The organism is Curtobacterium sp. AB451 (genome assembly GCF_050585845.1).
Lineage (GTDB): Bacteria > Actinomycetota > Actinomycetes > Actinomycetales > Microbacteriaceae > Curtobacterium.
Window position 1 is genome coordinate 221,015 of record NZ_JBOBQG010000002.1, and the last position, 227,082, is coordinate 448,096.

General features: G+C 71.5%; 228 protein-coding genes (2 of these 228 only partly in view). 172 read left to right on the forward strand and 56 right to left on the reverse strand.

From position 1 onward, the window contains the following. On the reverse strand, positions 1–899 hold the 5' portion of the coding sequence (locus ACQXVK_RS04850; protein WP_430852895.1) for a hemolysin family protein. It extends 376 nt beyond the left edge of the window; 899 of the gene's 1,275 nt are visible here — the first part of the coding sequence; the start codon lies at positions 897–899; its stop codon lies off the left edge, out of view. A gap of 83 nt (positions 900–982) precedes the next feature. Further along, positions 983–1,918: a M23 family metallopeptidase gene (locus tag ACQXVK_RS04855; protein ID WP_022908579.1), complete on the reverse strand. Its 936-nt coding sequence runs from the start codon at positions 1,916–1,918 to the stop codon at positions 983–985. Between the two features lie 162 nt (positions 1,919–2,080). On the opposite strand from ACQXVK_RS04855, the gene ACQXVK_RS04860 reads away from it, so the two are divergent. After that, positions 2,081–2,575, forward strand: a complete 495-nt coding sequence (locus ACQXVK_RS04860; protein WP_402266417.1) for a hypothetical protein — start codon at positions 2,081–2,083, stop codon at positions 2,573–2,575. A gap of 28 nt (positions 2,576–2,603) precedes the next feature. On the opposite strand, the gene ACQXVK_RS04865 is transcribed toward ACQXVK_RS04860, so the two are convergent. After that, the gene (locus tag ACQXVK_RS04865) at positions 2,604–2,969 is read right to left on the reverse strand and encodes a hypothetical protein (protein ID WP_402266420.1); all 366 of its coding nucleotides are present in this window, start codon (positions 2,967–2,969) and stop codon (positions 2,604–2,606) included. Between the two features lie 190 nt (positions 2,970–3,159). Here ACQXVK_RS04865 and ACQXVK_RS04870 point away from each other — a divergent pair, with 190 nt between their 5' ends. Next, on the forward strand, positions 3,160–5,370 hold the full coding sequence (locus tag ACQXVK_RS04870; protein ID WP_430852896.1) for an NADP-dependent isocitrate dehydrogenase: 2,211 nt from the start codon (positions 3,160–3,162) through the stop codon (positions 5,368–5,370). A gap of 153 nt (positions 5,371–5,523) precedes the next feature. Here the strand turns inward: ACQXVK_RS04870 and ACQXVK_RS04875 are convergent, their stop codons facing one another. Beyond that, a complete protein-coding gene (locus ACQXVK_RS04875; RefSeq protein WP_430852897.1) occupies positions 5,524–5,979 on the reverse strand; it encodes a DUF3817 domain-containing protein in 456 nt (151 codons plus the stop codon). 89 nt (positions 5,980–6,068) lie between these two features. Between ACQXVK_RS04875 and ACQXVK_RS04880 the strand changes: the two genes are divergently transcribed. Then, the gene (locus ACQXVK_RS04880) at positions 6,069–6,845 is read left to right on the forward strand and encodes a ThuA domain-containing protein (protein ID WP_229084831.1); all 777 of its coding nucleotides are present in this window, start codon (positions 6,069–6,071) and stop codon (positions 6,843–6,845) included. Continuing rightward, entirely contained in the window at positions 6,842–7,972 is a 1,131-nt protein-coding gene (locus tag ACQXVK_RS04885) for a PP2C family protein-serine/threonine phosphatase (RefSeq protein ID WP_022905981.1), read from the forward strand. Before ACQXVK_RS04880 ends, ACQXVK_RS04885 begins: the two co-directional genes overlap by 4 nt. Before the next feature lie 58 nt (positions 7,973–8,030). Here the strand turns inward: ACQXVK_RS04885 and ACQXVK_RS04890 are convergent, their stop codons facing one another. Next, a complete protein-coding gene (locus ACQXVK_RS04890; RefSeq protein WP_402266433.1) occupies positions 8,031–8,456 on the reverse strand; it encodes a hypothetical protein in 426 nt (141 codons plus the stop codon). 91 nt (positions 8,457–8,547) lie between these two features. On the opposite strand from ACQXVK_RS04890, the gene ACQXVK_RS04895 reads away from it, so the two are divergent. The 8 genes from ACQXVK_RS04895 (at position 8,548) to ACQXVK_RS04930 (ending at position 15,543) form a co-directional block, all read left to right on the forward strand. Then, positions 8,548–9,207, forward strand: coding sequence for a ScbR family autoregulator-binding transcription factor (locus ACQXVK_RS04895; RefSeq protein ID WP_402266436.1), 660 nt, complete (start codon positions 8,548–8,550; stop codon positions 9,205–9,207). Between the two features lie 178 nt (positions 9,208–9,385). Then, a complete protein-coding gene (locus ACQXVK_RS04900) occupies positions 9,386–10,264 on the forward strand; it encodes an aminoglycoside phosphotransferase family protein (RefSeq protein WP_430852898.1) in 879 nt (292 codons plus the stop codon). Between the two features lie 60 nt (positions 10,265–10,324). Beyond that, entirely contained in the window at positions 10,325–10,936 is a 612-nt protein-coding gene (locus ACQXVK_RS04905) for a DUF6197 family protein (RefSeq protein ID WP_430852899.1), read from the forward strand. Continuing rightward, complete coding sequence (locus tag ACQXVK_RS04910) at positions 10,933–11,628, forward strand: DinB family protein (RefSeq protein WP_430852900.1); 696 nt, start codon at positions 10,933–10,935, stop codon at positions 11,626–11,628. Before ACQXVK_RS04905 ends, ACQXVK_RS04910 begins: the two co-directional genes overlap by 4 nt. 205 nt (positions 11,629–11,833) lie before the next feature. After that, the gene (locus ACQXVK_RS04915; protein WP_022905976.1) at positions 11,834–12,481 is read left to right on the forward strand and encodes an ABC transporter permease; all 648 of its coding nucleotides are present in this window, start codon (positions 11,834–11,836) and stop codon (positions 12,479–12,481) included. After that, positions 12,468–13,745, forward strand: a complete 1,278-nt coding sequence (locus tag ACQXVK_RS04920; protein ID WP_430852901.1) for an ABC transporter ATP-binding protein — start codon at positions 12,468–12,470, stop codon at positions 13,743–13,745. Before ACQXVK_RS04915 ends, ACQXVK_RS04920 begins: the two co-directional genes overlap by 14 nt. Next, positions 13,742–14,503: an ABC transporter permease gene (locus tag ACQXVK_RS04925; protein WP_022905974.1), complete on the forward strand. Its 762-nt coding sequence runs from the start codon at positions 13,742–13,744 to the stop codon at positions 14,501–14,503. The genes ACQXVK_RS04920 and ACQXVK_RS04925 overlap by 4 nt, the downstream gene beginning before the upstream one ends. Then, on the forward strand, positions 14,500–15,543 hold the full coding sequence (locus ACQXVK_RS04930) for a glycine betaine ABC transporter substrate-binding protein (protein ID WP_430852902.1): 1,044 nt from the start codon (positions 14,500–14,502) through the stop codon (positions 15,541–15,543). The genes ACQXVK_RS04925 and ACQXVK_RS04930 overlap by 4 nt, the downstream gene beginning before the upstream one ends. Before the next feature lie 137 nt (positions 15,544–15,680). On the opposite strand, the gene ACQXVK_RS04935 is transcribed toward ACQXVK_RS04930, so the two are convergent. Beyond that, positions 15,681–16,310: a TetR/AcrR family transcriptional regulator gene (locus ACQXVK_RS04935; protein ID WP_022905972.1), complete on the reverse strand. Its 630-nt coding sequence runs from the start codon at positions 16,308–16,310 to the stop codon at positions 15,681–15,683. Between the two features lie 80 nt (positions 16,311–16,390). Between ACQXVK_RS04935 and ACQXVK_RS04940 the strand changes: the two genes are divergently transcribed. Genes ACQXVK_RS04940 through ACQXVK_RS04950 form a run of 3 tightly spaced genes read left to right on the forward strand, consistent with a single transcriptional unit; the run spans position 16,391 to position 18,947 of the window. Continuing rightward, positions 16,391–17,119, forward strand: coding sequence for an ABC transporter ATP-binding protein (locus ACQXVK_RS04940; RefSeq protein ID WP_022905971.1), 729 nt, complete (start codon positions 16,391–16,393; stop codon positions 17,117–17,119). Continuing rightward, on the forward strand, positions 17,116–18,393 hold the full coding sequence (locus tag ACQXVK_RS04945; protein ID WP_430852903.1) for an ABC transporter permease: 1,278 nt from the start codon (positions 17,116–17,118) through the stop codon (positions 18,391–18,393). Before ACQXVK_RS04940 ends, ACQXVK_RS04945 begins: the two co-directional genes overlap by 4 nt. A 26-nt stretch (positions 18,394–18,419) precedes the next feature. Continuing rightward, positions 18,420–18,947 (forward strand): GNAT family N-acetyltransferase, encoded by a 528-nt coding sequence (locus tag ACQXVK_RS04950; RefSeq protein ID WP_430852904.1) that lies wholly within the window; start codon positions 18,420–18,422, stop codon positions 18,945–18,947. A gap of 15 nt (positions 18,948–18,962) precedes the next feature. Here ACQXVK_RS04950 and ACQXVK_RS04955 read toward each other — a convergent pair whose 3' ends face one another. Next, positions 18,963–19,238 carry a hypothetical protein gene (locus tag ACQXVK_RS04955; protein ID WP_430852905.1) on the reverse strand — a complete coding sequence of 92 codons (276 nt, stop codon included), beginning with the start codon at positions 19,236–19,238 and terminating at the stop codon, positions 18,963–18,965. 103 nt (positions 19,239–19,341) lie between these two features. Here ACQXVK_RS04955 and ACQXVK_RS04960 point away from each other — a divergent pair, with 103 nt between their 5' ends. The 10 genes from ACQXVK_RS04960 (at position 19,342) to ACQXVK_RS05005 (ending at position 26,372) form a co-directional block, all read left to right on the forward strand. Beyond that, on the forward strand, positions 19,342–20,013 hold the full coding sequence (locus ACQXVK_RS04960) for a hypothetical protein (protein WP_402266464.1): 672 nt from the start codon (positions 19,342–19,344) through the stop codon (positions 20,011–20,013). Between the two features lie 290 nt (positions 20,014–20,303). Further along, complete coding sequence (locus ACQXVK_RS04965) at positions 20,304–21,749, forward strand: phytoene desaturase family protein (RefSeq protein ID WP_430852906.1); 1,446 nt, start codon at positions 20,304–20,306, stop codon at positions 21,747–21,749. A gap of 2 nt (positions 21,750–21,751) precedes the next feature. Further along, on the forward strand, positions 21,752–22,195 hold the full coding sequence (locus tag ACQXVK_RS04970) for an SRPBCC family protein (RefSeq protein ID WP_430852907.1): 444 nt from the start codon (positions 21,752–21,754) through the stop codon (positions 22,193–22,195). A 48-nt stretch (positions 22,196–22,243) separates the two neighbouring features. Further along, complete coding sequence (locus tag ACQXVK_RS04975) at positions 22,244–22,399, forward strand: hypothetical protein (protein WP_022905515.1); 156 nt, start codon at positions 22,244–22,246, stop codon at positions 22,397–22,399. Between the two features lie 248 nt (positions 22,400–22,647). Then, a complete protein-coding gene (locus ACQXVK_RS04980) occupies positions 22,648–23,379 on the forward strand; it encodes a class I SAM-dependent methyltransferase (protein WP_430852908.1) in 732 nt (243 codons plus the stop codon). Continuing rightward, a complete protein-coding gene (locus ACQXVK_RS04985) occupies positions 23,376–25,184 on the forward strand; it encodes an alpha/beta fold hydrolase (RefSeq protein ID WP_430852909.1) in 1,809 nt (602 codons plus the stop codon). The genes ACQXVK_RS04980 and ACQXVK_RS04985 overlap by 4 nt, the downstream gene beginning before the upstream one ends. Then, a complete protein-coding gene (locus tag ACQXVK_RS04990; RefSeq protein ID WP_430852910.1) occupies positions 25,181–25,783 on the forward strand; it encodes a hypothetical protein in 603 nt (200 codons plus the stop codon). Before ACQXVK_RS04985 ends, ACQXVK_RS04990 begins: the two co-directional genes overlap by 4 nt. Beyond that, positions 25,780–25,947: a hypothetical protein gene (locus ACQXVK_RS04995; RefSeq protein WP_022905510.1), complete on the forward strand. Its 168-nt coding sequence runs from the start codon at positions 25,780–25,782 to the stop codon at positions 25,945–25,947. The genes ACQXVK_RS04990 and ACQXVK_RS04995 overlap by 4 nt, the downstream gene beginning before the upstream one ends. A gap of 71 nt (positions 25,948–26,018) precedes the next feature. Continuing rightward, positions 26,019–26,177, forward strand: a complete 159-nt coding sequence (locus ACQXVK_RS05000; RefSeq protein ID WP_156794815.1) for a hypothetical protein — start codon at positions 26,019–26,021, stop codon at positions 26,175–26,177. Positions 26,178–26,207: 30 nt separating this feature from the next. Continuing rightward, complete coding sequence (locus ACQXVK_RS05005; RefSeq protein ID WP_156794816.1) at positions 26,208–26,372, forward strand: hypothetical protein; 165 nt, start codon at positions 26,208–26,210, stop codon at positions 26,370–26,372. Positions 26,373–26,520: 148 nt separating this feature from the next. On the opposite strand, the gene ACQXVK_RS05010 is transcribed toward ACQXVK_RS05005, so the two are convergent. Continuing rightward, complete coding sequence (locus ACQXVK_RS05010; protein ID WP_022905508.1) at positions 26,521–26,883, reverse strand: hypothetical protein; 363 nt, start codon at positions 26,881–26,883, stop codon at positions 26,521–26,523. A 236-nt stretch (positions 26,884–27,119) separates the two neighbouring features. Between ACQXVK_RS05010 and trpS the strand changes: the two genes are divergently transcribed. Beyond that, complete coding sequence (gene trpS, locus ACQXVK_RS05015; protein ID WP_430852911.1) at positions 27,120–28,190, forward strand: tryptophan--tRNA ligase; 1,071 nt, start codon at positions 27,120–27,122, stop codon at positions 28,188–28,190. On the opposite strand, the gene ACQXVK_RS05020 is transcribed toward trpS, so the two are convergent. Then, complete coding sequence (locus ACQXVK_RS05020; protein WP_430852912.1) at positions 28,171–28,992, reverse strand: shikimate 5-dehydrogenase; 822 nt, start codon at positions 28,990–28,992, stop codon at positions 28,171–28,173. The genes trpS and ACQXVK_RS05020 overlap by 20 nt on opposite strands. A 134-nt stretch (positions 28,993–29,126) precedes the next feature. Between ACQXVK_RS05020 and ACQXVK_RS05025 the strand changes: the two genes are divergently transcribed. Together ACQXVK_RS05025 and ACQXVK_RS05030 are read left to right on the forward strand one after the other, a co-directional pair. After that, on the forward strand, positions 29,127–29,318 hold the full coding sequence (locus ACQXVK_RS05025) for a PspC domain-containing protein (protein WP_022905505.1): 192 nt from the start codon (positions 29,127–29,129) through the stop codon (positions 29,316–29,318). A gap of 34 nt (positions 29,319–29,352) precedes the next feature. Beyond that, on the forward strand, positions 29,353–30,726 hold the full coding sequence (locus tag ACQXVK_RS05030; RefSeq protein WP_430852913.1) for an L-serine ammonia-lyase: 1,374 nt from the start codon (positions 29,353–29,355) through the stop codon (positions 30,724–30,726). A gap of 18 nt (positions 30,727–30,744) precedes the next feature. On the opposite strand, the gene ACQXVK_RS05035 is transcribed toward ACQXVK_RS05030, so the two are convergent. Genes ACQXVK_RS05035 through ACQXVK_RS05055 form a run of 5 tightly spaced genes read right to left on the reverse strand, consistent with a single transcriptional unit; the run spans position 30,745 to position 35,501 of the window. Continuing rightward, positions 30,745–31,581, reverse strand: coding sequence for a class II fructose-bisphosphate aldolase (locus tag ACQXVK_RS05035; RefSeq protein WP_430852914.1), 837 nt, complete (start codon positions 31,579–31,581; stop codon positions 30,745–30,747). Beyond that, entirely contained in the window at positions 31,578–32,576 is a 999-nt protein-coding gene (locus tag ACQXVK_RS05040) for a 1-phosphofructokinase family hexose kinase (protein ID WP_430852915.1), read from the reverse strand. Before ACQXVK_RS05040 ends, ACQXVK_RS05035 begins: the two co-directional genes overlap by 4 nt. Then, positions 32,573–33,721 carry an N-acetylglucosamine-6-phosphate deacetylase gene (gene nagA / locus ACQXVK_RS05045; protein WP_430852916.1) on the reverse strand — a complete coding sequence of 383 codons (1,149 nt, stop codon included), beginning with the start codon at positions 33,719–33,721 and terminating at the stop codon, positions 32,573–32,575. The genes ACQXVK_RS05040 and nagA overlap by 4 nt, the downstream gene beginning before the upstream one ends. Then, on the reverse strand, positions 33,718–34,623 hold the full coding sequence (locus ACQXVK_RS05050) for an ROK family protein (protein WP_430852917.1): 906 nt from the start codon (positions 34,621–34,623) through the stop codon (positions 33,718–33,720). Before ACQXVK_RS05050 ends, nagA begins: the two co-directional genes overlap by 4 nt. Next, positions 34,623–35,501: an SIS domain-containing protein gene (locus tag ACQXVK_RS05055; RefSeq protein ID WP_430852918.1), complete on the reverse strand. Its 879-nt coding sequence runs from the start codon at positions 35,499–35,501 to the stop codon at positions 34,623–34,625. Before ACQXVK_RS05055 ends, ACQXVK_RS05050 begins: the two co-directional genes overlap by 1 nt. A 132-nt stretch (positions 35,502–35,633) precedes the next feature. Here ACQXVK_RS05055 and ACQXVK_RS05060 point away from each other — a divergent pair, with 132 nt between their 5' ends. The 14 genes from ACQXVK_RS05060 (at position 35,634) to ACQXVK_RS05125 (ending at position 50,425) form a co-directional block, all read left to right on the forward strand. Continuing rightward, entirely contained in the window at positions 35,634–36,422 is a 789-nt protein-coding gene (locus ACQXVK_RS05060) for a DeoR/GlpR family DNA-binding transcription regulator (protein ID WP_430852919.1), read from the forward strand. Positions 36,423–36,582: 160 nt separating this feature from the next. Then, positions 36,583–37,797 (forward strand): Gfo/Idh/MocA family protein, encoded by a 1,215-nt coding sequence (locus ACQXVK_RS05065; protein ID WP_430852920.1) that lies wholly within the window; start codon positions 36,583–36,585, stop codon positions 37,795–37,797. 22 nt (positions 37,798–37,819) lie between these two features. Continuing rightward, entirely contained in the window at positions 37,820–39,145 is a 1,326-nt protein-coding gene (locus ACQXVK_RS05070; RefSeq protein WP_430852921.1) for an ABC transporter substrate-binding protein, read from the forward strand. 10 nt (positions 39,146–39,155) lie between these two features. After that, positions 39,156–40,145 (forward strand): carbohydrate ABC transporter permease, encoded by a 990-nt coding sequence (locus ACQXVK_RS05075; protein ID WP_229084884.1) that lies wholly within the window; start codon positions 39,156–39,158, stop codon positions 40,143–40,145. Beyond that, positions 40,142–41,002 (forward strand): carbohydrate ABC transporter permease, encoded by an 861-nt coding sequence (locus tag ACQXVK_RS05080; protein WP_071295636.1) that lies wholly within the window; start codon positions 40,142–40,144, stop codon positions 41,000–41,002. The genes ACQXVK_RS05075 and ACQXVK_RS05080 overlap by 4 nt, the downstream gene beginning before the upstream one ends. Beyond that, positions 40,999–41,895, forward strand: coding sequence for a hypothetical protein (locus tag ACQXVK_RS05085; RefSeq protein ID WP_430852922.1), 897 nt, complete (start codon positions 40,999–41,001; stop codon positions 41,893–41,895). The genes ACQXVK_RS05080 and ACQXVK_RS05085 overlap by 4 nt, the downstream gene beginning before the upstream one ends. Further along, a complete protein-coding gene (locus ACQXVK_RS05090) occupies positions 41,892–42,134 on the forward strand; it encodes a hypothetical protein (protein WP_430852923.1) in 243 nt (80 codons plus the stop codon). Before ACQXVK_RS05085 ends, ACQXVK_RS05090 begins: the two co-directional genes overlap by 4 nt. Positions 42,135–42,223: 89 nt before the next feature. Next, positions 42,224–42,364: a YegP family protein gene (locus ACQXVK_RS05095; protein WP_430852924.1), complete on the forward strand. Its 141-nt coding sequence runs from the start codon at positions 42,224–42,226 to the stop codon at positions 42,362–42,364. 64 nt (positions 42,365–42,428) lie between these two features. Next, positions 42,429–44,114: a bifunctional 3'-5' exonuclease/DNA polymerase gene (locus ACQXVK_RS05100; RefSeq protein ID WP_430852925.1), complete on the forward strand. Its 1,686-nt coding sequence runs from the start codon at positions 42,429–42,431 to the stop codon at positions 44,112–44,114. Between the two features lie 123 nt (positions 44,115–44,237). Beyond that, entirely contained in the window at positions 44,238–45,044 is an 807-nt protein-coding gene (locus ACQXVK_RS05105; RefSeq protein ID WP_031261065.1) for a phosphatase PAP2 family protein, read from the forward strand. Between the two features lie 10 nt (positions 45,045–45,054). After that, the gene (locus ACQXVK_RS05110; RefSeq protein ID WP_430852926.1) at positions 45,055–46,701 is read left to right on the forward strand and encodes a protein kinase domain-containing protein; all 1,647 of its coding nucleotides are present in this window, start codon (positions 45,055–45,057) and stop codon (positions 46,699–46,701) included. 47 nt (positions 46,702–46,748) lie between these two features. Next, complete coding sequence (locus ACQXVK_RS05115; RefSeq protein ID WP_430852927.1) at positions 46,749–49,910, forward strand: GH92 family glycosyl hydrolase; 3,162 nt, start codon at positions 46,749–46,751, stop codon at positions 49,908–49,910. Positions 49,911–49,944: 34 nt separating this feature from the next. Further along, positions 49,945–50,175: a hypothetical protein gene (locus ACQXVK_RS05120; RefSeq protein ID WP_022905498.1), complete on the forward strand. Its 231-nt coding sequence runs from the start codon at positions 49,945–49,947 to the stop codon at positions 50,173–50,175. A gap of 46 nt (positions 50,176–50,221) precedes the next feature. Next, a complete protein-coding gene (locus ACQXVK_RS05125) occupies positions 50,222–50,425 on the forward strand; it encodes a hypothetical protein (RefSeq protein ID WP_430852928.1) in 204 nt (67 codons plus the stop codon). Positions 50,426–50,551: 126 nt separating this feature from the next. On the opposite strand, the gene ACQXVK_RS05130 is transcribed toward ACQXVK_RS05125, so the two are convergent. From ACQXVK_RS05130 to ACQXVK_RS05140, 3 genes are all read right to left on the reverse strand, one after another. Next, the gene (locus ACQXVK_RS05130; RefSeq protein ID WP_430852929.1) at positions 50,552–51,079 is read right to left on the reverse strand and encodes a GNAT family N-acetyltransferase; all 528 of its coding nucleotides are present in this window, start codon (positions 51,077–51,079) and stop codon (positions 50,552–50,554) included. A 22-nt stretch (positions 51,080–51,101) separates the two neighbouring features. Then, positions 51,102–52,040: an aldo/keto reductase gene (locus ACQXVK_RS05135; protein WP_402266513.1), complete on the reverse strand. Its 939-nt coding sequence runs from the start codon at positions 52,038–52,040 to the stop codon at positions 51,102–51,104. Positions 52,041–52,166: 126 nt separating this feature from the next. Then, positions 52,167–52,778 (reverse strand): CG0192-related protein, encoded by a 612-nt coding sequence (locus ACQXVK_RS05140; protein WP_430852930.1) that lies wholly within the window; start codon positions 52,776–52,778, stop codon positions 52,167–52,169. Positions 52,779–52,852: 74 nt separating this feature from the next. Between ACQXVK_RS05140 and ACQXVK_RS05145 the strand changes: the two genes are divergently transcribed. Further along, positions 52,853–53,662 (forward strand): putative RNA methyltransferase, encoded by an 810-nt coding sequence (locus ACQXVK_RS05145; protein ID WP_430852931.1) that lies wholly within the window; start codon positions 52,853–52,855, stop codon positions 53,660–53,662. Positions 53,663–53,670: 8 nt separating this feature from the next. Here the strand turns inward: ACQXVK_RS05145 and ACQXVK_RS05150 are convergent, their stop codons facing one another. Continuing rightward, positions 53,671–54,174, reverse strand: a complete 504-nt coding sequence (locus tag ACQXVK_RS05150) for a hypothetical protein (protein ID WP_430852932.1) — start codon at positions 54,172–54,174, stop codon at positions 53,671–53,673. Between the two features lie 110 nt (positions 54,175–54,284). Beyond that, the gene (locus ACQXVK_RS05155) at positions 54,285–54,704 is read right to left on the reverse strand and encodes a VOC family protein (protein ID WP_022908486.1); all 420 of its coding nucleotides are present in this window, start codon (positions 54,702–54,704) and stop codon (positions 54,285–54,287) included. A 61-nt stretch (positions 54,705–54,765) separates the two neighbouring features. Here ACQXVK_RS05155 and ACQXVK_RS05160 point away from each other — a divergent pair, with 61 nt between their 5' ends. The 8 genes from ACQXVK_RS05160 to ACQXVK_RS05195 all read left to right on the forward strand — a co-directional run bounded on the left by ACQXVK_RS05160 (position 54,766) and on the right by ACQXVK_RS05195 (position 64,291). Beyond that, entirely contained in the window at positions 54,766–55,710 is a 945-nt protein-coding gene (locus ACQXVK_RS05160; RefSeq protein WP_430852933.1) for a helix-turn-helix transcriptional regulator, read from the forward strand. 228 nt (positions 55,711–55,938) lie between these two features. Continuing rightward, complete coding sequence (gene kdpF / locus ACQXVK_RS05165) at positions 55,939–56,028, forward strand: K(+)-transporting ATPase subunit F (protein ID WP_042724093.1); 90 nt, start codon at positions 55,939–55,941, stop codon at positions 56,026–56,028. Further along, positions 56,028–57,716, forward strand: a complete 1,689-nt coding sequence (gene kdpA, locus ACQXVK_RS05170) for a potassium-transporting ATPase subunit KdpA (RefSeq protein WP_430852934.1) — start codon at positions 56,028–56,030, stop codon at positions 57,714–57,716. Before kdpF ends, kdpA begins: the two co-directional genes overlap by 1 nt. A 29-nt stretch (positions 57,717–57,745) precedes the next feature. Further along, positions 57,746–59,851, forward strand: a complete 2,106-nt coding sequence (gene kdpB / locus ACQXVK_RS05175; protein ID WP_430852935.1) for a potassium-transporting ATPase subunit KdpB — start codon at positions 57,746–57,748, stop codon at positions 59,849–59,851. Between the two features lie 2 nt (positions 59,852–59,853). Beyond that, the gene (kdpC, locus tag ACQXVK_RS05180; RefSeq protein WP_430852936.1) at positions 59,854–60,465 is read left to right on the forward strand and encodes a potassium-transporting ATPase subunit KdpC; all 612 of its coding nucleotides are present in this window, start codon (positions 59,854–59,856) and stop codon (positions 60,463–60,465) included. A gap of 43 nt (positions 60,466–60,508) precedes the next feature. After that, a complete protein-coding gene (locus tag ACQXVK_RS05185; RefSeq protein ID WP_416393967.1) occupies positions 60,509–63,001 on the forward strand; it encodes an ATP-binding protein in 2,493 nt (830 codons plus the stop codon). A gap of 13 nt (positions 63,002–63,014) precedes the next feature. After that, a complete protein-coding gene (locus tag ACQXVK_RS05190) occupies positions 63,015–63,707 on the forward strand; it encodes a response regulator (protein WP_022906439.1) in 693 nt (230 codons plus the stop codon). Positions 63,708–63,799: 92 nt separating this feature from the next. Continuing rightward, positions 63,800–64,291 carry a helix-turn-helix domain-containing protein gene (locus tag ACQXVK_RS05195; RefSeq protein WP_430852937.1) on the forward strand — a complete coding sequence of 164 codons (492 nt, stop codon included), beginning with the start codon at positions 63,800–63,802 and terminating at the stop codon, positions 64,289–64,291. A 9-nt stretch (positions 64,292–64,300) separates the two neighbouring features. On the opposite strand, the gene ACQXVK_RS05200 is transcribed toward ACQXVK_RS05195, so the two are convergent. Next, complete coding sequence (locus tag ACQXVK_RS05200) at positions 64,301–65,173, reverse strand: helix-turn-helix transcriptional regulator (protein ID WP_402266540.1); 873 nt, start codon at positions 65,171–65,173, stop codon at positions 64,301–64,303. A gap of 110 nt (positions 65,174–65,283) precedes the next feature. On the opposite strand from ACQXVK_RS05200, the gene hxlB reads away from it, so the two are divergent. From hxlB to ACQXVK_RS05220, 4 genes are all read left to right on the forward strand, one after another. Beyond that, positions 65,284–65,844 carry a 6-phospho-3-hexuloisomerase gene (gene hxlB, locus ACQXVK_RS05205; protein ID WP_430852938.1) on the forward strand — a complete coding sequence of 187 codons (561 nt, stop codon included), beginning with the start codon at positions 65,284–65,286 and terminating at the stop codon, positions 65,842–65,844. A gap of 11 nt (positions 65,845–65,855) precedes the next feature. Beyond that, positions 65,856–66,494, forward strand: a complete 639-nt coding sequence (gene hxlA / locus ACQXVK_RS05210) for a 3-hexulose-6-phosphate synthase (RefSeq protein WP_402266544.1) — start codon at positions 65,856–65,858, stop codon at positions 66,492–66,494. A 67-nt stretch (positions 66,495–66,561) separates the two neighbouring features. Next, entirely contained in the window at positions 66,562–67,653 is a 1,092-nt protein-coding gene (locus ACQXVK_RS05215) for a GNAT family N-acetyltransferase (RefSeq protein ID WP_430852939.1), read from the forward strand. Next, positions 67,650–68,390 (forward strand): alpha/beta hydrolase, encoded by a 741-nt coding sequence (locus ACQXVK_RS05220; protein WP_430852940.1) that lies wholly within the window; start codon positions 67,650–67,652, stop codon positions 68,388–68,390. The genes ACQXVK_RS05215 and ACQXVK_RS05220 overlap by 4 nt, the downstream gene beginning before the upstream one ends. 111 nt (positions 68,391–68,501) lie before the next feature. On the opposite strand, the gene ACQXVK_RS05225 is transcribed toward ACQXVK_RS05220, so the two are convergent. Beyond that, positions 68,502–69,164, reverse strand: coding sequence for a hypothetical protein (locus ACQXVK_RS05225; protein ID WP_430852941.1), 663 nt, complete (start codon positions 69,162–69,164; stop codon positions 68,502–68,504). 27 nt (positions 69,165–69,191) lie between these two features. Continuing rightward, positions 69,192–69,788 carry a hypothetical protein gene (locus ACQXVK_RS05230; protein ID WP_430852942.1) on the reverse strand — a complete coding sequence of 199 codons (597 nt, stop codon included), beginning with the start codon at positions 69,786–69,788 and terminating at the stop codon, positions 69,192–69,194. A 145-nt stretch (positions 69,789–69,933) separates the two neighbouring features. Between ACQXVK_RS05230 and ACQXVK_RS05235 the strand changes: the two genes are divergently transcribed. After that, positions 69,934–70,701, forward strand: a complete 768-nt coding sequence (locus ACQXVK_RS05235) for an HAD family hydrolase (protein ID WP_430852943.1) — start codon at positions 69,934–69,936, stop codon at positions 70,699–70,701. Positions 70,702–70,779: 78 nt separating this feature from the next. Continuing rightward, a complete protein-coding gene (locus ACQXVK_RS05240) occupies positions 70,780–73,290 on the forward strand; it encodes a glycoside hydrolase family 65 protein (RefSeq protein WP_430852944.1) in 2,511 nt (836 codons plus the stop codon). 509 nt (positions 73,291–73,799) lie between these two features. On the opposite strand, the gene ACQXVK_RS05245 is transcribed toward ACQXVK_RS05240, so the two are convergent. After that, the gene (locus ACQXVK_RS05245) at positions 73,800–74,315 is read right to left on the reverse strand and encodes a DUF1697 domain-containing protein (RefSeq protein WP_430852945.1); all 516 of its coding nucleotides are present in this window, start codon (positions 74,313–74,315) and stop codon (positions 73,800–73,802) included. A gap of 74 nt (positions 74,316–74,389) precedes the next feature. On the opposite strand from ACQXVK_RS05245, the gene ACQXVK_RS05250 reads away from it, so the two are divergent. Then, entirely contained in the window at positions 74,390–74,857 is a 468-nt protein-coding gene (locus ACQXVK_RS05250) for a hypothetical protein (RefSeq protein ID WP_430852946.1), read from the forward strand. 209 nt (positions 74,858–75,066) lie between these two features. Here the strand turns inward: ACQXVK_RS05250 and ACQXVK_RS05255 are convergent, their stop codons facing one another. Further along, positions 75,067–76,539, reverse strand: coding sequence for an NCS2 family permease (locus tag ACQXVK_RS05255; RefSeq protein WP_022906426.1), 1,473 nt, complete (start codon positions 76,537–76,539; stop codon positions 75,067–75,069). Between the two features lie 144 nt (positions 76,540–76,683). Here ACQXVK_RS05255 and folE point away from each other — a divergent pair, with 144 nt between their 5' ends. The 5 genes from folE (at position 76,684) to ACQXVK_RS05280 (ending at position 80,409) form a co-directional block, all read left to right on the forward strand. After that, the gene (folE, locus tag ACQXVK_RS05260; RefSeq protein WP_022906425.1) at positions 76,684–77,292 is read left to right on the forward strand and encodes a GTP cyclohydrolase I; all 609 of its coding nucleotides are present in this window, start codon (positions 76,684–76,686) and stop codon (positions 77,290–77,292) included. Continuing rightward, a complete protein-coding gene (gene folP, locus ACQXVK_RS05265; protein WP_430852947.1) occupies positions 77,289–78,227 on the forward strand; it encodes a dihydropteroate synthase in 939 nt (312 codons plus the stop codon). The genes folE and folP overlap by 4 nt, the downstream gene beginning before the upstream one ends. After that, complete coding sequence (locus ACQXVK_RS05270; RefSeq protein ID WP_430852948.1) at positions 78,224–78,991, forward strand: pyrimidine reductase family protein; 768 nt, start codon at positions 78,224–78,226, stop codon at positions 78,989–78,991. The genes folP and ACQXVK_RS05270 overlap by 4 nt, the downstream gene beginning before the upstream one ends. Before the next feature lie 89 nt (positions 78,992–79,080). Further along, positions 79,081–79,734, forward strand: a complete 654-nt coding sequence (locus ACQXVK_RS05275; protein WP_022906422.1) for an HAD-IA family hydrolase — start codon at positions 79,081–79,083, stop codon at positions 79,732–79,734. Positions 79,735–79,866: 132 nt separating this feature from the next. Further along, positions 79,867–80,409 carry a type 1 glutamine amidotransferase domain-containing protein gene (locus ACQXVK_RS05280; RefSeq protein WP_402266579.1) on the forward strand — a complete coding sequence of 181 codons (543 nt, stop codon included), beginning with the start codon at positions 79,867–79,869 and terminating at the stop codon, positions 80,407–80,409. A 152-nt stretch (positions 80,410–80,561) separates the two neighbouring features. On the opposite strand, the gene ACQXVK_RS05285 is transcribed toward ACQXVK_RS05280, so the two are convergent. Continuing rightward, positions 80,562–81,134 (reverse strand): molybdenum cofactor biosysynthesis protein, encoded by a 573-nt coding sequence (locus ACQXVK_RS05285; protein WP_430852949.1) that lies wholly within the window; start codon positions 81,132–81,134, stop codon positions 80,562–80,564. Between the two features lie 108 nt (positions 81,135–81,242). Between ACQXVK_RS05285 and ACQXVK_RS05290 the strand changes: the two genes are divergently transcribed. From ACQXVK_RS05290 to ACQXVK_RS05310, 5 genes are all read left to right on the forward strand, one after another. Next, positions 81,243–82,805, forward strand: a complete 1,563-nt coding sequence (locus tag ACQXVK_RS05290) for an AlkA N-terminal domain-containing protein (RefSeq protein ID WP_430852950.1) — start codon at positions 81,243–81,245, stop codon at positions 82,803–82,805. Continuing rightward, a complete protein-coding gene (locus tag ACQXVK_RS05295) occupies positions 82,802–83,314 on the forward strand; it encodes a methylated-DNA--[protein]-cysteine S-methyltransferase (protein ID WP_430852951.1) in 513 nt (170 codons plus the stop codon). The genes ACQXVK_RS05290 and ACQXVK_RS05295 overlap by 4 nt, the downstream gene beginning before the upstream one ends. Positions 83,315–83,472: 158 nt before the next feature. Continuing rightward, positions 83,473–84,291 (forward strand): alpha/beta fold hydrolase, encoded by an 819-nt coding sequence (locus ACQXVK_RS05300; protein WP_430852952.1) that lies wholly within the window; start codon positions 83,473–83,475, stop codon positions 84,289–84,291. A 17-nt stretch (positions 84,292–84,308) separates the two neighbouring features. Then, positions 84,309–85,190 (forward strand): hypothetical protein, encoded by an 882-nt coding sequence (locus tag ACQXVK_RS05305; RefSeq protein WP_430852953.1) that lies wholly within the window; start codon positions 84,309–84,311, stop codon positions 85,188–85,190. 111 nt (positions 85,191–85,301) lie between these two features. After that, entirely contained in the window at positions 85,302–86,777 is a 1,476-nt protein-coding gene (locus tag ACQXVK_RS05310; RefSeq protein WP_430852954.1) for an APC family permease, read from the forward strand. Between the two features lie 210 nt (positions 86,778–86,987). Here ACQXVK_RS05310 and ACQXVK_RS05315 read toward each other — a convergent pair whose 3' ends face one another. Continuing rightward, positions 86,988–87,803, reverse strand: coding sequence for a LysE/ArgO family amino acid transporter (locus ACQXVK_RS05315; RefSeq protein ID WP_430852955.1), 816 nt, complete (start codon positions 87,801–87,803; stop codon positions 86,988–86,990). Positions 87,804–87,872: 69 nt separating this feature from the next. Between ACQXVK_RS05315 and ACQXVK_RS05320 the strand changes: the two genes are divergently transcribed. Then, a complete protein-coding gene (locus tag ACQXVK_RS05320; protein ID WP_022906413.1) occupies positions 87,873–88,796 on the forward strand; it encodes a LysR family transcriptional regulator ArgP in 924 nt (307 codons plus the stop codon). On the opposite strand, the gene ACQXVK_RS05325 is transcribed toward ACQXVK_RS05320, so the two are convergent. Then, the gene (locus ACQXVK_RS05325; protein WP_430852956.1) at positions 88,778–89,323 is read right to left on the reverse strand and encodes a TetR/AcrR family transcriptional regulator; all 546 of its coding nucleotides are present in this window, start codon (positions 89,321–89,323) and stop codon (positions 88,778–88,780) included. The genes ACQXVK_RS05320 and ACQXVK_RS05325 overlap by 19 nt on opposite strands. Before the next feature lie 116 nt (positions 89,324–89,439). Here ACQXVK_RS05325 and ACQXVK_RS05330 point away from each other — a divergent pair, with 116 nt between their 5' ends. The 4 genes from ACQXVK_RS05330 to ACQXVK_RS05345 all read left to right on the forward strand — a co-directional run bounded on the left by ACQXVK_RS05330 (position 89,440) and on the right by ACQXVK_RS05345 (position 95,449). Further along, complete coding sequence (locus ACQXVK_RS05330; RefSeq protein ID WP_430852957.1) at positions 89,440–90,474, forward strand: aldo/keto reductase; 1,035 nt, start codon at positions 89,440–89,442, stop codon at positions 90,472–90,474. 378 nt (positions 90,475–90,852) lie between these two features. Beyond that, positions 90,853–92,616 carry a glycosyltransferase family 2 protein gene (locus ACQXVK_RS05335; protein WP_430852958.1) on the forward strand — a complete coding sequence of 588 codons (1,764 nt, stop codon included), beginning with the start codon at positions 90,853–90,855 and terminating at the stop codon, positions 92,614–92,616. Beyond that, complete coding sequence (locus tag ACQXVK_RS05340) at positions 92,613–93,353, forward strand: HlyD family efflux transporter periplasmic adaptor subunit (protein WP_022906409.1); 741 nt, start codon at positions 92,613–92,615, stop codon at positions 93,351–93,353. The genes ACQXVK_RS05335 and ACQXVK_RS05340 overlap by 4 nt, the downstream gene beginning before the upstream one ends. Further along, positions 93,350–95,449: a glycosyl hydrolase gene (locus ACQXVK_RS05345; RefSeq protein WP_430852959.1), complete on the forward strand. Its 2,100-nt coding sequence runs from the start codon at positions 93,350–93,352 to the stop codon at positions 95,447–95,449. The genes ACQXVK_RS05340 and ACQXVK_RS05345 overlap by 4 nt, the downstream gene beginning before the upstream one ends. A 557-nt stretch (positions 95,450–96,006) precedes the next feature. Here the strand turns inward: ACQXVK_RS05345 and ACQXVK_RS05350 are convergent. Next, positions 96,007–96,810 (reverse strand): Fpg/Nei family DNA glycosylase, encoded by an 804-nt coding sequence (locus tag ACQXVK_RS05350; RefSeq protein ID WP_402266609.1) that lies wholly within the window; start codon positions 96,808–96,810, stop codon positions 96,007–96,009. Between the two features lie 20 nt (positions 96,811–96,830). Beyond that, on the reverse strand, positions 96,831–101,609 hold the full coding sequence (locus tag ACQXVK_RS05355; RefSeq protein ID WP_430852960.1) for an Lhr family ATP-dependent helicase: 4,779 nt from the start codon (positions 101,607–101,609) through the stop codon (positions 96,831–96,833). Between the two features lie 170 nt (positions 101,610–101,779). On the opposite strand from ACQXVK_RS05355, the gene ACQXVK_RS05360 reads away from it, so the two are divergent. Continuing rightward, positions 101,780–102,418, forward strand: coding sequence for a PadR family transcriptional regulator (locus tag ACQXVK_RS05360; RefSeq protein WP_402266615.1), 639 nt, complete (start codon positions 101,780–101,782; stop codon positions 102,416–102,418). Between the two features lie 182 nt (positions 102,419–102,600). Here ACQXVK_RS05360 and ACQXVK_RS05365 read toward each other — a convergent pair whose 3' ends face one another. Then, positions 102,601–103,227 (reverse strand): alpha/beta hydrolase, encoded by a 627-nt coding sequence (locus ACQXVK_RS05365; protein WP_430852961.1) that lies wholly within the window; start codon positions 103,225–103,227, stop codon positions 102,601–102,603. An 85-nt stretch (positions 103,228–103,312) separates the two neighbouring features. Between ACQXVK_RS05365 and ACQXVK_RS05370 the strand changes: the two genes are divergently transcribed. Then, positions 103,313–103,855, forward strand: a complete 543-nt coding sequence (locus ACQXVK_RS05370; protein WP_022906920.1) for an NUDIX hydrolase family protein — start codon at positions 103,313–103,315, stop codon at positions 103,853–103,855. A gap of 81 nt (positions 103,856–103,936) precedes the next feature. Here ACQXVK_RS05370 and ACQXVK_RS05375 read toward each other — a convergent pair whose 3' ends face one another. Further along, complete coding sequence (locus ACQXVK_RS05375) at positions 103,937–104,140, reverse strand: CsbD family protein (protein ID WP_022906919.1); 204 nt, start codon at positions 104,138–104,140, stop codon at positions 103,937–103,939. A 169-nt stretch (positions 104,141–104,309) separates the two neighbouring features. Then, positions 104,310–105,917, reverse strand: coding sequence for a DEAD/DEAH box helicase (locus ACQXVK_RS05380; RefSeq protein ID WP_430852962.1), 1,608 nt, complete (start codon positions 105,915–105,917; stop codon positions 104,310–104,312). 275 nt (positions 105,918–106,192) lie between these two features. Between ACQXVK_RS05380 and ACQXVK_RS05385 the strand changes: the two genes are divergently transcribed. Next, positions 106,193–107,029, forward strand: a complete 837-nt coding sequence (locus ACQXVK_RS05385) for an endo alpha-1,4 polygalactosaminidase (RefSeq protein WP_430852963.1) — start codon at positions 106,193–106,195, stop codon at positions 107,027–107,029. Positions 107,030–107,199: 170 nt separating this feature from the next. Here the strand turns inward: ACQXVK_RS05385 and ACQXVK_RS05390 are convergent, their stop codons facing one another. The 4 genes from ACQXVK_RS05390 to ACQXVK_RS05405 form a co-directional block, all read right to left on the reverse strand. Then, positions 107,200–107,559 carry a GntR family transcriptional regulator gene (locus ACQXVK_RS05390; RefSeq protein WP_430852964.1) on the reverse strand — a complete coding sequence of 120 codons (360 nt, stop codon included), beginning with the start codon at positions 107,557–107,559 and terminating at the stop codon, positions 107,200–107,202. Positions 107,560–107,569: 10 nt separating this feature from the next. Then, a complete protein-coding gene (locus ACQXVK_RS05395) occupies positions 107,570–108,139 on the reverse strand; it encodes a DUF1684 domain-containing protein (protein ID WP_042723762.1) in 570 nt (189 codons plus the stop codon). A gap of 127 nt (positions 108,140–108,266) precedes the next feature. After that, positions 108,267–108,758: a hypothetical protein gene (locus ACQXVK_RS05400; RefSeq protein WP_022906915.1), complete on the reverse strand. Its 492-nt coding sequence runs from the start codon at positions 108,756–108,758 to the stop codon at positions 108,267–108,269. A gap of 56 nt (positions 108,759–108,814) precedes the next feature. Further along, entirely contained in the window at positions 108,815–109,447 is a 633-nt protein-coding gene (locus ACQXVK_RS05405) for a GNAT family N-acetyltransferase (RefSeq protein WP_022906914.1), read from the reverse strand. A gap of 95 nt (positions 109,448–109,542) precedes the next feature. Here ACQXVK_RS05405 and ACQXVK_RS05410 point away from each other — a divergent pair, with 95 nt between their 5' ends. Then, positions 109,543–110,142 carry a 2-phosphosulfolactate phosphatase gene (locus tag ACQXVK_RS05410; RefSeq protein ID WP_430852965.1) on the forward strand — a complete coding sequence of 200 codons (600 nt, stop codon included), beginning with the start codon at positions 109,543–109,545 and terminating at the stop codon, positions 110,140–110,142. Positions 110,143–110,196: 54 nt separating this feature from the next. Then, complete coding sequence (locus tag ACQXVK_RS05415) at positions 110,197–110,499, forward strand: DUF427 domain-containing protein (RefSeq protein WP_430852966.1); 303 nt, start codon at positions 110,197–110,199, stop codon at positions 110,497–110,499. A gap of 15 nt (positions 110,500–110,514) precedes the next feature. Here ACQXVK_RS05415 and ACQXVK_RS05420 read toward each other — a convergent pair whose 3' ends face one another. From ACQXVK_RS05420 to ACQXVK_RS05445, 6 genes are all read right to left on the reverse strand, one after another. Continuing rightward, complete coding sequence (locus tag ACQXVK_RS05420; RefSeq protein WP_022906912.1) at positions 110,515–111,765, reverse strand: Nramp family divalent metal transporter; 1,251 nt, start codon at positions 111,763–111,765, stop codon at positions 110,515–110,517. 124 nt (positions 111,766–111,889) lie between these two features. Next, positions 111,890–112,585 carry a CGNR zinc finger domain-containing protein gene (locus ACQXVK_RS05425; RefSeq protein ID WP_022906911.1) on the reverse strand — a complete coding sequence of 232 codons (696 nt, stop codon included), beginning with the start codon at positions 112,583–112,585 and terminating at the stop codon, positions 111,890–111,892. Between the two features lie 47 nt (positions 112,586–112,632). Next, positions 112,633–113,109: a SprT-like domain-containing protein gene (locus ACQXVK_RS05430; RefSeq protein ID WP_430852967.1), complete on the reverse strand. Its 477-nt coding sequence runs from the start codon at positions 113,107–113,109 to the stop codon at positions 112,633–112,635. Further along, complete coding sequence (locus tag ACQXVK_RS05435) at positions 113,106–113,945, reverse strand: hypothetical protein (RefSeq protein ID WP_022906909.1); 840 nt, start codon at positions 113,943–113,945, stop codon at positions 113,106–113,108. Before ACQXVK_RS05435 ends, ACQXVK_RS05430 begins: the two co-directional genes overlap by 4 nt. 133 nt (positions 113,946–114,078) lie before the next feature. Next, a complete protein-coding gene (locus tag ACQXVK_RS05440; protein WP_022906908.1) occupies positions 114,079–114,840 on the reverse strand; it encodes a DUF4064 domain-containing protein in 762 nt (253 codons plus the stop codon). Between the two features lie 193 nt (positions 114,841–115,033). After that, positions 115,034–115,876 carry a spermidine synthase gene (locus ACQXVK_RS05445; protein WP_430852968.1) on the reverse strand — a complete coding sequence of 281 codons (843 nt, stop codon included), beginning with the start codon at positions 115,874–115,876 and terminating at the stop codon, positions 115,034–115,036. A gap of 131 nt (positions 115,877–116,007) precedes the next feature. On the opposite strand from ACQXVK_RS05445, the gene ACQXVK_RS05450 reads away from it, so the two are divergent. The 6 genes from ACQXVK_RS05450 (at position 116,008) to rpoC (ending at position 127,063) form a co-directional block, all read left to right on the forward strand. Next, positions 116,008–116,517, forward strand: coding sequence for a hypothetical protein (locus ACQXVK_RS05450; RefSeq protein ID WP_430852969.1), 510 nt, complete (start codon positions 116,008–116,010; stop codon positions 116,515–116,517). Then, the gene (locus ACQXVK_RS05455; protein WP_430852970.1) at positions 116,514–117,731 is read left to right on the forward strand and encodes a sensor histidine kinase; all 1,218 of its coding nucleotides are present in this window, start codon (positions 116,514–116,516) and stop codon (positions 117,729–117,731) included. Before ACQXVK_RS05450 ends, ACQXVK_RS05455 begins: the two co-directional genes overlap by 4 nt. Further along, complete coding sequence (locus tag ACQXVK_RS05460) at positions 117,728–118,399, forward strand: response regulator transcription factor (RefSeq protein WP_430852971.1); 672 nt, start codon at positions 117,728–117,730, stop codon at positions 118,397–118,399. The genes ACQXVK_RS05455 and ACQXVK_RS05460 overlap by 4 nt, the downstream gene beginning before the upstream one ends. 368 nt (positions 118,400–118,767) lie before the next feature. After that, a complete protein-coding gene (locus ACQXVK_RS05465; protein ID WP_430852972.1) occupies positions 118,768–119,295 on the forward strand; it encodes a hypothetical protein in 528 nt (175 codons plus the stop codon). 355 nt (positions 119,296–119,650) lie between these two features. Further along, a complete protein-coding gene (rpoB, locus tag ACQXVK_RS05470; protein ID WP_430852973.1) occupies positions 119,651–123,139 on the forward strand; it encodes a DNA-directed RNA polymerase subunit beta in 3,489 nt (1,162 codons plus the stop codon). A gap of 42 nt (positions 123,140–123,181) precedes the next feature. Beyond that, positions 123,182–127,063, forward strand: a complete 3,882-nt coding sequence (gene rpoC / locus ACQXVK_RS05475) for a DNA-directed RNA polymerase subunit beta' (protein ID WP_416393926.1) — start codon at positions 123,182–123,184, stop codon at positions 127,061–127,063. 146 nt (positions 127,064–127,209) lie between these two features. Here the strand turns inward: rpoC and ACQXVK_RS05480 are convergent, their stop codons facing one another. Beyond that, positions 127,210–127,605: a VOC family protein gene (locus tag ACQXVK_RS05480; protein ID WP_022906901.1), complete on the reverse strand. Its 396-nt coding sequence runs from the start codon at positions 127,603–127,605 to the stop codon at positions 127,210–127,212. A 78-nt stretch (positions 127,606–127,683) separates the two neighbouring features. Between ACQXVK_RS05480 and ACQXVK_RS05485 the strand changes: the two genes are divergently transcribed. The 20 genes from ACQXVK_RS05485 (at position 127,684) to ACQXVK_RS05580 (ending at position 149,364) form a co-directional block, all read left to right on the forward strand. Next, a complete protein-coding gene (locus ACQXVK_RS05485) occupies positions 127,684–128,706 on the forward strand; it encodes a GNAT family N-acetyltransferase (RefSeq protein ID WP_430852974.1) in 1,023 nt (340 codons plus the stop codon). 208 nt (positions 128,707–128,914) lie between these two features. Next, complete coding sequence (locus ACQXVK_RS05490) at positions 128,915–130,585, forward strand: GspE/PulE family protein (RefSeq protein WP_416393923.1); 1,671 nt, start codon at positions 128,915–128,917, stop codon at positions 130,583–130,585. A 16-nt stretch (positions 130,586–130,601) separates the two neighbouring features. Beyond that, positions 130,602–132,272 carry a PilT/PilU family type 4a pilus ATPase gene (locus tag ACQXVK_RS05495; RefSeq protein ID WP_430852975.1) on the forward strand — a complete coding sequence of 557 codons (1,671 nt, stop codon included), beginning with the start codon at positions 130,602–130,604 and terminating at the stop codon, positions 132,270–132,272. Further along, positions 132,272–133,495 carry a type II secretion system F family protein gene (locus ACQXVK_RS05500; protein ID WP_022906897.1) on the forward strand — a complete coding sequence of 408 codons (1,224 nt, stop codon included), beginning with the start codon at positions 132,272–132,274 and terminating at the stop codon, positions 133,493–133,495. Before ACQXVK_RS05495 ends, ACQXVK_RS05500 begins: the two co-directional genes overlap by 1 nt. 193 nt (positions 133,496–133,688) lie before the next feature. After that, a complete protein-coding gene (locus tag ACQXVK_RS05505; protein ID WP_430852976.1) occupies positions 133,689–134,120 on the forward strand; it encodes a type II secretion system protein in 432 nt (143 codons plus the stop codon). An 80-nt stretch (positions 134,121–134,200) separates the two neighbouring features. Next, entirely contained in the window at positions 134,201–135,664 is a 1,464-nt protein-coding gene (locus ACQXVK_RS05510; protein ID WP_430852977.1) for a prepilin-type N-terminal cleavage/methylation domain-containing protein, read from the forward strand. Next, positions 135,661–136,365, forward strand: a complete 705-nt coding sequence (locus ACQXVK_RS05515) for a PulJ/GspJ family protein (RefSeq protein ID WP_022906894.1) — start codon at positions 135,661–135,663, stop codon at positions 136,363–136,365. The genes ACQXVK_RS05510 and ACQXVK_RS05515 overlap by 4 nt, the downstream gene beginning before the upstream one ends. Positions 136,366–136,412: 47 nt before the next feature. After that, positions 136,413–138,242: a hypothetical protein gene (locus ACQXVK_RS05520; protein WP_430852978.1), complete on the forward strand. Its 1,830-nt coding sequence runs from the start codon at positions 136,413–136,415 to the stop codon at positions 138,240–138,242. Further along, entirely contained in the window at positions 138,233–139,084 is an 852-nt protein-coding gene (locus ACQXVK_RS05525; RefSeq protein WP_430852979.1) for a prepilin peptidase, read from the forward strand. The genes ACQXVK_RS05520 and ACQXVK_RS05525 overlap by 10 nt, the downstream gene beginning before the upstream one ends. A gap of 36 nt (positions 139,085–139,120) precedes the next feature. Then, positions 139,121–140,173 (forward strand): type IV pilus assembly protein PilM, encoded by a 1,053-nt coding sequence (pilM, locus tag ACQXVK_RS05530; protein ID WP_430852980.1) that lies wholly within the window; start codon positions 139,121–139,123, stop codon positions 140,171–140,173. Further along, positions 140,170–140,904: a hypothetical protein gene (locus ACQXVK_RS05535; protein ID WP_022906890.1), complete on the forward strand. Its 735-nt coding sequence runs from the start codon at positions 140,170–140,172 to the stop codon at positions 140,902–140,904. The genes pilM and ACQXVK_RS05535 overlap by 4 nt, the downstream gene beginning before the upstream one ends. Next, positions 140,901–141,614 (forward strand): hypothetical protein, encoded by a 714-nt coding sequence (locus ACQXVK_RS05540; protein WP_430852981.1) that lies wholly within the window; start codon positions 140,901–140,903, stop codon positions 141,612–141,614. The genes ACQXVK_RS05535 and ACQXVK_RS05540 overlap by 4 nt, the downstream gene beginning before the upstream one ends. A 176-nt stretch (positions 141,615–141,790) precedes the next feature. Further along, complete coding sequence (locus ACQXVK_RS05545) at positions 141,791–142,486, forward strand: CBU_0592 family membrane protein (protein ID WP_430852982.1); 696 nt, start codon at positions 141,791–141,793, stop codon at positions 142,484–142,486. A 25-nt stretch (positions 142,487–142,511) separates the two neighbouring features. Continuing rightward, entirely contained in the window at positions 142,512–142,970 is a 459-nt protein-coding gene (locus ACQXVK_RS05550) for a DUF6121 family protein (RefSeq protein WP_022906887.1), read from the forward strand. 34 nt (positions 142,971–143,004) lie between these two features. After that, complete coding sequence (locus tag ACQXVK_RS05555; protein WP_430852983.1) at positions 143,005–144,153, forward strand: hypothetical protein; 1,149 nt, start codon at positions 143,005–143,007, stop codon at positions 144,151–144,153. A gap of 414 nt (positions 144,154–144,567) precedes the next feature. Further along, positions 144,568–144,936: a 30S ribosomal protein S12 gene (gene rpsL, locus ACQXVK_RS05560; RefSeq protein WP_017885540.1), complete on the forward strand. Its 369-nt coding sequence runs from the start codon at positions 144,568–144,570 to the stop codon at positions 144,934–144,936. Positions 144,937–144,940: 4 nt separating this feature from the next. After that, entirely contained in the window at positions 144,941–145,411 is a 471-nt protein-coding gene (gene rpsG / locus ACQXVK_RS05565; RefSeq protein WP_022903294.1) for a 30S ribosomal protein S7, read from the forward strand. A gap of 87 nt (positions 145,412–145,498) precedes the next feature. Then, the gene (gene fusA, locus ACQXVK_RS05570; RefSeq protein WP_022906885.1) at positions 145,499–147,613 is read left to right on the forward strand and encodes an elongation factor G; all 2,115 of its coding nucleotides are present in this window, start codon (positions 145,499–145,501) and stop codon (positions 147,611–147,613) included. A gap of 133 nt (positions 147,614–147,746) precedes the next feature. Then, entirely contained in the window at positions 147,747–148,934 is a 1,188-nt protein-coding gene (gene tuf / locus ACQXVK_RS05575) for an elongation factor Tu (protein WP_022906884.1), read from the forward strand. Positions 148,935–149,106: 172 nt separating this feature from the next. Further along, positions 149,107–149,364, forward strand: coding sequence for an antitoxin (locus ACQXVK_RS05580; protein ID WP_430852984.1), 258 nt, complete (start codon positions 149,107–149,109; stop codon positions 149,362–149,364). Positions 149,365–149,427: 63 nt separating this feature from the next. Here the strand turns inward: ACQXVK_RS05580 and ACQXVK_RS05585 are convergent, their stop codons facing one another. After that, positions 149,428–150,015, reverse strand: coding sequence for a GNAT family N-acetyltransferase (locus ACQXVK_RS05585; protein ID WP_430852985.1), 588 nt, complete (start codon positions 150,013–150,015; stop codon positions 149,428–149,430). 248 nt (positions 150,016–150,263) lie between these two features. Here ACQXVK_RS05585 and ACQXVK_RS05590 point away from each other — a divergent pair, with 248 nt between their 5' ends. The 26 genes from ACQXVK_RS05590 to map all read left to right on the forward strand — a co-directional run bounded on the left by ACQXVK_RS05590 (position 150,264) and on the right by map (position 168,928). Next, the gene (locus tag ACQXVK_RS05590) at positions 150,264–153,944 is read left to right on the forward strand and encodes an Ig-like domain-containing protein (protein ID WP_430852986.1); all 3,681 of its coding nucleotides are present in this window, start codon (positions 150,264–150,266) and stop codon (positions 153,942–153,944) included. Positions 153,945–154,043: 99 nt separating this feature from the next. After that, positions 154,044–155,021, forward strand: coding sequence for a DNA topoisomerase IB (locus tag ACQXVK_RS05595; protein WP_022906338.1), 978 nt, complete (start codon positions 154,044–154,046; stop codon positions 155,019–155,021). A gap of 80 nt (positions 155,022–155,101) precedes the next feature. Further along, a complete protein-coding gene (locus ACQXVK_RS05600) occupies positions 155,102–155,914 on the forward strand; it encodes a DarT ssDNA thymidine ADP-ribosyltransferase family protein (protein ID WP_402266715.1) in 813 nt (270 codons plus the stop codon). 521 nt (positions 155,915–156,435) lie between these two features. After that, complete coding sequence (gene rpsJ, locus ACQXVK_RS05605; RefSeq protein WP_022903286.1) at positions 156,436–156,744, forward strand: 30S ribosomal protein S10; 309 nt, start codon at positions 156,436–156,438, stop codon at positions 156,742–156,744. A gap of 13 nt (positions 156,745–156,757) precedes the next feature. Beyond that, the gene (gene rplC / locus ACQXVK_RS05610; protein WP_022906340.1) at positions 156,758–157,411 is read left to right on the forward strand and encodes a 50S ribosomal protein L3; all 654 of its coding nucleotides are present in this window, start codon (positions 156,758–156,760) and stop codon (positions 157,409–157,411) included. A gap of 2 nt (positions 157,412–157,413) precedes the next feature. Then, entirely contained in the window at positions 157,414–158,073 is a 660-nt protein-coding gene (gene rplD, locus ACQXVK_RS05615) for a 50S ribosomal protein L4 (protein ID WP_031261771.1), read from the forward strand. Then, positions 158,070–158,369 (forward strand): 50S ribosomal protein L23, encoded by a 300-nt coding sequence (gene rplW, locus ACQXVK_RS05620; protein WP_022903283.1) that lies wholly within the window; start codon positions 158,070–158,072, stop codon positions 158,367–158,369. The genes rplD and rplW overlap by 4 nt, the downstream gene beginning before the upstream one ends. Positions 158,370–158,388: 19 nt before the next feature. Further along, positions 158,389–159,228, forward strand: a complete 840-nt coding sequence (rplB, locus tag ACQXVK_RS05625; RefSeq protein WP_022906342.1) for a 50S ribosomal protein L2 — start codon at positions 158,389–158,391, stop codon at positions 159,226–159,228. 11 nt (positions 159,229–159,239) lie between these two features. Beyond that, a complete protein-coding gene (gene rpsS, locus ACQXVK_RS05630; protein ID WP_022906343.1) occupies positions 159,240–159,521 on the forward strand; it encodes a 30S ribosomal protein S19 in 282 nt (93 codons plus the stop codon). A 25-nt stretch (positions 159,522–159,546) separates the two neighbouring features. Continuing rightward, positions 159,547–159,939 (forward strand): 50S ribosomal protein L22, encoded by a 393-nt coding sequence (gene rplV, locus ACQXVK_RS05635; protein WP_022906344.1) that lies wholly within the window; start codon positions 159,547–159,549, stop codon positions 159,937–159,939. After that, on the forward strand, positions 159,939–160,736 hold the full coding sequence (rpsC, locus tag ACQXVK_RS05640) for a 30S ribosomal protein S3 (protein ID WP_022906345.1): 798 nt from the start codon (positions 159,939–159,941) through the stop codon (positions 160,734–160,736). Before rplV ends, rpsC begins: the two co-directional genes overlap by 1 nt. 2 nt (positions 160,737–160,738) lie before the next feature. Next, a complete protein-coding gene (gene rplP / locus ACQXVK_RS05645; protein WP_022906346.1) occupies positions 160,739–161,158 on the forward strand; it encodes a 50S ribosomal protein L16 in 420 nt (139 codons plus the stop codon). Further along, a complete protein-coding gene (gene rpmC / locus ACQXVK_RS05650) occupies positions 161,158–161,478 on the forward strand; it encodes a 50S ribosomal protein L29 (RefSeq protein ID WP_022906347.1) in 321 nt (106 codons plus the stop codon). Before rplP ends, rpmC begins: the two co-directional genes overlap by 1 nt. After that, complete coding sequence (gene rpsQ / locus ACQXVK_RS05655; RefSeq protein ID WP_022906348.1) at positions 161,478–161,762, forward strand: 30S ribosomal protein S17; 285 nt, start codon at positions 161,478–161,480, stop codon at positions 161,760–161,762. Before rpmC ends, rpsQ begins: the two co-directional genes overlap by 1 nt. 31 nt (positions 161,763–161,793) lie before the next feature. Then, positions 161,794–162,162 (forward strand): 50S ribosomal protein L14, encoded by a 369-nt coding sequence (gene rplN, locus ACQXVK_RS05660; RefSeq protein ID WP_017885523.1) that lies wholly within the window; start codon positions 161,794–161,796, stop codon positions 162,160–162,162. Between the two features lie 3 nt (positions 162,163–162,165). Next, positions 162,166–162,525, forward strand: coding sequence for a 50S ribosomal protein L24 (rplX, locus tag ACQXVK_RS05665; protein ID WP_022906349.1), 360 nt, complete (start codon positions 162,166–162,168; stop codon positions 162,523–162,525). After that, positions 162,525–163,115: a 50S ribosomal protein L5 gene (gene rplE, locus ACQXVK_RS05670; RefSeq protein WP_022906350.1), complete on the forward strand. Its 591-nt coding sequence runs from the start codon at positions 162,525–162,527 to the stop codon at positions 163,113–163,115. Before rplX ends, rplE begins: the two co-directional genes overlap by 1 nt. A 153-nt stretch (positions 163,116–163,268) precedes the next feature. After that, the gene (gene rpsH / locus ACQXVK_RS05675) at positions 163,269–163,667 is read left to right on the forward strand and encodes a 30S ribosomal protein S8 (protein ID WP_022906351.1); all 399 of its coding nucleotides are present in this window, start codon (positions 163,269–163,271) and stop codon (positions 163,665–163,667) included. A gap of 6 nt (positions 163,668–163,673) precedes the next feature. After that, positions 163,674–164,210, forward strand: coding sequence for a 50S ribosomal protein L6 (gene rplF / locus ACQXVK_RS05680; protein WP_031261772.1), 537 nt, complete (start codon positions 163,674–163,676; stop codon positions 164,208–164,210). Positions 164,211–164,212: 2 nt separating this feature from the next. After that, positions 164,213–164,587, forward strand: coding sequence for a 50S ribosomal protein L18 (gene rplR, locus ACQXVK_RS05685; protein ID WP_031261773.1), 375 nt, complete (start codon positions 164,213–164,215; stop codon positions 164,585–164,587). Further along, positions 164,584–165,384, forward strand: a complete 801-nt coding sequence (rpsE, locus tag ACQXVK_RS05690) for a 30S ribosomal protein S5 (RefSeq protein WP_022906354.1) — start codon at positions 164,584–164,586, stop codon at positions 165,382–165,384. The genes rplR and rpsE overlap by 4 nt, the downstream gene beginning before the upstream one ends. Then, positions 165,384–165,569 (forward strand): 50S ribosomal protein L30, encoded by a 186-nt coding sequence (gene rpmD, locus ACQXVK_RS05695; protein ID WP_022906355.1) that lies wholly within the window; start codon positions 165,384–165,386, stop codon positions 165,567–165,569. The genes rpsE and rpmD overlap by 1 nt, the downstream gene beginning before the upstream one ends. Further along, on the forward strand, positions 165,566–166,030 hold the full coding sequence (gene rplO / locus ACQXVK_RS05700; protein WP_022906356.1) for a 50S ribosomal protein L15: 465 nt from the start codon (positions 165,566–165,568) through the stop codon (positions 166,028–166,030). The genes rpmD and rplO overlap by 4 nt, the downstream gene beginning before the upstream one ends. A gap of 147 nt (positions 166,031–166,177) precedes the next feature. Then, on the forward strand, positions 166,178–167,500 hold the full coding sequence (secY, locus tag ACQXVK_RS05705; protein WP_022906357.1) for a preprotein translocase subunit SecY: 1,323 nt from the start codon (positions 166,178–166,180) through the stop codon (positions 167,498–167,500). Next, complete coding sequence (locus tag ACQXVK_RS05710) at positions 167,497–168,087, forward strand: adenylate kinase (protein WP_430852987.1); 591 nt, start codon at positions 167,497–167,499, stop codon at positions 168,085–168,087. The genes secY and ACQXVK_RS05710 overlap by 4 nt, the downstream gene beginning before the upstream one ends. Before the next feature lie 7 nt (positions 168,088–168,094). Next, entirely contained in the window at positions 168,095–168,928 is an 834-nt protein-coding gene (gene map / locus ACQXVK_RS05715) for a type I methionyl aminopeptidase (protein ID WP_430852988.1), read from the forward strand. 248 nt (positions 168,929–169,176) lie between these two features. Here map and ACQXVK_RS05720 read toward each other — a convergent pair whose 3' ends face one another. Then, entirely contained in the window at positions 169,177–170,466 is a 1,290-nt protein-coding gene (locus tag ACQXVK_RS05720) for an LCP family protein (RefSeq protein WP_430852989.1), read from the reverse strand. A gap of 289 nt (positions 170,467–170,755) precedes the next feature. On the opposite strand from ACQXVK_RS05720, the gene infA reads away from it, so the two are divergent. The 8 genes from infA to ACQXVK_RS05760 all read left to right on the forward strand — a co-directional run bounded on the left by infA (position 170,756) and on the right by ACQXVK_RS05760 (position 178,537). Beyond that, positions 170,756–170,977, forward strand: a complete 222-nt coding sequence (gene infA, locus ACQXVK_RS05725; RefSeq protein ID WP_017885509.1) for a translation initiation factor IF-1 — start codon at positions 170,756–170,758, stop codon at positions 170,975–170,977. 70 nt (positions 170,978–171,047) lie between these two features. After that, positions 171,048–171,164 carry a 50S ribosomal protein L36 gene (gene rpmJ / locus ACQXVK_RS05730; RefSeq protein WP_022903266.1) on the forward strand — a complete coding sequence of 39 codons (117 nt, stop codon included), beginning with the start codon at positions 171,048–171,050 and terminating at the stop codon, positions 171,162–171,164. Between the two features lie 163 nt (positions 171,165–171,327). After that, positions 171,328–171,702, forward strand: coding sequence for a 30S ribosomal protein S13 (rpsM, locus tag ACQXVK_RS05735; RefSeq protein ID WP_058728274.1), 375 nt, complete (start codon positions 171,328–171,330; stop codon positions 171,700–171,702). A gap of 9 nt (positions 171,703–171,711) precedes the next feature. Then, complete coding sequence (gene rpsK, locus ACQXVK_RS05740; RefSeq protein WP_017885507.1) at positions 171,712–172,110, forward strand: 30S ribosomal protein S11; 399 nt, start codon at positions 171,712–171,714, stop codon at positions 172,108–172,110. 190 nt (positions 172,111–172,300) lie between these two features. Further along, on the forward strand, positions 172,301–173,296 hold the full coding sequence (locus ACQXVK_RS05745) for a DNA-directed RNA polymerase subunit alpha (RefSeq protein ID WP_022906362.1): 996 nt from the start codon (positions 172,301–172,303) through the stop codon (positions 173,294–173,296). 66 nt (positions 173,297–173,362) lie between these two features. After that, on the forward strand, positions 173,363–173,935 hold the full coding sequence (gene rplQ, locus ACQXVK_RS05750; RefSeq protein WP_430852990.1) for a 50S ribosomal protein L17: 573 nt from the start codon (positions 173,363–173,365) through the stop codon (positions 173,933–173,935). Between the two features lie 209 nt (positions 173,936–174,144). Next, positions 174,145–175,263, forward strand: a complete 1,119-nt coding sequence (locus ACQXVK_RS05755) for an FUSC family protein (protein ID WP_430852991.1) — start codon at positions 174,145–174,147, stop codon at positions 175,261–175,263. 61 nt (positions 175,264–175,324) lie between these two features. Continuing rightward, positions 175,325–178,537, forward strand: coding sequence for a BTAD domain-containing putative transcriptional regulator (locus ACQXVK_RS05760; RefSeq protein WP_430852992.1), 3,213 nt, complete (start codon positions 175,325–175,327; stop codon positions 178,535–178,537). Here ACQXVK_RS05760 and ACQXVK_RS05765 read toward each other — a convergent pair. Both ACQXVK_RS05765 and ACQXVK_RS05770 read right to left on the reverse strand, forming a co-directional pair. Next, positions 178,519–179,349 (reverse strand): ABC transporter permease, encoded by an 831-nt coding sequence (locus ACQXVK_RS05765; protein WP_416396003.1) that lies wholly within the window; start codon positions 179,347–179,349, stop codon positions 178,519–178,521. The genes ACQXVK_RS05760 and ACQXVK_RS05765 overlap by 19 nt on opposite strands. After that, a complete protein-coding gene (locus tag ACQXVK_RS05770) occupies positions 179,346–180,335 on the reverse strand; it encodes an ATP-binding cassette domain-containing protein (RefSeq protein ID WP_416396005.1) in 990 nt (329 codons plus the stop codon). The genes ACQXVK_RS05765 and ACQXVK_RS05770 overlap by 4 nt, the downstream gene beginning before the upstream one ends. 161 nt (positions 180,336–180,496) lie before the next feature. Between ACQXVK_RS05770 and ACQXVK_RS05775 the strand changes: the two genes are divergently transcribed. From ACQXVK_RS05775 to glmM, 6 genes are all read left to right on the forward strand, one after another. After that, a complete protein-coding gene (locus ACQXVK_RS05775; protein ID WP_416396007.1) occupies positions 180,497–181,414 on the forward strand; it encodes a tRNA pseudouridine synthase A in 918 nt (305 codons plus the stop codon). After that, positions 181,411–182,157: an MBL fold metallo-hydrolase gene (locus tag ACQXVK_RS05780; RefSeq protein ID WP_402266751.1), complete on the forward strand. Its 747-nt coding sequence runs from the start codon at positions 181,411–181,413 to the stop codon at positions 182,155–182,157. The genes ACQXVK_RS05775 and ACQXVK_RS05780 overlap by 4 nt, the downstream gene beginning before the upstream one ends. Before the next feature lie 83 nt (positions 182,158–182,240). Further along, the gene (locus ACQXVK_RS05785) at positions 182,241–184,937 is read left to right on the forward strand and encodes an ExeM/NucH family extracellular endonuclease (protein ID WP_430852993.1); all 2,697 of its coding nucleotides are present in this window, start codon (positions 182,241–182,243) and stop codon (positions 184,935–184,937) included. A gap of 242 nt (positions 184,938–185,179) precedes the next feature. Continuing rightward, a complete protein-coding gene (rplM, locus tag ACQXVK_RS05790; protein WP_022906970.1) occupies positions 185,180–185,626 on the forward strand; it encodes a 50S ribosomal protein L13 in 447 nt (148 codons plus the stop codon). A gap of 38 nt (positions 185,627–185,664) precedes the next feature. After that, positions 185,665–186,150 carry a 30S ribosomal protein S9 gene (gene rpsI / locus ACQXVK_RS05795; RefSeq protein WP_022906971.1) on the forward strand — a complete coding sequence of 162 codons (486 nt, stop codon included), beginning with the start codon at positions 185,665–185,667 and terminating at the stop codon, positions 186,148–186,150. Positions 186,151–186,172: 22 nt separating this feature from the next. After that, entirely contained in the window at positions 186,173–187,546 is a 1,374-nt protein-coding gene (gene glmM, locus ACQXVK_RS05800) for a phosphoglucosamine mutase (RefSeq protein ID WP_430852994.1), read from the forward strand. Between the two features lie 374 nt (positions 187,547–187,920). Here glmM and coaA read toward each other — a convergent pair whose 3' ends face one another. Next, positions 187,921–188,865 (reverse strand): type I pantothenate kinase, encoded by a 945-nt coding sequence (gene coaA, locus ACQXVK_RS05805; RefSeq protein ID WP_430852995.1) that lies wholly within the window; start codon positions 188,863–188,865, stop codon positions 187,921–187,923. A gap of 105 nt (positions 188,866–188,970) precedes the next feature. Beyond that, positions 188,971–189,456, reverse strand: coding sequence for a glutathione peroxidase (locus tag ACQXVK_RS05810; protein WP_430852996.1), 486 nt, complete (start codon positions 189,454–189,456; stop codon positions 188,971–188,973). A 70-nt stretch (positions 189,457–189,526) separates the two neighbouring features. Between ACQXVK_RS05810 and glmS the strand changes: the two genes are divergently transcribed. The 6 genes from glmS (at position 189,527) to ACQXVK_RS05840 (ending at position 195,227) form a co-directional block, all read left to right on the forward strand. Further along, positions 189,527–191,374 carry a glutamine--fructose-6-phosphate transaminase (isomerizing) gene (gene glmS, locus ACQXVK_RS05815; RefSeq protein ID WP_430852997.1) on the forward strand — a complete coding sequence of 616 codons (1,848 nt, stop codon included), beginning with the start codon at positions 189,527–189,529 and terminating at the stop codon, positions 191,372–191,374. Positions 191,375–191,381: 7 nt separating this feature from the next. Continuing rightward, a complete protein-coding gene (locus ACQXVK_RS05820) occupies positions 191,382–191,762 on the forward strand; it encodes a holo-ACP synthase (RefSeq protein ID WP_022905346.1) in 381 nt (126 codons plus the stop codon). Further along, a complete protein-coding gene (gene alr, locus ACQXVK_RS05825) occupies positions 191,759–192,862 on the forward strand; it encodes an alanine racemase (protein ID WP_022905347.1) in 1,104 nt (367 codons plus the stop codon). The genes ACQXVK_RS05820 and alr (ACQXVK_RS05825) overlap by 4 nt, the downstream gene beginning before the upstream one ends. Continuing rightward, positions 192,859–194,019, forward strand: a complete 1,161-nt coding sequence (gene alr, locus ACQXVK_RS05830) for an alanine racemase (RefSeq protein ID WP_031260913.1) — start codon at positions 192,859–192,861, stop codon at positions 194,017–194,019. The genes alr (ACQXVK_RS05825) and alr (ACQXVK_RS05830) overlap by 4 nt, the downstream gene beginning before the upstream one ends. Then, positions 194,016–194,525: a tRNA (adenosine(37)-N6)-threonylcarbamoyltransferase complex ATPase subunit type 1 TsaE gene (gene tsaE, locus ACQXVK_RS05835; RefSeq protein ID WP_430852998.1), complete on the forward strand. Its 510-nt coding sequence runs from the start codon at positions 194,016–194,018 to the stop codon at positions 194,523–194,525. The genes alr (ACQXVK_RS05830) and tsaE overlap by 4 nt, the downstream gene beginning before the upstream one ends. Before the next feature lie 102 nt (positions 194,526–194,627). Beyond that, positions 194,628–195,227, forward strand: a complete 600-nt coding sequence (locus ACQXVK_RS05840) for an NAD(P)H-dependent oxidoreductase (protein WP_430852999.1) — start codon at positions 194,628–194,630, stop codon at positions 195,225–195,227. Here the strand turns inward: ACQXVK_RS05840 and ACQXVK_RS05845 are convergent. Continuing rightward, positions 195,193–195,921: an alpha/beta hydrolase gene (locus ACQXVK_RS05845; RefSeq protein WP_430853000.1), complete on the reverse strand. Its 729-nt coding sequence runs from the start codon at positions 195,919–195,921 to the stop codon at positions 195,193–195,195. The two genes, ACQXVK_RS05840 and ACQXVK_RS05845, sit on opposite strands and share 35 nt — an antisense overlap. Positions 195,922–196,005: 84 nt before the next feature. Between ACQXVK_RS05845 and tsaB the strand changes: the two genes are divergently transcribed. From tsaB to ACQXVK_RS05865, 4 genes are all read left to right on the forward strand, one after another. After that, a complete protein-coding gene (gene tsaB, locus ACQXVK_RS05850; RefSeq protein WP_430853001.1) occupies positions 196,006–196,632 on the forward strand; it encodes a tRNA (adenosine(37)-N6)-threonylcarbamoyltransferase complex dimerization subunit type 1 TsaB in 627 nt (208 codons plus the stop codon). Beyond that, positions 196,629–197,204 (forward strand): ribosomal protein S18-alanine N-acetyltransferase, encoded by a 576-nt coding sequence (gene rimI, locus ACQXVK_RS05855; protein WP_430853002.1) that lies wholly within the window; start codon positions 196,629–196,631, stop codon positions 197,202–197,204. The genes tsaB and rimI overlap by 4 nt, the downstream gene beginning before the upstream one ends. Next, a complete protein-coding gene (tsaD, locus tag ACQXVK_RS05860) occupies positions 197,197–198,246 on the forward strand; it encodes a tRNA (adenosine(37)-N6)-threonylcarbamoyltransferase complex transferase subunit TsaD (RefSeq protein ID WP_031260925.1) in 1,050 nt (349 codons plus the stop codon). Before rimI ends, tsaD begins: the two co-directional genes overlap by 8 nt. Positions 198,247–198,368: 122 nt before the next feature. Then, positions 198,369–199,211 carry a DUF4190 domain-containing protein gene (locus tag ACQXVK_RS05865; RefSeq protein WP_430853003.1) on the forward strand — a complete coding sequence of 281 codons (843 nt, stop codon included), beginning with the start codon at positions 198,369–198,371 and terminating at the stop codon, positions 199,209–199,211. 250 nt (positions 199,212–199,461) lie between these two features. Here ACQXVK_RS05865 and ACQXVK_RS05870 read toward each other — a convergent pair whose 3' ends face one another. Beyond that, complete coding sequence (locus ACQXVK_RS05870) at positions 199,462–200,667, reverse strand: THUMP-like domain-containing protein (RefSeq protein ID WP_430853004.1); 1,206 nt, start codon at positions 200,665–200,667, stop codon at positions 199,462–199,464. Positions 200,668–200,829: 162 nt separating this feature from the next. Between ACQXVK_RS05870 and groES the strand changes: the two genes are divergently transcribed. Together groES and rarD are read left to right on the forward strand one after the other, a co-directional pair. Further along, positions 200,830–201,126, forward strand: coding sequence for a co-chaperone GroES (groES, locus tag ACQXVK_RS05875; protein WP_022906996.1), 297 nt, complete (start codon positions 200,830–200,832; stop codon positions 201,124–201,126). A 163-nt stretch (positions 201,127–201,289) separates the two neighbouring features. Beyond that, the gene (rarD, locus tag ACQXVK_RS05880; RefSeq protein ID WP_022906995.1) at positions 201,290–202,252 is read left to right on the forward strand and encodes an EamA family transporter RarD; all 963 of its coding nucleotides are present in this window, start codon (positions 201,290–201,292) and stop codon (positions 202,250–202,252) included. A 353-nt stretch (positions 202,253–202,605) separates the two neighbouring features. Here rarD and ACQXVK_RS05885 read toward each other — a convergent pair whose 3' ends face one another. Then, on the reverse strand, positions 202,606–203,940 hold the full coding sequence (locus ACQXVK_RS05885; protein ID WP_430853005.1) for an ABC transporter substrate-binding protein: 1,335 nt from the start codon (positions 203,938–203,940) through the stop codon (positions 202,606–202,608). Positions 203,941–204,283: 343 nt separating this feature from the next. Beyond that, positions 204,284–205,786 (reverse strand): IMP dehydrogenase, encoded by a 1,503-nt coding sequence (gene guaB / locus ACQXVK_RS05890; protein WP_430853006.1) that lies wholly within the window; start codon positions 205,784–205,786, stop codon positions 204,284–204,286. 355 nt (positions 205,787–206,141) lie between these two features. On the opposite strand from guaB, the gene ACQXVK_RS05895 reads away from it, so the two are divergent. The 7 genes from ACQXVK_RS05895 (at position 206,142) to ACQXVK_RS05925 (ending at position 213,712) form a co-directional block, all read left to right on the forward strand. Next, entirely contained in the window at positions 206,142–207,488 is a 1,347-nt protein-coding gene (locus ACQXVK_RS05895) for a branched-chain amino acid ABC transporter permease (protein WP_416394386.1), read from the forward strand. A gap of 11 nt (positions 207,489–207,499) precedes the next feature. Continuing rightward, positions 207,500–208,486: a branched-chain amino acid ABC transporter permease gene (locus ACQXVK_RS05900; protein WP_022906990.1), complete on the forward strand. Its 987-nt coding sequence runs from the start codon at positions 207,500–207,502 to the stop codon at positions 208,484–208,486. Then, positions 208,479–209,366 carry an ABC transporter ATP-binding protein gene (locus tag ACQXVK_RS05905; protein WP_022906989.1) on the forward strand — a complete coding sequence of 296 codons (888 nt, stop codon included), beginning with the start codon at positions 208,479–208,481 and terminating at the stop codon, positions 209,364–209,366. The genes ACQXVK_RS05900 and ACQXVK_RS05905 overlap by 8 nt, the downstream gene beginning before the upstream one ends. After that, the gene (locus ACQXVK_RS05910) at positions 209,363–210,190 is read left to right on the forward strand and encodes an ABC transporter ATP-binding protein (RefSeq protein ID WP_430853007.1); all 828 of its coding nucleotides are present in this window, start codon (positions 209,363–209,365) and stop codon (positions 210,188–210,190) included. The genes ACQXVK_RS05905 and ACQXVK_RS05910 overlap by 4 nt, the downstream gene beginning before the upstream one ends. Before the next feature lie 208 nt (positions 210,191–210,398). Then, positions 210,399–210,584, forward strand: coding sequence for a hypothetical protein (locus ACQXVK_RS05915; RefSeq protein WP_402266807.1), 186 nt, complete (start codon positions 210,399–210,401; stop codon positions 210,582–210,584). A gap of 55 nt (positions 210,585–210,639) precedes the next feature. After that, positions 210,640–211,761: a GuaB3 family IMP dehydrogenase-related protein gene (locus tag ACQXVK_RS05920; protein WP_022906986.1), complete on the forward strand. Its 1,122-nt coding sequence runs from the start codon at positions 210,640–210,642 to the stop codon at positions 211,759–211,761. Between the two features lie 61 nt (positions 211,762–211,822). Next, positions 211,823–213,712: a glycerol-3-phosphate dehydrogenase/oxidase gene (locus ACQXVK_RS05925; protein WP_402266810.1), complete on the forward strand. Its 1,890-nt coding sequence runs from the start codon at positions 211,823–211,825 to the stop codon at positions 213,710–213,712. Between the two features lie 72 nt (positions 213,713–213,784). On the opposite strand, the gene ACQXVK_RS05930 is transcribed toward ACQXVK_RS05925, so the two are convergent. Next, the gene (locus tag ACQXVK_RS05930) at positions 213,785–214,294 is read right to left on the reverse strand and encodes a hypothetical protein (RefSeq protein ID WP_430853008.1); all 510 of its coding nucleotides are present in this window, start codon (positions 214,292–214,294) and stop codon (positions 213,785–213,787) included. A 100-nt stretch (positions 214,295–214,394) separates the two neighbouring features. On the opposite strand from ACQXVK_RS05930, the gene ACQXVK_RS05935 reads away from it, so the two are divergent. The 5 genes from ACQXVK_RS05935 to guaA are packed head-to-tail and all read left to right on the forward strand — an operon-like array spanning position 214,395 to position 219,202. Beyond that, complete coding sequence (locus ACQXVK_RS05935) at positions 214,395–214,925, forward strand: cation:proton antiporter regulatory subunit (protein WP_022906983.1); 531 nt, start codon at positions 214,395–214,397, stop codon at positions 214,923–214,925. Positions 214,926–214,928: 3 nt separating this feature from the next. Beyond that, positions 214,929–216,371: a cation:proton antiporter gene (locus ACQXVK_RS05940; RefSeq protein ID WP_022906982.1), complete on the forward strand. Its 1,443-nt coding sequence runs from the start codon at positions 214,929–214,931 to the stop codon at positions 216,369–216,371. A 5-nt stretch (positions 216,372–216,376) separates the two neighbouring features. Next, the gene (locus ACQXVK_RS05945) at positions 216,377–217,156 is read left to right on the forward strand and encodes an SURF1 family cytochrome oxidase biogenesis protein (RefSeq protein WP_416394388.1); all 780 of its coding nucleotides are present in this window, start codon (positions 216,377–216,379) and stop codon (positions 217,154–217,156) included. A gap of 10 nt (positions 217,157–217,166) precedes the next feature. Further along, complete coding sequence (locus ACQXVK_RS05950) at positions 217,167–217,613, forward strand: DUF3817 domain-containing protein (protein ID WP_022906980.1); 447 nt, start codon at positions 217,167–217,169, stop codon at positions 217,611–217,613. Beyond that, positions 217,610–219,202, forward strand: coding sequence for a glutamine-hydrolyzing GMP synthase (gene guaA / locus ACQXVK_RS05955; RefSeq protein ID WP_022906979.1), 1,593 nt, complete (start codon positions 217,610–217,612; stop codon positions 219,200–219,202). The genes ACQXVK_RS05950 and guaA overlap by 4 nt, the downstream gene beginning before the upstream one ends. A 243-nt stretch (positions 219,203–219,445) precedes the next feature. On the opposite strand, the gene ACQXVK_RS05960 is transcribed toward guaA, so the two are convergent. Together ACQXVK_RS05960 and ACQXVK_RS05965 are read right to left on the reverse strand one after the other, a co-directional pair. Continuing rightward, the gene (locus ACQXVK_RS05960) at positions 219,446–220,318 is read right to left on the reverse strand and encodes a Bax inhibitor-1/YccA family protein (protein ID WP_022906978.1); all 873 of its coding nucleotides are present in this window, start codon (positions 220,316–220,318) and stop codon (positions 219,446–219,448) included. A 345-nt stretch (positions 220,319–220,663) separates the two neighbouring features. Beyond that, a complete protein-coding gene (locus ACQXVK_RS05965; RefSeq protein ID WP_430853009.1) occupies positions 220,664–221,164 on the reverse strand; it encodes a hypothetical protein in 501 nt (166 codons plus the stop codon). Positions 221,165–221,250: 86 nt separating this feature from the next. On the opposite strand from ACQXVK_RS05965, the gene ACQXVK_RS05970 reads away from it, so the two are divergent. The 4 genes from ACQXVK_RS05970 to ACQXVK_RS05985 form a co-directional block, all read left to right on the forward strand. Next, a complete protein-coding gene (locus tag ACQXVK_RS05970) occupies positions 221,251–222,261 on the forward strand; it encodes a glycerophosphodiester phosphodiesterase family protein (RefSeq protein WP_430853010.1) in 1,011 nt (336 codons plus the stop codon). A gap of 12 nt (positions 222,262–222,273) precedes the next feature. Then, on the forward strand, positions 222,274–224,721 hold the full coding sequence (locus tag ACQXVK_RS05975; protein WP_430853011.1) for an ATP-dependent helicase: 2,448 nt from the start codon (positions 222,274–222,276) through the stop codon (positions 224,719–224,721). 94 nt (positions 224,722–224,815) lie between these two features. Beyond that, positions 224,816–226,264 (forward strand): pyridoxal phosphate-dependent decarboxylase family protein, encoded by a 1,449-nt coding sequence (locus ACQXVK_RS05980; RefSeq protein ID WP_430853012.1) that lies wholly within the window; start codon positions 224,816–224,818, stop codon positions 226,262–226,264. Next, a protein-coding gene (locus ACQXVK_RS05985) for a lysine N(6)-hydroxylase/L-ornithine N(5)-oxygenase family protein (protein WP_430853013.1) crosses the window boundary here: on the forward strand, positions 226,261–227,082 show its 5' portion. 573 nt of this gene lie beyond the right edge of the window; 822 of the gene's 1,395 nt are visible here — the first part of the coding sequence; the start codon lies at positions 226,261–226,263; its stop codon lies beyond the right edge, outside the window. The genes ACQXVK_RS05980 and ACQXVK_RS05985 overlap by 4 nt, the downstream gene beginning before the upstream one ends.

Sequence of the window (227,082 nt, forward strand, 5' to 3'; positions counted from 1 at the left end):
ATGTCCGCGATGGCGCTCGACAGCGACTTCGTCTCCGGCAGCGCGAGCACGGGACGGACGAGGGTCGACACCGGCCGGGTGGGGTCCGCGGGCCGCAGCAGGTCGCGCAGGTGCACGAACCCGGCCACGTCGTCGCGCGAGCCCTCGGTCACGAGGTACCGCGTGTGACCGACCTCGATGGCGTGGTCGGTGGCCTCGGAAATGGTGGTGTCGGCGGCGATGGTCGCGACGTCGAACCACGGGCGCATGGACTCGCGGAGGATCCGGTCGCCCGCGTCGAGGGCACTCCGGGCGATGCGGCGGCCCTGGGCATCGATGGCGTCGTGCTCCTCGACGAGGCCACGGAGCTCCTCGGTGCTCATCGACTCGCTCCGGGCGTCCGGGTCCCCGCCGAGCAGTCGCACCACGGCGTCGGTCGACTTCGAGAGCAGCCAGATCACCGGGCGCATGAGGGTGGCGAACCGGTCGAGCGTCGGCGCCACGGCCATCGAGAAGCCCTCGGCCCGCTGCAGGGCGAGCCGCTTCGGCACGAGCTCGCCGAACACCAGCGACAGGTAGGCGATCACGAGGGTCATGAGCACCAGTGCGACCACCTCGGCCGCGCCCTGCTCGAGGCCGATACCGGTGAACAGCGGGGCGACGTCCGGCGCGATCGAGGACGCACCGTACGCGGCCGAGAAGAACCCCGCGACGGTCACGCCGATCTGCACGGCGGACAGGAAGCGGTTCGGGTCGCGACCGAGCTCGGCGACCCGCATCCCCCGCGAACCGCGACGCTCGAGCTGCTGCAGCTGTGACTCGCGCAGGGAGACGAGGGCGATCTCGGCCGCTGCGAACACGCCGCCGACGAGCACGAAGAGGACCACGAGCCCGAAGGCGATCCACGTGTCGGCTCCCATCAGCGGGCCACCGGCTCAGATCGGCGTCGGGCGGGCGGTCTGTGGCAGTCGTCCATGCCTGTGACTCTGCACAGGAAACCTGATCAAGCGGTGAGGGAACGCCCGATGCGCGCTTCGAGCCAGGCCTCTGGGTCGATCGGCGTCACGCCGTCCATGAGGACCTCGAGGTGGAGGTGCGCGCCCGTGGAGACCCCGGACGACCCGACCTTGCCGATGAACTGCCCCGCCTCGACGGTGTCGCCGGCCCGGAGGGGCGAGGAGCCGGGGATCATGTGCCCGTAGAGCGTCGAGACCTTGCGGCCGTCCACGACGTGGTCGATGATCACCGCGGTGCCGTACGAGAAGTACGTGCCGGAGACCCGGACGGTGCCCGCGGCGACGGCGCCGATCGGCGCACCCATGCCCGGGTTGAAGTCGAGGCCCTGGTGGAGCGAGGAGCAGGCGCCGCAGGGAGCCGCACGGTAGCCGAAGCCCGAGCTCATCCGCACCGGACCGGGGAAGGGCGAGCGGATCTCGCCGCCGTAGGACACCGACGTGCCGGGGGTGCCCGTCGAGCCGCCGCCGACCGTGAACCCGTCGCGGTCGAGGGCCGAGGCGGCGATCGCCTGCGTGACGGCGTAGTCCTGCGTGCGCACGGACGGCGCGAGGGTCGCGGTCGCGATCGAGGTGCCGACGCTCGCGTGCGCGGGCATCGCGGACGCGGCGAACATGGCGAGGGCCGCCAGGGCGCTCGTGAGGGTGATGCGGCTGGCGCGGCGGGACCGGGAGGCGCGGGTCGCGCGGACGACGGCGGGCGCGGTCGGCGCGGGTCGGCGGACGACACGCTGGACGCGGGGGTCGACGTGCTCGGTCGCGGCGCGTGCGGCTGCCGTGCGACGACCGGTCGGCACCGGCTTCGGTGCACGCTCGCGGCGGGCCGGCTTCCGGGCTGCGGCGCGCTCGGCCTCGAGGGCGGCGCGACGGGACAGGTGCACCACCGGGGTGTCCGGGTGCTGGTCGAGTTCGCGTGCAGTCGTCATGGCCGCCCACCATTCTGCACGACTCTGTCGCTTTGTACAGGTCCTTTCGTGATCTCATCGTTACCGAGTGCTGGGAGGGTGCTGATCCCCGAGGCCCGCGGCGGACCCCGACGACGCCCGGTCAGTAGTGTCCGCAGTGAGCGAGCCGAAAGGACCCTCCACATGGCCCGAAGACCGCGCGAGCGGCACGAACCGGTCGACCTGGGCACGGCCCACGTCGTGCTCGCCGGCACGCAGGAACTCCTCCCCGTGCTCCGCACCGCTGCCGTGCGGGCTGGTGTCGACGCGGCTCGGATGCGGGTGGTCGGGGTCGACGACCTGCCGGACCCCGCCGAGACGTGGGACGCCGAACTCGCGGTCATCGCGATCCGTCGACCGGGCGACGATCCCGCGTTCCACCGCGCGCACGAGGCCGCCGAGATGATCGACCCGCTCCTGGCGCCGCACGCCGTCCGGATCGTCGTGACGGTGTCCGGGCTGACGCGTCTCGCCCCGAAGATCGAGCGGACGCTGACGTCCGAGGTCCTGCACCAGATCGGCGCGGCGTCGGCGCCCTCCGGGTTCGAGCGTCCGTTCCGGACCTTCCGGATGCGCCTCGGGCTCGCGGCGCTGAAGACCGCCGGTGTCCGCGTGTTCCGGGTGCGCATCGGCGAGTGACGCGCGCAGTCCGGGTCGGCCCGGGCGGTCAGTCCCCGTCCGGCTCCGGGGTGTGGGCGGACGAGGCGTTCACCGCGTGGTGCGGCGGGGCGACGTGGGCGACGAGTGCCACGCTCCCCGCGGCGAGGACGAGCGCGAGCGTGCCCGCGGTCACGGCGGTCCCGATCCGCCGCAGCCGCGAGCCCGACCCGCGGTCCCGCGGCGCGAAGCGGGCGAGCCCGCGCCGGGGCGTCGGCCCCACCAGCCAGGGTCCGGAGCCGTCCTCGTCGTAGGAGAACGGCCCCGAGCCGTCCGGTGCGTACCGGTACGGTCCGCTGCCGTCCACGGCGTAGGCCGAGCGGAGGTCCTCCGCGGACCAGCCGAAGTCCTCCGGTGTCTGCCGTGTCGTCGCCATGTGCGCCTCCTGGTCCGTGTGTCGCGGAAGACCAGTCGACGGGACGTCCCTATGAGTCGCCAGTGCGCCTCCAGGAAGCAGACCGAGCATCCGCTCCACGCAGGCGGCACCATGTATCTTGATGTCGAGACATCCCGCTGCGCGAGTAGCGTGGACGTACCGACGGTCGAACAAGGGAGTACCCGCCAGCATGGCCAAGATCATCTACACCCTCACGGACGAGGCGCCGTTCCTCGCCACCCACTCCTTCCTCCCGGTCATCCAGGCCTTCGCCGGCACCGCAGGTGTCGACGTCGAGACCCGCGACATCTCGCTCTCCGGCCGGATCATCGCCCAGTTCCCGGAGCGCCTCACCGCCGAGCAGCGCCTGGACGACGCCCTCGCCGAGCTCGGCGACCTGGCGAAGACGCCCGAGGCGAACATCATCAAGCTGCCGAACATCTCGGCGTCGATCCCCCAGCTCAAGGCCGCGATCAAGGAACTCCAGGCGCAGGGCTACGACCTGCCGGACTACCCCGACGAGCCCGCGACCGACGAGGAGCGCGACACCCGCGCCCGCTACGACCGCACCAAGGGCAGTGCCGTCAACCCGGTCCTCCGCGAAGGCAACTCCGACCGTCGTGCCCCGCTCTCCGTCAAGAACTACGCCCGCAAGCACCCGCACCGCATGGGCGCCTGGAGCCACGACTCGAAGACGAACGTCGTGACGATGGGCACGGACGACTTCCGCTCGAACGAGCAGTCCTGGATCGCCCCGGCCGACGACGTCCTGACGATCGAGTTCGTGGGCAGCGACGGCGAGACCACGGTCCTCAAGCAGTCGATCCCCGTCCTCCAGGGCGAGGTCGTCGACGGTACGGTGCTGCACGTCCGCGCGCTCGAGGCCTTCCTGCGGGACCAGATCCGCGCGGCCGAGGAACAGGGCGTCCTGTTCTCGGTGCACCTCAAGGCCACGATGATGAAGGTCTCGGACCCGATCATCTTCGGGCACGTCATCCGCGCGTTCTTCCCGACCGTCTTCGAGCGGTTCGGCGCCGACCTCGCCGCCGCCGGGCTCAACCCGAACGACGGCCTCGGCTCGATCCTCGCCGGGCTCGACGCCGTGCCGAACGGTGCGGAGATCAAGCAGGCCTTCATGGACGGCATCGACGCGGGCCCCGAGCTCGCGATGGTCGACTCCGACAAGGGCATCACGAACCTGCACGTCCCGAGCGACGTCATCGTCGACGCCTCCATGCCGGCGATGATCCGCACCTCCGGCCACATGTGGGGTCCGGACGGCGAGGAGCACGACACCCTCGCGGTCATCCCGGACTCGAGCTACGCGGGCATCTACCAGGCGACCATCGAGGACTGCCGGGCCAACGGCGCCTTCGACCCGGCCACCATGGGCTCGGTCCCGAACGTCGGGCTGATGGCGCAGAAGGCCGAGGAGTACGGCTCGCACGACAAGACCTTCGAGGTCCCGGCCGCCGGCCGCGTCCGCGTGGTCACGAGCGGCGGCGAGACGGTCATCGAGCACGAGGTCGAGGCCGGTGACATCTGGCGCGCCTGCCAGACGAAGGACGTCGCCATCCGCGACTGGGTGAAGCTCGCCGTCACCCGCGCCCGTGCCACCGGCTCCCCCGCGGTGTTCTGGCTCGACGAGAGCCGTGCGCACGACGCGAACCTCATCGGCCTCGTGCGGACCTACCTCGGCGAACACGACACCGACGGCCTGCAGATCGAGATCATGTCGCCCGAGGACGCGATGCGCTTCTCGCTCGAGCGCATCCGCCGAGGCGAGGACACCATCTCGGTCACCGGCAACGTGCTCCGCGACTACCTCACCGACCTGTTCCCGATCATGGAGCTCGGCACCTCGGCGAAGATGCTCTCCGTGGTCCCGCTCCTCGGCGGCGGCGGCCTGTTCGAGACCGGTGCCGGTGGTTCGGCGCCGAAGCACGTCCAGCAGCTCGTCGAGCAGAACTACCTGCGCTGGGACAGCCTCGGTGAGTTCCTCGCGCTCGCGGTCAGCCTCGAGCACCTCGCGGGCGTGACCGGCAACGAGCGCGCGAAGATCCTCGGCGAGACGCTCGACCGTGCCACCGGGACCTTCCTCGACGAGGACAAGTCGCCGGGGCGCAAGCTCGGGTCGATCGACAACCGCGGCAGCCACTTCTACCTGGCGAAGTACTGGGCACAGGAGCTCGCGGCGCAGACGCAGGACGGCGACCTGGCGGCGTCGTTCGCCGAGATCGCCGCGAAGCTCGACGCCCAGGAGCAGCAGATCGTCGAGGAGCTGAACGGTGTGCAGGGTCACCCGGCCGACATCGGCGGCTACTACCGTCCCGACGACGCCAAGACGAGCGCGGTCATGCGCCCGTCCGCGACGCTGAACGCGACGCTCGCCGCGCTGTAGGCGCGAGCGACGACGGACGGGAGGCGCGGTGCCGGCTGGCACCGCGCCTCCCGTCCGTCCGTGCGCGCGCCGCGCCGCTTCGTGTGCAGAAATGGTCGGGTCCGCACCACGAACCCGACCATTTCTGCTCACGAAGTGAGCGCGCGCCGCGCGTCAGGTGCGAGACGGGACGGGCGGGCCCGCCGCCAGCAGCACCACGAAGACCAGAGCGACCGCGACGACCCCGAGCACGACCGCCAGGAGCGGGCGGCGCACCACGAAGAACAGCAGGCGGTCCCAGAAGCCCGAGCGACCGTCGGCGGACCGGCGCCAGTCTCCGTCGAGCATCCCGCGCCGTGCGACGGCGACCTCGAACGGCACGGTCGCGTACGGCACCACGGCACTCGCCCACCCGAGCACGAGCGCGCCCGCCGACCACCGCTGGTTCACCGCGATGACGGTGGTCACCACGAGGTACGCCAGGAACACGAACCCGTGCACCCCGCCGCCGATCCGGACGCCCCAGTCGCCGGCGTCCAGCCCGTACTTCAGCACCATCCCGGCGATGAGCAGGGTCCAGGTCACGAGTTCGGCGACCGCGGCGGCGCGGAACAGGGATCGGGGAGTCATGCCCACATCGTCGCGGACGCCTCCCGGGAAAGCCCCGACACTCCGGTGGTCGTATCGATTCGACGACCAGGCGGACTAGCGTGGGAGCCATGTCGACGCCGACCGAATCCCGTCCCCTGAACATCGTCGTCTGGAACGAGAACGTGCACGAGAGCCGGGGTGACGAGACCGTCGTCGGGCACTACCCCGACGGCATGCACACCGTCATCGCCGCCGCGCTCCGCGAGCACCACCCGGACGCGACCGTGAGCACCGCCACCCTGCAGGAGCCCGACCACGGCATCACCGCCGAGCGCCTGGCCACCACCGACGTCCTGTTCTGGTGGGGCCACGCCGCCCACGACGAGGTCAGCGACGCCGTCGTCGACCTGGTCGTCGACGCCGTGCACGCGGGCATGGGCCTCGTCGTGCTGCACTCCGGGCACTACTCGAAGCCGTTCAAGCGGCTGATGGGCACGACCTGCTCGCTGAAGTGGCGGAACGACGGGGAGCGCGAGCTGGTCTGGACGGTGGCGCCCGAGCACCCGATCGCCGCGGGCGTCCCGCACCCGATCGTCATCGACCGCCAGGAGATGTACGGCGAGTACTTCGACATCCCGCGCCCCGACGAAGAGGTCTTCCTGTCGACGTTCGCCGGCGGCGAGGTCTTCCGCTCGGGCGTCGCGTACCGCCGCGGCCTCGGGAAGGTCTTCTACTTCTCCCCCGGCGACCAGGAGTACCCGGTGTACCACCACCCGGACATCCAGCGGGTGCTGTCGAACGCGGCCGCGTGGGCGGCGCCCGTGTCCGAGCGGCGCGAGCTCACCGCCGACCCCCACCCGCGGGACTGGTTCCTGGGCGAGGGTGCGGGTAGACAGGACGGGTGAGCCACCTCGACGCCGCAGCGCACCGGTCGGCCGTGATCGAGGCGCTCGGCGTGCTCGGGAGCGGCCCCGAAGAGCGCTTCGACCGCATCACCCGCATGACGCAGGAGGCCTTCGGCGTCCCGCTGTCCTTCCTCAACATCGTGCACGACGGCCTGGTGACGGCGCAGTCGACCCAGGGCTGGCACCAGGGCCGCAGCGCGCCGGCCGAGCAGGTGTTCTGCTCGACGACGGTGCTCGACGATGCGCCGATCGTGGTGCCGGACGCCACGCTCGACCCGCGGTTCGCGCACCTCGCGGCCGTCACCGAGCAGGGGATCCGGTTCTACGCGGGCGCACCGCTGTCGATGCTCGACGGCACCCGCGTCGGCACCCTCTGCATCATGGACGCGATCCCACGGACGATGTCGCCGGAGGACCTCGACCTGCTCCGTGACCTCGCACGGTGGGCGGAACGGGAGCTCGGCCACGTGATCGAGCGCGACCGGGTCCGGCGGGTCGTGGACAGCCTCGTCCCGGAGCCCGTCGACGTTCCCGGGTACGCACTCCACGCCCTGGCACTCCCCCGCGAGGACTCCGGCGACGTCGCGGACTGGCGCGTCGCAGCGGACGGCCGCCTGCACTGCACCGTGGGTGCCGTCCCGGTCGCCGGTCGGGCCGCGGCGCTCCTCGCGGCCGCGGTCCGGGCGGCCGTGATCGCACGCACCGACGTCGACACCGTGACCGCGATCGAGGGCCTGGAGGCGCAGGTCGCCGCCGACCTGTCGGCTGCGGACACCGTCGCATCGCTCTTCCACCTGCGGCTCGACCCCGCGTCGGGGCACGCCGCGTACGTGGACGCCGGGCACGGCCTGGCGGCCGTGGTGCGCGCGGACGGCGGCACCGAGGTCCTCCGGTCGCGCGACCTGCCGATCGGCCTGCAACCCGCGGGGACCCCGCGGACGACGGGGACCGTCGAGCTCGCACCGGGCGACCGCGTCGTGCTGTGCACCGACGGACTGCTGGCCGCGGTCGGGGGCCTCGACGCCCTGACCACGTCGGTGCGGACCGCCGACGACGTCGCCGACCTGGTCGAACGCGTCCGGGGCGACGCGGCGGTCGGCACGCTCCTCGTGCTCACGCGCGACTGACCGCCGGGCGCCCGGATGCCCGGTCGCGCGGGTACCCGACGGCCCGGACCCCCGGTCGTCAGCGCTGCGCGGGCTTCGCCGTGAGCGACACGACGAGGAGCGTCGCGAGCATGCCGAACCCGGCGAGCTCGATCCCGAGCCCGGCGAGCTGCCAGTAGGCGCTCGCGACGACCTGCGGCCGGGTGATCGACTCCGGCCACCACCCGTCGACGAGCGGGAACACCGCGGGGAACGGGTCGAGCCCGAACACGACGAGCCCTCCGAGCAGGAGCACCACCCCGAGTGCCGCCATGGCACCACGCGACCGTCGGAGCATCCACGCGACGAGTGCCGCGGCGATGCCGGCCAACCCGACGACGGCGATCGCGAACGCCAGCACGACGACGGTCTGCGGCGCCAGCGCGACCCAGTCGAGCACGGCGATCGGCAGCAGCAGCCACCGCCCCGTCCGGGCCCAGCGCGCGGGGTTCCGCCATCCGTCCATGTCGGGAACCGTACGACAGCCGACCGGGGAGGATCCCGGACGCCGGCCGGACGCCGCCTGGGCGCGGTCGCGTCGGTACGCTTGCAGGATCATGGCGCAGGAGAGCGGGACGCGGCAGCAGCGAGCGGTCGAGACCCGCGCCGCGATCCTCGACGCCGCGGCGGGCGAGTTCGACGAGCGGGGCTACCTCGGCACCTCGATGGACGCCGTCGCCGAGCGGGCCGGCCTCACGAAGGGCGCGCTCTACTTCCACTTCACCTCGAAGGCGGACCTCGCCGGTGCGGTGGTAGCCCGGCAGCACGAGGTCTCCCGGCAGTACGGCGAGGCGGCCGTCGCGCGCGGCACCACCCCGCTCGAGGTGCTCATGTGGCTGTCGCAGGGGCTCGCGTCGCAGATGGTCCACGAGACGGTCGTGAGCGCCGGCATCCGGCTGTCCACCGACACCGCTGCGCAGGGCGTGGCACGGCGCGACCCGTACACCGACTGGATGCAGGTGATCGCCGACCTCGTCCGGCAGGGCATCGACGCCGGCGAGGTCGACCCGGCGTGGGACGCGGACCTCGTCGGCCGGGTCGTCATCCCCGCCTACACGGGCGTGCAGACGGTCTCCGACGTCCTCGCCGACCGCTCGGACCTGTACGAGCGGCTCCGCGAGCTCTGGACGGTCCTGCTCGCCGCGATCGTCACGGACCGGGTCCGCCCGGAGATCCCCCGACTCGTCGGGATGATCGCCCCGCTCCCGCTCGACTGAGCGAACCCCTCGACTGAGCGAACTCCCTCGACCGAGCACTGAGCGGACTCCCTCGACCGAGCGACGCGGGTCCCCCCACCGACACCCACGTCGCTGATCGCTCCGAGCATACCCAGCGGTAGGTTTGCGCTCACGCCCCCGTTCACGGGTCCGCCGCGGTCCGGGCTAGCCTGACCCGATGGCCACCCCCGCTGCCGAGGTCGACGTCGACGTCCCGCTCGTCGCCGCCCTGCTCCGTGACCAGCACCCCGACCTCGCCGACCTCCCGATGGCGATCGCCGCGAACGGGTGGGACAACGTCGTGGTCCGGCTCGGCGACCTGCTGGCCGTCCGGCTCCCCCGCCGTGCGGCCGCCGCGACCCTCATCGAGCACGAGCAACGCTGGCTGCCCGGGATCGCGCAGCGGGTGGCCCCGATCGTGCCGGTGCCGGACCCGGTCCGCACCGGTCGACCGGCCCTCGGCTACCCGTGGTCGTGGAGCGTGGTCCGCTGGCTCCCGGGCGAACCGGCCGGCGAACGGCAGGGCGGGGTGCGCGTCGCCGAGGCGCTCGCCGCGTTCCTCGGACTGCTGCACGTCCCGGCACCCGCCGACGCCCCGGTGAACCCGGTCCGGGCGGTGCCGCTCGCGACCCGGAGCGAGGCGGTGCTCACGCGGCTCGCGACGGCGGACGTGCCACGGGCCCGCGCACTCGCGGCAGTCTGGCGGACGGCGGCGGCGCTGCCGGCGTACGCCGGGCCTCCCGTCTGGGTGCACGGCGACCTGCACCCCTTCAACGTGCTGTTCGACACGGCACCGGACGGCGGTACCCGCCTGTCGGCGGTCGTCGACTTCGGCGACGTGACGGCGGGCGACCCGGCGGTCGACCTCGCCACCGCGTGGCTCACGCTCGACCGGGAGGCGCGGCGCACCTTCCGCGCACGCGTCGCGGCCGACGACGACACCTGGGAGCGGGCCCGCGCCTGGGCCGTCTCGATCGGTTCGGCACTCCACCTGTCCGACGACCGCGCGTTCCGCGCCGTCGCCCTCCGGGTGATCGGAGAAGTGCTGGACGACTGAGTCCGCGCGGGGCTATCGTGACCGCACCAATCCGTGCACGTGAAGATCGGAGGGGCCGTCATGACCCTCGAGTTCCGCGTCCAGCACGACGTCGCCACCGACGCCTCTCCCGTCCCGTCCGCCCCGACCCGCACCGGCATCCGCGGGCTCCTCGACCGCCTCGCAGCGCGCCGCACCGCGGCACGCGAGCGTCGTGTCGAAGCCCGTCTGCAGGAGCTCGACGACCTCGCCCGGTTGCTCTCCGGCGCCCGCGGCGTCATCGAACGGGGGTGGATCCAGCACGCGTGGTTCGCCTACGTCGACGAGCACGGCCGGATGCGGAAGGCCTCGAGCGCCGCCGCCATGGACGTGCAGGGTCGGCCACTCGTCGCCGCGTGCCTGGTCGGCTCGGTCGTCTCCGCGGCGGGCGGCCCGCACGCCGTGCACTCGCAGCAGGTCCAGCGCGCCCTCGACCTGGTGTGGCACGCGCTCGCCTCCGACGAGGGAGCGCCGGTGCTGTGGTGCCCGGCACCGGACGTCCGGATGGGACGCGTCCGCGACCTCACGAGCTGGAACGACGCACCGACGCGCAGTTCCGGCGAGGTGGCCGGTCTCCTGCTCACCGCCGAACGCGTCGCCGTGACCGAGTCGCAGCGCGTGCGTGACCGCGCGGTGGCACGATCGAGGGCATGACGAGCACCGACCCGGTCCCCGAGGTCCACCCCGCACCGGCAGCACCGACCATCGCCTCGAGCGGTGGGTCGATGCTGTCGGACGAGGGCGTCGCGACCGGTGTCGACGCCGCCGCGCGCAAGCGGACGCTGCACCGTTCCCTGCAGAAGCAGCGCGCCGCGCTGGTCGCCAAGCTCGACGGACTCGCCGAGCGGCAGGCACGGTGGCCCGTCACGCCGACCGGCACGAACGTGCTCGGGCTCGTGAAGCACGTCGCGGGCGTGCAGGCCGTGTACTTCGGCGAGGTCTTCGGGCGTCCGCTGCCGGATCCGCCCGCCTGGCTCGAGTCCGAGGACGGCGACGACATGTACGCGTCGCTCGACGAGACCCTGGACGAGATCGTCGCGTTCCACCACCGCAGCGCCGCGCACACGGACGCCACGATCGAGGCGCTCGACCTCGACAGCCGCGGGGTCGTGTCCTGGTGGCCGGAGGACCGCCGCCAGGTGACCCTGCACCGGATCCTCGTGCACATGGGCGCCGAGACCGCCCGGCACGCGGGCCACGCCGACATCGTGCGCGAGATGCTCGACGGACTCGCCGGCGACGGGGACGGCAACCTCGCCGAGAAGAGCCCCGCCGAGTGGGTCCGCTGGCGCGAGCACCTCGTCGACCTCGCCGAGCGATCCGGGCTCCGCGACCTCGACGCATAGCCGACGACGGCTCGGGATCGTTACCGTTCTCCCAGCTACACGTCTCGGAAGCCCTGCTGACCTGGGGTTCCTTCCTTGACGGATCCGCAGGATCACCCCGGTTCGGACGTTTGCAGGTGTACAACACTCGTCGCGCTGCCTAGGTTCGAAGGCACCTGTGCCCCGACCCGTGGGTACTTCGGCCGACCGGGAGGAACGTTTCCGCGTGTTCCAGTTCATCGTGGAGCGATGGGACCAGATCTGGTTCGCGTCGTGGCAGCACTTCTCGCTGGTGGTCCAGTGCACCGTGCTCGCGACCGTCATCGCCGTGGTGCTCGCCACCCTCGTCTACCGCAGCCCCCGGCTGACCTCCGTCGCGAACGGGGTGTCCGCGATCGGCCTGACGCTCCCGTCGTTCGCCGTCATCGGTCTGCTCATCGTGCCCCTCGGGTTCGGCGTCGTACCGTCCGTGACCACCGTGGTGTTCTTCGCCGCGCTCCCGATCCTGCGCAACGCCGTCGTCGGGCTCGCCGAGATCCCGCCGACCGTCGTCGAGTCCGCGCGCGGCATCGGCATGAGCCGCTTCCGCACGCTCGTGCAGGTGGAGCTGCCGATGGCGTGGCCGATCATCCTCAGCGGCGTCCGGGTGTCGGCGCAGATGGTGATGGGCATCGCCGCGATCGCCGCGTACGCCCTCGGTCCCGGGCTCGGCGGCTTCATCTTCTCGGGCCTCTCGCGCCTCGGTGGCGCGAACGCCCTGTCCTCCGTCGTCGTCGGCGTGGTCGGTGTCGTGATCATCGCCTTCGTCCTCGACCTGCTCCTCATCGGCCTCGGCCGCCTGACCATCTCGAGAGGTATCCGTGTCCAGCACTGACCCCGCCACCACCACCGCTCCCGACGGCGACGTCACCGGCCGGAGCATCCTGCTCGACGAGGTCACCAAGCGGTACCCCGGCCAGCAGAAGCCCGCCGTCGACGGCATCACGCTCGAGATCCCCGCGGGCAAGATCGTCATGCTCGTCGGTCCCTCCGGCTGCGGCAAGACGACGACGCTCAAGATGATCAACCGACTCATCGAACCGACCGAGGGACGCATCGTCGTGGGCGACGACGACGTCACCGGGATCGACGCCGACGAGCTCCGTCGCCGGATGGGCTACGTCATCCAGGCCGGCGGACTCTTCCCGCACATGACGGTCGCGGCGAACATCGCGATCGTGCCGAAGATGCTCGGCTGGTCCAACGAGCAGATCGCGGCCCGCGTCGACGAACTGCTCGACCTGGTCTCGCTCGACCCCGACACCTACCGCGACCGCTACCCGCGGGAGCTCTCCGGCGGGCAGCAGCAGCGCGTCGGCGTCGCCCGGGCGCTCGCCGCGGACCCGCCCGTCCTGCTCATGGACGAGCCGTTCGGTGCGGTCGACCCGATCACCCGGCAGCGCCTGCAGGACGAACTCCTCCGCATCCAGGAGGAGCTGCACAAGACGATCGTGATCGTCAGCCACGACTTCGACGAGGCCGTGAAGCTCGGCGACTGGATCGTGATCTTCACCGAGGGCGCGCACATCGTGCAGTACGACACCCCGGAGCGGATCCTCGCCGAGCCGGCGAACGAGTTCGTCGAGAACTTCATCGGGTCCGGCGCCGGGCTCAAGCAGCTCACGCTGAACCGGGTCCGCGACGTCGAGCTCGCGCCGGCGGTCACCTGCTCGCCCGGCGAGGAGACGAAGGCCGTCCTGCAGCGCATGCAGGAGGCCGGCGGTCACGGGCACGCCGTCGTCGTCGACCGTCGTCAGCGCCCGATCGGGTGGCCGACCCGCCGTCAGCTCGAGCGACTGGACCGGATCCCGGAGGGCATCGAGCCCGACCTGCCCGTCGTGGGCGAGGCGGCGACCCTGAACGACGCGCTCGACACCATGCTCGTCTCGAGCGCCGGTGCCGCGCTCGTCACCGGCCGCGGCGAGGCGTTCCGCGGCGTCATCACGGTCGAGGTCGTCATGGACGCCATCACCCGTTCGCGCGCCGCCGCCGCCGAGGAGCAGCAGTACGCCCCGGTCGGCACGAACACCAACCCGATCGAGACCATGCCCTCGTCGCCCGCCGCCCCGACGATCGCGCCGTCCGGGGAGGACCTGTGAGCGCGGTCGCCGCCGGACCGGCCACGGGCGCCAGCACGTCCTGGAAGGGCCTGCTGTTCCAGCCGATCGCGATCCTCGTGGTCCTCGCGGCGTTCGCCGTGTGGCTCGCGACCGCGGACCTCACCGCCACCGAGCGGGGGACCCTGAACCCGTCGACCATCCTCGACCTGACCGGGCAGCACCTCGTCTTGACCCTCGAGGCCACCGTGCTCGTGCTCGTGATCGGGATCCCGCTCGGGGTCGTCCTCACCCGCGGGCCGCTGCGTCGGATCAGCCCCGGGGTGATCGCCGTCGCGAACTTCGGCCAGGCGGCGCCCGCCGTCGGTCTGATCGTGCTGCTCGCGGCCTGGCTCGGGCTGAACTCCTGGTCCGCCGTTGTCGCCCTCGTGCTCTACGCCATCCTGCCGGTGCTCCGGAACACGATGATCGGCGTGCAGAGCGTCGACGCTCGGCTCGTCGAGGCCGGACGGGGCATGGGGATGAGTGCCTTCAGCGTGCTCATGAAGGTCGAGCTGCCGCTGGCGGTCCCGGTCATGCTCTCCGGCATCCGCACCGCCCTCGTCCTGCTCGTCGGCACCGCGAGCCTGGCGACCTTCGTCGGCGCCGGCGGCCTGGGCCTCCTCATCACTACGGGGGTGACGCTGTTCCTGCCGAAGGTGCTCGTCTCCGGGGCGCTCCTCGTGGCGCTCCTCGCCCTGTCCATCGACTGGCTCGGCCGCGTGGTCGAGACGGTCGCACGACCGAAGGGACTCCGATGACGCACGCCGACGCGCGCGACGCACGCCGCGCCTCCCGTCCGACGCTCCGCCGCCGCATCGTGACCGCCACCGCCGTGGCGGGCGCCGCCGCGCTCGCACTGACGGGCTGCGGACTCCAGCCGGCGACGTCCTTCGTGCCCGCCGCGGACCCGGGATCGATCAAGCGGATCGACGACCTGCCCGCCGGGGCGCACCTCACGGTGACCTCGAAGAACTTCACCGAGCAGCTCGTGCTCGGCAAGATCGCCGTGCTCGCCGCCAAGGCCGCCGGCTTCGACGTGACCGACGAGACGAACGTCCCCGGCAGCGTCGCCGTCCGCGAGCTGATGACCTCGCACGCGGCGGACTTCACGTACGAGTACACCGGCACGGCCTGGCTGACCTTCATGGGGCACAGTGAGGGCATCCCGGACAAGACCGAGCAGTGGGAGGCGGTCAAGCAGGAGGACGCGGGCAACGGCCTCACCTGGCTCGAACCCGCGCCGATGAACAACACCTACGCCTTCGCCGTCCGCGACGAGGCCGTGTCGGAGCTCGGCGACGTCAAGACGCTCTCCGACATCACCAAGCTGCCCGTCAGCGAGCGCACCTTCTGCGTCGAGTCCGAGTTCAACTCACGCGCAGACGGCTTCAAGCCGATGCTCGAGAAGTACGGGCTCGAGCTCGGCGGCTCGGGCGAGAACGGCGTCCCGCGCGGCAACGTCAGCATCCTCGACACGGGCACGGTCTACACGGCGACCGACCGTGGCAAGTGCAACTTCGGCGAGGTGTTCACCACCGACGGCCGCATCAAGTCGCTCGGCCTGACGGTGCTCGAGGACGACAAGGGGTTCTTCCCCGCCTACAACGTCGCTCCGGTGCTCGACTCGGAGACGCTCGAGGAGTACCCGCAGCTCGCGGACGTCTACGACGAGATCTCGCCGAAGCTCACCGACGCCGTGCTGCAGGAGCTGAACCGGCAGGTCGACGTCGAGGGCCGGGAGCCGGCGGACGTCGCCTTCGACTGGATGGTCAAGGAGGGCTTCATCACGAAGCCGTGATGCGTGCGCGTGCGACGCGTGCGGTGCGCTCGCATCGTGAGCACAAATGGTCGGGTCCGCGCGCGGCACCCGACCATTTCTGCTCACCATGCACGGACTGGAGGCGCGGGGCGGGCCCGTCACGCGCCTCCCGGCCGCTACCGGGTGGTGATGCGCGCGGCGGTGTCGCGGATCGACGCGACGACCGCGGCGCGGACCGCGTCGGGGTCCGACCCCTCGTGGCGTGCCGAGCTGCGCAGCCCGGTCATGCACATGCCGAGCAGCATCTCGGCCGCCTGCGGGGTGGCCGCGTCCGGACCCCACGCCGGGTCCCGCTCGAGGATCGTGCGGACGGCACCCGTCATCGCCTCGGCCACCGTGGTCATCCGCGAGACCTGTCGGCGCATGAGCTGCGGGAACCGCACGATGACCTCCTTGCGGGCGAGCCGTTCGCGCTCGTCGCCGAAGGACTCCCCGAACACCAGGAACGCCAGGTCGACCACGGCCTGCGCCGCCGGTTCGCCCTCGACCGCGGCGAGGTGTGCGGCGAGCGTCTCGGGGGCGAGGTCGAGCTCGGTGTGCCCGAGGACCGCGTCCTCCTTGCTCTCGAAGTAGTTGAAGAACGTCCGGGGCGACACCTCGGCGCGCGCGGCGATCTGTTCGATCGTGGTGCGGTCGATGTCCTGTTCGAGGGCGAGCGTGCGTGCGGCCTCGGCGATGCGGTGCCGGGTCTCGAGGCGTTTGCGGTCGCGGAGGCCCATCTCGGAGGCGGGCGCGGTGTCGGGCATGGCCCGACTGTAACCGGAACGTCACATGGTTTACAGCAAACGCAAACTTGCAGTCGTGCAGTGGACAGTACGGTTGGCGCATGACCACTCCCGTGCTCGAGGCCCGTGGCCTCGCCAGGACCTACGGCCGCGGCGCGACGCGGTTCGACGCGCTCAAGGGGGTGTCGCTGCAGGTGGACCAGGGCGAGAGCCTCGCCATCGTCGGCAAGTCGGGTTCCGGCAAGTCGACGCTCATGCACCTGCTCGCGCTGCTCGACAAGCCCTCGGCCGGCCAGGTGCTGCTCGACGGCACCGACGCGGCGACGCTCAGCGCACGGCAGGTCAACCGCACGCGGAACAGCACGTTCGGGTTCGTCTTCCAGCAGTTCTTCCTCACGCCGAAGACCTCGGTGCTCGAGAACGTCGTGCTCCCGCTGAAGATCGCGGGCGTCACCGGCGCCGAGCGGAAGCGCCGGGGCATGGCCGCGCTGGACGCCCTCGGGCTCGCGGACAAGGCGAAGAACGACGCGAACGACCTGTCCGGCGGGCAGAAGCAGCGCGTGGTCATCGCACGAGCCCTGGTGGGGGAGCCGAGCGTCATCTTCGCCGACGAACCGACCGGCAACCTCGACACGAACACCGGTCAGGTCGTCGAGGACATGCTCTTCGGCCTGCAGCGCGACCGGGGGATCACCCTCGTGGTCGTCACCCACGACGAGGAGCTCGCCGAACGCTGCGACCGCCGCGTCAACGTCCGCGACGGACTCATCGTGGGCGGGGACGATGCCGTCGACGCCGTCGCCACCGGGCACGGGAGGCACTCCGCATGAACGTCCTCGACCTCTTCCGCACCGCGGTCGCGAACACCTTCCGGTCGAAGCTCCGCACGACGCTCACCGTCATCGCGATCTTCATCGGCGCGTTCACCATCACCCTGACCTCGGCCATCGGCACGGGCGTCAGCAACTACATCGACACCCAGGTGGCCTCCATCGGCGACACCGGGTCGCTGACGATCACCAAGGCCGTCGAGTCCTCGACCGACTCGGGGCCGGCGAAGTACGACCCCGACGAGTCGAGCCAGAGCGTCGACCGCGGGCCGGCGTCGTTCGCGTACCTGTCGCAGTCCGACGTCACGAAGATCGAGGACGTCGCGGGCATCGAGAGCGTCCGTCCGGCCGTCGCCCTCAGCACGAAGTGGGTCGAGTACGGCAGCGCGGGCAAGTACGTCGTCGACATCGCGGCGAACGCGGGGGAGCTCGACGCCGACCTCGCCGCGGGGAAGCAGCTCGACGACTCGTCCTCCGCCGGCAACCAGGTGCTGCTGCCGACGAACTACCTGGAGAACCTCGGGCTCGGCAGCGCGAAGGCCGCGGTCGGCAAGGACCTCACCATCGCGGTCGACGACTACCAGGGCAAGGAACACACCCTGACCGCCACGGTCGCGGGCGTGCAGAACGAGTCGCTGTTCGGCGGCGGGGCCGGTGCGAACGCAGCGCTCACCGACGCGATGCAGGCCGCGCAGGAGACCGGCAAGCCCTCGTCGATCGCCACCTCGTACGCCAGCGCCACCGCCACCCTCGACAGCGGCGCGTCGGCGACCACCGTGAAGAGCGCCCTGTCGAAGGACGGCTACACGGGCCAGACCATCCAGGACCAGCTCGGCCAGTTCCAGACGGTCATCAACGGCATCGTCGGCGTGCTGAACGCCTTCGCCGTCATCGCACTCGTCGCGGCCGGGTTCGGCATCATCAACACGCTGCTCATGAGCGTGCAGGAGCGCACCCGTGAGATCGGACTGATGAAGGCGATGGGGATGGGCGGCGGGAAGGTCTACACGCTGTTCTCGCTCGAGGCCGTGTTCATCGGGTTCCTCGGCAGCGCGATCGGCGCGGGCGTGGCGATCCTGCTCGGCACCGGGATCTCGAACGTGCTCGCCGGCACCGTCCTCAAGGACCTGCCGGGCCTGCAGATCATGCAGTTCGCGCCGTCCTCGGTCATCACGATCATCCTCGTCGTGATGTTCATCGCCTTCCTCGCGGGCACCCTGCCCGCGCGTCGGGCCGCCCGCCAGAACCCGATCGAGGCGCTCCGGTACGAGTAGGCGCGCGCGTGCCTAGTCTCTGAGGGGTGGCGGCGTTCGGACGGGACCTCGGGGACGGGTACACGCTGACGCTGCGCGACCTCACGACCGTCCGGCCGCTGCACGAGCTCGTCGTCGCCAACGCCGACCGGCTGCGCGCGGCGGAACCGTGGGCGTGGCAGGAGCAGACCGTCGAGACGATCGGCCTGCACACCGAGCGCCTGCTCGCGCAGTACGCGATGGACCGGGCGCTCCCGTGCGTCATCCGGCTGGACGACCGGGTCGTCGGTGCCGCCTCGCTCGCCTTCGACCCCTACCTCGGACAGGCATCCCTCGGCTACTGGGTCGATGCGGGCCAGGAGGGACGGGGTGTCGCCCGGCGGGCCGCCACCGTCCTCGTCGGGGTCGCCCGGACCCGCGGCTCGGCCCGGGTGGAGATCCGGACCGCCGTGAACAACCTCCGGAGCCGTGCCCTCGCCGAGCGGCTCGGCTTCGCGTACGAGGGCACGCTGCGGAGCGCGCTGCCGCTCGGGCCGGTGCGGGTCGACGTCGCCGTGTACGGCCTCGTGTTCTGAGTCGGGCGCTCCGGTTCAGCGGCCGTGGGTGACCCCGGTCCAGACCGCGAACGCCCCGCCGACGACGAACAGCGCGAGCAGCAGGATCCAGACCGCCAGCGCCACGAGGTTGAGGAGGATCCCCCAGCCGGCACGACCACGGGCGAACGGCTCGCGGCTCCGCGAGGCGACGCCGAGGCACAGCCCCACGAGCGGCGCGACGAACGTCCACCCGGCGAGCAACGAGCAGATGCCGAGCACGAGACTCGCCGTGCCGAGACCGGTGCGCGGGGATTCCGAGATCGTGGCCATGCACCCGACGCTACGGGTCCGTGGGAGGCGGGTCGTCCCTCCCGAGCGTGATCCGGGTCCACCTGCGGACGGATGGTCACCCGACGCCGGTATCGTCGACTGCATGGCCTTGTTCGGACGACGCAGCAAGCACGACGTGCGCGACCGGCCCGTCAGCCAGGTCGAGCTGAAGCGAGCGGTCGACGAGGGCTTCCTCATCGCCAAGGCCGCCGTCACCATCGCCGTCGGCAACCGGATCATCACGAACGCGCTGCGCGACGAGGGGTACTTCGACCACGCCGTGATCGCCGAGGCCGCGCGCGAGGAGCTCCACCGCATGGCCGACGAACAGCGCGGCGACGCTGCCCGGATGCGCGACATCCGGTCGCGGTCGAGCAAGCAGAAGGGGCGCTCGCGGCACCAGCACGACTACCGCCGCGGCGACGACCTGAAGCTCCGCACGCGTGAGGCGACGTACGAGCAGCTCGCGACGATGCTCGACAAGCGCCGGGACGACAAGGGGTTCGTCGACGGCATCGTCCTCGCGGCCCGGGCCCGGGCGTGGGACGACATCGGCACGACCGTCGTCGGGCGGCTCGGGTGGGCGCAGCGTCCGGCGGACGACTACGAGGTCGGACGGGACGACCGGCTGCAGCAGATGCTCGACGAGGACTTCGCGGCGCTCCTGGCCGAGCACCCGGTGGGGTCCACCGCGCTGGACGCCGACGAGCCCGACGCGGCGGACGCGGGCGACGACGGATCGGACCCGGCGGACCCGGACGCGGCGCGCGTCTGACCTGCCAGGACGGCAGAGCCTCCGACACGTTCCCGGGTCCTGTCGCCGAGCGGGTCCATCGTCCTCGGCGCGCGCGGCAGGATGCGTTGAACCCGTCGGCGCGTTGACCGTTCCGGTTCGCGATTCCCGGGGTTCGCGAACCGGAACGGTCAGCTGCGGAATCGGGAACGGCCCTGGACCGCGCCCGACGAAGGACCGGAGGCGCGGGGCGGCACCGAACCGCGCCTCCGGTCCGCAGCGGACCGTCCCGACCGAGACGGCGCGCAGCAGCGGTCCCTAGGCTCGGGTGCATGGTGGATGCGGTGGTCGTCGGAGCGGGGCCGAACGGACTCGCGGCGGCGGTGACGCTCGCACGCGCGGGGCTGTCGGTCGAGGTCGTCGAGCGCGGCGACACGATCGGCGGTGGCGCACGGACCGCCGAGCTGACGCTGCCCGGCTTCCGGCACGACGTGTGCTCCGCCGTGCACCCGATGGCGCTGCAGTCCGAGTTCTTCCGACGCTTCCGCCTCGAGGACCGCATCGAACTCCGCCTGCCGGAGGTCCAGTACGGGCACCCGCTCGACGGTGGGCGCGCCGGCATCGCGTACCGGGACCTCGCTCGCACCGCGGAGTCGCTCGGCGTCGACGGTCCCGCGTTCCGGCAGCTCATGGCGCCCCTGTCCGGCAACGCCGACCAGGTCGCCGACTTCGCCACCGACGCGCTGCTGCACGTCCCGCGGCACCCCCTCACGGTCCTCCGGTTCGGACTCCGCGCCCTCGAGCAGGGAACGAGCGCGTGGAACCTCCGCTTCCGCGACGAGGTCGCGCCCGCCATGGTCTCCGGGGTCGCGGCGCACTCGATCCAGCACATGCCGTCCCTCTCCACCGCCGCCGCGGCGCTGTCGCTCGGCTCCTACGCGCACGCCCGGGGCTGGCCGGTCCCGATCGGCGGCAGCCAGGCGATCGTCGACGCGCTCGCCGCGGACCTCGTCGCGCACGGCGGCCGGATCGAGACCGGCCGCGAGGTCCGCTCGCTCGGCGACCTCACGCCGGCCAAGGCGGTGCTGTTCGACACGAGCGTCCCCGGCATGCTGCGGATCGCGGGGAAGCAGATCCCGACGCCGCGGCGCGGGGCCCTCCGTCGGTTCCGGTTCGGCAACGCCGCCGCGAAGGTCGACTTCGCGCTCTCCGACCCGGTGCCGTGGACGAACGCGGCGCTCCGCGAGGCCGGCACTGTGCACATCGGCGGGACCCGTGCCGAGATCGCCGCTGCCGAGGGCGCGGTCGCGCGTGGTGCGCACGCCGAGCGGCCCTACGTGCTCGGTGCCGAGCCCACCGTGGTCGACCCGAGCCGCGCACCGGCCGGCAAGCACGTCTTCTGGGCCTACGCGCACGTGCCGGCCGGGTCCGACATCGACCAGACCGAGGCGATCACGCGGCAGATCGAGCGCTTCGCACCGGGGTTCCGCGACACCGTCCTGCAGTCGAGCAGCCGCACCGCGGTCGACATGGGCGCGTACAACCCGAACTACGTCGGTGGCGACATCGCCGCCGGCGCCGCGAGCTTCTGGCAGCTGGTCAAGCGCCCGGTGCTGTCGTCCGACCCGTGGCGGATGGGCGGTGGCATGTACCTCTGCTCCGAGGCGTCCGCCCCGGGCCCCGGCGTGCACGGCATGGCCGGCTGGCACGCGGCACGGAGCGCCCTGCGGCACACGTTCGGGCTCACCGAGCACGTCGATCTCGCACCGGAGGACTGACCATGGCGAAGAACGTCCGCATCCTGCACTGCCGCTCGGAGGACGTCTTCGACGTGTTCGCGGACGGCTGGCTCTTCACCACCTGGGTCGTCGGCGCCTCACGCATGCGCGGTCAGGACGAGGGGTGGCCCGCGGTCGGCACCCGCCTGCACCACTCGTTCGGCATCTGGCCGCTCGTGATCGACGACGTGACGACGGTCCTCGAGTGGGACGCTCCGCACCGCATGGTGATCCAGCCGAAGGGGTGGCCCCTCGGCGAGGCCCGGGTCGAGCTCGTCGTCGAGGAGCACCGACGGGGCTGCAAGGTCACCATCGTCGAGGACGCCGTGGCGGGGCCGGGTGCCTGGGCGCCGGACCTCCTGGTGCAGCCGATGATCTGGATCCGGAACCGCGAGACGTTGCGACGGCTCGGCTGGGTGGCCGCGGGTCGCGCCGCGACCGCCTGAGGGCCTGGAGGCGCGGGTCGGGCCCGCACCGCGCCTCCCGTCCGTCCTGTGGTCGCCTCGGGCGAGATCCGGTGCGGACACGACGAGGACCTGTACCTGCGCACCCGGAGCGAGTACGTCACCATCGGTCCGACGTCCGGGGACTCGACCGTCGGCTGGTACGCGGCCACCTACAGCGACCTCGCGGCGACAGCCGCCGACTGACCGCGGGGCCGGGGTACGCGCGGGTCCGCCGCGTGCCCGACCAACCCGATCCGGTGCCCACCCGCCTGCTTCCCCGAGCTGGTGCGGTTCGACGCGGCGCACGCGCCGAGGGGGGATGCCTACCGGACCTGGCGAACGCCTCCGAGCAGCCTGAGCGATCGTCGGGACTCGTGTGACTGAGCGGACGTACAGGCCTAGCGTCCCTCGGTGTCGGGCCGAGGGAGCCCGACGCCGAGGGGGGTCGGGTCGTGCAGCACACGTACGGGCAGCAGTTCGCGGAGATCTACGACGACGTCTTCCCGCCGGACCCGGGCCTCGTCGAGGTGCTCGCTTCCAGCGCACCGGCGACGGCGCTCGAGCTCGGCGTGGGGACCGGTCGCGTGGCGATCCCGCTCGCGCAGCGGGGCATCAGCGTCACCGGCGTCGACCTGTCCGCCGAGATGCTCGACCGGTGCCGCGACGGCGCCGACGAGGCCGGCGTCGACCTCGACCTGGTGCAGGGCTCGATGACCGACCTCCGCCTCGGACAGCGGTTCGACCTGGTCTTCTGCGTCTGCGCGTCCATCTCGATGCTGCTGACCCGCGAGCACCAGCGCGAGACGCTCGCCACCGCGCGGGACCACCTCGCCGACGGTGGCCGCTTGGTCGTCGAGACGCACAACCCGGACGCGGTGCTCGGCCTGCACGGCGGACGTCGTCGTGAGACCTGGTTCGTCCCGTACCCTGGCGTCGGCCGTGGTCTGCAGACCTACGCGACCCTGGACGAGCCGACCGGACTCTGGCAGGTCAGTCACCTGTGGCACGACCGCGGACGGACGACCATCGGGAACGAGGTGAGCCTCCTCACACCGGTCGAGGTCCTGACCGGCCTCGGTACGGAGCTCGGGCTCGCGGTGCGCTCCGTGACGGGCGACCGGGACGGCGGTCCGGTGACACCGGAGTCCCCCACGTACACGGTGGAGTTCGAGGTGGCGTCGTGATCGGGTTCGTGGACCGGGTCGTCCGCGGTGTCGTCGACCGGTCGGCCGACCGCGGGAACGTGCTCGCCGCGACCGAGCGGGCCTCCGCGCTCGTGGTGCTGATGGGGAGTCTCGAGCACCTCGCGAACGCGGACAACCGCCGGACGGGCGGCCTGAACGACTGGACCCTGCTGCGGGGCTCCGCGCTCGTCCGCAACGAGCGACTGCGCCGCGTGCTCGACCGCGTCTACCGGCCCCGGGTGGTGACCGCGATGCACGGGCTCCGGGTGGCCGCCGCCCTCGTCCACCTGTCCCCGGTCCGCGACCGACGCGTCCGCGCCGCGGCGTCCGCCGTCACGGTGCTCACCGGCTACGCACTCGGGCCACTGCACCACAACGGCGGCGACGGCAGCGACCAGGCGGCGTTCTTCACGCAGGCGCTGTCGGGTGTTGCCCGGGCCTCCCGACGACCCGCGACGGTGGACACCGCGCTGTGGGCGGTCGCGAGCCAGGCGACGCTGTCGTACCTCGTCTCGGGGTGGGTGAAGCTGATGGGTGAGCCCTGGCGGAACGGCTCGGCGCTGCTCGGGGTGATGCGCACGCGGACCTACGGTTCGGAGTGGGTGTGGCGGGTCCTGCGCGACCGGCCGGCACTGGCCCGGGTGGGCGAGGTCGCCACGCTCGTCCTCGAGTGCGCGTTCCCGATCGTGTTCGTGCTCGGCCCGCGGATGCGCGTGGCGTACCTCGGCGCGATCGCCGGGATGCACCTCACCATCGCCGCGACCATGGGACTCGGTCGGTTCCTCCCAGCGTTCCTCGCACTGCAGCCCGCGGTGCTCTACGTCACCGCAGACCGCCGATCGGTCGTACCGCGTCGTCACGACGGGTTCCCGTGGGTCCTCGGCGTGATCGGGGCCGCGGTCGGGACGCAGGCTGTGGTCCGGCAGGTCGTGGACGCCCGGCGCAGTCGACGTCCCCGCGCCGGGCAGACCGTGGTCGAGACGCCCGCCGGATCGCGCCTGGCCGTGCGGTACCGGCCGGCAACCTCGGGGCCGGGGGCACCCCTGGTGGTGTTCGAGAACTCGCTCGTCGCGGTCCAGGAGTACTGGGACCCGATCATCGCGGAGCTCGGCGGCGACGTCGCCACGCTGACGTACGACCGTCCCGGGACCGGGGCGAGCACGGCACCAGGCGCGACGCTCGCCACCTACGCGGAGGACCTCCGCTTCCTCGTCGGCCGCCACGCCGGGGACGGACCACTCTGGCTCGTCGGGCACTCGTTCGGCGGGCACCTGCTCCGACGCCACGCGGCCGAGCTCGGGCGCGACGTCGCCGGGGTGGTCCTCCTCGACCCGACCACCGGTTTCGTGGACCGACCCGACGAGGACGTCCTGACCGCCGTCCGGTCACTCACGGACGGCTTCCCGCTGATGGAGTGGTCCCTCCGGACCGGCTGGGGATGGCTGCTCGACGCCACGACCTGGGCGATCCCCGCACGCCAGGGGCGGACCGACGACCTGAGCCCCGTGTACCGGAACGCCCGCCTCTGGCGCACCGGCCGTGCGGAGTGGCAGGCGGCGGAGCCGGACCTCGTCGCCGACCGACCCGGACGCCGCATCCCCGAGGGTGCCGACGTGCTCGTCGTCACGGCGAGCACGAGCGACGAACTCCAACCGGCGGTGAGCGCCGCGCACGAACGCGTCGCGCACGAGCACGACGGCCGCCGCGAGGTCGTGCGGTCCACCCACGACGGCCTGCTCGTCCACCCCGCACCGGTCCGACGGGTCGGTGCACTCGTCCGCGAGGCGATCGGGGTGGACCGATGAGCCGCCGTGGAGACGGTCCGGCACTGCCCCTCGCGATCGGCCTCGCGCTCTGGATCATCGCGACGGTCATCGGCCAGCACCCGAACCGTCGGTTCGACCGGGTCCGGCAGGTCGACACCGCCGCGCTGCTCATCCCGAACTGGCGCTTCTTCGCACCGATCCCCGCCTCGATGGACTTCGAGCTGCTGTACCGGTACCGGCAGGACGACGTGGTCAGCGAGTGGACGCGGACCAAGGACGTCGCAGCACGCCGGCTCCGGCACATGCTGTGGTTCCCGGACCGGCGGGTCGACAAGGGCCTGTTCGACGTGGTCGGACGGTTCTTGGTGGCAGCGGAACAGCTGCCGGACGGGTACGAGACGGGCGCCGACTACCGCGCGCTGCTCGCCTTCGTCCGCCGCGTCGTCGCCGCGCGGACCGGTGGCCGCGCCGATGCCGTCCAGTTCGCGATCGTCCGCACGGGCGGCCACGACGACACCGTGCCCGTCGAGGAGCTCTTCGCATCCCGACGGGAACCCATGCACGACGGGGACGGCCCCCGTCGGCAGCCGGACGCCGCCTCCGCAGCGTCCGCACGACCGAAGGAGGAGACCAGATGAACGCCAACACACGGACCGCGCTGTGGTTCGCAGCACCCGTCGTGCTCATCGCCATCGCGGTGGCGATACTCCTGTTCGACCTGCCCGGCTTCGCGTGGCTGTCGGTCCTGGTCGTGCTCGGCATCGCAGCCGCAGTCTTCGTCGTCTCGGCACGACGAGAGTGACCTCGGCCCCCCGGGCCGGGAACCGGGCCCAGCGCCCGACCATCACCATCGCAGAACGGAAGGAATCCAGCATGACCACCATCGCCGACATCGCGTTCGACAGCGACCGCGGGCAGCGGTTCGCACCGGAGCAGCCCCTCGCCGCGACCCCGCTCGCAGCGCTCGCCGCCACCTCGGTCTTCACGGGTGCGGTCGCCGCGTACGCGGTCGAAGAGGCCGTCGGGAACTGATCACCAGGACATCGAGGAAGGAAGCAGCGCATGCAGCAGACACGACAGCTCGACGCCGTCCCGTTCGACAGTGACGAGGCGACCACGTTCCGTGGCCTCCGTCCCGTCGCGGCCACCCCGGCAGCGGTGGCCTGGGCCGGCGCCGTCGTGGCGGCGGCCGGGGTCGGTGCCGCCATCGGGGACGCCGTCGACTGACCCAGCCGCGTGACGGCGCCGGTGGGCGCCGTGTGCGGGCAGGACGGGAGGCGCGGTGCCGGTGGGTACCGTGCCTTCCGTCGTGGACGGTGCACGATCAGGGCGCGGCGCGGGTGCAGCTCGGTGCGGGGTTCGGGTGTGCTCCGCGCTACGGCCGGGTGTCGACGAGCGCGACGAAGCGGCTGCCGATGCCTTCGACCTCGTGCCGAGTGGCGCCCGAGGCGGGGTCCGGCGCCTGGTAGGGCTCGTGGTAGTCGCACATCAGGTGGTCCCAGTCGGGCCACCACTTCTTCGGACGGGCCTCCTCGGAGTAGCCGCACACGACGCACTCGAGCCGCGTCCAGACCTTCTTCGTGCCGGTGCGGTTCGCCCGGGACTGCACGAGCCAGGCGGGCGGGTCCTGCTCGATCGCGGTGAGCTCGGCCTCGCTGAGGCGTGCGGGGATCCCGTGTCGGGTCGCCATCTCGAGGGGGATGTCGAGCCGGACGGCGGCGTCACGTCGGGAGAGCATCCGACCAGCGTAGGCGACCCCGGCACCCGTGGCGGGGTCGTGCCGGGCGCTGGACGGTGGTCGGCGCCGAGGGGTGTCACTCCGGATGTGACCGCGCTACGATCCGCTGCATGCGTACACGTCGTTCTTCGTGGTGGCTGCGGTAGCAGCCTCCTGACGCATGGTCGCGGGCTGCACGGCAGCTCGCAGACCCGCAGGACCGTCGTGCAGCCCTTTCTCTCGAGAGGGCAACTCCAGTGGACACCTTCACCGCCACACAGCACCGCATGCACGACCTCGACGCGCGGATCCGCGCCCGACCCGGTCGGTTCCGCGTCCTGACCGGCGAACGGCCGACCGGTCGCCTGCACCTCGGGCACTACTTCGGCACGATCGCCGAACGGGTCGCGCTGCAGGGGCGCGGCGTCGAGACCTTCCTCGTGCTCGCCGACTACCAGGTCATCACCGACCGGGACACCGCCGGCGACGTCGCCTCGAACGTGCACGAGGCGGTGCTCGACTACCTCGCGGCCGGACTCGACCCGGCTGCGACGACGATCTTCACGCACTCCTCGGTGCCGGCGCTCAACCAGTTGCTGCTGCCGTTCCTGAGCCTCGTCACGGAGGCGGAGCTGCACCGCAACCCGACCGTGAAGGCCGAGCTCCAGGCCTCCGGTCGCACGCTCAGCGGGCTGATGCTCACCTACCCGGTCCACCAGGCCGCCGACATCCTGTTCTGCAAGGGCAACCTCGTCCCGGTGGGCAAGGACAACCTGCCGCACGTCGAGATGACCAGGACGATCGCGCGGCGGTTCAACGACCGGTTCGGCGAGGTGTTCCCGGAGCCGGAGCCCCTCGTCACGACGTCCCCGGAGGTGCCGGGGGTCGACGGGCGGAAGATGAGCAAGAGCTACGGCAACGCCATCGCGCTCGGCATGACCGAGGACGAGACGGCGGCGGTGGTGCGACGGGCACGGACGGACAGCGACCGGCACATCACCTTCGATCCGGAGCGCCGTCCGGGGATCGCAGCGCTCCTCACGACGGCGGCGCTCTGCACGGGCACGAGCCCGGAGGAACTGGCGGACGAGATCGGCTCAGCGGGCGCGGCGGCGGTGAAGCGTGTCGCGGTCGAGGCGGTCAACGAGCGCTTCGCCGCGCACCGACGCCGTCGCGCCGAACTCGCACGCGACCCGTCGATCGTCGCCGAGGTGCTGACCGCCGGCAACCGTCGGGCGAACGAGATCGCCGAGGTGACCCTCGACGAGGTCCGCTCCCGCATGGGCATGCGGTACACCGACCAGCCGATCACGCCTCGCGGCGACTGAACTCGCTCGCTCGCCGGACCTGGTCGTCGGTCAGCGCGACGCCGGTGTACCGCTCGAACTGCCGTGCGGCCTGCAGCGCGATCACCTCGGCGCCGGTGACGACCTGCTTGTCGGCAGCGCGCCCGGCGCGGACGAGCGGGGTCTCGGACGGGAACGCGACCACGTCGAACACGGTCGTCGCGGCGTCGATCCGGTCCTGGTCGAAGGCGAGCGTGTCCTGCTGGTCGCCACGCATCCCGAGGGGTGTGACGTTCACGAGCACGTCGGCATCCGGCGCGTCCCGCTCGTCGGCGACCCACTCGTAGCCGTACTGCGCGGCGAGGGCGGGCCCGGCCTGCTCGTTGCGGGCGAGCACGGTGAGGCGGTCGAAGCCCGCGCCGCGGAACGCCGCGGTGACCGCCTTGGCCATCCCGCCCGAGCCACGCAGGAGCACGCTCCGGCCGGGGTCGACCGCGTGCGAGGCGAGCAGTGACGCCACCGCCTCGTAGTCGGTGTTGGACGCGGTGAGCACACCGTCGTCGTTCACCACGGTGTTGATCGACTCGATGGCGGCCGCGGACTCCTCGACGACGTCGACGAGGGGGATGATCGCCTCCTTGAAGGGCATCGACACCGAGCAGCCGCGGATCCCGAGCGCCCGGATGCCCGTGACGGCGCCCGGCAGGTCGGTCGTGGTGAACGCCTTGTAGACGAACTCGAGCCCGAGTTCGTCGTAGAGGAAGTTGTGGAACCGGGTGCCGATGTTGCTCGGTTGCGCGGCGAGCGAGATGCAGACCTGCATGTCCCTGTTGAGGATGGGCATGCCGTCAGTCTCCCATGTCCACGGGGATGGAGCGGTCCACCACCGGGTGCGGTGCAGGGGTGGGGTTGTCCCCACCTCGGATCGGGGTGTCCCCCGGGTGCGATGCCGGGCGGAACCTCCGTAGCGTCGAGACCATGACCACACTCATCCGCCCTCGCACGGGCCGTCTCCTCGCCGGGGTCTGCGCCGGCATCGCCGACCGCTTCGGCTGGTCCCGCACCCTCGTCCGCGTCGCCTGGGTGATCCTGAGTTTCTTCCCCGGGCCGCTCTGGATCGCCTACGTCGTCCTCTGGATCCTCATGCCGAACCAGGGCTCGCGTCGCTGATCGCCCACCCGTCCGGACGGGTTAGTGTGGCGGGATGCCGGTCTCCGTCTTCGACCTGTTCAGCATCGGGATCGGTCCGTCGAGTTCCCACACCGTCGGGCCGATGCGGGCCGGGCGCGCCTTCGCGTCCCGCCTGGCCGGAACCCCGGTCGCGTCGGTCGCCGTCGACCTGTACGGCTCGCTGGCGTCGACGGGCCAGGGCCACGGGACGCTCGGCGCGGTCGTCGCCGGTCTGATGGGCTCCGACCCCGAGACCGTCGATCCCGACGCCATGGGCGCGTCGCTCGCCGAGCTCGAGGACACCGGTCGGCTCCGGCTCGCCGGCGGCGCGACCGTCCCGTTCCGGCTGACGGACATCGTCCTGCACCCCCTGACGATGCTGCCCCGCCACCCGAACGCGATGCGCCTCCGTGCCACCGACGCCTCGGGCGCGGTGCTCGCCGAGGAGACCTACTACTCGATCGGTGGCGGCTTCATCACGAACGACTCCGAGGGGGACGTCGCCGAGGCCGCCATCCCCGTCGACGACGCCGTGCCGTTCCCGTTCTCGAGCGGCGCCGAGCTCCTCGCGGCGTGCGCGGCGAACGGGTTGCCGGTCAGTGGGATCGCGCTCGCCAACGAGAGCGCCACACGCAGCACCGAGGACGTCCGGGCCGGCCTCCTGCGCATCCACGACGTCATGGAGTCCTGCGTCGAGCGGTCCGTCGCGCGCTCCGGGACGCTCCCTGGCGGGCTCACCGTGCGCCGCCGCGCCGCGAACTGGTTCGAGCAGCTCACCGCCGACGACCCCGAGCACGACCCGCTCTTCGCGATGGAGTGGGTGAACCTCATGGCGATGGCCGTCAACGAGGAGAACGCCACGGGCGGCCGGGTCGTCACGGCCCCGACGAACGGGGCTGCCGGCATCATCCCCGCCGTCCTGTACTACGCCCTCACCTACGTCCCGACGGTCACCGCGGAGAACCGCGACGACACCGTCGTGCGCTTCCTGCTGACGGCCGGCGCCGTCGGCTCGATCTACAAGGAACGCGCCTCGATCTCCGGCGCCGAGGTCGGCTGCCAGGGCGAGGTCGGATCGGCGGCGTCGATGGCCGCCGCAGGGCTCGCCGAAGTGCTCGGAGGAACGCCCGAGCAGGTCGAGAACGCCGCCGAGATCGCCATGGAGCACAACCTCGGGCTCACCTGCGACCCGATCGGCGGACTCGTGCAGATCCCGTGCATCGAGCGGAACGCGATCGCGGCGAACAAGGCGATCAACGCGGCGCGGATGGCGCTCCGGGGCGACGGCGTGCACCACGTGTCGCTCGACCAGGTCGTCGAGACGATGCGCCAGACCGGGGCCGACATGTCCACGAAGTACAAGGAGACCGCGATGGGCGGGCTCGCGGTGAACGTCCCGCTCTGCTGAGCTCCGCCCTCGGGCGGGTCAGCCGTGCAGCAGCGTCAGCAGCCGGGCGGTCTCGGTGGCGATGGCGTCGCGCCCCGCGGAGACGTACTTGCGGGGATCGACCACGTCCGGACCGTCGTCGAGCACCGCTCGCAGGGCTCGGGTGAAGAGGCCGTTCAGGTGCGTGGAGATGTTGATCTTCGTCATGCCCGCCCGGACGGCTGCCCGCAGCTCGTCGTCCGACAGCCCCGAGGACCCGTGCAGGACGAGCGGGACCGGCACCGTGGCGCGGAGCTGCTCGACGAGTGTCCGGTCGACCGACGCCTCGCGCGTCTGCATCGCGTGGGACGTCCCGACGGCGACCGCCAGTGCATCCACACGGGTGTCGGCGACGAAGGCAGCGGCGTCGTGCGGATCCGTGCGCACACCGGGAGCGTGCACGCCGTCCTTGCCGCCCACCTCACCGAGCTCGGCCTCGATCGCGACCCCGGCGTCGTGGCACCGGACTGCCAGTCGGCGGGTGGCCTCCACGTTCGCGGCGAAGTCGAGGTGCGATCCGTCGTACATGATCGAGTCCACCCCGAGGTCGATGCCGGCGAGCACGAGCTCGGGGTCCTCGATGTGGTCGAGGTGCACGAGGACCTCGACCTCCGCCGACCGAGCGATCGCCGCGGTCGCCGTCGTGATCGGGGCGAGGCCGCCGTGGTAGCGGACGCAGTTCTCGCTGATCTGCAGGACCACGGGGAGCCCCGCTCGCTCGGCGCCGGCGACGATCGCTTCGGCGTGTTCCAGCAGCACCACGTTGAACGCCCCGACGCCGCGGCGTGCGGTCCGTGCGGCATCGAGCAGTCCGGTGAGGGCGAGGTCGGTGATCATGCGAGGCTCCAGGTCGGGTCGGAGGGTCGTGTGCCGGACCGGGCACCGTCGTCGTCCGCGAGGAACCGGCGGACGGCGTCGACGTCGACCTCGCCGGCGACTGGCCGGAGGACGGCGGCGGCACCGAACGCGGCAGCGGATCGGAGCGCGGTGTGGTCGACGCGGGGCGTGGACGGCGCGGTCGCGGTCGGACTCGTCGGGCCGTCGGACGAGCCGCGCAACAGCGCGGCGAGGAGCCCGGCGGTGGCCGCGTCGCCGGCACCCGTGGGGTTGCCGGAGACTCCCGGGACGGCGCGCACCTCGGTGACGCCGGTGCGCATGTGTGCCGCCAGACCGTCCGCGCCACGGGACACCACGACGGCGCCCGCGCCACGGTCGAGCAGTTGCAGGGCGCCGCTCCGCTCGTCGTCGGCGCCGGTCGCCTCGAGGAGTTCGTCGCGGTTGGGCTTGCAGATCGTCGCCCCGGCGTCGGCGGCCGCGAGGAGCGCACCGCCCGGACAGTCGACGAGGCTCGGCACCCCGCGCATCCGAGCGGCGCCCACCCAGTCCGCGACGACGCCCGGATCGGCGCGGTGCGGCAGGGACCCCGAGACGACGAGGAACTCGACGTCGCCGTCGAGCTGCTGACCGATCACGTCCGTGACGGCGACCCACTCGTCGGTGGTCACCTCGGGTCCGGGCTCGCCGAACATCGTCGGGTGCTCGACGTCGTCGACGACGGTGACCGTGGTGCGGGTCTCCCCCGTCACCGCGACGTCGACGTGCGCGAGACCGAGGGCGTCGAGGCCGTCGGCGATCCACCGACCGGCAGCCGCACCGAGCGGCAGGACGGCGCGGGACGGGATCCCGACCGTGTCGAGCACCCGCCCGACGTTGAGGCCCTTGCCACCCGGACGACGGGCGACGTCCAGGACGCGCTGGGTCGTCCCGACGTGCTGACGGGCGACACGGTAGGTCACGTCCACCGCCGGGTTGGGCGTCACGATGAGGATCACCGGAGCACCGCCGCGGTCGTCTGCAGGTCGAGGACACGCCAGGGCTCCGACTGCGCGGCACTGCTGGGGCCCTCGTCGATCACGAGCACGTCGGCGGGAGCGCCGACCGTGAGCGGCGCCGGGAGGCCGAGCAGGCGTGCCGGTCGCGCCGAGGTCGCCGCGACGACCTCGGGCAGCGGGGTTCCACCGTCCAGGAGCCGTCGGGCGGCGTCCTGCACGGTGATGGTGCTGCCGGCGAGGGACGACCCGTCGGCGAGCATCGCGACGCCGCCACGGACCGAGACCGCCGAACCCGCGATCGTGTGCTCGCCGTCGCCGCAGCCGGTGGCGGCCATCGCGTCCGAGACGAGCACGAGGCGGTCCGGCGCGGCTCGCTGCACGAGTTCGACCGTCGCGGGATCGAGGTGGTGCCCGTCGACGATGCACTCGACCAGGACGCGGTCGTCGGTCAGGGCGACGCCGACCGGGCCCGGCCGGCGGTGGTGCAGAGGGGGCATGCCGTTGAAGAGGTGTGTGACGAGGGTGGCACCGGCGTCGATCGCTGCGCACGTCTCGTCGGCGGAGGCATCGGTGTGACCGATCGCGATGACGACACCGGCGTCGACGAGGCGGCCCACGGCGTCGATCGCTCCGGGGAGTTCCGGTGCGAGCGTGACGATCCGGAGCGCGCCGTCCGCCGCTGTGAGGAAGTCGTCGAGCTCCGCCGGGTCCGGTGCGTGCAGGAGGTCCGACCGGTGGGCACCGCGGCGCGCCGGAGACAGCCACGGCCCCTCGAGGTGGAGCCCGGCGAGCGCGCCCTCGGCGACGAGGACGCGGAGGCGTCCGAGTGCTGCGATCGTCTCGGCGACCGGACCGGTCGCGACGGAGGCGATGAGCGACGTCGTCCCGTGAGCGCGGTGGTGGCCCGCAGCGAGCGCGGCACCGTCCGTCGTGGCCGTGGCGAAGTCGTGCCCGAGCGCCCCGTGGGCGTGCAGGTCGACCACCCCCGGCAGCAGCGTTCCCTGGATCGTCACCGCGGTGTCGGTCCGCGGGGGCGTCCCCGATCCGCTGTCGAGGACCGTGCCGGCGTCGTTGACTGCCAGCCACCCGTCGTGGAGGTCGTGCGTCGCGGTCAGGATCCGCCGCGCACGCACCAGGGTGCTCATGCGTGCACCTCGGCGTCGAGCGCCGTGCGCGCCAACAGCCCCGCACCGATGGCACCGGCGGCATCGCCGTGCCGTGCCGGGGCGAGGACCGGGACGCGCAACCCCGGGAGCCGTTCGACGAGGGCCGTCCGGAGCGGATCGAACAGCAGCGTGCCGGACTCGGCCAGTCCCCCGCCCACGATGATCGTGTGGCAGCCGGCGACGGTCGTGGTCCACGCCAGGGCGTCCGCGAGCACGTCGATGCACTCGTGCCAGACCGTGGCGGCCACCGGGTCCCCGGCGCGGACGCGGAGCGTCGCCTCGTGTGCCGAGGTGGAGCCCGACCGACGGGCGACTCCCCCTGCGGACGCGATCTCCTCGACGCGGCGCCCCGCGTGCGGCCCGGCGGGGATCCGGACCTGTCCGATCTCCCCCGCCCAACCGCCGCCCGCGACGACCACGCCGTCGACGACGAGGGCACTCGCGAGTCCGGTGCCGACCGGGACGAAGGCGACGGAACCACGCGTGAGCGCCGGTGCTGCGCCGGAGGTCTCCGCCAGGGCGCCGGCACGCACGTCGTGTCCGAAGGCCAGCGGGACCTCGATCCCCCGGGCGGCGAACTCGGCCCGGACCCGGTCCCGCACCGGGACGTCCCGCCACCCGAGGTTCACCGCGAGGACGACGGTGCCGGCCCGGTCGTCCACGACACCCGGCGTCACGAGGCCCACCGCATCGAGGTCGCCACGGCGCAGCGCCCGTTCGGCGAGCTCCGCCACGACGGTGGCGAGCATCGTCGCGTCGGTGTCGCCGCGCGGCGTCGGGACGCGGGTCTCGTCGAGGACGAGTCCGTCGGCGCCGGTCAGTCGGGCCTTGATGCCCGTGCCGCCGACGTCGACTCCGAGCACCGCGCCTGCGCCGCGCATCAGGTGAGGATGACCGAACGGGTGAGCGAGCGGGGGTTGTCCGGGTCGAGGCCGCGTCCCTCGGCGAGGGCGACCGCGAACCGGTGCACCACGACGAGCCCGGCGATCGGGTCGAGGTCGTGCTGGACGAAGCGCGCACCGGTCGCAGCGACCTCGTCCGCGAGCCCCTCCGGCGCGGTTCCGAGCGACCAGACGAGGCGGCCGGGCTGGGCGATCGCGATCGGACCGTGCCGGTAGTCCATGGCGGGGTAGGACTCCGCCCAGAACTGCGCTGCCTCGCGCGTCTTGAGGGCGGCCTCGAACGTGAGGCCGACCGCAGGACCGCGGCCCACGAAGGTGACCTGCTCGGCGTCGAGGAGGTCGTCGATCGGGAGGCCGAGGGCGGTCTCGGCCTGTGCTGCGAGGGCGTCCACGTCGTCACCGATCGACGCACGCAGGAGCGCGAGCGTGGTCGTCGCGAAACGCGTCTGCACGACCGAGCGCTCGTCGGCGAAGGGCAGCGCCACGACGACGTCGGCGACGGCGGCGGCCGGGCTGTCCGGGACCGCGGTGACGAGCACGGTGCGCCGACCGCGCAGGGCCCGCAACAGGTCCACGATCTCGGTGGTGGTGCCGGACCGGCTGATCGTCACCACCCGGTCGTAGTCGCGCCCGATCGGGTACTCCGAGCCGGCGAAGGCGTCCGTCACGCCCAGGCCCGCCCGCTCACGGGCGACGGCGTAGCTCATGGCGATGAACCAGCTCGTCCCGCAGCCGACCACGGCCACGCGTTCTCCGGGCTGGGGGAGCGACGCCTCGAACGACGAGAGGAGCGCGGCGGCAGCGCGCCACGTCTCCGGCTGCGACGTCAGTTCTGCGCTCACGAAGGTGTCGGTCATGGGTGCCTTCCGGTCCGGTTCGATCGGGGTGATCGATGATGAGGAAGCGTAGCGATCGATCGTGCGCGATGGAAGAGAAAAACGTCATTATCGATCAGCAAGTGCGCACGGTGACGCCATAAGATGGCCGTCATGACCCCTCAACAGCGGCTCAACGCCCTGCTCGAACTGGTGAGCGAACGCGGCAACGTGTCGATCGCCGAGATCGGGGAGCTGCTCGGGATCTCGCCCGCGACCGCCCGCCGCGACCTCGCGACGCTGGCGGACCAGCGCCTGGTCACGCGCACCCACGGCGGTGCCGCGGCGCTCGGGGCCGGCTACGAACTGCCACTGCAGTACAAGATCGCCCGGCAGGCCGAGGCGAAGACCGCGATCGCCCGCGCCGCCTCGCGGCTGGTGCAGCCCGGCGACACCGTCGGGTTGAACGGCGGGACCACGACGACCGAGGTCGCCCGTGAGCTCGGCAAGAGCGAGCGCTTCACCCGGGCGGACGGCGAGTACGGGGTGACGATCGTCACCAACGCGTTGAACATCGGTTACGAGCTGTCGGTCCGCGCCAACGTCAAGATCGTGGTCACGGGCGGCGTCGCGCGGCGGCAGTCCTACGAGCTCGTCGGGCCGCTCGTCCGCGACACCCTGGACGAGTTCGCGCTCGACGTGGTCGTGCTCGGTGTCGACGGGCTGAGCGGCCAGTACGGCGCCACGACCATGCACGAGGGCGAGGCGGAGGTCAGCCGGCACTTCGCGTCCGTCGGGCGCCGGGTGATCGTGGTCGCCGACTCGACCAAGATCGAACGGGCGACCTTCGCGCGGATCTGTCCGCTCGACCGGATCGACGCACTCGTCACCGACCAGCCCGTCCCGTCGGCGTTCGCCGCGGAGCTCGCCGGTGCCGGTGTGGAGCTCGTCGTCGCCGACTGAGCGGACGAGTCCTCCGGGGGACTCCCCGACGCACGTCTGTGCACGACGTTTCGATCGTGTAAAACCATCCACACCCTCCCCATGAGCGTTCATTGAGCGCCTATTGTGCATTCATGATCGATTCGGCATCATGGGCGTCACAATCACGCAAGGGAGCGAGATGAGCATGGGTGACGCGTTCACAGGACGACCACTACGGGTCGGCATCGTCGGCATGGGGCAGCGTGCGGCGATCGCCCGCCACGTGGCCGAGGCGGCTGCCGCCGCTCCCGACCTGGAGGCGCGGGTCGTCGCCGTCGCCGAGGTCACCGAGCAGGGGCGCGAGCGGGCGCGGGCCGAGTACCCGGACGCCCTCGTCGTCGAGCACCACGGGGGACTCGTCGGGGTCGTCGACGCGGCGATCGTGACGACCCCCGACTGGACGCACGCCGCGATCGCGATCGACCTGCTGCGCGCCGGCATCGCGGTCTACCTCGAGAAGCCCATGGCCATCACGGTCGAGGACGCCGACGCCGTCCTCGACACAGCGGCGGAGACCGGCACGCCGCTGTACGTCGGGCACAACTTCCGTCACGCCGCGGTCGTGCGGCTGATGCGCGAGATCGTCGACCGCGGCGAGATCGGCCAGGTCAAGGCGGTCTGGTGCCGGCACTTCGTCGGCAACGGCGGCGACTACTACTTCAAGGACTGGCACGCCGACCGCACCAAGGTGAACTCCCTGCTCCTGCAGAAGGCCAGCCACGACCTCGACGTCATCCACGCGCTCGGCGGTGGGGACACCGCGCGGGTCGTCGGCATGGGGTCGCTGTCGGTCTACGGCGACGTCACCGACCGTCGCGACCGCAGCGGCGAGCTCATGGGGGACTGGTTCTCCCTCGACAACTGGCCGCCCCTCGAGCAGACCGGGCTGAACCCCGTCGTCGACGTCGAGGACGTGTCGATGGTGATGATGACCCTCGACAACGGTGTGCAGGCGAGTTACGAGCAGTGCCACTTCACGCCGGACTACTGGCGCAACTACACGGTCATCGGGACCGAGGGACGGCTCGAGAACATCGGCGACACCGGCGGTGGCGTCGTGAAGGTCTGGAGCCATCGTCGCGGCTGGGACGTCGCGGGGGACCGCGAGTACCAGATCGACGGGGTCGCCGCCGGCCACGCCGATGCCGACCTCCTGACGATGTCCGAGTTCCTCCGGCACGTCGCGCTGGGGGAGCCGACGACCCTCTCGCCGATCGCGGCCCGCGCCGCCGTCGCCGCCGGAGCGCTCGCGACCCGGTCGCTCCGGAACGGTTCCGTCCCCATCGACGTCCCGACGCTCGCGGCCGCGACGATCGCCCACTTCACCGACCCCACCCCGGCCGTCACCCGCTGACGGACTCGCGAAAGGACACCCGATGCACGCACCCACCTCTGCCAAGGGCCGCGGCCGTCGCCGTGCGCTCCTCGGCGCCGTCGCCGCGATCGGCGCAGCCGTGCTCCTCGCCGGCTGCAGCACGTCCTCCGGCGCCTCCAGCGCCGGCGGCGACTACGAGAAGGCCGCCAAGGACACCAAGGCGACCCTGACGTACGCCGTCTGGGACGAGAACCAGGTCAAGGCGATCAAGGCGAACCTCGAGGGCTTCAACGAGGAGTACCCGGACATCAAGGTCAACGTGGACGTGACCCCGTTCGCCAGCTACTGGACGAAGCTGCAGACCCAGGGCTCGAGCAACACCCTGCCCGACGTGTTCTGGATGAACGGCCCGAACTTCCAGCTCTACGCGGCGAACGGCAAGCTCGCGCCGATCACCGGCGAGGTCGAGGCCGGCGCGATCGACCCCGCGAAGTACTCGTCCGCCCTCAACGACCTGTACACGTACGACAAGACCCAGTACGGCGTGCCCAAGGACTTCGACACCATCGGCGTCTGGATGAACAAGGCGCTCTTCGAGAAGGCCGGGGTCGCCATGCCCTCGAAGGACTGGACCTGGGACGACTTCCAGAAGACCGGAGCCGAGCTCTCCGAGAAGCTCAAGGCCGACGGCGCGTACGGCGCGGCCGGCGGCATGGACGGACAGACCACCTACTACGACACGATCTTCCAGGCCGGTGGGAACGTGATCGACGCGGACGGCACGAAGTCCGAGTACGACACCGCGGCCTCCGAGGCCGGGTTGCAGTTCTGGACCGACCTCATCGCGTCCGGGGCGTCGCCCTCGATCAAGCAGCTGACCGACACCACCGCCGACCAGTGGTTCACCTCGGGCAAGCTCGCCATGTACCAGGGCGGCAGCTGGTTCCGCTCCGCGTTGACCGGCACCGACCTCGAGAAGGACGTCGTCGTGTACCCGCTCCCCAAGGGCAAGGAGCAGGCGACGGTCATCCACGGTGTCTCCAACGTCGTGTCCGCGAACACGAAGAACAAGGCCGCCGCACAGGCGCTCCAGGTCTACCTCGCGAGCAAGCAGGCCCAGCAGCAACAGGGCGACATGGGTGCGGTGATCCCGGCGTACGAGGGCACGCAGAGCGCCTTCACGAAGACGATGCCGGACGCCGACCTGCAGGTCTTCCTCGACGCGGTGGACTACGCCAAGCCGCTCCCGGTCTCGAAGAACACGGCGGCGTGGAACACCCTCGAGACGAACCTGCTGCCGAGTGCCTTCGACGGATCGACCCCGGTCGACGACGTGGCGAAGCAGCTCGCGCAGAAGATGGACGCCGCCCTCACCAAGGAACAGTGAGCCCCACACCGTGACGATCCACACCGAGCGACACCCGACCTCGGACGCCCCGGCGCGGACGCAGCGCGCGTCCGGGCCCGGGGCCCCGGGCTCCCGGCGTCCGACCGCCGGCACGACCAGACCTCGGGCGCACCGGACCGACGGGTTCTGGCCGTGGCTGTTCGTCCTCCCGTTGCTCGTCGGCGTCGGGACGTTCTACATCTGGCCGATCATCCAGACGTTCTGGTACTCCTTCACCACCTGGGGTGTGTTCGGCGGCGCCACCTTCTCCGGCATCGCGAACTACGTGCGGTTGGTCTCCGATCCGCAGCTCTACCAGTCGCTGCTCAACACGGTGATCTACACCGTGATCGTCCTGCTCGGCATCCCCGTGGCGGTCTGGCTCGCCAGTCTGCTCAACACCCCTGGCCTGCGGTTCGCGCAGTTCTACCGTGTGCTCTTCTTCCTGCCCTACGTCGCCATGCCCGCCGCGATCGCACTCGTCTGGCGGATCATGTTCAACGGCGACTACGGCATCGTGAACTGGTTCATCGGGCTGTTCGGGATCGACGGGCCGTACTGGATCTCGACGCCCGGCTTCGCGCTCGTCGCGGTGAGCCTCGTCGGCCTGTGGTCCTCGCTCGGGTTCTCGATGATCATCCTCGGCGCCGGCCTCAAGGACATCCCGCCCGAGCTGTACGAGGCAGCCGAGCTCGACGGCGCGTCGCGCTGGCGGCAGTTCCGGTCGGTGACGGTGCCGCTCCTCAGCCCGAGCATCTTCTTCGTGGTGATCGTCACGACCATCTCGAGCTTCCAGCTGTTCGACCTGCTCTACGCGATCCTCGGCAGCACCAACCCGGTGATCCCGAAGACGATGTCCCTCGTCTTCTACTTCTACAGCGCCGGCTTCATCGACAACGACAAGGGCTTCGCGGCTGCGATCGCGATGGTGATCTTCGTCCTCATCGGCATCGTCACGCTCGTGCAGTTCCGGTTCCAGCGGAAGTGGGTCCAGGCATGACCGCCACCGTCACACCGACCAGGACCGGCCGCCGGCCGGGCCGCCGCGGCGGCAGCCACTGGTGGATCCACGTCGTCCTCGGCGTCGGCGGGTTCGTCATGGCGTTCCCGTTCCTCTGGCAGATCATCATGTCCCTGTCGACGAACGCGCAGGTGCAGTCCGTCACACCGACCTTCTGGCCGGGGGAGCTGCAGTGGCAGAACTACGCGCAGGTGTTCGAACGCCTGCCGTTCCTGAGCCAGCTCGGGACGTCGGTAATGGTCACGATCATCCGGACGCTCGCGCAGATCGTGCTCTGCACCCTCGCCGGCTACGCGTTCGCCCGCATGCGGTTCCGCGGTCGGGCGATCCTCCTCGCGATCGTCCTGTCGATCCTGCTCGTCCCGTCGCAGGTGTACCTGATCTCCCAGTACCAGATCGTGCAGGGGCTCGGATGGTTGGACACCCTGATGGGCATCGTCGCACCGGGGCTGTTCAGTGCCTTCGGGACATTCCTGATGCGGACCGCGTTCCTCAACCTCCCGCCGGAGCTCGAGGAAGCCGCCCGGATGGACGGCGCGAACCCGTTCCAGACCTTCTGGCGCATCATGCTGCCGTTGGCCCGTCCGTCGATCAGCGTGCTGGCGATCACCACGGTCCTCTGGTCGTGGAACGAGCTGCTCTGGCCGCTCGTCGTGTCGACCCGCGCCGAGGACATGCCGCTCGCCGCGGGCCTCGCGACCCTCTCCAGCGACCGCACGATCGACTACCCCGTGCTCATGGCCGCGAGCCTCATGGCCATGGCACCGGTGCTGATCATGTTCGTCGTGCTGCAACGCCGCGTGATCGACGGCCTGGCCGCGTCCGGCCTGAAGTGACGCCCGACCCCGACCGGCCCGACCACGACCGGCCCGACCACGACCGGCCCGACCACGACCGGATCGTGCACGACGGTACCGAGGTCCTCGCCGCGGCGATCGGAACCGTCCCCGACCCGGCAGAGCTGGCCGCCGCACTCGAATCGACCGTCCGCGGCCTGCCCGACAGCGCGATCGTCGACGTCCTCCACGCCGTCCGACCCCGGACGGCAGCCTGGCTCCGTACCCACGGCGCCTCGGCCGACCAGGCGGCCGACAGCATCGCGGACGTCGACCGCAAGCTCGCGCGGTACGGCCTCCGGGGAACCGGTCTGGACTGGTTCTGCGCGGTCCTCGCCGCCCGCGTGGTGACGGTGGGGCGCCTCCAGTTCGAGATCGGCGACACGACGGCCGACGGCTCCGCGGCCTGGGGCGTCCACGTCCCCGAGACGGGTCCCCTCGACGCCCCTGCGTGCGACCGGTCGTTCGACGAAGCGCCTGCGCTCCTCCGTGCCGTGGCACCGGCGCACGTGGCCGGCTGGTGGCAGTGCCGCTCGTGGATCCTCGACCCCGGGCTCGCCGACGCGCTCGGCCCGGACGCGAACCTCGTACGGTTCGCCCGCCGCTTCGAACTGGGAGCGCCCTCGTCCGGCGACGCCGCCGAGGGGGACGGCGGTGTCGCGAAGTTCGTCCTCGGCACGACGCTGCCCGACGCCCGCGCGGCGGTGTCACGCGGGTCGATCCCCTCCGGCCGCCTCGCCGCCGGGGTCGCAGCCCGGTGGCGGTCGGGCGAGCACTGGACGGCCCGCACCGGGACGATCCGGATCGCCGAACCGGGGCGACCGCCCGGAGCGCGATCGTCCGGAGCCGCCCGATCCGGTGCCAGCACCCCGGGCGTACCGTCCCACCCATGACGAAGCCCGACCGCGACCACCTCGACGACGGTGTCGACATGTCCTTCGAAGAACGCCGCCAGGACACCTTCCGACGCATGTCCGGCTCCGACGAGCACGACGCCGACCCACGGGTCGAGGTGTCCCGCGCCGAAGACGGCGACGTCCGCATCGACGTCTCCGACAGCGCCGCGGTCCGTCCCGGCGGCGGGACCTCGCAGCGACCCCGCGGTGACGGGGACGCGAACACCGTGAATTGAGGCTTCCACGATCCGGTCCCGGCCACGAGCGTGCGGAGCAGGCCGCTGCGCGGACAACGGGCACCATCGGATCGACGCGAGGAGTCGAGATGGCCGGCAAGTTCGAGATCTGGACCGACGCCGAGGGGGCGTACCGCTTCCACCTCACGGCGGGCAACGGCGAGGTCATCGCCACGTCCGAGGGGTACGCCTCGAAGGCGGGCGCGAAGAACGGCATCGCCTCCGTGTAGCAGAACGCGCCCGGCGCAGAGGTCGTCGAGCTCGACTGACGGTGGCGCACGGCATGATCGTTCCGTGCACCTCGTCCTCCGCCGCGTCGACGATGGCGTCCTCGTGACGCCCCTGACCGACGCGGGGACCGCCGACGGCGAGCCGATCCGCGTGGACGAGCCGCGCCTCCCGGCCTTCGTCGCGGCCCGCGACGCACCCGACGTGCGCTGGGTGTGGGACGACACCGCGCGCTGGTACCCGGCCGTGCTCCGAGCGGGCGGCCGTGTCGGCCGGTGCATCGACCTCCGGCTCTGCCGACGCATCCTGCGGTCCGCGCTCGCGACGCGGGGCACCGCGCTCGCCGCGGCGCCGGCAGACGGGTGGGACGCACCCGTCCAGGAGGCGCGGGTCGCCCGACCGACGCACGCCCAGCTCTTCGACGACGCGCTCTTCGACGTGTCGCCTCCCGACGACGCGCTCGACCCGGTGGTGGAGCTGCGCGCGCAGCTCGACGCGGTCGCGTCGTCCACCGCGCCCGGCGCGCTGCGACTCCTGGTGACGGCGGAGTCGGCGGGTGCGCTCGTCGCGGCGGAGATGCTCCACGCCGGACTGCCGTGGCGTGCGGACGTGCACGAACGCCTGCTCGAGGACGCCCTCGGCCCGCGGGTGCCGTACGGGGTGCGACCGCGACGACTCGAGGAGATCGCGGCCGTCGTGCGGGACCGGCTGGGGGACCCGTCGCTCAACCCGGACTCACCCGCCGACGTGCTGAAGGCCCTCCGTCGAGCCGGCCTGATGGTCACGAGCACGCGGAAGTGGGAGCTGCAGGAGATCGAGCACCCGGTCATCGAACCGCTGCTCGAGTACAAGCGGCTCGCCCGGTTGCTGACCGCGAACGGCTGGACCTGGCTCGACGAGTGGGTGCAGGACGGTCGTTTCCACCCGAAGTACCTCGTCGGCGGGGTCGTGACGGGGCGCTGGGCCGCCGACGGCGGGGGAGCGATGCAGCTGCCGAAGGGGATCCGTGCCGCCGTGGTCGCCGACGACGGCTGGAAGCTCGTGGTGGCCGACGCGGCACAGCTGGAACCCCGGGTGCTCGCGGCGATGTCCGGCGACCGGGCGATGGCGACGGCCGGGGACGGGCGCGACCTGTACGACGGCGTCGTGGCCTCCGGTGCGGTCGAGACCCGGCAGCAGGCCAAGGGTGCGATGCTCGGCGCGATGTACGGGGCGACCCAGGGCGAGGGCGGGCGGCTCGTCCCGCGGCTCGAGCGGGCGTTCCCGGCCGCCCTCGGACTCGTCAGCCGGGCGGCCCGGGCGGGGGAGCGGGGCGAGGCCGTGACGACCCTGCTCGGCCGGACGTCCCCGGTGCCGGACGCCGCCTGGTTCGAGGCGCGGAACCAGGCGTACACGGTCGAGGGGACGCCGGCGATGCAGCGCGCGGTCGAGTCACGGGCGCGGAGCTGGGGCCGGTTCACCCGGAACTTCATCGTGCAGGGGACGGCGGCCGAGTGGGCGCTCGCCTGGATGGGGTCGCTGCGCTCGCGGCTCGCCGAACGCTTCCCGGGGCCGGTGACGGACGGCCCGCACCTGGTGTTCTTCGTGCACGACGAGATCGTCGTGCACACCCCGGCCGAGCACGCCGAGTGGGTGGCCGAGCAGGTGCGGGCCGCGGCGGCCGATGCCGGGCGGCTGCTGTTCCGCGACTTCCCGGTGGTGTTCCCGCTGTCGGTGGCGGTCGTCGACGACTACGGCGCGGCGAAGGACTGACCCGCGACGGCGTGCGGGACCGGGTGCCCGGTCCCAGGTGCCCGGTCCCGGTGCCCGGTGTCCGGCGCCGGTCGCCGCGGCGTGCACCGCACCTGCACACCCGGGTTCGGGCAGGGTGGGTCGATGCAGACCGATCACCCGGAGGCGCCCGACGAACGCGTCGGCACCGTCGACCTCACGACGTGGCGCACCCGTGCCGGACGGGCGACGGCGGCCGGCTGGGCAGCGCTCGGCCACCGCTGGGGCGCCCTCCCGCTGCTCGTGGCCACCCTCGCGATCGGCATCGGGGTGGCCGTCACCGCGACCTGGGTGGCGTCCGAGGTCTACGACGCGGTGCGCGAGGCGGACGACGTCGCCGTGCTCGACCGGCCCGTCCTCGACTGGATGCTGACGCTGCGGTCGCCGACGGCCGACACCCTCGTGACCTGGTGGACGGACGTCGCCGGCACGATCGGGATGCCGATCGTCGCCCTGGGGTTCCTCGTCGGGTTCACGATCCAGCGTCGTGCGTGGACGCCCGTGGTGCTGCTCGTGGCGGCCTCCGGTGGGTCGCTGCTCATGACGGTCGCGGGCAAGGACCTGATCGGTCGCGCCCGACCGCCGCTCGCCGACGCCGTCCCGCCGTACGAGCACTCGCCGTCGTTCCCGTCCGGGCACACGCTCAACGCCACGGTCATCGTCGGGACGATCGTCTACCTGCTGCTGCTCCGGCAGTCGAAGCTCGTGACCCGGGTGTGGACGATCGTCGCGGGCACGGCGTTCGTCGTCTCGGTCGGCATCTCGCGCGTGTTCCTCGGGCACCACTGGCTCACCGACGTGCTGGCGGCGTGGGCGCTCGGGCTCGCCTGGCTCGCCCTGGTGATCACGGCGCACCGGTTCTACCTGACGGCACTCCGCCGAGGTGCGCCACCCGTCAGGTCGCCCCGGTAGGTTGCCCCGCATGGAAGAACGGGTCTTCGGCGGTCGGTACCGCGTCACGGGAACGCTCGGGCACGGCGGCATGGCGTCCGTCTACCGGGCGGTCGACGAGCAGCTCGGCCGCGAGGTGGCGGTCAAGGTCTTCCGCATCGGGGCGGTCGACCACGGCGAACGGGCCCGTGCCGAGGCGGAGATCCAGACGCTGGCGGCGCTCCGCAGCCCGGCGCTCGTGACCCTCTACGACGCGGCGCTCGACGACGTCGACGGCGACTCGTACCTCGTGATGGAGCTGGTCCCGGGCAGCGACCTCGCGACCCGACTGCGCGAGGGACCGCTCGACCGGTCGACCGCCGCGGGCGTCGGGGCGCAGGTCGCAGACGGCCTCGCAGCGGCGCACGCGCAGGGCATCGTGCACCGTGACGTCAAGCCCGCGAACGTGCTGCTCGAGAGTGACGGCGTGCACGTCAAGCTCGCCGACTTCGGCATCGCCCTGCTGCGGGACGGCGCTCGGGCCACCCAGACCGGCACGGTGATGGGCACTGCGGCGTACATCGCGCCGGAGCAGGTCCTCGCGCAGCCGATCACGGGCAAGGCCGACGTCTACGCGCTCGGGCTGATGCTCCTCGAGAGCCTGACCGGTCGGCAGCCGTTCCCGGGCAGCGCGGTCGAGTCCGCGACCGCGCGCCTGACCCGTGGCCCGGAGATCGACCAGCACCTGCCCACCGCGTGGCGCACGCTGCTGCACGTCATGACCGCGCAGGACCCGTCGGAGCGACCCTCCGCCGCCGAGGCCGCGCAGCGACTCCGCGCGCTCGGCCACGACGACGCCGCGCCGGCCACGCAGCTGCTGCCCGGCGGTCCCGGGACCGTCACGCCCGCGGCGGCTGCCGGTGCGGCCGCCGCCGGTGCTGCCGCAGCCGGAGCGGCCGGGGCAGCACGCGCCGACGAGGCGACGCAGGCCATGCCGGCGCCGGGCGCCTCCGGGAACGACGCGGCGACGCGCGCGATGCCGACCGCGTCCCCGGGTGCCGAGGACGCGACCCGCGTGATGGACACGCACCGCCCGAGCGCCGCCGACGACGTCGCGACCACCGTGCTCGGCGCGCAGGCGTCCCGCGGCGCCGCCGGTGCGTCGGCCGCCGGTGGTCGGCCCGGCGGTCCGGCCGGCCCGGTCCCGACCCCCTCGGCAGCGGCAGCGGACGACCGACCCCGTCGTCGGCGCGGCGCGATCATCGCGGCCGTCGTGGTCGTCGTGCTCGTGCTCGCCGGCATCGTCGTGGCCGTGGTCGCCCTGGGCGGTGACGACGGGTCGACGCCGGCCCCGACCGAGTCGAGCTCGTCGTCGACGGACGACCAGCAGCCGTCCCAGCCGGCCGAACAGCCCTCCGAGCCCGCGGACCAACCGTCGGAGCCCGCCGAGCAACCCTCCGAACCGGCCGAGCAGCCGTCCGAACCGGCCGAGCAGCCGTCCGAGCCCGCGCAGCCGAGCGACCCGGCCGACGAGCCGTCGGTGGGGCCGGAGCCCTCGGCCCCGGCGAGCAACCCCGTCCAGGCACCGCAGGACGGCGCGGACCCGGCCGTCGACACGAGTGGACCCGGGAACACCGGAAACACCGGGAACACCGGACCGGGCAACTCCGGCAACGCTCCCGGTCACAACAAGGGCTGACACGCCGGGGGTTCTCCTCCGGACGCTGGAGCAAATACGCTGAGCCGGTGCGAGAACTGCAACGGAGCGGTGGCCCGACGACGGCCGTCGCCGCGCGGAACGGCGTCGGCTTCGACTCGGCCGAGGGCCTCTTGGTCGAACGGCCCTCTGGCGACCACGTCGCCGAGGCGGTCGTGCCCGGGTTCGCCGGGCGGGCGATCGAGCCGGGTGACGAGCTGTCGTGGGTGTGGTTCCCGGAGCGGGTCCTGCCCGACGGCCGCACGGAACCGACCGAGGCCGACCTGCCGCACTTCTGGGACGCCACGGCGTTCGTGGTGGACGTCGTCTGCACCGACGGCAGCAGGCTGAGCGACACGGCCCACGACCAGTACGGCGACGCGCTCACGCCCGCGGCGCAGGCGGCCGCGCGCAAGCAGTGGGTCGACCAGTGGAACCGTCGCGCGGTCGACCTCACGCAGCTCGCGGGCCGGGTCGTGGACCGCCTGGAGGCGCGGCTCGGCTCCGACCCGCACCCCACGAGCGCAGACGGGTCACGCCCGGCGCTCCGTGGCTGGCTCGACGCCGTCCGCATCGGTCCCGCGCGCCCGACCCCGCGCACCCCGCTCGACCACGTCCGCACGACCCGCGGCACGCAGGCGTCCGCCCGGTTCTCCCGCGGCAACAACGCCCCGCTGGTCGGCCTCCCGCACGGCGGGGTCTTCGGGCTGCCGATGACCGACGCCTCGAGCAACCGCTGGCCGTACGCCTACCAGGAGCACGACCGCACCGACGCGACCGGTCGGGTGCGCCCGGCGATCCAGGGGTTCGCGACGAGCCACATCCCGTCGCCGTGGATGGGGGACCGCGGCGTCTTCCAGGTCATGCCGTCGCCGCTCGACGCGCCGGACACGGACCGGGCCGCCCGCGCGCTCGGGTTCGACCACGACCGCGAGCAGGACGGCCCGCACCGATACCGGGTCGACCTCGACCAGGGCGTCACGGCCGAGATGACCGCGGGGGAGTTCGCCCTCGGCTTCCGGTTCACCGGCGCCCGGAGCATCGTGCTCGACCACCACGGCCGGGTCTCGGACGTCTCGGTGACGGTCACGGACGGCACCGCCGTGGTCGAGGCCCTGCTCGACGACCGTCCCGGCACCCCGCCGCACTTCGTGCACGTCCGGATCCCCGGCGCGACCTCCGACCACACGACGTCCGGCGAGCAGCAGCTCCGCGGGTGGATCGGTCTCGGCGACGCCACCGGGACCGACGTGCTGCTCGGCATCTCGACGGTCTCGTTCGCGGACGCCCGCGCGAACCTCGACGCCGCCGGCCCGTTCGACACCATGCGGGCCCGCGCGGAGCGGCTCTGGACGGACGAGCTCGGCACCCTGTCGTTCGAGGGCGCGACCCCCGACCAGCTCACGAGCCTGTACTCCGGCCTGTACCGGCTGTTCCTCTACCCGAACCGTGCCGGCGAGACCGCTCGGGACGGGGTACCGCGGCACCGTTCCCCGTACGGCGCCGTGCAGGAGTCCCCGATCCGCGACGAACCCGGCCCCGAGGTCGTCGAGGGCCCGTTCACGACCACGAACGGCTTCTGGGACACCTACCGGACCGCCTGGCCGCTGCTCGCCCTGCTCACCCCGGACACCGCCGGCGAACTCGCGCAGGGCTTCGTCGAGCACCACCACGACGGCGGGTGGACCCCCCGGTGGAGTGCCCCCGGCGCCGAGGACTGCATGACCGGCACGACGAGCGACACCGTCTTCGCGGACCTCGCGGTGAAGGGCATCGCCGGCTTCGACCTCGCGCATGCCTACCGCAGCGCACTGCGCAACGCGACCGTCCCGCCACGGGACGAGCGCGTCGGACGCAAGGGGAGCCTCCCGGGCGCCTTCCGCGGCCACGTCGACACGGCGACCCACGAGGGGATGAGCTGGACCCTCGACGCGGCCATCAACGACTGGGGCCTCGCCGTGATGGCGGGCCTGCTCGCCTCGCGCGCCCGGACCCCTGCGCACCTCGCACGGTACGAGGCCGAGTCGGAGTGGTTCGCCCGCCGCTCGCTGCAGTACCGGAACGTCTTCGACTCCGAGCGCGGCTTCTTCATCGGCCGCGACCCCGACGGTTCCTGGCGGGTCGGCACCGAGTTCGACCCGCGCGACTGGGGCGACGACTACACCGAGACGAACGCGTGGGGGACCGCCTTCACGGCTCCGCACGACGGGGTCGGGGTCGTCGACCTGCACGGTGGACCCACGCGGTTCGATGCCGCGCTCGACACCTTCTTCGCCACCCCGGAGACCGGGGCGACGGTCCGGTCCGGCTCGTACGGCTTCCCCATCCACGAGATGACCGAGGCCCGCGACGTGCGGATGGGCATGCTCGGGCTGTCGAACCAGCCGGCGCACCACATCCCGTTCTTCCCGATGTTCACCGGGCGGCACGACGAGGCGCACCGCATCGTCCGCGAGGCGCTCGAGCGCCTGTTCGTCGGCTCGGACCTCGGTCAGGGCTACCCCGGCGACGAGGACAACGGCGAGATGAGCGCCTGGTACGTCTTCGCGACGATCGGCCTCTACCCGCTGGCGCCCTCCACGGGCACCTACGTCCTCGTGCCGCCGTCGGTCCGCAGGACGGTGCTGCAGCAGCCGGGAGGCACGCCCACCGTCATCGAGGTCGCCGACGGCTCCGAGGGCGCGTACGTCGCGTCGGTGACGGTCGACGGCACGCCGTGGACGTCGGTGAGCATCCCGCACCGCGTGGTGGTGTCGGCGTCCCGGATCGAGTTCACGCTGTCGGACGAGCCGCAGGGCTGGGCATCGGACACCCGCCCGGTCTCGGCGTCCGAGGTGCACGGCTACCGGGACACCCCCGTCGACCTGCTGCCGGTCGGCCTGTCGTCCGCCGACCTCCCGTCGCCCGCCTCCTCGCTCGTCGACGACACCGGACGGACGGTCACGGCGCTCGCCGTGGGGACCTCGGTGTCGTTCGACGTCCCCGACGTCCCGACCTCGCTCTACACGGTCACCGCGGCGGAACCCGGGTGCTACTCGTGGGACGCCGCGCTCGGGGACACCCGCGTCGCCGTGCAGGACGCCGTGTTCGACTGGGCCGGGCAGACCCGGGTGTTCCGGTTGCAGGGCTCCGGGACGGCCTTCACGTTCACGGCCGTCTCCGACCTGCCGCTCACCCAGCTCGAGCTGATCGCGGCGGACGGACAGCGTTGACCCGCCGTTCACCGGGCGGGGGCATGCTCGGCCCATGTCGATGAGCACACCCTTCGATCCCGAACAGGACGGCCGCTCGATCCCCGTGGACGGCGCCGACGAGGACGAGCTGCAGATCGAGGAGGACCGCGGCGCCGACGTCGGCGAGGACTCCGCCGACCCGAGCGTCTCGCCGGTCCGTCACGACGACGAGGACGAGGCCGGCGGCGGCCCGGTGTTCCGGCGACCGCAGGCCGGCGACCGCCTGCACCCGGACGATCTCTGACGCGTTTCCAGGGCGATTGCCAAGCGGCTCGGGCACGCTCGTGCGCATGTCGATCGCGAACTCGTGGGACCCGTCCGGTGGCCGTGCAATCCCGGAGGACCAGGTGAAGCAGGACGGGCTGGAGCTCGACGAGGACACCGCTGCCGAGCTCGGCATCACGTTCGACGTCGTCGGCGGGGCGTCGGCCGACCCCGCGCGGGTGTCGCCCGTCGACGTGGCGGTCCCGAGCGCCCCGACCAGCGCCGACTGACGCGGCGCGCCGCCACCGCCCGGCCCCCGCGCGGTGTACCTGGTCGAATCGGGCGTACCTGGTCAGAAGTTCCGACCCGGTACGCGCGGGGAGCCCATGCATCGCGGGCGTCCTGGGAAAGAAACGTCAGTGCAGCGGGACGTCGGGCACCCGGTACTTGAACCCGACGTGCGATCCGGTGAACCCCAGCCGCTCGTAGAACCGGTGGGCGTCCGTCCGCTCGGCGTCCGACGTCAGCTGCACGAGGGGCGTCGCGAGCTCCCGCGCCGCGACGTCCACCACCCACCGCATCACCGCGCTGCCGATCCCGCCCGAGCGCACGGCACTGCTCACCCGGACGGCCTCGACGAGCAGCCGCGCGGACCCACGCCGGGCCATCCCGGGGATCCGCGTGAGCTGGAGCGTCCCGACGACGACGTCCTGTTCATCCGTCACGACCAGGAGCGCGTTCGACGGGTCCTCGACGATCGCCCGGAGCGCGTCGGCGTAGAGCGGGGCGTCCTCCGGCGCGGCGACGTCCCCGCGTGCGGCGCTGATCGGGTCGTCGGACAGCAGCGCGACCAGGGCGTCGAGGTCGTCGGGCGTCGCGTCCCGGACGGTGACCGGGCCGGAGCGCGTGTCGAGCGTGACGGGCAGGGTGAGGTCGTGGAGCACGGTCCCACCCTGCCCGATCGGCTCAGGGAACGGTGTGCCCCGCGGCGGTGAACACGCGGTACCATTCCTCGCGCGAGAGCTCGACGTCGGAACCGGCGGCCGAGTCCCGGACGCGCTGCGGGTTCGTCGTGCCGAGGACGACCTGGAAGTGCGCCGGGTGGCGGGTGATCCACGCCACGGCGATGCCGGTCGGGGTGACGCCGTGCGCGACGGCGAGCTCCTCGAGGACGTCGTTCAGCTCGGCGTAGTGCTCGCGATCGCCGAGGAAGACGCCGTCGAAGAAGCCCTTCTGGAACGGCGACCAGGCCTGCAGCGTGACACCGTTCATCCGCGAGTGGTTGAGGATGTCGTTGTCGCGGTCGATCGACTGGTCGAGGCCGCCCATGTTCGCCGTGACGCCCTGTGCGATGACGTTCGCGTGCGTGATGCTCAGCTGCACCTGGTTGAACGCGAGCGGCTGCCGCACCGAGCGGCGCAGCAGGTCGACCTGCCCCGGCGTGTGGTTCGAGACGCCGAAGTGGTGGACCTTGCCGGCGGCGTGCAGCTCGTCGAAGGCCTTCGCGACCTCCTCTGGCTCGACGAGGGCGTCCGGGCGGTGCAGCAGCAGGACGTCGATGAAGTCGGTGCGCAGGGCCTCGAGCGACTCGTGCACGGACTCGATGATGTGCTCGTACGAGAAGTCGAAGTACGCGCCGTTCGGCGTCGGGCGGATGCCGACCTTCGTCTGCAGCACGATCTCGGCGCGCTCGGCGGGGGAGAGCGTGACGGCCGAGCCGAACCGCTCCTCGCAGCCGTGCCACCCGCCGTACACCGCGGCGTGGTCGAACATCGTCACGCCGGCATCGCGCGAGGCGGCGTACAGCGCGCGGATGTCCTCGTCGCTCATGTCGTTGATCCGCATCAGGCCGACGACGACGTCGGATGCGGTGAGGTCCGTCTGTGGCAACTCCAGTGTCTTCACGCCCTCGATCCTCCCACCGGCTCCGCCGGGCAGGCAGGCCCTGTCCGTACCGGCATCGGTGCGGCCGACGGACGGGAGGCGCGGCTCGGCCCCACCGTGGACGTCGCGGCCGTCAGGTGGTCCGGTTCAGGGCACCAGGACCGCGAGCACGCCGGTGCCGTCGGCCCAGCCGCCGGTGAGCGTGCGGCCAGCAGGCAGTTCCGCCCCGACGGCACGGGCGACGACGAGTGCCCCGTGACCGGTCGCGACGGAGGTCAGGGCGCCGGAGGTCTGCGCGTCCACGGTCGTCACGGTGGGGGAGTCGGCATCGGACCCGCTGCCCGATGCCGTCCCCTCGGCGTCCCACGCCCCAGATCCGTCGGCGCGCTCGAGGGTGGCCTCGTTCCCGCCCGTGGCGATCGCCCGGCGCAGCACGTCGGCGTACACCGGGTCGCCCACGGCGTCGTAGACCCAGCGTGGTCCGAGCACGGAGTGGTCCATCTCGGTCACGAGGAAGGCCTCGGCGCCGTCGAGCGGCGCCCCGCGGTAGGTCAGCGGCGCCTGGAGCACCCGGCCGTCCGTGGTGCGCACGAGCACCGTCTCGACGCCGACCTCGCCCGCGGGGTCGTCGAACCGGAACTTCCCGGCGGTCGCGAGGTCGTCACCGGCGGACACCCCGCTCCAGGGCTGGTCCGGCAGCCAGACGGCGAGCGCCTCGAGCTTCGACGGACGGAGGGTTGCGTGGTGGATGACGGCCATGCCCCGACCGTACCGACGATCAGTGCACCGAGAACCCGCCGTCCGATCGGGCTACCGACGCCTACGCTGGTCGGGTGCGTGACGACCTGCTCCCCGTGCTCGCCTGCCCCGTCTGCGCCGAGCCCCTCGGCCGCGTCGACGGCGGCCAGGTGGGCTGCGCGACGGGTCACCGGTTCGACGAGGCGAAGCAGGGCCACCTCACGCTGCTGCCCGCGAAGCGTCGTGCCCTGACGGCGGACACCCCCGAGATGGTCGACGCCCGACTCCGCTTCCTCGGCCGGGGGCACTACGCGCCCATCGAACAGGCCGTCGCCCGGGCGGTTGCCTCCGTGGACGTGCCCGGTGTCGTCCTCGACGTCGGGTCTGGTCCGGGCACCTACCTCGCACACGCGCTCGACGCCGTGTCGCGGCTCGGGGTCGCCCTCGACCTGTCCGCGGTCGCGATCCGGCGGGCCGCTCGCATCCACGAGCGCGCGGGGGCCGTCGTCGGGGACGTGACCGAGCGCCTCCCGGTCGTCGACGGCGCCGCCGCGGTCGTGCTGGACGTCTTCGCGCCCCGCAACCAGTCGGAGTACGCCCGCGTGCTGCACCCCGAAGGCCTCCTCGTGGTGGTGACCCCGCGCACGGGACACCTGGCGGAGCTGGCCGAGGCGACCATCACGGTGGACCCCGAGAAGGAACGGCGGCTGCACGACTCCCTGACGCCCGCCTTCGTGCAGCGGTCCGCCGAGGACCTCACGTGGACGATGGAGCTGTCCGCCGAGGACGTGCACGACGTGGTGCACATGGGGCCGAGCCACCACCACGTCACCGCCGACGCGGAGTTCCTGCCCACCGCCGTGACGGCCGCGGTCACGGTCAGCACGTGGAGCTCCGCGCGCTGACCGCTCGGTCACTGCGATCGTCGGCGGGCGGTGTGCGACCGTCCGCGCGCACGGTCGACCGCCATGCCGATCCGGGCGAGCAGCAGCACGGCGCCGACACCGCCCGCGCCGATCGGGGTCACGAACAGGCCGAGGTCCATCCCCGGCATCCGCCACCAGTCGATCGACCACGCGGCGACGACGGCGAACCCGAGCAGCAGCGCGGCTCGCCACCACCAGCGCCCCGGCAGCCGTCGGACGCCGAGCGCGGCCAGCACCAGGAGTACCCAGCAGCCCTCCGGAGCGAAGGACCGTGGGTCGTTCGTCCCGCACGAGGACACGGCGCACTCCCACTCGACCTGGTCGGCGACGCCGGCGTACCAGCGGAACAGCAGGACAGCTGCGACCACGGCGACGAGCGCGACCGGCGGTCCGACCCAGCGCCACACGCGGCCGAACCGGGTCCGGCGCCGGCGAGCGCCCACCCACCCGTCCCCGAGCTCGTAGCCGGGCATCGGTCGGTACTCGGGCATGCCGGCACGCTACCGGCGGTCGGTTTTCGTGGGGAAGTGGCTCGGAAACCGCGCAGCCGGCAGTCGACGTGCGTGTGGCCCGGGGACCGTCCCCGGGCCACACCTGCGCGCTACTCGGTCGGTGCCGCGACGTCGAGCGCCCAGATCACACCGAAGCGGTCACGGAGCTGGCCGGCCAGGGGCGCCCAGGCCGACGGACCGAGCGGCTGCCGGATCTCGGCCCCCTCGGACAGGGCGGCCCAGTACCGCTCGACCTCGGCCGCGTCGTCCCCGTGCACGTACACGTAGAAGGCGTTGGTGCCCTGGTCGTACGGCTGTCCCGGCCAGACGTCGAACGCCATGACGCGCAGACCGGCGTCGGTGGCCACCTGGCCCCACACGATGCGGTCGGCCCATGCCGGCTCGTCCGAGGCGCCCATCGCGCCGTAGGTCATGGACGCGACCTGGCCGCCGAAGACCGCGGCGTAGAAGTCGAGGGCCTCGCGGGCCTGTCCGTCGAAGTTGAGGTGGGTTGTCGTCTCGATGCTCATGGGACCAGCATCGACGGCATTGCGGTCAGATCGTGTCCGCTTCTCGATCGATACTGGAACCATGTCCGGACCGTCCTCGCGCATGCTCGCTCTGCTCTCGCTGCTGCAGGTGCACCGTGACTGGCCCGGCGACGAGCTGGCAGAGCGGCTCGAGGTCAGCCCGCGCACGCTCCGTCGCGACGTCGACCGGCTCCGCGGCCTCGGGTACCGCGTGGAGTCCCTGCGCGGCCCGGCCGGCGGGTACCGGCTCGGCGCGGGCGCGGGCCTGCCGCCGCTGCTCTTCGACGACGACCAGGCGGTCGCCATCGCCATCGCGCTCGCCGTGGCCCCGGCGTCAGGAGCGGACATCGCCGAGTCGGCGGCCAGGGCCCTCGCGACCGTGCGACAGGTGATGCCGGCACCGCTGCGCGCACGGGTGGACGCCGTCCACGCGGTCACCTCGGCCGGTCGCGACCCCGTCGACCCCGAGGTCCTCGTCGCGGTGAGCGAGGCCGTCCACCTCGGCGAGGTCCTGCGCTTCGGCTACGGTGCCGACGAGACGCCGCACCGGGTCGAGCCGCACGCCGTGGTCGCCCGGAACGGTCGCTGGTACCTTCTCGACTGGGACCTCGACCGCGAGGACTGGCGCACCCACCGCATCGACCGCATCACCCCGCGGATGCGGACGCGCCTGCCGTTCGTGCCGCGACCGGTCCCGGGCGGTGACCCGGCGGCGTTCGTGGCCGCACGGTTCAAGGGGTCGGACCGTGACGACGTCTGGCCCTGCACCGGTACCGCGGTGCTCGAGGTGGCGGCGGAGACGATCGCGCCGTACCTGCCCGACGACGCCGTGCTCGAACCGCTCGGCCCCGACCGGTGCCGTCTGACGCGGGGGTCGTGGTCGTGGGCGGGCCTCGCGGCGGCCTTCGCCGCCGCGACCGCGGACTTCACGGTCGAGGGTCCCGACGAGCTCCGCGCGGCGACCGCGGTGCTCGCCGAGCGGCTGCGCGGGGCCGTCGCGCGTTAGTGACGCGCATGCGTGTGTCAGGAGCGCGTTAGGGAACCGTCAGGACGGGCCCGGAGGCGCGGTGCCGGATCCACCATCGGTTCGGCACCACACGTGGTGCCGGTCCGCGCCGTCCGGTGCCGGGCCCGTGCAACCTACGGAGTCCCAAGTGTTCGACGTGTTCGTCGTCGCCGGTGTCCTCGCCGTGTTCGGCGTGGTCGCCCTCATCGCCAAGGGGGTCGAGCGGCTGTGATCGGCATCACCATCGCCGCCGCCGTCCTCGGCGTCGCCGCTGTCGTCTACCTGGTCTGGGCGCTCGTCCGGCCGGAGAAGTTCTGATGGGCTCCGCGGCCGACACCTGGGCCGGCATCGCCCAGGTCGCCACCCTCGTCCTGCTCCTCGTCGTCTGCTACCGCCCGGTCGGTGACTGGATGGTCCGCGTCTACGAGGGCAGGAAGCACGCCCGGATCGAGCGCGGCGTCTACCGTGTCATCGGCGTCGACCCCGACGCCGAGCAGTCCTGGGCCGTCTACCTCCGCGGTATCCTGCTGTTCAGCGTCGTCGGGCTCCTCGTCGTCTACCTGCTGCAGCGCATCCAGGTCGTCCTGCCGGGCGACCTCGGGCTGCCGAACGTCGGGCCGTCGCTCGCGTTCAACACGGCGGCGTCCTTCGTCACGAACACGAACTGGCAGTCGTACTCGCCCGAGGCCACCATGGGCTTCACCGTGCAGATGGCCGGGCTCGCGGTGCAGAACTTCCTGTCCGCGGCCGTCGGGCTCGCCGTCGCCGTCGCGCTGGTCCGTGGGTTCGCCCGTCGCCGGACCGGGACGATCGGCAACGTCTGGGTCGACATCGTCCGCGGCACCGGCCGGCTGCTCCTGCCGGGTGCGTTCGTCTTCGCGATCGTCCTCGTCGCCGGCGGCGTCATCCAGTCCTGGGGCACCGGCGTCGACGTCACGACGCTCACCGGCGGCACCCAGCACATCCCGGACGGCTTCGTCGCCTCGCAGGAGGCGATCAAGGAGCTCGGGACGAACGGTGGCGGCTACTTCAACGCGAACTCGGCCCACCCGTTCGAGAACCCGCAGGCGTGGACGAGCCTCGTCGAGGTCTTCCTCATGCTCGTCATCCCGTTCTCGCTGCCGCGCACCTTCGGCCGGATCGTCGGCGACGACCGCCAGGGCTACGCGATCCTCGCCGTCATGGGCGCCATCTTCCTCGTGTCGCTCTCGGTCATGTCGGCGTTCGAACTCGCCGGAGCCGGCACCGCCACGCACGCCGCCGGTGCGGCCATGGAGGGCAAGGAGGTCCGCTTCGGAATCCTCGGCACCACCCTGTTCGGCACGACCTCGACGGCCACCTCGACCGGCGCCGTGAACGGCATGTTCGACAGCTTCACGCCGATCGGCGGGATGATGGCGATGCTGAACATGATGCTCGGCGAGATCAGCCCCGGCGGTGTCGGCTCCGGGCTGTACGGCATGCTCGTGCTCGCCGTCATCACGGTGTTCATCGGCGGGCTCCTCGTCGGCCGCACCCCGGAGTACCTCGGCAAGAAGATCCGTGCCCGCGAGATGACCTTCGCCGCGCTGTACATCCTCGTCACCCCGACGCTCGTCCTCCTCGCGACCGGGCTGTCCCTCGTGATCCCGGGCGTCAAGGAGCAGGTCACCGGCACGAGCATCTTCAACCCGGGCAACCACGGCCTGTCCGAGCTGCTCTACGCCTACACGTCCGGCGCGAACAACAACGGCTCGGCGTTCGGCGGCCTCACCGCGAACACGACGTGGATGAACTCGTCGCTCGGCGTCGTGATGCTCCTCGGACGGTTCGTGCCGATGGTGTTCGTCCTGGCGCTCGCCGGGTCCCTCGCCCAGCAGGACAAGGTGCCCGCGACCGCCGGCACGCTGCCGACCCACCGGCCGCTGTTCATCGGCCTCCTCGGGGGCGTGGCCGTGATCGTCACCGCCCTCACCTACTTCCCGGTGCTCGCACTGGGACCCCTCGCAGAAGCGCTCGCACGATGAACGCACCGTCGACGTCCAAGGACACCCCCATGACCACCGCGACCTCCGCGCCCGAGGCGACCAGCGCCTCCAGGCCGACCACCTCGTCCGCGTTCGGACCCCGCCAGCTGGCGGCGGGCCTCCCGGGCGCCCTCCGCAAGCTCGACCCGCGTCTCATGTGGCGCAACCCCGTCATGTTCATCGTCGAGGTCGGCGCCGCACTGACGACCGTCTCGCTGTTCGTCGAGCCGTCGGCCTTCACCATCGCGATCGCCGTGTGGCTGTGGCTGACGGTCGTCTTCGCGAACCTCGCCGAGTCCGTGGCCGAAGGCCGCGGCAAGGCGCAGGCCGACACCCTCCGCAAGACCCGTTCGACCACGAGCGCGCGCCGGGTCCTCCGCTACGACCAGGCCGACCCGGCCGCCACCGGCAACGAGACCGAGGAGGTCGCGTCGGTCGACCTCGCCAAGGGCGACGTCGTGGTGGTGGTCGCCGGTGAGGTGATCCCGGGTGACGGCGACGTCATCGACGGCATCGCGTCCGTCGACGAGTCCGCGGTGACGGGCGAGTCCGCGCCGGTGATCCGCGAGTCCGGCGGCGACCGCAGCGCCGTCACCGGTGGCACCCGGGTGCTCTCCGACCGGATCGTCGTGCGGATCACGTCGACTCCCGGCGAGACCTTCATCGACCGGATGATCCGCCTCGTCGAGGGCGCCGCCCGCCAGAAGACGCCGAACGAGATCGCGCTGAACATCCTGCTCGCCTCGCTGTCGATCGTGTTCGTGATCGTCTGCCTCACGATGCAGCCGATCGCCGGACTCGTCGGCGCGACCGTGAGCATCCCGGTGCTCATCGCCCTGCTCGTGTGCCTCATCCCGACCACCATCGGCGCACTGCTGTCCGCGATCGGCATCGCCGGCATGGACCGCCTCGTGCAGCACAACGTGCTCGCGATGTCCGGTCGCGCGGTCGAGGCCGCCGGCGACATCACGACCCTGCTGCTCGACAAGACCGGCACGATCACGTACGGCAACCGTCGCGCGTCCCGCGTCGTGCCGGTGCCCGGTGTCAGCGAGCCCGATCTGATGGAGGCCGCAGCGCTCTCCAGCGCCGCGGACAGCACCCCCGAGGGTCGCTCGATCGTCGACCTGGCCGCCGAGGCCGGGATCGGCGCCGGGCTCCCGGTCGACGCCGTCGAGGTGCCGTTCACCGCGCAGACCCGGATGTCCGGTCTCGACCTGACCGACGGCACCGAGGTGCGCAAGGGCGCCGCGGCCGCGGTGCTCGCATGGGCCGCCGCGTCCTCGTCGGCACCCGAGGCGCACATTGTGTCCGCGATCGACGCGACCGTCGCCGAGGTCTCCGACCAGGGCGGCACCCCGCTCGTCGTCGCCCGTCGCTCGGCGGACGGGGCGGTCACCCTGCTCGGCGTCGTCCACCTCAAGGACGTCGTGAAGGACGGCATGTCCGCCCGCTTCGCGCAGCTCCGCGAGATGGGCATCCGCACGGTGATGATCACCGGCGACAACCCCCGCACAGCGAAGGCCATCGCGGTCGAGGCCGGCGTCGACGACTTCCTCGCCGAGGCCACCCCGGAGGACAAGCTCGCCCTGATCCGCAAGGAGCAGGAGGGCGGCAACCTCGTCGCGATGACGGGCGACGGCACGAACGACGCCCCGGCACTCGCGCAGGCGGACGTCGGCGTGGCGATGAACACCGGGACGACCGCGGCGAAGGAGGCCGGCAACATGGTCGACCTCGACTCCGACCCGACCAAGCTCATCGACGTCGTCCGGATCGGCAAGCAGCTGCTCATCACCCGCGGCGCGCTCACCACGTTCTCCATCGCCAACGACGTCGCGAAGTACTTCGCGATCATCCCCGCGATGTTCCAGGTGACGTTCCCGGGGCTGGCCGCGCTGAACGTGATGGGGCTGCACAGCCCCGCGTCGGCGATCCTGTCCGCGGTCGTCTTCAACGCGCTCGTCATCGTGGCGCTCATCCCGCTGTCCCTGCGTGGCGTCAAGTACCGCGCAGCGTCGGCGTCGTCGATCCTCGGCCGCAACCTGCTCCTCTACGGGCTCGGCGGCGTGATCGTCCCCTTCATCGGCATCAAGTTGATCGACCTCGTCGTCGGTCTCATCCCGGGGTTCTGACAATGGCTTCCTCCTCTCGCTCGTTCTTCCGCTCGACCGGCGTCGCGATCCGGCTCACCCTGCTCTCGACCGTCGTCCTCGGCGTCGCCTACCCGCTCGCGGTGTGGGGCGTCGGCCAGGCGGCGTTCCACGACCAGGCGAACGGCTCGATGGTCACCTCGTCCGACGGGAAGGTCGTCGGCTCGTCCCTGATCGGCCAGGCGTCCTCGGGCTCCGCCACGGACGCCGCCCGGTGGTTCCAGTCCCGCCCGAGCGCCGCTGGTGAGAAGGGCTACGACGCGAACGCCTCCAGCGGCTCGAACCTCGGCCCGAACAACCCCGACCTGCTCACGGCGATCGAGGAGCGCAAGGCCGCGATCGCGAAGGCCGACGGGGTCCCCGAGTCGTCGATCCCGGCGGACGCCGTCACCGCGTCCGGGTCGGGCCTCGACCCCGACATCAGCCCCGAGTACGCGCTCCTGCAGGTGTCCCGCGTGGCGTCGGCCCGCGGCATGTCCGAGGCGGCCGTGCGGGCGCTCGTGGACGAGCACACGGAGGCCCGGCAGCTCGGGTTCCTCGGCGAACCGGTGGTGAACGTCCTCGAGCTGAACCTGGCGCTGGCGAAGGCGTCCTGACACCACACACCCACCGGGACCACGGACGCGAGAGGATGAACAGGTGAAGCGCGGGAAGCTGCGGGTCCTGCTCGGTGCGGCGCCCGGTGTCGGGAAGACGTTCACGATGCTCGAAGAGGGGCACCGGCTGCACGCCGAGGGCCGGGACGTGGTCGTCGCCGTCGTCGAGACGCACGGCCGCGCCGCCACCGCGACCCTCGTCGACGGGCTCGAGGTCGTCCCTCGTCGCATCGTGGAGCACCGCGGCGTCCAGCTCGACGACCTCGACCTCGACGCGGTGCTGGCCCGGCGGCCGGACATCGCCCTCGTCGACGAACTCGCCCACACCAACGCCCCCGGCAGCGCGAACGAGAAGCGCTGGCAGGACGTCGAGGCCATGCGGGACGCCGGCATCGACGTGATCTCGACCGTGAACGTGCAGCACATGCAGTCCCTCGGCGACGTCGTGCGCGAGATCACGGGCACCGTGCAACGCGAGACCGTCCCGGACGCCGTGGTGCGCGCGGCCGACCAGATCGAGGTGGTCGACCTCGCCCCTGCGGCGCTCCGCGAACGACTGTCGGACGGTCTGGTCTACCCGGCCGCCCGGATCGACGCCGCCCTGTCGAACTACTTCCGGCTCGGCAACCTGACCGCGCTGCGCGAGATCGCCCTGCTCTGGCTCGCCGACGAGGTCGACGACGCGCTCAAGGCCTACCGCGCCGAGCACGGCATCGACCACCGGTGGGAGACCCGCGAGCGCGTGCTCGTCGCGCTGACCGGCGGTCCGGAGGGCGAGACCCTGCTGCGCCGCGGTGCCCGGATCGCCGCACGGAGCGCCGGCGGCGAGCTCGCGGCCGTGCACGTGACGACGAACGACGGCCTGCGCGAGCGGCACCCGGGGGCGCTCGGCAAGCAGCGCGCGTTGCTCGAGCAGCTCGGCGGGACTTACCACCAGGTGGTCGGCGACGACGTGCCCACGACCCTGGTGCGGTTCGCGAAGTCGATCGACGCCACGCAGATCGTCATCGGCGTGAGCCGCCGCAGCCGGGTCGCGGCGGCGATCACCGGACCGGGCATCGGCAACACCGTGATCCGCGAGTCCGGCGACATCGACGTCCACGTCGTCACCCACGAGCGTGCCGGGGGCGGCTTCGCCCTGCCGCGGCTCGGCGGCAGCCTGTCCCGCGGCCGGATCGTCGCCGCGTTCGTGCTGTCCCTCGTGGCCGGTCCGCTCCTGACCTGGTTGCTCTCGCTCGGCAAGGACCCGGACGCGATCACCGTCGACGTGCTCGCCTACCAGCTGCTCGTGCTCGTGGTCGCGCTCGTCGGCGGCATGTGGCCGGCCGTGTTCGCCGCCGTGCTGTCCGGGCTGAGCCTCGACTTCTTCTTCGTGCAACCCCTCTACATGGTCACCGTCCAGCAGCCGTGGCACCTGGTGGCCCTCGTCATGTACGTCGTCAGTGCGGTGCTCGTGAGCTTCGTGGTCGACCGCTCGGCGCGGCGGTCCCGGGCCGCCCGGCGTGCGGCAGCCGAGTCGGGCCTGCTGATGGGGATCGCCGGCAGCGTGCTCCGCGGCGACGACGCCCTGCAGGCGCTGCTCGACCGGACCCGCGAGGCCTTCGGCTTCGCCGGCGTCCGGATCCGGCAGGGCGACGAGGTCCCGGCGACCTCGGGGGCGTTCGGCGAGACGCCGGACGCCGCCACGACCCTGGCGTCCGGCGCCGTCCTCGAGTTCGCGGGCGCCCCGGACGACCCGACCCAGCGGCGACTGCTGCGGGTCGTCGAGCAGCAGCTCGACGCCGCGGTCGAGCACCGCGACCTCACCCGGGCCGCGGTCGACGCCGAGCGCATCGCCGCGGTGGACCGGGTCCGCAGCGCGATCCTCGCCGCCGTCGGACACGACGTGCGACGGCCGATCGCGGCCGCCTCGGCGGCCGTGCAGACGCTCCGTGCGTCGGACATCGAGTTGTCGACGGACGACCGGGAGGCGCTGCTCGCCACCGCCGACGAGAGCCTCCGTCAGCTGGCGGTGCTGTTGGCCGACCTGCTGGACGTCAGCCGCGTGCAGGCCGGGGTGCTCGCCGTGGCCCCGGTGCCGCTCGCCCTCGAGACGGTGGTCGCCCCGGCACTCGACGAACTCGAGCTCGGTCCGGACGACGTCGACCTCGACCTCCCCGCCGACCTCCCGCCGGTCCTCGCGGACGCCGTGCTCCTGCAGCGCGTGGTGGTGAACCTCCTCGCGAACGCCGTTCGCTACGCACCCGAGGACACCCGGGTCCGCATCGCCGCGAGCGCGTTCGGCGGCGGGGTCGAACTGCGCGTCGCCGACCACGGCCCGGGGATCCCGTCGGACCGCGTCGACGAGGTGTTCCAGCCGTTCCAGCGCCTCGGCGACACCGACAACGACACCGGCCTCGGGCTCGGCCTGGCGCTCGCCCGCGGCTTCACCGAGGGCATGGGCGGCACGATCGAGGTCGACGACACCCCCGGCGGCGGGCTCACCGTCGTGGTGCGGTTGCCGATCGCCGGACACCTGGGAGTGGAGATCCGATGAAGGGCCGTGCGCGATGAAGGTCTTGATCGCCGACGACGACGCGCAGCTCGTCCGCGCGCTCGCCGTGACGCTCGCCGCACGCGGGTACGACGTGGTCACCGCCCGCGACGGCCGGGTCGCGATCGACGCGGTCATCACCGAGCGGCCGGACCTGGTGCTGCTCGACCTCGGCATGCCCCGGCTCGACGGCATCGGCGTGCTCGAGGGCATCCGGGCCTGGTCGCAGGTGCCGGTGCTCGTGCTCTCGGGCCGGACCGACTCGTCCGACAAGGTCGACGCGCTCGACGCCGGTGCCGACGACTACGTGACGAAGCCCTTCCAGATGGACGAGCTGCTCGCCCGGCTCCGGGCGCTGGGCCGCCGGCAGGTCGCGGCGGCGACGGCCGCGGGGGCGACCCCGTCGGTGTCGATCGGCGACCTCGTGGTGGACCTCGTCGCGAAGCAGGTCACCCCGCCGTCCGGCCCGGCGATCCGGCTGACTCCGACCGAGTGGCGGCTGCTCGAGGTCCTCGTGACGAACCCCGATCGGCTGATGACCCGCGAGATGCTGCTCACCGAGGTGTGGGGTCCGTCGCACGGCAGCGACTCGGGCTACCTGCGCCTGTACATGGCGCAGCTGCGACGCAAGCTCGAACCCGACCCGGCGCACCCGCGGTACCTGGTGACCGAGTCGGGCATGGGCTACCGGTTCAGCCCGCGCGCGTGACAGGTCGCGTCGTGCACGTGACGGGTCGCTGTCGTGGACGTGACGGGTCCCTGTCGTGGTGGTCGGTGCCGCCCGGTTCATAGGCTCGGGGCATGAACGAGATGCGGATCGCTGCACTGCGGCGTGAACGGGGCTGGACGCAGGAACGACTCGCCGAGGCGAGCGGGGTCGCCGTCCGGACCGTCCAACGGCTCGAGGGCGGCAAGGACGCCAGCCTCGAGACGCTGAGTGCCCTCGCCCGTGCGCTGGGGGTCCCCGTCCGGGACCTGTTCGCCGGTGCGGAGACGTCCGGCCTGGACCCGGCGGTGCGTGGACTCGACGAGCGGACGGCGGCCGACCAGGCCGCCCGTGACCGGGCGGTCGCGGGGTTCTGGTCGCTGTACTCCGCGATCGGTGTGGGGTTCGGCATCGCGACCACGCTGCTCGTCGTGCTCCGGGTCTGGTCCCCGCTCGTCTTCATCGCCGTCGGCGGGTACTGGGCCGTCGGGCGGTACGCCGGACGCTTCCTGCTCGACGCGGTCGTCGGGCCCCGACTCGACCGCCGGTACCCGCTCGCGAGGAGCGCGACCGCGCCGGCACGCTGACGGCGTTCCTCAGGCCCGGGAACTGACCGCGGCGAGCTCCGCCCGGGTCCGGGCCCCGAGCTTCCGGAGCAGGTTCGCCACGTGGTACTTCACGGTGTTCGTGCTGATCCCGAGCCCGTCGGCGATCTCCCGGTTGCCGACCCCGGTGGCGACGAGTCGCAGCACGTCCTGTTCGCGGGGCGTCAGGTCGGACGCGTCCGAGGGCACCGGTGCGCCCGGCGGCGGATCGAGGGGGATCCGGATGTCGAGCACCGACCCCCAGCCCGCCGTGGACGCGACCCGTAGCTCCCCGTCGAGGGCCACCACCCGCTCGGCGATCGGCCGGACGCTGTCGTCGTGCGCGTCGAGCGTGCCCGCGCCGTCGTCGCGGAGCTGCATCAGGAGGTTCCGCCCGTCGCAGTCCCACTGGATCCGGACCCGTCGTGCGGCACCCTCGTCCACGAGCGCGAGCACCGCCGTCCGCACGATCGCCCGGGCACTGTGGGCGACGTCGCCGGGGAGCGCTCGCCCGGTCGCCGGCGGCTCGACGAACTGCAGGTCGAGGTCCCCGAACCGGACGAGCGGCCGGAGGTCCGCGCGGAGCCGGGAGAACGCCCCGGTGACCGGTTCGAGCAGCGCGCCGCGCTGCCGGTCGGTCACCGTCCGGAGGTCCACGAGCGCCGCCGACGCGATCTCGACCGCCTCGGCGCGGGCGGCAGCATCGCCGACGCGCGGCGACCGGAGCACCGCGAGCACCGACTCCAGGGTGAGGGCGTGGCGGTCCGCCTGCTCCGCGACGGTCCGCGCGTGGTCGGCGGCGGCGAGGCGTCCCGCGGAGTCGCGCCGCGCCTCCTGGACGGCCGACGGAGCCGCCGTCCCGTCATCGCGCACGTTGTCGGTCACGGGACCAACCGTACGACTCCCACCCGAGCGGGTGGGGCCACCCGATCGGGCGGGGGCCCCGCCGTGTCGGGTAGCGGCGGCCGACCGGCGTCCCGACCACGATCGATGTCATGCCCGCCGCCACCGTCACCGACGCCCTCGCCCTGATCGTCCGCGAGTCCGCCGACCTCGCCGAGACGCTGCGGGGCGACACCGACGCCGCCCTCGACCTGCTCAGCGGCGCCGAGCGCGTGTTCGTCCATGGGGCCGGCCGCTCCGGTCTCGCCCTCCGGATGACGGCCATGCGGCTCATGCACCTCGGCCTCGACGTCCACGTCGTCGGCGAGGTGACGACCCCGGCCATCCGGACGGGAGACGTCCTGCTCGTCGCCAGCGGCTCCGGGACGACCACCGGCATCGTCCAGGCGGCGCGCACCGCGGTCGACGTCGGCGCCGAGGTGCTCGCCGTGTCGACGACCGACGACTCCCCGCTCGGCGCGCTCGCCGCCGTCACCCTCGTCGTCCCCGCCGCGACGAAGACGGACCGGTCGGGCAGCGCCTCCGAGCAGTACGCGGGCAGTCGCTTCGAGCAGGCCGTGGTCCTGCTCGGCGACGCGCTCTTCCACGCCCTCTGGACCCGGAGCGGACGCTCCGCCGACGACCTGTGGCCCAGCCACGCCAACCTCGAGTGAAAGGCACACCCATGCAGATCCAGTTCGCCATCGACACCCTCACCACCGAGGCCGCGCTCGACCTCGCCGCGAAGGCCGCCCCGAGCGTCGACGTCCTCGAGCTCGGCACCCCGCTCATCAAGGCCGAGGGGCTCTCGGTCATCACCGCGATGAAGCAGGCGCACCCGGACAAGACCGTGTTCGCCGACCTCAAGACGATGGACGCCGGCGAGCTCGAGGCGGACATCGCCTTCGCCGCGGGTGCCGACCTCGTCACCGTGCTCGGTGTCGCCGGGGACTCCACCATCCGCGGGGCCGTCGCCGCCGCCGAGAAGCACGGCAAGGGCATCGTCGTCGACCTCATCGGGGTGGACGACAAGGCCGCCCGTGCCCGTGAGGTCGTGGCCCTCGGCGCGCAGTTCGTCGAGGTGCACGCCGGACTCGACGAGCAGGCCGAGGAGGGCTTCACCTTCTCCACCCTGCTCGAGGCCGGCGAGGCCTCCGGCGTCCCCTTCTCGATCGCCGGCGGCGTGAACGCCTCCTCGATCGCCGCGGTGCAGGCATCCGGCGCGATCATCGCCGTCGCCGGCAGCGCCATCTACAGCGCGGACGACGTCGCAGCCGCTGCGGCGGAGCTGCGTGCGGCCGTCACCGAGGACGCCTCGGTCTGACCCGGTCCAGGAGGCGCGGGTCGGCCCGACCGGGTCGGCGCGCGCCTGCGGGCGGTAGCGTCGAGGCGTGACGACGATCGCGCTGCGCCGGGTGACGGCGGACGACTGGGAGACCTGGCGTCCGGTCCGGCTCGCGGCGCTCGCCGACGCCCCGACGGCCTTCGGGTCGACACTCGCCGACTGGGCTGATGCCCGCGAGGACCGCTGGCGGACCCGGCTCTCGATCCCGGGCGCGCTCGACCTGCTCGCCCACACCGAGGACGGGGCCGCCGTGGGCATGGCCAGCGGCGTCCCGGGCGATGATCCCGGCACCGCCGAGCTCATCTCGATGTGGGTCGACCCCGCCGCACGCGGCCGGGGCGTCGCGGCAGCGCTCATCCGTGCAGTCGCGACCTGGGCGGCCCGTGCCGGTGCCCACACGCTCGAACTGTCCGTGATGCCGGACAACGCCGGGGCCCGGCGCGCGTACGAGCACTGCGGGTTCCGCGCCGTCGACGAGCCCGGCGACGCGCTGCCGGACGGTCGGCACGAGGTGGTGATGCGGCGCGACCTCGCGGCGGAACGCACCCTCGACGCGTACGAGCGTGCCGCCGACCGGTACGCCGAGCGGACGGACGACCACCGCGCCGGCCTCGTGGACGACCTGCTCGCGCTCGTCCCCGTCGGTGCCCACGTCCTCGAACTCGGATCCGGACCGGGACGCGACGCCCTCGCCCTCGAGGCTGCCGGGCTCGTCGTCGACCGCACCGACGGCGCGCGCCCCTTCGTGGACGCGCTGCGGTCCGCGGGGCACGAAGCGCGCCTCGTCGACGTGCGCTCGGACGCGTTCGGCGGTCCGTACGACGCCGTCTTCGCGAACGCCGTGCTCCTGCACGTCGGCCGGTCGGCACTCGAGGGCGTCCTCGCCCGGCTCCGCGACGCCGTCCACCCGGGAGGGGTGCTCGCCGCAACCCTGAAGCGCGGCGACGGCGAGGCCTGGAGCACCCGGAAGCTCGAGCGTGCCCGCCACTTCACGTACTGGACGCCGGGCCCCCTCGCCGAGGTCGTCGGGCGTTCCGGGTGGGCCGACGTCGACGTCCGGGAGACCACGCGCCCCGGTGCCGACGAGCGATGGCTCACCGTCACCGCACGACGCCCGCAGGGAGCAGGAAGCGCATGAACCGAGTCCTCCGCTGGTCCGCCTGGGTCGTCGCCGTGATCGTGCTGATCGCGGTGGTGTTCCTCGTCTGGGCGAACATCGTCATGCAGGGCACCCGGAGCGCGGCCCTGCAGGTCTGGCGGGACGACCGGGTGGCGGTCCGGGACGCGGGCGACTCCGTGGTGATGACCCCGACCGGCAGTGCGAACGGCGCCGGCATCGTCTTCATCCCCGGCGCGAAGGTCGATCCGTACGCCTACATGGCGACGTTCCGGCAGGTCGTGGCCGCCGGGACGACCGTCGTGATCACGAAGCCGACGCTGCACCTCGCCTTCTTCGACACCCGCGGGCTGTCGACGTTCGAGGCCCACGCCCCGGACGTGCGGTCCTGGGCGGTCGGCGGGCACTCGCTCGGCGGGGTGCGCGCGTGCCAGCTCGCCCCGGACGCCGACGGGCTGCTCCTGCTCGGGAGCTACTGCGCGAACGACATCAGCCGGTCGTACATCAGCGTGCTCAGCGTCTCCGGGTCGCGCGACGGCCTGTCGACGCCCGAGAAGGTCGACGCCGCGCGGCACCTGCTGCCGTCGAACGCCACGATGGTCGAGGTGCAGGGCGCGAACCACGCCGACTTCGGCGCCTACGGTGCGCAGCCCGGCGACGACACGGCCACGATCTCGCGGACCGACGCCCGGCAGCAGATCGCCGCGGCGATCGAGGAGTGGGTCCGGACCCTGCCGTCCGGGTCGGCGCTGCGCTGAGCGCCGTCCACGGTTGACGGCACGGACGCGTGCCGTTCCGCCCGCCGGACGAGGCGATCCGACCCCGACGGTCGTCACGTCGTGACGGCCGTCGGGGTCGGCGCCGGGGACTCACGCCACAGCGAGCCAGAACTCCACGTACTGGCCGTCGCCGTCCTGCGTGACGGTCGTGAGGAACTGACCACTGGCCGGGAGCGCGGACGGGCTCGCCGCCGACCAGTGACCGTCGGCACGGACGACCGCAGCGACCTCGACCGACAGGCCGGGGATCGCGACGACGACGCGGGCACCCGGGGTCCCCGTCCCGGCGAACGTGGGCTTCGCGCCGCGCGCGAACCGGGTCGGACCGTCCGATCGCAGGGTGGTCGGGGCGGTGTGGGCGGGGGCGGCGCCGCGTCGCAGGTCGAACTGGACGAGTTGCCCGTCCTGCTGCTGGTACGCGAGGTTCCCGAAGTAGTCCCCCGAGGAGAAGACCTCGGGGCTCGTCGCCGACCACCTGCCGTCGGCGGCGACCGTGGTGGAGAAGGTCACCGGCTTCCCGGGGAGCATGACGAGGACGTCGGATCCCGGGGTGCCGGTGCCGGTGATCACGGGCCGGGTGTCGGGGACGTAGCGTTCCGGCGAGGTGACGGCGAACGCGTGTGTGGCGCGTTCGGACGACACGGCCGCGGAGGCGTGGGGTTCCGCGGCCTGCGCGGTGATCGCGGGGCCGGTGACGGTGACGGCGGCAGCGGCGACGAGGGCCGCCACGGTGAGGACGGGGATGCGGAGCACGGGGTTCCTTCCGGGGTCGGGGACGGGTCAGTTGAAGACGACGGGATCGGACCAGTGCCCACGGCTCTTCTGCGTGATGCTCAGGCCGCGTTCGAAGCCGACCGGGTAGGCGATCCAGCGTCCGGTGACGTTCGCGGTCGCGGTCACGACCTGGCCGTCGGCACCCTCGATGCGGATCTCGGCGTTCGCGACGCCGAGCCCGGTCACCATCCCCGACGGGCCGTTCGAGATCTGGCTCACGGCCGGGATGTCGACGTCGGAAGGTGTCCCGAACGTCACGGGAGCGGAGGTCCGGCCACCGATCGACTGGGTGATCGAGTACGTGGGCGTGAGCCCCTCGGCGGGGACGAAGAACCAGTTGCCGGACTGGACCACGGTGGAGCGGGTCTTCCCGGCGGCGTCGGTGAGGGTCACGGTCGCCCCCAGGACGCCGGAGCCGCCGATCAGGTCCTTCGGTCCCCAGTGGACCCTGTTGACCGGCGCGACGGTCGAAGCGGCGCTGGACCGCACGGCGGTCGTCGACTGCGCGGGCTCTGCGGACGCCACGGACGCGGTGCCCAGGACGGCCGCCACGGTCAGGCAGCCGACCGTGACCAGGCGGGTGGTGATGAGGTGTGAACGCATGGATCCTCCAAGGATCGATATTGGAAGATGAAATATTACACGTTTCGAATGTGCAGTCGTCCACACGTCCGTCGCGGTTGAACTCTCTCCACAGATCGGTGATGCGTCAGGGTCCGCGGCGGAGGCCGGTCCTAGACTCGCCTGCATGACCGCACCGGACCGGCGCACCCCCGCGCGACTCGCTGACCAGCGCGCGCTCTTGTTCGACCTCGACGGTGTCCTCACCCCCACCGCCGACGTCCACATGCGCGCCTGGAGCCGGCTCTTCACGCCCTACCTGGCCCAGCACGGCGTCGCTCCGTACACGGAACAGGACTACTTCGCGTACGTCGACGGCAAGCCGCGGTACGACGGGGTCCGGTCCCTGCTCGAGTCACGCGGCATCGACCTGCCCCAGGGCACCCCGGACGACCCGCCGGACGCCGACACGGTGTGCGGGCTCGGCAACCGGAAGAACGCCGAGTTCACCGCCGAACTGACCGAGCACGGCGTCGAGCCCTACCCCGGTTCGCTCCGGTTCCTCGTCACGGCGATCGACGCCGGGCTGTCCGTCGCGGTCGTCTCGAGCTCCGCCAACGCCGTGCAGGTGCTCCGCACGGCGGGGATCCTCGAACGGTTCCCGGTGATCGTGGACGGCATGGTCGCCCGCGAAGACGGTCTCGCCGGCAAGCCTTCCCCCGACACCTACCTCGACGCCGCGAGCCGCTTCGGCCTGACCGCTGCCGAGTGCGTCGTGGTCGAGGACGCCACGAGCGGGGTCGAGGCCGGGCGCAACGGCGCCTTCGGGCTCGTCATCGGTGTGGACCGCGGCGCCGGGGCCGACGCGCTCCTGGAACACGGTGCCGACGTCGTCGTCACGGACCTCGACGAACTCGTCGACGAGCTGCCGGAACCGGCCACGAGCACGACGTAGGCGGTGCGGCCGGGGCGATCCGCGCCTCCAGGCCCTCCCGACCTTCCCCCACGAACACCTCCTTTCCCACGGAGCACCATGAACCCCATCACCTCCGACCCGCTCGACCGGGTCCGCTACCCGATCGACGAGTGGGCGCTCGTCGAGACCGAGTACGCCCCCGACGAGCAGGGCGTGGCCGAGACGAACTTCGCCGTCGGCAACGGGTACCTCGGCCTCCGCGGCAACCTCGACGAGGGCCGCGGCGGCGTGCAGTACGGCACGTACGTCAACGGCTTCCACGAGACCTGGCCGATCCGTCACGCCGAGGACGCCTTCGGCTTCGCGAAGACCGGTCAGACGATCATCAACGCACCCGACGCCAAGGTGATCCGGCTGTACGTCGACGACGAGCCGCTGGTGCTGGCCGAGGCGGACATCCTCCGGCACACCCGGCGGCTGGAGTTCCGGGGCGGGTACCTGTTCCGCGAGACCGAGTGGTCGACGCCGTCCGGCAAGCGGGTCCTCATCCGGTCGCGGCGGCTGGTGTCCTTCACCGACCGACACCTCGCGGTCATCGACTACGAGGTGACCGTGCTCGACGCGGACGCCTCGATCCTGCTGTCGAGCCAGATCCTCAACCGCCAGGACGTGCAGGACGAGTACCACGCCGGCATGCGCGCGGCGGCGAACGCCTTCGACCCGCGCAAGGCCGAGGCGTTCACCGAGCGTGTCCTCGAGCCGAAGCTCAAGCGCAGCACCGGTGGCCGGTCCCTGCTCGGGTACCAGGCGGCGAGCTCCGGCATGACGATCTGCGTCGGCGTCGAGCACCACCTCGAGACCGAGAACAGCTGGGACGAGTCGTCGTCGATCGAGGACGACCTCGCGAAGCACGTCTACCGCGTGCAGGCCCGCGCCGGACAGCCCATCCGGTTGACCAAGCACGTGGTCTACCACACGTCCCGCGGGGTCCCGGCGCGTGAGCTCGCCGACCGGTGCGAACGGACGCTCGACCGCTCACGGGCCGAGTCCGTCGACGCGGCCTTCGCGCGGCAGGCCGAGTGGATGGACGACTTCTGGGCGCGCAGCGACGTCGAGATCGCCGGGCAGCCCGCGTTGCAGCAGGCCGTCCGGTGGAACCTCTTCATGCTCGCCCAGGCCACGGCGCGCACCGACGGGCACGGCATCGCCGCCAAGGGCGTCACCGGGTCGGGCTACGGCGGGCACTACTTCTGGGACATGGAGATCTACGTCCTGCCGTTCCTGTCGTACACGGCACCGATCGTCGCCCGGAACGCCCTGCGCTTCCGGTACAACATGCTCGACGCCGCGCGGTCCCGTGCCCGTGAGCTGAACCAGCACGGTGCGCTCTTCCCGTGGCGGACGATCAACGGCGAGGAGTCCAGCGCGTACTACGCGGCCGGCACCGCGCAGTACCACATCGACGCGGACATCGCGCACGCGCTGATGCAGTACGTCCGCGCCTCGGACGACCGTGAGTTCCTCAAGCGCGGCGCGATCGACATCCTCGTCGAGACCGCACGACTGTGGGAGGACCTCGGGTTCTGGCGGTCGAACGGCGACAAGAAGTTCCACATCGACGGCGTCACCGGCCCCGACGAGTACACGACGGTCGTCGACGACAACCTCTACACGAACGTGATGGCCCGGGCGAACCTGTGGTTCGCGGTGAACGCCTGCCGCGAGCTCGCCGCGGACGACCCCGAGGAGTACGACCGCATGGTGCGGCGGACCGGGCTCCAGGCGCAGGAGATCACCGACTGGGAGCACGCCGCCGAGTCGATGGAGATCCCCTTCGACCCGCACCGTGGGATCCACCCGCAGGATGCCCAGTTCCTCGACAAGGAACTCTGGGACCTCGACAACACCCCCGAGAGCAAGCGGCCGCTGCTGCTGCACTACCACCCGCTGGTGATCTACCGGTTCCAGGTGCTGAAGCAGGCGGACGTCGTGCTCGCGCTGTTCCTGCAGGGGCACGAGTTCACCGCTGCCGAGAAGCGTCGCGACTTCGACTACTACGACGCCCTCACGACCGGTGACTCCACCCTGTCCGCCGTCGTGCAGTCGATCATGGCGGCCGAGGTCGGCTACCACGACCTCGCGCTGCAGTACTTCCAGACGGCGCTCTACGTCGACCTCGCGGACCTGCACGGCAACACGAGCGACGGCGTCCACATCGCCTCGACCGGTGGCATCTGGGGTGCGGTCGTCAACGGGTTCGGCGGCATGCGGGACCACGGCGGCCGGATGACCTTCAACCCGCGGCTGCCGAAGGACTGGGAGCGGATCACCTACCGGCTCACGGTGCGTGGGTCACGGGTGCGGGTCGACCTCGAGCAGGAGACCATGACCTTCACGGTCGAGACGGGCGAGGGCTTCACGGCGTGGGTGCACAACCAGCAGTGGGACATCACCGCCGGTGAGCCGACCGTCGTGCCGCTGACGCACCAGGGCCCGCGGATGTCCGGTCGCGCACCGACGACGGCCGACATCCAGGGCACGCTCCGTGCCGACGGGTCGGTGATCACGGCCTCGATCCCGACGATCTCGCTCGACCGGGATCTCGAGTCCGACGAGGCGACCGCCTGACGGACCCCGTCCCGGAGGCGCGGTGCGGCCCCGTCGCGCACCGCGCCTCCGACTCGCGCCGCGTCTCCAGCGCGCACCGCGCCTCCGGCTTGAACCGCCTCTGCCGCCCACACCGTGCCAGGCGCGCTCAGTCGGCGACGAGTTCGACCTTGAACCGCTCGGCGTCCTCGAGGAACCCTGCGTGGTGGTCGGGGCCACCGGCGTGCGGGTGGCGGTCCTCGTAGAGTCGACGCCATCCGTGCGCAGGCGCGCCGCCCAGATCCTGGCGACGTCGTCGATGCCTCCGGCGTGGAACGCGAGGTGGCTCAGCCCTGGTCGACGACGGTCGTTGGCGCCGTGCGCCGGGGCGGTCTCCAGCACGACGTACAGGGCGCCCGACCGCCAGCTCCGCCCGTCGGACCACTGCTGGAAGGGCTCGTAGCCGAGCTCGCCGAGGAGCCAGCCCCACGCAGCTGCGGATCGGTCGAGGTCGGCGGTGCGCAGTTCGACGTGGTGCAGGCCGCCGCGCGTCACAGGAGCTTCCGCAGCGTGTTCACGTTGCGGGTCGTCGTCGTCCGCTTGAAGCGCGCCGCGCCCGCCCGCTTCGCGAAGACCGTGTCCGTGCTCGAGCCCTTCGGACACGACCAGTACACGACCCCGGAGCCCCGCGCGACGCGTTCGACGGTCTCGTCGACGTCGAGGTCTGCCAGCAGGTCGTCGAGGGCGTCGTCGTCCGAGCCGAACACGACGTAGTCGTGGTGGTCCTCGGCGGCGGGGAACGGGAAGCCGTCCAGGATGTCCGCCAGGTCGTCGTGCGGGACGAGCACGATCCACGCGTCGTAGCCGAACCGGTCACGGAGCGACTGCTCGATGTCCGTCTTCAGGGCCGCGGCCGTGCCGTCGGAGCCGAACACCACGTTGCCCGACGCCAGCACGGTCCGGACGTCCTGGTACCCGCGTGACCGGAACAGCGCCGCGAGGTCGGCGCTCGTGATCGTGATCCCGTTGACGTTCACCCCGCGCAGCAGCGCGACCCACCTGGTCATGCCCGAACCGTACCCCGCCGCCCCGACACCGCTTGCTCGGAGGTGTCCGAGCAGTGGTCCGGTAGACGGGACCCATGACGAACGACGCACTGCACGACGACGCACAGGGTCCCGACGAGCAGCACCGCGTGCCCGAGGGGGTCTCGGACGCCACCGTCGAGGCGCTCGGGACGCTGTCCGCCGCCCTCGAGACGATGGAGCACGCCCGCGGGCTGCTGTACGGGTTCCACCGGCTGACGGGGAAGGCGGACCTCGACCTGGGGGAGGCGGTCGACCAACTCCGGGATGCCGGGCACGCCGAGCTGGCGGACCGGATCGACCGCGAGCTCGTCGGGCGCAACGTCATCGGCGGCCGCTGGACGTTCCAGATCGTCGAGGACTACGACGACGGATACTACGCCCTCGCGAAGGAGCTGGAGCGGACCGCGCGCGACGAGCTCGTGCAGGGCCGCAAGCACCTGTTCGAGGCGGGCATGAAGGAGGACCGGCGCACCCAGGGTCGGCGTCACCACGAGGCGACGCCGACCGACCTGCCGGACTGAGGCCGCGCCTCCCGGCTGCCGCACCGCCGCACAACCACAACCGCCCCGGACCACGGCTGTCCGTGGTTCGGGGCGGCTTTGGTTGTGCTAACGCGGGGCGGGCGGCGCGGCGGGGCGGGCGGCGCGGCGGGCGGCGCGGCGGGGCGGGCGGTGCGGCGCGGGGCGACGCGGGACGAACGTGTGCAGCGCCCCGTGCGCGGAGCCCCGCGTCAGCCGACGCCGAGCAGCGTCTCGATCGGCCCGCGCGCGAAGTACAGCAGGAAGCCCGCGGCCACGACGTACAGCAGCCACGACACCTGCCGACCGCGCCCGGACAGCAGCTTGATGAGCACCCAGCTGATGAAGCCCGCGCCGATGCCGTTCGCGATCGAGTAGGTCAGCGGCATGATCACGATCGTCAGGAACGCCGGCAGCGCCGCCCCGAAGTCGGTCCAGTCGATGTCCTTCACCTGCGCCACCATGAGCGCTCCGACGACGACGAGTCCGGCGGCGGCGACCTCGAGCGGGACCACCTGGGTGAGCGGCGTGAGGAACATCGAGGCCAGGAACAGCAGGCCGGTGACGACCGAGGCCATCCCGGTGCGGGCACCCTCGCCGATGCCGGCGGCGGAGTCGATGAACACGGTGTTCGACGACACCGAGGCGCCGCCACCGGCGATCGCACCGGCACCCTCGACGACCAGCGCCGACTTCAGCCGCGGGAACGTGCCGTCGGCGTTCGCCACGCCGGCGGCCTTCGCGAGGCCGGTCATCGTGCCCATGGCGTCGAAGAAGTTCGTGAAGACCAGGGTGAAGACGAGCATCGACGCGGCGATCGGGCCGATGCGGGTGAAGGCGCCGAAGACGTCCGCGTGGCCGACGAGCGACAGGTCCGGCACCGCGAACAGGGCGCTGGGGAGGCCGGGGGCGTTGAGGTTCCAGCCGGTGGGGGAGTCGACCGAGGTCGGGACCTTGAAGATCGCCTGCAGGATGATCGCGATGACCGTGGTCGCCACGATGCCGATGAGCAGGGCGCCGCGGACCTTGCGGGCCATGAGCGTGCCGATGATGACGAGGCCGATCAGGAACACGATGGTCGGCAGCGCCGCGATCGAGCCGTCCTCGCCGAGCTGCAGCGGCGGCGAGGCGTTCTTCGTGGTGCGGACGAAGCCCGAGTCGACGAGGCCGATGAACGCGATGAACAGGCCGATGCCGACGGTGATCGCGGCCTTGAGCTGCGCGGGCACGGCCGTGAAGATCATCGTCCGGATGCCGGTCAACGCCAGGATCACGATCACGACGCCGTTGATGACGACGAGCCCCATCGCCTCGGCCCACGTCACCTGGTGCACGACGCTCACGGCGAGGAACGAGTTGATCCCGAGTCCCGCGGCGATGCCGAACGGCAGGTTCGCGATGAGCCCCATCGCGATCGTCATGAGGCCGGCCACGAGCCCCGTCGCAGCGGCGACCTGGGCGTTCTGCAGCCACCCGCCGACGACGTCCTGCGGCGCCTGGTCCTGGCTGAACCCGCCGAGGATGAGCGGGTTGAGGATGACGATGTACGCCATCGTCACGAAGGAGACGAGTCCACCGCGGATCTCGCGGGGGATCGTCGATCCGCGGTGCGTGATCGAGAAGAAGCGGTCGAGGCCGGTCGCGAAGCGGTTCCGGGGTGTGGTGTCGGTCTGCGGGGCGCTCACCGAACAAGCTTAAAGGGCGCTGGGTTTCCGGCACGTCACAGCTTCCTTACAGGGATTTCCGGGAGGCGCGGCGCGCCTGGACGGGGTACGTCTCGCCCGGCGGCCGCTCGCGTTCTGCGGCCAGGGCTGGTGTTGGATGGACGGGTGAACCAACGTCTCGACCGAGCGCGCATCGAGTCCGCCGTCCGCGAGCTGCTGCTCGCGATCGGCGACGACCCCGACCGCGCGGAACTCACACGGACGCCCGCCCGCGTCGCGGAGTCCTACGCCGAGTTCTTCTCCGGCATCGGCACCGACGCGGTGGCGATCGCGCGGGACGGCACCGTGCACGCCGAACCGGCGGACCGCGGCCAGCTCGTGATCGTCCGGGACGTGAAGTTCCGCTCCGTCTGCGAGCACCACCTCCTCCCGTTCCTCGGCGTGGCCCACCTGGCCTACGCGCCGGGGGAGCGGCTCATCGGACTCGGCACGCTCGCCCGCGTGCTCGACGCCGTCGCCTCCCGTCCGCAGCTGCAGGAGCGGCTCGGCGAGCAGGTCGCGACGACGATCGCGGACGGGCTCGCGGCGGCCGGTGTCCTCGTCGTGCTCGACGCGCAGCACCAGTGCGTGACGACCCGTGGCGAACGCCAGACCGGATCGACGACCGTCACCGTCGCGGCGACGGGGAGCCTCGCGGACGCCGCCGGCCGGGCCGAGGCGATCGCCCTGATCGGCGCCGGCGCCGCCGGGACCGGCCACGGGGCGGACGCATGACGACGGAACGTGCCGGGTCGCGCCTCCCGGCCCCCGCGACGGCACCCGGCTGGGTCGTGCCCGCCCTGCGCGAACCGGTGCGCACCATCGGACGCCGCACCTACGACTTCGACCACCGCGTCGCCGTGATGGCGATCGTGAACCGCACCCCCGACTCGTTCCACGACCGGGGTGCCACGTTCGCGCTGGACCGTGCCGTCGAGGCGGCGGTTCGGGCCGCCGAGCAGGGCGCGGACTGGGTCGACATCGGCGGCGTGAAGTTCGCCCCAGGGCCCGAGCTCCCGGCGGCCGACGAGATCGACCGCGTGGTGCCGGTGGTCCGGCAACTCGCGCAGGAGTCGGACGTGACGATCAGCGTGGACACGTTCCGCCCCGAGGTCGCGGCCGCCGCGATCGAGGCCGGCGCGAGCGTCGTCAACGACACGACCGGGCTGTCCGACCCGCGGATGGCGGCCGTCGTCGCCGACTCGGACGCGACCGTCGTCATCACGCACTCGCTGGCCGAGCCCCGTCGTCCGCTGCCCGCGCCGCCGCAGTACGGCGACGTCACGACCGAGGTGGTCGACTTCCTGCGGGAGCGCGTCGACCGGGCCCTCGCCGCCGGCGTCCCGGAGTCGCGGATCATCGTCGACCCGGGGCACGACCTGAACAAGAACACCCGGCACACGCTCGAGCTCACCCGGCGCCTGCCCGAGGTCGTGGCGCTCGGCTACCCGGTGCTCGCGGCGGTGTCGAACAAGGACTTCGTGGGGGAGTCGCTCGGTCGGCCCCGCGGTGAACGGCTGGCCGGGTCGCTCGCCGTCGCGACCGTGAGCGCGATGCTCGGCGCCCGGATCGTCCGGATGCACGACGTGCCCGAGAGCGTCGACGCGATGCGGATGCTGGAGGCGACGCTCGGCTGGCGCGAACCGGTGGAAGCGCGGCACAACACGTGACCGGCCTGCCGCAGTCGATCGGCGACCTGTCCGACGACGACCTGCTCGAGCTGTACACCGCCGACGCCGTCGCCCCCTGGCTGCGCGTGAACTTCGTGACGACGCTCGACGGGTCGGCGACCGCCGCGGGGGACGGCGTGTCCGGGTCGCTCGGCGGCCCGGACGACCTGCGCGTGTTCGACCTGCTGCGCCGGGTGGCCGACGTGGTGCTCGTCGCCGCCGGGACCGTCCGCGACGAGGGCTACGGGCCGATGGTGCTGCACGACGCTGACGTCACCTGGCGGCGGTCGCACGGGCTGCCCGACCACCCGGTGTTCGCGATCGTGTCCGGGTCGCTGTCCCTCGAGCCCGCGTCCCGGATCTTCACCGAGGCCCCGGTACGACCGATCGTCCTCACCTCGGCGTCGGCGGCCGGGTCACCCGCGGCCTCGGCGCTCGCAGCGGTCGCGGACGTCGTGCCGTGCAGCGCCGACGACGACCCGGACACCGTCGACCCCGCGCGGCTCCGCGACGCCCTGGTGGCGCGCGGCCTCGGCACGGTCCACTGCGAGGGCGGGCCGTCGTTCTTCGGCGCGCTCGTGGCGGCGGACCTCGTGGACGAACTCACCCTGACGGTCGACCCGACGCTCGAGGGCGGTGCCGGCCCGCGCATCACGCACGGCGGGTCGAACGAGCTGCGGCGCTTCCGACCGGCCCACGTGCTGCTCGGGCGCGACGGCGTGCTGCTGACCCGGTACGTGCGGGCACCCGATCCCGGCGAGTGACCGGCGCCGCGTGCCGGACCCCGGCGAGTGACCGGCGCCGCGTGCCGGACCCCGGCGAGTGACCGGGGCGGCAGGCTAGGGTCGGGCGCGTGATCGACATCGTGGCGTCCGGGGTCCTCTTCGACATGGACGGGACCCTCGTCGACTCGACCGCGGTGGTCGAGGCGACCTGGTCCCGGTTCGGCGAGCGGCACGGCATCGACCCGGCGGAGATCCTCGCGTTCTCGCACGGCCGCCAGGCGATCAGCACGATCGAGCGCTTCCTGCCCGACCTCGACCACGACGAGCAGGTGCGGATCGCCGACTCGCTCGTCGCCGAGGAGAGCGCGAGCACCGAGGGCATCGCCGAGATCCCCGGCGCCGCGGCGTTCGTCGACCGGCTGCTCGCGGCCGGCGTCCCGGTGGCGCTCGTGACGAGTGCGCCGCGGGACCTCGCCGCCGGACGCATGGCTGCCGCAGGACTGGCCATGCCCGGGGCGTTCGTGCCGTCGGAGGACGTCGAGCACGGCAAGCCCCACCCGGACGGCTACCTGCGCGGCGCGGCGTTGCTCGGCGTCGACGCTGCCGACTGCGTGGCGTTCGAGGACGCCCCCGCCGGGCTCGAGGCCGCGATCGCCTCGGGCGCGACCACGGTGGTCGTCGGCACGCTCGACGCCGACGTCACGGCCGGGCTGTACCGGGTGACGGGGTACGACGGCATCACGGTCGAGCGCGAGGGGACTGCGTTCCGCATCCGCGGCTGAGCCCGACTCCACGGCTGAGCCGGCCTCCGCGGCTGGGCCCGCGGCCTCGGCTGTCCACCTGCGGACGCTTCCAGCCCCCGTGGACGAACGTGGTCGTGCGGCCGGAACGACCGGGCCGCGGAAGGAACGACCATGGCAGCACTCGACGGCAAGAAGATCCTCGTCATCGCGACGAACTCCGGTGTGGAGCAGGACGAGATCGTCGTCCCCATCGACCAGCTCCGCGAGCGCGGCGCGACCGTGACGGTGGCGGCGCAGGAGACCGGCCCGATCACGACCCTCATCGGCGACGAGGACCCGGGCAAGTCGGTCGACCCGGACACCACCATCGCCGGTGTCAACGCGGGCTCCTTCGACGCGCTCGTCGTCCCCGGTGGCACCATCAACGCCGACACCCTCCGCACCGACCAGCAGGCGGTGTCCCTCGTGCAGGCGTTCGCGGAGGCCGGCAAGCCCGTCGCCGCGATCTGCCACGGCCCGTGGACCCTCATCGAGGCCGGCGTCGTGTCGGGGAAGACGATCACGTCGTTCCCGTCGCTGCAGACCGACGTGCGGAACGCCGGCGCCGAGTGGGTCGACCGGGAGGTCCAGGTCGACGGCGTCCTCATCACGTCGCGGAACCCGGACGACCTGCCGGCGTTCGTCGACGCGATCGAGTCGGCGCTCACGGCGTAGCCGGCGCTGCGCCCACTCGCCATCGAGTCGGCGCTCACGGCGTAGCCGGCTGGGCCGAGTCTCGGCTCGGCGGACGCAGCGCGGACTGCGGCGCCGCGGAAGAGTCCGCGGAGCCGAGTCTCGGCACCCCCGCACCGAGGCGCGGCCGCCGGTCAGCCGAGCGGGACGGGGCGGGTCGTGCGGAGCACCGCGGGTCCGAGGGCGAGGACGCCGTCGGACTCCGGGTCGCACCGCACCCCGCCCCGCCCGCGCATCGCCCGGAACGCCCCCGGGGCCACCTCGTGGTCCATCCAGGCGCACGGGTTCGCCGGCCGGTAGCCGCGGAACAGCACGGGGGCGTGGCCGACGCTCTGCAGGGAGAACGGCTCGCCCCGGAGCGCCTCGACGTCCGCCCCGCGGAGGAACACGTTGCGTCGGGTCGCGGCCGGGTCGACGTCCGCGCCGAGAGCGGTGCCGACGGCCTCGAGTCCCTCGAGGCCGATCAGGGTCACCGAGGCGTGCACGTGCGCCCGCGACGCGAAGTAGCGGTCGCCGACGATCCCGAGCCCCGCGCGCAGCTCGACGTGCCCGCGCATGTCGTCCGGCTCGCCGTCGACCACCGGCAGCGCACCGTCCGCCGGTCGCCCCTCGTACCGGTGCCGCCGGGACACCAGCAGCAGCGCGATCTCGACGTCGGTCCGGCAGGGCAGGTCGCCGGAGCCGGCCACGTCGTCCACCAGGGTCACGCACCCCACGCTAGCCGCGCCTCCCGGTCCCGTCCCGCGCCGACGGACGTCCGCTGCCGTGTCCGATTCCCGCCAGTCGATGTCGGTGACCCGTGTCAGGCTGGAGGCATGTCCACCGCACCAGACGCCCTGCACGCCGAGCGCCACCGCGCCGTCGCCTCGCGCGACGCCCGGTTCGACGGGCAGTTCGTCACCGCCGTGCACTCCACCGGCATCTACTGCCGACCCTCGTGTCCGGCCCGGACCCCCGGCGCGGCCGGCGTCACGTTCTACCGCACGAGCGCGGCGGCGCACCTCGCCGGCTACCGCGCGTGCAAGCGCTGCCTGCCCGAGGCGACCCCGGGCAGCCCCGAGTGGGACGTGCGCGAGGACGTCGCCGGACGGGCGATGCGGCTGGTGCTCGACGGCGTCGTCGAGCGCGACGGGGTCCCCGGCCTCGCGGCCCGCGTCGGCTACTCGGAACGGCAGCTGAACCGCATCATGACCGCCGAGCTGGGCGCCGGACCGAAGGCACTCAGCCGGGCACACCGCGCGCAGACGGCACGGACCCTGCTCACGTCGTCCGACCTGCCCGTCGCGGACGTCGCGTTCGCCGCCGGGTTCGCGAGCGTCCGCCAGTTCAACGACACCGTGCGCGAGGTCTTCGCGGTCACCCCGACCGAGCTCCGCGCGCGGCGCACGACGCGACCGGTGGTGGACGGGGCGCTGCACGTGCACCTGCCGGCACGGGCGCCGTTCGACGCGCAGGGACTCCTCGACTGGCACGCCCTCCACGCCCTGGCGGGCACGGAACAGGTCGAGGTCGGCGACGCGGGGCGGGTCACGTCGTACGGACGGGTGCTCGACCTGCCAGGAGGCGCGGCCTGGTTCAGCGCGTCGGCCGCGGTTCCGAGCGCGGACGGGCGGGGCACCGGGATCGACCTGCGCGTGCGCGTCACGGACCTCTCCGACCTGCCGACGCTCGTGGCCCGGGTGCGGTCGTACTTCGACCTCGACGCCGACCCGGAGGCGGTCGACGCCGTCCTCGGCGCGGTGCCCGAGCTGACTGGCGCCGTCCGGCGCGTGCCCGGCATCCGCTTGCCGGGCGCGGTCGACCCGCACGAGATCGTGTTCCGCACGCTCATCGGCCAGCAGGTGTCCGTCGCGGCGGCCCGGACGGCCCAGACCCGGCTGGTGGCGGCGCTCGGTGCGCCCGTGCCGTCCGCGATCGCGCCGGACGGCCTGCTCTTCCCGTCCGCCGCCGTGATCGCCGCGCGGGGGCACGAGGTCCTGCGCGGACCGGCGGCCCGCGTGGACACCATCCTGCGGGTGGCCGTCGCGCTCGCCGACGGATCGCTGGTGGTCGACGCCGGCCAGTCGCTCGACGAGCTGCGCGCCGGGCTCCTCGCGGTGAAGGGCATCGGTCCCTGGACCGCCGACTACGTGGCGCTCCGGGTCCGCCACCACCCGGACGTCTTCCTCCACAGCGACCTCGCCGTGCGGAACGGTGCACAGGAACTCGGTCTGCCCGGTTCGGCGCGCGAGCTCTCCCTATGGTCTGAGCAGGTGGCGCCGTGGCGGAGCTACCTCACCATGCACTGCTGGCGACCGATCATCGACCGCGCGACGGCGACGACCGTGCCGACCAGCACGACGACCGCGGCTCCGGCCGCCCGGAAGGACGAACGATGACCGACGCGACGATCCAGACCCTGGACACCCCCGACGGCCCCTTCACCGTGCTCGAGGACACCGAGGGCCGTGTCCTCGCCTCGGGCTGGACCGACTCGGTCGAGCGCATCCTCGCGCGCCTCGCCGACCGACACCGACCCGACCGCGTCACCGACGGGCGGGTGGCCTCGGCCGATGCCGTCGACGCCTTCTACGCGGGCGAGGTCGACCACGCGATGCAGGTGCCCGTGCGGCAGTTCGGCACGGAGCTCTTCACCGAGGGGTGGCGGCAGCTCCGACTGGTCCCCGCGGGCACGACGCTCACCTACACCGGCTTCGCGGCGGCGATGGGGCGACCCGACGCGGTCCGCGCCGCGGCGAGCGTCTGCGCCCGGAACGCCCCGGCGCTGTTCGTGCCGTGCCACCGGGTGCTGCGGACCGACGGCACCCTCGGCGGGTTCGCATGGGGGCTCGACGTGAAGCGGTCGTTGCTCGAGCGGGAGTCGGTGGGGACGACCGCGCTCGTCTGAGCCCGGGCGGGCGCACGGGCGTCCTCCCCCTGGTTGCGGGTGTCGACGTGGCGGCGCGGTGCTGTCATGCTCGACACAACCGACCCGCCACGGACCAGACCCGAAGGACCCACGCACACCTGCGGCACACCGCGGTCGAACCACCTTCGAGGACCCCCATGGACCAGCACGTCGACCGCACGGTCGTCTCCGCGGACGGCACGGTGCTCGCCGTGTCGGACGCCGGAGCGGGCCCCGCGCTCGTGGTCGTCGGCGGGGCGTTCGACCACCACGGCACCCCCTTCGTCACCGCACTGACCGCGACGCTCCGCGACCGCTACCGGGTGCTCACCTACGACCGGCGCGGCCGCGGCTCGAGCGGCGACACCGAACCGTGGTCGATCGAGCGCGAGGTCGAGGACCTCGCGGCCGTCGTCGCCGACGTCGAGGGGCCGATCACCGCGGTCGGCCTGTGCGTCGGCGCCGGGGTGGTGCTGCACGCGATCGCGGGCGGGGTCCGACTCGACGCCGCCGTGCTGTGGGAACCGCCCTACCGCGCCACGGTCGACCCGCACGCCGACGACGTCGTGTTCGCCGATGCGCTCGACGAGCACGTCGCGAGCGGTCGTCGGGCCCAGGCTGTCCGGGCGTTCCTCGCGCACGTCCTCGGCGTCCCGATGGGCCAGATCACGGCGCTCCGGCTGAAGGGTTCGCTGTGGCGCTCCCTCGTCGTCGACGCGCACGTCCTGAGCCGCGACGTCCGGGTGCTCAACGGCCTCGCGATCCCCGAGCGGGTGGCCGCGGCCGTGGGCGTGCCGGTCCTCGTCGCGGCGGGTGGCGACGGGCTCGAGTGGATGCGGCAGGCGGCACGCGCGGTCGTCGAGGCCGTCCCGGGGTCGGAGTACACCGAGGTGCCCGGACAGGGACACGTCCCCGCCCCCGAGGCGCTCGGCGAGCTGCTCGACCGCCTCACGGTGCGGACGAACGCACGGCGCTGACCACCGGGGCTGCAAGGATGGTCGTCGTGAACGCACCTCGTCTCGGCCTCCTGCTCGACGTCGACGGGCCCATCGCCAGCCCCGTCTCGCGCACCATCGCGATCCCGAGCATCGTCCAGGACCTCGTCGCGCTCGCCGCCGAGGGCATCCCGGTCGTCTTCAACACCGGCCGCAGCGACGCCTTCATCCGGCAGGAGGTCGTCGGACCGCTCCTCGAGGGGGGTCTCGCCGCCGGCGGCCGCGTGCACGCCGTGTGCGAGAAGGGCGCCGTGTGGTGCTCGATCGGGCCGCAGTACGAGGGCGGCATGGGCGAGCTGACCGTCGCCGAGGACCTCGCCCTGCCGAGGGACTACGCCGACGAGATGCGGGAGCTCGTCCGCGACGAGTACGCCGACCTGGTGTTCTTCGACGAGACCAAGCGCGCCATGGTGTCGATCGAGCAGCGCGTCGAGGTGCCGAACCAGACGTACCTCGCGCGCCAGCCGGAGTTCGACGCGAAGGCGATGGCGGCGCTCGAGCGCCGCGGGCTCGGGGTCCGACGGCTCGACGACGTCCGCCCCGACGCCGCCGGGGCCGTGCAGTGGCGCATCGACCCGACGATCATCTCGACCGACGTCGAGTCCGATCGCAGCGGCAAGGACATGGGTGCCGAGCGGTCGCTCGAGCTCCTCGCGCAGGACGGCGAGCTGCCGCTCGCGTGGCGGACGATGGGCGACTCCCGGAGCGACTACGCGATGGCGGACTGGCTGCACGCGAACGGGCACGAGGTCGCGCACGTCGACGTCCGTCCGTCCGACGGGGTCCCGGCCACGCCGTACCCGGTCCTCACGGCACCGGACGGCGTGATCCACGACGAGGCCGGAGCCCGGTTCCTGTCGGACTGGCGCCGATCCGCCTGAGCCGAGCCGCGCCTCCCGGCCCGGAACGGGACATCCCCGCCGTTTGCGTGCCGGGGTGGTACACCAGTACTCTCGCGGGGTCCGCCGCCAGCCGATGACGGGAACCACCCCATGGCACCGAAGCTCCGCATCAAGTCGATCGAGGCGTCCCTCGCTGACTCCGAGGAGAAGGGGCGCTCCCTCAAACGGTCGCTGAAGACCTTCGACATCGCGGCGATGGGCATCGCCGTCGCCGTCGGCGCCGGCATCTTCTCGGTCGGCGCGAACGCCGCCGCGAACTTCGCCGGTCCCGGCGTGATCATCTCGTTCCTGCTCGCCGCCGTCACGTGCGGCCTGGCGATCATGTGCTACGCCGAGTTCGCGTCGACGATCCCGGTCGCCGGCTCCGCCTACACGTTCACCTACGCCACGATGGGCGAGCTCCTCGCGTGGATCGTCGGTTGGGACCTCATCCTCGAGACGCTCACTGCCAGCGCCGTGATCGCGAAGTACTGGGGGATCTACCTCAGCGAGGCGTTCAACGTGTTCGGCGTGGCCCTGCCGAGCACGATCCAGCTCGGCCCGGTCCCGTTCACGTGGGGGCCGGTGCTCATCGTCGGCATCTTCACGGTCCTGCTCGCCTTCGGCACCCGACTGTCGAGCCGGGTCTCGGCCGTCATCACGATCATCAAGGTCGCGATCGTCGTCTTCGTCATCGTGGCCGGTGCGTTCTTCGTCAAGGCCGCGAACTTCACCCCCTTCATCCCGCCGGCCGAACCCGCCAAGGGTGCCGAGGGGAGCGTCTGGACCCAGTCGCTCGTGTCCTGGTTCACGGGGTCCGAGCCCGCCCAGTACGGCGTCTTCGGTCTGCTCGCCGCGGCGTCCCTCGTGTTCTTCGCCTTCATCGGCTTCGACGTCGTGGCGACGAGCGCCGAGGAGACCGAGAACCCGCAGAAGACCCTGCCCCGCGGCATCTTCATCGGCCTCGGCATCGTGACGCTGCTCTACGTGGGCGTCAGCATCGTCATCACCGGCATGGTCTCGTACCAGCGTCTGGCGCAGGAGGACGCGCCGTCCCTCGCCTCGGCCTTCTCCATCGTCGGCCTGCCGTGGGCCGCCGGGATCATCGCGATCGGCTCCCTGATCGGTCTCACGACGGTCGTCATGGTGCTGCTGCTCGGTCTGTCCCGCATCGTGTTCTCGATGAGCCGCGACGGCCTGCTGCCGCGCTGGTTCTCGAAGACGAACGAGAAGACGCAGACCCCCGTGCGCGTGCAGGTCGTCGCGGGCGTCGTCGTGGCACTGCTGGCCGGCTTCACGGCGGTCGACAAGCTCGAGGGCATGATCAACATCGGCACGCTGTCGGCGTTCGTCCTGGTGTCGATCGGCATCGTCGTGCTGCGTCGCACGCGTCCGGACGCCCCGCGCGCCTTCCGGGTGCCGTGGTCGCCGGTGCTGCCGATCGTGTCGGCGGTGCTGTGCTTCTGGCTGATGCTGAACCTCGAGGTCGAGACGTGGCTGCGGTTCGTCATCTGGCTCGTGATCGGGTTCGCGATCTACTTCGGCTACAGCCGTCGCAACAGCCGGGTGGGCAAGGGCCTGCAGTAGGGCGGCGCGGGCGCGGGCGCTGCGGCGGGCGGTGCGTCGCCCGGCGGTGGCGGGCGCGAGCGCGGGCGCGGGCGCGGGCGCGGGCGCTGGCGGACGGGTCGAACCAGGTTTCCGACACCGAACCACGCGCAGGGGCTGGTTCGGTGTCGGAAACCTGGTTCCACGCGGCCACGCGGCCACGCGGCCACGCGGCCCCACGTCGGCGCCGCGTCAGGCGCCGAGCGCGAGCGTCGCGCCGAAGCCCAGCATGACGAGCGCGACGAGACCGTCGAACACGCGCCACGTCAGCGGCTTCGCGAACAGCGGTCGCAGGAGCCGTCCGCCGAACCCGAGCGCACCGAACCACAGGCAGCTCGCGAGGGCCGCCCCGGCCGTCCACCACCACCGGTCCGCCGGCCCCTGCTGGTTCGCGACCGAGCCGAGGAACACGAGCGTGTCCAGGTACACGTGCGGGTTCGCCCAGGTGAACAGGAGCATCGTCACGACGGCCGTCCGCACGGTCGCGGCTCGTCCAGGAGGCGCGGTGCGCGTCCGCCCCGCAGCCACCGTCGTCGGGGCCGTCGCCGCGGCACCGGCCCCGGCCGGGTGGACGGCCGCACCGCGCCCCGCACCGGACACTGCGGCCGGTCCTGACGGGGCGCAGTGTTCGTCCGCGGGCGCGTTCCCGGACGCGATCGCCACCGGCACGCCGTCGTCCGCCGCCTCGGACTCGACCCGCAGGGACTCGCCCGACGGCCACAGCGCACGACGGGCCGCGAGCACCCCGTAGGTCACGAGGAACGCCGCCCCGACGAAGCGGATGACGACGAGCGCGACCGGGAGGCGCTCGACCACGACCCCCACGCCGAGCACCCCCGCCAGGATGAGCACGGCGTCGGACACGGCGCAGACGACGACCGCGGCCGCGACGACCCGCACGGACGAGGTCACCGCGAGGCGCAGCAGGTACGTGTTCTGCACGCCGATCGCCACGATGAGCGCGAGTCCGGTGCCGAGGCCGGCGAGCATGGGGAGGAGGGCGGTCACGGTTCGAGCGTAGGAGCGCACCCTGATGCAGTACAGCTCACGTTCCTGATGCTGCGTAAGCTCAGCTGCATGCCAGGGCTGCAGCGCGAACACCTCGAGACCCTCCTCGCCGCGGTCGACCACGGCACCCTCGACGCCGCTGCCCGGGCGCTGTCCATCACCCCGTCGGCGGTGTCGCAGCGGATCAAGTCGATGGAGCAGCAGGTCGGCCGGGTGCTCCTGCAGCGGACGACACCGGTCCGCCCGACCCCCGACGGCGAGGTCGTCCTCCGCCACGCACGTCAGGCGCAGCTGCTCGACGAGGAGACCGCGCGGGCGCTCGGCGGCGGGGAGTCGGTCGTGCCGTCGATCCCGCTCGCGGTGAACGCCGACTCGCTCGGCACGTGGTTCCTCGACGCGCTCGCCCTCGTGCGCGCCGACACCGAGGTCGTGTTCGATCTGCACCGCGAGGACCAGGACCGCACCGCCGAACTCCTCCGCGCGGGCACGGTGATGGCCGCCGTCACGGCCGAGGCCGAACCCGTGCAGGGCTGTTCCTCGGTGCCGCTCGGGATCGACCGGTACCGGGCGGTGGCCTCCCCGTCGTTCGTCGCGCGGTACCTGCCGGGTGTCGACAGCGAGCAGCGGATGACGCGACTCCTCGACCGCGTGCCCCTGGTGGACTACGACCGTGACGACGACCTGCAGCAGGGGTACCTGCGCCGGGTGCTCGGGCACGCCCCGTCCGGCCCGAGACACTTCGTCCCGACCTCGGCGGACTTCGCCCGTGCGGTGTCGCTCGGCTTCGGCTGGGGGATGCTGCCGGAGGCCCAGTGCCTCGACGCCCTCGAGCACGGCGACCTCGTCGAACTCACCCCCGGGCGCCGCGCGGACGTGGCGCTGTGGTGGCAGCGCTGGAACCTGGCCTCGCCGCTGCTCGAACGCGTGACCGAGGCCGTGCGGGCGACCGCGGCCGAGCGCCTCCACCCGGTCGGTCAGACCGTCGCGCGGTAGCGGAGGCCGTCCACGAGCAGTCCGACGAGCATCTGGCTCTGTTCGATCGACGCGGCCCCGTGGCACAGGTCCGCCACCGCGTGCAGGAGCTGCTGGGCGTCCACGTCGGGACGGATCGTCCCGGCTTCGGCCGCCGCATCGAGGAGTCCGCCGAGCGCGCCGCCGAGCCGACCGACGAAGTACTCGGGCAGGGCTGCGAACGCCGGATCCCCGGAGTGCAGGGCCGCGGCGAGTCCCCGCTTCGTCGCGACGAACTCGGTGAACCGCTGCAGCCAGCGGGCGAGCGCCTCGTCGGGAGCGTGCGCCGCCGCGAGCTCGTCCGCGGCGGCCGCCGTCGACTCGACCGCCCGCTGGAACACGGCGACGACGAGGTCCGAGCGCTGCGGGAACCGCCGGTAGAGCGTGCCGACGCCGACGCCGGCCCGGTCGGCGATCAGCTTCGCGGGGGCGTCCACCCCGTCGCTCGCGAAGACGGCCTTGGCGGCGTCGGTCAGGGCGTCGGCATTGCGTCGGGCGTCGGCGCGCACGGAGTCCTCCTCTTGCGTAAACGGAAAACCATTCCGTATAGTTCCGGAAGAGCGTTCCACTTCGGTTCACGATACGGCACCGAGCCCCGGGACGCCATCGACAGGAGGAACCGCACATGCAGTACCGCACCCTCGGCCGCACCGGCATCCAGGTCAGCCCCTTCGCGCTCGGCGCCATGATGCTCGGCACCGACGGCACCATCGGCAACGGCGACGAACAGGACTCGATCCGCATCGTCCACCGTGCACTCGACGCCGGCATCAACCTCATCGACACCGCCGACCGCTACTCGCAGGGCGGCTCCGAGGAACTGCTCGGCAAGGCACTCGTCGGGCGACGCGACGACGTCGTCCTCGCCACGAAGTTCAACGGCCCGATGGGCGACGACCCGAACCGCCGGGGAAACTCGAGGCGGTGGATCATGCAGGCGGTGGAGGGGTCGCTCCGCCGTCTGCGGACCGACCACATCGACCTCTACCAGGCGCACCGACCCGACGACACGGTCGACCTCGAGGAGACCCTGTCCGCACTGACCGACCTGGTCCGCAGCGGCAAGGTCCGGGCGATCGGCAGCTCGGACTTCCCCGCGTCGATGCAGGTCGAGGCGCAGTGGACGTCCGAGCGCCGTGGCCTCGAACGATTCCGCACCGAACAGCCCACCTACTCGATCCTCAACCGGGGCATCGAGCGCGAGGTCCTCCCGACCGTCCAGCGCCACGGCATGGGAGCCCTCGTCTGGAGCCCCCTCGCCGGCGGCATGCTGACCGGCCGGTTCCGGAAGGGGCAGGACACCGACCTCGCCCGCGCGACCATGTTCCGGCACAACCGCGACGAGCGACGGATCGACGCCGTGGAACAGGTCGTCGCACTCTCCGAGGAGACCGGCATCCGGATGACCCACCTCGCGATGGCGTTCGCGATCGCGCACCCCGGCGTCACGAGCGCCCTGATCGGCCCGCGCTCGACGGAGCAGCTCGACGACCTGCTCGCCGGCGCCGACGTGGCGCTCTCCGACGAGGTCCTCGACCGCATCGACGCGATCGTCCCGCCGGGCACCGACGTCGGGCGGCTCGACCAGCAGTACAACCCGCCGGCGGTCCTCGACGCGGCTCTCCGCCGCCGCCCCGCCACGGACCGTTCGGCGGCCTGACACGCGGCCGGGCGGGCCGCCCGGCCGTCGGGGCTGTCCGCTTCCCGTCGCGTCCGTTGCGGGAAACCGCACGATCACCCCGCCCGGGCCCGTGTTCACACGTTCGTCACGAAGCGGCCCCGTGGGCCGCCCTACGATCGCAGGACCGACGGCGACGGGCCGTCGGGAGCACGACCGCTCCACGACACGAAACACCGAACACCGCGACCGCACCCACGGTCGCGACCCCGCCGGCCGAGGATCCCTAGTCCTCGCCGGCCGGACCTCCCGAGGGTCCGGATCCATGTCGCCGCAGCCGCCGACGCCCGTCTCACGATGCGTCGGCGCCTGCGCTCGACGACGCGTGAGTCCTCTCCGAACCCGACAGGAGACCACGCCATGTCCGCACCGCCGGACGTCCGTCGTACCCCGACGCGACTCCAACCGCCCGCCCGCACGACCGACGAGCTGCAGTCCCCGGACTTCCAGCTCCCCGCCCCGCTCACCCCGCGTGACCGCGAGCGGGCCCGCCGCCGCCGGCAGACCGAGCCGGTGCCCTACGTCCGACCCCGGGCGGATAGCCGCGCGCACAGCCCCGTGATGGTCCTCATCGTGCTCGTCGCCACGCTCGGCGTGATGGCGTACGCGGTGTTCCTGCTCGATCCGGCCAACCGCGGCGACTTCCTGCCGTACGGGCTCGTGATCGTGGCCGAGAGCGTGCTCGTCGGACAGGCGCTCCTGTCGATGTGGACGATCCTGTCCGGTGGCTCCGACCCCCGGGACTTCGCGTTCCACCACACCCAGGACACCCTGTTCGACCGCGACACCATCGCCCGCAGCGGTGCCGCCGACCAGCCCCACCGCTGGCCGATGCACGTCCGCGGACGTCGGGTCGAGGTCGACGTCTTCATCACCGTCTACGGCGAGGAGCTCAGCAAGGTCGCCGCCACCGTGCAGGCGGCGGTCGCGATGCGCGGCGAGCACCGCACCTGGGTGCTCGACGACGGCCGGAGCGACGACGTCCGCGCGCTCGCCGAGGAGCTCGGGGCCCGGTACGTCCGACGGCTCTCGTCGCACGGCGCGAAGGCCGGCAACATCAACCACGCGCTGACGCTCGCCAAGGGCGACTACTTCGCGGTGTTCGACGCCGACTTCGTGCCGAAGCCGGACTTCCTGTTCGAGACCGTGCCGTTCTTCGCCGACGACGGCATCGCCTTCGTGCAGACGCCGCAGTCGTACGGCAACCTCCACAACCTGGTGTCCCGCGGCGCCGGGTACATGCAGACGGTGTTCTACCGGTTCATCCAGCCCGGACGGAACCGCTTCAACGCGGCGTTCTGCGTCGGGACGAACGTCATCTTCCGCCGCGAGGCGATCGACGAGATCGGCGGCATGTACACCGACTCGAAGTCCGAGGACGTCTGGACCAGCCTGATGCTCCACGAGCGCGGCTGGAAGACCGTCTTCATCCCGATGACCCTGGCCGTCGGCGACGCCCCGGAGACCATCGAGGGCTTCACGAAGCAGCAGCTCCGGTGGGCCACGGGCGGCTTCGAGATCCTGCTCACGCACTTCCCGTTCCGTCCGAAGCACCGGCTGACGATGGACCAGCGGCTGCAGTACCTCGTCACCGCGAGCTTCTACCTGACGGGCATCGTCCCCGGGCTCCTCCTGCTCGTGCCGCCACTCGAGATCTACTTCGACCTGCGCCCGATGAACCTGTCGATCGGTGCCGGCGAGTGGGTGCTGTTCTACCTCGGCTTCTACGGCGTGCAGGTGCTCCTCGCGTTCTACGCCCTCGGGTCGTTCCGGTACGAGACGCTCCTGCTCGCAGCGGTCTCGTTCCCGATCTACGCGAGCGCGCTCTGGAACGTCGTGTGCGGCAAGGAGCAGGCCTGGCACGTCACGGGAGCGGCTCGCGGTCGGACGCCGTCGCCGTTCAACTTCATCGTCCCGCAGGTGCTCGTGTTCGTGTTCCTGGCGTTGACGAGCGTCGTCGCCGTCTGGCGCGACCTCGACAACGGGCAACTGACGCTCGCCACCGCGTGGAACATCACGAACACCCTCGTGTTCCTCGCCTTCGTCATCGCGGCGTTCCGCGAACAGGGCCGGAACCGTGAGACGGACCGGATCGCCGCCCGGCGGGAAGGGATCGCAGCATGACCTGGACGAACCGACTCCGGTTGTTCGCCGGACTCATCGTGGTGCTCGTCGTCGTGGCGGCGTGCACGCTCGTCTTCAACCAGCGCCAGAGCGCGGTGGCGAGCACGTCGGCCGCGATCGCCGCGCAGGAGTACGCCGTCGGCACCGACTACGGCGGCACCGTGACCGAGGAGTACGTCGAGGAGGGCGACACCGTCCAGAAGGGCGACGAGCTCCTGCAGGTGCAGAGCCTCCAGCTGGCGCAGGACATCCGCAAGGGCGTCGTGGGCGCGAACACGCAGACGAGCGCCTACGACATCGGCGCGGACGGCTTCATCACCTTCAAGGCCGAGGTCTCCGGCACCGTCGCGAAGGTCGACGTGAAGACGGGCGGCTACGTGCAGGCCGGTTCGGAGCTCGGCACCATCCACAAGGAGGACAGCCTCTTCGTGACGTCGAGCTTCATCGTCACCGCACGGGACTACGGGCGGATCCGCAACGGTGCCGCGGTCGACCTCGTGCTCCCGAACGACACGACGATCCGCGGGACCGTGAAGAGCGTCAGCGTCGAGACGAACGACCAGGGGCAGGCGAAGACCACGGTCGACGTCGAGAGCCCCGAGCTGTCCGCCTCGCCGACGACCGGCATCACGAGCCCCGGGACCCCGGTGGACGCCACCCTGCACCTGCGGGACGACGGTCGGCTCGCGGGCGTCACGGACCTCGTGCGCGACTTCGCGCGGCAGATCGGCCTGTGACCGTGCTCCGGCTGCCTCGGTCCGCCGGTCGCGACCAGGCGCCGGACGCGCGCCGGCGGGTCGGCGTGCGCCGCGCCTCCAGACCGGTCCTGGCCGTCACCGTCGTGACGACCGTCGCGGTGCTCCTCACCGCGTGCACCGGGACTGGAGGCGCGGACCACCCCCGCGAGACCACCGCACCCTCCGCGAGTGGTGCGGCACAGGCGCGTGCCGTCGCCCGTCTCGGCGACGTCGCGTCGTCGAAGGCGGGCGCGATGCGCCTCGCCGACGGCCTGCTGCCGCCGACGAACCGGTGGTTCTCCGGACTCGTGTTCGGCGACGCCCCGCAGCCCGTGTTCCCCAGCCCGATCTCGTGGCAGGTGACCGACGACGGCTTCGCGGCCGGGCTCCCGGTCGTGTCGGCCACCGAGAAGACCATCGCCGGTGGCGCGACGCAGCAGGTCGGCCTCGACCTCGGCGCGACCTCGACCGAGGTCTCGGCGTACGACGCGGTGTCGGTGACCGTGGAGCACCGTCGCGGCGCGACCGTCCTCGGGCACACCGTGCTCGCCGAGGGCTCGCCGCTCGTGACCTACACCGCCGCGCGTGCCGGCACCGTCACCACGACGGCGCCGATCGACGCGACCGGCACCCGGACCGGCACCGTGACGAGCGGTGGTCGCACCTGGCAGCTCGTGGTCCGCGACGGCACGATCGACGGTGACGCGGTCGCGCTCTCGGCCGGCGGCAGCATCGTCCTCCTGCCCGTGCCGGACGACGCGACCGCAGCACAGACCGACCGGCTCGTCGGGGCCGCCCGGCCGCTCACGGGCGTCGCGCTCGGGCGGAGCGCCTCGCGGGGGCAGCAGCGCACCACGCTGACGTACGACTTCGGCTCCGACGACCCGGGCGTCCTCGTCCCGCAGCCCGGGCAGGGCACGACCGGGCTCGACTGCACGGGCCTGCACTACGACACCGTCCAGGGCGCCGCACCGGTCTGCACCGGCACGGCCTTCCGGCTCGCGGTCGACACCGTCGAGCCCTCTGACACCCTCGATGTGTCCGGGGTGTCGTCCGCCGACCGGTCGACGCTCGTCGCCCAGGTGCGCGCCGACGCCTCGACCGTGAACGCGTCGTCCTACGCGGCGGACAGCTACGCCGGTGGGAAGGACCTGTACCGCGTCGCGAACCTGTACCGGCTCGCGACCGAGCTCGACCTGCCGTCGGTGGCGAGCACGCTGAAGACCTCGGTGGTGGACGAACTCGACCAGTGGCTCGACGCCGCCGGGTGCGGGGCGCGGACCGCCCGGTGCTTCGCGTACGACCCGACCGTGCACGGACTTGTCGGACAGGAGGCCTCGTTCGGCTCCGACGAGTTCAACGACCACCACTTCCACTACGGGTACATCCTGTCCGCCGCCGCGGTGCTGGCCGCCGACGACCCCGCGCTCGTCAGCCGCTGGCGCACCGTCGCCGACCTCGTCGCCGCGGACATCGCCTCGCCGGAAGCCACGGCCTCGTTCCCACAGCTGCGCGTCTACGACCCGTACGCGCAGCACTCCTGGGCGTCCGGCTTCTCGCCGTTCGCCGACGGCAACAACCAGGAGTCGTCGTCCGAGGCCGTCTCGGCGTGGAACGGCGTCGCGCTCTGGGGTGCGGTCTCGGGGTCGTCGTCCCTCGAGTCGGTCGGCACGTGGCTGCTGTCGAACGAGGCCGCGTCGGCCCGCCGGGACGTGCTCGACCCCGACCTGTCCGCGTTCCCGGAGTTCCGGCACGAGGTGGTCTCGCTGACCTGGGGCGGGAAGCGGGACCACGCGACGTGGTTCAGCGCCGCCGCGGCCGCCCCCGCGGGGATCGAACTCATCCCGATGCCGGCCGTCGCTCGGTCGTACGTCGCCGCCGGCGGGGCCGCGCAGATCCGCCGGGTGCTCGCTGAGGCCGTGCCGGACGGCAGGTACGACGTCCAGTTCGGCGACTACCTGCTCATGTACCGGGCGTTGGCGTCGCGGTCGGAGGCGCGGGCGGCGCTCGGTGCGGCCCGGGACCTGCCGGACGCGGTGGTCGACTCGGCGAACTCGCGGTCGTACATGCTCGCGTGGATCATGGCGCGGGCGTAGGCGCGCGCTCCGCACCGTGCGTCATTCGCGATCCGGTGCGAGGAAGGTCGCTCGGTGCGGCGCTGCAAGCTCGCACCGAGCGGTCGCCGGCGCACCGGCTGGACAACCTCGCACGGTGCGCGGCGCGCTGACCCCGCACCGGCCGGGCAACCTCACACCGCGCGGCCGACCACGCACGGTGCTGGGCGCCGCCGGACGCCTCGCGCGGGGTCCCCGCCCGCTCCGCACCGTGCGTCGTTCGCGATCCGGTGCGAGGAAGGTCGCTCGGTGCAGCGCTGCATGCTCGCACCGAGCGGTTGCCGGCGCACCCGCCGAACAACCGCGCACGGTGCGCCGCCCGCTGACCTCGCACCGGCCGGGCAACCTCGCACCGTGCGGCCGACCACGCACGGTGCTGGGCGCCGCCGGGCGCCTCGAGCGGGGTCCCCGCCCGCCCCGCACCGTGCGTCGTTCGCGATCCGGTGCGAGGAAGGTCGCTCGGTGCGGCGCTGCATGCTTGCACCGAGCGGTTGCCGGCGCACCCGCCGGACAACCCCGCACGGTGCGTGATGCGCCGATCAGGTCTGGCAGCGCGGGCACCAGTACGTGTCGCGCAGCGTGAACTCCGAGTCGCCGAGCTCCCCGTGCCGGATCGGCGTCCCACACCGCAGGCACGGCTTCCCCGCTCGCCCGTACACCCAGAAGCGACGCCCGGGCCGGTCGACTCCGGTGGTCACGCGGGCGTTCCGGTCCCGGTTGGCGAGGATGAGTCGGCTCGCCAGGGCGATCACCCGCGCCGGGTCGTGCACCTCGCGCACCGGACGGGTCGGCAGCACGCCGCGCAGGAAGCACAGCTCGTTCCGGTACACGTTGCCGAGGCCGGCGAGCACCCGCTGGTCGAGCAGTGCCAGGCCGATCGGACGTTCCGGGTCGCGCTCGAGGTTCGCCAGGGCGAGGTCGGCGTCCCAGTCGGGACCGAGCAGATCGGGACCGAGGTACCCGACGACCTCGGACTCCTGGTCGCGGGGGACGACCTCGAGCACGCCGAGGGTGAAGCCGACCGTGGAGACGTCGGCGGCGCTGCCCGGTCCACCGCCGGTCGCGTCGAGGACCACTCTGGCCTGGTGCGCCGGGCGACGCCATCGGTCCCCGGGGGCGTAGACGTCCCACCGGCCCTCCATCTTGAGGTGCGAGTGGATGGTGAGGTCACCGATCCGGTGCAGCAGGTGCTTGCCACGGGGAACGACCTCGTCCACGGTGCGGCCGACGAGGTCGAGCGTCGCGAACGCCGGCACCCGGAAGTCGCTCCGGGTGAGGACCTTCCCCGCCAGGGCGGTGTGGAGCCGTCGCGCGGCCCGGAAGACGGTGTCGCCCTCAGGCACGGGCCACCCCCGTCGAGTCGTCAGACACGGAGACGCAACCCCTGCGGTGTGGCGGTGAACCCGGCCTCGCGGAGCGCCGAACCGAGCGGCGTCTCGAGGACGAAGTCCCCGTTCACCCGCTCGACCGAGAGCTTCCGCAGGCCGGTCCGCACGGTGGCCGCGATCGACGCCGCGGCCACGGCGAGGTCGGCCGGGTCGTCGGTGAAGGTCAGCACCGACTTGCCGCCACGCTCGACGTACACCGCGAGGTGCCCGTCGACCGTCGTGACGAGCGCGCCCGCCTTGCGCCCGGGCCGGTGGCCTCTTCCCGTGGTCTTCGCAGGAGCCGGGTCCGCGGCCGCACCGGAACGATCAGCGGTGCTGTCGGCGCTGCCCGCAGCGTCGTCGGGGCCGGCGGAGTCCGACGGCCACGGCAGCGACGCCCCGAACGGGTTCGCCGGGTCGGTCGCCGCGAGGGTCAACGCTTCGCGGGCGCGGTCTGGATCGGCGCGTTCGTCGTCGTCGAGGTCTCGCGCGTACGTGCGGAGCCGGTCGACGGTGGGCCCGGTCGCGAACTGTGCGGCCCCGAGCCCCTCGACGAAGTACCCGCGGCGGGCCCGGCCGGACTCCTCGAAGCGGGAGAGCACCCGGTACACGCCGGCGAAGCCACCGCGGACACCCTCGACCTGTACGGCGCCGCGGGTGACGACGCCGTACCGTTCGAGCAGCTGTTCGGCGGTCGCCGCGGCCCGGACGGTCGAGTCGGACTCGGCCAGGGGCAGCAGGGACCACCGGCCACCGACGGACGGCGGACCGGACTGCGTCGGCAACGTCGGCCGTCGACGCCCGCGGTACGCCCGGGCGCGGGGCGCGCTGGAGCTCTTCGCCTTCCCGCCGAGCATCGCCCGCAGCGGCGCGAAGGTGTCGTTCGTGATCTGTCCCGCCCACACGAGGTCCCACAGCGCGGTCGACAGGGCGGTGTCGTCGGTGCTCCCCACCGCCTGTCCGAGCTGCCGGAAGAAGTACGCCCCGCCTCCGGCCAGTGCTCCGAGCACGTCCCGTTGCAGTTCGGTCGTCTCGTCACCGGAGGGCTCGGCCAAGGTGGTCGCGGCGGTGTCGGCCAGGTGCAGGCGGACCCAGCCGTCGTTGCCGGGCAGGGTGCCACCACCCGACCAGAGGACCTCGCCCGTGGCGGTGAGCTCGTCGAGCATGCTCGGCGCGTAGTCGCTGACACGGACCGGCAGGACCAGGGTCTCCCACGCGCTGGCGGGCAGGGCCACCCCGGCGAGTTGATCGACGACCTGGAGCACCCCGTCGATGCCGCGCAGGCCGCTGCGGGCCCCGCCCGTCCGGACGTGCTGCCACGCGGGCAGGAACCGCGCGAGGGCGTCCGGCGCGACCGGCTCGACCTCGTGCCGGAGCGCCGCGAGCGACTTCGTGCGGATGCGGCGCAGCACCTCGGCGTCGCACCACTCCGCACCCTGCCGGTCGGGACGGAACTCGCCCTCGACCACACGGCGGTCGGCGACGAGCCGCCGCAGGGTGTCCTGCACCACGGCGATCCCGAGGCCGAGTCGTCCGGCTGCGTCCTGCGCCGAGAACGGCCCGTGCGAGCGGGAGTACCGACCGACCAGGTCACCGAGCGGATCCGCGACCGGTTCGACGAACGCCGTCGGCACGCCGATCGGCAGGGGCACCCCGAGGGCGTCGCGCAGGCGCGAGGCGTCCTCGATCACGGCCCACCGGGTCGCACCGGCGTGCGAGAACGAGAGCACACGGCGATCGCGTTCGAGCGCTGCGAGCGCGGTCTGCACCTCGGTCGCAGCGGCGGCGCGGTCGTCCGCTGCCGCCAGCCAGCTCCGGTCCACGATCTCGTCGAGGTCGAGTGCGCCGACGAGCCGCAGCACGTCGACGATCCCCTCGGTGTCGCGCGCCCGGCGATCCGGCGACAGGCGTTGCAGGTCGCGTTCGACCGAGGCGATGACGGCGGGGTCGAGGAGTTCCCGCAGCTCTGCCCGACCGAGCAGTTCGCCGAGCAGGGTCGAGTCGAGCGACAGCGCTGCGGCCCGACGTTCGGCCAGCGGCGAGTCGCCCTCGTACATGAACGCGGCCACGTACCCGAAGAGCAGCGAACGCGCGAACGGCGACGGGGTCTCCGTCTCGGTCTCGACCAACCGGATGCGCCGCCCCGCGATGTCGTCGGCGATCCCCAGCAGTGCGGGGACGTCGTACACGTCCTGCAGCACCTCGCGCACGGTCTCGAGCACGATCGGGAACGACGGGTACTTCTGGGCGACCTCGAGCAGCTGCGACGCCCGCTGCCGCTGCTGCCAGAGCGGCGACCGCTGCCCGGGGTTCCGTCGGGGCAGCAGGAGCGCCCGGGCGGCACATTCGCGGAACCGGGCGGCGAAGAGCGCCGATGCCCCGACCTCGTCGGTGACGAGCGCGTCGAGGTCGTCCCGCTCGAACACGAACAGGTCGGCACCGGGCGGCTCGGCGTCGGTCTCGGGGATGCGCACGACGATCCCGTCGTCGGCCGCCATCGCGTCGCCGTCGATCCCGTGGCGTTCCCGGAGCCGGGCGGCGACCGCCAGTGCCCACGGCGCGTGCACCTGCATGCCGTAGGGCGAGTGCAGGATGAGTCGCCAGTCGCCGAGCTCGTCGCGGAAGCGCTCCACGACGAGCGTGGTGTCGTTCGGCACGTGCCCGGTCGCAGCACGCTGGTCGCGCAGGAAGGTCAGCAGGTTCGTCACCGCGCGCTCGTCGAGTCCGCCGGCGGCGACCCGGGCGCGGGCGTCGTCGTCCGACGCTCCCTCGACCTCGCGCACGAAGGCCCCGGTGGCACGCCCGAGCTCGGCGGGGCGACCGATGCCGTCACCCTTCCAGAACGGCACGCGACCCGGCTGCCCGAAGGCCGGACTGACCAGCACCCGGTCGTGGGTGATCTCCTCGATGCGCCAGCTCGTCGCGCCGAGGGCGAAGACGTCGCCCACGCGGGACTCGTAGACCATCTCCTCGTCGAGCTCGCCGACGCGGGAGGCCTTCTCGCCCACCATGAAGACGCCGAACATGCCGCGGTCGGGGATCGTCCCGCCGCTGGTGACCGCGAGTCGCTGCGCGCCAGGTCGCCCGGTCAGGGTGCCGTGCACGCGGTCCCACACCAGGCGCGGGCGGAGCTCGGCGAACTCGTCGCTCGGGTAGCGGCCGGTGACGAGGTCGAGCGTGGCCTCGAACGCCGACCGGGGGAGTCCGCTGAACGGGGCGCTCCGCCGGACCAGCTCGAACCAGTGCTCGACGTCGACCGTGTCGATCGCACCCGCCGCCACCGTGTGCTGCGCCAGGACGTCGAGGGGGTTCGCCGGCACCGAGATCGACTCGATCTGCCCGGACACCATCCGCTCGACCGTCACGGCGCTGTTCACCAGGTCAGCCCGGTGCTTCGGGAACAGCACGCCGCGCGAGATCTCGCCGACCTGGTGCCCGGCGCGACCGACGCGCTGCAGGCCGCTGGCGACGGACGGCGGCGCCTCGACCTGCACGACGAGGTCGACCTCGCCCATGTCGATGCCGAGCTCGAGCGAACTCGTCGCGACGACGCAGCGCAGTCGACCGGACTTCAGGTCGTCCTCGATGATCGCGCGCTGGTCCTTCGAGACGGAACCGTGGTGGGCGCGGGCGAGCACGGGCACCGAGGCGTCGGACCCGCCGCCGCCGGTCTGCCCGGACGCGCCGATCACCTGCGCCGGGGGCCGCTTCGTCCCCTGCGGTGCGACCGCGTGCGCCGACGTCCGTGCCGGCGACTGGGGACGTCCACGCGCGACCGGCAGCCCGTCGTCGGCGGGGGAAGCACCTGCCGGCACGAGTGCACCGTCACCGACGGAGCCGGCCGCCGCCAGCACCCGTTCCTCGTGGATCTCGTTCAGCCGAGCCGTCAGCCGTTCGGCCAGACGTCGGGAGTTCGCGAAGACGATCGTCGACCGGTGTTCCTCGACGAGGTCGACCACCCGTTCCTCGACGTGGGGCCAGATCGAGCCGTTCGTCGGGGACTCCGTCGCGTCCGCTCCGACCGGCGGCGCACCGAGCTCGGTCATGTCGTCGACGGGGACGACCACGCGCAGGTCGAAGGTCTTCTGCGCCGGCGGCGCGATGATCGACACCGGGGCGCGTCCGCCGAGGAACCGCGCGACCTCTTCCGGTGGGCGCACCGTCGCCGAGAGCCCGATGCGCTGCACGGGCTTCTCGAGCAGGTCGTCGAGCCGCTCGAGTGACACCGCGAGGTGCGCGCCGCGCTTGGTGGACGCCACCGCGTGCACCTCGTCCACGATCACGGTGTCGACATTGACGAGGGTCTCGCGCGCCTGCGAGGTGAGCATCAGGTAGAGCGACTCGGGCGTGGTGATGAGGATGTCCGGCGGCTGCCGCAGCAGCCTCTGCCGGTCGGACGACGGGGTGTCACCGCTGCGGACCCCGACCGTGACGTCTGGTGGTTCGAGCCCGAGGCGCCGGGCGGTCTGGGTGATGCCGACGAGCGGGCTGCGCAGGTTCCGTTCGACGTCGACGCCCAGTGCCTTCAGCGGGGACACGTAGAGCACCCGGGTGCGCTGCTTCGCGGGTGGCCGGTCGGTCGAGCTGATGAGCCGGTCGATCGACCACAGGAACGAGGCCAGCGTCTTGCCGGAGCCCGTCGGGGCGATCACGAGCGCGTGCTGCCCGGTGGAGACGGCGTCCCACGCGCCGGCCTGTGCCGGGGTCGGTGCGGCGAAGGCGCCGCGGAACCACTCCGCGGTGGCGGGGGAGAAGCGCTCGAGCACGTCCGTCATGGTCCGTCCCATCCTGCCCGCCACCACCGACAGCGGCCCGAGCGGACGTACCCCTTGACACAGCGATAGTTACCGATCTATCGTTGACCCATCGCGATATGACGAAGACGATTCCGGTCAGACCGTTCGCGAGCCGACTCAGCACAACGGAAGGACGCATCATGCGACCCATGCACAACGACTTCGACAGCACCCAGCACCCGCGCGGCCCCCGCTTCGGCGGCGCGCGGCAGCACCACGGCGCCGGCTTCCCCGGCCGCGACCGCGGTGACCACGACCACGGCGGACGCGGTGGCTTCGGCCCCGGCTTCGGTCGCGGGTTCGGACCCGGCTTCGGCGGCCCGATGGCCGGCGGTCCCGGCTTCGGCCGCGAACGCCGTCGCCGCGGCGACGTCCGCCTCGCGATCCTCGGCCTGCTGGCCGAGGGCCCGCAGAACGGCTACGCCGTCATCAAGACCATCGCCGAACGCACCGGCGGCGCCTGGAAGCCGAGCCCCGGTTCGGTCTACCCGACGTTCCAGCAGCTCGTGGACGAGGACCTCGTCGTCTCCACGGGTGACGGTCGCAAGACGCTCTTCGAACTGACCGACGCGGGCAGGGCCGAGGCCGAGGCGAAGGCGGACGAGATCGCCGCGGCCTTCGACGCGCCGGGCCTCCCGGACGCGTCGCGCGAGTTCATCGAGGCGCTCCGGAAGACCATGGGCGTCCTGCACATGTACCGCACCAGCGCGACCGAGGAGCAGGCGAAGGCTGCCACGGCCAAGATCGACCAGCTCCGCAAGGACCTCCTGCAGATCCTCGCCGACTGACGTCGGAACCCCGGACGGGAGGCGCGGTGCCAGCTGGCACCGCGCCTCCCGTGCACATCGTGAGCAGCAATGGTCGAGTCCGCACGTCGGACCCGACCATTTCTGCTCACCAAGCGGGGCGATCGCGCCGAGCGCGCCGGGCGCGCCGAGCGCGCCGAGCGCGCCGAGCGCGCCGAGCGCGGCTACGCGCCGATGAACGCCGCCACGTCCGCCAGCTCCGCTGCCGACACCGCGTGCGGCAGCCCGGCGTAGGTGCGATCGGTCACGGCGGTGTGCGCCGCAGCCCACGCCTGCGTCCGGGCGGTGGCCTCGCCGGGGATCACCGGGTCGAGGTCGCCGTGCCCGAGGAACACCCGGGGCCGGACGGCGGCGACGGCCTCGTCGCGCGGGTCCGTCACGCCCGACTCGCCCGGCACGACGAACCCGGACAGCGACACGGCGAAGGCGAACGCAGCCGGCCGTGCACGCAGGAGCTGCAGCGCCATCGACCCACCCTGCGAGAACCCGAGCAGGCCGATCCGCGGGTGCTCGGCCGCCACCGAGTCGATCCAGGCGAGGACCTCGGCGGCGGACTCGTCGACGGGCCCCGGCGCGGGCGACCCCGGCGTGCCGAGGGGGTACCAGCTCCACCCCTGACCGAACGGCATCGGTGCGCGGAGCGATGCGACGGTCCACGACGGCGGCAGCGCCGGCGCGAGCCCGAGCAGGTCCCGCTCGTTCGACCCGACCCCGTGCAGGGCGACGAGCAGCGGCGTCCCCACGCGCTCGGAGGGGTCCCGGGTCCACTGCACGGCGTCGCGATCGATCATGCGCCCGACTGTAGTTGCCGCAGCGACGCGGCTCGATCCCCGCGCGTTCCGCCGAACTCGCCGCGACGACTGGTAGACACGGTGCATGGCCTCGCTGCGCACCCCCGACCCCGACTCCGGCTGGCTGTCCGACGAGGAGCTCGCGAACGTCCGCCGTCGACTGCCGATCTGCTACGTCGAGGCGGTCCCCGTCCGGACCGACGGCCTCGGCGTCGTCACCGAGGTGGGGGTGCTGCTGCGCGTCTCGCCGAGCGGCTCGATCGCCCGCACGCTCGTCTCCGGGCGGGTGATGTTCGGCGAGTCGATCCGGACCGCGCTGTTCCGGCACCTCGAGAAGGACCTCGGCCCGATGGCGTTCCCGCAGCTGCCGTCGAGCCCCACGCCGTTCACCGTCGCGGAGTACTTCCCGCTGCCGGGCGCCTCGGTCTACACCGACGAGCGGCAGCACGCGATCTCCCTCGCCTACGTCGTCCCCGTCACCGGGACGTGCGAGCCGCGTCAGGACGCGCTCGAGCTGACGTGGATGAGCCCCATGGAAGCGGCCTCCGACGCCGTCGCCGACGAGATGGAGGGCGGTCGCGGAGCGCTTCTCCGCGCCGGTCTCGCATCGGTCGGCGCGCTCCTGTAGCGCGCGCCGCCGCCCCACACACGACGAAGCCCCCGGATCCGAATCGGACCCGGGGGCTTCGCAGCGCGGTACTGGACCGGCTTACTTGTTGTCGTTCTTGAGGCTGTCGGCCACGCCTGAAGCGGCGTCCTTGACGTCCGTACCGGCCTGCTTGGTGTCGGCCTTGACCTGATCGGTCTTGCCCTCCGCCTTGAGGTGGTCGTTGTCCGTCACGTTCCCGACGGCTTCCTTGGCCTTGCCAGCTGCCTTCGCAGCGGCGTTCTTGACGTCTTCGATCCCAGCCATAGGCTCTCCTTCCGACAGCGGACAAATCCCCGTCAGTCGCTCGCGCGGCATCCGGTGCAGGAGAACCTACGCCGCCTGCGATGCTGGCTCGCAGGGAGCGTCAAGGTTCGGATCAGCGCGCGGAACCGGCGGGTCGCGGTCGGGTCAGCGCTGTGCGCGGCGCGAGCCGTCAGCGCGCGGAACCGGCGGGTCGGGAGGCGCGGCGCGAGCCACCACGACGGTTGCCGCCCGACTCGGTGCCGGTCCCACGACCGGCGGCGTAGCCGCCCTCGGACGACCACACCGGAGCGGACCCGCCACGGACGGTGTCGCTCGACGCACGGCGGCTGCCGCCGCTGCGGCGCCCACCGGACGCGGCACCGGAGCGCTGCCCACCGGCGGAGCCGGTCGACGCGCCGGCACCGGCCTCGGCGGGGCGACCGCCGCGACGCCCTGCACCGGACGACCCGGAAGCCGAGCCGGTGCGCGCGGGCTGCGCCGCGCCTCCCGTGCGACCGCCGCGACCACGGCGACGACCGCCGCCAGCGGTGTCGGACTCGGCGGTGCGCTGCTTCGGCTGACGCTGCTGCTGCTGGGGCTGCTCGGGTGCGACGTGGCGGACCGGGGCGACCTCGCCGACGAGCGTGGTGACCGCCGGGGAGTTCGCGGTGACCTGCTGCGGCGTGACCTTGATCGCGGCCGCGCGCATCATCTGCGCGACGTCGCGACGCTCGGCGGGCATCGTCACGGTGACGACGTCGCCGGAGGAACCGGCACGGGCGGTGCGGCCCGAACGGTGCAGGTACGCCTTGTGCTCGGTCGGCGGGTCGACGTGCACGACGAGCTCGACGTGGTCGACGTGCACGCCGCGGGCGGCGACGTCGGTGGCGACGAGCACGAGGGCCTCGCCGGAGGAGAACTTGGCGAGGTTCCGCTCACGGGCGCCCTGCGACAGGTTGCCCTGCAGGTCGACGGCCGGGATGCCCTGGCTGCTGAGCTGCTTGGCGAGGCGCTTCGCGTGGTGCTTCGTGCGCATGAAGAGGATGCGACGACCGGTGCCGCTCGCGAGCGTCCGGACCAGGTCCTTCTTCGCGTCGGCGTCGGCGACCTCGAAGAGGTGGTGGGTCATCGCCTCGACGGGGCTGTTCGCCTCGTCGACCGAGTGCATGACCGGGTTGTGCAGGAACTTCTTGACGAGCTTGTCCACGCCGTTGTCGAGCGTGGCGGAGAACAGCAGGCGCTGCCCCTGCTCGGGCGTGGCCTGCATGATCTTGGTCACGCCGGGGAGGAAGCCCATGTCGGCCATGTGGTCGGCCTCGTCGAGGACGGTCACCTCGATGTCGCCGAGGTTGACGTGGCCCTGCTGCATGAGGTCGGCGAGACGGCCGGGGCACGCCACGACGACGTCCACGCCGCCGCGCAGGGCGTCGACCTGACGACCCTGTCCGACGCCGCCGAAGACGGTCGTGGTGTTCAGGCCCATGGCCTTGGCGAGCGGGGAGAGGGCGACGTCGATCTGGGTCGCGAGCTCGCGGGTGGGGGCGAGCACCAGGGCACGGGGCCGACCGGCGCGGCGCTTGCGGCCACTGGCGGCGAGGCGCGCGACGAGCGGGATCGCGAACGCGATCGTCTTGCCGGAGCCGGTGCGGCCGCGGCCGAGGACGTCCTTGCCCTGCAGGGAGTCGGGGAGCGTGTCCTCCTGGATGGGGAACGCGGTCTCCTTGCCCTGGTCGGCGAGGACGGCGACCATCGGCGCGGGGACGCCGAGGTCGGAGAAACGGATGTCTTCGTTGGTCATGGTGACCTTTCGAGCCGGATGAGACCGGCTGTGGGCGCGCTTGCGAGGCAGCACGCGGGCGGGATGCGCGCCAACAGAGGTGGCTGGCGCAGTCGCCGCAGCAGAGAAGCCTGGCACCTTCACAGAGGTGATCGATCATCGGTCCGTGGACCGGGAGTTCGGGGGCGTCCGTACGACGCACGAGGCGATCGGCGCCTCGAGTACGTCCAGCATAGCGTGCTCCGCCCCGATCCCCCCAGACCCGGCCGTGCACCGGCCCGTGCGAGGATGCAGCGGTGCGCACACGATCCGTCCTGCTGACCACCGCGATGACCCTGGTGGCGGTCCTCGGCACGGCGGGCTGTGCCGCGGCCGCTCCGTCAGGCGGGAGCGCTGCGTCGTACACGAACCTGCCGACGTCGGGGCGTCCGGACTACCAGCTCGGGGGGTCGTACACGCCGCCGTCCGGCGTGACGATCGTCGAGCGGGACAGCACCGACCGGCCCGCTGCCGGCACGTACTCGATCTGCTACGTGAACGGCTTCCAGACCCAGCCCGAGGCCGCGAGCACGTGGAAGCGGTCGTACCCGTCGGCGATCCTCCGCGACCGCGCGGGCAAGCCGGTCTCCGACCCGGGGTGGCCGGACGAGATGCTGCTCGACACCCGGACCGCTGCGAAGCGGGCACTCATCACGAATGTGCTCGCGAAGACCGTCGCCCGGTGCGCCGATCGCGGGTTCGACGCCGTCGAGTTCGACAACCTCGACTCGTGGACCCGGTCGCACGGCGCATTGACCCGGGCGGGCAACCTCGCGCTCGCGGCCGCGCTCGTCCGCCTCGGACACGGTGCGGGTCTCGCGGTCGGGCAGAAGAACACCCCGCAGCTCGGGGTCGCCGGTCGGAAGAGCACCGGGTTCGACTTCGTGGTCGCCGAGGAGTGCTTCGTCTACGACGAGTGCGGCGCGTACACGAAGGTGTACGGCGGGCGGGTCATCGACATCGAGTACACCGACAACAGCGAGCGGCCGTGGTCGTCGGTGTGTGCGTCCTCCAAGCGACCGGCGATGACGATCCTGCGCGACCGGGACCTCGTGACGCCGTCGAGCGACGACTACGTGTACGAGCATTGCTGACGGGACCCCGGGGCGCGGGTTCTTCCCAGAACGGCCGCGATGGAAGGTCGAACCGGGCGTACCTGGCCCGAACTTCCGACCGGGTACGCCCGGAAGCGCCGGGTACGCCCGGAAGCGCCGGGTACGCCCGGAAGCGCCAGGTACGCCCGAAAGCACCACGAACGCCCGCGTCAGCCGGGCCAGGCGTCCCGGAGCGCTGCCGCAGCCTGATCGGCCGACAGCCCGGCTGCCCGGGCGGCCGCGGCGAGGGCACGGGCGGCGTCCGTCACCGCTGACGGGACCTCTGCGGGGCGGATGACCCGGGTGCCGGCGCCCCGGGCGGTCTGCACGAGTCCGGCCTCCTCGAGGAGCTGGTAGGCGCGTGCCACGGTGCCGGCGGCGAGGCCGAGCTCGTCCGCGAGTCCCCGGACGCTGGGCAGCCGCTCACCGTCCACGAGGTACCCGGCGCTGATCTGCGCGGCGATCTGGGACCTGACCTGCTCGAACGGCGGGATGCGCCCACCGGCGTCGATCGCGACGAGACCCGACATGTGCTCCACCCTAGAAGTCGTACTGCTCGCCGACGGGGATCGGGACCGCGACGGTGTTGCCGGGCGGCGCGAGCGGGCACGCCCACGCCGGGTCGTACGCGCACGACGGGTTGTAGGCGAAGTTGAAGTCGAGGACGAGCTCGCCGTCGTCGCCCCCGAGGTCCGCGCCCTTGATCGTGTCGAGCAGGTAGCGGCCACCGCCGTAGGTCCCGCGGGCCTTGCCAGCACTGGCGTCCTTCACCGGGACGAACACACCGCCCGCGTAGCCGCCGTGCGACCAGACGTCGAGCGAGCCGATGCCGGCGAGGGTCACGACCCCGAGCCGGTCGAAGTGCACGATGCCGTCGGTGCCCGTCTCGACGTCCATGGCGAGGGCCTCGGCGGGCTCGATGCGGGCCCGGAACCGCCACGACGGGTCGTAGTCCGGGACGGGCAGGGACTCGAAGTCGCGGGCGTCCTCGTCGAGGAGCGGACTCGCCGGGTGCTCGCCGAACATCGCGTCGCGGGTCTCGCGCCACATCGCGTGGGCGGTCTCGGGATCGCTGGTCGCCCGTACTCGTCGGTACAGGTCGAAGGTCATCCGCCGCCAGTCCACGGTGGCGAGCGTGCTGTGCACGCGGTCGTCGGTTGCCGGCTCATGCGTCTGGCTCACGGTGCGAGCGTACGCCCCTCGGGCCGTGCCGGGAGGAACGGCGCGGGCCCGGCGGTCAGGCCGCGGCTCGTCGAGCGCGTCGCCACCCGGGCGCGAGGGCGCGCATCCGCAGCGCGCGCCACTGCCAGATCACCCACATCCCCGGCCACAGCAGGACGCCGAGCGCCGCGGGGCGCATCCGGTAGGACAGCCGGTCGACGAGCTCGGTCCGTCCGTCCCCGAGGTCGACGGTCGCCATCCGGTGCTGCATGGTCATCCGTCCGAACAGCCCGCTCGTGCCGCCGCCGTTGTCGCGTTGCACGGGCACGCCGCGCACCTCGTACAGGTCGAGGTCGACGTGCGTGTCGCCGCTCGGGAACACCCCGAAAGCGCTCGCCGTGATCGGGTGCGGGGTGCCGGGGACCCACCGCACCGGGAACCCCTCGGGGTCGCGCGAGCGGTAGACCAGGAACGGCTTCGTCACCGCCACCATGACCGACGGGGAGAGCAGGGCGTCGCGCACGGCCTCGGCCGGTGCGTCGAGGGTGATCCGGAGGCCCACGTGCATGCCGCGAACGCTACTCGTCGACGGTGGGCACCCGGTGGGGTGCTGCGCGGGTCGGGTCAGGCGTGCCGTGCCGCGCGCCGACGGGCCCCTTCGGCACGGTCGTGCCGGCGGAGCCGTTCGGCGAGCGAGAGCCGGACGGTCGGCCACTCCGACGCGATGACCGAGAACACCACGGTGTCGCGCAGGGTGCCGTCACGACCGATCGAGTGGTTGCGGAGCACGCCGTCCTGCTTCGCACCGAGTGCCGCGATGGCCGTGCGGGACTGGAGGTTGTGCCAGTGCGTGCGGAACTCGACCGCGATGCACTGCCAGACGTCGAAGGCGTGCGAGAGCATGAGCAGCTTCGCCTCGGTGTTGATGCCGGACCGCTGGGTGGACCGGGACAGGAATGTCGCGCCGATCTCCACCCGACGGTTGCCGGTGTCGGGGTTGAGGAACGTCGTCGACCCCACCACCCGGCCGGTCGGGCGGTCGCGGACGGCGAACGGCACCATCCGTCCGGCGGCGTGCTCGGACAGGCGCCGCTCGATCTCGTCGTCGACCTGCGCCGGAGCGGGGATCGACGTGTACCAGGTGCGCCACAGGTCACCGTCCGCGACCGCCGCCCGCAGGTCGTCCGCGTGCTCCGGCCCGAGGGGTTCGAGCGTCACGCGGTCGCCGGTCAGGGTGGGTGCGGGGGCGATCTCCATGGCAACAGATCCTACGGTCGACGACCGTGACGAACCTCGGGCGGCGGGGCACCTGTGGAAAGGATCAGGGACCGCGGGCGGCTATCGTGTCGCGGGTGGCAGCACGCACGCAGGAGAAGTACCAGGTCCGCTTCGCATGGGGCACCGGCGGGGCGGCGCGGATCGCCCACGGGACGCACCTGCTCGTCTGGGTCGACGTCCTCCCGGCGTCCGCCGGGCACGACGGCCCCGGTCGTCGACGCGCGCTCGCCGCGCAGCTGCCGGAGGGTCCGGAGGTCGTGCGCGGCCACCTCGGCAACGCGACGGCCGTCGCGGAACGCGTGACGCGCCTCCAGGCCGACCGTGGCGACCGCTGCGTCGTCGCGATCGTCGCCGCCGGACGCCACCACGCACCGGCGGACGACGCCGCACAGGCGGCGGGCGAAGCGGCCGACGTGCCGGACGCGCCGGACTTCGCGGTCGAGGACCTGCTCGCGGCCGGGGCCGTCGTCGACGCGCTCGCCGAGGTCGGGATCGACCACACCTCACCCGAGGCGGCGGCCGCGTGTGCCGCGTACACGGGGCTGCGGCGTGCGGTGAAGCACCTCGTGAGCGCCTCCGAGTCGGCCGCGGCGCTGGCCCCGGCTGCCGTGCACGATGCCCTCGCGGTCGACGGCGGGCTGGAGACCCTGCGGGAATCGAGTTCCCGCGCGTAGCGTTCCCACTCGACATCCGGTACCTCGCCGGACCGCAGAGCGAAGGAGCACGCCGTGAAGGCAGTCGTCGGAGACACCGTGATCGCCGAGGCCCCCAAGGATGACCTCATCCAGATCGAGGGCAACTGGTACTTCCCGCCGTCGAGCGTCAAGTCCGAGCTCTTCACCGAGAGCCCCACGCAGTACCACTGCCCGTGGAAGGGCGACACGCAGTACTACACGGTGAACGTGGACGGGCAGGCGCTGCAGGACAACGCATGGTCGTACCCGACGCCGATCCCGTCGTCGTTCGACCGCGTCGGCAAGGACTACTCGGGCTACGTGGCGTTCTGGAAGGGCGTCAAGGTCGTCGACTGATCCGCGCCGACCCGGTCAGCCCGCCAGCGTGAGCGCGACGAGCGCCACGTTGAGCGCGACGATCACCAGCGCGATGACGCCCGCCACGACGCGGGTGGTCATCGCGTTGACGTCTGCACCCATCACGCTCCGACGCGAGGTGTAGACCACCAGCGGCACGATCGCGAACGCGATCCCGAAGCTCAGCACGACCTGGCTCACCACGAGCAGCATCGTCGCGTCGACGTTCACGGCGAGCAGCACGATCGCCGGCACCAGCGTCACGAGCCGCCGCACCACGAGCGGGATCCGCACGTGCAGCAGGCCCTTCATGATCTCGGCGCCGGCCATGCACCCCACCGAGGTCGAGGCGAGGCCCGACGCGAGCAGGCCCACCGCGAACAGCACGCCCACGACCGGGCCGACGTTCGACACGATCGCGGCCTGTGCTCCCGGGATCGTGTCCGTCCCCTCGACCCCGGGCAGCGTCGCCGCCGCGAGGACGAGCATGCAGACGTTCACCCCGCCGGCCACGAGGAGCGCGAGCCCCACGTCCCACCGCGTCGCGACGAGCACCCGACGACGCTCCGGACCGGCGGGGACGTCACCGTGCCGGTCACGGGCCAGCGCCGAGTGCAGGTACACCGCGTGCGGCATGACCGTCGCGCCGAGCATCGAGGCGGCGAGCATCACGGACTCGGACCCCTCGAACCGCGGGACGAGCCCGGCCACCAGCTCCGCCGGAGAGACCTGCGCGAACAGCAGCCCGGCGCAGAAGCCCACCGTGAGGATCGCGAGCATCGCCGTCACAACAGCCTCGAACGTGCGGGTCCCGCGGTGGCTCTGCAGCGTGAGGATCGCCATCGAGACCACGCCCGTGATCAGCCCACCGGCCACGAGGGGCAGGCCGAACAGCAGGTGCAGTGCGAGCGCGCCGCCGATGACCTCGGCGATGTCGGTCGCCGCGGCCACGACCTCGGCCTGCGCCCAGAACAACAGCCGGGGGGTGCGCCGCATCCGCAGGCCCAGGTGTTCCGGCAGGGACTTGCCCGTGACCACGCCGAGCTTGGCGGACAGGTACTGGACCACGACCGCGCTCGCGTTCGCGGCGACGAGCACCCAGAGCAGCAGGTAGCCGTACTTCGCCCCCGCGGTGAGGTTCGCGGCGACGTTGCCGGGGTCGACGTAGGCGATGGCGGCGACGAACGCGGGGCCGAGGAGCGTCAGGCCGGCGGCGCGTTTCCGGGGCGTCGTCGCCTCGGCAGGGCGGGTCGCGGTGTCGGTCATGGGGACCAGTGTGCCAGAGGATTCGGCGTGCCGAATCCTTGTTTTCGAGGCGCGCACGAATCGGTGCGCATCGGCGCGGACCGGCGCGGAGCGGCGCCGAGCAGACCGGGAGGCGCGGGTCTCGTCAGACCGCCGCGCGCCGCGCCCGGTGCGCCCGCACCTTCGCCCGGTTCCCGCACCGCTGCATCGAGCACCACCGTCGGGTGCCGCCGCGGGACGAGTCGTAGAACACCAGCGCGCAGTCGTCGGCCGAGCACCGGCTCAACCGCGTCGGCTGTCCGTCCGCGGCGACGTCGTCGAAGCCGACCTCGGTGAACAGCGCCACCGCGTCACGTGCGACGCTCGACAGCGCCTGGGCCAGTCGCACCCGGTTCGCTCCGGCGCGACGCCGCCCGCCCGGGAGGCTCGGCGGCACGTCGGGCAACGCCGCGAACAGGTTGACCGTGTCGATGTCGTCGGGCGCCGGTCGGGTGCGGCCGGTCCCGGCTCGGAGTCCCGCGGCCACCGCCGTGCGCTCCGCCGCGGTCGACGCGGGACCCGGAGCGGCTGCGACGGCCAGCCGGGCGATCGCCGCGCGGAGGGCACGGGCGTCCTGCAGCTCGCGGGCCGTCGCCCCGACGTCGATGGGCTCGGTGTGGTCGCTCAGCCACTCGTCGAGGTCGGCCGGGGTCACCAGCAGCTCGCCGAGCTGCGCGCGCGGGCGACGGTCGTCCGGGTCGTCCGCGAAACCGCCGGTGTGCGCGAAGTCGAGGGCGATCCGTCCAGCGTCGAAGAACCAGGTGGAACCGGTGTCCGTGCGGATGTGCTGCCCCGTGTGCATCCGCCCAGGCTAACGGGTTACCGGCGCGCCTCCGCCAGCGATCGGCATCATGCGGTAGCCCGGCGCTCCTCGGGGGCGCGGCGGTTCCACGAGATCACGTTGCGGGCGTCGAAGCGTCGGGAGCACCTCGCGCACGCCAGCTGTCGCGTCGGGGTGCGGTAGCGGAAGTGCTCGTGGCCGGCGGGACAGGTGCCGATCCACGGCGCGAGTTCGCTCGCCACGGGACCGTCGTAGAGGCGTGATCCCGTGTACCCGATGCCCTTCGCGGTGCGGCGCCAGGCCGGCCCGTGTCCGGCGCGGGCCCCGGCCAGTGCGTGCGCGATCTCGTGCAGGAGCACCTGGTCGACGTCGTCGTCGGAGAACCGCACGGCCAGGTGCCGGCTCACCGTGATGCGCCGGCGGGCGAAGTCGCACTGCCCCGCCCGGGTCTTCGCGTGGTCGAAGCCGAACGACCAGCTGCCCGTTCCGAGGTGCGCGGTCATCAGCCGCTCCGCGCGGGACCGGACGGCCTCGAGCGTCGTCACCGGTCGTCGTCGGGTTCGTCGCGTCCGGCCTGGCCCTTCTGCGCCGCTCGTGCGGCGATGCGGCCCCAGAGTTCGTCGGCCTCGGTCCGGGCGGCGTCGGGCGCGCCGAGCACACGTCGTCGGACCGGCGGGGTCTGCTGCGCCGGTTCCGGGGCGCGGGGTGCCACCGGCTCGTCCTCCTCCGCGCGGCGAGCGGCGACGTCGCGGGCGGTACGGGGCTTGTCCTCGACGCGCGGCTGCGCGACCGAGGCCCGGAGCGCCGCCTCGACCGCCGTGCGCAGCGCCTCGGTGCGCTCCGACGGGGCACCGGCCTGACGGAAGGCCTGGTACGCCCGGGACAGCGCGGCACGGGCCTCGTCGAACCGGGAGAGCTCGAACAGCGACCAGCCCTCGAGCTCGGCCGCCGCGCCCTCGAGCTCCGGCCACTCCTCGGTCCGTGCGGTGTCCCGCGCCATGGCGGACTCGGCCGCAGCGCGCTCGTACCGACCGAGGTCGTGGAGCACGTGGGCGCGACGGATCCGCGCGGACACCTTGTCGGAGCGCTCGCCGGTGAACATCGTCAACCGGAAGACCTCTTCCGCGATGACGAGGGACTCGTCGAGCCGACCGAGCAGGCGGAGGAGTTCGGCGCGTTCGGCCAGGGCGTCGGTGCTGCGGCTCTGCCCGAGGTCGCGCAGCCGCTGCTGCACGGCGTCGGCGTCGACCGCGGGGCGCAGGCTGATCGGAGCGAAGGTGCTGCCGGGGCTGACGCCGGCCGTCACGGGCGCCGCATGACGCGGTTCCCGGGCGCGGTCGGTGCGGTCGGGCTGCTGGCGGTCGTCGGGCGGGAGGGACATCGGTTCGAGGGTAGCCGCGCTGTCCCGAGAGCGAGCGGTGCCACGCGCACGGGGGGCACGGACGTGTCCTCGGTCGAACGGCGACGGCCCGCCGTGCGGGTGCACGACGGGCCGTTCCGGGACCACGCTCGGATCAGGGCGCGACGCCCGAGTTCGCGACCGAGACGGCGGCGACCGCTCCGTAGGTGACGAAGAAGGCGATGGGACCGAGCACGGCGAGGATGAGCCCGAAGACGCCCCACGCGCGACCGCGCTTGGTGACGATCGCGATGATGCCCTGCACGATCGCCCAGATGCCGAGGACCGAACCGATCACCGCGATCACGCCGCTGATCAGGATCGTCGGGGAGCTCGTGACGTCGTCGAACGCCTGCGGGTCCGTCGTCGACCCGCCGTTCTGGATCATGTCCTCGAACGCCCGGCTGTCGACGATCGCGGAGCCGAAGAAGTACCCGCCGACGATCCCGAGGGCGAGGGCGATCAGCCCGAGCAGGAACGCCACGACACCGACGGTCTTCTTCTTGGCCTTCGGCTCCTCGTAGCCCTGCCACGACGGGGCACCGGCGCTCGCCGGAGCCGCCGCGTACGGCTGCTGGCCGTACTGATCGTGCCCGTGCTGGGGCTGGCCGTACTGCGTCGACCCGTACTGCGGGGTGTCGCCGTGGCGTGGCTCGCCCTGCTGGTCGTGGTCGCCCCATCGCGGAGCGTCGGCCTGCGGTGCCTGCTCGCCGTACCGCGGTGCCTGCTCGCCGTACTGCGGTGTCGAGGCGGGCGCGGGATCGACGCGCTCGCCGTAGCGGGGCGCGTCGTGCGCGGGCTGCTGCGGCGCTCCGCCCCAGCTCGGCGCCTGGCCGTCGCCCGTCCGGTCCTCGTTGCTCCGGTCGTCGTTCGTCATCAGGGTTCCCCTTGCTCGGTCGCGCACCTGCGCGGTCGTTCAGACCCATCCTGGCAGGGACACCCTCCGCGTGTGCGGGACCGGCCCGATCGCGCCCGGAGCGCCCAGGGCCGAGCACCCAGCGCCCAGGGCCGAGCACCCAGCGCCCAGCGCCCAGCGCCGCCAGTGCGCCCGCTGCGGGGGCCGACCCGGCTCAGCCGCCGAACACGCTCCGGTTCGGCTCCGGCGACGCCACCGCGGTCTGGTCGGTGACGATCGGCGCCCCGGCGACGAACGCGCGCAGCTCGGCCCCGTGCACGACCTTCGCCGGCATCGGGTCCGACGAGTACCGCCGCGGCATGTCCGCCACGGGCAGGTCCGTCGGCGACCCGAGGAGCACGATGTTCCCGAACCGCCGCCCCTTGAGCATCCCGGTGTCCGCGACGGCGGCGACCGACGGCAGCACCGCCTGCAGGGTCGCGGCCTGCCCGCGGGCGAACGCCAGCCCGGCACCGTCCGCCACGTTCACGGCGACGATGCCGGTGGGCGACAGGAAGGCCGCGACCTCGCGGTAGAACTCGATGCTCGTCACGTGCGCGGGGATCTGCGAGCCGCCGAACACGTCGACGACGGCGAGGTCCACCGTGCCGCGCAGCCCGGCGGGGAGCTTGCCGAGCACCTCGCGGGCGTCGCCGTACCGCACCCGGATCGAGGCCCCACGGGGGAAGGGGAGCGCGTCCCGGACGTGGTCGACGAGGTCCCGCTCGAGCTCGATGACCTGCTGCCGGGACCCCGGCCGCGTCACCGCGACGTAGCGGGGGAGCGTCAGGGCACCGGCGCCGAGGTGCAGGGCCGTGACCGGGCCGTCCGGCAGCAGGTCGATCGCGTGCCCGATCCGCCGGATGTACTCGAACGCCAGGTGCGTCGGGTCCTCGAGGTCGACGTGGGACTGCGGCGTCCCGTCGACCACGAGCGTGAAGGACCCCGGCCGGTGCCGGTCCGGCTCGACCACCGCGTACCCCGCACCGATCCGGAACCCGTCGAACGCATCAGCCATGGCACCAATCGAACACCACCTGGATCCCCACCCGGGTCCCCACCCCTGGTTGGTGGGCGGGCGGCCGCTCGCGAACGAGGCTGGTCCCACCGGTCGGGAACGGCCCGCCGGACCCCACCGGAAGGACGATCATGTCGGTCCAGCTCCTCGCGAACATCCTCATCGGGATCGCCCTGGTCGCGTTCCTCGGCTACCGCCAGGCGACCTGGCAGTACCTCGACCCGACCCGTATCTGGCGCACACCGCTGGTCATGGCCGTCGTCGGCGTCGTCGTCCTCACCCGGACCCGATCGACGATCACGACCACCGACGTCGTGTTCCTCGCGATCGAGGCGCTCGTCACCATCGGCGTCGGCCTCACCATGGGCAGCATCACCCGCTTCCGCACGGCCGGCACCCCGGACCGCAAGGGCCGCACGATCCAGTCCCGCACGGGTGCGCTCGGAGCCGTGCTGTGGATCGTGCTCATCGCGGTGCGCATCGGGCTCGACGTGCTCGGTGGCCACCTCGGTGCCCACCTCCTCACCTCGACCGGGACGATCCTGCTCGTCCTCGCCCTGAACCGCGCCGCCCGCGCCCTCGTCATCGACGGGCGGATCCCCCGCGGCGACCGCCGACCGAGCGGCATGATGGTCCGGTGACCCTGCTGACCGGCAAGGACGAGACCGACCTCCCCGGAGGCCGGTCCCGTTCCGGTGCCGCCTGGGGGCTGAACGGCCTCGGCATCGCGATCGTCGCGTTCTGGTTCGTCCGGAACGGCGTCCTGCTGCACCACCCGGCGTGGGTGTGGGTCCTCGGTGCCGTCGCGCTCGCCGCATGGGCCCTCCGCGAGTTCGGTCGGACGCCCCGGGTCCTCCTCGTCGCCGGCGTGGTCATGATCGCCGCGGGGTCGGTCGTCGTGGTGCCGACGGACTCGCTCATGATCGTCCCCGTGATCGTCGGGATCGTGCTCATCGGCGCGAACCTCCGCGTCCCGGTCTGGACGAGCGCCGTGGCCGCGCTCGCCGCGATCGTCGTCATCGCCGTCTCCGCGTCGATCGCGCACGCCTCGGTCCAGTTCGTCCTCGGGACGAGCGGTGGCCTGCTCCTCGGGGTCCTCATCGGCTTCAGCCGCCGACAGTTCCGGATCGCGGCGGACCGGGCACGGGCTGCCGAACGGGAGCAGCAGCGCGCCGAGCTCCTCGCCGACCGGTCCCGCGCGGCCCGCGACATCCACGACGTGCTGGCGCACTCGCTCGGCGGCCTGGTGCTCCAGCTCGACGCGGTGGAGGCCCTGCTCGAGGCCGGCCGGGTCGACGACGCCACCCGGCGCGCGGCCGAGGCGCGGGCGCTCGCCGCGGACGGACTGGCCGAGGCGCGACGCGCGGTCCACGCCCTCCGCGACGATGCCGGGACGGATGCGGGGACGGACGCCGTGACGGACGTACCGTCCCCTGCCGAGCCGAGCCGCGCCTCCCGTCCGGCGACCGGGGACGGACCCGACCTGGACGCGCTCGTCGCGGCTCACCGCTCGTTCGGCGGCGAGATCGTGACGCAGGGGGACACCCGGCTCACGGCCCTCGACGCGGCGCACCGCGCCGCGGTGGTCCAGGTGGTCCGGGAGGCGCTCAGCAACGCGCGCAGGCACGCACCCGGCCGTCCCGTGTCCCTGTCCGTCATCCGGGACGGCGACGCCGTGGACGTCGTGGTCGCGAACCCGCTGTCCAGCGGCGGGCACGGGCTGCTCGGGATGCGGGAGCGCTTCGCCGAGCTCGGCAGCGGTGCCGCGGTCGAGGCGGACCGGTCGGACGACGAGTTCGTCGTGGCGATGCACCTGCCCGTCGACCGGCTCGCCGCCCGAGGGGACCGGTCGTGACCATCCGCGTGCTCGTCGTCGACGACCAGGCCATCGTGCGCGACGGCCTGGTGACGGTGCTCTCGCTCGTGGACGACCTCGAGGTGGTCGGCCAGGCGTCCGACGGGGCCGAGGCGCTCGACCAGGTGGCGCGGCACGCGCCGGACGTCGTGCTCATGGACCTGCGGATGCCCAACGTCGACGGTCCCGCCGCGACGGCGCGCATCACCGCGGAGCACCCGGGGGTCGCGGTGCTGGTCCTCACGACCTTCGCCGACGACGCCTCGATCCTGACCGCGCTGCAGGCCGGTGCGCGCGGGTACCTGACGAAGGACGCCGGTCGCGCGGAGATCGCGACCGCGATCCGCGCGGTGGCCTCGGGGCAGTCGACCTTCGACGCCGCCGTGGGTGCGCGGCTCGTGGCGCAGCTCGCGGGCGGCGGCTCGCTCGCGGCGGCGCCGGGTCCGGGGCCGGCGTCGTCGCCGGACGCCGGGCTCCGTGACCGGTTCCCGGAGCTCACCCCGCGCGAGGCCGACGTCCTCGAGCGCATCGCCGAGGGCCGGTCGAACCCGCAGATCGCCGCCGAGCTGTTCCTCACCGTGCCGACCGTGAAGTCCTACGTGAACCAGGTCTTCACGAAGCTCGGCGTCCGCACCCGCGCGGAGGCCGTGGCCCGCGTCCTGCGCTGACCCGGGTCTGCGTTCCCGGCTCGTCCGCAGCCCGCCCCGGCGCCTCCCGAGGCCTGCGAGTGGATGCGTGCACATGGACGACCAGCGGACGCCAAGGGTCGTCGCCTACCGTTCACGGGGTCGTCACCTCGGTGCGTCGAACCGTGCAGTGCCCCACACCCCACGGTTCCGCACCCCGCTCGTGACCGCGGCGTGACCGTCGGGCAACCCCACTGCCCGTGGTGTGCGCGCCGTCGGCGTGCGCCGGGCTCCCCGCTCTCCTGCGCGCCGCCCGTGGCCTGCCCGCCGTCGCGCGACCACCGATCACACAGCGTGCGTCATGGAGTCCATGGGCACGCACGGACCCGACCCCGCGAGGAGCCGACCCCATGACCGACACCGTGAGCGTCCCCACGTCCCGGCTGACCACGACCCACCGACCCACGCCGACGACCCGCGCCCTGCGGCCGTCCGCCCACGCCGAGCGCGAGCACGCGCCGACCTGGATGCGTGCGGTGGGGGCGGTCCTGCTGGTCGGCGGACTCGGGCTGACCGCGGCGGTGCTCGGCTGGCCGGGGGACGCGCCGGAGGCGTCGCTCCTGGTGCCGGCGCTCGTCGGGATCGCGGCCGGCTTCCTCCTGCTGGTCGCACGCTCGGGCTACGACGTCACGGACACCCACGTCGTCCTGCACTTCCGGCCGCTCCCGGCCCGTCGGATCCCGCGCGACCGGATCGCCGACGTGCGACTCGTCGAGGCGGACGCGTCGACGTACGGCGGCATCGGCCTCCGGATCGGCCGCGGCGTCCGCGCGCTCATCCTCACGCCGGGCCTCGGGATCGAGTTCACCGACGACCGTGGACGCGTGACGTTCGTGCGGACCCGGCAGCCCGAGCGAGCCTTCCGCGCGCTCCGCTGACGGGCGCTCGGGCGGGAATGCCGAGGTCGTCCAACGGCTTATACACGGCACTGCCGAATTCGGTCAAGCCAGGACTGGACATCCGCGACGAGGCCGACCTATGATGGCAGTTCGCGCTCCCTGGCATCCGTGTCGTCATATTGCGGTCGACGCAGCGTTCTTCCAGAACGTGCCCTGGTGGTGCCGGTCCCGTATATGTCGGCGGGTCCCGTCCACCCAGATCATCGCACACGTGCACAGCTCACCGGCCGTCGCGTGATCGCGTGTCTTCGAGGGGTGCGCCGAAGCGTCAATCCACTCACCTACGTGCTGCTCGTCAGTACCGGCCCGACGGGGCCTACCGGAGGTCAAACCCTTGGCTGCTGCGCCCAACGCATCCACCAACCCCAAGAACGGTCGCAACCACTCGCGACTCTCGTTCGCCAAGATCACGGACACCCTCACGGTTCCTGATCTGCTCGCACTCCAGACGGAGAGCTTCGACTGGCTCGTCGGCAACGACGTCTGGAAGGCCCGCCTGGCCGAAGGTCAGGAGCAGGGTCGCACCGACCTCGCGCTGCACTCCGGCCTCGAGGAGATCTTCGAGGAGATCTCCCCGATCGAGGACCTCGGCGAGACGATGCAGCTCGGCTTCACGTCGCCCGAGCTCGAGGACCCGAAGTACTCCATCGACGAGTGCAAGGAGCGTGGCAAGACCTACGCCGCCCCGCTCTACGTCAACGCCGAGTTCATGAACCACATGACCGGTGAGATCAAGACGCAGACGGTCTTCATGGGCGACTTCCCGCTCATGACCGAGCGCGGCACGTTCATCATCAACGGCACCGAGCGCGTCGTCGTCTCGCAGCTCGTCCGCTCGCCGGGCGTGTACTTCGAGCGCCAGCAGGAGAAGACGTCCGACAAGGACATCTACTCCGCTCGCGTGATCCCGTCGCGCGGTGCGTGGCTCGAGTTCGAGATCGACAAGCGCGACCAGGTGGGCGTGCGCATCGACCGCAAGCGCAAGCAGTCGGTCACGGTCTTCCTCAAGGCGCTCGGCATGACGAGCGAGGAGATCCTCGACGAGTTCAAGGGCTTCGCCTCGATCGAGTCGACCCTCGAGAAGGACGCCATCCTCACCAAGGAAGAGGCGCTCAAGGACATCTACCGCAAGCTGCGTCCGGGCGAGCAGGTCGCCGCCGAGGCCGCGCGTGCGCTCCTCGACAACTTCTACTTCAACCCGAAGCGCTACGACCTCGCCAAGGTCGGCCGCTACAAGGTCAACCGCAAGCTCGGCATCGACGCGCCGCTCAGCGACTCGGTCCTGACCGTGCAGGACATCGTCCGCACGATCAAGTACCTCGTCTCGCTGCACGCCGAGAAGACGAACCTCGACGGCGTCCGCGACGGCGAGCCGGTGCAGCTGCGCCTCGACGTGGACGACATCGACCACTTCGGCAACCGTCGCATCCGCGCCGTCGGCGAGCTCATCCAGAACCAGGTCCGCACCGGTCTGTCCCGCATGGAGCGCGTCGTCCGCGAGCGCATGACCACGCAGGACATCGAGGCGATCACGCCGCAGACCCTGATCAACGTGCGCCCCGTCGTCGCCGCGATCAAGGAGTTCTTCGGGACGTCGCAGCTGTCGCAGTTCATGGACCAGAACAACCCGCTCGCGGGCCTGACGCACAAGCGTCGTCTCTCGGCCCTCGGCCCGGGTGGTCTGTCCCGTGAGCGCGCCGGCGTCGAGGTCCGTGACGTCCACCCGTCGCACTACGGCCGCATGTGCCCGATCGAGACCCCGGAAGGCCCGAACATCGGCCTGATCGGCTCGCTCGCGTCCTTCGGTCGGATCAACTCCTTCGGCTTCATCGAGACGCCGTACCGCCGCGTCGTGAACGGTCAGGTCACCACGACCATCGACTACCTCACGGCCTCGGAAGAGGACGACTTCGTCGTCGCCCAGGCGAACGCGCCGCTCACCGACTCCTTCCACTTCCAGGACGACAAGGTGCTCGTCCGGAAGAAGGGCGGCGAGGTCGAGCTCGTCGGCAAGGACGAGGTCGACTACATGGACGTCTCGCCGCGCCAGATGGTGTCGGTCGCGACCTCGCTCATCCCGTTCCTCGAGCACGACGACGCGAACCGCGCCCTCATGGGTGCGAACATGCAGCGCCAGGCCGTGCCGCTCCTCCGTTCCGAGTCGCCGCTCGTCGGCACCGGCATGGAGGGCTACACCGCCATCGACGCCGGTGACGTCGTCACCGCCGACAAGGCCGGTGTCGTCTCCGAGGTCTCGGCCGACGCCGTGACCCTGCAGCTCGACGAGGGCGGCACGCAGACCTACTACCTGCGCAAGTTCGACCGCTCGAACCAAGGCACGAGCTACAACCACCGTGTGGTCGTCTCGGCCGGCGAGCGCGTGGAGCAGGGCGAGGTCATCGCCGACGGCCCCGCGACGGAGAACGGCGAGCTCGCGCTCGGCAAGAACCTCCTCGTCGCGTTCATGCCGTGGGAGGGCTACAACTACGAGGACGCGATGATCCTGTCGCAGAACCTCGTGAAGGACGACACGCTCTCCTCGATCCACATCGAGGAGTACGAGGTCGACGCCCGCGACACGAAGCTCGGCAAGGAAGAGATCACCCGCGACCTCCCGAACGTCAGCCCGGACCTCCTGGTCGACCTCGACGAGCGCGGCATCATCCGCATCGGTGCCGAGGTCCGTCCCGGCGACATCCTCGTCGGCAAGGTCACGCCGAAGGGCGAGACCGAGCTGAGCGCCGAAGAGCGCCTCCTCCGCGCCATCTTCAACGAGAAGTCGCGCGAAGTCCGCGACACCTCGCTGAAGGTGCCCCACGGTGAAGAGGGCACGATCATCGGCGTCAAGGTGTTCGACGCGCAGGACGGTGACGACGAGCTCGGCTCCGGTGTCAACCAGCGCGTGGTCGTCTACATCGCCCAGAAGCGCAAGATCACCGCGGGTGACAAGCTCGCCGGTCGTCACGGCAACAAGGGCGTCATCTCGACGATCCTGCCGGTCGAGGACATGCCGTTCCTCGCCGACGGCACCCCCGTCGACATCGTGCTCAACCCGCTCGGCGTCCCCGGCCGCATGAACTTCGGCCAGGTCCTCGAGATCCACCTCGGGTGGCTCGCGAAGCAGGGCTGGAACGTCGAGGGCATCCAGGAGTGGGCGTCCGCCCTCCCCGAGGCCGCCCGCAGCGCCGAGCCCGGCACGAAGGTCGCCACCCCGGTGTTCGACGGTGCGTACGAGCGCGAGATCGAGGGCCTCCTCGACTCGACCCTCCCGAACCGCGACGGCGAGCGCCTGATCGGTTCGTCCGGCAAGGCGCAGCTCTTCGACGGCCGCTCCGGCGAGCCGTTCCCGGAGCCCGTCTCGGTCGGCTACATGTACATCCTCAAGCTGCACCACCTGGTCGACGACAAGATCCACGCCCGTTCGACCGGTCCGTACTCGATGATCACGCAGCAGCCGCTGGGTGGTAAGGCGCAGTTCGGTGGACAGCGCTTCGGTGAGATGGAGGTGTGGGCGCTCGAGGCGTACGGCGCCGCCTACGCCCTCCAGGAGCTCCTGACGATCAAGTCCGACGACATCCTCGGCCGCGTGAAGGTCTACGAGGCGATCGTCAAGGGCGAGAACATCCAGGAGCCCGGCATCCCGGAGTCGTTCAAGGTCCTCATGAAGGAGATGCAGTCGCTCTGCCTGAACGTCGAGGTCCTCTCGGCCGACGGCCAGGCGGTCAGCCTCCGCGACACGGACGACGAGGTCTTCCGTGCCGCTGAAGAGCTCGGCATCAACATCTCCTCGCGGTTCGAGTCGTCGTCCGTCGACGACATCTGATCCCGCCCGTACTCGTAACGAATCCAGCTAGAGAGAAGAACATTGCTCGAAGCAACTTCATTTGACGCACTGCGGATCGGTCTCGCCACGGCCGAGGACATCCGCCAGTGGTCGTACGGCGAGGTCAAGAAGCCGGAGACCATCAACTACCGCACCCTCAAGCCCGAGAAGGACGGTCTGTTCGGCGAGCAGATCTTCGGTCCGTCCCGCGACTGGGAGTGCGCCTGCGGCAAGTACAAGCGTGTCCGGTTCAAGGGCATCGTCTGCGAGCGCTGCGGCGTCGAGGTCACCAAGTCCTCGGTCCGCCGTGAGCGCATGGGCCACATCGAGCTCGCCGCGCCCGTCACGCACATCTGGTACTTCAAGGGCGTCCCGTCGCGCCTCGGGTACCTCCTCGACATGGCGCCGAAGGACCTCGAGAAGGTCATCTACTTCGCGGCGTACATGATCATCGACATCGATGAAGAGGGCCGCCACGCGGACATGCCGGGTCTCGAGAACGAGATGCGCCTCGAGATCAAGAACCTCGAGGGGCAGCGCGACTCGATCATCGCCGACCGCCTCAAGAAGCTCGAGGACGACCTCGCAGCGCTCGAGGAAGAGGGCGCCAAGGCCGACGTCAAGCGCCGCACCAAGGACACCGCCGAGAAGGAGATGTCCCAGGTCCGCAAGTCGTTCGACGAGGACATCACCCGCCTCGAGCGCGTGTGGGAGGACTTCCGCAACCTCAAGGTGGGCGACCTCAAGCCCGAGGACGCCGTCTTCCACGAGCTCCAGGACCGCTTCGGGATCTACTTCGACGCCTACATGGGCGCCGAGGCGATCAAGCTGCGGCTCGAGGCGTTCGACCTGGCCGCCGAGGCCGAGGCGCTGCGCCTGCAGATCGCCGAGGGCAAGGGCCAGAAGAAGATCCGCGCGATCAAGCGTCTGCGCGTCGTCAGCTCCTTCCTCGCCACCGGCAACTCGCCGGCCGCGATGGTGCTCGACGTCGTGCCGGTCATCCCGCCGGAGCTGCGCCCGATGGTGCAGCTCGACGGTGGCCGCTTCGCCACGAGTGACCTCAACGACCTCTACCGTCGTGTGATCAACCGCAACAACCGTCTCCGCCGCCTGCTCGACCTCGGTGCCCCCGAGATCATCGTGAACAACGAGAAGCGCATGCTGCAGGAAGCGGTCGACGCGCTGTTCGACAACGGTCGTCGTGGTCGTCCGGTCACGGGTACCGGCAACCGCGCCCTGAAGTCCCTGAGCGACATGCTCAAGGGCAAGCAGGGTCGTTTCCGCCAGAACCTGCTCGGCAAGCGCGTCGACTACTCGGGCCGTTCGGTCATCATCGTCGGCCCGCAGCTGAAGCTGCACCAGTGTGGTCTGCCCAAGCAGATGGCGCTCGAGCTCTTCAAGCCGTTCGTGATCAAGCGCCTGATCGACCTGTCGCACGCGCAGAACATCAAGTCGGCCAAGCGCATGGTCGAGCGTTCGCGCCCGCAGGTGTGGGACGTGCTCGAGGAGATCATCCGCGAGCGCCCCGTGCTGCTGAACCGTGCGCCGACGCTGCACCGTCTGGGCATCCAGGCGTTCGAGCCGCAGCTCGTCGAGGGCAAGGCCATCCAGCTCCACCCGCTCGTGTGTGCTGCGTTCAACGCGGACTTCGACGGTGACCAGATGGCCGTGCACCTGCCGCTGTCGGTCGAGGCCCAGGCCGAGGCCCGCATCCTGATGCTCGCCTCGAACAACATCCTCAAGCCGTCCGACGGCCGCCCGGTGACCCTGCCCGCACAGGACATGATCATCGGTCTGCACCACCTCACGACCGTCCGCGAGGGCGCCGTGGGTGAGGGCCGTGCGTTCTCGTCCGTCGCCGAGGCGATCCTCGCGAAGGACCAGGGCACGCTGCACCTCAACGCGCTGGTGAAGATCCGCATGGCGGACGTCCACTTCGCCGAGGGTGAAGCACCCGAGGGCTACGAGCAGGGCGACACCGTGCTGCTCGAGACGACCCTGGGCCGTGCGCTCTTCAACGAGACCCTCCCGGCGAACTACCCGTTCGTCCAGAAGGTCACCGACAAGGGCGTGCTCTCCGCGATCGTCAACGACCTCGCCGAGCGCTACTCCAAGACCGAGACGGCCGCAGCGCTCGACCGGATCAAGGACGCGGGCTTCTACTGGGGCACGCGCTCCGGTGTGACCGTGGCGCTCTCGGACGTCGTGACGCCTCCTCGCAAGAAGGAGATCATCGCGGGCTACGAGGTCCAGGCCGCCAAGGTGCAGGGCGAGTTCGACAAGGGTCTGATCACCGACTCCGAGCGTCGCGCCGACCTGATCAAGATCTGGACCGAGGCCACGAACGAGATCGCGCAGGAGATGCGCGACAACTTCCCGGTCGACAACACCATCAACCGCATGGTGTCGTCCGGTGCTCGTGGTAACTGGCTCCAGGTCCGCAACATCGCCGGTATGCGTGGTCTGGTGAACAACCCGAAGGGCGAGATCATCGCCCGCCCGATCATCAACTCGTACCGCGAGGGCCTGACCGTGGCGGAGTACTTCATCGCCACGCACGGTGCTCGCAAGGGTCTTGCCGACACCGCGCTCCGGACCGCGGACTCCGGGTACCTCACCCGTCGTCTCGTGGACGTCTCGCAGGACGTCATCATCCGCGAGGACGACTGCGGCACGACGCGGGGCCTCGAGCTCCCGATCGCGACCGTGGGCGCCGACGGCAAGCTGGTCCGCGACCCGCGCGTCGAGAACACCGTGTACTCGCGCACCCTGGCCACCGAGGCCGTGGACGCCGAGGGCACGGTCGTCGCCGAGGCTCGGGAGGACGTCGGTGACGTGCTCCTCGAGAAGCTGCTGGCAGCCGGTGTCGAGAGCATCAAGGTGCGCTCGGTCCTGACCTGCGAGTCGAGCGTCGGTGTCTGCGCGAAGTGCTACGGCCGTTCGCTCGCCACGGGCAACCTCGTCGACATCGGCGAGGCGGTCGGCATCATCGCCGCCCAGTCCATCGGTGAGCCCGGTACCCAGCTGACGATGCGTACCTTCCACACTGGTGGTTCGGCGTCCGCCGACGACATCACCCAGGGTCTGCCGCGTGTCACGGAGCTCTTCGAGGCGCGTACCCCCAAGGGTGCGTCCCCGATCGCCGAGGCCCCCGGCCGCGCCACGATCGAGGACACCGACAAGGGTCGTCGCATCATCCTCACGCCGGACAACGGCGACGAGCCGTTCATCTACCCGGTGCTGAAGCGTGCGACGCTCCTCATCGAGGACGGGCAGCACGTCGAGCTCGGCGAGCAGTTCATCGCCGGCACCGTCGACCCGAAGGAAGTCCTCCGCGTCAAGGGTGTGCGTGAGGTCCAGAAGCACCTCGTCAACGGTGTGCAGGACGTGTACGGCTCGCAGGGCGTGCCGATCCACGACAAGCACATCGAGGTCATCGTGCGCCAGATGCTCCGCAAGGTCACCGTCGTCGACCACGGCGACACCGACCTGCTCCCGGGCGAGCTCGTGGACCGTTCGCGGTACAACGAGCTCAACCGTGCGGCGCTGCAGGAGGGTCGCAAGACCGCTTCCGCTCGCCAGGAGGTCATGGGCATCACGAAGGCGTCCCTCGCGACCGAGTCGTGGCTGTCCGCCGCGTCCTTCCAGGAGACCACCCGCGTCCTCACGCAGGCGGCCATGGAGGGCAAGCAGGACCACCTCGTCGGCCTCAAGGAGAACGTCATCATCGGTAAGCTCATCCCCGCCGGGACGGGCCTCAGCCGGTACCGTGACGTGGACGTGAACGCGACGGAAGAAGCGAAGGCGGAGCGGTACCCCAACCGCATCTTCGCGGACGACTCGTCGTTCTCGGACGCCGACCTGAGCTTCGTCGACTTCGACAGCTTCTCGTCGGACGACTTCACGCCGGGCACCTACAACTGAGCCTGAGCTCCACCGGAACGGCCCCCGCATCCTCGGATGCGGGGGCCGTTCCCGTCGGTGGCGGTCCGTCGTGACCCGTCGTCGAACGGGAGGCGCGGTGCGGGCCGGCACCGCGCCTCCCGTCCGTCAGGTGGTGGCGTGACGGTTCAGACCGCGCGGTCCGCCCCGTTGTCGCGACCGGAACCGCGGCCGGTCTCGTCGACGAGGGAGAACAGGCTGAGGACGTTGCCGTCGGGGTCGCGGACGTCGAACCAGTCCACGGCACCGTCGACGCACTCCACCGGGCCGATGTCGATGCCGAGCGCGCCGATGCGCGCGTGCTGTGCGGCGACGTCATCGACGCCGAAGCGGACGCTGACCGGGTTCTCCTCGGCGTCGGGGTCCTCGTAGAGCTGGATCCAGATGCCGCCGACCTCGTACTCGGCGATGCCCTCGTCGGGCTCGAGGTCCGGTTCGGCGCGTTCGAACACGGCGCCGTACCAGAGGCAGGACGCCTCGATGTCGGTGACGGGCAGCCCCACGGTCACACTCGTGATGTCCATGACTCATCTTGTCCCGCACGGGGCCGCACGTCGAGGACTTTCCGCCGTCGGTTCCGCGACCCCTGGCAGGCTGGGCGGATGGCAACGCTGCGCGAACGGATCACCGCCCCGGCCCACCTCGAGCTCCCGGTCCCGATCGCCGGGCTGACCTTCCGAGCGGCGACCCGTGACGACCTGCCCGCGGTGCACGGTCTCGCGGTGGCGGCCGCGGCGGTCGACGACCCCCACGCTCGTCCCTCCACAGCGAGCCTCGAGCGGACGTTCTCCACGGAAGGGCTCGACCTCGAGCGCGACACGCTCGTCGGCATCGATCCTGGTGGGCATGTGCAGGCCTACGGCATCGTCATCGACGTCCCCTCCCGGGTCACCGCTGCTCGGGTGGTGCTCGAGGGTGCGGTCCATCCGGTGCTCCGCGACCGGGGGATCGGCCGACGGGTGCTCGCCTGGCTCGTCGGACGCGCCCGACAGCACCTCGCCGCGCTCGATCTCGACCTGCCGGCGACGATCTCGATCGGCGCGCCGCAGGGGTCCGGCGCCCTCCGGCTGGCGGCCCGCGCAGGGCTCGAGCCGGTCCGGCACTGGGTCGACATGCAGGTCGTGTTCGACGAGCGCGGCGACGAGGAGCTCCCGCCGATGCCCGTCGGGTACCGGCTCCGCCCGATCACGCCCGACGACATCGAGCCGCTCCGGCACGCGAAGAACGACGCCTTCCGCGACCACTGGGGATCGCAGCCGATGGTCGCGTCCGACTGGCACGGGTTCCTCACGGCACCGATCGCCCGGCTCGACCTCGGCCGGGTCGTCGTCGACCCCGCCGGTGCGATCGTGGCGTTCGCCCTCGTCGAGGTGGACCCGGACGGTTTCGCAGCGCGCGGCCGGTCGTACGGGTACGTGCACTGGGTCGGCGTCGTCCGCGGCGCCCGGGGCACGGGGCTGGCGCCGATCGTCCTCGACGCCACGTTGCGGGGCATGCAGGGCGACGGACTCGACGCCGCGGTCCTGCACGTCGACGCCGAGAACCCGAGCGGCGCGGGCCGGATCTACGAGCGGCTCGGCTTCGTCGCCGGACCCGTGCACGTCACCGCATCGACGTCCCTCTGACGGGGGTCACCCGCGCCGACCGTCCGATGCGGTGCAGGCATCTCGATACCCGCGGGTACCCCTGCACTGGGGCCACGGGAAACCCCCTCGCCCCCTCGTTGTGGGACTGCGGCGGCCGATCCGTGCCGACGTAGCGTGGTCGGGCGCCGAACCCCACCGGCGCTCGTCCCCACGACCCGCGCGCGACCCGAAGGAGGCTCCGCAGCTCATGGCCACGCTGTCCGAGATCCTCATCCTCAACGGAGCCCTCCCGATCGAGCACCTCGACTCGATGACCGGCGACGAGGAGATCGACGACCGGTCGATCCGCTCGCTCGTCGACCAGGGCCTCGTCAGCGAGGCGCAGTACATCACCGCCCGTGCCGCGTCGAACAACTCCAAGACCGTCCCGCTAACGGACTACCCGGTCGACGGCACCGCGGTGTCGATGCTCCCCGCGGCGCTCTGCCGTCGGCACGGGGTGCTCGGCGTCGGGTTCGAGGGCGAGGTCCTCGTGCTCGCGATGGTGAACCCGACGAACGTCCTCGCGATCGACGACGCCCGGACCGCCTCCGGTCGCCCCGTGAAGCCGCTGCAGGTCGAGGAACGCGACCTCGCCGCCGCGCTCGACCGCTACCTGCGTGCCGACGACGAGCTGAACGACCTGACCTCCTCGCTCGAGGAAGAGGCGTCGGCGCAGACGCAGCAGCAGGTCGACCTGACCGACGGCGCCCTCGACGACGTCCCGATCGTCCGGTTCGTGAACCTCCTCGTCTCCCAGGCCATCCAGGACCACGCGTCCGACATCCACATCGAGCCCGGCGAGCACGAGGTCCGCGTCCGGTACCGCATCGACGGTGTGCTCCACGAGATGGCGCCGGCGCCGAAGAACATCCAGAACGGCGTCATCAGCCGGCTCAAGATCATGAGCGACATCGACATCGCCGAGCGTCGGAAGCCGCAGGACGGCCGCATGTCGGTGCGGCACGGCGGTCGGCAGATCGACCTCCGCGTCGCGACCCTCCCCACCGTCTGGGGCGAGAAGGTCGTCATGCGGATCCTCGACAACACGAACACGTCGATGTCCCTCAAGGACCTCAACCTGCTCGAGCAGAACTTCCAGGCGTACCAGCGGTCCTACTCGAAGCCATACGGGATGATCCTCGTCACCGGGCCGACCGGGTCCGGCAAGTCGACGACGCTCTACACGACCCTGAACGCCGTCGCCCGTCCCGAGATCAACGTCATCACCGTCGAGGACCCGGTCGAGTACCGGATGGCCGGCATCAACCAGGTGCAGGTCAACCCGAAGGCGGGCCTGACGTTCGCGTCGGCCCTGCGGTCGATCCTCCGGTCGGACCCCGACGTCGTGCTCCTCGGTGAGATCCGCGACCACGAGACCGCGCAGATCGCGATCGAGGCCTCGCTCACCGGCCACCTCGTGCTGTCCACGCTGCACACCAACGACGCCCCGTCCGCGGTGACACGGCTCACCGAGATGGACATCGAGCCGTTCCTCGTCGGGTCCGCCCTCGACTCCGTGGTCGCCCAGCGTCTGGCGCGCCGGCTCTGCGACCGCTGCAAGGCGCCCGCGCAGTACACGACGGCACAGCTCGTGGCGCTCGGTTTCGTCGCGGACCAGGACGCCGCCGTGCCGGAGTTCTTCGGCCCGGTCGGCTGCGCCGTCTGCTCGAACACCGGGTACCGCGGCCGCATCGCCCTGCACGAGGTCATGACGGTGACCGAGGAGATCGAGCGCCTCGCCGTGTCGCGCGCCTCGAGCGCCGAGATCGGCCGCGTCGCCCAGCAGCAGGGCATGCTCACCCTCCGCCAGGACGGGTGGGAGAAGGTCAAGCTCGGCATGACGAGCATCGACGAGATCCTGCGCGTGGTCGCGTAGGCGTGGGAGTGGGACGATGACCGATTCCGTCTACGACATCTCCGTGCCCGGCGACGAGCCGGTCGCCGGATGGCACCCGGGACGCCCCGGCACCGAGGTCGGCGGGCGCCGGGCCGCACGGCTCGCGGCCGCAGCGGCCCAGCAGCCGACGTCGCCGGCCGTGGAGGCGCAGCCCGCCCCCGCCTCGGCCGCGCCGGTCTACGACCTGTCGGGTGACACCGCGTGGCCGGCGCCGTCCGCGACCGCGCCGGGCACCGCGTCCGGACCGCAGCCGTCCCTCGCGAGCGGGTCCTGGCCGGCGCCGTCCGGCGACCCCGTCGCCGTGCCGGTCGCGCAGCCGCACACCCGGCCCGCGACGCCGTCCGCAGCCGTCCCGCCGTCGACCGCGTCCTACGGGTACGCCGACGCGGCGACGCAGCACCTGCCGGTCGTACCCGCCGAACCGACCACGATCCTCCCGACCGTCGCCACCGCGGCCACCCGCGTGCCGGCGCCCGCCGGGCACGACGAGATCAACTTCACCCGCCACGCGCGCGAGGTCGCAGACCCCGACCTCATCACCGCGCTCGCCCAGGTCGTCTACCAGGGCGCGTCGGACCTGCACCTCACCGCCGACGCCGCACCCACCGTGCGCGTCGACGGCTCCCTGCGTCCCGCCGTCCCGGGTGGCCCCTGGGCCCGGAACAAGGTGATCGCCGCCCTCAAGACCCTGCTCTCGGTCGAGCAGGCCGGACAGTTCGACCACGAGCAGGAACTCGACTTCGCCTACTCGCTGTCCCCCGAGTACCGCTTCCGCGTGAACTACTACCAGCAGCGCGGCAACTGGGGCGCGGCGTTCCGCATCATCCCCACCAAGATCAAGACCCTCAAGCAGCTCGGGATCTCCGAGCACGTGGGGGAGTTCGCCAAGCTGCCGCGCGGACTCGTGCTCGTCACCGGGCCGACCGGATCCGGCAAGTCGACCACCCTCGCCGCGCTCATCGACCTCGTCAACGAGACCCGTGCCGACCACATCGTCACGGTCGAGGACCCGATCGAGTTCATGCACGACCACAAGAAGGCGATCATCAACCAGCGCGAGGTCGGCGCGGACACCCACTCGTTCGCCGCCGCCCTGAAGCACGTACTGCGGCAGGACCCCGACGTCATCCTCATCGGCGAGCTCCGCGACCTCGAGACGATTTCCGTCGCCCTCACCGCCGCCGAGACCGGACACCTCGTCTTCGCCACCCTGCACACCCAGAGCGCACCGGGCACGATCGACCGCGTCATCGACGTCTTCCCGCCGCACCAGCAGGGACAGATCCGGACCCAGCTCGCCTCGACGCTCGAAGGCGTCGTCTGCCAGACGCTCGTGCCGAAGGCCAACGGTGCCGGCCGGGTCGTCGCCACCGAGATCATGAAGACCACCCCGGCCATCGGGAACCTCGTGCGCGAGGGCAAGACCTACCAGATCACCTCCGCCATGCAGGCCGGACGCGACATGGGCATGCACACGATGGACCAGGACCTCGCCGAACTCGTCAACGTCGGCACCGTCACGCGTGCCGCCGCGATGGAGAAGGTCCACGACCACGAGGGCTTCGACCGCCTCGTGCAGCGCGTCGAGTCCCCGTCCGACTCCTCCGCCGCCGCGATCGCCGCATCCGAGATCGACTTCGGCGACAAGTACTCAGGAGGCCACTGATGTCGCTCGCCTACGACTACCGGGGGCGCGACGGCGCCGGCAAGCTCGTGAAGGGGCGGCTCGACGCGTCCTCCGAAGGAGCGGTCGTCCAGCGCCTGCGGGGCATGGGGGTCTCGCCGATCGCCATCACCGAGGCGAAGCCCGGCACCGGGTTGCAGACCGAGATCAAGATCCCCGGGTTCGAGAAGGGCGTGGGGCTCAAGGACCTGGCGATCATGTCGCGGCAGGCGTCGACCATGCTGACCTCGGGCCTCTCGCTGCTCCGGGCGCTGTCGATCCTGGCCGACCAGACCGAGAACAAGAAGCTGAAGGTCATCCTCGGCAAGGTCCGCGACGACGTCGAGCGCGGTGTCTCGTTCTCGGAGGCCGTGGCGAAGTACCCGGTCGACTTCCCGCCGATCATGATCAACATGATCCGGGCCGGCGAGACCGGTGGCTTCCTCGACCAGGCAATGGACTCCATCGCCACGAACTTCGAGAAGGAGCACAAGCTCCGGTCCACCATCAAGTCGGCGATGACCTACCCCGTGGTCGTGCTCGTGATGTCGCTGCTCGCGGTCGTCATCATGCTCATCTTCATCGTGCCGATCTTCCAGGACATGTTCTCGAGCCTCGGTGGGAAGCTGCCCGTGCCGACGCAGATCCTCGTGTCGATGTCCCATGCGATGCGCTGGCTCGGACCGGTGCTCGCCGTCGCGGTCGTGGTGGGGTGGCTCTGGTACCGCGCGAACAAGAACACCGATCGCTTCCGGGCGTTCCGCGACCCGTTGATGATGCGGCTACCCGTCTTCGGTCCGCTCACGAAGAAGATCGTCATCGCCCGGTTCGCGCGCAATTTCTCGAACATGATCGGTGCCGGCGTGCCCATTCTTCAGGCATTGCAGATCGTTGGCGAAGTGTCGAACAACTTCGTCGTGCAGAAAGCCCTCGAGCGCGTCGGTGAAAGCGTTCGAAAAGGTGAGTCAATTTCTGCTCCACTCGCGAAGGAAAAAGTGTTCCCGAGCATGGTCTCGCAGATGATGGCCGTCGGCGAGGACGCCGGATCCCTCGAGGTCATGCTCGAGAAGATCGCGATCTTCTACGACGCCGAGGTCGAGGCGACGACCGAGTCCCTGACTGCGCTGATCGAGCCGTTGCTCATCGCGTTCCTGGGCGTCGTGGTCGGCGGGATGATCATCGCGCTCTACCTGCCGATCTTCGAGATCACGTCCCTGGTCAAGTAGGAACCAGTTTCCGCTACCCCTCGTGCGGGGGCGGGAATGCCCCCGCTGCCCCCGGGAGTGGGGGTATTTCCTTGCCCCCTTGCCCCCCGTTCTCGGGATTATGCCCGGAATTGGCCCTGAATACTCTTGTCAGCGGCGGCCGAGCAAGCCCCGAACAATCTTCCGATCGCATTCCCGAAAGAATGGAACAACCATGTACTTCGCGCTCATGGGCAAGCTCGACGCTCGCCGCAAGGGACTCCTCGCCGAGGACGAGAAGGGCTTCACGCTCATCGAGCTCCTCGTCGTCGTGATCATCATCGGCATCCTCGCCGCGATCGCCATCCCGGTGTACCTCAACGTCCAGAACAACGCGAAGGACGCCTCGGTCAAGTCGGACCTCGCCAACGCGAAGACCGCGGTGATCGCGTACCAGACCGACAAGAACGGTGCCCTGCCGGCCGCGACCGACTTCAACTCGTCGACGCTCGGTCAGTACGGCTGGACGCAGAGCACGGACAACAACCTGGTCTACAAGACCACCGGCACGGGAACGACCGCAGGCTTCTGCATCAACGGCACCGGTGCGACGAAGAACCCGTTCAACATCACGGACAAGACGTCTGCCGCCTCGGGGTCCTGCTGACCCGATCGATCGCTGAAGGGGCGGTTCGTCGAGCGACGGACCGCCCTTTCGCTCACCCGAACACCGACCAGGAGGTGACCATGATCCAACGACTGCGGAACGTCCTCAGCCCGCGCGACGAGCGCGACGCCGAGGCCGGCTTCTCGATCATCGAGGTCATGGTCGCGATGATGGTGTTCGCGGTGATGTCGGTGGGCATCGCCTACGGCATCGCGAACACCCTGCAGCTCACCCAGACGACGCGGGGTCGAGAGACCGCGGTCGCATTGGCGTCGCAGGACATCGACACCCTCCGGCAGACCGCTGCGGCGTCGACCGGTGGGATCTTCGACGTGGTCAGCAAGGCGGGGGCCGACAACACGAAGACGGTCGGCAACGTCGAGTACAAGATCGACCGGTCGGTCTCGTGGGTGCAGAGCGACGGCGCGACCGGTGCGTGCGGGTCGTCGACCGGCAAGCTCGCGTACAAGAGCGTCGTCGAGACCGTGAGCTGGCCCAGCCCGCGCAGCGGCGGGACGAGCTCCACCTCGGTGACCTCGGCCATCGCGCCGAGCGACGCCGTGACCGACCCCGGCTACGGCACGCTCATCATCTCGGTCGCCACGGCGTCCGGCGCCCCGAACCCGGGCGTCGGGATCACCGTCACCCCGGTGTCCGGCGGCGGCGGTGCGGCGCTCACGACGCCGGTCCAGCCGACCGACGCGCAGGGCTGCTCCTACGCGGTCAACGTCGCCCCCGGGGACTACACCGTCTCGGCGAACACCACCGGCGGCATCGACACGGGCCAGGCGCAGCCGTCATCGCAGTCGCCGATCACCGTCTCCGCCGGCGCGAGCTCGCCGGTCCCGTTCGTCTACGACCGTGCGAGCCAGCTGACGCTGCAGTACGCCAAGGACTACAACGCAACGCTCCCCACGAACATGGTGACGGTGCTGTCCTCGACGGTCGGCGGTCTCGACACGATGAAGCCGTGGGACGTCACGAGCACTTCCCTCGTCGTCACGTCGGCGTCCACGCCGAGCATGCCCGTGTTCCCCTTCACCTCGGGCTACACGGTGTACGCGGGCCCCTACTCGAACAGCCCGGCGTCGTCGTCGAGCTGCCTCAGCCCGAACCCGGCGGCCTGGTCCACCCCGAACCCCTCGGGAGCCATCGGCGTGGCACCCCGGTCGGTCGCGACGTCACCGGGGACGGCATCCTCCGCCTCCGTGATGATGGGCGTCGCGACGGTGAAGGGCGTCAAGGGTCGCTACGTCACCGCGGTGTCGTCCTCGAGTCCCGCGGCCGGCGACCCGGGGTGCTCCGCCGGCATGACGATGAAGTTCCCGGTGTCGGCGGCCGACACCGCGACCATCGCCCTGCCGTTCGGCACGTGGACCCTCTACTCCGGGACGACGTTCGGCGCGACGACCAAGAACGAGATCGCCTCGAACGCCTCGAACGTGAAGGCCGTCACGAGCGGCAGCGTCAACCAGAAGACCGCGCTCGTGGTCATCAGCTACGACAACACCCTCACGCTCGATCCGAGAGGACAGACGTCGTGACCCGGGTCCTCCGCCGACTGCACTCCGACGAGTCCGGCGTCTCGCTGTCCGAGCTGCTCGTCGCGATGAGCGTGGCGATGATCATCCTCGTCGCCGTCGGCGGGTTCTTCACCGCCACGCTCCGGGCCGGTTCGACGAACACGACGTCCGACCAGAACGCACGGTCGGCCTCCATCGTGATGAACTCGATGACCCGCTACGTCCATGCAGCGAGCCTGCTGCCGAAGTCGGACGGCAGCTACGCGGCGGCGTTGACCGAAGCCGGGCCGACCCGGACGACCTTCTTCGCCTACATCAACCTCGACGGCAACAGCACCGACAAACCCGTGCAGATCCGCTACTCGCTGAACGCGGCGAAACGGATCGTCCTCGACCAGTGGGACGGCACCGCCAACAACGGCTTCTGGACCTTCCCCGCGACCACCCAGACGCCCACCCGCAGCACCGTCGTCGGCGGTCCGATCGCATCGCCCACGGTCGACGGTGATCCGCTGTTCGAGTACCTGGGTGCCAACGGCGGACCGATCGCGACGCAGGCCGACGGCACGCTCGCCACCACCCAGCTCGGCAACGTGCGGGCCGTCCGTGTGAACCTCGAGCTCGGCTCGTCGACGGCGGGTCTGTCCGGCAACACCCACATCCAGAACACCCTCTACCTCTTCAACGTGGTCTACGGGACGAGCACCGGAGGGACCCCGTGAGGCGCATCCGTGCACTGCTGGACCGGGCGGATCGTGACGAACGCGGGATGATCCTCGGCAACGTGCTCATCTTCGGCACCGTCATGATGCTGCTGGTCGCGACGATGATCGCCGTCTCGACGTCCGGCGCCGTGAAGTCCGCGACCGACCGCAACTTCCAGAACGCCATCGCTGCCGCGTACGCGGGGCTGGCGGACTACCAGTCGAAGCTCTCGAACGACAACGGGTACGCGCTCTACGGCAACGGCGATGCGCAGTTCAGCAAGGACAGCGGCTCGAGCTTCACCGGTCTGAACGGCAACGACGCGTTCTCGACGTGGGCGAAGGTGGTCGGCTCGACGGACCAGTGGTACCGGTACGAGGTCGACAACTCGAACTACTCGGCGAAGGGCGTCCTCAAGGTCCGGGTGACCGGCAAGTCCGGCGGCAGCGTGCGGTCCCTGGTGGCCAACCTCAAGGGCGACGGGTTCATCAACTACCTGTACTTCACCAACTACGAGTCGTCGAACCCGGCGATCACCGGCAGCACCTGCACCACGATGTACCAGTGGCAGAGCGGATCGAAGTGCCAGGCCGTCCAGTTCGCCGGGACCGACGTCCTGAACGGGCCGATCCGCACGAACGACGTGTTCACCGCCGCGTGCTCCACCGTGTTCAACGGGACCGTCGAACAGCACGACACGACCGTCCGCCCGTCCAGCGGTTCGTGCAGCGGTGTCTTCAACGGCGGTGCGGCGACGGCGGTGCCGTACCTCGGCCTCCCCGCGCTGAACTCGAACATGTCCCAGGAGACCCGGACGGACCTCCCGACCTCCGTGCCGCGTCCGGGGTGCCTGTACACGGGCCCCACCAGGGTGTCGTTCCTCGGCAACGGCAAGATGACCGTCTGGTCGCCGTGGTCCAAGGCGACCCAGATCCGGGTGATCGCATCGACCGGTGAGGTCAAGGAGACGACCGACGTCGCGAAGTCCGCCGCACTGTGCGGGACCGTGTCGGACCTGCAGAGCGCCGCCGGGGCGACCATCCCGACCCTGCCGGCGAACCTCATGTACGTCCAGGACGTGCCGACGGCCAGCAACGACGTCAACTCCTGGGCCGCGAACACGTACCCCTCGAAGTACACGAACACGTACTGCACGACGACGGTCACCGTGCGCTCGAACGGGACGGCGACGACCACGGCGAACCAGCCCTTCAGCAACGGGCAGGGCTTCCCGGCAGCGGGCGAGTGGATCAACGGCGGGTCCACCGGCTCGTACTCGCAGACGGGTTCGGCGTCCGACACCTACAGCTGCTCGGCGGGGGACGTGTTCGTCAGCGGAGCGTTCAGCGGTGCGATGACCATCGCGTCGTCCGGCACCATCTGGGTCACGGACGACGTCACCTACGTCAGTGCGACGAACGACATCCTCGGTCTGGTGGGTCAGAACGCCGTCGAGGTGTACAACCCAGCGCGCTGCACCTCGTACCCGACCGTCTACCAGCGCGGTGTCGGCTACGTCACCGACACCACGCGCTGCAACTCGAGCGGGGTCGGACTCCTCAACCGCTCCGGTGGGAACTCGCTCACGATCAGTGCGGCGATCGCGAGCAACGCCGGGACCTTCTGGAACCAGAACTACGACATCGGGTCGAAGCTGGGCGTGCTCAAGGTCATCGGCTCGATCGCGCAGAACTGGCGCGGGCCCGTCGCGACCACGGGCGGCACGGGCTTCTCGAAGAACTACGTCTACGACCAGCGCCTGCTGACCACGGCGCCGCCGAAGTTCCTGCAGCCCGTCTCGACCTCCTACGGGGTCACCACGCAGGTCGAAGTGCAGGCGGCGTTCAAGCCGGACGGCTCGTGCGCGACCACCAGCACAGGGGCGTGCAGGTGAACGGCGTGCGCGAGCTGCTGCCGGTCGTCGTCGTCCTCGCCGGTGTCCTCGGGCTGCTCGTCGGCTCGTTCCTGAACGTCGTCGTCCACCGCGTCCCCGCGGGTCTCTCCGTGGTGTCCCCTCCGAGCGCGTGCCCCGGGTGCGGACACGCGATCCGTCGTCGGGACAACGTGCCGGTGCTGTCCTGGCTGCTCCTCCGCGGCCGGTGCCGTGACTGCGCGGAGCCGATCTCGCCCCGGTACCCGATCGTCGAGCTCGCGACCGCACTCCTGTTCGTGGTCGTCGCGGCGGTCGCGGTGTCCGGCCCGGTGGTGATCGGCACGATCCCCGTCCCGGCCGCCCAGGCGGTGCTCCTCGCGGCGCTGCTGTACCTCATGGCGATCTCCGTCGCCCTCGCACTGATCGACATCGAGACGCACACCCTGCCGAACGCGATCGTCTACCCGTCCGCCGTGGTCCTCGCCGCCCTGCTGGTCGTCGCCTCCGTGCTGAGCGGTGACTTCGGCGCCCTCGGCCGGGCCGGCATCGGGGCGGTCGTCCTGGGCGGTGCGTACCTCACGCTGGCGCTCGCCGTCCCGGGCGGGATGGGACTCGGCGACGTCAAACTCGCGGTCGTCCTCGGACTCGTCCTCGCGTACCTCGGATGGGGACCCCTCGCAGTGGGTGCTTTCGGTGCCTTCGTCGTCGGAGGTACCGTCGCGATCGCGCTGGTCCTCACCCGGCGCGCCAGGTGGCGTGGCGGCGTGCCGTTCGGCCCGGCGATGTTGGCCGGTGCCTGGATCGGCATCGTCTTCGGCCACGGCGTCTGGACCGCCTACCTCGGGGTCCTCGGACTCGCCTGACACCTCCTCCGACCACTCCTCGACGAAAGCAGCATCATGGGCAAGAGCATCGTGGGCATCGACATCGCGGGATCCTCGATCCGCGCGGTCGAGGTCGCGAACGCCGACCGCGCACGCCCGACCGTCCTGCGGTTCGCCGAGGTCCCGACGCCGCCCGACGCCGTCAGCCGCGGGGAGGTGCTCGAGCCGAACACGGTCGCGTCGGCGCTGCGCTCGCTGTGGTCGATCGGGCGGTTCCGTTCGCGTGACGTCGTGCTCGGCATGGGCAACCAACGCGTCCTGTCCCGCGACCTCACCGTCCCCGCGGCGCCGCTCGCCCAGATCCGCGAGAGCCTGCCGTTCCAGGTCCAGGACATGCTCCCGGTGCCCGTCGGTGACGCGATCCTCGACTTCTACCCGACCGCCGAGGCGACGGGCGAGAACGGACCCGTCGTGCACGGTCTGCTCGTCGCGGCGATCAAGGACGCCGTCCTCGCGAACGTCAAGGCCGCACAGCTGGCGGGCCTGAACCCGGTCGGCGTCGACCTCATCCCGTTCGCCCTGACCCGGGTGCTCGTCGGACGACCCGGGCTGCACGGCACCACGGCGCTCGTCCAGCTCGGGGCGGACACCACGACCGTGGTCCTCGTGACCGACGGCGTCCCCCAGTTCGTGCGGATCATCCCGACGGGCGGGAACGACGTCACGAAGACGCTCGCCGCCGCGCTCGACATCGAGTTCGGACAGGCCGAGGTCGTGAAGCGGCACCTGGGCATCGGTGGGGACGCGCGCACGCCTGACGACGTGCGTGCCGTGACGGTGATCACCGACGCCGTCACCGAGCTCATCTCGAGCCTGCGCAACACCATCAGCTACTTCGTCAACACGCGCCCTGGTGACCGCGTCGAGCGCATCGTCCTGGTCGGTGGTGGGGCTCGCCTCGCCGGACTGCCGGAGGCGCTCGCCGCACACACGCACCTCCCCGTCCAACGCAGCTCCGCGTTCACCGGCGCCGACCTCGCGCGGTCGATCCCGGTGCAGGACGTGACCGACCACGAAGACGCGATCGCCGTCGCCTACGGGCTGGCAGTGGGGAGCCGAGCAGCATGACCGCCACGGACATCCGGGCCACGGTGCCCGACGAGGCCGTCGGAGCCGGACGCGGCAGCACCGCACGCGGTGGTCGGCCTTCGGTCGCTTCGATCGCGGGCCGCGAGCCTCGGGTCGACCTCCTGCCGCCCGAGGTGCACGCCGAACGGCGCGAGCGGGCGATCGCCCGGCGGGCCTGGCTCGGCGTGATCGTCGCCGCCGCGGTCGCCGCCCTGGCCACGGGGGGTGCCTACGTCCACCAGCTCGAGACCGCGCAGTCGTACCTGTCCGCCCAGAACGAGACGACCTCGCTCCTGCAGCAGCAGCAGCGCTACTCCGAGGTCCGCTCGGTCGAGAACGACACGGCCCTGCTCGAAGCTGCACAGTCGGTCGGTGGCTCCACCGAGATCGACTGGAGCTCGACGCTCGCGCAGCTGAAGTCGGTGCTCCCCGCCGGCGTCTCGATCACGGCGATGACGATCGACTCCGCCGACGCCACCGAGTCGTTCGCGCAGTCCACGGTCCCGTTGCAGGGATCGCGCGCGGCGACGATGCAGTTGACGATCCAGAGCCCGGGCATCCCGTCGGTCCCCGACTGGACCGCGCGGCTCTCGCAACTCCGCGGGTACGTCGACTCGACGATCACCTCGGTCTCGCTCGAAGAGGACACCGGCCAGTACTCGGCGACCATCCAGGCACACCTCGGCGCGAAGGCGTTCGACGGCAAGTACACGAAGGACGGATCGAAGTGAACAAGAACCGTCTCTCCCTCATCATCGCCCTCGCAGCGACGCTGGTCGTCCTCGCGGGTGGGTGGTTCCTCGGCGCGCAGCCACAGCTGGCGCAGGCGTCCGACAACACCGCGCAGCAAGCCGACATCGACGCGACGAACGCGAAGAACCGCGCCGAGCTCCGCCGACTCGAGACGGCGTACACCTCGCTCGACGCGACCAAGGCCGAACTCGCCGATCTGCGCGCCTCGGTCCCTGCATCGACCGACACCGCCTCGCTCCTCGACCAGTTCAACGGTGCCGGCGCCGCGAGTGGGGTCACGGTCACGTCGATCACCATCGGGGACCCGAAGGCGTACACGCCGGTGACCTCGGCTGCGTCGGCGACGGCGTCCGCGACCGCCGCTCCGTCGGCCTCCCCCCCGGCGTCGTCCACGGCTTCGCCCGCGTCCGCACCGACGGCAGCGGCGACGCCCGACGCTCCCGCCCCGCACAGCGACGCACAGATCACGGCTTCGAACTTCGTGGTCGTGCCCGTGACCGTGGCGGTCAAGGGTTCCTACGACCAGGCGATCGGCTTCACGAAGGCCGTGCAGAACGGCGATCGGCTGTTCCTCGTGAACGGTCTCGCCGCGACGAACTCGGAGTCCGGCGGCGATCCGATGACGGACCAGTCGTGGTCGCTGTCGGGCTACGTCTACGTGCTCGCAGACCCCGCCGCGACCAACTGAACCGACCCCCACCAACTGGGGTCCGACGCGCCACGCCGAACCCTCTTCCGTCCGGCCTCGGGCTGTGCCTACGATGCTCCCGAGCCCGCATTCGCGGCAGCTCGTCCCCCTCTCGAACGGCCGCTCGAAATGGCCGTTCCTCGTCGTGCCCGGAGTCGCGCGTGTTGGCTGGAATCGTGGAGTTCCTCGGTTGGTTCGGAGCTGTAACCGTCCTTGCGGGTTACTTGCTCTTCTCGATGGGCAAGCTCCCGAACGGCCCGGTCTACCAGCTGTTCAACCTCGTGGGCGGGCTCGCCGTGGCGATCAACGTCGCCGCCCACCACGCGATCCCGTCGACGATCGTCAACGGCATCTGGGCGATCGTCGCCGTCGTCGTCCTGGTCAAGATGGCGCGGGCCGAGCGGGCTGCGAAGCGCGGCGGTCCGGCGTCCGAGGCGCCGGTGCTCCACACCGAACCGCCGGCGACCACGGCGGTCCTGCCGATCGTCGGGCCGGCACTGCGTGACCACGAGGCGGAGGCGACGCTCCCCGTGACACCCGAGCCGCGCCTCCAGGACGCCCCGCCGGCGACTGCCGACACGACCACGACCGCCGACCGGGCCACGGTGACGGCCTCCGCGGTCACCGAGCCCGCCCCGCCGACCGCCGCCGCACCGATGACGGAGTCCATCCCGGTGATCACCGCGACCATCGCGCTGGCCCTGGTCGCTGCGGCGCAGGACCACGCGGAGCAGCAGGACCCGGCGGCGCAGGACCACGCGGAGCAACGGGACCCGGCGGCGCAGGGTCACGCGGACCACGCGGACCACGCGGACCACGCCGCGCTCCCGCACGTCGACGAGCCGCAGCACGCAGCCAGCGCCAGCATCTGAGGCCCGCCAGCGATACGATCACCGCATGTCCCGGTGGTTGATCGCGACGATGACGTCGATCCTGTTCATCGCGCTCGTCATCGCGGTGACCGGCTTCGAGGCGCTCCTCGCCGACGTCGAGGTCATCTCCCAGCCCGACGCCACGCCGTACCTCGGCCCCGCGATGGTGCTCGGCGGTGCGGTGGTGGTGTTCCTCGCCACGGCCGTCGGCTCCCGCGAGGGCAACCCGGGCGTCACGGGCCTCGTGGCCGCGGCGACGAGCTACCTCGTGATGCTCGGCGTCGGTGCGGTCGGGTACAGCCTGATCCGCTCCGACCTCACCGAGCTGGTGGTCTTCCCCGCGGGGTACGCGCTCGGTCCGTTCGTCGTCGGGTCGGTCGTGGTGGCGCTGGTGTGCGTCGTCGGCGGGATCGCCGTGACACGGCACCAGTCGCGCTCGTCGGGGGTCCGCCCCGAGCCCGGCGATGACGGTGCCCGCCGGTAGTCTTCCAGCAGCACCAGAGGACGACGGGGGACCGATGACCGACCAGCAGCAGGCCGACGGATGGGGATCCGTCCCGGCAGTGGACTCGATCCGCGGCACGCAGGACGCACCGCCGGCGGGCGCGAGCGGACCGCAGCCGTTCCGGCGGGGCACGCCTCGGCGCCGACTCGGTCGCGGACCGCTCATCGGCATCATCGCCGGCGGCGCCACCGTCGTGCTCCTCCTCGTCGCCGGCGTGGTCGGCTACTCGGTCGGCACGTCGACGCACGCGCCCGACCGGCCGGTCCGCGCCTTCCTCGACGACCTCACCGCAGGCCGTGTCTCCGACGCGCTGGACGCCGCGGGCATCGACCACGACGAGCGCGACCTGCTCCTCACCGACGCCTCCTACGCGAAGGCGAAGGACCGCATCACCGGGTACCGGATCGCGGCCACGCGTGACGACGGCGACACCGCGACGGTCACGGCGTACCTGCGGCAGGCGGGTCGTGACGTGTCGTCCACCTTCACGCTCGACAAGACGGGTACCGAATGGGGCGTCTTCCCCGTCTGGGAGCTCGAGCCACCCCGTCTCGGCGCGGTGGACGTGAGCCTGCGCGGACCCACCGGGACGAAGGTCGAGGTCGCCGGGCAGTCCGTCGTGACGTCGAAGGACGGCACGGTGACCCTCACGGCGCTCCCCGGTTCGTACGACGTCGCGGTCGACGGCGGCAAGTGGTTCTCGGCGAAGGCGTCGACGGCGACGGTCACGGGCTTCGGGGGCACCGCCTCGAGTCCCGTCTCGATGACGACGGAGCTCACCTCGGCCGGCAAGCAGTCCGCCCAGGCAGCGGTGGACGCCTGGGTCGACGGCTGCATCGCGTCGACCGACGCCGCACCCGCCGGCTGCAGCTTCTACGCCTACGGTCAGGACGCCGCGTACACCTACTCGAACCAGAAGTGGACGCTGGACACCCGCCCGACGGTGTCGATCGGTGCGTGGGCGGCGAACGGGTGGCTCGTCACGACGACCAGCTTCGGCCGCGCGACGTTCACGGCGGACATCTCCGGCCCGGGTGGGGTCGGCACGGCCTCGGCCGGCCCGATGAACGTCAACGCCAGCGGGTACGTCACCGAGTTCACGGACGCGGGTGCGACGTTCCGGTCGGCGGTCGGCAACGGGTCGTCGGACGCCGGTTCCTGACGCGCGCCCGGACGACGACGCGGTCCCGGCTCGTCCAGGAGGCGCGGTGCGGCCCCGCCGCGCCGGTCGCGGACGCCCGGGTGCACGTCACCGACCACCGCCACCGCTCCCGCCGGACCGGGCCGACCGGAGCGCCCCGCGCCCAGCGCGACGACCCGCGCGACGGCTGTTCGCCCAGGGCACTCGTCACGCGCCTCCAGGGCGACGCGCCCGGATTGATTTCGCCGGGTTACGCGGGTAATCTCTTCCGGGTGTGCGCCTTCGGGCGTGCCCGAAAAGTCCGGTCCGACCAACGGTCGGCCGGGACACTCCGTCCCCCACTCGTCATCCGCCGTCAGGCGGTGATCAGCGTGGGACGAGGAAGCCGGCGGTCCGCGCCGGCCGGAGAACACGAGCGAAGAACCAGGAGAACAGTTGCCTACTATTCAGCAGCTGGTTCGCAAGGGTCGTACGCCCAAGGTCACCAAGACCAAGGCGCCCGCCCTGAAGGCGAACCCCCAGCAGCGTGGTGTGTGCACCCGCGTCTACACCACCACCCCGAAGAAGCCGAACTCGGCACTGCGCAAGGTCGCTCGTGTCAAGCTCTCGAACGGCACCGAGGTCACGGCCTACATCCCCGGTGAGGGCCACAACCTCCAGGAGCACTCGATGGTGCTCGTGCGCGGCGGTCGTGTGAAGGACCTCCCCGGTGTCCGCTACAAGATCATCCGCGGTGCGCTCGACACGCAGGCCGTGAAGAACCGTAAGCAGGCACGTAGCCGCTACGGCGCGAAGAAGGGTTGAGCCAATGCCTCGTAAGGGTCCCGCCCCCAAGCGTCCCGTCGTCGCAGACCCGGTCTACGGCGCACCGATCGTCTCGCAGCTCGTGAACAAGATCCTGCTCGACGGCAAGAAGGGCCTCGCCGAGCGCATCGTCTACGGTGCACTCGAAGGCGTTTCCGCCAAGAACCAGCAGGACGCCGTCGCGACGCTCAAGAAGGCGCTCGACAACGTCCGTCCGACCCTCGAGGTCCGCAGCCGCCGCGTCGGTGGCTCGACCTACCAGGTCCCGGTCGAGGTCAAGCCGCACCGCGCGAACACCCTCGCGCTCCGTTGGCTGACCTCGTACGCCAAGGCCCGTCGCGAGAAGACGATGACCGAGCGTCTCATGAACGAGATCCTCGACGCGTCGAACGGTCTCGGTGCCGCGGTCAAGCGCCGCGAGGACACGCACAAGATGGCCGAGTCGAACAAGGCCTTCGCCCACTACCGCTGGTAGTCCCGGCACCGTCCGGGCGCCGGTGGTCATGAACCCCGGCGCCCGGACGGACGCCAACCTCTCCTACAACTCTTCCGGAGGAACCCTGTGGCACAGGACGTGCTCACCGACCTGAACAAGGTCCGCAACATCGGCATCATGGCGCACATCGATGCCGGCAAGACCACGACGACCGAGCGCATCCTGTTCTACACGGGCATCACGCACAAGATCGGTGAGGTCCACGACGGCGCAGCCACGATGGACTGGATGGCGCAGGAGCAGGAGCGCGGCATCACGATCACGTCGGCCGCGACGACCTGCTTCTGGGACAACAACCAGATCAACATCATCGACACCCCCGGTCACGTGGACTTCACGGTCGAGGTGGAGCGTTCGCTCCGCGTCCTCGACGGTGCGGTCGCCGTGTTCGACGGCAAGGAGGGCGTCGAGCCCCAGTCCGAGACCGTGTGGCGTCAGGCCGACAAGTACGACGTCCCGCGCATCTGCTTCGTCAACAAGATGGACAAGCTGGGCGCCGACTTCTACTTCACGGTCGACACCATCGTCAACCGCCTCGGCGCGGAGCCCCTCGTGCTCCAGCTCCCGATCGGTGCCGAGAACGACTTCGTCGGCATCATCGACCTCATCGAGATGCACGCCAAGGTCTGGCCGGGAGACGCCAAGGGTGATGTCACCATGGGCGCCCAGTACGAGGTCCAGGAGATCCCCGCGGACCTCAAGGACCGCGCGGAGGAGTACCGCGCGAAGCTGATCGAGCGCGTCGCCGAGACCGACGACGCCCTGCTCGAGAAGTTCTTCGGTGGCGAGGAGCTCACCAAGGACGAGATCAAGGGCGCGATCCGCAAGCTCACGATCGCTTCCGAGGTCTACCCCGTCCTGTGCGGCTCGGCCTTCAAGAACCGCGGTGTCCAGCCGATGCTCGACGCCGTCATCGACTACCTCCCGTCCCCGCTCGACGTGCCGCCGATGATCGGCCACGACGTCAAGGACGAGGAGAAGGAGATCATCCGCAAGCCCGACGCGTCGGAGCCGTTCTCGGCCCTCGCGTTCAAGGTCGCGGTGCACCCCTTCTTCGGTCGTCTCACCTACGTCCGCGTCTACTCGGGCTCGATCGAGTCGGGTGCCCAGGTCATCAACTCGACCAAGGGCAAGAAGGAGCGCATCGGGAAGATCTTCCAGATGCACTCCAACAAGGAGAACCCGGTCGACAACGTGACCGCCGGCCACATCTACGCGGTCATCGGCCTCAAGGACACCACCACCGGTGACACCCTGTGCGACCCGACCAACCAGGTCGTCCTCGAGTCGATGACGTTCCCGGAGCCGGTCATCGAGGTCGCCATCGAGCCGAACACGAAGGCTGACCAGGAGAAGCTCTCCACGGCCATCCAGAAGCTCGCCGAAGAGGACCCGACGTTCCGCGTCGAGCTCAACGCCGAGACCGGTCAGACGACGATCAAGGGCATGGGCGAGCTCCACCTCGACATCCTCGTCGACCGCATGAAGCGCGAGTTCAAGGTCGAGGCGTCCGTCGGCAAGCCCCAGGTGGCCTACCGCGAGACCCTGACCAAGGTCGTCGAGCGCTACGACTACACGCACAAGAAGCAGACCGGTGGTTCCGGCCAGTTCGCGAAGGTGCAGATCGCCCTCGAGCCGATGGAAGTCACGGCCGAGAAGGTCTACGAGTTCGAGAACGCCGTCACAGGTGGTCGCGTCCCGCGTGAGTACATCCCGTCGGTCGACGCCGGTATCCAGGACGCCATGCAGGTCGGCATCCTGGCCGGGTACCCGACCGTCGGCGTGAAGGCCATCCTCAAGGACGGCGCGGCGCACGACGTCGACTCGTCCGAGATGGCGTTCAAGATCGCCGGTTCGATCGCCTACAAGGAAGCGGCCCGCAAGGCCGGTCCGGCGATCCTCGAGCCGATCATGGCCGTCGAGGTCCGTACTCCGGAGGAGTACATGGGCGACGTCATCGGTGACCTGAACTCCCGTCGTGGCCAGATCGCCTCGATGGAGGACGCCTCGGGCGTCAAGGTGGTCCGCGCGAGCGTGCCGCTGTCCGAGATGTTCGGCTACGTCGGCGACCTGCGGTCGAAGACCTCTGGTCGTGCGGTCTACTCGATGACCTTCGAGACCTACAGCCAGGTCCCGGCCAAGGTCGCCGAGGAGATCATCGCGAAGAACGCGGGGGAGTGACGCTCCAGCGTCACTCCACAGGCGGGGGTGCCCGGCGACGGGCCCCTCGCCACCAAGTACAGTAAAGACACACACTGCACGCCAACGGTTTCGAACCGGGGGCATGCTCTCCGAGTCCTGAGGAGGACCCACAGTGGCCAAGGCCAAGTTCGAGCGGACCAAGCCGCACGTCAACATCGGAACCATCGGTCACGTCGACCACGGCAAGACCACGCTCACGGCGGCGATCACCAAGGTTCTGCACGACCAGTACCCGGACCTCAACGAGGCCCGTGACTTCGCTCAGATCGACAACGCTCCCGAGGAGCGCGAGCGCGGCATCACGATCAACATCTCGCACGTCGAGTACCAGACCGACAAGCGCCACTACGCGCACGTCGACGCTCCGGGCCACGCCGACTACGTGAAGAACATGATCACGGGTGCGGCGCAGATGGACGGCGCGATCCTCGTGGTCGCCGCCACCGACGGTCCGATGCCCCAGACGCGTGAGCACGTGCTGCTCGCCCGCCAGGTCGGCGTCCCCTACATCGTCGTCGCGCTGAACAAGTCCGACATGGTGGACGACGAGGAGATCCTGGAGCTCGTCGAGCTCGAGGTCCGTGAGCTCCTCGGCTCGCAGGAGTTCGACGAGGACGCCCCCGTCGTGCAGGTCTCGGCGCTCAAGGCGCTCGAGGGCGACGACAAGTGGGTCAAGTCCGTCCAGGACCTGATGGCCGCCGTCGACGAGTCCGTTCCGGACCCGGTGCGCGCGACCGACCAGCCCTTCCTCATGCCGATCGAGGACGTCTTCACGATCACCGGTCGTGGCACGGTCGTCACCGGTCGTGTCGAGCGTGGCACGCTCGACCTGAACTCCGAGGTCGAGATCGTCGGCATCCGCCCGACGCAGAAGACCACGGTCACGGGCATCGAGATGTTCCGCAAGCTGCTCGACAAGGCCGAGGCTGGTGACAACACCGGTCTGCTCATCCGTGGCCTCAAGCGCGAGGACGTGGAGCGCGGCCAGGTCGTCGTGAAGCCGGGTTCGGTCACGCCGCACACCGAGTTCAAGGCGAACGCCTACATCCTGACCAAGGAAGAGGGCGGGCGTCACAACCCGTTCTACGCGAACTACCGTCCGCAGTTCTACTTCCGCACCACGGACGTCACCGGCGTCATCACGCTGCCCGAGGGCACCGAGATGGTCATGCCCGGCGACACCGTGTCGATGGCCGTCGAGCTGATCCAGCCGATCGCCATGGAGCCGGGTCTCCGTTTCGCCATCCGTGAGGGTGGTCGTACGGTCGGCGCCGGTACGGTCGAGGAGATCGTCAAGTAACTCCGGTTACCTGCGTCGAGCGGGGTCGGGCCTTCGGGCCCGGCCCCGCTCTGCTGTTCGCCGGGCGGGGTCCGGCGGACAGACGGCCCGATTCGGAGCACGATGTGGGCCAAGCGGCCGGATCGACCGGCCATCGAGCGGCCGGGTCACCTCCGGTCGGCAGGGAGGCAGCATGGCCGGCTTCGACGACATCCAGAAGAACGTCTCCGCCAAGGCGGAGGAGGTCACCGATCGCGCGAAGGCGTTCGTGGACCAGAACAAGGAGAAGATCGAGGAAGCCCTGAAGAGCGACAAGGCCGAGGAGGTCTCGGACAAGCTCATCCACGGCCTCGCCGACGGCCTGAAGAAGGTCACCGGCGGCAAGTTCGACGAGCAGATCGACAAGACCGCCGCGGACCTCGACAGCAAGATCGGCAACGACGGCGCGTAGATCCGACGCTCCGGTCGGGACGGGAGGCGCGGCGCACGTCGTGCGCGGCGCCTCCCGTCCACCTCAGGCCGGCTGCACCGCCCGCGTCACGACCCAGCGGTGCGTGCCGATCGCGCGGTCGCGGGTGAACCCGAAGCGCTCGAAGGTGGACAGCGCGCCGTGGAACAGGAACCCGGCCGGCACCGCCCCTGCGGGCTCCGGGTAGCCCTCCACGACACCCCCACCGGCGGCGGCGATGAGGTCGATCGCGCCACCGAGCGCCGCGGTCGCGACCCCCTGTCGTCGGTGCCCCGCTCGGACGTAGTTGCAGCCGATGCGCCAGTCGGGTCCCGCCCCGACGTGCGACCGTTCGTACTCGCGACGGTTCTTGATGCGCACGACCTCGGTGACCGGACCGAACTGGCACCACCCGACGCACCGGTCGTCGGCGAAGACCAACGCTGCGTGCGTGGTGCCGGCGAGGACCCGGGCGTACTTGCGCGCCCGGTTGCGGCCGGCGTCGCGCTCCGGACCCTCGTCGTGGAAGCCGATGCAGAAGCACCCGCTCGGGAAGCCGTCGCTCGTGCTGCAGAGCTCCTCGAAGGCGTCCCACGTCGACGGGTCGAGCGCACGCACGGTGTACGACGCCGGGGGTCGGGCAGCGGTGGCCATGGCCGAAGCGTAGGCCGCCCGACGACCGTCCGGGCGAAGCCGCACAGTTGTCCCCACAAGGTGGGACGCGGTGTACCCCGGTCGGGGTGTTGTTGCGGTTTCCCGCAGCTCGATACCGTCGAGTCGCGGGACCGCACCGGTCCCGTGTGGTGACCCGAACACCCGCCTTCCCCGTCGCAGCGCCCCCTGCCTGCGCGGATGCTGTCGCGCGCGCTCCGGGTCCCTGATCGTCGACCCGAAGGATCAGCGTGTCTGCACAGCACCGTGCCCCCGTGCGCCGCCGCCCCGCCCGCCTGCTCGCAGGAGCTGCCGTCACCGCGCTGGTCGCGGGGAGCGCAGTCCTCCTGACGCCGCAGCTGGCATCGGCCGCCGCACCGTTCCCCGCGACGACGCTCTACGCGACCGTCTCCGGCTCCTCGACGGTCTACGCCGTCGACCGGACGAGCGGTGCCGCGACCCCCGCCGTGACGGCGCCGGGCAACGCGACCGGTCTCAACCAGATCGGCATCTCCGGTGACGGTGACGAGCTGTTCATGACCAACAGCGCCACGGTCTTCGAGTACACCGCGTCGACGGACTCCTGGGAGACCGCCGCCCGGCCGAACCCGCCGTCGGTCCCGAACCAGATGGGCGGGGTGGACCCGAAGAGCGGCAAGTTCTTCTTCGGCGGGCTGTCGAGCGGTTCGACGTTCGACTTCACGTCGTACGACCCCGACACGAACACCATCTCGTCGAACGTCACCTCGGTGACGGCGGCGAACCCTCCCGGCGGCAACGGCGACCTCGCCTTCGACCGACAGGGCAACCTCTACTTCATCTCGAGCAGTGACACCGCGGCGCAGCTGTACCGCGTCGACGCGGCCGACCTCGGCGGTGGGTCCACGACGGCGGTCGCGGTCGGGCCGGTGATCACGCCGGCGTCCCGCCTGACGTCCCTCGCGTTCGGCGACGACGGCTACCTGTACATCGCGGGCTCGACCGCGAACACGTTCCTGCAGGTCAACCCGGTCACCGGGGCCACCGTCGCGCAGCGCAGCATCAACCAGGGCGGCACCGCGCTGGCCGTCACCGACCTCGGCTCCCGGGCCGTCCCGTCGACCGGCGCCGCATCCGGTGGGTTCACGGACGGCAAGGCGAAGCCGAGCGACCAGCTGACCATCAGCGTCGGCGGCGGTGATGTCCCCAAGCCGGCGACCGCCACGACGTCCGACGGCAACGACCAGGTGACGGCGGGTCCGATCATCCTGCTCCCGGGCCAGTCGTACACGGTGACGCAGTCGCCCGGCAACACCTCCACCGACCCGGCGGACTACGACACGTCCTACGTCTGCACGAACCTGACGGACAAGTCCGTCGTCTCCTCGGGGAAGGGCACCGAGGCACCGTTCACGGTCCCGACCTCCGGCGGTGACGTGAGCTGCGCGTTCTCGAACCCGCTGAAGCCGAAGGTCGAGAACAGCTCGTCCACCGCCAACACCCCGGGCCAGCCCGCGACCGTCGACGTGCTGCAGGGTGCGACGGGCGACATCGACCCGACCACCGTGCAGCTGACCGCACCGGACGTCGCCGGCTCGACCGTGCGCGACGGCGGCAAGACCCTCACGGTCCCCGGCCAGGGCGTCTGGACCGTCGACCCGACGAGCGGTGCCGTGACCTTCACCCCGGAGGACGGCTTCACGAAGAATCCGACCCCGGTCACGTACACCGTCGCGGACACCCGCGGGAACCAGACCCAGGGGCAGGTGTCGGTCACCTACCGCGGTGCGGCGCAGGACGACGTGGCGACCACCGACCAGGGCGAGGCCGTCACCATCGACGTCCTCGACAACGACCAGGGGGGCACCGTCGCCACGTCGGTCGTGTTCCCCACCGCCGGTCAGCCCGACGGTGCCACGGTCTCCGACGACGCTCGCACGCTGAGCGTCCCCGGAGTGGGCACCTGGACGGCCGACCCGACGACCGGTGCGGTGACCTTCACCCCGGAACCGACGTTCCGCGGGGACGCCTCGCCCGTGACGTACCGCGTGGCGGACGCCGACGGCGGCACGTCGACGGCGCAGATCGCGGTCTCCGTCGCGCCAGTCCGTCCCCGGGCAGCCGACGACACCACGACCACGCAGCAGAACACCCCGGTCACGGTCGACGTCGCCGGGGACGCCGCTCCCGGCGTCGAGCGCGGCACACCGATCGACCCGACCTCCGTCGTGTTCCCCACCTCCGGGCAACCGGACGGCGCGACGGTGTCGGACGGTGGGAAAGCGCTCACGGTCACCGGCGAGGGTGTGTACACGGTCGACCCGGACAGCGGGAAGGTGACGTTCACCCCGGCGCAGGGCTCCACGGGCACCACCGCCCCGGTGACGTACCAGGTCAGTGACACCGGCGGTCAGTCGGCGACCGGCACCATCGTGGTGCGCGTCACCGCGGTCGCACCGACGGCGGCACCGGACAGCGCGACGACCTCGCAGGGCGAGGCGACCACGATCGACATCCTCCGCGACGACACCGCCGGGAACGCCGGCACGCCGCTCGACCCCGCCACCGTGGTGTTCCCCGCGACGGGGCAGCCCGCCGGTGCGACCGTCTCGGACAGCGGCAAGGCGCTCACCGTCCCCGGTCAGGGCGTGTACACGGTGCACCCCGACGGCACGGTGACGTTCACGCCGGAGCCGACCTTCCGCGGACCCGGTTCGGCCGTCACCTACCAGGTCGCCGACGTGGACGGGACCACCACCTCCTCGACCGTCGCGGTCACCGTCACGCCGGTCGGCCCGGTCGCCGAGGACGACACCGCCGCCACCGCGCAGAACACCCCCGTGACGGTCGTCGCCCCGGGGAACGACCGGCCTGGTGTCCGCGGCGGTACCCCGATCGACCCGACCTCGGTCGTGTTCCCCACCGCCGGGCAGCCCGCGGGCGCGGTCGTCTCCGCCGACGGGCGCACCCTGACCGTCGCCGGCGAGGGCGTGTACACGGCGGACCCGACCACGGGTTCGGTGCTGTTCACCCCGGTGCGGGGCTGGGCCGGCACGGCGTCGACCGTGACCTACCAGATCGGTGACACCGGTGGGCAGACGACCACCGCCACCATCAGCGTCACCGTCACCCCCGTGGCGCCCACGGCCCGTCCCGACACCGCCCGGACGGCCGCGGACACCTCGGTGACCGTCGCGGTGCTCGGCAACGACGGCGCCGGCAACGCCCGCACGCCGATCGTGCCCGGGTCGGTCCGTCTGGTGGACGCCGACGGCGCACCGACCACCTCGCTCGCGGTGCCCGGAAAGGGGACCTTCACGGTGGACACCACCACCGGTGCGGTCACCTTCGCACCGGTCGCGGGCTTCACCGGCACGCTCGAGGTCCCGTACACGATCACCGACCGCGACGGCGGCACGGCCTCGTCGACGATCACCGTGACGGTGGGTGCGGCCCCGGTGGCGACGAACGACACCCGGACCGGCACGCCCGGCGAGCCGCTGACGGTGGACGTCCTCGGCAACGACGCGGCCGGCTCGACCCCGATCGACCCCGCGTCCGTGCGCCTGGTCGACCCGGAGACGGGCGAGCTCGTCACCACGGTGACGATCCCGGAGCACGGGACCTTCACGGTGGGCGAGGACGGCACGGTCACGTTCACCCCGGTCCCCGGCTTCAGCGGCACCGTGGCGGTCCCGTACTCCGTCGCGGGTGAGGACGGGAGCCGCACCACCGCGACCCTGACCATCACCTACCCGGCGGCGCCGGTCGTGCCGGGCATCGCGGTGAACCCCGCAGCCGGTGGCGGCGTCATCGTGACCGGCCCGGACGGCGGGCGGCTCGCCTTCACGGGCACCGACGTCGTCTGGCAGGGCTCCCTCGCGGCGCTCCTGCTCCTGGCGGCCGGTGGCACGGTCCTCGTGCTCCGTCGTCGTCGGCTGACGGGGCGGTAGCCGACCGGACGACGGACGGGAGGGACGGTGCCGGCTGGCACCGTCCCTCCCGTCCGTCACCGGGTCCGGTCACAGGCGGTGGCGAGTTGCATCGGGGACGTGACACGTCTCCGCCGCTCCGCGACCAACGGTCGCGGCTACCACCGCGTCCGCAGCGGGCGTGGGTTCTCGTACCGTGCCCCGGACGGCACCACCGTGACCGACCCCGCGGTCCGACAGCGCCTCGAGGACCTCGTCATCCCGCCGGCGTGGGACGACGTCTGGATCTCGCCGTACGAGAACGGCCACATCCTCGCGACCGGCATCGACGGGGCCGGGCGGCGCCAGTACATGTACCACCCCTCCTGGCGGGAGCGGATGGACCGGATCAAGTACGACCGTGCCCTCGCGCTCGCCGAGTCCCTGCCGGTGGCCCGCCGCGGTGTCACCATCGACCTGCGGCGTCCGGAGCCGGACAAGCAGCGTGCGCTGGCCGCGGCCTTCCGGATGCTCGACCAGGGCTCGCTCCGGGTCGGTTCGGAGCGCTACGCCACCGAGCACGGCAGCCGGGGCCTGTCGACCCTGCTCTGCGCCCACGCGCACGTCTCCGGCAACGACATCGAGCTGGACTTCCCGGGCAAGAGCGGCCAGGAGTGGTCCTCGTCGATCCACGACCCGGACCTCGCGACGGTGATCGCCGGCATGAAGCGACGGGGCCCGAACGCCCGGCTCCTGTCGTTCCGCGAGCGGCGCGGCGCCGAGTGGGAGCCCCTCTCCGCCGAGGACATCAACGAGTACGTCAAGGACCGGGCGGGCGAGGAGTTCACCGCGAAGGACTTCCGCACGCTGCACGGCACCGTCGCCGCGGCGGTCGACCTGGCGGTCACCGGCCCGCAGCCGTCCGACGCGAAGCGGAAGAAGGCCGTGTCGCACGCGGTCAAGGTCGCGAGCGAGGAACTCGGCAACACCCCGACGGTGTGTCGACAGAGCTACATCGACCCTCGCCTCATCGACGCCTACCACCACGGCGAGACCATCGACCCGGCACGGACGCACGCCGCCGAGTCCGAGGTCCGCGCACTGCTCTACCGACAGTGACCGGGAAGGGGCTGCGATGACGTACCGTTGGACCTCGTGCCCGAACACCCCCACCCGGGCACGGAAGGACCCCACCAGTCGTGACTGACGAGTGCATCCACGGATTCCCCACCGAACTCTGCGACATCTGCGCGCCACGCCAGCGCGAGGCGGCAGAGACCCCCACCACCCCGACCCCGCGCCGCACCCGGATCACCACCTCGCTCCGGACCGTCCCCGGTCAGGCGGCGGCCCCGGCGTCCTCGCTGCGGTCCCCGGTGCCCGACCTGCCGGAGGCGCGTGACTTCGCCTCGCTCCGCGCGCACCACGTGACCCACGTGGACAACCTCGACGACATCGTGGGGTCCGGTGCGATCCTCGCGTCGGACGCCGTGACGCCCGTCGTCGACGTCGCCTCCGCCGAGGCCCGGGCCGCCCGCGCCGCCGCGACGGCCCCCGACGGCTCGCCGGTCGCCGCGCACGTGCCCTTCACGCTGTCGCCCGACGCGACGCGCTGGGACGAGCTCCGCACCGGCGCCGAGGGGGAGCGGTGGTCCGACGCCGCCCGCCGGACCCGCGCGACGGAGTACATCATGCTCGTCGTGCCGGTGTCGGCCTTCGGTGCGTCGGTCATCGTCGCCGACCAGGACGCCGACGCCGACGACGTCCGGTTCGCCGTCGGACCCGAGGCCGCGACCAACCTCATCCGTCGCACGGACTTCACCGACCCGGAGATGCACGGCCTCGAGCTGCTCGCGGGCCCGAGCGTGCCGTTCTCCGCCGTCGCAGTGATCGGCGTCCCGAACGACCGCGTCCGCCAGAGCGTCAAGGCGGTCCTCAAGGACCACGGCGGACACGCACCGCGCGTCGCGGTCTTCCCGCCGTGGTTCGTCCCCCCGGTCGTCGCCGAGTAGTCCGGAACGACCGCTCGCCACATGCCCTCCGGACCCGCTCCGGAGGGCATGCTGCGTGACGGGGGCGAGCCGCGCCTCCTGGCCGTCGATCCGCATGGATCCGCGGGAACCGGCCCGTTCCGACACGCCCGTGAATCGCGACACGCCCGGGTTGCACGGATGCCGTGCCTATGCGAGACTTGTCCGGTTCCGAATTCCGCGTGCGTTCGCGTGCGCAGGATCACTGCTCTGGCAGTGCACAACCCCCCTGTCCAGCAGGGCTGGGTTGGGCCGCAGGCAGCAGAACACGATCGACTCCCCACCAAGCGTGACGGGCACTGCTGTGCCCGGACCGTGCGGGAGACGACATGCCCACGCTGAACGGCCCAGGTCGCTCCGCGCGGTTGACACGAGAACAGCGGTCATCCCCAGCGGATGCGGCCGGTTGGTTCACAGAAAACAGCCAAGCCCTGCAGGAATGCACGGTGACGGCGGCGTCAGGCGGCCCGAGGGTGCGCGGCGCAGAGAGGACAAAGAGACACATGGCGGGACAGAAGATCCGCATCCGGCTCAAGTCGTACGACCACGAGGTCATCGACACGTCGGCCCGGAAGATCGTCGACACGGTGACCCGTGCCGGTGCGACCGTGGTCGGCCCGGTGCCGCTCCCCACCGAGAAGAACGTGGTCACCGTGATCCGTTCTCCCCACAAGTACAAGGACTCGCGCGAGCACTTCGAGAAGCGCACGCACAAGCGGGTCATCGACATCGTCGACCCGACGCCGAAGGCCGTCGACTCGCTCATGCGACTCGACCTCCCGGCCGACGTCAACATCGAGATCAAGCTGTAAGGGGGCTGGACTGATGGCGAACTCAACCAAGACCGTCAAGGGCCTCCTCGGCAAGAAGCTCGGGATGACCCAGGTGTGGGACGAGAACAACAAGTTCATCCCCGTCACCGTGATCGAGGTCGGCCCGAACGTGGTCACCCAGATCCGCAACGTCGAGCGCGACGGCTACGAGGCGATCCAGATCGCCGCCGGCGCCATCGACCCGCGCAAGGTCAACAAGCCGGCCGCCGGCCACTTCGAGGCCGCCGGGGTCACCCCGCGCCGCACCCTCACGGAGATCCGCACCAACGACTCCGCTGAGTACTCGCTCGGCCAGGAGCTCACCGTCGACACGTTCGAGGCGGGCCAGAAGGTCGACGTCGTCGGCACCTCCAAGGGCAAGGGCTTCGCCGGTGTCATGAAGCGCCACGGCTTCGCCGGTGTGTCCGCTTCGCACGGTGCCCACCGCAACCACCGCAAGCCCGGTTCCATCGGTGCTTCGTCGACCCCGTCGCGTGTCTTCAAGGGCATGCGCATGGCCGGTCGCATGGGTGGCGAGCGTGTGACCGTCCTCAACCTCACGGTGCACGCCGTCGACGCCGAGAAGGGTCTGCTGCTCGTCAAGGGCGCCGTCCCCGGTGCTCGCGGTCGCTCCGTCTTCGTCCGCACCGCCGTGAAGGGTAAGTGATCATGGCCACCACGACCGCAACCACGATCGACGTCCTCGACGCATCGGGCGTCAAGTCCGGCTCCGTCGAGCTCCCCGCCGAGCTCTTCGACGTCGAGACCAACGTCCCGCTGATCCACCAGGTCGTCACCGCGCAGCTCGCAGCCGCGCGTCAGGGCACCCACAAGACCAAGAACCGCGGCGAGGTCCGCGGTGCTGGTCGCAAGCCGTTCAAGCAGAAGGGCACCGGCCGCTCCCGTCAGGGTTCGGTCCGCGCACCGGAGCACACCGGCGGTGGCGTCGTCCACGGACCGACCCCGCGCGACTACTCGCAGCGCACCCCGAAGAAGATGATCGCCGCTGCCCTGCTCGGCTCGCTCTCGGACCGCGCCCGCGGTGGCCGCATCTCCGCTGTGGAGGGCTTCGTCGCGGCCGATGTGCCGTCGACCAAGACCGCCCGCACGCTCCTCGAGAAGGTCGCGCCCGTCAAGCACGTGCTGATCGTGCTCGAGCAGGACGACGAGCTCACGCTCAAGTCGATCCGCAACCTGCCGAACGTCCACGCGCTCTCGTACGGCCAGCTCAACGCCTACGACGTGCTCAAGGCCGACGCGCTCGTCTTCAGCAAGAGCGCACTCGACGCCTTCATCGCGTCGAAGACCGCGAAGGAGATCTCCGCATGAGCGGCTTCAACAAGGACCCGCGCGACATCATCATCTCGCCGGTCGTCTCGGAGAAGAGCTACGGCCTGATCGACCAGGGCAAGTACACGTTCATCGTGGACCCCCGCTCGAACAAGACCGAGATCAAGCTCGCCATCGAGAAGATCTTCGACGTCAAGGTCGCGAGCATCAACACGCTGAACCGTCCGGGCAAGACCCGTCGCACGCGCTTCGGCATGGGCAAGCGCAAGGACACCAAGCGTGCCATCGTGACGCTCAAGTCCGGTTCGATCGACATCTTCACGGCTGTCGGCTGAGGACCTTAAGGGATTAATCATGGCTATTCGTAACTACAAGCCGACGACCCCCGGTCGTCGCGGCTCGTCGGTCGCCGACTTCGCTGAGATCACCCGGTCGACGCCGGAGAAGTCGCTGCTCCGCCCGCTGCCGAAGACCGGTGGCCGCAACAGCTCCGGTCGCATCACGACCCGTCACATCGGTGGTGGCCACAAGCGCCAGTACCGCGTGATCGACTTCCGTCGTCACGACAAGGACGGCGTCGACGCCAAGGTCGCACACATCGAGTACGACCCGAACCGCACCGCGCGCATCGCGCTCCTGCACTACGTGGACGGCACGAAGCGCTACATCATCGCGCCGAACAAGCTCAAGCAGGGCGACGTCATCGAGCAGGGCCCCGGCGCCGACATCAAGCCCGGCAACAACCTGCCGCTCCGCAACATCCCGGTGGGTACGGTCGTGCACGCGATCGAGCTCCGCCCCGGTGGCGGCGCGAAGATGGCCCGCTCGGCCGGCGCCTCGGTGCGTCTCGTCGCCAAGGACGGCCCCTACGCGCAGCTCCGTCTGCCGTCGGGCGAGGTCCGCAACGTCGACGCCCGCTGCCGCGCCACGATCGGCGAGGTCGGCAACGCCGAGCAGTCGAACATCAACTGGGGCAAGGCCGGCCGCATGCGCTGGAAGGGCGTCCGCCCGACCGTCCGTGGTGTCGCGATGAACCCGGTCGACCACCCGCACGGTGGTGGTGAGGGCAAGACCTCCGGTGGCCGTCACCCGGTCAGCCCGTGGGGTCAGGCCGAGGGTCGCACGCGCAAGCCGAACAAGCCGAGCGACAAGCTCATCGTCCGTCGCCGTAACGCCGGCAAGAAGCGCAAGTAGGAGTTCAGAAGATGCCACGCAGTCTGAAGAAGGGCCCCTTCGTCGACGAGCACCTGCTCCGCAAGGTCGTCACGCAGAACGAGGCCAACACCAAGAACGTGATCCGTACCTGGTCGCGTCGCTCGATGATCATCCCGAACATGCTCGGGCACACGATCGCCGTGCACGACGGCCGCAAGCACATCCCGGTGTTCGTCACCGAGTCGATGGTCGGTCACAAGCTCGGCGAGTTCGCGCCGACCCGCACCTTCCGTGGTCACGTGAAGGACGACAAGAAGGGCCGTCGCCGCTAAGGCGGCGACGCAGAGGAGGAACGAAATGGTGGAGTCGATCGCACGCGTGCGACACATCCGCGTCACGCCTCAGAAGGCCCGTCGCGTCATCGAGCTGATCCGCGGCAAGCAGGCCCACGAGGCCCTCGCCATCCTGAAGTTCGCCCCCCAGGGCGCTTCGGAGCCCGTGTACAAGCTGGTCGCCTCGGCGATCGCGAACGCCCGGGTGAAGGCGGACTCGACGAACAGCTTCCTCGACGAGCGCGACCTCTACGTGAGCCGCGTCTTCGTCGACGAAGGCACGACCCTGAAGCGGTTCCAGCCGCGCGCCCAGGGCCGCGCCTTCCGCATCAACAAGCGCACCAGCCACATCACGGTCGTCCTCGCGACGCCGGATGAGGTCGAGGCTGCCGCGACGAGCAAGAAGGCGAGCAAGTAATGGGCCAGAAGGTCAACCCGTACGGCTTCCGTCTCGGGATCACGACGGACCACGTCTCGCACTGGTTCACCGACAGCACGAAGCCGGGTCAGCGCTACGCCGACTACGTGGCCGAGGACATCAAGGTGCGCGAGTACCTGAAGAAGACCCTCGACCGTGCCGGCGTCGCCCGCATCGAGCTCGAGCGCACCCGTGACCGCGTCCGCGTGGACATCCACACCGCGCGTCCGGGCATCGTCATCGGTCGCCGTGGCGCCGAGGCGGAGCGCGTCCGTGGGGAGCTCGAGAAGCTCACCAAGAAGCAGATCCAGCTCAACATCCTCGAGGTCAAGAACCCCGAGACCGAGGCCCAGCTCGTCGCGCAGGGCATCGCCGAGCAGCTCTCCGCTCGTGTCGCGTTCCGTCGCGCCATGCGCAAGGGCCTGCAGGGTGCACAGCGCGCCGGCGCCAAGGGTGTCCGCATCCAGGTGTCGGGTCGTCTCGGCGGCGCCGAGATGTCGCGCTCGGAGTTCTACCGCGAGGGCCGCGTGCCCCTGCACACGCTCCGCGCGAACATCGACTACGGCTTCTACGAGGCCCGGACCACGTTCGGCCGCATCGGCGTGAAGGTCTGGATCTACAAGGGCGACATCACGAACAAGGAGCTCGCTCGCGAGCAGGCGAACCAGCGTTCGTCGCGCCCCGAGCGTCGTGGCGGCCCCCGTGGCGAGCGCGGCGACCGCCGTGGCGGCGACCGCGGTGGACGCCAGCAGCAGGCTCCGCAGGACGCGCCGGCCGGCGCAGGAGTTGAGGCGTAACCATGCTTATTCCCCGTCGAGTCAAGCACCGCAAGCAGCACCACCCGAAGCGTTCGGGTCAGGCCACCGGTGGCACCAAGGTGTCGTTCGGTGACTACGGCATCCAGGCGCTCACGCCCGCTTACGTGACCAACCGTCAGATCGAGTCCGCTCGTATCGCCATGACGCGTCACATCAAGCGTGGCGGCAAGGTGTGGATCAACATCTACCCGGACCGTCCGCTCACGAAGAAGCCGGCCGAGACCCGCATGGGTTCCGGTAAGGGTTCCCCCGAGTGGTGGGTCGCCAACGTCAAGCCGGGCCGTGTGCTCTTCGAGCTCTCCGGCGTCAACGAGGACATCGCCCGCGAGGCGCTGACCCGTGCAATCCACAAGCTGCCCCTCAAGGCACGCATCATCAAGCGCGAGGAGGGCGACGCATAATGGCGATCGGTTCCAAGGAGCTCCGTCCGACGGAGCTCGACACGTTCGAGAACGAGCGTCTTGCTGACGAACTGAAGAAGGCCAAGGAGGAGCTCTTCAACCTCCGCTTCCAGTCGGCCACCGGCCAGCTGGAGAGCCACGGTCGTCTCCGTGCCGTCAAGCGCGACATCGCTCGCATCTACACCGTCCTCCGCGAGCGCGAGCTCGGCATCCGTGCCACCCCCGCGCCCGTCGAGACCGCCCCCAAGGCCAAGAAGACGACCAAGAAGGCTGAGAAGCCGGCTGAGTCGGCCGAGGCCGAGACCGCCGAGGAGAAGTAATGGCGAACGAAGAGAAGACCTCCGCCGCCTCCGCTCGCGGCTACCGCAAGACGCGTCGTGGCTACGTCACGAGCGACAAGATGGACAAGACCATCGTGGTCGAGGTCGAGGACCGCGTGAAGCACGCGCTCTACGGCAAGATCATCCGTCGCACGTCCAAGGTGAAGGCCCACGACGAGCTCGGCACCGCTGGTGTCGGCGACCTCGTCGTGATCAGCGAGACCCGTCCCCTCAGCGCTTCCAAGCGCTGGCGCCTGGTCGAGATCCTCGAGAAGGCCAAGTAGGCCCAGGCCTACTTCGGAATAGGAGACAGCAGTGATTCAGCAGGAATCCCGCCTCAAGGTCGCCGACAACACGGGTGCCAAGGAGATCTTGACCATCCGCGTGCTCGGCGGCTCGGGTCGTCGCTACGCCGGTCTCGGTGACGTCATCGTCGCCACGGTGAAGGACGCCATCCCCGGCGGCAACGTGAAGAAGGGTGACGTCGTCAAGGCGGTCATCGTTCGCACCAAGAAGGAGACCCGTCGTCAGGACGGCTCCTACATCAAGTTCGACGAGAACGCGGCAGTGATCCTCAAGGCCGACGGCGACCCGCGCGGTACGCGCATCTTCGGTCCGGTCGGTCGCGAGCTCCGTGACAAGAAGTTCATGAAGATCATCTCGCTCGCGCCGGAGGTGCTGTAAGCCATGGCGAACATCAAGAAGGGTGACCTGGTCCAGGTCATCACGGGTGCCAAGCAGGAGCGCGGCGGTGACCGTGGCAAGCAGGGCAAGGTCATCGAGGTCCTCAAGGACAAGAACCGCGTCGTCGTCGAGGGCGTGAACTTCGTCACGAAGCACGTCCGCGTCGGCCAGACGCAGCGCGGCTCGAAGACCGGTGGCATCGAGCAGCACGAGGCTCCGATCCACGTGTCGAACGTCGCCATCGTCGACCCGAAGACCAAGAAGCCGACCCGCGTCGGTTTCCGCAACGAAGAGGTGGAGAAGGACGGCGTCAAGAAGACCGTCCGAGTCCGCTACGCCAAGAAGTCGGGTGAGAAGCTCTGATGACCGACACGACTGCCGCGCCGGCGACCAAGGTCGAGCCGCGCCTCAAGCAGAAGTACAAGAACGAGATCAAGGCTGCCCTCACCGAGCAGTTCGGGTACGCGAACGTCAACCAGGTCCCCGGCCTGGTCAAGGTCGTCGTGAACACCGGTGTCGGTGAGGCCGCTCGCGACTCGAAGATCATCGAGGGGGCCATCAAGGACCTCACGGCGATCACGGGTCAGAAGCCCCAGGTCACGAAGGCCCGCAAGTCCATCGCGCAGTTCAAGCTGCGTGAGGGCCAGGCCATCGGCGCGCACGTCACCCTCCGTGGTGACCGCGCGTGGGAGTTCATCGACCGTCTCGTGACCCTCGCACTGCCCCGCATCCGCGACTTCCGCGGTCTCAGCGACAAGCAGTTCGACGGCAACGGCAACTACACGTTCGGTCTCACGGAGCAGTCCGTGTTCCACGAGATCGACCAGGACCGCATCGACCGCGTGCGTGGCTTCGACATCACCGTCGTGACCACCGCGAAGTCGGACGACGAGGGCCGCGCGCTGCTCCGCCAGCTCGGGTTCCCGTTCCGTTCTGCCGAGCAGACGGTCTAAGATACTTCGGGCGGTGCGGGCCGGAGGATTCACGTCCTCCGGCCCGCACGCACGAACACACCGATCCCGGGGAATCGCCCCAGGATCACCCGATCGCTCAGGTCGGCATTCGTGGAACGGGTGTCGAAACCAGGCGAAGAATGGACGACCATCATGACGATGACCGATCCGGTCGCAGACATGCTGACCAGATTGCGGAACGCGAACTCGGCGCACCACGATGCCGTGTCGCTTCCCAGCTCCAAGCTGAAGAAGAACATCGCTGAGATCCTCAAGCGCGAGGGCTACATCAGCGAGTGGAAGATCGAGGACGCCCGCGTGGGCGAGACCCTCACGATCGACCTGAAGTACGGCCCCGAGCGCGAGCGTTCGATCGCCGGCATCAAGCGCGTCTCGAAGCCCGGTCTCCGGGTGTACGCGAAGTCGACGGAGATCCCCCAGGTCCTCGGTGGCCTCGGCGTGGCGATCCTCTCGACCTCGTCGGGACTGCTCACCGACCGCGAAGCCGAGCAGAAGGGCGTGGGTGGGGAAGTCCTCGCCTACGTGTGGTGATCGACAATGTCTCGTATCGGACGTCTTCCCATTGACATCCCCGCTGGCGTGACCGTCTCCATCGACGGTCAGAACGTCGCGGTCAAGGGCCCGAAGGGCGAGCTCGCGCTCGTCGTCGCGGAGCCCATCCAGGCCAAGGTCGAGGAGAACCAGGTCCTCGTCACCCGACCGGACGACGAGCGCAGCTCGCGTGCGCTCCACGGCCTGACCCGCACCCTCATCGCGAACAACATCGTCGGCGTGACCCAGGGCTACTCCAAGGGCCTCGAGGTCGTCGGCACCGGTTACCGCGTGCAGGCGAAGGGCAACAACGTCGAGTTCGCGCTCGGCTACTCCCACCCGATCACGGTCGAGCCGCCCGCGGGCATCAGCTTCGCCGTCGAGGGCAACAACAAGCTGACCGTCAACGGCATCGACAAGCAGTCCGTCGGCGAGGTCGCTGCAAACATCCGCAAGCTGCGCAAGCCCGAGCCCTACAAGGGCAAGGGTGTCCGCTACGCCGGCGAGATCGTGCGCCGCAAGGCCGGAAAGTCAGGTAAGTGATCATGGGTCTCCTCAAGACACGAGGGAAGAGCAAGTCGGCCGCCAAGGCGCGCCGTCACAACCGCCTCCGCAAGAAGATCACCGGCACCGAGGCCCGTCCGCGTCTCGCTGTCACCCGTTCGGCGCGTCACGTGTTCGTCCAGGTCATCGACGACGCCAAGGGCCACACGCTGGCCAGCGCGTCGACGATGGAGGCCGACCTCCGTACGTTCGACGGCGACAAGACCGCCAAGGCCCGTCGTGTCGGCGAACTCCTCGCCGAGCGTGCGAAGGCCGCTGGCGTCGAGGCCGTGGTCTTCGACCGCGGTGGTAGCAAGTACGCCGGTCGCGTCGCCGCGATCGCCGACGGTGCCCGTGAAGGAGGGCTGAACCTGTGAGCGACATCGCGAACACGAACGAAGACGCCAACGTCGAGACGACCGAGGCCGCTGAGGCGACCGAGGCCGAGGCCACGAGCACCACGGCCCCCGCGGCCAAGGAGCCCGAGGTCCCCGTCGTCGAGCGCCCCGTCGAGACCGCAGCCGGTTCGGCATCGAACAACCGCGACTCCGCCGACAACCGTGGCCGCCGTGGTGGCGGTCGTGACCGTCAGCAGGGTGGCGGCCGTGGCAACGACCGCAACGGTCGGGGTGGCGACAGCCAGTTCCTCGAGCGCGTCGTGACCATCAACCGCGTCTCCAAGGTCGTCAAGGGTGGTCGTCGCTTCAGCTTCACCGCGCTCGTCGTCGTCGGTGACGGCAACGGTCTCGTGGGTGTCGGCTACGGCAAGGCCCGCGAGGTCCCGACCGCCATCTCGAAGGGCGTCGAGGAAGCGAAGAAGAACTTCTTCCGCGTCCCGCGCGTCGGCAACACGATCCCGCACCCGGTGCAGGGCGAGGCCGCTGCCGGCGTCGTGCTCCTCCGTCCGGCCGCTGCCGGTACCGGTGTCATCGCCGGTGGTCCGGTCCGCGCCGTCCTCGAGTGCGCTGGCATCCACGACGTCCTGAGCAAGTCGCTCGGTTCGTCGAACACCATCAACATCGTGCACGCGACCGTCGAGGCGCTGCAGCAGCTCGAGGAGCCCCGTGCGGTCGCAAGCCGTCGCGGTCTCCCCGTCGACCGGGTCGTCCCGGACCGTCTGCTCCAGGCCGAGGCCGCTGCTCTGCGTGCCGCGTCCGAGAAGGCAGGTGCGTGATGGCGATGCTGAAGATCACGCAGACGAAGTCCGTTATCAGCGAGAAGCAGTACCAGCGCGACACGCTCCGCAGCCTGGGTCTCAAGCGCATCGGCCGTACGGTCCTGCGTGAGGACAACGCCCAGAACCGCGGGTACGTCGCAACGGTCGCGCACCTCGTGAAGGTCGAGGAGGTCGACGCATGAGCGACGAGAAGAACGAGCGCGTGCAGGTCCTGAAGCTGCACCACCTCCGTCCGGCAGAGGGCGCCAAGAAGGCGCGCACCCGCGTCGGTCGTGGTGAGGGCTCCAAGGGCAAGACCGCCGGCCGTGGTACCAAGGGCCAGAAGGCTCGTTACCAGGTCAAGGTCGGCTTCGAGGGTGGGCAGATGCCGCTGCACATGCGCACCCCGAAGCTCCGCGGGTTCAAGAACCCGTTCCGTGTCGAGTACCAGGTCGTGAACCTGGACAAGATCGCGGAGCTCTACCCCAACGGTGGCGACGTCACCGTCGCGGACCTGGTCGCCAAGGGCGCCGTCCGCAAGAACGAGAAGGTCAAGGTTCTCGGTCAGGGTGACATCAGCGTGAAGCTGACGGTCTCGGTCGACAAGGTCTCGGCGTCCGCCGCCGAGAAGATCGCGGCTGCTGGCGGCACCGTCTCCCAGTAACCCCCGTCGGCGGCCCGTGCGTTTGCGCACGGGCCGCCGTTACGGTTTCCTTGACAGTGGTCGGCGTCCGCCGGCCAGGTCGGTCCTGCCGACCGCACCGGTGACGGCCCCTCGACGGGCCGCCGGTCCCAGAAGTTCGGAGTCCTCGTGTTCAGAGCGGTCGCGCGCATCATGCGCACCCCAGATCTTCGCAAGAAGATCGGCTTCACCCTCGCGATCATCGCGCTGTTCCGCCTGGGGTCGTACATCCCCGCGCCGTTCGTCGACTACGCATCCGTGCAGACCTGTCTCGCCAGCGCATCGTCGCAGCAGGGTCTCTACGACCTGATCAACCTCTTCTCCGGTGGCGCGCTGCTGAAGCTGTCGGTCTTCGCGCTCGGCATCATGCCGTACATCACGTCGTCGATCATCGTGCAGCTGCTCCGCGTGGTCATCCCGCACTTCGACGCCCTCTACAAGGAGGGGCAGTCCGGTCAGGCGAAGCTGACGCAGTACACGCGCTACCTCACCATCGCGCTCGGCGTGCTGCAGTCCACCACCCTGATCACGGTCGCCCGTTCCGGCGCCCTGTTCGGCACCAACGCCTCGGCCTCCTGCTCGTCGATCATCTCGAACGACAGCTGGTACGCGATCATGCTCATGGTCGTCACGCTGACCGCCGGTACCGGCCTCATCATGTGGATGGGCGAGCTCGTCACCGAGCGCGGCATCGGCAACGGCATGTCGCTCCTGATCTTCACGTCCATCGCGGCGCAGTTCCCCTCGGCGCTCTGGGCGATCGAGCAGTCGAACGGCTTCGAGCTCTTCCTGTTCGTCATCCTCGTCGGCCTGGTCATCATGATGGCCGTCGTGTTCGTCGAGCAGTCGCAGCGACGGATCCCGGTGCAGTACGCCAAGCGGATGGTCGGTCGCCGCACCTACGGCGGCAACAACACGTACATCCCGATCAAGGTGAACATGGCCGGCGTCGTGCCCGTCATCTTCGCCTCGTCGCTGCTCTACCTGCCGGCCCTGGTCGCGCAGTTCAACCAGCCCTCCGACGGCAGCGAGCCGGCGGCCTGGGTGACCTGGATCCAGAACAACCTGACCTCGGGTGACAACTGGTTCTACATGGTCCTGTACTTCCTGCTCATCGTCGGGTTCACGTACTTCTACGTCGCGATCACCTTCAACCCCGAAGAGGTCGCCGACAACATGAAGAAGTACGGCGGCTTCATCCCGGGCATCCGGGCCGGCCGTCCGACGGCCGAGTACCTCGACTACGTCCTGACCCGGGTGACGTTGCCCGGCTCCCTGTACCTCGGTCTCATCGCACTGATCCCGCTGGCGGCGCTGGCGTTCTTCGGTGCGAACCAGAACTTCCCGTTCGGAGGCGCGAGCATCCTCATCATCGTGGGTGTCGGCCTCGAGACCGTGAAGCAGATCGACTCGCAGCTGCAGCAGCGTCACTACGAAGGGCTTCTCCGTTGAGCGCACGTCTCATCATCGTCGGACCTCCCGGAGCCGGGAAGGGCACCCAGGCCGGTCGCATCGCCGACGCGTTCGGGATCCCCGCCGTCTCGACGGGTGACATCTTCCGCAAGAACGTCGCAGAGGGCACCCCGCTCGGCATCCAGGCGAAGGCGATCATGGACGCGGGCGACTACGTCCCCGACTCGCTCACGAACGAACTCGTGAAGTCCCGCCTGCACGAGGCGGACGCCGAGCACGGCTTCCTGCTCGACGGGTACCCCCGCACGGTCGGACAGGTCGAGTACCTCGACGCGCTGCTCGCCGAGCAGGGCACCGGCATCGACGCGGTCATCCAGCTCGTCGCCGACCAGGACGAGCTCGTCGGTCGGCTGCTGAAGCGTGCCGAGGAGCAGGGTCGGAGCGACGACAACGAGGAGACCATCCGTCGTCGTCAGCAGGTGTACACGGAGCAGACCGCACCGATCGTCGGCGCGTACGGCGAGCGTGGGCTCGTCCTCGACGTGGACGGCCTCGGCGGCATCGACGAGGTCGGGGACCGGATCCAGGCCGCGCTGTCCGCACGTGGGCTGACCGCGGGCGTCTGACACGAGCGTGGTGCGCTTCCGCAAGCCGTCGATCTACAAGACGCCGGACGAGCTCCGCGCGATGGTGCGCCCGGGGCTGCTCACGCACGACGCGCTGACGGCCGTCCGCGGGGCGATCCGTCCCGGTGTCACGACGCTGGAGCTGGACACGATCGCCGAGCGGACCATCCGTGACGGCGGCGGGATCCCGAACTTCCAGCTGGTACCGGGCTACCGGCACACGCTGTGCGTGTCCGTGAACGACGAGATCGTGCACGGCATCCCCGGGGAGCGCGTGCTCCAGCCGGGCGACGTCGTGTCGGTCGACGCCGGAGCCGAGGTCGACGGCTGGAACGGTGACAGTGCGTTCACGGTCGTCGTACCGGGCGGTGACGCCGGGGTCACCGCGGCTCGGCAGACGCTCTGCGACACCACCGAGCGTGCGCTCTGGCACGGCATCGCCGCGCTCGCGCACGCGAAGCACCTGCACGAGGTCGGCGCCGTCATCGAGGACGCCATCGACGAGACCGGCGCGTGGGGCATCGTCGAGGACTACACCGGCCACGGCATCGGACGCTCGATGCACGAGGACCCGCCGGTCTTCAACTACCGCGTGCGCGGTGCCGGCCCGGTGGTCAAGCCCGGGCTCGTCGTGGCGATCGAACCGATGGTCACGGCCGGCACGATCGACAGCTCGACGGACGACGACGACTGGACGGTCCGCACTCTCGACGGTTCCGACGCGGCGCACTGGGAGCACAGCATCGCGGTGCACGCGGACGGCATCTGGGTGCTGACCGCCGCGGACGGCGGCGCGGCTGGCCTGGCCCCGCTGGGTGTGACGCCCGTCCCGATCCCGTAGGTCGCGCCCGTCGCGCGGTGCGCGTCCGCGGTCCGGGAGGCGCGGGGCGGCCCGGTCACGCGCCTCCCGGCCGCCGTGCGCGTGCGTCCACGGCATGCGTCCGTCGGCTCGGCACGTCATGCCCGCGACGCTCGCCGCCGCACGACGCGGTCGTCGCCGGCCGTGCCCGAGCTCGCCCGAGGCGCCCGCGCCCGCGGGACCGGGCCCGTGCCGCTGAGCCGCGCCGCGGACCCGAGCCGCCGCCGGGATCAGTCGTTGCCGACGGAGCAGGTCTCCTCGGAGGCGCTCTGCCCCGTGATCGAGGACGGCAGCGGCGTCGCCGAGGCCGAGGCCGAACTCGTGGCCGCACCGGACGCCGTGCCCGACCCGGTGCCGACGGCGGACCCCGCGGACGACGAGGTGCCGGTCGAGGACGACGTGCCGGCGGACGGGGACGCCGTCGCGGTGCCCGCGTTGGCGGACTCCTCGGACGCCCGACCCGTGGTCGAGTCGCTCAGCGAGGTCTTCTGGTCGTTCTGCAGAGCCACGTTGAGGGTGTGGGCGGCCTCCTGGTCGACGATCACCCGGGCGCTGTTCGTCGGGTCGTCCGCGACCGGGTACTGCACGAACAGCATGTTGGCGGTGCTCATCCCGCGGAGCGCTCCCGCGAGGCCGACGAGCGTCCGTGCCTGCGCGAGGCCGTCGGACAGCGTCATGTTCGACAGCGCGGCGCCCGCGAGCTTGTAGAGCGTGATCGGGTTCGAGAGGGTCCCGTCCGAGGTGACCTTGCGCAGCAGCGCCGACAGGAACACCTGCTGCGAGCTGATGCGGGCGAGGTCGCTGCCGTCGCCGACGCCGTGCCGCGTGCGGAGGAAGGCGAGCGCGTCCGAGCCCTCGAGGTTGTGCGAGCCCGCGGTCAGGTGGAGCCCGGTGTAGGTGTCGTTGATCGGGTCCGCGACGCACACGTCCACGCCGCCGAGGGCGTTCGACATCTCGATGACGCCGTCGAACGTGATGAGGCCGGCGTACGGGATGCTCAGGCCGGTGAGGTTCTCGACCGTGTCGACGACGCACGAGACGCCGCCGTTCCCGAGCGCCGTGTTGAACTGCGCGGACGTGGCCGCGGGGTAGGCCTTGCCGGTCTCGGGGTTCGTGCACGCCGGGATCGGCACCATGAGGTCGCGAGGGAAGCTCACCGCGGTCAGCTGGGTGTGGTCCTGCGAGATGTGGATGAGCATCGTGACGTCGTTGCGGGCGCCCTCGACGTCCTCGTTCGAGTCGAACTGCCCGACGCGGGTGTCGCTGCCGATCAGCAGGATGTTCGCGCCGCCCTTGATCGCGGTGATGTCGGCCGTCTGCGCGGTGCTCTGGTCGTCCGTGCTGAGCTTGACCGTCCTCGGCGCCGTGGCGAGCTGGGCGCCGGCGATGGCGGCGACGCTCGTCCCGCTCACCAGCACGACCGCGAGGGCGGAGGCCACGATCGACGCGAGCGTGCCCCAGCCGCGGCGACGGGGGAGCCGGCCGTGGCGGGCGAGCGGGCGTCGGGTGGCGTCGGGCACGTGGTCTCCGTTCGGTGGTCCGCGCGGCTCGGTCTGCACGGGCGCGGGGCGACGGCCACGCTAGGTGCCGCCGGCCAGCGGGAACCCGGAGCGCGCCGTCAAACCACTGTGGAACGCTCAGACTGCCCTGAGAAGCCCCAGACGTGGGCACTTCGACGTCTCCACTTGGCAATCCTCGGTTTACCACATAAGATCGATCTTTGGTGTGCCATGCCTACTGGGCGTGGCGCCCGACCCGCAGACCGGCTCGGGGATCACACCGGTAATCCAACCAAGCGACAGTGAGGCTATGGCCAAGAAAGACGGCGTCATCGAGATCGAGGGCTCGGTGCTCGAAGCTCTGCCCAACGCGATGTTCCGCGTTGAGCTGACCAACGGACACAAGGTCCTCGCGCACATCTCCGGGAAGATGCGCCAGCACTACATCCGCATCCTCCCCGAGGACCGCGTGATCGTGGAGCTGAGCCCGTACGACCTGACCCGCGGCCGGATCGTCTACCGCTACAAGTGATCCGCGAGCTGGAAAGGAACGGCCCGGCAACCCTGCCGAGCACGAAGCCAGCGAGCACGAGGAAAGAACAATGAAGGTCAACCCCAGCGTCAAGCCCATCTGCGAGCACTGCCGTGTGATCCGCCGCAAGGGCCGCGTCATGGTGATCTGCAAGAGCAACCCGCGCCACAAGCAGCGCCAGGGCTAGTCCCGGCTGCCTGACGCGGATCGCCCTCGGGCGGCTGTGAGCAGGATCCACAACTCAACATCGAACGCAGTACCAAGAACCACGCGAGTGGGGACACCTCGGGGCGGAGGCCCGAGCACCGGTACTGCTCCACACCTCCATCGACAACAGGAGCAGCCAGCACATGGCACGTCTAGCAGGCGTCGACATCCCGCGCGAGAAGCGCGTGGAGATCGCACTCACGTACATCTACGGCGTCGGCCGTACCCGCGCGGTCCAGGCACTCGCCGAGACCGGTATCTCCGGTGACATCCGCGTCAAGGACCTGACCGACGACCAGCTCGTCGCCCTCCGTGACTTCATCGAGGGCAACTTCAAGGTGGAGGGTGACCTCCGCCGCGAGGTCGCAGCCGACATCCGCCGCAAGGTCGAGATCGGTAGCTACGAGGGTCTCCGCCACCGTCGTGGTCTCCCGGTGCGCGGTCAGCGCACCAAGACCAACGCGCGTACCCGCAAGGGACCGAAGCGCACCGTGGCAGGCAAGAAGAAGGCCCGATAGGAGATCATCATGGCTACCCCCAAGACTGCCGCGCGCAAGCCGCGCCGCAAGGAGAAGAAGAACGTCGCCGTGGGCCAGGCCCACATCAAGAGCACGTTCAACAACACGATCGTCAGCATCACCGACCCGTCGGGTGCCGTCCTCAGCTGGGCGTCCTCGGGTGCCGTGGGCTTCAAGGGTTCGCGCAAGTCGACGCCGTTCGCGGCGCAGCTCGCCGCCGAGTCCGCTGCGCGTCAGGCGCAGGAGCACGGCGTCAAGAAGGTCGACGTCTTCGTGAAGGGTCCGGGTTCGGGCCGCGAGACCGCGATCCGCTCGCTCCAGGCCGCTGGCCTCGAGGTGGGCTCGATCAACGACGTCACGCCGCAGGCGCACAACGGGTGCCGCCCGCCCAAGCGCCGTCGCGTCTGACGCGAGGAGCAACCGGCCGCGCCCTGCTCGTCCCCTGACGGAGGCGGGCAGGGCCCGCGGCCATTCCTGGTCGTTCGATCGCGCACTCCGGTGCGCGTGATCACAACTCAACAGACCCGTCGGGGCCCGGTCGGCTCCGTCGTACCGCCGAGTGTCATATAGCGGACACTCCGCCGAAAGGAATCCCACAGTGCTCATTGCACAGCGCCCCACCCTGACCGAGGAGACGATCTCCGAGTTCCGCTCGCGCTTCGTCATCGAGCCGCTCGAGCCGGGCTTCGGTTACACCCTCGGCAACTCGCTGCGCCGCACGCTCCTCTCCTCGATCCCCGGCGCGGCTGTCACCAGCATCCGCATCGACGGCGTCCTCCACGAGTTCAGCACCGTTCCCGGTGTCAAGGAAGACGTCACCGAGATCATCCTCAACATCAAGAGCCTGGTCGTCTCCAGCGAGCACGACGAGCCGATCACGGCGTACCTGCGCAAGCAGGGTGCCGGTCAGGTCACCGCAGCGGACATCTCCGCTCCGGCCGGCGTCGAGATCCACAACCCGGACCTCGTCATCGCGACCCTGAACGACACCGCGCGCTTCGAGCTGGAGCTGACGATCGAGCGTGGCCGCGGCTACGTCTCGGCGACGCAGAACCGCTCGGAGTTCAGCGAGGCCGGGCAGATCCCGATCGACTCGATCTACTCGCCGGTCCTCAAGGTCACCTACCGCGTCGAGGCGACGCGTGCCGGTGAGCGCACGGACTTCGACCGTCTGGTCGTCGACGTCGAGTCGAAGCCCGCGATCACGCCGCGCGACGCCATCGCGTCGGCCGGTCGCACGCTCGTCGAGCTGTTCGGGCTCGCCCGCGAGCTCAACACGGCGGCCGAGGGCATCGAGATCGGCCCCGCGCCGGTCGACGCCGTGCTCTCGAACGAGCTGCAGACCCCGATCGAGGACCTGGACCTGTCGGTCCGCAGCTACAACTGCCTCAAGCGGGAGGGCATCAACACGGTGTCCGAGCTCGTCGCCCTGTCGGAGACGCAGCTCATGAACATCCGCAACTTCGGTCAGAAGTCGGTGGACGAGGTCAAGGACAAGCTCACCGAGCTCGGCCTGTCCCTCAAGGACACCGTCCCCGGATTCGACGGCGCCCACTTCTACAGCGGGTACGACGAGGACGAGTCCAACAACTGACCTCGCGCTCACGCGCACGCGTGCCGCTGACGCAGCGCGCACCACCATCACCACTGGAGAACTGACATGCCGAAGCCCACCAAGGGCCCCCGCCTCGGTGGCGGCCCCGCCCACGAGCGCCTGCTCCTGAGCAACCTCGCCAACGCCCTCTTCACGCACGGTCGCATCACGACCACCGAGACGAAGGCCAAGCGCCTCCGTCCCGTCGCCGAGCGTCTCATCACGTTCGCGAAGCGTGGCGACCTGCACGCGCGTCGTCGCGTGATCAGCATCCTGCGCGACAAGTCCGTCGTGCACACGCTGTTCACCGAGATCGCCCCGCAGGTCGAGGACCGTCAGGGCGGCTACACCCGCATCACGAAGCTCGGTTTCCGCAAGGGCGACAACGCTCCCCTCGCGTCGATCGAGCTCGTCCTCGAGCCGGTGTCGAGCACGCCGGCCCCGGTGAAGCGCAACGCGGCCCCGGCTGCTGCCGCGCCGGTCGAGGAGCCCGCCGCCGAGGAGACCACCGAGGAGGCCCCGGTCGAGGAGACCGAGACCACCGAGGAGTCCGCTCCCGTCGCCGAGGAGACCGAGACCGAGACCGAGGCTGCCGCCGAGGTCGAGGCCGACGCCGCCGAGAAGTCGGACGACAAGTAGTCACAGCCCCACCACGACGAAGCCCCCGCAACACGCGTTGCGGGGGCTTCGTCGCGTCCCGGGGGTGACCGGACGGCGGCCGGGAGGCGCGGTGCGGGCCCGCCACGTTCCTCCTGGCCCGCAGGCGGCCGAGCCGCAGAACGCGGGAGCGGTACCGCCGCACAGGCGCGGCACCGTATCGTGACCGGCCGACACGACGAGAGGGACCGATGCAGTTCGAGCACATCGCGGGGGTGGGGACCCGGCTCTGGCGGTGGAGCCGGACCTCCGGGACGCAACCGCGCCTGCTCCACGCCGCGAAGGCCGCCGTCGCGGCGGTGCTCGCGTGGTTCATCGCCCGGCACGTGCCGGGAGTCGCCGCCGAGTACCCGTACTACGCACCACTGGGCGCGGTCGTGGCGATGCAGACCACGGTGTTCGCCGGCATCCGGAGCGGGGTGCAGACCCTCGTCGGCATCGGCCTCGGCATCGTCGTGGCCGGCTTCACGATGTGGGTCGGCGACCCGGGCTTCCTCGCGATCGCGCTGGCGGTGGGGATCGGGGTGCTCGTGGGCGGGTTCCGTGTCCTCGGCGAGGGCAGCTCCTGGGTGTCGACCGCCGCGTTGTTCGTCCTGCTCGTCGGTGGCGCGCACGCCGAGGGCTACTCGCTCGGGTACCTCGTGCAGATGGCCGTCGGGGTCGTGGTCGGCCTGCTCGTCAACTTCCTCGTGTTCCCACCGCTGCACTTCTGGGACGCCGAGCACCGCATCGACGCCGTGAACCAGGTGCTCGCCGACCACCTCGACGGACTCGCGGTCGTCCTCGAGGACGGCACCCGGGACGAGCGGGCGTGGGACCGCCAGCAGGACCGGCTCGACCGGGCGATCGCCGACGTCCGGTCGCGGGTCTCGATCGCGCACGAGAGCCGCCGGCTGAACCCCCGAGGGGCGCTCCGTGGATCGCGCGCACGCCTCGAGCAGGACGGCGCCCGGTTCCGTGCCCTCGAGCGCGTCGCCTGGTACACGACCGACCTCACCGAGCTCGTCGCACGCTCCGGTCCGGTGTCGGACGGACTCGGCCGACCGGCGCCCGAGTTCGCCGCACCGCTCGCGTCGGCCCTCCGGGAGATCGCGTGCGTGATCCGCGGGGAGTGCGACCAAGCTGCGGGTGACGAGGCGATCGCGGTGGTCGAGCGCGCGCTCGACGCCTCGCGGGAGAACCCGTCGCACGTCGCCGTCACGTCGGCCGCACTCGTGTCCCTGCGGGGCATCGTCGAGTCGGAACGGCGAGCCACCGCGGACCTCGACACCCGCACCGGGCCGTTCGGCGCCGAGCGGCCCCGCGGCTGAGGCATCGCCCGACCGCCCGACCGCCCGACCGCCCGTCCGCGTGCGTCCGTAGACTCGTACCGTGCCCGAACGACCGTGCGTCGCCGTCCTCGGACCGGTGACGGTCACGGGGCCAGCCGGGGTGCCGTCGGCGGTGCCGGGTGCCCTCGCCCGGGCGTTCCTCACCGCGCTGGTGCTCGCCCGCGGACACGCGGTGACGACCGACACGCTGATCGACGAGCTCTGGGGTGAGGACCAGCCGCGGGGCGCCCGTGCAGCGCTGCAGACGCTGGTCTCCCGGCTCCGGCGCAGCACGGCCGACGGCGTCGTCGTGTCGACCAGCACCGGGTACGCACTCGGGGTCGACCCCGAGGACGTGGACCTCGAACGCGCCGAACGTGCGGCAGCCCAGCACGCCGACGAGACGACGGTCCGGGCGGCACTCGATCTGTGGCGGGGGAGCCCCGGTGACGACGTCGAGGGGGACCTCGGCGCGGTGCTGGCCGACCGGGCGGCGTCGGCGCGACGGGCCCTCCGACGTGCCCTGGGAACGGCGCTGCTCGACTCCGGTGCGGCGGACGAGGCCGTCGACGTCTGGACGACCGAGGCGCAGGCGAACCCCTTCGACGAGGTCGCCGTCGCCGGGTGCATGCGCGCGCTCGTCGCGGCCGGCCGGAACGCCGAGGCGCTCGCCGTGTTCGCGACGCACCGCGACCGCCTCGCCGACGAGCTCGGCGCGGACCCCTCCGCCGACCTGGTGCGGCTGCACGCCGACCTGCTCCGGCGGTCCGCCGCCGACTCCGGCCGCGCTCGTCGGGTCGGACTGCGGGCCGCGCCGAACACGCTCGTCGGGCGGCAGGAGGACCTCGCCGCCGTCGCAGACCTGCTGTCCCGCCACCGGCTGGTCACGATCCTCGGTGCCGGTGGGCTGGGCAAGACCCGGCTCGCGCAGGCGGTCGCCGCCGAGGTGCCGCCGACCACCGGCGTGGTCGTGTTCGAGCTCGCACCGATCGCCACCGCCGAGGACATCGTCCCCGCGCTCGGCGCCCTGCTCGGGGTGGCCGAGTTCCGCTCCGCCCGCGCGCTGCGTGAGGTCGTCGTCGCCGACCTGCGTGCGGGTGTGGGGCGGGCGCTCGGGGAGGCCCCGACGGTCCTCGTCCTGGACAACTGCGAGCACCTCGTCGGCGACGTCGCCGGACTCGCCGCCGACCTGCTCGCGAGCATCCCCGACCTGACGATCCTCACGACCTCGCGCGCACCGCTCGCGATCGCCGGCGAGGTCGTGGCGCCGCTCGCACCACTGCCGGTCGAGGCCGACGGCGCCGCGGTCCGGCTGTTCACCGAGCGCGCCCGGGCTGCCCGACCCGGGGCTGTCCTGCCCGTCGACACCGTCCGGCGCATCTGCACGCGGCTCGACGGGTCGCCGCTCGCGATCGAGCTGGCCGCGGCGCGGATCCGGGGGATGAGCATCGACGAGATCGAGCGCCGGCTCGACGACCGGTTCGCGCTGCTCCGCGGCGGCGACCGCAGCGCTCCGGAGCGGCACCGCACCCTCCTGGCGGTCATCGAGTGGAGCTGGCGCCTGCTCGACGCGGGCGCGCAGGACCTCCTGACGCGCCTGGCACTCTTCCCGGACGGCCTGGCGGTCGACGCCGTCGAGGCCGTGGCGGCTCCGGACCGCCGCCTCGACGCGCTCGACGACCTCGCCGAACTCGTCGAGCAGTCCCTCGTGCAGCTCGTCGAGGTCGAGGGGGAGCCGGTCCGCTACCGCCTGCTCGAGACCGTCCGCGAGTTCGGGGCCGCGCGGCTCGACGAACGCGGGACGACCGAGGCCGTGCGCACGGCGATGATCCGCTGGGGGCGGGACTTCGCCGCCAGCAGGAACCTGTTCACGCTCAGCGGCCCGGACCAGCTCGACCGCTTCCACGACGTCCAGCGCGAGGCCGACAACCTCGTCACCCTGCTCCGCTGGAGCCTCCGCACCGACGACGCCTCGGCGACCGCGCACGTCTTCGCCGCCCTCGGAGCCTACTGGACCCTCCGGGGCGCCCACGGCGAGGTGACCGCGATCGCGTCGGACGTGGTCGCGGTGCTGCGCTCGGGTCCGCCCGCGGCCGAGGACCTCGCCGCCGTGCACGTCGGACTCGTCGTCGCCGGGGCGTCCTCGGCGTTCGACGACCGCCGGACCGCGGCGTGGGCGATCTCCACGCTCCGGCGCCTCCGCCGCGTCGGGACGACGGGGTTCCCGGTGCTCGACGCGCAGGCCGCCCTGCTCCTGACGCTCGGACGTCCGGCCGCCGGCACCGCACTGCTTGCGCGCCTCCGCGACGACCCCGACGAGGGCGTGGCCGGCATCGCCAACATGCTGAGCGCGCCCCTCGCCGAGAACGACGGTGAGTTCGCGGCGGCGCTCCGGTACGCCACCCGGGCGCAGACGCTCGCGGAGCGCACCGGCGACGCGTGGACGATCGGCACCGTGGCCGTCACCATGACGCAGCTCCTCGCCCAGACGGGCCGGTACGCGGACGCCCTCGCGAACGCGGGCCGCGCGCGGGAGCAGCTCGAGCGCTTCGGCGCCGAGGACGACCTGTACGAGATCGGCTGGACCGTCGGGCTCTGCTCGGCCGCGACCGGCGCCGTCGACACCGCCCGGTCGATCGCCGCCGAGCTGCAGCACCGGCCGGTCGCCGGGCGCGGCGGCTTCGACGGCGACCGCTCCCAGATCGGCGTGCTCGCGGTCGCGATCGGCGCGGAGTGCCTCCGGTTCGAGGGCGACCTCGACGCCGCTGCCGCGCAGTACACGGCGGCGTGGGACTGGGTGCTGCCGCACCGGAAGGCGACACCGCACTGGACGGTGATGGCCGGCGCGGCGCGGATCGCGGCCGTCGACGAGGCGGCGCTCGGCGCGGCCGACCAAGCCGCACCGCGCCTCCAGGCCGACGAACGCGCGGTCGCTCGCCGCATCCGGAAGGCCGCCCTCGTGATGATCCGCGTCCACCCATGGTGGCTCGACCTGCCCGTCATCGGCACGACCCTGGCGGGACTCGCGGTCGCGGCGGCGCGCAGCGACCGTCCGGCCGAGGCGGCTCGGTGCTGGGGCGCCGCGATGCGGTTCGGCACCCGGCAGGACTTCGCGGTGCTCGCGCACGGTCGGCTCCGACCGCTCCTCGTCGACGCGCTCGGCGAGACCCGCGTGGTGGACGCCGAGACGGCCTCGGCCGGATGGGACCGGGCCGAGGCCGTCGCGGGGGCGAGGACGCTGCTGGAGGACCTCCGCTACGCCTTCCGCATGTAGGCGCGGACCGTCAGCGGCGCGAACACGGCGACGACCACCGCGGCACCGAGCAGGCTGATCCAGAGGTCACCGGTGACGGCGCCGTGGTTGATCAGCTCGCGCACGGCGGTGATGAGGTGCGAGATCGGGTTGACCTCGGTGAACCAGCGCAGCCAGGACGGCAGGGTGTCGGTGGGGACGAACGCGTTCGACAGGAACGTCAGCGGGAACAGCACCAGGTTGGCGATGCCCGAGACGCTCGACGCGGTGCGGGCGATCACGCCGAAGTACGCGAAGATCCAGCTGATCGCCCACGCGACGACGACGACGAGCACACCGGCGAGCACGGTCGCACCGACACCGCCGGCAGGACGCAGCCCCATGACGATGCCGACCGTGAAGGTGATGGCGGTGGCGATCGCGTACCGGACGGTGTCGGCGAGGAGCGCACCGGCGAGCGGAGCGATGCGGGCGATCGGCAACGACCGGAAGCGGTCGAACACGCCCTTGTCCATGTCCTCGCGGAGCTGGACGCCGGTGACGATCGACGAGGTGATGTTCGTCTGCACGAGGATGCCGGGGATGATGACCGGCAGGTAGCTCGTGACGTCGCCGGCGATCGCGCCACCGAAGATGTAGGTGAACATCACGGTGAAGACGATCGGCATGAGCGTCACGTCGAACAGCTGCTCGGGGGTGCGACGGACCTTCACGAGGCCGCGGTAGGCCATCGTGAAGGACTGGCGGATCGTGGCTCCGAGGCCGGCGCCGCCGATGCCGGGGCGCGGGGTGATCCGCGGCGTCTGCGTGGGGGTGGGGGCGATGGTGGTCATGCGATGCTCCCTGCGAGCTCGTGGTCGGTGTCCTCGTCCGTGGTGGCCGGGGCACCCGTGATGGTCAGGAAGACCTCGTCGAGCGTCGGCTTCTGCACGCTCATCTCGGCGAGGGAGATGCCGGCGTCGCGGAACGACACCAGCAGGTCGGTGACGCGGTCCGGGTCGGACATCGGGGCGGTCAGGCGCGAGCCCTCGGGGCTGGCCACCGCGTCGACACCGAGCGTGTTCCGCACGATGGCGCGGGCGGCGTCGAGCCGGAGGGCATCGGACAGCCGGAGCTGCAGCGACGAGGTGCCGATCGAGGCCTTCAGCTCGTCACCGGTGCCCTCCGCGACCACCCGCCCGTGGTCGATGACGGCGATCCGGTCGGCCAGCTGGTCGGCCTCGTCGAGGTACTGCGTCGTCAGCAGGACGGTCGACCCGGTCGCGACGAGGTCACGGATCGTGTCCCACATCTGCGCGCGGGTGCGCGGGTCGAGGCCCGTGGTCGGCTCGTCGAGGAACAGCAGCGGGGGCTGTGCGATGAGGCTCGCGGCGAGGTCGAGCCGGCGACGCATGCCGCCGGAGAAGTTCCGCAGCGGACGCGAGGCCGCCTCGGTCAGCCCGAAGCGCTCGAGCAGCTCGGCCGCCTTCCGCTTCGACTCGGCGCGGCCCAGGCCGAGCAGACGGGAGAAGATGACGAGGTTCTCGGTCGCGCTGAGCGTCTCGTCGACACTGGCGTACTGGCCGGTCACGCCGATGAGGGAGCGGACGGCCTGCGCCTCGCGCCGGACGTCCCGCCCGAAGATGCGGGCCTCGCCGGCGTCCGCCGTGAGCAGCGTCGCGAGCATCGAGATCGTGGTGGTCTTGCCGGCGCCGTTCGGCCCCAGCACGCCGTAGACCGTGCCGGCCTCCACACGGAGGTCGACACCGTCCACCGCACGGTTCGTCCCGAAGACCTTGACGAGGCCGGTGGCCTCGACCGCGAGCGGAGTGGTGGTCATGCGCTCGTTCCTTCCGTTCGGACTCGACGCCGTTCGTCGATGTCGAGGACGATGCTGCCGTCGGGCGCTCACGCGGCACTGACGTGGCGCTGACGCCGGGTCGGGGTGCGTGTCAGCACGTGGGGCCGGGAGGCGCGGTCCGGCCCCGGTACGGTGGCCTGGTGGACGAGACGGCAGGCCCGCAGGGCGGCGGTGACGTTGGTGGCGTGCGGCTGCGGTTGGACATCGCCTACGACGGTGCCGCGTTCTCCGGGTGGGCCCGGCAGCCCGGCCTCCGGACCGTGCAGGGTGCGCTCGAAGCGGCGCTCGCCACCGTCTTCACCCGGTGGGGCGAACCGCCGCTGCTCACCGTGGCCGGGCGCACCGACGCCGGCGTGCACGCCACCGGACAGGTCGCCCACCTCGACCTCACGCCGGCGCAGTGGGACGCGCTTGCTGCCAAGCGGGGATCGGGGCGCTCGCCGCTGGACGGACTGGTCAAGCGCGTGAACGGCATCGCGGCACCGGAGGGGGACGTCGTCGTCACAGGGGCCACGGTCGCGCCGGACGGGTTCGACGCCCGGTTCTCCCCGCTCTGGCGGCGCTACTCGTACCGGATCGCGGACGCCGACGCCCCGCGCGATCCACGTCGGCGGGGGCACACGGTCTGGCACCCGACGCGGCTGGACCCGGCGGCGATGGAGCGCGGTGCGCTGCGGCTGCTCGGGCTGCACGACTTCGCGACGTTCTGCAAGCCGCGCGAGGGGGCGACGACGATCCGGACCCTGCAGGAGTTCCGCTGGGACCGCGAGCCGGACGGCGTGCTGGTGGCGCGCCTCCAGGCCGACGCCTTCTGCCACTCCATGGTGCGGGCGATGGTGGGGGCGACCATCGCCGTCGGCGAGGGCCGCTTCGGCGCGGACCGGCTCGAGGAGCTGCGCGTCGCCGAGACCCGGACGAGCGAGTTCAAGGTCGCGCCCGCGAAGGGCCTGACCCTCACCGAGGTCGGGTACCCGGCCGACGACGAGCTGGCGGCCCGCGCCGCGCAGACCCGGGCGCGACGCGGCACGTCCGACGACGGCGGTAGCGTCGGGGGATGAGCTCCCGCGAACCCCGTTCCGTCGTGTCCGTCGCACCCGGGGTGGTGTTCGTCGAGGGACCCGTGTCGAACTGGGTCGTCCTCGCCGAGGAGGACGGCGTCGCACTGATCGACGCCGGCTACCCGGCCGACACCGACCTCGTGCTCGACACCGTTCGGTACGCGGGCCACGAGCTCGACGACCTGCGCCGGGTGTACGTCACGCACGGGCACGTCGACCACGTCGGCGGGATCCCGGGCATCCTCGAGCGGTACCCGCACGTCGAGGTGCTCGCGCACGCCGACGAGCTGGACAACGTGCGCGGACCCGCCAGGCAGCAGGTCACACCGGCCGAGATCGGTGGTCGACTCGCGGCGCCGCGGGTCCTCCGGTGGCTCGCCCGGGCGATCCGGTCCGACGCCCTGCGCCCGACCGTCGTGCCGACCGCGCGGGCGTTCACCGGCGCGGACTTCGCCGGACGGGCGATCGCGCCGACGCCCGCCGCCGGGCACACCGACGGCTCCACCGCCTACCTGCTGCCCGCGGCGAACGCCATCGTCACCGGGGACGCGGTCGTCAGCCGGCACGACACGCAGCCGGCGTCGTGGTCCCCGCGCCCGCGGATGATCACGCCGTTCTTCACCGCCGACCAGGCGCGCGCCGTCGAGTCGGCTCGGGCACTGCCGGTGCCGGAGATCCTGCTGCCGGGACACGGCCCCGCCGTGCACCGCGTCGGGTCGGCGTGGGTGCCGATCGGCGCCTGACGGGCTGCACCCCGATCAGGGGTGGAACGGATCGTTCACCCGCCGGAAACCTGTGGGGCCCCGCAGGTCGGTAGCGTGCCGACATGCACAGATCCGTCGGGCGCACTCTGCTGTGCGCCACCGCTGCAGCCGCGCTCGTCGCCGCTCCGCTCGTCTCCGTCTCCACGGCCGCCGCGAACCCCCAGGGGACGGGCCTCGTCATCGAGGAGGCCTACCTCAAGGGCGGCAGCGCGAACCAGCCGTTCACGAACAAGTTCGTCGAGCTCGGCAACCCCACCGACAGCCCCGTCAGCGTCGACGGCTGGTCGGTGCAGTACCGCGCCGCGACCAGCACCGGCGCACCCGCGGTCGGCAAGCTCGCCGGTTCCGTCCCGGCACACGGCACCTACCTCGTGCAGATGGGCTCGAACGGCACGAACGGCGAGGCGCTCCCGGAGCCGGACGCCGTCACCGGGCTGAACCCGTCGGGATCGACCGGCACCCTCGTCCTGGCCGACCAGGCCACGGCACTCAGCCTGCCCGCCGGCGCGGTGACGACGGGCACCCCCGGCGTCGTCGACCTGCTCGGCTACGGCACCTCGAACACGTTCGAGACCGCGGTCGCGAAGGCCGGCACCGCGAACTCCGTGCCGGACGCCCTGACCCGCACGGGCACGACCGACACCGACTCGAACGCGGCCGACTTCTCGGTGACGAGCACCGTCACGCCGGAGAACGCCGCGGGCGAGACCACGCAGCCGACCGACCCCACGGACCCGACCGATCCCGGCGACGGCGGGACGACCCCGGCCGAGCGGGTCACGATCGCGCAGCTGCAGGGGACCACGGACACCTCGCCGTACGCGGGCAAGGCCGTCACGACCGACGGTGTCGTGACCGCCGTGTACGCGACCGGCGGCTTCTCGGGCTACACGGTCCAGACCGCCGGCACCGGTGGCGCGCTCGACCTCGGGACGCACACCGCGTCGGACGCCGTCTTCGTCTACTCGTCGGCGACCGTCGGCAGCGTGGCGATCGGTGACGCGGTGCGCCTGACCGGCACGGTGTCCGAGTTCAACGGCCTGACCGAGCTGACGGTCCCGACCGCCGCCGGACTGACGAAGCTCCCGGCCGCGGGCGTCGTCCAGCCGGTCCCGGCGACCCTCGCCTTCCCGCGCACCGACGCCCAGCGCGAGTCGCTCGAGAGCATGCTCGTCCTACCGCAGGGCGACTACACCGTCGCCGACAACTACACGACGAACCAGTACGGCGAGGTCGTCCTGGCATCGGGGAAGCAGCGCCTGCTCCAGCCGACCGAGGTCGCCCGTCCTGGCAGTGCCGAGGCCGCTGCCGTGACCGCGGACAACGCGGCGCGCAAGATCGTCCTCGACGACGGTGCGAGCACGAACTTCCTCAGCGCGGCGAACCAGTCGATCCCGGTGTCGTGGCTCACGCAGGGCCCGGTCACCGTCGGCGCCGCTGCGACCTTCCGCGAGCCGGTCGTCCTCGACTACCGGAACGACTCGTGGAAGTTCCAGCCGACGACGCCGATCACCGGCGCCACCCCGGCCGCCGACCTGCCGGTGTCGTTCTCGAACGTCCGCACGGCGGCGCCGGAGGACGTCGGCGGGGACATCCGGCTCGCCGGGTTCAACGTCCTGAACTACTTCCCGACGACGGGCGACCAGCTCACCGGTTGCACGTACTACACCGACCGTGACGGCGACCCCGTGACCGTCCGCGGGGGCTGCGACGCCCGCGGTGCCGCGAACGCCGACGACCTCGCTCGCCAGCAGGTGAAGATCGTCAAGGCGATCAACGGGCTCGGCGCCGACGTCGTGTCGCTGGAGGAGATCGAGAACTCCGCGCGCTTCGGCCAGGACCGTGACGCGGCGGTGGCGACCCTCGTGGCCGCGCTCAACGCCGCGACCGGCAAGGACACCTGGGCGTACGCGAAGTCGCCGTCGAAGCTGCCGTCGAGCGAGGACGTCATCCGGCTCGCGCTCATCTACAAGAAGGACCGCGTGCAGCCGGTCGGATCGTCGACGATCCTGACCGACTCGACGGCGTTCACCAACGCCCGGCAGCCGCTCGCACAGGCCTTCGCCCCGGTCACGACGAAGCCCGGCAAGGGCAAGGGTGCGCAGAAGCCGAGCGCGAAGGACACCTTCCTCGTCATCGCGAACCACTTCAAGTCGAAGGGCTCCGGCGAGGGCGTCGACGCCGACCAGGGCGACGGGCAGGGTGCGTCGAACCACTCGCGCGTCGAGCAGGCGAAGGCGCTCGTGACGTTCTCGACCGCGATGCAGCGCCAAGCACGGACCGACAAGGTGTTCATGCTCGGCGACTTCAACGCCTACAGCGAGGAGGACCCGATCGTCGCCCTCGAGGACGCCGGCTACACCGACCTCGGCCCGACCGAGGACGCGGCGGAGTGGTCCTACGTGTTCGGCGGGCTGAGCGGGTCGCTCGACCACGTGTTCGCGTCTCCTGCTGCGGTGGGGACCGTCACGGGCGTGGACATCTGGAACATCAACTCGGTCGAGTCGGTCGGCCTCGAGTACAGCCGCTACGACTACAACGTCACCGACCTGTACCGCGACGACGTCTACCGGGCGAGCGACCACGACCCGGTCGTGGTGGGCATCGACCTGCCGGGCGTCGGCACCCCCGGCGGTGGGAACCCCGGGCACGGTGGCGACCCCGGTCACGGCGGTCCCGGACACGGCGGGCACACCGTCGCCGACGCGCTCGCGGCGCTCGCCGCGCTGATCGCGTGGTTGCGGAGCCTGTTCGGCTGACCGACCTGACCGGCTGACGGACGGGAGGCACGGTGCGGGCCCGCACCGTGCCTCCCGTCCGTCTCCGCGCGCGTTCGACAACGCGAGTCGCGTCGGGTAGTCTCTCACCTTGGTCTGCGCGCTCCGTGCGCCGGACAGTCAGATGAGCCCTCCACCGGGCAGTTCACACGGGTTCTCCCACGTGAACACCCACCGGAGCGGGATTCACGGACTCCTCACCTCGACACGAAAGCAGCACCACTGTGACTCGTACGTTCTCCCCGAAGCCGGCAGACGTCCAGCACGACTGGATCGTCATCGACGCGACCGACGTCGTCCTCGGCCGTCTCGCCACCCACGCCGCGGCGCTCCTGCGCGGCAAGCACAAGGCCACCTTCGCCCAGCACATGGACATGGGTGACTACGTCATCATCGTGAACGCCGACAAGGTCGCCCTGACCGGTTCGAAGCTCGCGAAGAAGGTCTACTACCGCCACTCGGGTTACCCGGGCGGCCTCACGGCGACCTCCTACCCGGAGATGCTCGAGAAGCACCCGACCCGCGCCGTCGAGAAGGCGATCCGCGGCATGCTCCCGAAGAACACCCTCGGTCGCGAGCAGCTCAAGAAGCTGAAGGTCTACGCCGGCGCGGAGCACCCGCACTCGGCGCAGCAGCCCAAGGCGTACACCTTCGACCAGGTCGCACAGTAGTTCCGGCCACGACGACTTCCAAGGACTAGGTAAAACTCATGGCTCAGATCGCTGACTCCCTCGACCAGACCCCGGAGAGCTTCACCACGGAGAGCGCACCCGCCGCTTCCGAGGCCGCTCCCCGTCAGATCCTCAACGTCTCGGGCGGTGCCGTCGGGCGCCGCAAGGAGGCCATCGCGCGCGTCCGTCTCGTCCCGGGTTCCGGCTCGTTCGTCGTGAACGGCCGCTCGCTCGAGGACTACTTCCCGAACAAGCTGCACCAGCAGCTCATCAACGACCCGTTCAAGGTGCTCGAGCTCCTCGGCGCCTACGACGTCGTCGCCCGCATCACCGGTGGCGGCCCCTCGGGTCAGGCCGGTGCGCTCCGCCTCGCCATCGCCCGTTCGCTGAACGAGATCGACCGCGAGAACAACCGCGCCACCCTCAAGAAGGCCGGCTTCCTCACCCGTGACGCCCGCGTCATCGAGCGCAAGAAGGCTGGTCTCAAGAAGGCCCGCAAGGCGTCGCAGTTCTCGAAGCGCTAGTCGTCACCGGCTGAAGATCGCCATGCCGCGTCTGTTCGGTACCGACGGGGTTCGTGGTCTCGCCAACGGCGAGCTGACGGCCGCGCTCGCACTGGGTCTTGCCCAGGCGAGCGCGGCCGTCCTCACACACGGACACCACGCGGACGCCCGTCGGGCGTCCGGTCGACCGCGCCCTCGTGCGGTCCTCGCGCGCGACCCGCGCGTCTCGGGCGAGTTCCTCGGTGCCGCGGTCGCGGCCGGGCTCGCCTCGGCCGGCGTCGACGTGCTCGACGCCGGGGTCATCCCCACCCCCGCTGCGGCGTTCCTCGTCGCGGACATCGACGCCGACTTCGGCGTGATGATCTCCGCGTCGCACAATCCCGCACCCGACAACGGGATCAAGTTCTTCGCCACGGGCGGCCGGAAGCTCCCGGACGAGGTCGAGGACCGCATCGAAGCGGCCATGCACGACCACTCCGCACCGACCCCCACCGGTCGTGACGTGGGCCGGATCACCCGGTTCGCCGACGCCGAGGACCGCTACGTCGTCCACCTGCTCGGCACGCTGCCGCACCGGCTCGACGGCATCCACGTCGTCCTCGACTGTGCGAACGGCGCCGCCGCGGGCGTCTCGCCCGAGGTCTTCGTGAACGCCGGGGCCCGGGTGACCCTCATCGGTGCCGACCCGGACGGCATGAACATCAACGACGGTGTCGGGTCCACCCACATCGACAACCTCGCCCGTGCGGTGCTCGAGCACGGCGCGGACGTCGGCATCGCGCACGACGGCGACGCGGACCGCTGCCTCGCGGTCGACGCCGCCGGCAACGCGATCGACGGCGACCAGATCATGGCCATCCTCGCGCTGTCGCTGCAGGAGCGCGGGCACCTGGTGTCCGACACCCTCGTCGCGACGGTCATGTCGAACCTCGGGCTCAAGCGGGCCATGGCGGACGCGGGCATCACGGTGCTCGAGACCGGCGTCGGTGACCGCTACGTCCTCGAGAAGATGACCGAGGGCGGGTTCTCGCTCGGCGGTGAGCAGTCCGGCCACATCATCTTCAACGAGTACGCCACCACCGGCGACGGCATCCTCACCGGGTTGCACCTCGTCGCCGAGATGGCCCGGACGGGCAGGACGCTCGAACAGCTCGCGTCGTGCATGACCGTGTTCCCGCAGGTGCTCGTGAACGTGCGGGGTGTGGATCGGCACGGACTGGCCGACCAGGGCGTGCAGGACGCCGTGGCAGCGGCGACGACCGAGCTCGGGGACACGGGCCGGGTGCTGCTCCGGCCGTCCGGTACCGAGCCCGTCGTGCGGGTCATGGTCGAGGCGGCCTCCCAGGCCGATGCCGAGCGCGTCGCCGAGGAGCTCGCCGACGTCGTGCGCGCGCGGCTGACGCTCGACCGCGCGTAGCCGCTCGGCGGCGCGTATCGGCGCGGGCAGCCCCGGCCGTGCGGCGGCTGCTCGGCGGCTGCTGCCGCACGCGTGCTGCACGCACGGCGCCGCACAACCAAAGTCCGTCGGAACCGTGCCATCGTGCGGTTCCGACGGACTTTCGTTGTGCGGCGGCAGCTCGAGCCGCTCGGCGGCGCGTAGCCGCGGCGGCGGCCCGGGCGTCGGCCGCCCCGGCCCCGCCCCGGCCGAGCCGAGTCGAACCACGGATGCGACATCGCACCAGCCCCCGCGCCTGGTTCGACGTCGGATCCGTGGTTCGTCGTAGCGTCCTGCCGGCGGCGGCGCCACGCGCCGCGCCCGCCGCGCCCGGCCGCGTGCGGCGCCCCCGCGCGTCAGATCTTGCGGAGGAGCACCGAACTCACCTTGTGGTCGGCCGCCTTCTTCAACACGAGCGTCGCCCGGGAGCGCGTCGGCAGGACGTTCTCGATGAGGTTCGGCTCGTTGATCGCCCGCCACACCTCGGTCGCCGTCCGCACCGCGTCCTCGCGCGAGAGCGAGGCGAACCGGTGGAAGAACGAGTCCGGGCTCGCGAAGGCCTCTTCCTGCAGGGCGAGGAACCGGTCGACGTACCAGGCCTCGATGTCCTTGGTCTTCGCGTCGACGTAGATCGTGAAGTCGAACAGGTCGGACAGCGCCAGCCGCCCGTGCACCGGCGGCGCGAGCACGTTGAGGCCCTCGACGATGAGGATGTCCGGCTGTCGCACGACGATCTCGGCGTCCGGCACGATGTCGTACACGAGGTGCGAGTAGTACGGCGCGCGGACCTCGGCGGCGCCGCTCTTCACCTGGCTCACGAAGCGCAGCAGGGCGCGGCGGTCGTAGGACTCCGGGAAGCCCTTGCGGTCCATGATGCCGCGGCGCTCGAGCTCGGCGTTCGGGTACAGGAAGCCGTCGGTCGTGACGAGCTCGACGCGGGGGGTGTCCGGCCACCGCTTCGTCAGCTCGCGGAGCAGGCGGGCGACGGTGGACTTCCCCACGGCCACCGAGCCGGCGACGCCGATCACGAACGGGGTCCGACCGGCGCGGTCGCCCAGGAACGCCGACGTCGACGCGTGCAGGTCCCGCGCTCCGGCCGCGTACAGCGTCAGCAGGCGGGAGAGCGGGAGGTAGACCTCCTGCACCTCCTGCATGTCGAGGCGGTCACCGAGGCCGCGCAGCTGCACGATCTCGGTCTCGGTGAGGGAGAGGTGCTCCCTCGGTGCGAGCTGCGACCACTCGCGCCGCGGGATCTCCACGAAGGGGGTCGGGTGCGCGACGGTGGCTTCCGTGATCGGCATGGGGACGAGCGTACAGACGGGAGGCGCGGATCACGTGAGCCGACCGGCTCACGTGATCCGCGCCTCCCGTCCGACGTCCGGTGTGCGTCCGTGGGACGCGACCCGTCAGGCGGGGAGGGCCTCCTCGATGGCGGCGACGACCTCGGGGGCATCCGGCTTCGTGGTGGGACGGAAGCGCGTGACGGTGCCGTCCGGGGCGACCAGGAACTTCTCGAAGTTCCACGACACCCGGCCCGCCTTGCCGTCGGCGTCCGGGGTCTCCTTGAGGGCCTGGTAGAGCGGGTGGGCGTTCTTGCCGTTCACCTTGACCTTCTCGGACATCGGGAAGGTGACGCCCCACGTGGTGGAGCAGTACTCGTCGATGGCCTCGGACGTGCCGAGCTCCTGGAGGAACTGGTTGCTCGGGAAGCCGAGGACGGTGAAGCCGCGGGGACCGTACTCCTTCTGGAGTGCCTCGAGCTGCTCGTACTGCGGCGCGAGACCGCACCGGGACGCGACGTTCACGACCAGCACCGCCTTGTCAGCGAAGGCACCGAACGTGGTGTCCTCGCCGTGGAGAGTCGTGATCGCGATGTCGTCGAAGCGTCCCATGTCCCAAACGTTATCCCCAGCCCTGCTCCTTCGCAGGGTCGTCGCTCAGGCAGACCGTAGGATCGTCCCCATGTGTGGAATCGTCGGCTACGTCGGCAGCAACAGCAGCCAGGACGTCCTCCTCGGTGGTCTCCGTCGGCTCGAGTACCGCGGCTACGACTCGGCGGGCATCGCCGTCGTGGACGGGTCGCACGAGCTCGCGTCCGCGAAGAAGGCGGGCAAGCTCCAGGCCCTCGTGGACGAGCTCGCGTCGCACCCGATCGCGGACGGCGGGACCGGCATCGGCCACACCCGCTGGGCGACGCACGGTGGCCCGACCGACGGCAACGCGCACCCGCACCTGGCCGACGGCGGCAAGCTCGCCCTCATCCACAACGGCATCATCGAGAACTTCTCCGAGCTCCGCGCCGAGCTCCAGGCCGAGGGCGTCACGTTCCTCAGCGAGACCGACTCCGAGGTCGCGGCGCACCTCGTCGCCCGCTCCTTCCGTGAGACCGGCGACCTGACCGCCGCCATGCAGCAGGCCGTGCAGCGGCTCGAGGGCGCCTTCACGCTCCTCGTCGTGCACGCCGACCAGCCCGGTGTCGTCGTCGGCGCCCGGCGGAACTCCCCGCTCGTGGTCGGTCTCGGCGACGGCGAGAACTTCATGGGCTCCGACGTCGCGGCGTTCGTCGCCTACACGCAGCGCGCCCTCGCGATCGGGCAGGACGAGATCGCCACGATCCGTCCCGACGGCGTCGACGTCATCCACTTCGACGGCACCCCGGCGACGCCGAGCGAGTTCGAGGTGAACTGGGACGCCTCGGCGGCCGACAAGGGCGGCTGGACCTCGTTCATGGCGAAGGAGATCAGCGAGGAGCCCGAGGCCGTCGCGAAGACGATCCTCGGCCGGGTGCACGACGGTGCCGTGACGCTGACCGACCTCGACCCGATCGCCGACCGCCTCGCGCAGGTCGACCGGGTCATCGTCATCGCCTGCGGGACCGCGGCCTACGCCGGCATCCTCGGCAAGTACGCGATCGAGCAGTGGGCCCGCGTCCCGGTCGAGGTCGAGCTCGCGCACGAGTTCCGCTACCGCGACCCGGTGCTCGACGACCGCACCCTGGTCGTCTCGATCAGCCAGTCCGGCGAGACCATGGACACGCTCATGGCCGTCAAGTACGCGCGTGAGCAGGGCGCGCAGGTCCTGTCGATCTGCAACACCCAGGGCGCGACCATCCCGCGCGAGTCCGACGCCGTGATCTACACGCACGCCGGTCCCGAGGTCGCCGTCGCGTCGACGAAGGCGTTCATCGCCCAGGGCGTCGCGCTGTACCTGCTCGGGCTGCACCTCGCCACGCTGCGCGGCACCCTGACGGCCGAGCAGATCGCCGAGCAGGTCGCCGAGCTCGAGGGGCTCGCCCCGAAGCTGCAGCAGACCATCGACGACGCGTCCGGCATCAAGGACCTCGCCCGCTGGATGGCCGACACCCGCAGCGTCCTCTTCCTCGGGCGCCACGTCGGGTACCCGATCGCGCTCGAGGGTGCGCTGAAGCTCAAGGAGCTCGCGTACATCCACGCCGAGGGCTTCGCCGCCGGCGAGCTGAAGCACGGCCCGATCGCCCTCATCGAGCCGGGCCAGATCGTCTTCGTCATCGTGCCGTCGCCGCGCGACCCGCGGTCGCTGCACCCCAAGGTCGTCTCGAACATCCAGGAGATCCGCGCTCGCGGCGCCAGGGTGATCGCGATCGCCGAAGAGGGCGACGCCGCCGTGCTGCCCTTCGCCGACGAGGTCCTGCGGATCCCGCTCGCGACGCCGCTGTTCGAGCCGCTGCTCGCCGTCGCGCCGCTGCACATGTTCGGCATGGAGCTCGCCGCAGCCAAGGGACTCGACGTCGACCAGCCCCGCAACCTGGCGAAGTCGGTCACCGTCGAGTAGTCGCGCGATGATCATCGGCATCGGGGTCGACGTGGTCGACCTGGAACGGTTCGAGCGGGTGCTCGACCGCACGCCCGCGATGCGCACGCGGCTCTTCACCCCGTCGGAGCTCGTGCGCGACGGGGAACCGCGGCCGATCGCGTCGCTGGCGGCCCGGTTCGCGGCGAAGGAAGCCGTGATCAAGGCGTTCGGGTCGAGTGCGGGGCTGAGCTGGCAGGACCTCGAGGTCGTCTCCGACGACCAGCGGAACCCGTCGCTGACGCTGCACCAGGACGCACAGCGGGTCGCGGACCGGCGCGGGGTCGGCTCGGTCCACCTCTCGCTCTCGCACGACGGTGGGATCGCGACGGCGTTCGTGGTCCTCGAAGGAACAGGGGAGTCCGCGTGAGCGCGTTCACCGGGATCACGGTCGACCGGGAGGCGCTGATCGCCAACTACGGTCGCGTCGCCGAACAGGTGGCACCGTCCGGCGTCATCGCCGTCGTCAAGGCCAACGGCTACGGCCACGGCGCAGCGGAGTCCGCGCGGGCGTTCGTGGACGCCGGCGCGGAGTGGCTCGGCGTCGCCGACATCGACGAGGGGATCGCCCTCCGGCACGCGGGCATCGACGAGGGCGTCCGGATCCTCGCCTGGCTGCACGCCCCCGACGAGGACTTCCGGCGCGCCGCCCGGTACGGCATCACGCCGGCCGTCTCCAGCGTCTCGCAGCTCGCTGCGGCTGCGGACTCCGAGGTCCCCGCGGTGCACGTGTGCGTCGACACCGGTCTGAGTCGCAACGGCGCGGTCGAGTCCGAGTGGCCCGAGCTCTTCGAGACGGCCGGGCGCCTGGCCCGCAGCGGTTCGCGCACGCGGGTCGAGGGCCTGATGTCGCATCTGTCGAACGCCTCACGCGCGGACGACCTCGACCAGGACGCGGCGCTCCAGCGGGCGCTCGACGGACTCGCCGCGAACGGCATCGTGCCCGACATGGTGCACCTCGCCGCCAGCGCCGCGAGCATCGCCGTCGCGGAGACCCGGCACGACGTCGCACGGGTGGGCCTCGCGCTGTACGGACTCAGCCCGTTCCCGGACCGCACCTCGGCCGACCTCGGGCTGCGTCCCGCGATGCGCGTGACCGCCGCGGTGCTCCGGACGGTGCCGGTGCGCGCGGGCGAAGGCGTCAGCTACGGGTACACCTGGCGTGCGACGACCGACACGCGGCTCGCGGTGATCGGCCTCGGGTACGCCGACGGTTTCGACCGCGCCTTCGGCAACCACGTCTCGGTGCGGATCGGCGACCGGACGTTCCCGGTGGTCGGTCGCGTGGCGATGAACGCCATGCACGTCGACATCGGCGACGCCGACGTCCGCGTCGGTGACGAGGCCGTGCTCTGGGGCGACCCGGCGAACGGCGACCCGGCGGTCGAGGACTGGGCCGAGGCAGCCGGCACGATCAACTACGAGGTGGTCGCCCGGGTCGGCCGCAGCGTCGAACGGAGGACGTCGTGAACGCGCCGCTGCGCCGGGCCGAGATCGACCTCGACGCCTACCGCGCCAACCTCGACCTCGTCCGCGAGTGGATGGACCCCGTCGAGCTCATGGCGATCATGAAGGCCGACGCCTACGGGCACGGCCTCGAGCCGATCGCGCTCGCCGCGGTGGACGCCGGCATCCGGTGGATCGGCGTGCTCACCGTCCCGGCGGCCCTGCGCCTGCGGTCGATCGGCGTCGGCGAGGACGTGCACCTCTTCACGTGGCAGCACGACCCCGCGCTGGACTTCCGCGACGCGATCGACTCGGCGGTGGACCTCGGCGTCTCGAACGTCCCCGAGCTGCAGCGCGTGATCGACGCCGTCGACCACCGACCGGCCCGGGTGCACCTCGGGTTCGACTCCGGCCTGCACCGCGACGGCTCGACGCCCGACGACTGGCCCGCACTCGTGACCCTCGCCCGCGACGCCCAGCGGGACGGACGCATCGAGGTCGTCGCCGCGTACACGCACCTCGCAGAGTCCTCCGACGACGAGGACGCCGCGGCCGTCGCGCTCTTCGACACCGCGGTCGAGCAGGCCGAGGACCTCGGGCTCGACATCCCGACCGAGCACGTTGCCGCCTCGCTCGCCGGACTCGAGCGCAAGGAGTTCCGCAAGGACATGGTCCGGATGGGAGCGAACCTGTTCGGCATCCCCGGGGCAGACGGTGTCTCGGCGGCCGACCTCGGGCTCGAGCCCGTGATGACGCTGACCGCCTCGGTGGCGAAGACCAAGCGGGTCCCCGTCGACACCGGGGTCTCGTACGACTACACGTACCGGACCACCGCCGAGACGACCCTCGCCCTCGTGCCCGTCGGGTACGCCGACGGCGTCCCGAGGCTCGCGCAGGGGCGTGTCGAGGTCGCCATCGGCGGCACGCGCTACCCGATCGCCGGTCGCGTCGCGATGGACCAGTTCCTCGTCGACGTCGGCGACGACGACGTGCAGGTCGGCGACACCGTCGTCCTGTTCGGCACGGGGGAGCACGACGAGATGACGGTCCTCGAGTGGGGCGAGGCGCTCGGCACCATCGGCGAGGAGATCGTCTGCCGGATCGGCACGCGCGTGCCCCGGGTGTACGAGGGGCACCGGGTCGAGGGGCACGTCGCCGAGTACCTGCGGGGCGAACGGTGACCGAGCCCCGCGTGCTGCTCGACACCACGGCCCGGACCACCGAGGAGATGGGTGCACTCGGCGCCCGACTCGCGGCCGTCCTCCGCGCCGGCGACCTCGTGGTCCTGACCGGTCCGCTCGGTGCCGGCAAGACCACCATGACCCGGGGGCTCGGCGCGGCGCTCGGCGCCCGCGGGCAGGTGTCGAGCCCGACGTTCGTCCTCGCCCGGACCCACCCGACCACCGCCGGCCCGGACCTGGTGCACGTCGACGCGTACCGGCTGTCCGACCCGGTCGAGCTCGACGACCTCGACCTCGACTGGGACTTCTCGATCGTGGTCGTGGAGTGGGGCCGCGGGTTCGTCGACGGCGTCTCCGACAGCATCCTCGACGTCGAGATCGTCCGCGCGACCGGTGCCGGCGAGGCCCCCGGTCCGGACGACCTCGACCCGGACGACGTCCCCGACGAGCCCCGCCGGGTCGTCGTCACCGCGACCGGTCCCCGTTGGGACGGCGTCGCCCTCTGACCCCGGTGCCCCGCGACCGGCTCGCCGTCGACACGGGGTCCCGGCGCCGACGTCGACCGGTGTGCCCCTGCTGCCGTCCAGCCGGCGTCGCGAGGATGCAGTGTGCCGACGCTCATCGTGACCGCCCACCCCGACCCCGACTCGTTGACCCACCACGTCGCGGAGGAACTCCGGGCCGCCCTGCCCGAGGGGACCGTCGAGACCGCTGACCTCGCTGCGGAGGGCTTCGACCCACGGTTCACGCTCGCCGACCGGCAGACGTACCGCACGGGTGCGGGTGCTCCTCACGACGTCGTCGCCGAGCAGCAGCGCATCGACCGGGCCACCGACCTCGTCCTCGTGTTCCCGGTCTGGTGGTGGTCCGTCCCGGCGCTCCTCAAGGGCTGGATCGACCGCGTGTTCGTGAACGGCTGGGCGTTCGACGTCGATCCCGACGGCGGCCTCCGCCGCACCCTCGGGCGGCTCACGATCCACCTCGTCCCGGTCGCCGGTGACGACGCCGGAGTGTGGGACCGGCACGGCTACCGCGCAGCGCTCCGCACCCAGATCGAGCACGGGGTCGTCGACTTCTGCGGCGCACGGCGCGGTGTCACCGTGTTCGTGCACGAGTCGGAACACGAGGACGCGACGGTCCGCGCGCAGGCCGTGGCCGCGGCCGTCGGAGCGGTCAGCCGATCGATCGTCGACCGCTCCCGGGACTGAGCACCTGCTCCGCGACGAGGTCGGGTCGGGTGGTGAACGGATGGTGCCCGGTGGGTACGTCCACCGATCGGGTCGCGCGGGCGGCGTGGTGCCGTTGGAGTCCGACCGTGGTGCTCCGGTCGTCCGTGCAGACGAGGTACGTCGAGTCGACGTCCTGCCACCCCGCGGCCGAGGTCGGCGTCACGAACGACGTCGCGTCCTGCGGGGTCACCCGGGTCCACGCGGCCCGTTGCACGCTGGTGTCCGCGTCCTGCAGGAACCGGGCGCCGAACGACGACGCGTCGTACCCGCTGACGGCGAGGCGGCCGTCGCCCGCGTCGCCGATCGACACCGGGTCCGGCTCGTCGGCCGTGATCGTGCCCTGCGCCGTGCCGACGTCGGGCAGGTAGGAGGACACGAACACCAGCCGTGAGACCGCCGGGTGGGGTCCGGCCTCGGCGATCACCGTGCCGCCGTACGAGTGCCCGACGACGACCGCACCCTCGGGGTCGTCCACGTCGTCGAGTGCTGCGCGGAGCGCTGCGGCGTCGGCGACGAGCCCCGAGGTGCCCGCCGGTGCTCGTCGCTCGCCGCAGCTGGGGAGTGCCACGGCCCGGCTGCGGATCCCGGCGCGCTGGAGCAGGAGGTCCCCGGTCGGGCGCCACCACCAGTCGCCGTCGCGGACGAGGGCACCGTGCACGAAGAGCAGTTCCATGGCGGCGACGCTACGACCGCGCGGCTCGGCAAGTGCAGCCGTTCGCCCACAGCGGCACTGCGGCAGCACGCCTACGATGGACGGGTGCTGCTCGCGATCGACACCTCCGCCGGAACGTCCGTCGCCCTGGTCGACCCGGCCACCGGTCGACCCCTCGCGACCCGGAGCACCGAGGACAGCCGTCGCCACGCCGAGGTCGTCGGTCCGTTCCTCGCCGAGGTCCTCGCCGAGGCCGACGTCACCCCGGCGGACGTCACCGGCGTGGTCGCCGGGATGGGGCCGGGACCGTTCACCGGCCTCCGCGTCGGCATCGCGGCTGCGCGCACCTTCGCCGCGGCACGCGGCGTCCCCCTCCTCCCGCTGGTCAGCCACGACGCGGTCGCCGCCGACCAGGACCGCCCCGGGCCCTTCGTCGTCCTGACGGACGCGCGTCGGCGCGAGGTCTACTGGAGCGCCTACGACCAGACCGGAACGCGCGTCGCGGGGCCGGGACTCGCCAAGCCGGCGGACCTCGACGAGGCGATCCGCGCCTCCCGGCCCGACGCGGTCGACTGGGACCGGGTCACCGCCCGGTCCATCCCGGCCTGGAGGCTCGGTGCGCTCGCCGCGGACCGGCTCGCCTCCGGCACGCCCTTCGCGGACGACACGCCCCGATACCTGCGCGATCCGGACGTGACGATGCCGGGTGCGCCCAAGCGGGTGAAGCAGTGACGCTGCCCGACGGGCTGCGCCTTCGGCGCGCGCACCCGCAGGACCTCGACGACGTGATGTGGTTGGAGCACGCGTCGTTCCCGACCGACGCGTGGTCGGCGTCGCAGATGTCCGGCGAGCTGTACTCGCCGCACGGGCACTACGTCGTCGTCGAGACGACCGACGACGGGGCACCGACGATCGTCGGGTACGCCGGGCTCTCGTCCCTCGCCGGCAACCCCGTCGCGGACGTCCAGACGATCGCGGTCGCCGCGGACCACCGGGGGAAGGGCATCGGCCGTGTGCTCTTCACCGAGCTCCTCGACGAGGCACGGCGGCGCGGTGTGCACGAGGTCTTCCTCGAGGTGCGGGCCGACAACCCCGTCGCCCAGGCGATGTACACCGCGTTCGGGTTCGAACGGATCGCGGTGCGTCCGCGCTACTACCAGCCGGACGGCGTCGACGCGTGGGTGATGCGGGCGGCACTCCGCCCGACCGCTCCGGACGACCCCGCCACGCCCCGCACGCCCGGCACCTCCGGCACGCCCGCGTCGGGCGTCGGCCCCATCGGACAGGAGGCCCTCGATGGCTGAACCCCTCGTGCTCGGCATCGAGACGAGCTGTGACGAGACCGGCGTCGGGATCGTGCGGGGCACCACCCTGCTCGCGAACGTCATCGCGTCGAGCATGGAGGAGCACGCGCGCTACGGCGGGGTCGTGCCCGAGGTCGCCGCACGGGCGCACCTCGAGGCGATGACGCCGACGCTCTCGGCCGCGCTCGAGCAGGCCGGGGTCACCCTGGACGAGATCGACGCCGTCGCGGTCACCGCGGGCCCCGGGCTCGCCGGCGCACTCATGGTCGGGGTCGGCGCGGCCAAGGCCCTCGCGGTGGCGACGGGCAAGCCGCTGTACGGCGTCAACCACCTGGTCGGACACGTCGGCGCCGACGTGCTGCGGTCGGACGGCTCGGAGATCGACCTGCCGACGGTGGCGCTCCTGGTGTCGGGCGGGCACACGTCCCTGCTCCTCGTGAACGACCTCGTCGGGGACGTGGAGCTCCTCGGCGAGACGATCGACGACGCCGCCGGCGAGGCGTTCGACAAGGTCGCGCGGCTCCTGGGGCTGCCGTACCCGGGCGGGCCGCAGATCGACCGGGCGGCGGCGGACGGCGACCCCACCGCGATCCGGTTCCCCCGCGGGCTCACGCTGCCGAAGGACATGGCCGCGCACCGGTACGACTTCTCGTTCTCCGGGCTCAAGACCGCCGTCGCGCGGTGGGTCGAGCGCTGCCGCGACGAAGGGCGCGAGGTCCCGGTCGCCGACGTCGCCGCCAGCTTCCGCGAGGCCGTCGTCGACGTGCTCCTCACGAAGGCGCTGCGCGCGTGCGAGGACACCGGGGTGCACCGGCTCCTGCTCGGCGGGGGCGTCGTGGCGAACGCCCGGCTGCGGGCCGTCGCCGAGGAGCGCTGCGCTCGGGCCGGGGTCGCCCTTCGGATCCCGCCGTTCGACCTCTGCACCGACAACGGCGCGATGATCGCCGCGGTCGGCGCCCGGCTCGTCGCCGAGGGGCACGCGCCGAGCGACCTCGGGATCGCGGCCGACTCCACGCTGCCGGTGACGACCGTCCAGGTCTGACACACACGTCGCCCCCACCGGTCCGGCGCTGACGTGCCGGGTCCCGCCCGGTCTCCGGACGGGTGTCTGTGGGAGGATTCACGAAGGGCGCCGACGAACGACGCGCCCGAGAGGGGTGGACGGTGTCCGATCAGAACCAGTGGCCGAAGCCGGGCGAGACGCCGGACGGCGGTGCGTCCTCGTCCCCGTCGAGTGCGGCCCACCCGGAGTCCGGGCCGGGCACGTCGGGCCAGGGTGCGTCCGAGGGGACGGCGGCACCGCAGAACCCGTACGGCGCGCCGGCACAGCCGCAGGGGCAGCCCGGGTCGGGTGCCCCGCAGAACCCGTACGCGGCCCCCGGTCAGCAGAACCCGTACGCGGCGCCGGGCCACCAGAACCCGTACGCGGCGCCGGGCCACCAGAACCCCTACGCGGCGCCGAGCCAGCAGAACCCGTACGCGGCGCCGGGCCACCAGAACCCGTACGCGGCCCCGAGCCAGCAGAACCCGTACGCGGCGCCTGGGCAGCAGAACCCGTACGCAGCACCCGGCCAGCACAACCCGTACGCGGCACCCGGCCAGCACAACCCGTACGCGGCCCCCGGTCAGCAGAACCCCTACGCCTCCGCGGGGCAGCAGAACCCGTACGCCTCCGCCTCGACGGGCTACCAGCCCTACGCGCAGCGGCCGAAGGTGAACACGCTGTCCGTGCTCGCGATCGTCTTCGGCCTCGCCGGCGCGCTGCCGTTCTTCTGGTTCATCGGCATCCTGCTGGGCCCGACCGGTGCGATCCTCGGCCACATCGCCCTCGGCAAGCTCAAGACGAGCGGTGAACGCGGCCGCGGGCTGGCGTTGACCGGTGTCATCGCGGGCTGGGTCGTCACCGGGATCTGGATCCTCGTGGTGATCATCCTCGTCGCGACGGGCTTCGGGTCCTCGCGGTACTCGGACTACTCCGGCTACGACTCCGGCGCCTTCATCGGCTGACGCGGGCCGCAGCTCGCACAACCGAAGTCACCCCGAACCACGGCGATCCGTGGTTCGGGGTGACTTTCGTTGTGCGGCCCGCGCGGCACGGCGAGCACCGCACGCCGGGTCGAGCCCCGACGGCGAGCACCGCGCGCCGGGCCGAGCCCGCACGCCGGGTCGAGCCCCGACGACGAGCGCCGCACGCCGGGCCGCGCCCGCACGCCGGGCCGAACCCGCACGCCGGGCAGGCCCGGCCCCGCCCCGCGGCCTACCCGGCCGTCTCGCCGAGCCGCTCGCACAGGATCGCGGTGTGCCGTCCCTCCAGGCGGGTGAGCACCAGGGTCACGCGACCGCTGCCGCCCCGCAGCCGCAGCCGCTTCCGGAACTGCGCCGGGTCGACGTCGACGCCGCGCTTCTTGATCTCGACCGTGCCGACGCCGTCGGCGGCGAGCCGTGCGGCGAGCTGCTTCACGTCGAGCGGCAGGACGCCCTTCACCCGGAACCCCTGGGCGAACGGGGTCGAGACGGCCTGGTCGGAGCTGACGTACGCGATGCCCTCGGAGAGCATGCGACCGTCGATCGACCGGGCGAGGTCCCCGATCAGCCGTGCGCGGATGACCGCACCGTCGGGTTCGTAGAGGTACGCGCCGAGCGGTCCGACCGACGCGTCCGGAGCGTCCGCCTCGCCGGTCAGCTCCGCGATCCCGTGCGGACCGATGACGGTCGCGGCGCGGCGGACCCCCGGGCGGGCGAGGGGGCCGAACCAGAGGGCGAGCTCGACGACCTCGCGGTCCACCGAGGTCCACTGCGCCTCCGCGGTGTCCGGGATGAGGTCGCGGTCGACGCCGGGCCCGAGCTTCACGCCCGTCGGGGTGGTCGTCGCGGCGGCGAACACGGTGTCGAGCGACGGGGACCAGTCGTCCGGGTCCGCGAGCCGCTTCGTGTTCGTGTGGCCGGAGGTCCGCCTGGCCGGGTCCATCCAGACGCCGTCCACGCGGGTGAGGTCGAACCCGGCGGCGTCGCCGAGCTCCACCCGGGCGGAGTCCCAGAGCGAGAGGTTGTGGGTGGCGACGGCTGCGGTGACCTCGTCGCGGTCGACCGCGGTGACCTCGAGGTCGAGCGCCGCCATCGCCATCGCGTCGCCGCCGATGCCGCAGCCGAGGTCCGCGACGCGCCGCAGCCCGGCGACGGCGAAGCGTCCGGCGTGCTGGGCGGCGACCTGCAGCCGGGTCGCCTGCTCGAGCCCGGCCTCGGTGAAGAGCATCCGGGAGGCGAAGTCGCCGAACTTCCCGCGGGCCTTCTGCCGGAGCTTCGCCTGCGTGAGGACCGCCGCGACGAGGCCCGGGTCGTGTCCCTCGGACCGCAGTCGGGAGACGACACGGACGATCTCACCACCGTCGGACACGGCCGGGGTACGGTCGAGCAGGGCCATCCCCTCGGGGGTCAGCAACTGGGCGAGATCGGCGGCTTCCACCCGACGATCCTCCCAGGTCGCCGAGAGCCCGGCAGGACGTTGGCACTCGGATTGACCGAGTGCCAACGACGCCCTAGAGTTGGGCCGTTGGCACTCTCCTGCGCGTAGTGCCAGCACGGTTCCCATCTGTACCGAGTCAGTACCGAGAAAGAAGAGGTCACCGTGGCCGTCAGCATCAAGCCGCTCGAGGATCGCATCGTCATCCGCCAGGTCGAGGCGGAGCAGACCACCGCTTCCGGTCTGGTCATCCCGGACACCGCGAAGGAGAAGCCCCAGGAGGGCGAGGTCGTCGCCGTGGGCCCGGGTCGTATCGACGACAACGGCAACCGCGTCCCGCTCGACGTCGCCGTGGGTGACAAGGTCATCTACTCGAAGTACGGCGGCACCGAGGTCAAGTACTCGGGCGAGGACCTCCTCGTCCTCTCTGCCCGCGACGTCCTCGCGGTCATCGTGCGCTGAGTCCAGCACGCATCGAGAACGCCCCGTTCGGCTCCGGCCGGCGGGGCGTTCTCGCGTTCCGGGCGTGGGCGTCCCGGGTGCGGTCCGTCGGGTGGCCGGGCAGACCGGTCCGGGAGGCGCGGCTCGGCCCCGCACCGTCGGTGCTGGTTCCTAGGATGGTTCCGTGAGTGAACCGTCCCCGGCACGCCCGGCCCGCAGCGAGGCATCCGTCGGCGTCGTGCAGGCGATCGTCGCGTACGGGCTGTGGGGACTCATGCCGCTGCTCTTCGCGGCGATGGCCCCCGCCGGCGCGTTCGAGATCGTCGCCTGGCGGATCGTCTTCGGGCTGGTGTTCTGCGCGATCGCGATCGCCGTCACCCGCTCGTGGCTCCGGACCCGCACGCTGATGGCCCAGCGTCGGGTGATGCTCGTGATGGGCCTCGCGGCCGTCCTCATCCTGGTGAACTGGACCGTGTACGTCGCGGCCACCACCACGGGACACACCGTCGAGGCGGCCCTCGGGTACTTCATCAACCCGCTCGTCACGATCGCCCTCGGGGTCGTGGTGCTCCGCGAACGCCTGCGTCCGCTGCAGTGGACCGCCGTCGGCATCAGCATCGTGGCCGTCGTCGTCATCGCGGTGGGCTACGGCCAGATGCCGTGGATCTCCCTGGTGCTCGCGTTCTCGTTCGGCCTGTACGGCCTCGTGAAGAAGCGCGTCGGCGGCACGGTGGACGCGCTGAGCGGTCTGACGATCGAGACCGTGTGGTTGCTCCCGATCGCGGTGGTCGCCCTCGTGGTGCTCGGCGTGACGGGGCTCGGCGGCGGCGTGACGTTCGCGAGTGCCGGTGGGCTCCACGTCCTGGTGACGGTGCTGACCGGGCCCGCGACGGCGGTGCCGCTCCTGCTGTTCGCGTCCTCGGCGCGGCGGGTGAGCCTGTCCACGCTCGGGTTGACGCAGTACCTCGCGCCGGTCATGCAGCTGCTCGTCGGCGTGGTCGTGCAGCACGAGCCGATGTCGGGTGCGCGGTGGTTCGGCTTCGGGATCGTGTGGCTGGCCCTGGTCCTGCTCACGGTCGACTCGTTCGCGGCCGGTCGGGCATCGCGGCGCCGGGCGCAGGCACCCACGGCGGCCGAGCCGGTCTGACGGAGGCGCGCCGCGCCTCCCGGCAACCCGCGACCGGGCGAGCCCGAGGTACCTGGTCGATTCGGGCGTACTGCCCCGAAAGTTCCGACCAGGTACGCCCGATTCCGTCAGGTACGCCGATCCGGCCCGCTCCGCACCGCCCCATGCCGAGCCACGAGGCCCGGCGACCGCCCCGCCTGCCGTCCCGCCCGCCTGCCCGCCGTGCGCCGAGTCTCGGCCCGGCGGACTGTTTCGCGCGGTGTCGGCCACGAAACTGTCCGCGCAGCCGAGTCTCGGCACGCTCCCGGGCGCCCGCCGCACGCGACAGCGCCCCGCGGTCGGGCCGCGGGGCGCTGTCGATCTGGTGGTGTCGGCTACTTCTTGACCGAGCCCTGGATGGCGCTCTGGTAGACGGGCTTGTTGTCGCCGTCGAACTTGTAGATGCCGATGTAGGCGCTCGACGGGTCGTTGTTCTCGTCGAACGGACCGATGCCCGACGGACCCGTGTAGTGGATGTCCTCACCCTTGTCGAGCAGGGCGACGCAGTCCTTGAACGTCGAGCACTCGGTGCCGCCGTCGGCTCCGGACACCGCGGCCATGTTGGCCTGGATGGTCCCGGAGTCCGTACCATTGCCCTTCACCGCGGCGAGGGCCGCGAGGACGGTGGCGTCGTAGGACTCGGCCGCGTACGAGTAGTCGGCGAGGTCCTTGCCGGACGACTTCTTGTAGAAGGCGGACAGCTGGGCCTTGAACTCGTCCTTGGGCGAGGCGCCGGGGATGGTGCCCTGCGCGCCGGTCAGCGTGCCCTTGTCGAAGTCCTTCGAGTAGTCGGCGGTGTTGCCGTCGGACATGTAGATCTTCGACATGTCGGCGTCCTGCGACTTCAGCTCCGGGATGATCGACTTCGTCTCGTCGAACGCCAGGACGACGATGGCGTCCGGCTTCGTGGCGAGCGCCGCGGTCACCTCGGACGAGAAGGTCGTCTGGCCGGGCGGGAACTCCTGGCCCTTGCCCTTGCCGCCGTAGACGACGGATCCGCCGGAGTCCTCGATCGCCTTCTGCACGGTGTTCCGGAGACCGGTGCCGTAGGTGTCGTTGAAGACGAGGAAGGCGACCTTGGCGTTGCCGTCACCCGTGACGAGCTGACCGAGCGCCGAGCCCTGCACCGAGTCCGGCGGAGCGGTCCGGTAGTAGTACGACGAGTAGCCGGAGAGGTCCGACGCGGTGTTCGCGGGGGAGATCTCCACGATGCAGTTGCTCGTGAGCTGGTCGATGACGTTGAGCGTGACGCTGGAGGACTCGGCGCCGATCGCGACCGGGACCTTCGCGTTCACGAGCTTCGTCGCGGCCGAGCTCGACACCGTCATGTCGTTGCTGTCACCGGAGTCGGTGGCGGGGTCGATGGTGACGTCCTTGTCGAGCACACCGCCCGCGGCGTTGATGTCCTGCACCGCGAGCCCCACACCGGACTCCGCGGGCGGGTTCAGGTAGGCGAGCGAACCGGTCAGCGGCAGGATCGTCCCGATCTTCAGCGCGTCGGTGCCGGGGGTGTCCGGGGCCTTGCAGCTCGCGGCGGGGTCCTTCTTCGCGCCGCCCGACGCGGAAGAGGACGGCGAGGTGCCGCCGCTGGTGGTGGAACAGGCGGCGAGGAGGAGCGCCGCCGCTCCTGCCACTGCCAGTGCCGTGGTGGCACGGGTGGTTCTGATCATCCGTGGAGCCCTTTCTCTGCGCGGAACCTCAGGTCCCGCTGGGGATGTGAGAGAACGTAGGGTCACGGTGTTTCAGCGGTGTGACGGGGCGGTACGCAAAGTGTTTCGTTACCCAGCCGTGACGCGGGGGCGCGGAAACCCGGGGGCCGCGCGGTGGCATGGCGGTGGCCTTGCGGTGGCGGGCGCCCCGGTCCGCGCAGCGCGGACAGCGGACGAGCCCGGTCGTGTGGGGCTCGCCGGCGTCGGGCATCGAGCGCGCGGACCGTGCCGCGACCCTGCTGCCCACCGACGACGAACGCCCCCGCTCCGTCGAGGAGCAGGGGCGTTCGGGGTGCGGATCGGCTCAGCTGCTGTAGTTCGGCGCCTCGACGACCATCTGCACGTCGTGCGGGTGGGACTCCTTGAGCCCGGCCGGGGTGATCCGGACGAACTTACCGCGGGCCTTGAGCTCCGGGACGGTGCGGCCACCGACGTAGAACATCGACTGCCGCAGGCCACCGACGAGCTGGTAGACGACGTTCGCCACCGAGCCGCGGTAGGGCACCTGGCCCTCGATGCCCTCGGGGACGAGCTTGTCGTCCGAGGGGACGTCGGCCTGGAAGTAGCGGTCCTTCGAGTACGAGGTCTTCTTGCCACGGGTCTGCAGGGCACCGAGGGAGCCCATCCCGCGGTACGCCTTGAACTGCTTGCCGTTGACGAACACCAGGTCACCGGGGGACTCGTCGGTGCCGGCGAGGAGCGAGCCGAGCATCACGGTGTCCGCGCCGGCCACGAGGGCCTTCGCGATGTCGCCCGAGTACTGCAGCCCGCCGTCGGCGATGACCGGCACGCCGGCCTCACGCGCGGCGAGGGAGGCCTCGTACACGGCGGTGACCTGCGGGACGCCGACACCCGCGACGACGCGCGTGGTGCAGATCGAGCCCGGTCCGACGCCGACCTTGACGGCGTCGACGCCCGCGTCGATGAGCGCCTGGGCGCCCTCGCGCGTGGCGGCCTGCCCACCGATGACGTCGACCGCGGCGAACGCCGGGTCGGCCTTGAGGCGGCGGACCATGTCGAGCACGCCGGCGCTGTGGCCGTTCGCGGTGTCGACGACGAGGACGTCCACGCCGGCTTCGCGCAGGGCGGTCGCACGCTCCCAGGCGTCGCCGAAGAAGCCGATCGCGGCACCGACACGCAGTCGGCCGGCGTCGTCCTTGGTGGCGTCCGGGTACTTCTCGCTCTTGTCGAAGTCCTTGACCGTGATGAGACCGCGGAGCTTGCCGTCCTCGTCCACGAGGGGGAGCTTCTCGATCTTGTGCTCGGCGAAGATCGCGACGGCGTCGTCCGGGTCGATGCCGACCGGGGCCGTGATGAGCGGGGCCTTCGTCATGACGTCGCGGACGAGCGTGGACTGCTGCTCGAACGGTGCCACGAACCGCATGTCGCGGTTGGTGATGATGCCGACGAGGGTGCCGTCACCCTCGACCACCGGCAGGCCGGAGACGCGGAACTGTCCGCAGAGCGCGTCCACCTCGGCGACGGTGGCGTCCGGGCTGGTCGTCACCGGGTTGGTGATCATGCCGGACTCGCTGCGCTTGACCTTGTCGACGGCGGCCGCCTGGTCGGCGATCGACATGTTGCGGTGCAGGATGCCGATGCCGCCCTGCCGGGCCATGGCGATCGCCATGCGGGCCTCGGTCACGGTGTCCATCGCCGCGGAGAGCAGCGGGACGTTGACCGTGATGCGCTTGGTGAGCCGGGACGCGGTCGACGCCTCGCTCGGGATGACGTCGGTGTACCCCGGCAGGAGCATGACGTCGTCGTACGTGAGTCCGATGAATCCGAACGGATCCGGCTGGTCCATGGGTCCCCTTCGTGGGCGAGGTGAAGTGGTCGAGACACCGGGAACGCTGCGGCGGGTTCCGGATAGACCATGGTAACGCGCACGCGCTCTCCCGCATTCCGCCCCGTGGACACCCGTGGGCGGCCAGGAGGCGCGGTGCGGCCCCGCCTCGGAACCCCCGTCGAGACTTCCTCCACAACGTCACAGTTGCGGCACGAATCACACAGGGAACGTGATGGAAACACGGGTGACACACAATCCCCCTAGCGTCCTCGTCATCCGAACGAGAGGCTCTTCCGTGGGATCCATCACTCCGCCGGGGTCTGCGCCGCTGCGCAGGTTCCGCCTCCGCCCGGGACGAAAGCGACCGGTCATCATGGCCGTCCTCGTGCTCGCGTTCCTGGCGACCTTCCTGATCGACTGGGCGGTGACGCTGCCGGCGATCGGCGCCACCCCGGCCCCGAGCGCGTCGGCGTCCGCGAGCACCGCACCAGCCAGCACCCAGCCGTGCACGGTCAGCCCGACGAACGGCTGCATCCAGGGCACGATCACCGACTCGGACCGCGAACCGGTGGAGGGCGTCGCCGTCGACGTCGCCGGTCCGGGCGGCTTCGCGCAGACCGCGACGACGTCCGACACCGGTCGGTGGTCGGTGAGCGTCACCGCGGCGGGCAGCTACACGGTGAGCGTCGACCAGGACACCCTGCCGAAGGGCCAGTACCTGACGAACGCGGCCGACGCGAAGCGCACCGTGTCCGCGAGCCTCAACGCGAACGTCGGCCAGATCTTCCAGCTGTCCGACCAGCAGGGGGTCGTCACGAACGACGACGCGACGAGCGTCACGCCCCAGCGGGCCTGGCAGCAGTTCGCGTCCGGCATCCGACTCGGGCTCCTCATCGCGCTGGCGTCCGTGGGCCTGTCGCTCATCTACGGCACGACGGGGCTGTCGAGCTTCTCGCACGGTGAGCAGGTCACCCTCGGCGGGTTGCTCGCGTACCTGTTCGCGAACCAGCTCGGGTGGAACATCTGGCTGACGGGGGTGGTGGTCACGCTGCTGTGCGCGGCGACCGGGTACCTGCAGGACGCCGGCATCTGGCGGCCGCTGCGGCGCAAGCGCATCAGCCTGACGCAGCTCATGATCGTGACGATCGGGTTGTCGATCGCCGCCCAGTACGCGTTCCAGTACTTCTTCGGGGCGTCGACGGTCCGCATCCAGCAGGGCAACCCGGAGACGATCCGGTTCGCCGGTGTGACGCTCACGGTGCAGTCCTACGTCGCGATGGGCATCGCCCTCGTGGTCCTGGTCGCCACCGGCCTGTTCCTCGCGAAGACGCGCTTCGGCCGTGCGACCCGCGCGGTGTCGGACAACCCGGCACTCGCCAGCGCGTCCGGCATCGACGTCGACCGCGTGATCCGGTTCGTGTGGACGCTCGCCGCCGGCCTCGCGGGGCTGTCCGGCGTGATGCTCGGGCTCGTCCTCAACGGTGTGAACTGGCAGACCGGCCTGCAGCTGCTGCTGCTCATGTTCGCCTCGGTCACGCTCGGTGGCCTCGGCACCGCCTACGGCGCACTCGTCGGCTCGATGATCATCGGCGTCGTCGTGGAGCTCACGAACCTCGTGCTGCCGGGTGACTTCAAGTACGCCACCGCCCTCGTGATCCTCATCCTCATCCTGCTGTTCCGGCCGCAGGGCATCTTCGGTCGCGCCGAGCGGATCGGCTAAGGAGCGCCGCCATGGACTACATCCTCTCCCTGCTCTCCTCGCTCACGCAGGAGGCCCTCGCTCCGACCACGGCGGCGTTCGCGCTCGCCGCGATCGGCCTCAACGTCCACTTCGGACTCACCGGCCTGGTCAACATGGGCCAGGCGGCGTTCCTGCTGCTCGGCGCGTACGGCTTCGCGATCTCGATCACCAACGGGCTGCCGTTCGTGATGGCGGTCCTCGTCGCCCTGCTCGTCGCGATCGTCTTCGCGATCATCCTCGGCATCCCGACCCTGCGGCTGCGGGGTGACTACCTCGCGATCGTCACGATCTCCGGTGCCGAGATCATCCGCATGGTGGGACGCTCGAGCCTGCTCACCACGACGACCGGCGGCTCGAACGGCATCACCGGGTCGAGCTACCGCGACCCGTTCAACGCCCTCAGCCCGCTCCCGGACGGCACCACCTCCATCCTGTGGTTCACGTACTCGAACAACGGCGTCAACGGCTGGTGGATCCGCATCGCGGCGTGGGGCCTCGTCGCCCTCTTCACCCTCGTGCTGTTCCTGCTCATGCGCAGCCCCTGGGGCCGTGTCGTGAAGGCCATCCGCGAGGACGAGGACGCCGTGCGCTCCCTCGGCAAGAACGTCTACTCGTACAAGATGCAGGCGCTCGTCTTCGGCGGTGCGCTCGGAGCCCTGGCCGGCATCATCTACGTCCTGCCGAGCTCGGTGCAGCCCGACGCGATGGGCCGTTCGATGACGTTCTTCATCTGGACGGCACTCATCCTCGGCGGCGCGGCGACGGTGTTCGGACCGGTCCTCGGCGCGGTGCTGTTCTTCGTCGTCCGGCTCGCGATCCGCACCCTCGCCGGCGACTTCATCCCGAACTCGATCATGAACGCGCAGCAGGCCGAGCAGTTCTCCTACGTGCTCGTCGGTGTCGCGCTCATGCTCCTCATCGTGTTCCGTCCACAGGGCCTGCTGGGCAACAAGAAGGAGTTGACGTTCAGTGTCTGAGACCTACGCCCACCCCAAGGACGACCCGATCCTGGTCGTCGACGACGTCACCCGTCGCTTCGGCGGGATGACCGCGGTCGACGTCGACCACCTCGAGGTCCAGCGCGGCTCGATCACCGCCCTCATCGGTCCGAACGGCGCCGGCAAGACGACGTTCTTCAACCTGCTGACCGGGTTCGACAAGCCGAGCCCGGGTGCGACGACCCGCTTCAACGGCGACACGATGCAGAAGACCAGCGCGACCCACATCGCGAACAAGGGCATGGTCCGCACGTTCCAGCTCACGAAGGCGCTCAGCCGCCTCACCGTGATGCAGAACATGCTCCTCGGCGCCCGCGACCAGCCCGGCGAGAACTTCTTCGTCGGACTCGTCCCGGCGCTCTGGCGGAAGCGGGAGCGCGAGATCACGGCGAAGGCCGAGGACCTCCTCGCCCGGTTCAAGCTCGACACCAAGGCGGACGACTACGCCGGCTCGCTCTCCGGTGGGCAGCGGAAGCTCCTCGAGATGGCCCGGGCACTCATGTCCGACCCGACGATGATCATGCTCGACGAGCCGATGGCCGGCGTGAACCCGGCACTGACGCAGTCGCTGCTCGGGCACATCCAGTCCCTGCGCGACGACGGCATGACCGTGCTGTTCGTCGAGCACGACATGCACATGGTCCGGCACATCTCGGACTGGGTCGTCGTGATGGCCGAGGGCAAGGTCGTCGCCGAGGGTCCGGCCGACACGGTGATGGACGACCGTGCGGTCATCGACGCGTACCTCGGTGCGCACCACGACACCGACCTCGGTGACGACTCGCTCCTGAACGAGGAGACCTACGAGGAGCTCGCCGAGGAAGTAGCGGAAGAAGACGAGCAGGAGGCGACCCGATGACCGACGCAAGCGAGCCGACGAACGCGAGCAGCGCCTCCAGTCCGAACGCCGCCCCGGCGCCCGTGGCCGGCACGGCCACCCTGGACCGCGAGCCGGTGCTCAGCGCGAAGAACCTCGTCGCCGGGTACCTGCCCGGGGTGAACATCCTGAACGGCTGCGACCTCGACTGCTACCCGGGCGAGCTCATCGGCATCATCGGACCGAACGGCGCGGGCAAGTCGACGCTCCTCAAGGCCCTGTTCGGGCTGGTGTCCATCCGCGAGGGCTCGGTGACCCTGCAGGGCGAGGACATCACCAACCTCAAGGCGAACAAGCTCGTGCAGGCCGGCGTCGGCTTCGTCCCGCAGACGAACAACGTCTTCCCCTCGCTCTCGATCGAGGAGAACCTGCAGATGGGCCTGTACCTCCGGCCCCGCAAGTTCGCCGAGCGGCTCGAGGTCATCTACGACCTGTTCCCCGTCCTCGGACAGCGGAAGGGCCAGCGCGCCGGATCCCTGTCCGGCGGCGAACGGCAGTCGGTCGCGATGGCCCGGGCGCTCATGATGGACCCGAAGGTCCTGCTCCTCGACGAGCCGTCCGCCGGGCTGTCGCCGGTGCGCCAGGACGAGACGTTCATCCGCACACGCCGGATCAACAAGGCCGGTGTGTCGATCGTCATGGTGGAGCAGAACGCGCGACGCTGTCTGCAGATCTGCGATCGTGGGTACGTGCTCGACCAGGGGAGGAACGCGTACTCGGGCACCGGGAAGGAGCTCGCCGACGACCCGAAGGTCATCGAGCTGTACCTGGGGACGCTCGCCAAGGACGTCGACTCCGCGCGCTGAGCGAGCGGTGTCGACCGTGGGTGCCGCTGTGGGGGCGGTACCCGCACCGAGTGGGGTCGTGCGTGGACGCTCAGCGCCGCACGGCCCCGCTCCTCACCGGGATCGGCGCGCGGCGCGCGGCTCGCCTCTCGCGGCTCGTGTCACCGGTTCGGCACGCCATCGACCAGGAGGCGCGACCCACCCCCGTCGGGTCGCTACCCTCGGACGCGTGCGCACCCCCGGCCCCCTCGTGCTCGACGCCCTGGTGTGGCTGGTCTTCGCCGTGCTCTTCGTCGGGGCGGCGCTGCTCGTGAAGGCAGCGGCCGCGTTGCTCGGGGTGCTCGTGGTGCTGGCACTCCTGCTCGGCCTGGTGCTGCGGGTGCTGCGGAAGCGACGCGCCCGCCGGACACGCTGACCGGCGCCCGCGGGTGTCCGTGTCACCCGGGGGACACGACCGGTAGGCTTGCCGGGTGAGTGAAGTCGAGATCGGTGCTGGCAAGCGCGGACGTCGGGCGTACGCGTTCGACGACATCGCGGTGGTCCCCTCGCGGCGCACGCGTGACCCGCGTGACGTGAGCGTGCAGTGGTCGATCGACGCGTTCACGTTCGAGTCGCCGATCCTCTCGGCCCCGATGGACTCCGTCGCCTCGCCGGCGACCGTCATCCAGATGGGCCGGCTCGGCATGCTCGGCGTCCTCGACCTCGAAGGGCTCTGGACCCGCTACGAGGACCCGACGCCCTACTACGACGAGATCAAGGCGCTCACCGACGGCAACGTCACCAAGCGCATGCAGGAGATCTACTCCGAGCCGGTCAAGGCCGAGCTGATCACCGCGCGCCTGGCCGAGATCCGCGCCGCCGGGGTGCCGGTCGCCGGGTCGCTCAGCCCGCAGCGCACGCAGGAGTTCTCGCAGACCGTCGTGGACGCCGGTGTCGACCTGTTCGTCATCCGCGGCACGACCGTCTCGGCCGAGCACGTCTCGCAGAACACCGAGCCGCTCAACCTCAAGAAGTTCATCTACGAGCTCGACGTCCCGGTCATCGTGGGCGGTGCCTCGACCTACACGGCGGCGCTGCACCTCATGCGCACCGGTGCCGCGGGTGTGCTCGTCGGTTTCGGCGGCGGCGCTGCCTCGACCACCCGGGCCGCGCTCGGCATCCACGCCCCGATGGCCACCGCCGTCGCCGACATCGCCGGCGCTCGCCGCGACTACATGGACGAGTCCGGCGGCCGCTACGTGCACGTCATCGCCGACGGCGGGCTCGACACCGCGGGCGACGTCGTCAAGGCGATCGCGATGGGCGCCGACGCCGTCATGCTCGGCACCGCGCTCGCCCGCGCGACCGAGGCACCCGGTGGCGGCTTCCACTGGGGTGCCGAGGCGCACCACCCGGAGCTGCCGCGCGGCCGCCGGGTCGAGGTGGGCACGATCGCCCCGCTCGAGAACGTCCTGAACGGCCCGACCCCGACCTGGGACGGCCGTGCGAACATCGTCGGCGCGCTGCGTCGGTCGATGGCCACGACGGGATACTCCGACGTCAAGGAGTTCCAGCGAGTAGAAGTGGTCGTGGCGCCGTACCACCGGAACTGACGGTGGCACCCGCACTCCGGCGCGGGTGACGCCTCGGCGTCACCGTGACACGGAGGCGACGATGGCCAAGACCAGCACGAGCACGTCCAGCGCGACCCGGCCGGCCCGCGCCGAGAACGCGGCACCGGGGGTGGGGTTCGACCCGTCCACGAAGCTCGGTCCCGACGAACGCACCGCCGCGATCGAGGCGATGAAGACCCGGGAGCTCGACGTCCTGGTGGTCGGCGGCGGCATCGTCGGTGCGGGCAGCGCGCTCGACGCCGTGACGCGGGGCCTGAGCGTCGGCATCGTCGAGGCCCGCGACTGGGGATCGGGCACCTCGAGCCGCTCGTCGAAGCTCGTGCACGGCGGCATCCGGTACCTCGAGCAGCTCAACTTCGGGCTCGTCCGCGAGGCCCTCATCGAGCGCGGACTCCTGCTGCAGCGGATCGCCCCGCACCTCGTGAAGCCCGTCCGCTTCCTCTACCCGCTGAACCACCGCGTGTGGGAGCGCTTCTACATCGGGATCGGCATGGCGATGTACGACGCCTTCAGCTGGTCCGGCGGCCGACCGCCCGGGGTCCCGCACCACCGGCACCTCAGCCGCACGCAGGTGCTCCGCTCGATGCCGTCGCTCAAGAAGGACGCCTTCGTGGGCGGCATGACCTACTACGACGCCCAGGTCGACGACGCCCGGTACGTGGCCTCGCTCGTGCGAACGGCGGCGTCGTACGGTGCCCACGCCGCGAGCCGCATCCGGATCGAGGGCTTCATCAAGGTCGGGGAACGCGTGGTCGGTGCCGAGGCGCACGACATCCAGACCGGCGAGAAGTTCGAGATCCGCGCGAAGCAGGTCGTCAACGCGACGGGCGTCTGGACCGACGACACCCAGGCGATGATCGGCACGCGCGGTCAGTTCAAGGTCCGCGCCTCGAAGGGCGTCCACCTGGTCATCCCGCGCGACCGCTTCCAGTCGAACATGGGCATGATCCTCCGCACCGAGAAGAGCGTGCTGTTCGTGATCCCGTGGGGTCGGCACTGGCTGGTCGGGACGACCGACACCGACTGGTACCTCGACAAGGCCCACCCGGCGGCGACCGCGGCGGACATCGACTACATCCTCGAGCACGTGAACAAGGTCCTGGCGGTCCCGCTCACCCGCGAGGACGTCGAGGGCGTGTACGCCGGACTCCGGCCGCTGCTCGCCGGGGAGTCCGACCAGACGTCGAAGCTCAGCCGCGAGCACGTCGTCGCACACACCGTGCCCGGGCTCGTGGTCGTCGCCGGCGGCAAGTGGACCACCTACCGCGTGATGGGCAAGGACGCGATCGACGAGGCCGTCGCGGCGATGGACGGCAAGATCCCCGGCTCGACGACCGAGGACATCCCGCTGCTCGGCGCCGAGGGCTACCCGGCCGCCTGGAACCGCCGCGGCCGCACCGCGCGGAGCTTCGGCGTGCACAAGGTCCGGATCGAGCACCTGCTGAACCGGTACGGCACGCTCGCGACCGAGGTGCTCCGGCTCGTGAAGCAGGACCCGTCGCTCGCCGAGCCGCTCCCCGGTGCGGACGACTACATCGGGGCCGAGGTCGTCTACGCGGCCTCGCACGAGGGCGCGCTGCACCTCGAGGACGTCCTCGCCCGTCGCACCCGCATCTCGATCGAGGCCTGGGACCGCGGCGAGTCGGCGGCCCCGGTCGCGGCGAAGCTCATGGCCGACGTGCTCGGCTGGGACCAGGAGACCACCGAGCACGAGGTGTCGAACTACCTCAAGCGCGTCGCGGCGGAACGCGAGTCGCAGCTGCAGCCCGACGACGAGTCGGCGGACCGCGTGCGGCTCGAGGCGCCGGACATCGCCTTCGGGTTCGACGAGGACGACGTGGTCGTCGGCGGCGGCCGCTCGAGCGGTGCGGAGGGCGCGAAGGCGTCCGACGAGCAGGTGGTCGGCGAGAAGACGAGCGAGCCCGAGTAGGACGCGACCCGCGTCGACGACACGACCCGCGCCTCCTGGCTGTCGACGGCCTGGAGGCGCGGGTCGGCGCAGTCAGGCGGCGCGCGACCCGCGGGCGGTCCGGCGGACGCTGACCGCCTGCCCGATCACGAGGACGAACGGGATCGCGGCCAGCGCGATCGCACTGCTGACCAGGAGGACACCGGCCCAGACGGTGTGCGCGCCACCGTCGACGCCGTAGGCGTCCGCGACGTCCATGCCGAGCCAGAAGCCGCTCCACCAGGTCATCGGACCGCCGAGCGCGACCACGCCGAGCAGGACCGCGGCGATGACGTGGGTGCGGGCGCGGGTCACCAGGAGCGACGTGGCGAGCCCGACCGCCAGGCCGACACCGACGAGGGCGATCCCGACGACGGCCGCGACGTCGGTGCCGACCGAGAACCCCTGCTGGCCGAGTTCCGCGTGGATCATGCTGAGCGAGGTGCCCGGCACCGCGGCCAGCGGGTCGAGCACGAGCGCCTCGACGGCGAGCAGTGCGGCGTAGAGTGCCACCACCGCGACACCCGTGCCCGCCACCGTGCGCCTGGTCCGTTCGTCGTCCACAGCAGTCCCCCCGGATCTCGTCGTCCACCGGACTGTAGCGGAACGGAATGGCCGGACCCCCTCGGTGGTTATCATCGGGGTACTCGAAAAGGGAGCCATCATGGTCGACGTCCATCGCGTCAAACTCCCCGGAGTCGGCGTGCTGCACAGCTTCTACACCGACGACGGTGGCAAGTGTGGTGTCATCACGCACCGGTCGGGCCACTCCGACCTCATCTCCTTCGCCGACGTCTCGGACGGCGCCGACAAGTCCGAGAAGGTGTCGCTGCGCCTCAGCGAGGACGAGGCGCACACGCTCGCCGAACTCCTCGGCGGCACGCGCATCACCGAGGGACTCGACAAGCTCGACGAGATCCCCGGCCTCAGCATCGACTGGTTCTCGGTCGACTACGACGACGCGATCGCCGGCAAGCCCCTCGGTGACCTGCACGACTCGGGCTTCATCGGTCTGACGGTCGTGGCGGTCGTCCGCGGTGACAGCGCGAACCCGGCCCCGTCGTCGGACTTCGTCGTGTTCCCCGGCGACACCATCGTCGTCGCCGGTGCGCCGGAGAAGGTCGCCAAGGCGTTCTCGTTCTACCGCAGCGGAGAGCTTGCGGCCGCTGCGGCCGAGGCCCCGCCGAGGAGCTAGCCCGTGCACCTGGGTGGTGAGCTGCTCACCATCGGCGTCCTGTTCATCATCGCCTACGTCCTCGGACGCCTCGGCAAGACGATCGGGTTGCCCGCGATCCCGATCTACATGGTCGTGGGGCTCATCGCGAGTCCGCACACCCCGTGGATCGGGCTGAACGTCGAGTCGCACACGATCGAGCTGATCGCGACGTTCGGGCTCATCCTGCTGCTGTTCAACCTCGGGTTGGAGTTCGACCAGGAAGAGTTCTACGGCAACGCCGGCAAGCTCCTGGTCTCCGGCGGGACGTACGTCGCCATCAACATGGGCGTGGGGTTCGCCTTCGGGTTCTCGCTCGGCTGGGGCACCCGCGAGGCGCTCATCATCGCCGGCATGACGGCGACGTCGTCGAGCGCGATCGTGACGAAGCTCCTCATCGAGCTGCGACGCCTGGCGAACGACGAGACGCCGATGATCCTCGGCGTCACCGTGATCGAGGACGTCTTCATCGCGATCTACCTCGCGATCGTCTCCGTGGTGCTGTCCGGCGACACGAACGTCTGGGGTGTCGTCGGGAAGCTCGCGCTCGCGTTCGGGTTCCTCATCGTGATGTTCACCCTCGCGCGGTTCGCGGGCAAGTGGGTGTCGCGGATCTTCGCGACCCGTGACGACGAGCTCTTCACCGTGCTGTTCTTCGGCCTCGCGGTCATGTTCGGCGGCATCGGCGACCTGCTCGGCGTGACGGACGCGATCGGCGCGTTCGTGATCGGCCTGCTCTGCGGTGCCACGCGCTACCGCGACCGCATCGAGCAGCTCGCCCTGCCGATGCGCGACGTGTTCGCGGCGTTCTTCTTCGTGAACTTCGGGCTCGGGCTCGACCTGTCGACCTTCGGCGAGGTGCTCTGGCCGGTGCTCGGCGCGATCGGCATGACCGTCGCGCTGAACGCGATCGCGGGGCAGCTCGTCGCGCGCATGAACGGCTTCAACGTCCAGCAGGGCATCAACACCGCGGTCATCCTGGTGAACCGTGGCGAGTTCGCGCTGATCCTCGCGACGCTCTCGGCAGCCGCCGGGCTCGAGGCCCGGATCACCGCCTTCGCCGGCCTGTACGTCCTCGTCATGGCGATCCTCGGGCCGCTGCTCGCGGTGAACTCGGACCGGATCGGACGGCTCGTCGTGCGTCCGGCTCGTCTGGCGCGGCTCCGGAACCGCCTGGGGGGTCGGCGCGCGGTCGCCGCAGCCGCCGCGGCCGAGGCAGCGGAAGCCGAGGCCGACGCCGCGGCGGCCGCCCGTCGTGCCGAGCGCGACCGCCAGTTCGCCGAGGAGTTCGCCCTGGTGGAGGCTGCTGGCAGCCAGGAGCGGGAGAATGAGTCCCCGGAGACGCCGTCCGAGCCCCGGACGTCGTCGATCGACACCCCCACCGAGCGCCCCGAGCGCCCGGTCCGCCAGCGCGATCCGGAGTACTGATACGAATGTGGGCCGTAGCCCGACGACCGAAGTGGATCGCGCTGCTCCTGCTGGCGCTCGTGCTCGCGGCGGTGTTCGCCGGGCTGGGCAAGTGGCAGCTGGAGCGGAGCATCGCGAACGGCACACCGCTGCCCGAGACGACCGAGACCCGGAGGAGCCTCGACGCCGTGACGGGGCCGATGCAGCCCGCGACCGAGAAGATGGCCGGGCAGAAGGTGACGGTCACGGGGACGTTCGTCGCCGGTGACACCACGGTGCTGACCGGCCGGACCGGTGGCGGGACCTACCAGACCGTCGGCCACCTGGTCGACGCGGACAGCGGCGCGAGCCTGCCGGTCGTCATCGGGTGGTCGGACCAGCGCGCCGCCGCCGTCGCCGGCGGGGACCGTCTGGCCGACGGCACGCGACTCACGGTCGAGGGGCGCTACTACCCGGCGGAGTCGCCCGACCAGGACACCTACGACAAGGGCGAGTACTCGGCCGTCGCGCCGGCCCGGTTCGTGAACACGTGGAAGGCGTTCGACGACCGGATGTACCTCGGGTACGTCGTCGCCGACGGAACCACCGCGAAGGCCGCCGACCTCGGCACCATCGCCGACCGGGCGCCGTCGCGCGAGGTCCAGTTCGACTGGCTCAACCTGTTCTACGCGATCGAGTGGGTGGTCTTCGCCGGCTTCGCGGTCTTCCTCTGGTACCGGTTCGTCAAGGACGCATGGGAGCGCGAGGAAGAGGACCGTCGTGAGGCGGCGCTCAGCGTCGACGGTGCCCTCGTCGACCGACGGTAGGATGGCCGATATGGCTCTGACCGTCCGAACCCGCGACATCCCGAAGATCCCGGGCGCGGTGAAGTGGTACCGCGTCTCGGCGTACATCACCGGTGTGCTGCTGCTGGCCCTCGTGATCGAGGTCATCATCAAGTACACGCCGCTCCAGCTCGAGATGCAGCTCGGCAACGGCCCGTTCTTCGTACCGAACGGCACGGCCGGCGAAGCGCCCGGCACGTTCAACCTGTCGATCGCGATCCTCATCGCCCACGGCTGGCTGTACGTCCTCTACCTCTTCACGGACTTCCGTCTGTGGAGCATCATGCGCTGGAAGCCGTCCCGCTTCCTGCTCATCGCCCTCGGGGGCATCATCCCGTTCATGTCCTTCGTGGTCGAGCACCGCATGCAGCAGAAGGCCATGGACACCTACCACGAGCTGACCGCTGCCCAGCAGCGTGAGAAGGAGGCCGCTCGGTGAGCGAGACCGAACAGCGTCCCGTCCTCGTCGTCGACTTCGGTGCCCAGTACGCGCAGCTCATCGCGCGTCGCGTGCGCGAGGCGAACGTCTACAGCGAGATCGTCCCGCACTCCATCACCGCGGACGAGGTGAAGGCGAAGGACCCGGCGGCGATCGTGCTGTCCGGCGGTCCCTCGTCGGTGTACGAGCAGGGTGCGCCCGCGCTCGACGCCGACATCCTCGACCTCGGCGTCCCCGTGCTCGGCATCTGCTACGGCTTCCAGGCCATGGCGACCGCGCTGGGCGGCGAGGTCGCCCAGACCGGTCAGCGCGAGTACGGCGCGACCGACGTCACCGTGACCGGCACCGACAGCGTGCTGCTCGGCGCGCAGCCGGCGTCGCAGGTGACCTGGATGTCGCACGGCGACTCCGTGGCGAAGGCGCCGGAGGGCTTCGAGGTCCTCGCGTCGAGCGCCTCGACCCCGGTCGCCGCGTTCGCGTCCGACGAGCGCAAGCTCTACGGAGTGCAGTGGCACCCCGAGGTCAAGCACTCGGTGCACGGTCAGGCCGTGCTCGAGAACTTCCTGCACCGTGCCGCCGGCCTGCCCGGTGACTGGAACTCGGCGAACGTCATCGACGAGCAGGTCGCCCGCATCCGGTCGCAGGTGGGCAACGCCCGGGTCATCGCCGGTCTCTCCGGTGGGGTCGACTCCGCCGTGGCCGCCGCCCTCGTGCACGAGGCCGTCGGCGACCAGCTGACGTGCGTGTTCGTCGACCACGGGCTCCTCCGCGCCGACGAGCGCAAGCAGGTGGAGGAGGACTACGTCGCCTCGACCGGTGTCCGCCTCGTCACCGTCGACGCCGAGCAGCAGTTCCTCGACGCCCTCGCCGGCGTCAGCGACCCCGAGCAGAAGCGCAAGATCATCGGGCGCGAGTTCATCCGCACCTTCGAGGCGGCGGCCGAGGCCCTCGTGCTCGAGGCGCGTGCGGAGTCCGCGGCGGGTGACGACGCCGGCGAGGTGAAGTTCCTCGTCCAGGGCACCCTCTACCCCGACGTCGTCGAGTCCGGCGGTGGTTCCGGCACGGCGAACATCAAGTCGCACCACAACGTCGGCGGCCTGCCCGAGGACATGACGTTCGAGCTCGTCGAGCCGCTGCGCACCCTGTTCAAGGACGAGGTCCGTGCGGTCGGTCGCGAGCTCGGGCTGCCCGAGGTCATCGTCGGCCGCCAGCCGTTCCCCGGCCCGGGCCTCGGCATCCGCATCGTCGGCGAGGTCACGAAGGACCGGCTCGAGCTGCTCCGCGCGGCGGACAAGATCGCCCGCGAAGAGCTGACCGCGGCCGGTCTCGACGACGAGATCTGGCAGTGCCCGGTCGTCCTGCTCGCCGACGTCCGTTCGGTGGGCGTCCAGGGCGACGGCCGCACCTACGGCCACCCGATCGTGCTCCGTCCGGTCTCGTCCGAGGACGCCATGACCGCCGACTGGACCCGCCTGCCGTACGACACGCTCGCGAAGATCTCGAACCGCATCACGAACGAGGTGCCGGATGTGAACCGGGTCGTGCTCGACGTCACGTCGAAGCCGCCGGGGACCATCGAGTGGGAGTAACCCTCCCGCGCTGACGGCCCGGCACGCGTCCTGCGTGCCGGGCCGTCGTGCGTCCGGGGGCCGGTTGACGAGGTCGCGCGATCTGCCGCTCGCGGCGAGGTCGTGCGGCACGATGTGCGACCTCGGCGATGCACGTCCGGCATGTCGTGCGATCTCGGCGGGGAGGCTCGTCGTCCGCCCCCACTCCGGGAACGACGACGGGCCCCGGCGCGTTCGCCGGGGCCCGTCGTGTCGTGCTGGGTGCTAGTTGCGCGAGCTGCTCGCGAGGATCGCGAGGATGCGCAGGATCTCGAGGTACAGCCACACGAGGGTGACGATGAGCCCGAAGGCCGCGGTCCACGCGTAGATCTTCGGAGCGCCGCGCTGGACGCCCGTCTTGATCTGGTCGAAGTCGAGGATCAGCGAGTACGCGGCCATGAGGACCACGAAGATGCCGATCGCGACACCGATCGGGATACCGAAGATCGTCGCGCTCATCAGGCCGAACGTGCCCTGCGTGACACCGGTCCACATGAGGACGAGGTTCACGAGCTGGAAGGCCATGTAGCCGACGATCGCGATGAGGAAGAAGCGCGTCAGCTTCGGCGTCGCCCGGACCTTGCCCGACAGGAACAGCAGCAGCGTCACGGCGAAGACACCGAGGGTGCCGAACACCGCCTGCGCGACGATGCCACCGGTCTGCGTGAAGTTGTACTCGAAGAAGTTCGAGATCCCGCCGACGAAGAGTCCCTCGAAAAACGCGTAGAGCAGCACGAGGGCCGGCGACGGCTTCTTCTTGAAGGTGTTGACCATCGCGAGCACGAAGCCGACGATCGCACCGACGATCCAGACGATCGGGGGCAGGTTCCAGCCGGCGACGGCACCGACGAGGAGCACGCCGAACGCGAGGAGCGTCTTGACGATCGTGTCCTCGTACGACATGCGGTCGGTGTCGACCGTGCTCGCTGCCGGACGGTCGTACATGTACTGCAGCTGCTCAGGGGTCATCCCGCCCTGTGCCTGCTGCGGGGTCTGTCCCCAGCCAGCCTGCTGCTGACCAGCGCCGCGCCCGCCCCAGGTGTTGGGTCCCTGGTTGTTGAAGGCGGGGGACTGGTCGAAACCGGGCTTGAAGGCCATGGTGTCCTCTTCCTTGGAGATTCGAGTCCTCTCAGCCTAGGGGCGCAGTGCCGCGGAAGGCTGAGGATTCGCGGCGAGCGGAAGGGTCCCGGAGGACCACTCGACCGCAGCCTATGGGCGGGCGCTGCGTGCGCGCCCCGAAACAGCCCCGAGCCAGCCGACCGCGCCGACCGCGGCGACCGCGCTGACCGCGCCGAACGCGCCGTCCTGCGGCGGTGAGGGTCGGGGCGGACGCCGGCCGCGCCTCCAGGCCGGCGACCGCGACGAGCAGCGACCGCGACCGACGGCGACCGCGACCAGCGACGGCCGCGACCGACGGCGACCAGCGACCAGCGGCGACCGCGGTCAGCAGTGATCGCGGAGCGCCACGTGGAAGCCCGTCGTCTCGACGTGCCGTTCGGCTCCCTGGACGTACTCGACCCGGACCGGCCCAGCCGATCCGCCGTCGGACCCGGTGCGGACGACGTGCAGCACGAGGTCCACCGACTCGCCCGGTCGGATCGGGGTGCCGATCGCCGGCTCCGCGCGCCACGGGTGGTCCGGGAGCGGCCAGCTGGCGGTCCCCACCCTGACGCCGTCCGGTCCGGGGTGGGCGAGGACGGCGTCGTCGACGGCGAGGCCCGAGCCGGAGCCGAGGGTCACACGCGTCAGCGTGATGGCCGGTCCGGAGGGGCCGCGGAGGACGCCGGTGGCGATCGCACCGTCCGTGCCCTGCATGCAGATCGACGCGCCCTGCTGCTCGAGGCCGAGGGGGCCGGGTGCGCGCACGTCGGCGAGCCAGGCCCACCCGCCGGCGACCGCCACCGCGACGGCCAGTCCGCCCCGCCACCACCTGTTCGTCCCCATGCCCGAACGGTAGTGGCCCGGAGTCCGTACAGGCCACCCCCTGTCCGCGGCTCCCGGCGTGCACCTGCGGTCGCTAGGGTGCGGCCATGACCCTGGTGATCGCCCACCGTGGCGCGTCCGGCTACCGTCCCGAGCACTCGCGGAGCGCGTACGAGCTCGCGATCGAGCTCGGCGCGGACGCGATCGAACCGGACCTCGTGCCGACGAAGGACGGCGTCCTGGTGCTCCGGCACGAGAACGAGGTCTCCGGCACGACCGACGTCGCGGACCGCCCCGAGTTCCGGCACCTCCGCACCACGAAGACCGTCGACGGCCAGACCGTGACCGGCTGGTTCACCGAGGACTTCACGTGGGACGAGCTCCGCACGCTCCGGACCCGGGAACGGCTGCCGGCCCTGCGTCCGGGGTCGGCGGAGCACGACGGCGAGGAACCGGTCCTCCGGCTCGAGGACCTGCTCGGGATCCTCGACGCGGCTCCGCGGCCGGTCGGGCTCGTCGCCGAGGTCAAGCACGCCGCGTTCTTCGACCGGGCCGGCCTCGCGATGGCGCCGCTGCTCGACGGGGCGCTCGCGGACGCGGGGTGGCGACGGGACGAGCGGCTCACGATCGAGAGCTTCGAGAAGGGCGTGCTGCGCGACCTGCGGGCGCGGGGGACCGGTGGTCGCCTCGTCTACCTCCAGGAGGCGCGGGGCAGCGCCGCCGACGAGGTCGCGTCCCACGGGTCGCTGGCCCCCACGTACGCGGCCGAGCGTTCCGACGAGGCGCTCGCGTCGTTCGCGACGGAGTTCCACGGCATCAGCGTCGCGCTCGGGACCCTGATGGCCGGGGTGGACAGCGTGGCCCTGACGGACCCGACGCCGGTGCGGAGCGACATCGTCGACCGCGCGCACGGGGCCGGGCTGGCCGTGTACACCTGGACGCTCCGGCCGGAGAACCGCTTCCTGCCGGCGCCGCTCCGTCGCGGGGGCGAGGTCGCGGCGTTCGGCGACTGGGAGCGGTGGTTCACCTCGGTCGTCCGGACCGGGGTCGACGGGGTGTTCGCCGACCACGCCGACCTGGCCGTGCTCGCCCGCTCGGCTGTCGGGGGCCCGGCCTAGACTGTCCCGGACATGACGATCGTGCTGGACCCATTCGAGTCGTCCCCGGAGCACGGGGGTGGCGCCGCTGCCTACGAGGACCCGTTCACCGCGGGTCTGAACCCCCAGCAGAAGGAAGCCGTCGAGTACCGCGGCGAGTCCCTGCTCATCGTGGCGGGTGCCGGTTCCGGCAAGACCAGCGTGCTGACCCGGCGGATCGCCCTGCTGCTCGCCAACCGTGAAGCCTGGCCGTCGCAGATCCTCGCGATCACGTTCACGAACAAGGCCGCCGCCGAGATGCGCGAGCGGGTGCAGGCGCTGGTCGGACAGGCGGCCGAGGGCATGTGGATCTCCACGTTCCACTCGGCGTGTGTGCGGATCCTCCGGCGCGAGGCCGAGCGGTTCGGGTTCGCGCAGTCGTTCACGATCTACGACTCCGCCGACTCGAAGGCCCTGCTCAAGCGGATCATCAAGGAGCTCGAGGCGGACTCGCTCGGGCTGACCGTCGGCGCCGCGGCCTCGAAGATCTCGAAGCTCAAGAACGAGCTGCAGGACATCGACTCCTACGCCCGGAACATCAACGCGAACGACCCGCAAGAGGTCATGTTCACCGAGGTCTTCCGTCGCTACACGAACGAGCTGCGCCGGGCGAACGCCTTCGACTTCGACGACCTCATCGGCCAGACGGTGTTCCTGTTCCGTGCCTTCCCCGAGGTCGCCGCGCTCTACCAGCGCCGCTTCCGGTTCATCCTCGTCGACGAGTACCAGGACACCAACCACGCGCAGTACGCCCTCATCCGTGAGCTCACGCGGCCGGTCCCGGTCGAGCAGGTGGACAAGCTCGAGGACGCCGGGCAGCACGTCGCCCGCATGCGCGAGGCCGACGGGTCGATCGCCCCGGCGTCACTGACGGTCGTCGGCGACTCCGACCAGTCCATATACGCGTTCCGTGGGGCCGACATCCGCAACATCGTCGAGTTCGAGCGGGACTTCCCCAACTCGAAGGTGGTGCTGCTCGAGCAGAACTACCGGTCGACGCAGAACATCCTCGACGCGGCGAACGCCGTCATCGCGAACAACTTCGACCGGCAGGCGAAGAACCTGTTCACGGACGTCGGAGCGGGCGACAAGATCGTCGGGTTCACGGGCTACACCGGCCACGACGAGGCACAGTTCGTCGCCGACGAGATCCAGCGCCTGCACGAGGACGGCATGTCCTACCGCGACATGGCGGTCTTCTACCGGACGAACTCGCAGACCCGTGCGCTCGAGGAGATCTTCATCCGAGCGGCGATCCCGTACCGGGTGCTCGGCGGCACGAAGTTCTACGAGCGTGCCGAGATCAAGGACGCCATGGCGTACCTGATCACGGTCGCCAACCCGGCCGACCCGATGGCGCTCCGTCGGGTGCTCAACGTCCCGAAGCGCGGCATCGGAGCGGTCACCGAGACCACCCTGCAGCGCTACGCCGACGAGCACGAGACGACGATGCGGGACGCCCTCCGGCACGCCGACGAGCTCGGGTTCGGGCCGAAGGTCCGGAACGCGATCACGGCGTTCGCGGCCCTGCTCGACGACGTCTCCTCACGGGCCGAGACCCAGCCCGTCGTGGACACGCTCACCCAGCTGCTCGACGGCTCCGGGCTGCTCGAGAACCTGCGGAAGTCGCCGGACGCGCAGGACGCCGCCCGTGCGGACAACATCGACGAACTCGTCGCGGTGACCCGAGAGTTCCAGAAGAACAACCCCGAGGGCACCCTGTCCGACTTCCTGACCGAGGTCTCCCTCGTCGCCGCGGCGGACGAGCTCGACGACTCGTCCGGCACGGTGTCGCTCATGACGCTCCACACGGCGAAGGGCCTCGAGTACGACGCGGTGTTCCTGACCGGCGTCGAGGAAGACCTGCTGCCGCACCGGATGTCGGCGAACGAGCCGGGTGGCCCGTCCGAGGAACGCCGGCTCTTCTACGTCGGGATCACCCGCGCGAAGAAGTCGCTCTTCCTGTCGCTCGCGATGACCCGGGCACAGTTCGGCGACGTCAACGTGGCGATGCCGTCCCGCTTCCTGCAGGAGATCCCCGAGGGGCTCATCGAGTGGAAGCAGTCCCCCGGCATGGCGAACAGCCGCGGTGGCACCGAGCCCCGCGCGCTCAACGCCCGACGCGGCGGCGGCATCGGCGGAGCCGGCGGCGGTGGCGGCTACCGCGGCGGTGGTGGCTGGGGCGGTGGCTCGTACGACCGGGCTGCGGCGGCGCAGAAGACCCGCCCGAAGACCGAGTGGGCGAACCGGGTGTCCGGGCAGGTCCGCGACAACGGGGACATGGAGCTCGTCGCCGGCGACCGCATCAAGCACGTCGACTTCGGCGAGGGCACGGTGTCGGCGGTGACCGGCATCGGTGCGAAGCGAATCGCCGAGATCGCGTTCGACTCGGCGGGCCGCAAGAAGCTCCTCATCAAGATCGCGCCGATCGAGAAGCTCTGAGGCGCTGACCTCCTGACACCGACGCGCCCGGCCGGCCCGGGGGTGTGCTGCTGCACGTGACAATCGCCGCCAGGTGAGGTTAGCCTTACCTAACGTGACAGCCCTCATCGAATTGCTGACCTCTGCCAACGCCGAGCGCTACCGCACCGCTGTGACCGAGACGGTCGACCGGCTCGCGGACCGCATCGCCGCCGTCGATCGGCCGACGACCGACACCCCGGCGGACGTCCTGCGGGCTCGTGTGGCCGCCGTCGACCTCGACGCGGAGCCCCTCGGGACCGACCGGGCGCTCGCCGAGCTCGACGACCTGTTCGTCCGCGAGGCCGTGTGGTTCCACGACCCGGCGTCCCTCGCCCACCTGAACTGCCCGGTCGCGCTGCCGGCGGTCGCGGCGGAGTCGGTGCTCGCCGCCGTGAACACCTCGGTCGACACCTGGGACCAGTCGCGGATCGGGACGGACATCGAGCGGCACGTGGTGTCGTGGCTGGCCGGGCGCATCGGGTTCGCGGACGGTGACGGGGTGTTCACCTCGGGCGGGTCCCAGTCGAACCTGCAGGCGCTGCTGCTGGCACGAGAAGCAGCGAGAGCAGCGGTCGGGACGGCCCCGGTGCTCACCGTCTTCGCCACCGCCGAGTCCCACTTCAGCGTCCGCAAGTCCTGCCGGCTGCTGGGCCTCGCCGACGACGCCGTCGTCGACGTCCCCACCGACGACGCCGGCCGGATGCGTGCGGCGGCCCTCGCCGAGGCGATCGTCGCCGCGCGACACGACGGCCGCACGCCGATGGCCGTCGTCGCCACGGCCGGCACGACCGACCGCGGCGTGATCGACCCGCTCGAGGCGATCGCCGACGTGTGCGACCTCGAGGACGTCTGGCTGCACGTGGACGCCGCGTACGGCTGCGGGCTGCTGGTGTCCCCGACCCGGCGGCACCTGCTCGCCGGCATCGAGCGCGCACGGAGCGTCACGGCCGACATGCACAAGTCGTTCTTCCAGCCGGTGTCGTCGAGCGCGCTGGTCGTCCGTGACCCCGCCGACCTCCGGCGGACCGCCTGGTACGCGGACTACCTCAACCCCGAGGACGCCGCCGAGCCGAACCAGGTCGACAAGTCCCTGCAGACGACCCGGCGGTTCGACGCGCTGAAGCTCTGGGCGACGCTGCGGGCGACCGGGGCCGGGGCGATCGGCCGGGCGTTCGACCAGGTGATCGACCTCGCCGCCGCGACGCACGCGATCGTCGACGAGCACCCGGACCTCGTGCTCGTCGCGCCGACCGACCTCAGCACCGTGCTCTTCCGGTGGCAGCCCGCCGGCGTGACCGACGCCGACGCCGACGCCCTGGTCGCCCCGATCCGTGCCGCGCTCCTCGCCGAGGGACGGGTGCTCATCGCGAAGACCGTGATCGCCGGTCGGCCGTGCAACAAGCTCACTTTGCTCGACCCCGGGACGACGACGGACCAGCTGCGCACGGCACTCGAGCACGTGGCGGCCACGGCGGCACGTGTCCGCGCGACGACCGCCGCACCGGAAGGAGCCGCGCGATGACCGCCGCCGACACCCGCCGGACCGCCGACCGCCCCGTCCACGACGTCGTCGGCATCGGCATCGGACCCTTCAACCTCGGGCTCGCCTGCCTCGCCGACCCGCTCGACGACCTCGACGCGGTGTTCCTCGACGCCGCCGACGGGTTCGCCTGGCACCACGGCATGATGCTCGACGACGCCACGATCCAGGTGCCGTTCCTGGCCGACCTCGTGACGATGGCGGACCCGACCTCGCCGTTCTCGTTCCTCGCATGGCTCAAGGAGACGGGGCGGCTCTACCCGTTCTCCATCCGCGAGGACTTCCACCCCCTGCGCAGCGAGTACGACGCCTACTGCCGGTGGGCCGCCGACCGCCTGGACACGCTCCGCTGGGGACGCCGGGTGACGGCCGTCGAGCACGACCCGGCGACCGACTGCTTCACGGTGCACGCCGAGACCGATCAGGGTCCCGAGACGTACCGCGCACGACACGTCGTCGTCGGCATCGGCACCGAGCCGGCCGTACCCGCACCGCTGGCGGACCTCTCCGGCCCGGTCGTCCACTCCGCCGAGTTCCTGCCGAACCGCGAGGCCCTGCGGACAGCGGGGAGCATCGCCGTCGTCGGCAGCGGCCAGTCCGCCGCCGAGGTCTACCGCGAGCTGCTCGAGGACGCCCGGCACGACGGGTACCGGCTCGACTGGATCACCCGGTCGCCGCGGTTCTTCCCGATGGAGGACACGAAGCTCACGCTCGAGATGACGAGCCCCGAGTACACGGACCACTTCCACGCCCTGCCCGAGGCCGTGCGGGACCGCCTGGGCCGCGAGCAGCGCGGGCTC

Excerpts from the sequence above, each read along its gene's own strand:
- rpsQ (WP_022906348.1), top strand. The coding sequence starts at position 161,478 with ATGGCGAACGAAGAGAAGACCTCCGCCGCCTCCGCTCGCGGCTACCGC.
- guaB (WP_430853006.1), bottom strand. The coding sequence starts at position 205,786 with ATGGACCAGCCGGATCCGTTCGGATTCATCGGACTCACGTACGACGAC.
- ACQXVK_RS05395 (WP_042723762.1), bottom strand. The coding sequence starts at position 108,139 with ATGACCTTCGACCTGTACCGACGAGTACGGGCGACCAGCGATCCCGAG.
- rplV (WP_022906344.1), top strand. The coding sequence starts at position 159,547 with ATGGTGGAGTCGATCGCACGCGTGCGACACATCCGCGTCACGCCTCAG.
- hxlA (WP_402266544.1), top strand. The coding sequence starts at position 65,856 with ATGCAGATCCAGTTCGCCATCGACACCCTCACCACCGAGGCCGCGCTC.
- ACQXVK_RS05035 (WP_430852914.1), bottom strand. The coding sequence starts at position 31,581 with ATGATCACCGACCTCGCCCTCACCGGACTGCTCGATGCCGCACGGACC.
- ACQXVK_RS05935 (WP_022906983.1), top strand. The coding sequence starts at position 214,395 with ATGGTCGACGTCCATCGCGTCAAACTCCCCGGAGTCGGCGTGCTGCAC.
- ACQXVK_RS05320 (WP_022906413.1), top strand. The coding sequence starts at position 87,873 with ATGCCAGGGCTGCAGCGCGAACACCTCGAGACCCTCCTCGCCGCGGTC.
- ACQXVK_RS05755 (WP_430852991.1), top strand. The coding sequence starts at position 174,145 with ATGCAGTTCGAGCACATCGCGGGGGTGGGGACCCGGCTCTGGCGGTGG.
- ACQXVK_RS05400 (WP_022906915.1), bottom strand. The coding sequence starts at position 108,758 with ATGCACGTGGGCCTCCGGATCACCCTCGACGCACCGGCCGAGGCCGTG.
- rplO (WP_022906356.1), top strand. The coding sequence starts at position 165,566 with ATGAGCGACGAGAAGAACGAGCGCGTGCAGGTCCTGAAGCTGCACCAC.
- rplW (WP_022903283.1), top strand. The coding sequence starts at position 158,070 with ATGAGCGGCTTCAACAAGGACCCGCGCGACATCATCATCTCGCCGGTC.
- ACQXVK_RS05025 (WP_022905505.1), top strand. The coding sequence starts at position 29,127 with ATGACCACACTCATCCGCCCTCGCACGGGCCGTCTCCTCGCCGGGGTC.
- ACQXVK_RS05280 (WP_402266579.1), top strand. The coding sequence starts at position 79,867 with ATGGCAGCACTCGACGGCAAGAAGATCCTCGTCATCGCGACGAACTCC.
- ACQXVK_RS05125 (WP_430852928.1), top strand. The coding sequence starts at position 50,222 with ATGTCGATCGCGAACTCGTGGGACCCGTCCGGTGGCCGTGCAATCCCG.
- infA (WP_017885509.1), top strand. The coding sequence starts at position 170,756 with ATGGCCAAGAAAGACGGCGTCATCGAGATCGAGGGCTCGGTGCTCGAA.
- ACQXVK_RS04875 (WP_430852897.1), bottom strand. The coding sequence starts at position 5,979 with ATGACTCCCCGATCCCTGTTCCGCGCCGCCGCGGTCGCCGAACTCGTG.
- ACQXVK_RS05195 (WP_430852937.1), top strand. The coding sequence starts at position 63,800 with ATGAACGAGATGCGGATCGCTGCACTGCGGCGTGAACGGGGCTGGACG.
- ACQXVK_RS04860 (WP_402266417.1), top strand. The coding sequence starts at position 2,081 with ATGGCCCGAAGACCGCGCGAGCGGCACGAACCGGTCGACCTGGGCACG.
- ACQXVK_RS05105 (WP_031261065.1), top strand. The coding sequence starts at position 44,238 with ATGCAGACCGATCACCCGGAGGCGCCCGACGAACGCGTCGGCACCGTC.
- ACQXVK_RS05360 (WP_402266615.1), top strand. The coding sequence starts at position 101,780 with ATGCACAACGACTTCGACAGCACCCAGCACCCGCGCGGCCCCCGCTTC.
- ACQXVK_RS05535 (WP_022906890.1), top strand. The coding sequence starts at position 140,170 with ATGACCGCCACGGACATCCGGGCCACGGTGCCCGACGAGGCCGTCGGA.
- ACQXVK_RS05020 (WP_430852912.1), bottom strand. The coding sequence starts at position 28,992 with ATGCCCATCCTCAACAGGGACATGCAGGTCTGCATCTCGCTCGCCGCG.
- ACQXVK_RS05500 (WP_022906897.1), top strand. The coding sequence starts at position 132,272 with ATGTCGCTCGCCTACGACTACCGGGGGCGCGACGGCGCCGGCAAGCTC.
- ACQXVK_RS05465 (WP_430852972.1), top strand. The coding sequence starts at position 118,768 with ATGACCGACACCGTGAGCGTCCCCACGTCCCGGCTGACCACGACCCAC.
- ACQXVK_RS05445 (WP_430852968.1), bottom strand. The coding sequence starts at position 115,876 with ATGGCTGATGCGTTCGACGGGTTCCGGATCGGTGCGGGGTACGCGGTG.
- ACQXVK_RS04970 (WP_430852907.1), top strand. The coding sequence starts at position 21,752 with ATGGCGAAGAACGTCCGCATCCTGCACTGCCGCTCGGAGGACGTCTTC.
- ACQXVK_RS05485 (WP_430852974.1), top strand. The coding sequence starts at position 127,684 with ATGGCAACGCTGCGCGAACGGATCACCGCCCCGGCCCACCTCGAGCTC.
- ACQXVK_RS04870 (WP_430852896.1), top strand. The coding sequence starts at position 3,160 with ATGGCCAAGATCATCTACACCCTCACGGACGAGGCGCCGTTCCTCGCC.
- ACQXVK_RS05005 (WP_156794816.1), top strand. The coding sequence starts at position 26,208 with ATGCAGCAGACACGACAGCTCGACGCCGTCCCGTTCGACAGTGACGAG.
- ACQXVK_RS05150 (WP_430852932.1), bottom strand. The coding sequence starts at position 54,174 with ATGCCCGAGTACCGACCGATGCCCGGCTACGAGCTCGGGGACGGGTGG.
- ACQXVK_RS05925 (WP_402266810.1), top strand. The coding sequence starts at position 211,823 with ATGGCCAAGACCAGCACGAGCACGTCCAGCGCGACCCGGCCGGCCCGC.
- rpmC (WP_022906347.1), top strand. The coding sequence starts at position 161,158 with ATGGCGATCGGTTCCAAGGAGCTCCGTCCGACGGAGCTCGACACGTTC.
- rplB (WP_022906342.1), top strand. The coding sequence starts at position 158,389 with ATGGCTATTCGTAACTACAAGCCGACGACCCCCGGTCGTCGCGGCTCG.
- ACQXVK_RS05380 (WP_430852962.1), bottom strand. The coding sequence starts at position 105,917 with ATGACCAACGAAGACATCCGTTTCTCCGACCTCGGCGTCCCCGCGCCG.
- ACQXVK_RS05550 (WP_022906887.1), top strand. The coding sequence starts at position 142,512 with ATGTCCCGGTGGTTGATCGCGACGATGACGTCGATCCTGTTCATCGCG.
- kdpA (WP_430852934.1), top strand. The coding sequence starts at position 56,028 with ATGGGCTCCGCGGCCGACACCTGGGCCGGCATCGCCCAGGTCGCCACC.
- ACQXVK_RS05450 (WP_430852969.1), top strand. The coding sequence starts at position 116,008 with ATGTCGGTCCAGCTCCTCGCGAACATCCTCATCGGGATCGCCCTGGTC.
- ACQXVK_RS05355 (WP_430852960.1), bottom strand. The coding sequence starts at position 101,609 with ATGACGGACGTGCTCGAGCGCTTCTCCCCCGCCACCGCGGAGTGGTTC.
- ACQXVK_RS05780 (WP_402266751.1), top strand. The coding sequence starts at position 181,411 with ATGAGCTCCCGCGAACCCCGTTCCGTCGTGTCCGTCGCACCCGGGGTG.
- ACQXVK_RS05330 (WP_430852957.1), top strand. The coding sequence starts at position 89,440 with ATGCAGTACCGCACCCTCGGCCGCACCGGCATCCAGGTCAGCCCCTTC.
- ACQXVK_RS04900 (WP_430852898.1), top strand. The coding sequence starts at position 9,386 with ATGGCCACCCCCGCTGCCGAGGTCGACGTCGACGTCCCGCTCGTCGCC.
- ACQXVK_RS05060 (WP_430852919.1), top strand. The coding sequence starts at position 35,634 with ATGACCCCTCAACAGCGGCTCAACGCCCTGCTCGAACTGGTGAGCGAA.
- rplF (WP_031261772.1), top strand. The coding sequence starts at position 163,674 with ATGTCTCGTATCGGACGTCTTCCCATTGACATCCCCGCTGGCGTGACC.
- glmS (WP_430852997.1), top strand. The coding sequence starts at position 189,527 with ATGTGTGGAATCGTCGGCTACGTCGGCAGCAACAGCAGCCAGGACGTC.
- ACQXVK_RS05050 (WP_430852917.1), bottom strand. The coding sequence starts at position 34,623 with ATGCGCGGCGCAGGCGCGGTGCTCGGAGTCGACGTCGGCGGCACGGGC.
- ACQXVK_RS04895 (WP_402266436.1), top strand. The coding sequence starts at position 8,548 with ATGGCGCAGGAGAGCGGGACGCGGCAGCAGCGAGCGGTCGAGACCCGC.
- ACQXVK_RS05520 (WP_430852978.1), top strand. The coding sequence starts at position 136,413 with ATGATCCTCGGCAACGTGCTCATCTTCGGCACCGTCATGATGCTGCTG.
- rpsM (WP_058728274.1), top strand. The coding sequence starts at position 171,328 with ATGGCACGTCTAGCAGGCGTCGACATCCCGCGCGAGAAGCGCGTGGAG.
- rplD (WP_031261771.1), top strand. The coding sequence starts at position 157,414 with ATGGCCACCACGACCGCAACCACGATCGACGTCCTCGACGCATCGGGC.
- ACQXVK_RS05970 (WP_430853010.1), top strand. The coding sequence starts at position 221,251 with ATGACCCTGGTGATCGCCCACCGTGGCGCGTCCGGCTACCGTCCCGAG.
- rplQ (WP_430852990.1), top strand. The coding sequence starts at position 173,363 with ATGCCGAAGCCCACCAAGGGCCCCCGCCTCGGTGGCGGCCCCGCCCAC.
- rpsJ (WP_022903286.1), top strand. The coding sequence starts at position 156,436 with ATGGCGGGACAGAAGATCCGCATCCGGCTCAAGTCGTACGACCACGAG.
- ACQXVK_RS05390 (WP_430852964.1), bottom strand. The coding sequence starts at position 107,559 with ATGTCGGGTCTCGTCGCGATCGACGCCGGTGGGCGCATCCCGCCGTTC.
- ACQXVK_RS05230 (WP_430852942.1), bottom strand. The coding sequence starts at position 69,788 with ATGCGTTCACACCTCATCACCACCCGCCTGGTCACGGTCGGCTGCCTG.
- ACQXVK_RS05505 (WP_430852976.1), top strand. The coding sequence starts at position 133,689 with ATGTACTTCGCGCTCATGGGCAAGCTCGACGCTCGCCGCAAGGGACTC.
- ACQXVK_RS04945 (WP_430852903.1), top strand. The coding sequence starts at position 17,116 with ATGAACGTCCTCGACCTCTTCCGCACCGCGGTCGCGAACACCTTCCGG.
- ACQXVK_RS04930 (WP_430852902.1), top strand. The coding sequence starts at position 14,500 with ATGACGCACGCCGACGCGCGCGACGCACGCCGCGCCTCCCGTCCGACG.
- hxlB (WP_430852938.1), top strand. The coding sequence starts at position 65,284 with ATGCCCGCCGCCACCGTCACCGACGCCCTCGCCCTGATCGTCCGCGAG.
- ACQXVK_RS04965 (WP_430852906.1), top strand. The coding sequence starts at position 20,304 with ATGGTGGATGCGGTGGTCGTCGGAGCGGGGCCGAACGGACTCGCGGCG.
- ACQXVK_RS05030 (WP_430852913.1), top strand. The coding sequence starts at position 29,353 with ATGCCGGTCTCCGTCTTCGACCTGTTCAGCATCGGGATCGGTCCGTCG.
- ACQXVK_RS05250 (WP_430852946.1), top strand. The coding sequence starts at position 74,390 with ATGACGAACGACGCACTGCACGACGACGCACAGGGTCCCGACGAGCAG.
- ACQXVK_RS05295 (WP_430852951.1), top strand. The coding sequence starts at position 82,802 with ATGACCGACGCGACGATCCAGACCCTGGACACCCCCGACGGCCCCTTC.
- ACQXVK_RS05095 (WP_430852924.1), top strand. The coding sequence starts at position 42,224 with ATGGCCGGCAAGTTCGAGATCTGGACCGACGCCGAGGGGGCGTACCGC.
- ACQXVK_RS05335 (WP_430852958.1), top strand. The coding sequence starts at position 90,853 with ATGTCCGCACCGCCGGACGTCCGTCGTACCCCGACGCGACTCCAACCG.
- ACQXVK_RS05065 (WP_430852920.1), top strand. The coding sequence starts at position 36,583 with ATGAGCATGGGTGACGCGTTCACAGGACGACCACTACGGGTCGGCATC.
- ACQXVK_RS05000 (WP_156794815.1), top strand. The coding sequence starts at position 26,019 with ATGACCACCATCGCCGACATCGCGTTCGACAGCGACCGCGGGCAGCGG.
- ACQXVK_RS05945 (WP_416394388.1), top strand. The coding sequence starts at position 216,377 with ATGTGGGCCGTAGCCCGACGACCGAAGTGGATCGCGCTGCTCCTGCTG.
- ACQXVK_RS05425 (WP_022906911.1), bottom strand. The coding sequence starts at position 112,585 with ATGCACACGGGGCAGCACATCCGCACGGACACCGGTTCCACCTGGTTC.
- ACQXVK_RS04995 (WP_022905510.1), top strand. The coding sequence starts at position 25,780 with ATGAACGCCAACACACGGACCGCGCTGTGGTTCGCAGCACCCGTCGTG.
- ACQXVK_RS04990 (WP_430852910.1), top strand. The coding sequence starts at position 25,181 with ATGAGCCGCCGTGGAGACGGTCCGGCACTGCCCCTCGCGATCGGCCTC.
- ACQXVK_RS05975 (WP_430853011.1), top strand. The coding sequence starts at position 222,274 with ATGACGATCGTGCTGGACCCATTCGAGTCGTCCCCGGAGCACGGGGGT.
- coaA (WP_430852995.1), bottom strand. The coding sequence starts at position 188,865 with ATGCCGATCACGGAAGCCACCGTCGCGCACCCGACCCCCTTCGTGGAG.
- ACQXVK_RS04865 (WP_402266420.1), bottom strand. The coding sequence starts at position 2,969 with ATGGCGACGACACGGCAGACACCGGAGGACTTCGGCTGGTCCGCGGAG.
- rplE (WP_022906350.1), top strand. The coding sequence starts at position 162,525 with ATGACCGACACGACTGCCGCGCCGGCGACCAAGGTCGAGCCGCGCCTC.
- ACQXVK_RS05235 (WP_430852943.1), top strand. The coding sequence starts at position 69,934 with ATGACCGCACCGGACCGGCGCACCCCCGCGCGACTCGCTGACCAGCGC.
- ACQXVK_RS05845 (WP_430853000.1), bottom strand. The coding sequence starts at position 195,921 with ATGGAACTGCTCTTCGTGCACGGTGCCCTCGTCCGCGACGGCGACTGG.
- ACQXVK_RS05965 (WP_430853009.1), bottom strand. The coding sequence starts at position 221,164 with ATGGGGACGAACAGGTGGTGGCGGGGCGGACTGGCCGTCGCGGTGGCG.
- ACQXVK_RS04955 (WP_430852905.1), bottom strand. The coding sequence starts at position 19,238 with ATGGCCACGATCTCGGAATCCCCGCGCACCGGTCTCGGCACGGCGAGT.
- kdpC (WP_430852936.1), top strand. The coding sequence starts at position 59,854 with ATGGCTTCCTCCTCTCGCTCGTTCTTCCGCTCGACCGGCGTCGCGATC.
- ACQXVK_RS05480 (WP_022906901.1), bottom strand. The coding sequence starts at position 127,605 with ATGGACATCACGAGTGTGACCGTGGGGCTGCCCGTCACCGACATCGAG.
- ACQXVK_RS05240 (WP_430852944.1), top strand. The coding sequence starts at position 70,780 with ATGAACCCCATCACCTCCGACCCGCTCGACCGGGTCCGCTACCCGATC.
- rplR (WP_031261773.1), top strand. The coding sequence starts at position 164,213 with ATGGGTCTCCTCAAGACACGAGGGAAGAGCAAGTCGGCCGCCAAGGCG.
- ACQXVK_RS05245 (WP_430852945.1), bottom strand. The coding sequence starts at position 74,315 with ATGACCAGGTGGGTCGCGCTGCTGCGCGGGGTGAACGTCAACGGGATC.
- ACQXVK_RS05080 (WP_071295636.1), top strand. The coding sequence starts at position 40,142 with ATGACCGCCACCGTCACACCGACCAGGACCGGCCGCCGGCCGGGCCGC.
- rpsG (WP_022903294.1), top strand. The coding sequence starts at position 144,941 with ATGCCTCGTAAGGGTCCCGCCCCCAAGCGTCCCGTCGTCGCAGACCCG.
- ACQXVK_RS05765 (WP_416396003.1), bottom strand. The coding sequence starts at position 179,349 with ATGACCACCATCGCCCCCACCCCCACGCAGACGCCGCGGATCACCCCG.
- ACQXVK_RS04910 (WP_430852900.1), top strand. The coding sequence starts at position 10,933 with ATGACGAGCACCGACCCGGTCCCCGAGGTCCACCCCGCACCGGCAGCA.
- ACQXVK_RS05405 (WP_022906914.1), bottom strand. The coding sequence starts at position 109,447 with ATGGAGATCGCCCCCGCACCCACCCTGACCGGCGACCGCGTGACGCTC.
- ACQXVK_RS05440 (WP_022906908.1), bottom strand. The coding sequence starts at position 114,840 with ATGACGAACGACGACCGGAGCAACGAGGACCGGACGGGCGACGGCCAG.
- ACQXVK_RS05090 (WP_430852923.1), top strand. The coding sequence starts at position 41,892 with ATGACGAAGCCCGACCGCGACCACCTCGACGACGGTGTCGACATGTCC.
- ACQXVK_RS04960 (WP_402266464.1), top strand. The coding sequence starts at position 19,342 with ATGGCCTTGTTCGGACGACGCAGCAAGCACGACGTGCGCGACCGGCCC.
- ACQXVK_RS05365 (WP_430852961.1), bottom strand. The coding sequence starts at position 103,227 with ATGATCGATCGCGACGCCGTGCAGTGGACCCGGGACCCCTCCGAGCGC.
- ACQXVK_RS05140 (WP_430852930.1), bottom strand. The coding sequence starts at position 52,778 with ATGGCCGTCATCCACCACGCAACCCTCCGTCCGTCGAAGCTCGAGGCG.
- ACQXVK_RS05495 (WP_430852975.1), top strand. The coding sequence starts at position 130,602 with ATGACCGATTCCGTCTACGACATCTCCGTGCCCGGCGACGAGCCGGTC.
- ACQXVK_RS05585 (WP_430852985.1), bottom strand. The coding sequence starts at position 150,015 with ATGGCCACCGCTGCCCGACCCCCGGCGTCGTACACCGTGCGTGCGCTC.
- ACQXVK_RS05580 (WP_430852984.1), top strand. The coding sequence starts at position 149,107 with ATGGCCGGCTTCGACGACATCCAGAAGAACGTCTCCGCCAAGGCGGAG.
- ACQXVK_RS05420 (WP_022906912.1), bottom strand. The coding sequence starts at position 111,765 with ATGACCGACACCGCGACCCGCCCTGCCGAGGCGACGACGCCCCGGAAA.
- rpmD (WP_022906355.1), top strand. The coding sequence starts at position 165,384 with ATGGCGATGCTGAAGATCACGCAGACGAAGTCCGTTATCAGCGAGAAG.
- ACQXVK_RS05770 (WP_416396005.1), bottom strand. The coding sequence starts at position 180,335 with ATGACCACCACTCCGCTCGCGGTCGAGGCCACCGGCCTCGTCAAGGTC.
- ACQXVK_RS04935 (WP_022905972.1), bottom strand. The coding sequence starts at position 16,310 with ATGCCCGACACCGCGCCCGCCTCCGAGATGGGCCTCCGCGACCGCAAA.
- ACQXVK_RS05490 (WP_416393923.1), top strand. The coding sequence starts at position 128,915 with ATGGCCACGCTGTCCGAGATCCTCATCCTCAACGGAGCCCTCCCGATC.
- ACQXVK_RS05010 (WP_022905508.1), bottom strand. The coding sequence starts at position 26,883 with ATGCTCTCCCGACGTGACGCCGCCGTCCGGCTCGACATCCCCCTCGAG.
- tsaD (WP_031260925.1), top strand. The coding sequence starts at position 197,197 with ATGGCTGAACCCCTCGTGCTCGGCATCGAGACGAGCTGTGACGAGACC.
- ACQXVK_RS04905 (WP_430852899.1), top strand. The coding sequence starts at position 10,325 with ATGACCCTCGAGTTCCGCGTCCAGCACGACGTCGCCACCGACGCCTCT.
- rpsK (WP_017885507.1), top strand. The coding sequence starts at position 171,712 with ATGGCTACCCCCAAGACTGCCGCGCGCAAGCCGCGCCGCAAGGAGAAG.
- ACQXVK_RS05895 (WP_416394386.1), top strand. The coding sequence starts at position 206,142 with ATGGCCGTCCTCGTGCTCGCGTTCCTGGCGACCTTCCTGATCGACTGG.
- ACQXVK_RS05220 (WP_430852940.1), top strand. The coding sequence starts at position 67,650 with ATGAACCGAGTCCTCCGCTGGTCCGCCTGGGTCGTCGCCGTGATCGTG.
- ACQXVK_RS05290 (WP_430852950.1), top strand. The coding sequence starts at position 81,243 with ATGTCCACCGCACCAGACGCCCTGCACGCCGAGCGCCACCGCGCCGTC.
- ACQXVK_RS05340 (WP_022906409.1), top strand. The coding sequence starts at position 92,613 with ATGACCTGGACGAACCGACTCCGGTTGTTCGCCGGACTCATCGTGGTG.
- glmM (WP_430852994.1), top strand. The coding sequence starts at position 186,173 with ATGCCGCGTCTGTTCGGTACCGACGGGGTTCGTGGTCTCGCCAACGGC.
- ACQXVK_RS05370 (WP_022906920.1), top strand. The coding sequence starts at position 103,313 with ATGGCCTCGCTGCGCACCCCCGACCCCGACTCCGGCTGGCTGTCCGAC.
- ACQXVK_RS05305 (WP_430852953.1), top strand. The coding sequence starts at position 84,309 with ATGGTCGTCGTGAACGCACCTCGTCTCGGCCTCCTGCTCGACGTCGAC.
- folP (WP_430852947.1), top strand. The coding sequence starts at position 77,289 with ATGACGACGGAACGTGCCGGGTCGCGCCTCCCGGCCCCCGCGACGGCA.
- ACQXVK_RS05160 (WP_430852933.1), top strand. The coding sequence starts at position 54,766 with ATGTCCGGACCGTCCTCGCGCATGCTCGCTCTGCTCTCGCTGCTGCAG.
- kdpB (WP_430852935.1), top strand. The coding sequence starts at position 57,746 with ATGACCACCGCGACCTCCGCGCCCGAGGCGACCAGCGCCTCCAGGCCG.
- rpmJ (WP_022903266.1), top strand. The coding sequence starts at position 171,048 with ATGAAGGTCAACCCCAGCGTCAAGCCCATCTGCGAGCACTGCCGTGTG.
- ACQXVK_RS05120 (WP_022905498.1), top strand. The coding sequence starts at position 49,945 with ATGTCGATGAGCACACCCTTCGATCCCGAACAGGACGGCCGCTCGATC.
- ACQXVK_RS05310 (WP_430852954.1), top strand. The coding sequence starts at position 85,302 with ATGGCACCGAAGCTCCGCATCAAGTCGATCGAGGCGTCCCTCGCTGAC.
- rplC (WP_022906340.1), top strand. The coding sequence starts at position 156,758 with ATGGCGAACTCAACCAAGACCGTCAAGGGCCTCCTCGGCAAGAAGCTC.
- ACQXVK_RS05820 (WP_022905346.1), top strand. The coding sequence starts at position 191,382 with ATGATCATCGGCATCGGGGTCGACGTGGTCGACCTGGAACGGTTCGAG.
- rpsC (WP_022906345.1), top strand. The coding sequence starts at position 159,939 with ATGGGCCAGAAGGTCAACCCGTACGGCTTCCGTCTCGGGATCACGACG.
- rplP (WP_022906346.1), top strand. The coding sequence starts at position 160,739 with ATGCTTATTCCCCGTCGAGTCAAGCACCGCAAGCAGCACCACCCGAAG.
- ACQXVK_RS04855 (WP_022908579.1), bottom strand. The coding sequence starts at position 1,918 with ATGACGACTGCACGCGAACTCGACCAGCACCCGGACACCCCGGTGGTG.
- ACQXVK_RS04880 (WP_229084831.1), top strand. The coding sequence starts at position 6,069 with ATGTCGACGCCGACCGAATCCCGTCCCCTGAACATCGTCGTCTGGAAC.
- ACQXVK_RS05435 (WP_022906909.1), bottom strand. The coding sequence starts at position 113,945 with ATGTCCCTCCCGCCCGACGACCGCCAGCAGCCCGACCGCACCGACCGC.
- ACQXVK_RS05190 (WP_022906439.1), top strand. The coding sequence starts at position 63,015 with ATGAAGGTCTTGATCGCCGACGACGACGCGCAGCTCGTCCGCGCGCTC.
- rplX (WP_022906349.1), top strand. The coding sequence starts at position 162,166 with ATGGCGAACATCAAGAAGGGTGACCTGGTCCAGGTCATCACGGGTGCC.
- ACQXVK_RS05055 (WP_430852918.1), bottom strand. The coding sequence starts at position 35,501 with ATGACCGACACCTTCGTGAGCGCAGAACTGACGTCGCAGCCGGAGACG.
- ACQXVK_RS05785 (WP_430852993.1), top strand. The coding sequence starts at position 182,241 with ATGCACAGATCCGTCGGGCGCACTCTGCTGTGCGCCACCGCTGCAGCC.
- ACQXVK_RS05950 (WP_022906980.1), top strand. The coding sequence starts at position 217,167 with ATGGCTCTGACCGTCCGAACCCGCGACATCCCGAAGATCCCGGGCGCG.
- ACQXVK_RS05900 (WP_022906990.1), top strand. The coding sequence starts at position 207,500 with ATGGACTACATCCTCTCCCTGCTCTCCTCGCTCACGCAGGAGGCCCTC.
- ACQXVK_RS05810 (WP_430852996.1), bottom strand. The coding sequence starts at position 189,456 with ATGGGACGCTTCGACGACATCGCGATCACGACTCTCCACGGCGAGGAC.
- ACQXVK_RS05155 (WP_022908486.1), bottom strand. The coding sequence starts at position 54,704 with ATGAGCATCGAGACGACAACCCACCTCAACTTCGACGGACAGGCCCGC.
- rpsI (WP_022906971.1), top strand. The coding sequence starts at position 185,665 with ATGGCTCAGATCGCTGACTCCCTCGACCAGACCCCGGAGAGCTTCACC.
- rpsS (WP_022906343.1), top strand. The coding sequence starts at position 159,240 with ATGCCACGCAGTCTGAAGAAGGGCCCCTTCGTCGACGAGCACCTGCTC.
- pilM (WP_430852980.1), top strand. The coding sequence starts at position 139,121 with ATGGGCAAGAGCATCGTGGGCATCGACATCGCGGGATCCTCGATCCGC.
- ACQXVK_RS05070 (WP_430852921.1), top strand. The coding sequence starts at position 37,820 with ATGCACGCACCCACCTCTGCCAAGGGCCGCGGCCGTCGCCGTGCGCTC.
- ACQXVK_RS05910 (WP_430853007.1), top strand. The coding sequence starts at position 209,363 with ATGACCGACGCAAGCGAGCCGACGAACGCGAGCAGCGCCTCCAGTCCG.
- ACQXVK_RS05510 (WP_430852977.1), top strand. The coding sequence starts at position 134,201 with ATGATCCAACGACTGCGGAACGTCCTCAGCCCGCGCGACGAGCGCGAC.
- ACQXVK_RS04940 (WP_022905971.1), top strand. The coding sequence starts at position 16,391 with ATGACCACTCCCGTGCTCGAGGCCCGTGGCCTCGCCAGGACCTACGGC.
- ACQXVK_RS05375 (WP_022906919.1), bottom strand. The coding sequence starts at position 104,140 with ATGGCTGGGATCGAAGACGTCAAGAACGCCGCTGCGAAGGCAGCTGGC.
- ACQXVK_RS05555 (WP_430852983.1), top strand. The coding sequence starts at position 143,005 with ATGACCGACCAGCAGCAGGCCGACGGATGGGGATCCGTCCCGGCAGTG.
- nagA (WP_430852916.1), bottom strand. The coding sequence starts at position 33,721 with ATGAGCACCCTGGTGCGTGCGCGGCGGATCCTGACCGCGACGCACGAC.
- ACQXVK_RS04890 (WP_402266433.1), bottom strand. The coding sequence starts at position 8,456 with ATGGACGGATGGCGGAACCCCGCGCGCTGGGCCCGGACGGGGCGGTGG.
- rpsH (WP_022906351.1), top strand. The coding sequence starts at position 163,269 with ATGACGATGACCGATCCGGTCGCAGACATGCTGACCAGATTGCGGAAC.
- ACQXVK_RS05960 (WP_022906978.1), bottom strand. The coding sequence starts at position 220,318 with ATGGCCTTCAAGCCCGGTTTCGACCAGTCCCCCGCCTTCAACAACCAG.
- ACQXVK_RS05110 (WP_430852926.1), top strand. The coding sequence starts at position 45,055 with ATGGAAGAACGGGTCTTCGGCGGTCGGTACCGCGTCACGGGAACGCTC.
- ACQXVK_RS05885 (WP_430853005.1), bottom strand. The coding sequence starts at position 203,940 with ATGATCAGAACCACCCGTGCCACCACGGCACTGGCAGTGGCAGGAGCG.
- ACQXVK_RS05300 (WP_430852952.1), top strand. The coding sequence starts at position 83,473 with ATGGACCAGCACGTCGACCGCACGGTCGTCTCCGCGGACGGCACGGTG.